At 40.8% G+C, this 230,686-nt stretch carries 222 protein-coding genes, 4 tRNA genes, 1 pseudogene and 2 riboswitches (1 of these 229 cut by a window edge); of the genes and pseudogenes, 169 read left to right on the top strand and 58 right to left on the bottom strand.

From position 1 onward, the window contains the following. Nucleotides 1-801, top strand: partial view of an alkyl hydroperoxide reductase subunit F gene (ahpF, locus tag CFS04_RS03795; protein ID WP_088809284.1) — the 3' portion only. Its footprint begins 729 nt before the window's first position; 801 of the gene's 1,530 nt are visible here — the last part of the coding sequence; its start codon lies off the left edge, out of view; it ends in the stop codon at nucleotides 799-801. A gap of 788 nt (nucleotides 802-1,589) precedes the next feature. Here the strand turns inward: ahpF and CFS04_RS03785 are convergent. Beyond that, a tRNA-Ser gene (locus CFS04_RS03785) sits at nucleotides 1,590-1,680 on the bottom strand. A gap of 148 nt (nucleotides 1,681-1,828) precedes the next feature. Between CFS04_RS03785 and CFS04_RS03780 the strand changes: the two genes are divergently transcribed. The 5 genes from CFS04_RS03780 (at nucleotide 1,829) to CFS04_RS03760 (ending at nucleotide 10,672) form a co-directional block, all read left to right on the top strand. Further along, entirely contained in the window at nucleotides 1,829-2,743 is a 915-nt protein-coding gene (locus tag CFS04_RS03780) for an aldo/keto reductase family oxidoreductase (RefSeq protein WP_088809282.1), read from the top strand. Nucleotides 2,744-2,800: 57 nt separating this feature from the next. Further along, nucleotides 2,801-3,601, top strand: a complete 801-nt coding sequence (locus tag CFS04_RS03775; RefSeq protein ID WP_088809281.1) for a hypothetical protein — start codon at nucleotides 2,801-2,803, stop codon at nucleotides 3,599-3,601. Nucleotides 3,602-3,764: 163 nt separating this feature from the next. After that, the gene (locus CFS04_RS03770; RefSeq protein WP_088809280.1) at nucleotides 3,765-5,705 is read left to right on the top strand and encodes a heavy metal translocating P-type ATPase; all 1,941 of its coding nucleotides are present in this window, start codon (nucleotides 3,765-3,767) and stop codon (nucleotides 5,703-5,705) included. 85 nt (nucleotides 5,706-5,790) lie between these two features. After that, a complete protein-coding gene (locus tag CFS04_RS03765; protein ID WP_088809279.1) occupies nucleotides 5,791-6,009 on the top strand; it encodes a lipopolysaccharide assembly protein LapA domain-containing protein in 219 nt (72 codons plus the stop codon). 115 nt (nucleotides 6,010-6,124) lie between these two features. Beyond that, nucleotides 6,125-10,672 (top strand): LPXTG cell wall anchor domain-containing protein, encoded by a 4,548-nt coding sequence (locus CFS04_RS03760; protein ID WP_159457879.1) that lies wholly within the window; start codon nucleotides 6,125-6,127, stop codon nucleotides 10,670-10,672. Nucleotides 10,673-10,752: 80 nt separating this feature from the next. On the opposite strand, the gene CFS04_RS03755 is transcribed toward CFS04_RS03760, so the two are convergent. After that, complete coding sequence (locus CFS04_RS03755) at nucleotides 10,753-10,983, bottom strand: DUF3955 domain-containing protein (RefSeq protein WP_088809277.1); 231 nt, start codon at nucleotides 10,981-10,983, stop codon at nucleotides 10,753-10,755. 133 nt (nucleotides 10,984-11,116) lie between these two features. On the opposite strand from CFS04_RS03755, the gene CFS04_RS03750 reads away from it, so the two are divergent. From CFS04_RS03750 to CFS04_RS03735, 4 genes are all read left to right on the top strand, one after another. Continuing rightward, nucleotides 11,117-11,905 (top strand): aminoglycoside 6-adenylyltransferase, encoded by a 789-nt coding sequence (locus tag CFS04_RS03750; protein ID WP_088809276.1) that lies wholly within the window; start codon nucleotides 11,117-11,119, stop codon nucleotides 11,903-11,905. Between the two features lie 49 nt (nucleotides 11,906-11,954). Beyond that, nucleotides 11,955-12,689: an FAD synthetase family protein gene (locus CFS04_RS03745; protein ID WP_088809275.1), complete on the top strand. Its 735-nt coding sequence runs from the start codon at nucleotides 11,955-11,957 to the stop codon at nucleotides 12,687-12,689. A 143-nt stretch (nucleotides 12,690-12,832) separates the two neighbouring features. Beyond that, nucleotides 12,833-13,309 (top strand): DUF6530 family protein, encoded by a 477-nt coding sequence (locus CFS04_RS03740; protein ID WP_369821459.1) that lies wholly within the window; start codon nucleotides 12,833-12,835, stop codon nucleotides 13,307-13,309. A gap of 11 nt (nucleotides 13,310-13,320) precedes the next feature. Continuing rightward, a complete protein-coding gene (locus CFS04_RS03735; protein WP_088809273.1) occupies nucleotides 13,321-13,671 on the top strand; it encodes a GIY-YIG nuclease family protein in 351 nt (116 codons plus the stop codon). A gap of 22 nt (nucleotides 13,672-13,693) precedes the next feature. Here CFS04_RS03735 and CFS04_RS03730 read toward each other — a convergent pair whose 3' ends face one another. Then, the gene (locus CFS04_RS03730; RefSeq protein WP_088809272.1) at nucleotides 13,694-15,418 is read right to left on the bottom strand and encodes a MucBP domain-containing protein; all 1,725 of its coding nucleotides are present in this window, start codon (nucleotides 15,416-15,418) and stop codon (nucleotides 13,694-13,696) included. 198 nt (nucleotides 15,419-15,616) lie between these two features. Here CFS04_RS03730 and CFS04_RS03725 point away from each other — a divergent pair, with 198 nt between their 5' ends. The 11 genes from CFS04_RS03725 (at nucleotide 15,617) to CFS04_RS03675 (ending at nucleotide 24,404) form a co-directional block, all read left to right on the top strand. Beyond that, on the top strand, nucleotides 15,617-16,057 hold the full coding sequence (locus CFS04_RS03725) for an N-acetyltransferase (RefSeq protein WP_088809271.1): 441 nt from the start codon (nucleotides 15,617-15,619) through the stop codon (nucleotides 16,055-16,057). 11 nt (nucleotides 16,058-16,068) lie between these two features. Further along, complete coding sequence (locus CFS04_RS03720; RefSeq protein WP_088809270.1) at nucleotides 16,069-16,416, top strand: iron-sulfur cluster biosynthesis family protein; 348 nt, start codon at nucleotides 16,069-16,071, stop codon at nucleotides 16,414-16,416. Nucleotides 16,417-16,496: 80 nt separating this feature from the next. Further along, the gene (locus tag CFS04_RS03715) at nucleotides 16,497-17,348 is read left to right on the top strand and encodes a VOC family protein (RefSeq protein WP_088809269.1); all 852 of its coding nucleotides are present in this window, start codon (nucleotides 16,497-16,499) and stop codon (nucleotides 17,346-17,348) included. Continuing rightward, complete coding sequence (locus CFS04_RS03710) at nucleotides 17,348-18,307, top strand: ring-cleaving dioxygenase (protein WP_088809268.1); 960 nt, start codon at nucleotides 17,348-17,350, stop codon at nucleotides 18,305-18,307. Before CFS04_RS03715 ends, CFS04_RS03710 begins: the two co-directional genes overlap by 1 nt. A 4-nt stretch (nucleotides 18,308-18,311) precedes the next feature. Further along, nucleotides 18,312-18,923: an alpha/beta hydrolase gene (locus tag CFS04_RS03705; protein WP_088809267.1), complete on the top strand. Its 612-nt coding sequence runs from the start codon at nucleotides 18,312-18,314 to the stop codon at nucleotides 18,921-18,923. Next, nucleotides 18,920-19,534, top strand: a complete 615-nt coding sequence (locus CFS04_RS03700) for a flavin reductase family protein (RefSeq protein WP_088809266.1) — start codon at nucleotides 18,920-18,922, stop codon at nucleotides 19,532-19,534. Before CFS04_RS03705 ends, CFS04_RS03700 begins: the two co-directional genes overlap by 4 nt. A 396-nt stretch (nucleotides 19,535-19,930) precedes the next feature. Further along, nucleotides 19,931-21,184 (top strand): GTPase HflX, encoded by a 1,254-nt coding sequence (hflX, locus tag CFS04_RS03695; protein WP_088809265.1) that lies wholly within the window; start codon nucleotides 19,931-19,933, stop codon nucleotides 21,182-21,184. A 65-nt stretch (nucleotides 21,185-21,249) separates the two neighbouring features. Continuing rightward, nucleotides 21,250-22,116, top strand: a complete 867-nt coding sequence (locus CFS04_RS03690; protein ID WP_088809264.1) for a metallophosphoesterase — start codon at nucleotides 21,250-21,252, stop codon at nucleotides 22,114-22,116. Nucleotides 22,117-22,196: 80 nt separating this feature from the next. Then, on the top strand, nucleotides 22,197-22,799 hold the full coding sequence (locus tag CFS04_RS03685; protein WP_088809263.1) for a PepSY domain-containing protein: 603 nt from the start codon (nucleotides 22,197-22,199) through the stop codon (nucleotides 22,797-22,799). A 159-nt stretch (nucleotides 22,800-22,958) separates the two neighbouring features. After that, on the top strand, nucleotides 22,959-23,717 hold the full coding sequence (locus CFS04_RS03680) for a hypothetical protein (RefSeq protein ID WP_088809262.1): 759 nt from the start codon (nucleotides 22,959-22,961) through the stop codon (nucleotides 23,715-23,717). A gap of 36 nt (nucleotides 23,718-23,753) precedes the next feature. Then, the gene (locus CFS04_RS03675) at nucleotides 23,754-24,404 is read left to right on the top strand and encodes a GntR family transcriptional regulator (protein WP_088809261.1); all 651 of its coding nucleotides are present in this window, start codon (nucleotides 23,754-23,756) and stop codon (nucleotides 24,402-24,404) included. Between the two features lie 94 nt (nucleotides 24,405-24,498). On the opposite strand, the gene CFS04_RS03670 is transcribed toward CFS04_RS03675, so the two are convergent. Next, a complete protein-coding gene (locus CFS04_RS03670) occupies nucleotides 24,499-25,482 on the bottom strand; it encodes an oxidoreductase (protein WP_088809260.1) in 984 nt (327 codons plus the stop codon). 132 nt (nucleotides 25,483-25,614) lie between these two features. On the opposite strand from CFS04_RS03670, the gene CFS04_RS03665 reads away from it, so the two are divergent. The 4 genes from CFS04_RS03665 (at nucleotide 25,615) to CFS04_RS03650 (ending at nucleotide 28,618) form a co-directional block, all read left to right on the top strand. Next, nucleotides 25,615-26,538, top strand: coding sequence for a diacylglycerol kinase family protein (locus CFS04_RS03665; protein WP_088809259.1), 924 nt, complete (start codon nucleotides 25,615-25,617; stop codon nucleotides 26,536-26,538). Between the two features lie 48 nt (nucleotides 26,539-26,586). Beyond that, nucleotides 26,587-26,919 (top strand): GRAM domain-containing protein, encoded by a 333-nt coding sequence (locus CFS04_RS03660; RefSeq protein ID WP_088809258.1) that lies wholly within the window; start codon nucleotides 26,587-26,589, stop codon nucleotides 26,917-26,919. 119 nt (nucleotides 26,920-27,038) lie between these two features. After that, nucleotides 27,039-28,172: a serine hydrolase gene (locus tag CFS04_RS03655; protein ID WP_159457880.1), complete on the top strand. Its 1,134-nt coding sequence runs from the start codon at nucleotides 27,039-27,041 to the stop codon at nucleotides 28,170-28,172. A 62-nt stretch (nucleotides 28,173-28,234) separates the two neighbouring features. Next, nucleotides 28,235-28,618, top strand: a complete 384-nt coding sequence (locus CFS04_RS03650) for a hypothetical protein (RefSeq protein ID WP_088809454.1) — start codon at nucleotides 28,235-28,237, stop codon at nucleotides 28,616-28,618. Nucleotides 28,619-28,664: 46 nt separating this feature from the next. Here the strand turns inward: CFS04_RS03650 and CFS04_RS03645 are convergent, their stop codons facing one another. The 6 genes from CFS04_RS03645 to CFS04_RS03620 form a co-directional block, all read right to left on the bottom strand. Then, on the bottom strand, nucleotides 28,665-29,129 hold the full coding sequence (locus CFS04_RS03645) for an Lmo0779 family protein (protein ID WP_088809256.1): 465 nt from the start codon (nucleotides 29,127-29,129) through the stop codon (nucleotides 28,665-28,667). Between the two features lie 106 nt (nucleotides 29,130-29,235). Then, nucleotides 29,236-30,114, bottom strand: coding sequence for a PTS mannose transporter subunit IID (locus CFS04_RS03640; RefSeq protein WP_088809255.1), 879 nt, complete (start codon nucleotides 30,112-30,114; stop codon nucleotides 29,236-29,238). Nucleotides 30,115-30,132: 18 nt separating this feature from the next. Next, on the bottom strand, nucleotides 30,133-30,948 hold the full coding sequence (locus tag CFS04_RS03635; RefSeq protein ID WP_088809254.1) for a PTS mannose/fructose/sorbose transporter subunit IIC: 816 nt from the start codon (nucleotides 30,946-30,948) through the stop codon (nucleotides 30,133-30,135). Nucleotides 30,949-31,028: 80 nt separating this feature from the next. Further along, on the bottom strand, nucleotides 31,029-31,508 hold the full coding sequence (locus tag CFS04_RS03630; RefSeq protein ID WP_088809253.1) for a mannose/fructose/sorbose PTS transporter subunit IIB: 480 nt from the start codon (nucleotides 31,506-31,508) through the stop codon (nucleotides 31,029-31,031). Beyond that, nucleotides 31,508-31,942: a mannose/fructose/sorbose PTS transporter subunit IIA gene (locus CFS04_RS03625; protein WP_088809453.1), complete on the bottom strand. Its 435-nt coding sequence runs from the start codon at nucleotides 31,940-31,942 to the stop codon at nucleotides 31,508-31,510. The genes CFS04_RS03630 and CFS04_RS03625 overlap by 1 nt, the downstream gene beginning before the upstream one ends. Before the next feature lie 253 nt (nucleotides 31,943-32,195). Continuing rightward, a complete protein-coding gene (locus tag CFS04_RS03620; protein WP_088809252.1) occupies nucleotides 32,196-35,012 on the bottom strand; it encodes a sigma-54-dependent transcriptional regulator in 2,817 nt (938 codons plus the stop codon). A gap of 302 nt (nucleotides 35,013-35,314) precedes the next feature. Here CFS04_RS03620 and CFS04_RS03615 point away from each other — a divergent pair, with 302 nt between their 5' ends. The 3 genes from CFS04_RS03615 to CFS04_RS03605 all read left to right on the top strand — a co-directional run bounded on the left by CFS04_RS03615 (nucleotide 35,315) and on the right by CFS04_RS03605 (nucleotide 40,854). Then, nucleotides 35,315-39,754, top strand: a complete 4,440-nt coding sequence (locus CFS04_RS03615; protein WP_088809251.1) for a 2-hydroxyacyl-CoA dehydratase — start codon at nucleotides 35,315-35,317, stop codon at nucleotides 39,752-39,754. 64 nt (nucleotides 39,755-39,818) lie between these two features. Next, nucleotides 39,819-40,190: an iron chaperone gene (locus CFS04_RS03610; RefSeq protein ID WP_088809250.1), complete on the top strand. Its 372-nt coding sequence runs from the start codon at nucleotides 39,819-39,821 to the stop codon at nucleotides 40,188-40,190. Nucleotides 40,191-40,377: 187 nt separating this feature from the next. After that, nucleotides 40,378-40,854 (top strand): hypothetical protein, encoded by a 477-nt coding sequence (locus CFS04_RS03605; RefSeq protein ID WP_088809249.1) that lies wholly within the window; start codon nucleotides 40,378-40,380, stop codon nucleotides 40,852-40,854. A 53-nt stretch (nucleotides 40,855-40,907) separates the two neighbouring features. Here the strand turns inward: CFS04_RS03605 and ybaK are convergent, their stop codons facing one another. From ybaK to CFS04_RS03585, 4 genes are all read right to left on the bottom strand, one after another. Beyond that, the gene (ybaK, locus tag CFS04_RS03600) at nucleotides 40,908-41,381 is read right to left on the bottom strand and encodes a Cys-tRNA(Pro) deacylase (protein ID WP_088809248.1); all 474 of its coding nucleotides are present in this window, start codon (nucleotides 41,379-41,381) and stop codon (nucleotides 40,908-40,910) included. A 17-nt stretch (nucleotides 41,382-41,398) separates the two neighbouring features. Beyond that, the gene (gene rarD / locus CFS04_RS03595) at nucleotides 41,399-42,316 is read right to left on the bottom strand and encodes an EamA family transporter RarD (protein WP_179946378.1); all 918 of its coding nucleotides are present in this window, start codon (nucleotides 42,314-42,316) and stop codon (nucleotides 41,399-41,401) included. Nucleotides 42,317-42,403: 87 nt separating this feature from the next. Further along, entirely contained in the window at nucleotides 42,404-42,985 is a 582-nt protein-coding gene (locus CFS04_RS03590; protein WP_088809246.1) for a hypothetical protein, read from the bottom strand. A 177-nt stretch (nucleotides 42,986-43,162) separates the two neighbouring features. Beyond that, nucleotides 43,163-43,693, bottom strand: coding sequence for a YceI family protein (locus CFS04_RS03585; RefSeq protein ID WP_088809245.1), 531 nt, complete (start codon nucleotides 43,691-43,693; stop codon nucleotides 43,163-43,165). Nucleotides 43,694-43,907: 214 nt separating this feature from the next. Here CFS04_RS03585 and CFS04_RS03580 point away from each other — a divergent pair, with 214 nt between their 5' ends. Next, nucleotides 43,908-44,336 (top strand): MarR family transcriptional regulator, encoded by a 429-nt coding sequence (locus tag CFS04_RS03580; protein WP_088809244.1) that lies wholly within the window; start codon nucleotides 43,908-43,910, stop codon nucleotides 44,334-44,336. Nucleotides 44,337-44,508: 172 nt separating this feature from the next. After that, on the top strand, nucleotides 44,509-45,858 hold the full coding sequence (gene brnQ / locus CFS04_RS03575; RefSeq protein WP_088809243.1) for a branched-chain amino acid transport system II carrier protein: 1,350 nt from the start codon (nucleotides 44,509-44,511) through the stop codon (nucleotides 45,856-45,858). Nucleotides 45,859-46,036: 178 nt separating this feature from the next. Here the strand turns inward: brnQ and CFS04_RS03570 are convergent, their stop codons facing one another. Beyond that, a complete protein-coding gene (locus tag CFS04_RS03570; RefSeq protein ID WP_088809242.1) occupies nucleotides 46,037-46,891 on the bottom strand; it encodes an NmrA family NAD(P)-binding protein in 855 nt (284 codons plus the stop codon). Continuing rightward, nucleotides 46,884-47,333, bottom strand: coding sequence for a MarR family winged helix-turn-helix transcriptional regulator (locus CFS04_RS03565; protein ID WP_088809241.1), 450 nt, complete (start codon nucleotides 47,331-47,333; stop codon nucleotides 46,884-46,886). Before CFS04_RS03565 ends, CFS04_RS03570 begins: the two co-directional genes overlap by 8 nt. A 249-nt stretch (nucleotides 47,334-47,582) precedes the next feature. Between CFS04_RS03565 and CFS04_RS03560 the strand changes: the two genes are divergently transcribed. Then, nucleotides 47,583-50,276 (top strand): immunoglobulin-like domain-containing protein, encoded by a 2,694-nt coding sequence (locus tag CFS04_RS03560; RefSeq protein ID WP_159457881.1) that lies wholly within the window; start codon nucleotides 47,583-47,585, stop codon nucleotides 50,274-50,276. 63 nt (nucleotides 50,277-50,339) lie between these two features. On the opposite strand, the gene CFS04_RS03555 is transcribed toward CFS04_RS03560, so the two are convergent. After that, entirely contained in the window at nucleotides 50,340-51,806 is a 1,467-nt protein-coding gene (locus tag CFS04_RS03555; protein ID WP_088809239.1) for an amino acid permease, read from the bottom strand. Between the two features lie 107 nt (nucleotides 51,807-51,913). After that, a riboswitch (Lysine riboswitch) is annotated at nucleotides 51,914-52,101 on the bottom strand. Between the two features lie 670 nt (nucleotides 52,102-52,771). Here CFS04_RS03555 and CFS04_RS03550 point away from each other — a divergent pair. The 15 genes from CFS04_RS03550 to CFS04_RS03480 all read left to right on the top strand — a co-directional run bounded on the left by CFS04_RS03550 (nucleotide 52,772) and on the right by CFS04_RS03480 (nucleotide 68,202). Beyond that, entirely contained in the window at nucleotides 52,772-54,661 is a 1,890-nt protein-coding gene (locus CFS04_RS03550) for an endonuclease MutS2 (RefSeq protein ID WP_088809238.1), read from the top strand. Between the two features lie 147 nt (nucleotides 54,662-54,808). Beyond that, entirely contained in the window at nucleotides 54,809-55,798 is a 990-nt protein-coding gene (locus CFS04_RS03545) for a YeiH family protein (RefSeq protein ID WP_088809237.1), read from the top strand. Nucleotides 55,799-55,813: 15 nt separating this feature from the next. Further along, nucleotides 55,814-56,635 carry a LysR family transcriptional regulator gene (locus tag CFS04_RS03540; RefSeq protein ID WP_088809236.1) on the top strand — a complete coding sequence of 274 codons (822 nt, stop codon included), beginning with the start codon at nucleotides 55,814-55,816 and terminating at the stop codon, nucleotides 56,633-56,635. Nucleotides 56,636-56,783: 148 nt separating this feature from the next. Further along, on the top strand, nucleotides 56,784-57,383 hold the full coding sequence (locus CFS04_RS03535; protein ID WP_088809452.1) for a GTP pyrophosphokinase family protein: 600 nt from the start codon (nucleotides 56,784-56,786) through the stop codon (nucleotides 57,381-57,383). Nucleotides 57,384-57,468: 85 nt separating this feature from the next. Continuing rightward, the gene (locus tag CFS04_RS03530; protein ID WP_088809235.1) at nucleotides 57,469-59,508 is read left to right on the top strand and encodes a Na+/H+ antiporter; all 2,040 of its coding nucleotides are present in this window, start codon (nucleotides 57,469-57,471) and stop codon (nucleotides 59,506-59,508) included. 12 nt (nucleotides 59,509-59,520) lie between these two features. Continuing rightward, nucleotides 59,521-60,081: a TIGR00730 family Rossman fold protein gene (locus CFS04_RS03525; RefSeq protein WP_088809234.1), complete on the top strand. Its 561-nt coding sequence runs from the start codon at nucleotides 59,521-59,523 to the stop codon at nucleotides 60,079-60,081. A 194-nt stretch (nucleotides 60,082-60,275) separates the two neighbouring features. After that, nucleotides 60,276-60,818: a helix-turn-helix domain-containing protein gene (locus CFS04_RS03520; RefSeq protein WP_088809233.1), complete on the top strand. Its 543-nt coding sequence runs from the start codon at nucleotides 60,276-60,278 to the stop codon at nucleotides 60,816-60,818. Nucleotides 60,819-60,832: 14 nt separating this feature from the next. Beyond that, complete coding sequence (locus tag CFS04_RS03515; RefSeq protein ID WP_088809232.1) at nucleotides 60,833-61,927, top strand: ABC transporter ATP-binding protein; 1,095 nt, start codon at nucleotides 60,833-60,835, stop codon at nucleotides 61,925-61,927. Then, complete coding sequence (locus tag CFS04_RS03510) at nucleotides 61,927-62,736, top strand: ABC transporter permease (protein WP_088809231.1); 810 nt, start codon at nucleotides 61,927-61,929, stop codon at nucleotides 62,734-62,736. Before CFS04_RS03515 ends, CFS04_RS03510 begins: the two co-directional genes overlap by 1 nt. Continuing rightward, nucleotides 62,733-63,539 (top strand): ABC transporter permease, encoded by an 807-nt coding sequence (locus CFS04_RS03505; RefSeq protein ID WP_088809230.1) that lies wholly within the window; start codon nucleotides 62,733-62,735, stop codon nucleotides 63,537-63,539. The genes CFS04_RS03510 and CFS04_RS03505 overlap by 4 nt, the downstream gene beginning before the upstream one ends. After that, the gene (locus tag CFS04_RS03500) at nucleotides 63,536-64,609 is read left to right on the top strand and encodes an ABC transporter substrate-binding protein (protein ID WP_088809229.1); all 1,074 of its coding nucleotides are present in this window, start codon (nucleotides 63,536-63,538) and stop codon (nucleotides 64,607-64,609) included. Before CFS04_RS03505 ends, CFS04_RS03500 begins: the two co-directional genes overlap by 4 nt. A 299-nt stretch (nucleotides 64,610-64,908) precedes the next feature. After that, nucleotides 64,909-65,610, top strand: a complete 702-nt coding sequence (locus tag CFS04_RS03495) for a carbonic anhydrase family protein (RefSeq protein ID WP_088809228.1) — start codon at nucleotides 64,909-64,911, stop codon at nucleotides 65,608-65,610. Nucleotides 65,611-65,669: 59 nt separating this feature from the next. After that, nucleotides 65,670-66,212 (top strand): HD domain-containing protein, encoded by a 543-nt coding sequence (locus CFS04_RS03490; protein WP_088809227.1) that lies wholly within the window; start codon nucleotides 65,670-65,672, stop codon nucleotides 66,210-66,212. A gap of 132 nt (nucleotides 66,213-66,344) precedes the next feature. Beyond that, nucleotides 66,345-67,220, top strand: coding sequence for an ROK family protein (locus CFS04_RS03485; protein ID WP_088809451.1), 876 nt, complete (start codon nucleotides 66,345-66,347; stop codon nucleotides 67,218-67,220). 52 nt (nucleotides 67,221-67,272) lie between these two features. After that, on the top strand, nucleotides 67,273-68,202 hold the full coding sequence (locus CFS04_RS03480; protein WP_088809226.1) for a nitronate monooxygenase: 930 nt from the start codon (nucleotides 67,273-67,275) through the stop codon (nucleotides 68,200-68,202). Nucleotides 68,203-68,428: 226 nt separating this feature from the next. Here CFS04_RS03480 and CFS04_RS03475 read toward each other — a convergent pair whose 3' ends face one another. From CFS04_RS03475 to CFS04_RS03460, 4 genes are all read right to left on the bottom strand, one after another. Further along, on the bottom strand, nucleotides 68,429-69,004 hold the full coding sequence (locus tag CFS04_RS03475) for a histidine phosphatase family protein (RefSeq protein WP_088809225.1): 576 nt from the start codon (nucleotides 69,002-69,004) through the stop codon (nucleotides 68,429-68,431). Between the two features lie 22 nt (nucleotides 69,005-69,026). After that, entirely contained in the window at nucleotides 69,027-69,878 is an 852-nt protein-coding gene (locus CFS04_RS03470) for an aldo/keto reductase (protein ID WP_088809224.1), read from the bottom strand. Between the two features lie 127 nt (nucleotides 69,879-70,005). After that, entirely contained in the window at nucleotides 70,006-71,373 is a 1,368-nt protein-coding gene (gene argH / locus CFS04_RS03465; protein ID WP_088809223.1) for an argininosuccinate lyase, read from the bottom strand. A 3-nt stretch (nucleotides 71,374-71,376) separates the two neighbouring features. Then, nucleotides 71,377-72,591 (bottom strand): argininosuccinate synthase, encoded by a 1,215-nt coding sequence (locus tag CFS04_RS03460; protein ID WP_088809222.1) that lies wholly within the window; start codon nucleotides 72,589-72,591, stop codon nucleotides 71,377-71,379. Nucleotides 72,592-72,781: 190 nt separating this feature from the next. On the opposite strand from CFS04_RS03460, the gene CFS04_RS03455 reads away from it, so the two are divergent. The 3 genes from CFS04_RS03455 to nifJ all read left to right on the top strand — a co-directional run bounded on the left by CFS04_RS03455 (nucleotide 72,782) and on the right by nifJ (nucleotide 78,716). After that, the gene (locus CFS04_RS03455; protein WP_088809221.1) at nucleotides 72,782-73,825 is read left to right on the top strand and encodes an alpha/beta hydrolase; all 1,044 of its coding nucleotides are present in this window, start codon (nucleotides 72,782-72,784) and stop codon (nucleotides 73,823-73,825) included. A gap of 188 nt (nucleotides 73,826-74,013) precedes the next feature. Continuing rightward, nucleotides 74,014-74,859 (top strand): hypothetical protein, encoded by an 846-nt coding sequence (locus CFS04_RS03450; protein ID WP_088809220.1) that lies wholly within the window; start codon nucleotides 74,014-74,016, stop codon nucleotides 74,857-74,859. Nucleotides 74,860-75,011: 152 nt separating this feature from the next. Continuing rightward, the gene (gene nifJ, locus CFS04_RS03445; RefSeq protein ID WP_088809219.1) at nucleotides 75,012-78,716 is read left to right on the top strand and encodes a pyruvate:ferredoxin (flavodoxin) oxidoreductase; all 3,705 of its coding nucleotides are present in this window, start codon (nucleotides 75,012-75,014) and stop codon (nucleotides 78,714-78,716) included. A gap of 14 nt (nucleotides 78,717-78,730) precedes the next feature. Here the strand turns inward: nifJ and CFS04_RS03440 are convergent, their stop codons facing one another. Continuing rightward, complete coding sequence (locus CFS04_RS03440) at nucleotides 78,731-79,291, bottom strand: GNAT family N-acetyltransferase (RefSeq protein ID WP_088809218.1); 561 nt, start codon at nucleotides 79,289-79,291, stop codon at nucleotides 78,731-78,733. A gap of 139 nt (nucleotides 79,292-79,430) precedes the next feature. Here CFS04_RS03440 and CFS04_RS03435 point away from each other — a divergent pair, with 139 nt between their 5' ends. Continuing rightward, nucleotides 79,431-81,794 carry a cation-translocating P-type ATPase gene (locus tag CFS04_RS03435; RefSeq protein ID WP_088809217.1) on the top strand — a complete coding sequence of 788 codons (2,364 nt, stop codon included), beginning with the start codon at nucleotides 79,431-79,433 and terminating at the stop codon, nucleotides 81,792-81,794. Nucleotides 81,795-82,026: 232 nt separating this feature from the next. Here the strand turns inward: CFS04_RS03435 and CFS04_RS03430 are convergent, their stop codons facing one another. The 4 genes from CFS04_RS03430 to psiE all read right to left on the bottom strand — a co-directional run bounded on the left by CFS04_RS03430 (nucleotide 82,027) and on the right by psiE (nucleotide 86,642). Beyond that, on the bottom strand, nucleotides 82,027-83,991 hold the full coding sequence (locus CFS04_RS03430) for a fructose-1,6-bisphosphatase (RefSeq protein WP_088809450.1): 1,965 nt from the start codon (nucleotides 83,989-83,991) through the stop codon (nucleotides 82,027-82,029). 106 nt (nucleotides 83,992-84,097) lie between these two features. Next, nucleotides 84,098-85,150 (bottom strand): GGDEF domain-containing protein, encoded by a 1,053-nt coding sequence (locus tag CFS04_RS03425; protein WP_088809216.1) that lies wholly within the window; start codon nucleotides 85,148-85,150, stop codon nucleotides 84,098-84,100. A gap of 82 nt (nucleotides 85,151-85,232) precedes the next feature. Next, nucleotides 85,233-86,144 (bottom strand): AEC family transporter, encoded by a 912-nt coding sequence (locus CFS04_RS03420; RefSeq protein WP_088809215.1) that lies wholly within the window; start codon nucleotides 86,142-86,144, stop codon nucleotides 85,233-85,235. A gap of 87 nt (nucleotides 86,145-86,231) precedes the next feature. After that, entirely contained in the window at nucleotides 86,232-86,642 is a 411-nt protein-coding gene (gene psiE / locus CFS04_RS03415; protein WP_088809214.1) for a phosphate-starvation-inducible protein PsiE, read from the bottom strand. 221 nt (nucleotides 86,643-86,863) lie between these two features. Here psiE and CFS04_RS03410 point away from each other — a divergent pair. The 15 genes and pseudogenes from CFS04_RS03410 to CFS04_RS03340 all read left to right on the top strand — a co-directional run bounded on the left by CFS04_RS03410 (nucleotide 86,864) and on the right by CFS04_RS03340 (nucleotide 102,337). Beyond that, nucleotides 86,864-89,508, top strand: a pseudogene (locus CFS04_RS03410) (cation-translocating P-type ATPase). A 166-nt stretch (nucleotides 89,509-89,674) separates the two neighbouring features. After that, the gene (locus CFS04_RS03405) at nucleotides 89,675-90,013 is read left to right on the top strand and encodes a hypothetical protein (protein WP_088809213.1); all 339 of its coding nucleotides are present in this window, start codon (nucleotides 89,675-89,677) and stop codon (nucleotides 90,011-90,013) included. Nucleotides 90,014-90,081: 68 nt separating this feature from the next. Further along, entirely contained in the window at nucleotides 90,082-90,456 is a 375-nt protein-coding gene (locus CFS04_RS03400) for a RidA family protein (protein ID WP_088809212.1), read from the top strand. Nucleotides 90,457-90,716: 260 nt separating this feature from the next. Then, a complete protein-coding gene (locus tag CFS04_RS03395) occupies nucleotides 90,717-92,135 on the top strand; it encodes an amino acid ABC transporter substrate-binding protein/permease (protein WP_088809211.1) in 1,419 nt (472 codons plus the stop codon). Then, on the top strand, nucleotides 92,132-92,860 hold the full coding sequence (locus CFS04_RS03390) for an amino acid ABC transporter ATP-binding protein (RefSeq protein ID WP_088809210.1): 729 nt from the start codon (nucleotides 92,132-92,134) through the stop codon (nucleotides 92,858-92,860). The genes CFS04_RS03395 and CFS04_RS03390 overlap by 4 nt, the downstream gene beginning before the upstream one ends. Nucleotides 92,861-93,084: 224 nt before the next feature. Next, nucleotides 93,085-93,231, top strand: a complete 147-nt coding sequence (locus CFS04_RS03385; protein WP_088809449.1) for an Lmo0850 family protein — start codon at nucleotides 93,085-93,087, stop codon at nucleotides 93,229-93,231. A gap of 216 nt (nucleotides 93,232-93,447) precedes the next feature. After that, complete coding sequence (locus tag CFS04_RS03380) at nucleotides 93,448-94,221, top strand: hypothetical protein (protein ID WP_088809209.1); 774 nt, start codon at nucleotides 93,448-93,450, stop codon at nucleotides 94,219-94,221. Nucleotides 94,222-94,291: 70 nt separating this feature from the next. Further along, the gene (locus CFS04_RS03375; protein WP_088809208.1) at nucleotides 94,292-94,861 is read left to right on the top strand and encodes a TetR/AcrR family transcriptional regulator; all 570 of its coding nucleotides are present in this window, start codon (nucleotides 94,292-94,294) and stop codon (nucleotides 94,859-94,861) included. Nucleotide 94,862: 1 nt separating this feature from the next. Further along, nucleotides 94,863-95,192, top strand: a complete 330-nt coding sequence (locus CFS04_RS03370; RefSeq protein WP_088809207.1) for a multidrug efflux SMR transporter — start codon at nucleotides 94,863-94,865, stop codon at nucleotides 95,190-95,192. 1 nt (nucleotide 95,193) lies between these two features. Next, on the top strand, nucleotides 95,194-95,514 hold the full coding sequence (locus tag CFS04_RS03365) for a multidrug efflux SMR transporter (RefSeq protein ID WP_088809206.1): 321 nt from the start codon (nucleotides 95,194-95,196) through the stop codon (nucleotides 95,512-95,514). A 121-nt stretch (nucleotides 95,515-95,635) separates the two neighbouring features. After that, the gene (locus tag CFS04_RS03360; protein ID WP_088809205.1) at nucleotides 95,636-96,748 is read left to right on the top strand and encodes a D-alanine--D-alanine ligase; all 1,113 of its coding nucleotides are present in this window, start codon (nucleotides 95,636-95,638) and stop codon (nucleotides 96,746-96,748) included. Nucleotides 96,749-96,808: 60 nt separating this feature from the next. Beyond that, a complete protein-coding gene (murF, locus tag CFS04_RS03355; protein ID WP_088809204.1) occupies nucleotides 96,809-98,182 on the top strand; it encodes a UDP-N-acetylmuramoyl-tripeptide--D-alanyl-D-alanine ligase in 1,374 nt (457 codons plus the stop codon). 33 nt (nucleotides 98,183-98,215) lie between these two features. Then, nucleotides 98,216-98,878: a carboxylesterase gene (locus CFS04_RS03350; RefSeq protein ID WP_088809203.1), complete on the top strand. Its 663-nt coding sequence runs from the start codon at nucleotides 98,216-98,218 to the stop codon at nucleotides 98,876-98,878. A 455-nt stretch (nucleotides 98,879-99,333) separates the two neighbouring features. After that, nucleotides 99,334-100,848: a DEAD/DEAH box helicase gene (locus CFS04_RS03345; RefSeq protein WP_088809202.1), complete on the top strand. Its 1,515-nt coding sequence runs from the start codon at nucleotides 99,334-99,336 to the stop codon at nucleotides 100,846-100,848. An 88-nt stretch (nucleotides 100,849-100,936) separates the two neighbouring features. After that, nucleotides 100,937-102,337, top strand: coding sequence for a glutamate decarboxylase (locus CFS04_RS03340; protein ID WP_088809201.1), 1,401 nt, complete (start codon nucleotides 100,937-100,939; stop codon nucleotides 102,335-102,337). A 207-nt stretch (nucleotides 102,338-102,544) separates the two neighbouring features. Here CFS04_RS03340 and CFS04_RS03335 read toward each other — a convergent pair whose 3' ends face one another. Together CFS04_RS03335 and CFS04_RS03330 are read right to left on the bottom strand one after the other, a co-directional pair. Beyond that, nucleotides 102,545-105,313, bottom strand: a complete 2,769-nt coding sequence (locus CFS04_RS03335) for a YhgE/Pip family protein (protein ID WP_369821510.1) — start codon at nucleotides 105,311-105,313, stop codon at nucleotides 102,545-102,547. A gap of 8 nt (nucleotides 105,314-105,321) precedes the next feature. Continuing rightward, a complete protein-coding gene (locus CFS04_RS03330) occupies nucleotides 105,322-105,810 on the bottom strand; it encodes an Rrf2 family transcriptional regulator (RefSeq protein ID WP_088809199.1) in 489 nt (162 codons plus the stop codon). A 180-nt stretch (nucleotides 105,811-105,990) separates the two neighbouring features. Beyond that, a riboswitch (PreQ1 riboswitch) is annotated at nucleotides 105,991-106,035 on the top strand. A gap of 6 nt (nucleotides 106,036-106,041) precedes the next feature. On the opposite strand from CFS04_RS03330, the gene CFS04_RS03325 reads away from it, so the two are divergent. Further along, nucleotides 106,042-106,527, top strand: coding sequence for a QueT transporter family protein (locus CFS04_RS03325; RefSeq protein ID WP_088809198.1), 486 nt, complete (start codon nucleotides 106,042-106,044; stop codon nucleotides 106,525-106,527). A gap of 55 nt (nucleotides 106,528-106,582) precedes the next feature. Here the strand turns inward: CFS04_RS03325 and CFS04_RS03320 are convergent, their stop codons facing one another. Beyond that, complete coding sequence (locus tag CFS04_RS03320; protein WP_088809197.1) at nucleotides 106,583-107,071, bottom strand: hypothetical protein; 489 nt, start codon at nucleotides 107,069-107,071, stop codon at nucleotides 106,583-106,585. Between the two features lie 121 nt (nucleotides 107,072-107,192). Between CFS04_RS03320 and CFS04_RS03315 the strand changes: the two genes are divergently transcribed. From CFS04_RS03315 to CFS04_RS03125, 39 genes are all read left to right on the top strand, one after another. Beyond that, a complete protein-coding gene (locus tag CFS04_RS03315) occupies nucleotides 107,193-107,675 on the top strand; it encodes a PH domain-containing protein (RefSeq protein ID WP_088809196.1) in 483 nt (160 codons plus the stop codon). Next, a complete protein-coding gene (locus CFS04_RS03310; RefSeq protein WP_088809195.1) occupies nucleotides 107,668-109,149 on the top strand; it encodes a PH domain-containing protein in 1,482 nt (493 codons plus the stop codon). Before CFS04_RS03315 ends, CFS04_RS03310 begins: the two co-directional genes overlap by 8 nt. 201 nt (nucleotides 109,150-109,350) lie before the next feature. After that, complete coding sequence (locus tag CFS04_RS03305) at nucleotides 109,351-110,154, top strand: amino acid ABC transporter substrate-binding protein (protein ID WP_088809194.1); 804 nt, start codon at nucleotides 109,351-109,353, stop codon at nucleotides 110,152-110,154. After that, nucleotides 110,141-110,839 (top strand): amino acid ABC transporter permease, encoded by a 699-nt coding sequence (locus CFS04_RS03300; RefSeq protein WP_088809193.1) that lies wholly within the window; start codon nucleotides 110,141-110,143, stop codon nucleotides 110,837-110,839. Before CFS04_RS03305 ends, CFS04_RS03300 begins: the two co-directional genes overlap by 14 nt. A 13-nt stretch (nucleotides 110,840-110,852) precedes the next feature. Further along, the gene (locus tag CFS04_RS03295) at nucleotides 110,853-111,599 is read left to right on the top strand and encodes an amino acid ABC transporter ATP-binding protein (protein ID WP_088809192.1); all 747 of its coding nucleotides are present in this window, start codon (nucleotides 110,853-110,855) and stop codon (nucleotides 111,597-111,599) included. Nucleotides 111,600-111,776: 177 nt separating this feature from the next. After that, complete coding sequence (gene hemG / locus CFS04_RS03290) at nucleotides 111,777-113,171, top strand: protoporphyrinogen oxidase (RefSeq protein ID WP_088809191.1); 1,395 nt, start codon at nucleotides 111,777-111,779, stop codon at nucleotides 113,169-113,171. Beyond that, nucleotides 113,164-113,520 (top strand): holo-ACP synthase, encoded by a 357-nt coding sequence (gene acpS / locus CFS04_RS03285; protein WP_088809190.1) that lies wholly within the window; start codon nucleotides 113,164-113,166, stop codon nucleotides 113,518-113,520. Before hemG ends, acpS begins: the two co-directional genes overlap by 8 nt. 18 nt (nucleotides 113,521-113,538) lie before the next feature. Beyond that, complete coding sequence (gene alr / locus CFS04_RS03280; protein WP_088809189.1) at nucleotides 113,539-114,657, top strand: alanine racemase; 1,119 nt, start codon at nucleotides 113,539-113,541, stop codon at nucleotides 114,655-114,657. A gap of 217 nt (nucleotides 114,658-114,874) precedes the next feature. Further along, nucleotides 114,875-115,153 carry a CopG family transcriptional regulator gene (locus tag CFS04_RS03275; protein ID WP_088809188.1) on the top strand — a complete coding sequence of 93 codons (279 nt, stop codon included), beginning with the start codon at nucleotides 114,875-114,877 and terminating at the stop codon, nucleotides 115,151-115,153. 4 nt (nucleotides 115,154-115,157) lie between these two features. Next, nucleotides 115,158-115,502: a type II toxin-antitoxin system PemK/MazF family toxin gene (locus CFS04_RS03270; protein WP_088809187.1), complete on the top strand. Its 345-nt coding sequence runs from the start codon at nucleotides 115,158-115,160 to the stop codon at nucleotides 115,500-115,502. 241 nt (nucleotides 115,503-115,743) lie between these two features. Beyond that, a complete protein-coding gene (locus CFS04_RS03265; protein ID WP_088809448.1) occupies nucleotides 115,744-116,577 on the top strand; it encodes an RsbT co-antagonist protein RsbRA in 834 nt (277 codons plus the stop codon). Between the two features lie 4 nt (nucleotides 116,578-116,581). Then, complete coding sequence (locus CFS04_RS03260; RefSeq protein ID WP_088809186.1) at nucleotides 116,582-116,938, top strand: STAS domain-containing protein; 357 nt, start codon at nucleotides 116,582-116,584, stop codon at nucleotides 116,936-116,938. 2 nt (nucleotides 116,939-116,940) lie between these two features. Continuing rightward, entirely contained in the window at nucleotides 116,941-117,351 is a 411-nt protein-coding gene (locus CFS04_RS03255; RefSeq protein ID WP_088809185.1) for an anti-sigma regulatory factor, read from the top strand. A 12-nt stretch (nucleotides 117,352-117,363) separates the two neighbouring features. Next, nucleotides 117,364-118,380: a PP2C family protein-serine/threonine phosphatase gene (locus CFS04_RS03250; RefSeq protein WP_088809184.1), complete on the top strand. Its 1,017-nt coding sequence runs from the start codon at nucleotides 117,364-117,366 to the stop codon at nucleotides 118,378-118,380. A 57-nt stretch (nucleotides 118,381-118,437) separates the two neighbouring features. Beyond that, nucleotides 118,438-118,782 (top strand): STAS domain-containing protein, encoded by a 345-nt coding sequence (locus CFS04_RS03245; RefSeq protein WP_088809183.1) that lies wholly within the window; start codon nucleotides 118,438-118,440, stop codon nucleotides 118,780-118,782. Beyond that, entirely contained in the window at nucleotides 118,766-119,239 is a 474-nt protein-coding gene (gene rsbW, locus CFS04_RS03240; RefSeq protein WP_088809182.1) for an anti-sigma B factor RsbW, read from the top strand. The genes CFS04_RS03245 and rsbW overlap by 17 nt, the downstream gene beginning before the upstream one ends. Next, nucleotides 119,217-119,999: an RNA polymerase sigma factor SigB gene (sigB, locus tag CFS04_RS03235; protein ID WP_088809181.1), complete on the top strand. Its 783-nt coding sequence runs from the start codon at nucleotides 119,217-119,219 to the stop codon at nucleotides 119,997-119,999. Before rsbW ends, sigB begins: the two co-directional genes overlap by 23 nt. Continuing rightward, nucleotides 119,995-120,597, top strand: a complete 603-nt coding sequence (locus tag CFS04_RS03230; RefSeq protein ID WP_179946377.1) for a PP2C family serine/threonine-protein phosphatase — start codon at nucleotides 119,995-119,997, stop codon at nucleotides 120,595-120,597. The genes sigB and CFS04_RS03230 overlap by 5 nt, the downstream gene beginning before the upstream one ends. An 84-nt stretch (nucleotides 120,598-120,681) precedes the next feature. Continuing rightward, nucleotides 120,682-122,841: a Tex family protein gene (locus CFS04_RS03225; protein ID WP_088809179.1), complete on the top strand. Its 2,160-nt coding sequence runs from the start codon at nucleotides 120,682-120,684 to the stop codon at nucleotides 122,839-122,841. A 1-nt stretch (nucleotide 122,842) separates the two neighbouring features. Beyond that, nucleotides 122,843-123,316, top strand: a complete 474-nt coding sequence (locus CFS04_RS03220) for a SprT family protein (protein WP_088809178.1) — start codon at nucleotides 122,843-122,845, stop codon at nucleotides 123,314-123,316. Between the two features lie 55 nt (nucleotides 123,317-123,371). Then, nucleotides 123,372-123,444: transfer RNA gene (locus CFS04_RS03215), tRNA-Asn, on the top strand. 6 nt (nucleotides 123,445-123,450) lie between these two features. Further along, nucleotides 123,451-123,541, top strand: a tRNA-Ser gene (locus CFS04_RS03210). 142 nt (nucleotides 123,542-123,683) lie between these two features. After that, a complete protein-coding gene (gene der / locus CFS04_RS03205; protein ID WP_088809177.1) occupies nucleotides 123,684-124,994 on the top strand; it encodes a ribosome biogenesis GTPase Der in 1,311 nt (436 codons plus the stop codon). Between the two features lie 17 nt (nucleotides 124,995-125,011). Further along, nucleotides 125,012-126,028 carry an NAD(P)H-dependent glycerol-3-phosphate dehydrogenase gene (locus tag CFS04_RS03200; protein WP_088809176.1) on the top strand — a complete coding sequence of 339 codons (1,017 nt, stop codon included), beginning with the start codon at nucleotides 125,012-125,014 and terminating at the stop codon, nucleotides 126,026-126,028. A 162-nt stretch (nucleotides 126,029-126,190) separates the two neighbouring features. Beyond that, nucleotides 126,191-127,171, top strand: a complete 981-nt coding sequence (locus CFS04_RS03195; protein WP_088809175.1) for a tyrosine-protein phosphatase — start codon at nucleotides 126,191-126,193, stop codon at nucleotides 127,169-127,171. 404 nt (nucleotides 127,172-127,575) lie between these two features. After that, nucleotides 127,576-127,851: an HU family DNA-binding protein gene (locus CFS04_RS03190; protein WP_088809174.1), complete on the top strand. Its 276-nt coding sequence runs from the start codon at nucleotides 127,576-127,578 to the stop codon at nucleotides 127,849-127,851. Between the two features lie 426 nt (nucleotides 127,852-128,277). Beyond that, nucleotides 128,278-128,574 (top strand): NfeD family protein, encoded by a 297-nt coding sequence (locus CFS04_RS03185; protein ID WP_088809173.1) that lies wholly within the window; start codon nucleotides 128,278-128,280, stop codon nucleotides 128,572-128,574. After that, nucleotides 128,575-129,525 (top strand): flotillin-like protein FloA, encoded by a 951-nt coding sequence (gene floA / locus CFS04_RS03180; protein WP_088809172.1) that lies wholly within the window; start codon nucleotides 128,575-128,577, stop codon nucleotides 129,523-129,525. It abuts the gene before it with no gap. A 20-nt stretch (nucleotides 129,526-129,545) separates the two neighbouring features. After that, nucleotides 129,546-130,037 (top strand): hypothetical protein, encoded by a 492-nt coding sequence (locus tag CFS04_RS03175; RefSeq protein WP_088809171.1) that lies wholly within the window; start codon nucleotides 129,546-129,548, stop codon nucleotides 130,035-130,037. 188 nt (nucleotides 130,038-130,225) lie between these two features. Then, entirely contained in the window at nucleotides 130,226-131,002 is a 777-nt protein-coding gene (locus tag CFS04_RS03170; RefSeq protein WP_088809170.1) for a DUF2653 family protein, read from the top strand. Nucleotides 131,003-131,108: 106 nt separating this feature from the next. Continuing rightward, nucleotides 131,109-131,492, top strand: coding sequence for an OsmC family protein (locus CFS04_RS03165; RefSeq protein WP_088809169.1), 384 nt, complete (start codon nucleotides 131,109-131,111; stop codon nucleotides 131,490-131,492). 169 nt (nucleotides 131,493-131,661) lie between these two features. Further along, nucleotides 131,662-131,937 carry a hypothetical protein gene (locus tag CFS04_RS03160; RefSeq protein ID WP_088809168.1) on the top strand — a complete coding sequence of 92 codons (276 nt, stop codon included), beginning with the start codon at nucleotides 131,662-131,664 and terminating at the stop codon, nucleotides 131,935-131,937. Continuing rightward, nucleotides 131,930-132,655, top strand: a complete 726-nt coding sequence (locus CFS04_RS03155; RefSeq protein WP_088809167.1) for a hypothetical protein — start codon at nucleotides 131,930-131,932, stop codon at nucleotides 132,653-132,655. The genes CFS04_RS03160 and CFS04_RS03155 overlap by 8 nt, the downstream gene beginning before the upstream one ends. 335 nt (nucleotides 132,656-132,990) lie before the next feature. Then, nucleotides 132,991-134,064, top strand: coding sequence for a Glu/Leu/Phe/Val dehydrogenase dimerization domain-containing protein (locus tag CFS04_RS03150; RefSeq protein WP_088809166.1), 1,074 nt, complete (start codon nucleotides 132,991-132,993; stop codon nucleotides 134,062-134,064). A 97-nt stretch (nucleotides 134,065-134,161) separates the two neighbouring features. Beyond that, nucleotides 134,162-134,398, top strand: coding sequence for a hypothetical protein (locus CFS04_RS03145; protein WP_088809165.1), 237 nt, complete (start codon nucleotides 134,162-134,164; stop codon nucleotides 134,396-134,398). 1 nt (nucleotide 134,399) lies between these two features. After that, the gene (locus tag CFS04_RS03140) at nucleotides 134,400-135,062 is read left to right on the top strand and encodes a YdeI/OmpD-associated family protein (protein ID WP_088809164.1); all 663 of its coding nucleotides are present in this window, start codon (nucleotides 134,400-134,402) and stop codon (nucleotides 135,060-135,062) included. 118 nt (nucleotides 135,063-135,180) lie between these two features. Then, a complete protein-coding gene (locus tag CFS04_RS03135) occupies nucleotides 135,181-135,684 on the top strand; it encodes a dual specificity protein phosphatase family protein (RefSeq protein ID WP_088809163.1) in 504 nt (167 codons plus the stop codon). A 268-nt stretch (nucleotides 135,685-135,952) separates the two neighbouring features. Beyond that, nucleotides 135,953-137,449 carry a glutamate/gamma-aminobutyrate family transporter YjeM gene (gene yjeM / locus CFS04_RS03130; protein ID WP_088809162.1) on the top strand — a complete coding sequence of 499 codons (1,497 nt, stop codon included), beginning with the start codon at nucleotides 135,953-135,955 and terminating at the stop codon, nucleotides 137,447-137,449. 87 nt (nucleotides 137,450-137,536) lie between these two features. After that, a complete protein-coding gene (locus CFS04_RS03125) occupies nucleotides 137,537-138,202 on the top strand; it encodes a potassium channel family protein (protein ID WP_088809161.1) in 666 nt (221 codons plus the stop codon). 58 nt (nucleotides 138,203-138,260) lie between these two features. On the opposite strand, the gene CFS04_RS03120 is transcribed toward CFS04_RS03125, so the two are convergent. After that, complete coding sequence (locus CFS04_RS03120) at nucleotides 138,261-140,306, bottom strand: MucBP domain-containing protein (protein WP_088809160.1); 2,046 nt, start codon at nucleotides 140,304-140,306, stop codon at nucleotides 138,261-138,263. A gap of 716 nt (nucleotides 140,307-141,022) precedes the next feature. Between CFS04_RS03120 and CFS04_RS03115 the strand changes: the two genes are divergently transcribed. The 9 genes from CFS04_RS03115 to CFS04_RS03075 all read left to right on the top strand — a co-directional run bounded on the left by CFS04_RS03115 (nucleotide 141,023) and on the right by CFS04_RS03075 (nucleotide 150,518). Continuing rightward, nucleotides 141,023-141,646 carry a Crp/Fnr family transcriptional regulator gene (locus CFS04_RS03115; RefSeq protein WP_088809159.1) on the top strand — a complete coding sequence of 208 codons (624 nt, stop codon included), beginning with the start codon at nucleotides 141,023-141,025 and terminating at the stop codon, nucleotides 141,644-141,646. 215 nt (nucleotides 141,647-141,861) lie between these two features. Further along, on the top strand, nucleotides 141,862-142,890 hold the full coding sequence (ptcA, locus tag CFS04_RS03110; protein WP_088809158.1) for a putrescine carbamoyltransferase: 1,029 nt from the start codon (nucleotides 141,862-141,864) through the stop codon (nucleotides 142,888-142,890). A gap of 56 nt (nucleotides 142,891-142,946) precedes the next feature. Further along, complete coding sequence (locus CFS04_RS03105) at nucleotides 142,947-144,344, top strand: APC family permease (protein WP_088809447.1); 1,398 nt, start codon at nucleotides 142,947-142,949, stop codon at nucleotides 144,342-144,344. Beyond that, nucleotides 144,331-145,422 carry an agmatine deiminase gene (aguA, locus tag CFS04_RS03100; RefSeq protein ID WP_088809157.1) on the top strand — a complete coding sequence of 364 codons (1,092 nt, stop codon included), beginning with the start codon at nucleotides 144,331-144,333 and terminating at the stop codon, nucleotides 145,420-145,422. Before CFS04_RS03105 ends, aguA (CFS04_RS03100) begins: the two co-directional genes overlap by 14 nt. A 16-nt stretch (nucleotides 145,423-145,438) precedes the next feature. Beyond that, nucleotides 145,439-146,383 (top strand): carbamate kinase, encoded by a 945-nt coding sequence (gene arcC / locus CFS04_RS03095; protein WP_088809156.1) that lies wholly within the window; start codon nucleotides 145,439-145,441, stop codon nucleotides 146,381-146,383. A 92-nt stretch (nucleotides 146,384-146,475) separates the two neighbouring features. After that, nucleotides 146,476-147,600 carry an agmatine deiminase gene (gene aguA / locus CFS04_RS03090; protein ID WP_088809155.1) on the top strand — a complete coding sequence of 375 codons (1,125 nt, stop codon included), beginning with the start codon at nucleotides 146,476-146,478 and terminating at the stop codon, nucleotides 147,598-147,600. 14 nt (nucleotides 147,601-147,614) lie between these two features. Beyond that, complete coding sequence (locus tag CFS04_RS03085) at nucleotides 147,615-148,400, top strand: MurR/RpiR family transcriptional regulator (RefSeq protein WP_088809154.1); 786 nt, start codon at nucleotides 147,615-147,617, stop codon at nucleotides 148,398-148,400. A gap of 77 nt (nucleotides 148,401-148,477) precedes the next feature. After that, nucleotides 148,478-149,827, top strand: a complete 1,350-nt coding sequence (gene gorA, locus CFS04_RS03080; RefSeq protein WP_088809153.1) for a glutathione-disulfide reductase — start codon at nucleotides 148,478-148,480, stop codon at nucleotides 149,825-149,827. A 16-nt stretch (nucleotides 149,828-149,843) separates the two neighbouring features. Further along, nucleotides 149,844-150,518: a histidine phosphatase family protein gene (locus CFS04_RS03075; protein ID WP_088809152.1), complete on the top strand. Its 675-nt coding sequence runs from the start codon at nucleotides 149,844-149,846 to the stop codon at nucleotides 150,516-150,518. A gap of 54 nt (nucleotides 150,519-150,572) precedes the next feature. Here CFS04_RS03075 and CFS04_RS03070 read toward each other — a convergent pair whose 3' ends face one another. Beyond that, complete coding sequence (locus tag CFS04_RS03070; RefSeq protein WP_088809151.1) at nucleotides 150,573-151,718, bottom strand: AI-2E family transporter; 1,146 nt, start codon at nucleotides 151,716-151,718, stop codon at nucleotides 150,573-150,575. A 123-nt stretch (nucleotides 151,719-151,841) separates the two neighbouring features. Here CFS04_RS03070 and CFS04_RS03065 point away from each other — a divergent pair, with 123 nt between their 5' ends. From CFS04_RS03065 to CFS04_RS03050, 4 genes are all read left to right on the top strand, one after another. Then, nucleotides 151,842-152,225: a GntR family transcriptional regulator gene (locus CFS04_RS03065; RefSeq protein WP_088809150.1), complete on the top strand. Its 384-nt coding sequence runs from the start codon at nucleotides 151,842-151,844 to the stop codon at nucleotides 152,223-152,225. Nucleotides 152,226-152,227: 2 nt separating this feature from the next. Continuing rightward, nucleotides 152,228-153,328, top strand: a complete 1,101-nt coding sequence (locus CFS04_RS03060; protein ID WP_088809149.1) for a DUF1648 domain-containing protein — start codon at nucleotides 152,228-152,230, stop codon at nucleotides 153,326-153,328. A 62-nt stretch (nucleotides 153,329-153,390) separates the two neighbouring features. Then, nucleotides 153,391-153,885 (top strand): GyrI-like domain-containing protein, encoded by a 495-nt coding sequence (locus tag CFS04_RS03055; protein WP_088809148.1) that lies wholly within the window; start codon nucleotides 153,391-153,393, stop codon nucleotides 153,883-153,885. 159 nt (nucleotides 153,886-154,044) lie between these two features. Next, nucleotides 154,045-154,860 carry a formate/nitrite transporter family protein gene (locus CFS04_RS03050; protein WP_088809446.1) on the top strand — a complete coding sequence of 272 codons (816 nt, stop codon included), beginning with the start codon at nucleotides 154,045-154,047 and terminating at the stop codon, nucleotides 154,858-154,860. Between the two features lie 39 nt (nucleotides 154,861-154,899). Here the strand turns inward: CFS04_RS03050 and CFS04_RS03045 are convergent, their stop codons facing one another. Then, nucleotides 154,900-155,415 carry a DUF2812 domain-containing protein gene (locus CFS04_RS03045; protein WP_088809147.1) on the bottom strand — a complete coding sequence of 172 codons (516 nt, stop codon included), beginning with the start codon at nucleotides 155,413-155,415 and terminating at the stop codon, nucleotides 154,900-154,902. Further along, nucleotides 155,405-155,731, bottom strand: a complete 327-nt coding sequence (locus CFS04_RS03040) for a PadR family transcriptional regulator (RefSeq protein WP_088809146.1) — start codon at nucleotides 155,729-155,731, stop codon at nucleotides 155,405-155,407. The genes CFS04_RS03045 and CFS04_RS03040 overlap by 11 nt, the downstream gene beginning before the upstream one ends. 282 nt (nucleotides 155,732-156,013) lie before the next feature. Between CFS04_RS03040 and abc-f the strand changes: the two genes are divergently transcribed. The 10 genes from abc-f to CFS04_RS02990 all read left to right on the top strand — a co-directional run bounded on the left by abc-f (nucleotide 156,014) and on the right by CFS04_RS02990 (nucleotide 166,654). Further along, a complete protein-coding gene (gene abc-f, locus CFS04_RS03035; RefSeq protein WP_088809145.1) occupies nucleotides 156,014-157,606 on the top strand; it encodes a ribosomal protection-like ABC-F family protein in 1,593 nt (530 codons plus the stop codon). Between the two features lie 90 nt (nucleotides 157,607-157,696). Further along, nucleotides 157,697-158,881, top strand: a complete 1,185-nt coding sequence (gene eis, locus CFS04_RS03030; RefSeq protein ID WP_088809144.1) for an enhanced intracellular survival protein Eis — start codon at nucleotides 157,697-157,699, stop codon at nucleotides 158,879-158,881. Between the two features lie 164 nt (nucleotides 158,882-159,045). Continuing rightward, nucleotides 159,046-160,071, top strand: coding sequence for a permease (locus CFS04_RS03025; protein ID WP_088809445.1), 1,026 nt, complete (start codon nucleotides 159,046-159,048; stop codon nucleotides 160,069-160,071). Nucleotides 160,072-160,086: 15 nt separating this feature from the next. Beyond that, nucleotides 160,087-160,926, top strand: a complete 840-nt coding sequence (locus CFS04_RS03020; protein ID WP_088809143.1) for a TIGR03943 family protein — start codon at nucleotides 160,087-160,089, stop codon at nucleotides 160,924-160,926. A 90-nt stretch (nucleotides 160,927-161,016) separates the two neighbouring features. Continuing rightward, nucleotides 161,017-161,937, top strand: coding sequence for a type I pantothenate kinase (gene coaA, locus CFS04_RS03015; protein ID WP_088809142.1), 921 nt, complete (start codon nucleotides 161,017-161,019; stop codon nucleotides 161,935-161,937). Between the two features lie 104 nt (nucleotides 161,938-162,041). Then, on the top strand, nucleotides 162,042-162,764 hold the full coding sequence (locus CFS04_RS03010) for an ABC transporter ATP-binding protein (RefSeq protein ID WP_088809141.1): 723 nt from the start codon (nucleotides 162,042-162,044) through the stop codon (nucleotides 162,762-162,764). Next, complete coding sequence (locus CFS04_RS03005) at nucleotides 162,761-163,888, top strand: ABC transporter permease (protein WP_088809140.1); 1,128 nt, start codon at nucleotides 162,761-162,763, stop codon at nucleotides 163,886-163,888. Before CFS04_RS03010 ends, CFS04_RS03005 begins: the two co-directional genes overlap by 4 nt. A gap of 75 nt (nucleotides 163,889-163,963) precedes the next feature. Next, nucleotides 163,964-164,560 carry a TetR/AcrR family transcriptional regulator gene (locus CFS04_RS03000; protein WP_240310324.1) on the top strand — a complete coding sequence of 199 codons (597 nt, stop codon included), beginning with the start codon at nucleotides 163,964-163,966 and terminating at the stop codon, nucleotides 164,558-164,560. Nucleotides 164,561-164,786: 226 nt separating this feature from the next. Beyond that, entirely contained in the window at nucleotides 164,787-165,197 is a 411-nt protein-coding gene (locus CFS04_RS02995) for a MarR family transcriptional regulator (protein WP_205408896.1), read from the top strand. A gap of 80 nt (nucleotides 165,198-165,277) precedes the next feature. After that, on the top strand, nucleotides 165,278-166,654 hold the full coding sequence (locus CFS04_RS02990) for an MATE family efflux transporter (protein ID WP_088809138.1): 1,377 nt from the start codon (nucleotides 165,278-165,280) through the stop codon (nucleotides 166,652-166,654). A 105-nt stretch (nucleotides 166,655-166,759) separates the two neighbouring features. Here CFS04_RS02990 and kdpDN read toward each other — a convergent pair whose 3' ends face one another. The 4 genes from kdpDN to CFS04_RS02970 all read right to left on the bottom strand — a co-directional run bounded on the left by kdpDN (nucleotide 166,760) and on the right by CFS04_RS02970 (nucleotide 172,388). Then, the gene (gene kdpDN / locus CFS04_RS02985) at nucleotides 166,760-167,908 is read right to left on the bottom strand and encodes a KdpD-like non-kinase potassium sensor (RefSeq protein WP_088809137.1); all 1,149 of its coding nucleotides are present in this window, start codon (nucleotides 167,906-167,908) and stop codon (nucleotides 166,760-166,762) included. A 122-nt stretch (nucleotides 167,909-168,030) separates the two neighbouring features. Continuing rightward, nucleotides 168,031-168,780, bottom strand: coding sequence for an SDR family NAD(P)-dependent oxidoreductase (locus tag CFS04_RS02980; RefSeq protein WP_088809136.1), 750 nt, complete (start codon nucleotides 168,778-168,780; stop codon nucleotides 168,031-168,033). A gap of 102 nt (nucleotides 168,781-168,882) precedes the next feature. Continuing rightward, the gene (locus tag CFS04_RS02975; RefSeq protein WP_088809135.1) at nucleotides 168,883-170,124 is read right to left on the bottom strand and encodes a dicarboxylate/amino acid:cation symporter; all 1,242 of its coding nucleotides are present in this window, start codon (nucleotides 170,122-170,124) and stop codon (nucleotides 168,883-168,885) included. A 290-nt stretch (nucleotides 170,125-170,414) separates the two neighbouring features. After that, entirely contained in the window at nucleotides 170,415-172,388 is a 1,974-nt protein-coding gene (locus CFS04_RS02970) for an LTA synthase family protein (protein ID WP_088809134.1), read from the bottom strand. Nucleotides 172,389-172,600: 212 nt separating this feature from the next. On the opposite strand from CFS04_RS02970, the gene CFS04_RS02965 reads away from it, so the two are divergent. Beyond that, complete coding sequence (locus tag CFS04_RS02965) at nucleotides 172,601-173,215, top strand: DNA-3-methyladenine glycosylase (RefSeq protein ID WP_088809133.1); 615 nt, start codon at nucleotides 172,601-172,603, stop codon at nucleotides 173,213-173,215. A gap of 65 nt (nucleotides 173,216-173,280) precedes the next feature. Beyond that, complete coding sequence (locus CFS04_RS02960; RefSeq protein ID WP_088809132.1) at nucleotides 173,281-173,943, top strand: class A sortase; 663 nt, start codon at nucleotides 173,281-173,283, stop codon at nucleotides 173,941-173,943. Between the two features lie 82 nt (nucleotides 173,944-174,025). Here the strand turns inward: CFS04_RS02960 and CFS04_RS02955 are convergent, their stop codons facing one another. Beyond that, entirely contained in the window at nucleotides 174,026-175,213 is a 1,188-nt protein-coding gene (locus CFS04_RS02955) for a multidrug effflux MFS transporter (RefSeq protein ID WP_088809131.1), read from the bottom strand. Nucleotides 175,214-175,461: 248 nt separating this feature from the next. Here CFS04_RS02955 and CFS04_RS02950 point away from each other — a divergent pair, with 248 nt between their 5' ends. The 6 genes from CFS04_RS02950 (at nucleotide 175,462) to CFS04_RS02925 (ending at nucleotide 180,842) form a co-directional block, all read left to right on the top strand. Continuing rightward, nucleotides 175,462-176,193 carry an MBL fold metallo-hydrolase gene (locus CFS04_RS02950; RefSeq protein WP_088809130.1) on the top strand — a complete coding sequence of 244 codons (732 nt, stop codon included), beginning with the start codon at nucleotides 175,462-175,464 and terminating at the stop codon, nucleotides 176,191-176,193. A gap of 15 nt (nucleotides 176,194-176,208) precedes the next feature. Next, entirely contained in the window at nucleotides 176,209-177,204 is a 996-nt protein-coding gene (locus CFS04_RS02945) for a lipoate--protein ligase (protein WP_088809129.1), read from the top strand. Nucleotides 177,205-177,419: 215 nt separating this feature from the next. Next, complete coding sequence (locus CFS04_RS02940; RefSeq protein WP_088809128.1) at nucleotides 177,420-177,806, top strand: hypothetical protein; 387 nt, start codon at nucleotides 177,420-177,422, stop codon at nucleotides 177,804-177,806. A 206-nt stretch (nucleotides 177,807-178,012) separates the two neighbouring features. Then, the gene (locus CFS04_RS02935) at nucleotides 178,013-178,444 is read left to right on the top strand and encodes a LytTR family DNA-binding domain-containing protein (RefSeq protein WP_159457883.1); all 432 of its coding nucleotides are present in this window, start codon (nucleotides 178,013-178,015) and stop codon (nucleotides 178,442-178,444) included. Then, nucleotides 178,444-178,893 carry a hypothetical protein gene (locus tag CFS04_RS02930; protein WP_088809126.1) on the top strand — a complete coding sequence of 150 codons (450 nt, stop codon included), beginning with the start codon at nucleotides 178,444-178,446 and terminating at the stop codon, nucleotides 178,891-178,893. Before CFS04_RS02935 ends, CFS04_RS02930 begins: the two co-directional genes overlap by 1 nt. Nucleotides 178,894-179,138: 245 nt before the next feature. Continuing rightward, complete coding sequence (locus tag CFS04_RS02925; RefSeq protein WP_088809125.1) at nucleotides 179,139-180,842, top strand: carboxylesterase family protein; 1,704 nt, start codon at nucleotides 179,139-179,141, stop codon at nucleotides 180,840-180,842. Nucleotides 180,843-180,876: 34 nt separating this feature from the next. Here the strand turns inward: CFS04_RS02925 and CFS04_RS02920 are convergent, their stop codons facing one another. Next, on the bottom strand, nucleotides 180,877-181,851 hold the full coding sequence (locus CFS04_RS02920; protein WP_088809124.1) for a glycosyltransferase family 2 protein: 975 nt from the start codon (nucleotides 181,849-181,851) through the stop codon (nucleotides 180,877-180,879). Nucleotides 181,852-181,870: 19 nt separating this feature from the next. Next, a complete protein-coding gene (locus CFS04_RS02915; RefSeq protein ID WP_088809123.1) occupies nucleotides 181,871-183,865 on the bottom strand; it encodes a glycosyltransferase family 39 protein in 1,995 nt (664 codons plus the stop codon). A 223-nt stretch (nucleotides 183,866-184,088) separates the two neighbouring features. Here CFS04_RS02915 and CFS04_RS02910 point away from each other — a divergent pair. The 4 genes from CFS04_RS02910 to nfsA all read left to right on the top strand — a co-directional run bounded on the left by CFS04_RS02910 (nucleotide 184,089) and on the right by nfsA (nucleotide 186,649). After that, nucleotides 184,089-184,159: transfer RNA gene (locus tag CFS04_RS02910), tRNA-Gly, on the top strand. Nucleotides 184,160-184,244: 85 nt separating this feature from the next. Then, complete coding sequence (gene queG, locus CFS04_RS02905) at nucleotides 184,245-185,381, top strand: tRNA epoxyqueuosine(34) reductase QueG (RefSeq protein ID WP_088809122.1); 1,137 nt, start codon at nucleotides 184,245-184,247, stop codon at nucleotides 185,379-185,381. A gap of 7 nt (nucleotides 185,382-185,388) precedes the next feature. Further along, nucleotides 185,389-185,898 (top strand): tRNA (uridine(34)/cytosine(34)/5-carboxymethylaminomethyluridine(34)-2'-O)-methyltransferase TrmL, encoded by a 510-nt coding sequence (gene trmL, locus CFS04_RS02900; protein ID WP_088809121.1) that lies wholly within the window; start codon nucleotides 185,389-185,391, stop codon nucleotides 185,896-185,898. Between the two features lie 13 nt (nucleotides 185,899-185,911). Further along, nucleotides 185,912-186,649, top strand: coding sequence for an oxygen-insensitive NADPH nitroreductase (gene nfsA / locus CFS04_RS02895; protein WP_088809120.1), 738 nt, complete (start codon nucleotides 185,912-185,914; stop codon nucleotides 186,647-186,649). A 44-nt stretch (nucleotides 186,650-186,693) separates the two neighbouring features. Here nfsA and CFS04_RS02890 read toward each other — a convergent pair whose 3' ends face one another. The 3 genes from CFS04_RS02890 to CFS04_RS02880 form a co-directional block, all read right to left on the bottom strand. Further along, nucleotides 186,694-186,858, bottom strand: coding sequence for a lmo0937 family membrane protein (locus CFS04_RS02890; protein WP_088809119.1), 165 nt, complete (start codon nucleotides 186,856-186,858; stop codon nucleotides 186,694-186,696). 65 nt (nucleotides 186,859-186,923) lie between these two features. Continuing rightward, nucleotides 186,924-187,394 (bottom strand): low molecular weight protein-tyrosine-phosphatase, encoded by a 471-nt coding sequence (locus CFS04_RS02885; RefSeq protein ID WP_088809118.1) that lies wholly within the window; start codon nucleotides 187,392-187,394, stop codon nucleotides 186,924-186,926. After that, on the bottom strand, nucleotides 187,391-188,116 hold the full coding sequence (locus tag CFS04_RS02880; RefSeq protein ID WP_088809117.1) for an SMI1/KNR4 family protein: 726 nt from the start codon (nucleotides 188,114-188,116) through the stop codon (nucleotides 187,391-187,393). Before CFS04_RS02880 ends, CFS04_RS02885 begins: the two co-directional genes overlap by 4 nt. A 183-nt stretch (nucleotides 188,117-188,299) precedes the next feature. Between CFS04_RS02880 and CFS04_RS02875 the strand changes: the two genes are divergently transcribed. The 5 genes from CFS04_RS02875 (at nucleotide 188,300) to CFS04_RS02855 (ending at nucleotide 192,089) form a co-directional block, all read left to right on the top strand. Then, nucleotides 188,300-188,773 carry a DNA starvation/stationary phase protection protein gene (locus CFS04_RS02875; RefSeq protein WP_088809116.1) on the top strand — a complete coding sequence of 158 codons (474 nt, stop codon included), beginning with the start codon at nucleotides 188,300-188,302 and terminating at the stop codon, nucleotides 188,771-188,773. Between the two features lie 211 nt (nucleotides 188,774-188,984). After that, a complete protein-coding gene (locus CFS04_RS02870) occupies nucleotides 188,985-189,287 on the top strand; it encodes a HesB/YadR/YfhF family protein (protein ID WP_088809115.1) in 303 nt (100 codons plus the stop codon). A 100-nt stretch (nucleotides 189,288-189,387) separates the two neighbouring features. Beyond that, a complete protein-coding gene (locus CFS04_RS02865) occupies nucleotides 189,388-190,527 on the top strand; it encodes an MBL fold metallo-hydrolase (protein ID WP_088809114.1) in 1,140 nt (379 codons plus the stop codon). A 9-nt stretch (nucleotides 190,528-190,536) separates the two neighbouring features. Next, nucleotides 190,537-190,767 (top strand): DUF3006 domain-containing protein, encoded by a 231-nt coding sequence (locus tag CFS04_RS02860; RefSeq protein ID WP_088809113.1) that lies wholly within the window; start codon nucleotides 190,537-190,539, stop codon nucleotides 190,765-190,767. 200 nt (nucleotides 190,768-190,967) lie between these two features. Continuing rightward, nucleotides 190,968-192,089, top strand: a complete 1,122-nt coding sequence (locus tag CFS04_RS02855; protein WP_088809443.1) for a M20 family metallopeptidase — start codon at nucleotides 190,968-190,970, stop codon at nucleotides 192,087-192,089. A 63-nt stretch (nucleotides 192,090-192,152) separates the two neighbouring features. Here CFS04_RS02855 and CFS04_RS02850 read toward each other — a convergent pair whose 3' ends face one another. Then, nucleotides 192,153-193,358, bottom strand: coding sequence for an MFS transporter (locus CFS04_RS02850; protein WP_088809442.1), 1,206 nt, complete (start codon nucleotides 193,356-193,358; stop codon nucleotides 192,153-192,155). Nucleotides 193,359-193,364: 6 nt separating this feature from the next. After that, nucleotides 193,365-194,033, bottom strand: a complete 669-nt coding sequence (locus tag CFS04_RS02845; RefSeq protein WP_088809112.1) for a FadR/GntR family transcriptional regulator — start codon at nucleotides 194,031-194,033, stop codon at nucleotides 193,365-193,367. A gap of 125 nt (nucleotides 194,034-194,158) precedes the next feature. Here CFS04_RS02845 and CFS04_RS02840 point away from each other — a divergent pair, with 125 nt between their 5' ends. Both CFS04_RS02840 and CFS04_RS02835 read left to right on the top strand, forming a co-directional pair. Next, nucleotides 194,159-195,211 (top strand): AI-2E family transporter, encoded by a 1,053-nt coding sequence (locus CFS04_RS02840; RefSeq protein WP_088809111.1) that lies wholly within the window; start codon nucleotides 194,159-194,161, stop codon nucleotides 195,209-195,211. Continuing rightward, entirely contained in the window at nucleotides 195,201-195,644 is a 444-nt protein-coding gene (locus CFS04_RS02835) for a GNAT family N-acetyltransferase (RefSeq protein ID WP_088809110.1), read from the top strand. Before CFS04_RS02840 ends, CFS04_RS02835 begins: the two co-directional genes overlap by 11 nt. A 41-nt stretch (nucleotides 195,645-195,685) precedes the next feature. On the opposite strand, the gene CFS04_RS02830 is transcribed toward CFS04_RS02835, so the two are convergent. Both CFS04_RS02830 and CFS04_RS02825 read right to left on the bottom strand, forming a co-directional pair. After that, the gene (locus tag CFS04_RS02830; RefSeq protein WP_088809109.1) at nucleotides 195,686-196,561 is read right to left on the bottom strand and encodes an alpha/beta hydrolase; all 876 of its coding nucleotides are present in this window, start codon (nucleotides 196,559-196,561) and stop codon (nucleotides 195,686-195,688) included. A 21-nt stretch (nucleotides 196,562-196,582) separates the two neighbouring features. Continuing rightward, a complete protein-coding gene (locus CFS04_RS02825) occupies nucleotides 196,583-197,401 on the bottom strand; it encodes an alpha/beta hydrolase (protein WP_088809108.1) in 819 nt (272 codons plus the stop codon). A 136-nt stretch (nucleotides 197,402-197,537) separates the two neighbouring features. Here CFS04_RS02825 and CFS04_RS02820 point away from each other — a divergent pair, with 136 nt between their 5' ends. From CFS04_RS02820 to CFS04_RS02790, 7 genes are all read left to right on the top strand, one after another. Next, nucleotides 197,538-197,999, top strand: coding sequence for a DUF4064 domain-containing protein (locus CFS04_RS02820; protein WP_088809107.1), 462 nt, complete (start codon nucleotides 197,538-197,540; stop codon nucleotides 197,997-197,999). Between the two features lie 101 nt (nucleotides 198,000-198,100). Further along, on the top strand, nucleotides 198,101-198,331 hold the full coding sequence (locus tag CFS04_RS02815; RefSeq protein WP_088809106.1) for a hypothetical protein: 231 nt from the start codon (nucleotides 198,101-198,103) through the stop codon (nucleotides 198,329-198,331). Nucleotides 198,332-198,496: 165 nt separating this feature from the next. Further along, a complete protein-coding gene (locus CFS04_RS02810) occupies nucleotides 198,497-198,814 on the top strand; it encodes a hypothetical protein (RefSeq protein WP_088809105.1) in 318 nt (105 codons plus the stop codon). 15 nt (nucleotides 198,815-198,829) lie between these two features. After that, on the top strand, nucleotides 198,830-199,678 hold the full coding sequence (locus tag CFS04_RS02805; protein ID WP_088809104.1) for a PspA/IM30 family protein: 849 nt from the start codon (nucleotides 198,830-198,832) through the stop codon (nucleotides 199,676-199,678). A 157-nt stretch (nucleotides 199,679-199,835) separates the two neighbouring features. After that, complete coding sequence (gene nagA, locus CFS04_RS02800; RefSeq protein ID WP_088809103.1) at nucleotides 199,836-200,969, top strand: N-acetylglucosamine-6-phosphate deacetylase; 1,134 nt, start codon at nucleotides 199,836-199,838, stop codon at nucleotides 200,967-200,969. A gap of 19 nt (nucleotides 200,970-200,988) precedes the next feature. After that, complete coding sequence (locus CFS04_RS02795) at nucleotides 200,989-201,693, top strand: glucosamine-6-phosphate deaminase (RefSeq protein WP_088809102.1); 705 nt, start codon at nucleotides 200,989-200,991, stop codon at nucleotides 201,691-201,693. Nucleotides 201,694-201,709: 16 nt separating this feature from the next. Continuing rightward, nucleotides 201,710-202,432: a GntR family transcriptional regulator gene (locus CFS04_RS02790; RefSeq protein WP_088809101.1), complete on the top strand. Its 723-nt coding sequence runs from the start codon at nucleotides 201,710-201,712 to the stop codon at nucleotides 202,430-202,432. 33 nt (nucleotides 202,433-202,465) lie between these two features. On the opposite strand, the gene CFS04_RS02785 is transcribed toward CFS04_RS02790, so the two are convergent. Next, the gene (locus tag CFS04_RS02785; protein WP_088809100.1) at nucleotides 202,466-203,422 is read right to left on the bottom strand and encodes an LCP family protein; all 957 of its coding nucleotides are present in this window, start codon (nucleotides 203,420-203,422) and stop codon (nucleotides 202,466-202,468) included. A gap of 212 nt (nucleotides 203,423-203,634) precedes the next feature. Here CFS04_RS02785 and CFS04_RS02780 point away from each other — a divergent pair, with 212 nt between their 5' ends. The 4 genes from CFS04_RS02780 to CFS04_RS02765 all read left to right on the top strand — a co-directional run bounded on the left by CFS04_RS02780 (nucleotide 203,635) and on the right by CFS04_RS02765 (nucleotide 210,359). Further along, a complete protein-coding gene (locus CFS04_RS02780; protein ID WP_088809099.1) occupies nucleotides 203,635-204,699 on the top strand; it encodes a glycosyltransferase family 4 protein in 1,065 nt (354 codons plus the stop codon). Between the two features lie 129 nt (nucleotides 204,700-204,828). Next, nucleotides 204,829-205,737, top strand: coding sequence for a peptidase U32 family protein (locus CFS04_RS02775; RefSeq protein WP_088809098.1), 909 nt, complete (start codon nucleotides 204,829-204,831; stop codon nucleotides 205,735-205,737). Nucleotides 205,738-205,748: 11 nt separating this feature from the next. Next, nucleotides 205,749-206,975: a U32 family peptidase gene (locus CFS04_RS02770; RefSeq protein WP_088809097.1), complete on the top strand. Its 1,227-nt coding sequence runs from the start codon at nucleotides 205,749-205,751 to the stop codon at nucleotides 206,973-206,975. A gap of 363 nt (nucleotides 206,976-207,338) precedes the next feature. Further along, nucleotides 207,339-210,359: a putative mucin/carbohydrate-binding domain-containing protein gene (locus CFS04_RS02765; RefSeq protein ID WP_088809096.1), complete on the top strand. Its 3,021-nt coding sequence runs from the start codon at nucleotides 207,339-207,341 to the stop codon at nucleotides 210,357-210,359. A gap of 90 nt (nucleotides 210,360-210,449) precedes the next feature. Here the strand turns inward: CFS04_RS02765 and yjbH are convergent, their stop codons facing one another. Then, nucleotides 210,450-211,259: a protease adaptor protein YjbH gene (gene yjbH, locus CFS04_RS02760; protein WP_088809095.1), complete on the bottom strand. Its 810-nt coding sequence runs from the start codon at nucleotides 211,257-211,259 to the stop codon at nucleotides 210,450-210,452. A 208-nt stretch (nucleotides 211,260-211,467) separates the two neighbouring features. Continuing rightward, nucleotides 211,468-212,052: a CYTH domain-containing protein gene (locus tag CFS04_RS02755; protein WP_088809094.1), complete on the bottom strand. Its 585-nt coding sequence runs from the start codon at nucleotides 212,050-212,052 to the stop codon at nucleotides 211,468-211,470. A 104-nt stretch (nucleotides 212,053-212,156) separates the two neighbouring features. Between CFS04_RS02755 and CFS04_RS02750 the strand changes: the two genes are divergently transcribed. The 8 genes from CFS04_RS02750 (at nucleotide 212,157) to CFS04_RS02720 (ending at nucleotide 218,630) form a co-directional block, all read left to right on the top strand. Further along, nucleotides 212,157-212,819 (top strand): GTP pyrophosphokinase family protein, encoded by a 663-nt coding sequence (locus CFS04_RS02750; RefSeq protein ID WP_088809441.1) that lies wholly within the window; start codon nucleotides 212,157-212,159, stop codon nucleotides 212,817-212,819. Nucleotides 212,820-212,843: 24 nt separating this feature from the next. Then, nucleotides 212,844-213,638 carry an NAD kinase gene (locus CFS04_RS02745; protein WP_088809093.1) on the top strand — a complete coding sequence of 265 codons (795 nt, stop codon included), beginning with the start codon at nucleotides 212,844-212,846 and terminating at the stop codon, nucleotides 213,636-213,638. 14 nt (nucleotides 213,639-213,652) lie between these two features. After that, nucleotides 213,653-214,534, top strand: coding sequence for an RluA family pseudouridine synthase (locus CFS04_RS02740; RefSeq protein WP_088809092.1), 882 nt, complete (start codon nucleotides 213,653-213,655; stop codon nucleotides 214,532-214,534). 71 nt (nucleotides 214,535-214,605) lie between these two features. Beyond that, nucleotides 214,606-215,394, top strand: coding sequence for an enoyl-ACP reductase FabI (gene fabI, locus CFS04_RS02735; protein WP_088809091.1), 789 nt, complete (start codon nucleotides 214,606-214,608; stop codon nucleotides 215,392-215,394). 148 nt (nucleotides 215,395-215,542) lie between these two features. Next, entirely contained in the window at nucleotides 215,543-215,794 is a 252-nt protein-coding gene (locus CFS04_RS02730) for a hypothetical protein (RefSeq protein ID WP_088809090.1), read from the top strand. Nucleotides 215,795-215,807: 13 nt separating this feature from the next. Then, the gene (locus CFS04_RS12945) at nucleotides 215,808-215,945 is read left to right on the top strand and encodes a hypothetical protein (protein WP_159457884.1); all 138 of its coding nucleotides are present in this window, start codon (nucleotides 215,808-215,810) and stop codon (nucleotides 215,943-215,945) included. A 215-nt stretch (nucleotides 215,946-216,160) separates the two neighbouring features. Continuing rightward, entirely contained in the window at nucleotides 216,161-217,774 is a 1,614-nt protein-coding gene (locus tag CFS04_RS02725; RefSeq protein ID WP_088809089.1) for a T7SS effector LXG polymorphic toxin, read from the top strand. A 40-nt stretch (nucleotides 217,775-217,814) separates the two neighbouring features. Next, nucleotides 217,815-218,630: a hypothetical protein gene (locus tag CFS04_RS02720; protein ID WP_088809088.1), complete on the top strand. Its 816-nt coding sequence runs from the start codon at nucleotides 217,815-217,817 to the stop codon at nucleotides 218,628-218,630. A 55-nt stretch (nucleotides 218,631-218,685) separates the two neighbouring features. On the opposite strand, the gene dltD is transcribed toward CFS04_RS02720, so the two are convergent. Genes dltD through CFS04_RS02695 form a run of 5 tightly spaced genes read right to left on the bottom strand, consistent with a single transcriptional unit; the run spans nucleotide 218,686 to nucleotide 223,101 of the window. Further along, complete coding sequence (dltD, locus tag CFS04_RS02715; RefSeq protein WP_088809087.1) at nucleotides 218,686-219,969, bottom strand: D-alanyl-lipoteichoic acid biosynthesis protein DltD; 1,284 nt, start codon at nucleotides 219,967-219,969, stop codon at nucleotides 218,686-218,688. Further along, nucleotides 219,966-220,205, bottom strand: a complete 240-nt coding sequence (gene dltC / locus CFS04_RS02710; protein WP_088809086.1) for a D-alanine--poly(phosphoribitol) ligase subunit DltC — start codon at nucleotides 220,203-220,205, stop codon at nucleotides 219,966-219,968. The genes dltD and dltC overlap by 4 nt, the downstream gene beginning before the upstream one ends. A 13-nt stretch (nucleotides 220,206-220,218) precedes the next feature. Next, a complete protein-coding gene (dltB, locus tag CFS04_RS02705; RefSeq protein ID WP_088809085.1) occupies nucleotides 220,219-221,403 on the bottom strand; it encodes a D-alanyl-lipoteichoic acid biosynthesis protein DltB in 1,185 nt (394 codons plus the stop codon). Continuing rightward, entirely contained in the window at nucleotides 221,400-222,920 is a 1,521-nt protein-coding gene (gene dltA, locus CFS04_RS02700; protein WP_088809440.1) for a D-alanine--poly(phosphoribitol) ligase subunit DltA, read from the bottom strand. The genes dltB and dltA overlap by 4 nt, the downstream gene beginning before the upstream one ends. A 34-nt stretch (nucleotides 222,921-222,954) precedes the next feature. Beyond that, entirely contained in the window at nucleotides 222,955-223,101 is a 147-nt protein-coding gene (locus CFS04_RS02695; RefSeq protein ID WP_088809084.1) for a teichoic acid D-Ala incorporation-associated protein DltX, read from the bottom strand. 237 nt (nucleotides 223,102-223,338) lie between these two features. On the opposite strand from CFS04_RS02695, the gene rpiA reads away from it, so the two are divergent. Further along, nucleotides 223,339-224,007, top strand: a complete 669-nt coding sequence (gene rpiA / locus CFS04_RS02690; RefSeq protein ID WP_088809083.1) for a ribose-5-phosphate isomerase RpiA — start codon at nucleotides 223,339-223,341, stop codon at nucleotides 224,005-224,007. Here rpiA and CFS04_RS02685 read toward each other — a convergent pair. From CFS04_RS02685 to CFS04_RS02675, 3 genes are all read right to left on the bottom strand, one after another. Next, nucleotides 224,004-224,627, bottom strand: a complete 624-nt coding sequence (locus tag CFS04_RS02685) for a DUF1361 domain-containing protein (protein WP_088809082.1) — start codon at nucleotides 224,625-224,627, stop codon at nucleotides 224,004-224,006. The two genes, rpiA and CFS04_RS02685, sit on opposite strands and share 4 nt — an antisense overlap. Before the next feature lie 92 nt (nucleotides 224,628-224,719). Then, the gene (locus CFS04_RS02680; RefSeq protein WP_179946371.1) at nucleotides 224,720-225,151 is read right to left on the bottom strand and encodes a GNAT family N-acetyltransferase; all 432 of its coding nucleotides are present in this window, start codon (nucleotides 225,149-225,151) and stop codon (nucleotides 224,720-224,722) included. A gap of 17 nt (nucleotides 225,152-225,168) precedes the next feature. After that, nucleotides 225,169-225,918, bottom strand: coding sequence for an esterase family protein (locus CFS04_RS02675; RefSeq protein ID WP_088809081.1), 750 nt, complete (start codon nucleotides 225,916-225,918; stop codon nucleotides 225,169-225,171). A gap of 197 nt (nucleotides 225,919-226,115) precedes the next feature. Between CFS04_RS02675 and CFS04_RS02670 the strand changes: the two genes are divergently transcribed. Next, a complete protein-coding gene (locus tag CFS04_RS02670; protein WP_255377373.1) occupies nucleotides 226,116-227,162 on the top strand; it encodes a branched-chain amino acid aminotransferase in 1,047 nt (348 codons plus the stop codon). A 346-nt stretch (nucleotides 227,163-227,508) separates the two neighbouring features. Continuing rightward, nucleotides 227,509-230,686 (top strand): Ig-like domain-containing protein (locus CFS04_RS02665; RefSeq protein ID WP_255377767.1); only part of this gene is annotated, 3,178 nt, incomplete at its 3' end.

The following is a 230,686-nucleotide window of genomic DNA, read 5'->3' as shown; positions in this document are numbered from 1 at the left end:
CAAGTTTTAGAGACTTTAGGCATCGAAAATGTGATTGGAACGAAATATACGGAAGGTCCGAAGCTGATGGCGCTAGTGGAGGAGCATGTGAACGAGTATGATGTTGACGTGATGAAATCCGTTCGCGTAGCAAGCCTTTCGAAAAATGAACAAGTGGAAGTAACGCTTGAAAATGGCGCCGTATTGACGAGTAAAACCGCAATTATTTCAACGGGTGCTAGATGGCGTAATATCGGCGTTCCTGGCGAACAAGAGTTTAAAAACAAAGGTGTTGCGTATTGTCCGCACTGCGATGGCCCTCTTTTTGAAGGAAAAAAAGTCGTCGTTGTGGGCGGCGGTAATTCTGGAATTGAAGCCGCGATTGATCTCGCAGGAATCGTCAAACATGTGACGGTGCTCGAATTTATGCCAGAATTAAAAGCAGACCAAGTGTTACAAAAACGCCTATACTCTTTACCAAATGTAACGGTGCTGAAAAACGTTCAAACGAAAGAAATTACGGGTGACAGCAAAGTAAATGGCGTAACATACGTGGACCGCGAAACAAATGAAGAAACGCATATTGATGTGGAAGGTGTCTTCATTTTAATAGGTCTGGCACCAAACACAGAATGGCTAGAAGGCACTGTGGAGCGCACGAAAATGGGCGAAATTATAGTAGATAAACACGGCGCGACAAATGTGCCAGGCGTGTTTGCTGCTGGGGATTGTACGGATAGTGCTTATAAACAAATTATCATTTCGATGGGATCAGGTGCAACTGCTGCGCTGGGCGCGTTTGATTATATGATTCGGAATTAAAAACTTAGCAGGCATTTTAGTGCCTGCTAAGTTTTTTCTATTACCAATTATTAGGCGCATTTTTGATTAAACTAATGATATATTGTTCGGTAAGTTTTCTCTGTTGATTGGTTAATAGCCAATTTATTGCTGGTCACGAAAACAGTAAAAAAGTAATATAGAGTGTTCCTAACATCTCTAAAGGAGATTTAAAGTACGCTGTTATAAAACTTCCAATAAGTCCTAGAAGAAATGAAGCTAAAATAGGTATGAAAACAGGGATGGGTGCTTTGTTTTTTGCTTCAAAATAACTTAAGAGCAAGTGTCTTTCTTCAGGAGATAAATTTAAAATACTACTTTTGATTTTTTTGAGTTTACGATATGTATTCTTTTTTTATATGAATTGTTACTGTCAATTTCGAAGGCTTGAATTTCAAATCCAATTCTTCTATTCATGCCTTTTTTTAAATATTCATAGGAATTTTTATAGGTTGGGGCAAGCATTAATCCAAGCATCAATAGCGTGACTAGAACTAAATATGTCCAGTTAGTTATTTCTATGAAAACTAAAAAAAAACTTCGAGATAATAATGCTTTTGAAACAAAAGTGATGATAAGATATAAGATAGTGAGTATTAGTGTTAACACCATGGAATAACGTCGTTTACGATAAAATTTTATAACGATATTTATAATTTTGTCCAAGTTGATTTTCTCTCCCATATATGTGTATTTTATAAAATTGAGTAGGATTCTGCTTATTTTATTTAAAACAAAAAGCCTTGAAAAATCAAGGCTTTTTGTGCGAACGGAGAAACGGGGATTCGAACCCCGGCGCGAGTTAGACCCGCCTAACAGATTTCGAGTCTGTCCCCTTCAGCCGGACTTGGGTATTTCTCCACGACAAAAGTTATTGTATAATAAAACAGCTTAAAAAGCAACAGCCACTTGTTTAAAATAGGGGATTTGGCGAGTTTTTTAATTAAAAGATGATATCGTTTTCATGAAATGGTAAAATGAAAGTATCTTAATTAAAGAGGTGGAAATAGTGGAACAGTTAAAACTTGGTGGCAAACTTGCTGCGCCTAGCATTGCAATTGGCTGTATGCGTATGGCTGATTTATCGGTTGAAAAAGCAGAGAAAGTGATTCAGACTTCTCTTGAAAATGGTTTGAATTTTTTTGATCACGCGGATATTTATGGCGGTGGGAAATCGGAAGAAATTTTTGCAGAAGCGATTCAAAAGGCTTCTGTACCGCGCGAAAAACTTATTTTGCAATCGAAATGTGGGATTCGAAATGGCTTCTTTGATTTTTCGAAGGAACATATTATAAACTCAGTTGAGGGGATTTTAAAACGGTTGCGTACGGAGTATTTGGATGTCCTGTTACTACATCGTCCGGATACGCTTGTTCAACCAGAAGAAGTAGCGGAAGCTTTCTTTGAACTTGAAAAGAGTGGGAAAGTGCGTCATTTTGGTGTGAGTAATCAGAATCCGCTTCAAATTGAGCTTTTGAAGAAATCTGTGGAGCAGGATTTGCTTGTGAATCAGCTGCAGTTTAGCATTATGCACACAGGCATGATTGATGCAGGGCTAAATGTGAATATGACGGTTGATGCTGGAGTTGTGCGCGATAGCGGGATTTTGGATTACAGCCGTTTAAATGATATGACAATTCAGGCCTGGTCGCCGTTCCAATACGGCTTTTTTGAAGGTGTGTTTTTGGATAACCCGAAATTTCCGGAATTAAATCAAGCAGTCAATCAATTGGCGGAGAAATATCAAGTTTCGAACTCAGCAATTGCGGTGGCTTGGATATTACGCCATCCGGCTAAAATTCAAACGGTGCTTGGAACGATGAACCCGGAACGTATTGCAGGAATTCGCAAAGGCGCTGACATTGAGTTGACGCGTGAAGAATGGTATGAAATTTACCGTGCAGCTGGAAATGTGTTGCCGTAAAGAAAACTGGAAAGGCGTAGAAGATTTTTTCTATGCCTTTTTTTAAAGGGGAATGGTATGAAATTTGAATTATGGAATGAACATACATTTTATTCGCGAGTGAACGAAGCAAAAATTTATGCGGCGATGGCTGACTTAGAAAGCGGCTATTGCCGAGTGCTGGTGCTAGAATCCACGCCTAGTTTAGCGGGGAGCTCCTATATTCAAGCGATGAAGGAAAAAGATAGTTATACGGTTGAAATCCGTTTTGAGAACGGTGATGAGTCGTTCAAACAGTTACAAAGAAAAATGGTGGATGTTGAAGAACTTACCAATCTTTTTCAAGCCTATGCAAATGGAATTCCGCCAAACATCGAGGGGTGGAAAGACATCACGGAACTTGTTGCTTGGTATTTTGATGATGCCGAAACAGGTGTCACGCGCGAAACCTCGCACCCTTATTTTCGACAAGCTTTCCTAGCCGATATTTATTACGACATTAGTCAAGAGGAGGCCCCCTTTGGAAACGATACAGGTGCTGATACGCTCGCTTTTTTAGAAGAACTAATTGAAGCGGATGAGCTGGAAGATTTAGATGCTTACCCGAAAGAGTTAATCGAAGAGAACTGGGAAATGCACTTTTTTCCTGCAAGTGAAAACCTTTCGGAGGAAATAAAGCAAACGTATAAAACAGAAATCTATCAATCCTACCAAGTCATCATCGCAACTGGTTTTTCCTCGATTAAAATCACTGGCGAAATTTCTGAAGAGCTCAAACAGGAAACCGTGCTTGCGCTTCAAAAGTTAGCGGATATGACAAATAAATCCATTTATGAACAACAGGCAACAGCGATGGAAAAGTTTTCGCTAAATTCGTGAATTTATTGCCAGTTCCATTGAATTACCTTGCTAAATTTAGTATAATAAAGGTGAAAAAATAATATAAATTTAATGTAAATCTGTTTCTCACGCTAGTGGGAGCAGATTTTCGTGTTTTTTAGGGGAACGAAAATGATTCTCAAATAGAAAGGATGGGGAGAACATGCAAAAAATAAGAGAAAATGTTGCTTTTATTGCAACCGCTGTGAGTGGGATACTCATACTAATCGGCTGGCAACTGGAAGGCAAAATTTCGGAAATGGGCATTGCGATTATTTTTATAACGGCCTTCATTATCGGTGGTTTCGAGCAAGCGAAATCGGGTATTTTGGATACCATCAAAACGCATAAGTTGAACGTTGAACTACTGATGGTCCTTGCCGCAACAGGTGCATCCATTATCGGATACTGGCTGGAAGGGGCCGTCTTGATTTTCATTTTCTCACTAAGCGGGGCGCTTGAAACTTACACGACAAACAAAAGCAAGCGCGAGCTCACAAAATTGATGGCTTTAAAGCCTAAAACCGCTTTTTTGCAAGGGGAAAAAGGAGAGTTAACAGAAGTGCCCGTCGGTGACCTAGCTATTGGCAATCTCATTTTAGTTCGCCCGGGTGAGCGCGTTCCAATTGATGGCGTGATTTGTGGCGGTGAAACGACCGTGGACGAATCCGCGATAAACGGCGAATCGATGCCGAAAGAAAAATCAAATGGCGCTGACGTATTTGGCGGGACCGTCAATTTGACTGGCGCCGTTACGGTTTCTGTCAGCAAAACGGAAGGGGAAACGCTGTTTAGCCAAATCATTCAAATGGTGCAAGACGCTGAAAATCAGCCCTCTGAAACAGCGGCTTTCATCGAGCGCTTCGAGGACAAATATGTCAAAGCCGTGCTCGTTTTAGTCGGCATCATGTTGTTCTTGCCGCATTTCGCACTCGGTTGGACGTGGAATGAAACCTTTTATCGCGCCATGGTTCTCCTAACCGTCGCCTCGCCGTGCGCACTCGTCGCCTCCGTCACACCCGCGACACTCGCCGCAATTTCAAACGGGGCAAGACATGGGATTTTGTTTAAAGGGGGCGTTCACCTTGAGCATTTAAAGCGCGTTCGTGCAGTGGCTTTTGACAAGACAGGCACCTTAACGCGTGGCACACCCAGCCTTACCGATTTTATTTTAGAAACGGAAGACCAAGATGAGCTACTAAATGTCGTCTATACGCTCGAGAAAAATTCCACCCACCCGCTAGCAAGAGCGATTTCAGATGCACTAGGACGCCGCGGCGCCACCTACTTGCAAGGTTTAGTAACCGAAGACGTCCCCGGATTTGGTGTTCAGGCTGCTTACGCAGGTCACAACTGGAAAGTCGGCAAAGCCCGTTTTATAGGCGCAGAAAACACGGCCAAGTATGTAGATGAATACGCCGAAAATTTAGCCAAAGAAGGGAAAACAATCGTTTATGTGGCAAAAGACAATTTAGTGGTTGCGGTGCTCGCATTACGAGACGAGGCCCGCAGAGAAGCCGTCCGGGCGATTTCAGCACTAAAAAGCGATGGCATACAAACGGTGATGGTGACAGGAGATAATGAGGAAACCGGCCTTGCTATTGGAAGAGAAATTGGCATTGATTATGTTATTGCAGGTTGTTTGCCGGAAAATAAAGTGGCTGTGATGAACGATTTAAAAGCTACTTACGGCAGCGTTTGTATGGTCGGCGATGGCATCAATGACGCGCCCGCACTTGCGCATGCGACAGTCGGTGTTGCGATGGGAGAGGGCACCGATATTGCGATGGAAGCCGCAGATATTGTTTTAATGAAAAATGATTTAGAAAAACTGGCTTATGCCAGAAAGCTTTCCGTGCGGCTTTCCCGCATCGTGAAACAAAATATTTTCTTTTCAATTGCAGTTATTATTTCGCTTGTCATTTTAAACGTATTCCAGTCGATCAACTTGCCTTTTGGCGTCATCGGGCATGAAGGAAGTACGATTTTAGTCATTTTAAATGGCTTGCGGTTACTACTAAACAATCGCAAATCCAGACAGCGAACGCATTCACAAACTGGTGAAGACTTCCAACCTAAAATTTACGTGCACACAACACCTTAAAAAAGCTAATTTGAAAAAAAGAACGTTTCTTGCATAGAGAAACGGGAAAAGAAGGGGAGAATAAATTAAAAAAGGGGGCAGCATCATGGAAGACGATTCCAAAAAAATATCGATAAGGCTAATTGTTATATGTATTATCATTGCACTTGTAGTTTTATTTATGATTCTAAACAGAGAAAGTGTAACAATCAACTTATTATTCGGCAAAATGACGATTCCAATTTTCATGGTCATCGCTATTTCTGCAATTTTAGGCTGGCTTGTTGGTTTTCTAGTACCTAAAGTTAGAAAGAAAGACAAGTAAAGGTTAGTTTTTTAAAATCCGTTCGTTATGAGCGGATTTTTGTTTGACTATTTAAAGTCGGGGGAATATCCAAATAGATTTTATGTTTAAGAAGCGTATTCAGGGGGGGATTCGTTTGAAAAAAGCATTCTATTTGTTGTTCAGTTTTTTACTTATCACGCAAATGTTTTTGCCGTATATCGTAAATGCTGATTCAAAAGAAGAGGGTGTCAATTTAGTTAGCTTAAATCAGACAGCAGGAGCTACAGATCAAAATAATTATTTTACATTTAAAGTAACAGCACATGCTAAAAATAGTGATACACAATTAAAAGGGGAAACAATTTCCGTTTCTGAAAAATTTTCGTTACAAGAAGTAAATAAAGGAACGATTTTAGATTCAAATAATCAAGCTGTTGGAACTTATGAAATTAAAGATAATCAATTGCTTTTTGATATACCGGCTGAATTTGAAGCAGATATTACATTTGATGTTGCAGCAACTTACCTTGGAAATGGCACTACGGCTGACAAAGACCGCATCGATTTTTCTTCAAGTTTGAATCATTTAAGCAAGGAAGTCACCCTTTATCAAGAACCTGCTAAATCAAACGAAATTGAAAGTGAACTGGAAACGCCGAGCGTAACGGACGACTCTAAAACGTTGCCAGAAAATGGACAAACGAGCACTTCGGGGGAAAAGCCTGAGCAAAGAGCAGTTGCTGCAGATGAACCACAAGATGTAAAAGACATTTTTGCGAGTTTAGGCTATTCAGAGGCAGATTCAACCATACTGACAGGAATGGAATTAACCTATTTTGATGCAGATGGAAATCCTATTGCTGAACCAACCGTGAACGATTATGTTCATTTTAAATTCACGTGGGCGATACCGAATGATGTTGGGGCAGAAATTAATGCAGGGGATTATTATACGTTTCAATTACCTGATACAGTAAAAGTATCGCAAAATCAAACTATACCGCTTGATCCGTATGCCGATGTCGAAGTGAGTACGGATAATACGATAAAGTTTGTTTTTACAGATGCAGTTCATGAAAATTCCAACGTCCATGGGACTTTGGAATTCGACACACAGCTGAACCCAGCAGATATTGATGGTCCGGGAGAAATCACGATTAAGATACCTTTTGAAGATAACATTCCACCTGTTGATATCAATGTTAAACCAGCTGTAGACAGTACCATTGAAAAAAGTGGTCACTTTGATAAAGAACTAAATCCAGATTATATTTATTGGCAAGTGGATATTAATAAAGCGCTTGATACGATTGATCAAGCTGTTGTGAATGAGAATTTTCCACCGGGCACAACGTATCAATCTGTAAAAGTCTATAAAGTAGAAGTAGATTTATACGGGGAAATATATCCGGGGAGTGCAGAGCTTGTGACTTCGGGATATACAGTAGATGCTGCGGGTAACGTAACGTTTACAACGCCAATTAGTGATGCTTACCGCTTAGAATATACAACAAAAATTGATGAGGATGCGAAACCTGAAAATGGTGGGAATAAGACATTTGAAAATACGGCTATTCTAGATGCAGATGGGACAGAACTCCCAGCTAAAGCGTCTGTTGCGAGCTCATACGGTGTTCTTTTGACTAAACAAGCGAGCAACTATAACCCAGATACGCAAACATCAGAATGGACTGTCAAATATAATTACGGTGAAAAGACAATTGCGCAAGAAGATGCGACACTTCACGATGAGTTTGGAGATAGTCGCATGAAACTTGTAGATGGTTCTGTAGAACTTTATGTAATCACATTTAATCCAGACGGATCGGAAGTTCAGGGTAGGCAACTAATCGAAGGCGTCGACTATAGAATCGAAAATACAAGCAATGGCTTTGATATTGTCTTTTTACATGATATTGATTATGCAGTAAAAATGAAGTATCAGACACAATTAACGGGGATTATTGATGACAATGTAACGATTAATAATTCAATTAATACGGATACAGGAGATACAAGTAACTCGTCTGGTGGTATTGTGCAACAAAACGTCATTAAGACGCTTGGGACAGTCGATTATGATGCAAAAGAGGTTTCGTGGCAAATCGACATTAATAAAAATCATTATATGATGAAAAATTGGCAAATGACTGATGACCTCAGTCCGGGTTTGACTTTGCTACCTGAAACATTCGTCATGACAGATATGGTAACAGGTGCCACACTTGTTGAAAATCAGGATTATTCCTTAGTATATGACGAACCCAATCTTCAATTTACTGTCCAGTTTTTAAATACGTATGCGGCTGGAACTGATCATGACTTCCGTATCACCTACAAAACAACATTTAATACGAGTGTCGACGGGGTGGATGACCCAAATCGGATTTTCCCTAACAATGCCACTACTTCTTGGACAGATGAATCTGATGATACGCATTCGAGCAGTGACGGAGCGACGTTTGACCCGAATGATTCTGCGAAATATGATGGATTTAAAAACGGGAGCTACAATGCGACGACTTCTCGAATTACTTGGTCAATCGGCATTAATTATGACTCGAAAGAACTAAAAGATGCTGTACTCGTGGACCCAATTTTAGGAAATCAGCAATTTGTGCCAGACTCCGTTAAAATTTATCATTATACGGTAAATCCAGATGGCAGTGTTGAAAAAGGAGATGAAGTCGATAACTACGGTGATTTCACCATTATTGAACCTTCTGAAGTTAATAATCAAACGCTTACGGTTCGATTTCCAAATGAGGAATCTGCAGCGTACATTGTCGAATTTAAAACATCATTAAATGGTGAAGTAATTGAGCCCACTTATGATAATGACGCTACATTCACAAATGGCGATGCCGCGCCGCATCACTTAACTGCTGAGGTTTCTATCCAAAATGGTGGAGATTTTGTAAATAAAACTGGTTATCAGGACGAAAATGGTTTCGCGCATTGGTCCATTACTGTGAATCCGAGTGGTTCGACGTTAAATGATGTTGTGGTGACAGACCATCCGTCGAAGAACCAAGCGATAGACAAGAATTCGATTGTTGTGTACCGAACGATTGTGAAACCTGATGGTACGATTGTTAAAAATCCGTACTTACCTCTAGTAGAAGGAACGGATTACTCGGTTTCTTTAACAACGGACTCAGCAACTGGGGAGCAGGAATTGAAGATTGAGTTTCTACACCAAATTAAATCACCGTACATTATTGAATATCGCTCATTTGTATTCATAAGCAATGCGCCAGAACAAAAACTGACAAATGACGTCACGGTGAACGGGAATAATGATGTGACGATTAACGACGGTGCAGATGATACGGTTGATGTTGTGGTAATAAATGGCTCGGGGACTGCTGTTGGCGAGACAGGTGGCATTCGTTTCCAAAAAGTTAACGGTGAGGGAGAGCAACTGACAGGAGCGAAATTCAGGCTTTGGACTAAAGATAAAATGATTATCCTTAGAGAAGGAACAGTAGATGCGAATGGCGAGTTAGCTTTCGGTAACCTTCCATATGGCGACTACATTCTACAAGAAATTGAAGCACCTGTTGGCTATACAATTAGCGATGAACTTGCAAATGGAAAAGTTGTAACCATTGATGCGGAAACAACGTCAGGTACCGCGCCAATTGAAATTGTCAACAATCCAAATAAAGTTATTCTTCAAAAGGAGAACGCCTCAGGTGAGCCTTTAGTGGGTGCAACATTTAAATTGGAGCAAAATATTGCGGGTTCATGGAATGCGATTCAAACGGACGAGGAATTGAAAACAGATTTAAATGGTCAACTTGAAATTGATGGGCTTTTACCGGGAGATTATCGGTTGACTGAAACTTTTGCGCCGCCCGGCTATATATTAAATACGGACCCCATCTTGTTTACAGTTTCTGAAACGGCAGAAGGTCAAATACCAGACATTACACTAGGGCCGTTTACAAATTATACAGGCAGCATTGAAGCTGTGAAGCAAAGTGAGTCTGGACAAATTTTACCCGGAGCTATTTTCGAAGTTAGAGATTCTGAGCAAAATCTGGTGAAACGGGTTGTTTCTGATCGTAATGGGCATATTTCAGTGGATAATCTTGCACCTGGTGAGTACAGTTTGATTGAAATTCGTGCACCTCGTGGGTACATCAAGAATACGACTCCGGTCATGTTTACGATTCCAGATGAATTTTCTGGTGATCCGGGCGTGATGCAGTTAGATGCGTTAGTGAATTATCGAGGCAGTGTCGAGCTTCTGAAAAAGAGCGATTCAGGTGATTCATTGCCAGGTGCCGTCTTTAATTTATATAAAGCGGACGGAACTCTTGTGCAAAGCAATTTGGTGGCAAATAGAAGTGGGAGAATTCAGGTTTCAAACCTTTCGCCGGGAAGTTACTACTTTGTAGAAACAAAGGCGCCAAATGGATATAAATTAAATGCATCAAAAATACAATTTGAGATTGTTGCTGAAGCTGCAGGTAAGCCGAAACGTATTGAATTAACAGCAATAAACCAAGCAAATGAAAATCCAAATGTAACGCCAACGAATCATACGAACGGCGGCAATTCTAACCATTTAGACTTCTCAAAACTTCCTGAAACTGGGGATTCAAGTAATACCGAGTGGTGGTTGATTCTAGGTTTGCTGCTCGTCAGTTCGGCAGGAATCGTTGTGATTAGAGAATATCGGAAGGATAATTAGTCAATACATGAAATCACCCCACCAAACACTACCTCAAGTTAACGAGATGGTGCTTGGTGGGATGATTTTTGAATGGCATATTAATTGGCATTTTTATTCGAACGTTTTTTCACAAGTTTTACAATCCAATAAACAATAATAAGGAAAATTCCTAGGTAGATACTAAATAGTCCCGTAGCCACATATGCTAAGCCGGGTTCATGAACAATCCCGTCAGCGCCAACTGTAACACCAGCAATCATTGATACAACAAAAGAAATAAAACCTAAAACAATAAAAGCAGGACCACTATATTTAAATACTGTATTCATTTTCTTTCCATCCTTTCGAAATATAAGTTTTATGTGATAAATTAGAAGTAGAACTTCTATGTTTTTATTATAACGGATAGTTTTAGAAAAAGCAACATAAATTTATCGAAAAACAATAAAAAAGAGGTGCGAAATGATAAAACGAGAAGAAACCTTACAAAAAATAGTCACGTATTTCCAAACGGAAGAAAGCGTCAAAATGCTTGTTCAGGAAGGTTCTTTCGCAAAAAAAGAGTACATTGATGAATGGTCAGATTTAGATATAAATGTTTGGTTTGAAGGAAAGCATGATTTTTCAAAAAATCTCACTTGGCTTGAAAAAATAGGACGTCCGCTCGTAACTGTGCCGCTTGATTTTCCTGCTCAAGAAGGTATGCGCTCACTCATTGTTATTTTTGATAATGGCGTAAAAGTTGATTTTTCATTTTGGCCGCTCCGCCTACTTGAATCCCCGTTTCCGTATTACAAGAAATATTTAGTTTTGCTTGATAAAAAAGAATTAGGCGGAAAACTTATTTCGTTTTTACAGCAAGATGAACAAGAGCGGCTTGATGAGAAGGGATTTCAGGCGCTGGTTGATGAATTTTACTTGGAGATGCATTATGTGGCGAAGTTTTCAAAGCGAGGGGATTTCTGGTTTGTTGGGCAACTTAAAGCTGGCATTCGCGAAAATTATTTTCTGCCACTCTTAGAGGAGATCGCCTATTTGTATGGTAAGAAGCCGCATTTCCTTGGTCGGCGCATGGCCGACTGGCTACCATCAGTGTGGCTAAACAAAATTCAGCTTTTATTCCAAAAAAATGACTTGGAAGAAGTGTTTGATTTATTTTCAGAACTAGCGCAGGAAATTTGTGTGAAACGTGGTTTTTCTCTTGATGAAAAACGTCTGACAGAGCTTAAAAAAGTGATTGTAAGCGTATAATTTGTGCTTTTTGAGCGCGGCGTATACAGTAAGAGTGGGAGTGAAGTTTATGGAGATTTATCATGTAAAAATGGGGCCAGTGCCCGATAAGCGAAAAGCAGTTTTGTCCATTGGGAAATTTGACGGAATTCATCTCGGGCATCAGAAAATTTTGGAAGCAGCACATCAAGTCAAGCAGGCAGGCGAACAGCTTTCCGTTATAAGTTTTAGCCCGCACCCGCTCTGGGCTTTAAAAAAATTGCCCGAATACCGGGAAGCGATTACGCCACGGACAGAAAAGGAGCGTTGGCTTGCGCATTACGGTGTAGACGTGCTATTTGAAACGGATTTTACACCAAAATATGCAGAAACAACACCTGAAGTTTTTGTGTCTGAACATTTGACCACGCTTCATTTATCCCATATTATTGTCGGTGAAGAATTCAACTTCGGGAAAGGTCGCGCCTCCGATGTGGATCTTTTAACGGAGCTTTGTAAGCCTTTTAATATTCGTGTGACTGCTGTTTCTGTGAAAAAGTATGGAAAAAATAAAGTGAGTTCGACGGATATCCGTGCTATGATTCGGCGTGCAGAATTTCGGGAAGCTGAAAAATGGTTAGGCCACCCGTGGTACGTGTCCGGTGAAGTCCAAGATGGCATCATGACGGGGCTAGACGATTATTGTCTTCCTACCGCAGCCAGCTATAAAACGAACCACGGCCCCGTCCAAATGACCAAAAACCACCAAATAAAAGTGGATTTACCAGATGGCGCGCACACGCTCCGTTTTATAGCCCCGTTCTAATGAAAAGTCTATTTGATATAGGCTTTTTTTAATACGCCAAATCAGACGAGTGGTGAGACTTTAATGACGAAATTTGCCAATGCTTTACTTTTTACTTATTTAGTAATATACTAATTTAGTAAATTAGTAAAAGGAGAATGAAAATGATTCCTGTAAATTTAAAACATAAGCCGGTATTTGTTGTACCAAATTATGAAGATGTCGATGGAAAATTAGCCTATCATTCAGATGCGAAAGGACTTTCGCTTGGCCTAGCACAGTGGAACGACCGCGGGAAAGTAGATATTTCCGCTAAAATCTGGCGCCACACAGGCGGCAAATGGTCACGCCAATCGGAAGAAATGCCACTACACCGCGTGCTTGATTTGGCCATTTTAATTGCGCGTACAAAAGTTCATTTTAATGATGCTTACCAATTTGAGCATTTTTATGATAAAGAAAAACCTGAATTAGATCGCATAGGTTTACAAGGCGATGCGATGACGGTTCAAGTTTGCGAAGAAAATCCATACATTGATGAAGACATAGATTTATTTCAGCAAGTTTTACACGATAATGACGAACTTTTAAGTGAGCGTCTGCGAATTTTAAGCAAGCTGCTGAAAGAATCAGGTTACTAGGAGGTTAAAAGATGGGACAAAATCGCGAGGACCGGAAAGCAAAAATCCGTGCGTATAAAGAAACGCCGCCTGACGCTGGTGTTTACCGTTTTTTAAACAAAGAAACAGGCGTATTTTTAATTGGAAAAACGATGAATCTAAAAGGCGCAGCTTCCAAGCTTGAATTTGGTTTAAAGCTAGGAGAGGGAAGCATGTTACCGCGTTATATGGCTGACGAGGCACGAAAATCAGGTGTGGAAAATATCACGTTTGAAGTGCTCGAACGCGTAGATGTGAAACCTGAAATGACACGTGAAGATATTCAAGAAGAATGTGACGTGTTATTTGAAATTTGGGAAGAAAAATGCGAAAAGGACCGCTAGCAATTGTTAGCGGTCCTTTTCGTTATTTTGTCACTTTTTTCTTTTTTAGTAAAAGTAAACCTGCGATGATGGCAGCGAACGCAACCCAAATGCTCACTGAGCTGTCGCCTGTTTGTGGCAGTTTCGTTGTCTTCGTAGTGCTTGAAGTGTTCTCAGGTTTTGCCTGGTCCACGTTGACTAACACAGCCGAATCCGCCTTTGAATACACATAAATGACTTCCTGTGCTTGAGCTGAAAAAGTTCCATTAGCCGCTCCTTCTGTTTTCACAAACGTATAGCCCGGAATTTCTTTTTTTGAAAAAGCAAAACTCGCGCCTAGTTCGCCCGTAAGTACAACATCATCTGCAATTTTATTGCCACTTTCATCTTGATATTTTGCCGCTACTGGCTTCGCCACATTTTGAAGTTCATTTTGCAAACTTGCCGTAAGCGAATTAACTTCGGAAACAGTGTACTTTTTATCGCCTAGCAACGTAGCAAGTTTATCACGTGCCGCTTTTAGAGCGGGTAAATCATTATTTTGTAAAAGTACCTCTGCTTTGTCTAAAGCAGCTGTTGCCGCCGTTAAATCGATGGCCATAAGTTCTTTTTCCAAGATTGGATCATATGTTGGATTTACAGCTTCAGCATAGGTTGCGCCTAGAATAGCCACGTTAACATCATATAAGTTTTTCGCGTTTTGAATATTTTTTTCGATGGCCTGAATCTCTTCAGAGCTTAAGCTTTTCGCGTATTTAATCCGATTCAAGTGATGAAGAGCGAAACTTTTTGCGCTATCTAGAGAGTAACCGTTTACCTCTAAAATCGCCGTTTTAGTCCATAAAAGATTGGATGGGGAAATACTGTTGATGTCTGGCTCGTCATAGGTTTTACCGTCCCTATCAAAAGCATAGAGGAACATACCAGCTAAATTATTTTCTCGAGAATATTTCGCAACTTGATAAATGTTAGACTGTTCATATGGAAGCGTTGCGTCATACCAACGATTAACAGGATCTTGTTCTTCGGGGAAAGTCAGGCCAGGTAAAAATTTATTTTTTGAAATGAAAGGAGAGTAAGCATCCGAAGCGAATGCTGTACGTTCTGCATTGCTACCGTATTGTTGATAGGCAAGTAAATCAAAACTATCGCTTACATTTTGGAAAGGTTTCGTATTTTGACCATTTGTATCATAGAGGAAGAGGGTTCCGTTGTTTGCCTTTGGACCAATATATTTCGAAAGCGCATTAATGACGCCATCTGAAATGCGGACTTCAGCATCGGTTGGAGAAGTTTCCATATCAATGTCAAGACCATCAAGTCCCCAAGGTAACATAAGTTCGTCTAGTAAGGCTTTTGCGTAGTCATCAAATTCTTTTTCAGTTGGAAAAGCGCCAGCATAAGGGATTTCGAGTAATTTTGTATAGTCGAAACCGCGAATCAATTTGACGCCTCGCGCATGAAGCTCCGGCTCATACTCTTCTTTTAATTTTTTAAAAAAAGGTTCGGCCAGTTCTTCTTGACCGGGAGGCACATAACTGAACACATTCACAATATTAATCCCGTACGGAATGTCGCTCATAGATAGCCAGTTTTCATCCGGTAGGCTAGTGTTGACGCCTTTCATCTCTTTATCTCGCCAAGCTCGGTAGTAAATCATAAAGTTTTTGCTTTCTGCTGCTTCGGCATGTTTTACGGGAGGGATTACGGGAATCAAACTAATACAAAGTAACATGACTAAACCAATAATAAAGCTTTTCTTCTTCATGTAAACACCCCTTTTTTTATTGTCAAAAACGAAAAGTAAGCGCTTCCAAATGAAATTTTATCATAAATATATCATTTTTATATGTAAAAATTAAAGTATTTCAAGTAATAATCATAGAGATTAAGCAGGCAACATTGAAAGATAAAACATTTTGTTATAATGAAGCTAACGATAAACATTTTAACCTGAGGTGATGGAATGAAAAAAGTAGAAGAAAGAGATATTATTCGGATTTTGCCACTTTTCCAAAATGAAGCTGATAATTACTTGGCGACGAACAAACGAATCATTGAAAAAGCGGATATTTTTGCATGGTTTAAAACACCCGACCAAATCCCATATGTCGCTTATGAAGGCGATGCCCCGACGGCATACGGTGAAATTTGGGTGGACGATGAGGAAGGCGACTTGGAACTCGCGCATCTCATCACATCACAAGAATTTAGAGGACAAGGATACGGGAAAAAACTAGTCGAAGAATTACTTGAAGAAGCAAAGACGTTTCCCTATGACGACATTTTTATTCGCGTCCTGCCAGAAAACGCACGCGCCATTAAGCTTTACAAAAGTTTCGGTTTTGAAGAAATCAAGCCATTTGATGCCCGTTACGTCTGGATGAAACGAAAAAATTTACGTTAGAAGGTGTTAATATGTACCTTTCCATCAGTCAAATGATTCAAGAAAAAATTGCAGAACTGCGGCAAGCGAATGAACGGCTCGTATTGAATTTAAATGACGGCGCTGGAAAATACTCGGATTATGATGCATCTTGCGCGCTGGATCTTTACTTCGATTTAATTGTTGTGGCACAAAATGAGGATTTAAAAGAGTATAGTAGCGTACTGTCATCTACACTCGGTTCAGTTTACATGAAACCGTATTCGCTTGCTTATTTAGATGAGCAAAACAGTTTAACAACCGCATCTATGGGCATTTTCGCTTTAGTTGGCGAAACAAGCGGCGTCATTTGCCAAAATGTAAAATTGAAGAGAGGGTAATCTGCTTATTTTTTGTAAGCAAGTTGCTTTACATTTTTATTGTTTAGTTATAAACTGTTGTTATAGAAAGGAGGCGCGACATGACTAGAAAGATTCATCACATTTCCGCGTTTATTAAAAATTTTGAGGTGTCCCATCATTTTTATCAAGATATTTTAGGTTATCGGTTTGTAAAAAATACAGTCAATCAGGCGAATATTCAAATGCGACACTTATTTTATGGCGACCAGAGAGGGAATCCGGGTACGCTGTTAACATTTTTTGAAATCCCGCGAATAGGGCACACGTACAATGAAAAAGCTTTTTTTGGCCTCATTACACTTGCCATTCCTAAAAATAGCGTAAGCTTTTGGCAAAAACGGTTAGCTGGTTTTGAGGTGGAAACATCATTGCAAGGAGGAAAACTGTATTTTACTGACCCTGATGGACTTGCATTTGCGCTTTCCGAAATTTCAGAGGAAATCAGTGAACAAAATGCGACGGCGCACACTGATATTCCAGCAGACAAGCAAATTATTCGCATTTTAGATGTCGTTTATCATATACCGGAGCCAGAAAAAACGAAAAAATTTCTCGCTGGTTTTGGCGTAAGCGAAGTAGCAACGGAACAAACTTTTTCTTTAGAGAAAACGAGGTTTGGCCGTGGCACAATTGATCACGTCGCTTACGAAGCAGCAAATAATGAAGAACTTGAAACCCTCTACAAGTTTGCAAAAGCAAATGAAATCGAGGTGGAAGAATATATTGACAGAGGCTATTTTATGAGCCTTTACGTCCGCGACCCATTCGGTTTAAGGATTGAATTTGCTGGCGTAAAGCCCGGATTCACATTGGATGAACCGGTAGAAGAACTCGGCACGCATTTTAGTTTGCCACCATTTTTAGAGGAAAAAAGAGCAGAAATTGAAACTTATTTTGGAGGGGAAAAATAATGATAAAAGATTTAAAAGGAATCCACCACGTAACAGCGATGACAAGTAGCGCCGAAAAGAACTATGAATTTTTCACAAACGTACTCGGCATGCGTTTAGTTAAGAAGACGGTCAATCAAGACGACATAGAGACGTACCATATGTTTTATGCGGACGATGCGGGAAATGCTGGGACTGATATGACCTTTTTCGATTTTCCGAATTTGCCAAAAGGCAGACCGGGGACGGATAGCATTTCAAAAACAAGCTTCCGCGTACCAAGTGATGCGGCGCTTGAATATTATAAGGACCGTTTCCAAAAATTAGACGTGCCGCATGAAGACATTAAAACATTATTTGGGAAAAAAGTGCTTGCGTTTCAAGACTTTGACGGGCAAGCCTTACAGTTAATTTCTGACGAACAAAATGAAGGAGTCGCGCCTGGCGTGCCGTGGAAGAACGGCCCAGTTCCCGAAAAATATGCGATTTACGGTTTAGGCCCAGTGTTCCTTACGGTTCCTTCGCTTGAAAATATGGATGCGGTATTGAAAGCGATTTTTGGCTTCCGTTTTGTTACCGAGGAAAATGGTTTGCACTTGTACGAAGTGGGTGAAGGCGGGAACGGCGCGCAAATTATTGTTGAAGAAAGAACGGACATTCCTAGTGCGATGCAAGGTTTCGGGGGTATTCATCATGTGGCTTTCCGCGTTGACAATCATGAGGAGCTCATGAAATGGATTGAGCGAATAAACAGTTTCCAAGCGCCGAATAGTGGTTTTGTGAACCGTTTCTATTTTGAATCGCTTTATGTGCCAGTGAGCCGCCAAATTCTCTTTGAATTTGCAACGGACGGTCCCGGCTTCACGAGCGATGAGCCCTACGAAACACTTGGTGAAAAGTTAAGCTTACCACCGTTTTTAGAAGGCAAACGGGCAGAAATCGAAGCACAAGTACGGCCAATCGATACAAAAAGGAGCTGAGCAAATGGAACACATTTTCATTCCCGGCGATAAAACGAAGAAGCCGCTACTTTTGCTGCACGGCACAGGCGGCGACGAACATTCTTTAGTGGAACTGGCAAGCCTTATTGCGAAGGGCGCACCAATTTTAGCATTACGCGGTGAAGTTTCAGAACACGGCGCAAATCGATTTTTCAAACGCTACAGCGACGGCAGCTTAGATTTAGCGGACCTCGCCGTACAGACAAAAAAATTGCTGCAAACAACACGCGAACTGGCGACAACGTATGATTTGGACTTCAGCGAACTTGTTGCGATTGGCTATTCAAATGGGGCAAATATTGCGGCGAATGCGATTTTGCAGGAAGTAGACGGATTTCAAAACGCGATTTTATTTCACGCGATGCCAGCCGGAAATGCGCCGAAAAGTTTTTCCTTGGAAACGCGTCGCATTTTCCTAACGGCCGGTGTGAATGACCCACTTGTAAGCTTCGCTGCGTCTAAAAACTTGGTGGACCTGTTCCAAGCTCGCGCGGCACAAATTGAAACCGTTTGGACGGAAGCAGGACACAATTTGACGGCAGACGAAGTGCAGGCGGCAAAATTGTGGTATGAAAAATTGGGTGCGGAAGCATGAAGTTCTTGGCAGACGAGCTTTCCGAAAAAGAGAATTACAAGTTTTTAAGTGGTGCGATTATTCCGCGGCCGATTGCTTTTGCTTTGACGGTTTCTCCTGATGGTATCGTGAATGCGGCACCGTTTAGTTTTTTCAATGTTGTTTCGAGTGATCCGGCGATTGTGTCGATTGCGGTTCAGCGGCGGAACGGCGAAATGAAGGACACGGCGCGAAACGCGATTCAATCTGGCGAGCTCATGATTCATATTGTCAGCGAAGATTTTGTGCGTGATGTGAATGAAACGGCGGCGAACCTTCCGCCTGACGAGAGCGAGCTTGCGCGTACGAATTTACATCTTTCGTATGACGGGAATTTTGCGGTGCCGAAAATTGAGGAAGCCAAAATTAAACTGGCAGCGGCGGTCTGGCAAGTGCTCCAGATTCAAAATGATGCTCGTGAAATTACGGCTGACTTAATTTTAGCGCGCATTCTCGAATATGACATGGATGAGTCAGTTTTAAATGTGGAAAAAGGGTATTTACTTGCGGACGAAATCAAGCCCGTGTCGCGTTTAGCGGGCAGTGATTATGCGAAACTAGGCGAGCGTTTTAAGTTAAATCGCCCTAAATAAAAGTGATCAGCCTGATGGCAAACGGCAATTTTCGTTATTAAAATCGAATTTGCCAAGTTTGTTAGCAGGCTGATTTTTTTGGGCTTGAAGTTTCTTAGTATGCATGTTATGATGGCGGTATCTAAAAGGCTAGGAGGCTCAGCGAATTATGATTTGGATTAGACTTCGTTCCGGAAACGGTTCTTGCAACTAATTAAATAGTGCGGAGACTTGCGTTTATTTGGCGCGGGTAACGGGATTTGTCTATTCACAATTTGCGTGGCTTTAGTTTGATACGGAAATTTTTTTGAAGAGGCGAAGTATGTGCTTCTTTTTTTGTACGCTTTTTTAGGCGCAAATCTATACAATTCCTGACCGCACTGGAAGAAAACTATTTTTTCAGGAGGTCATTTTTTTATGAGTAAAAAAGTAATTTTAGTTGGTGTTAGTGGTTCTGATAAGAATTTTGAGTACTCAATGGTTGAGCTTTACAATTTGGCAGAGGCGAATCATTATGAGGTCATAGATACCGTGAAGCAAAACATGGAACGCGTGCATAAAGCGACTTATGTTGGAAAAGGAAAGGTAGAGGAGTTAAAACAAATTGCGGAAATGCTCGGTGCGAATGCGCTTGTCATGAATGATGAACTTACGGCATCACAAATTCGTAATTTAGAAGAGGCGGTTGGGCTGGAAATAATTGACCGGACAGCGCTTATTTTGGCGATTTTTGCAGAGCGCGCGAAAACGCGTGAAGCCCAGTTGCAAGTGGAAATTGCGCGCTTGAAATATGAACTTCCACGCCTTGCTGGTGGTGACGACAAACTCGACCAACAAAGCGGCGCAAGCGGCATGGCAAACCGTGGTTCAGGGGAGAAAAAAATCGAGAGCGACAGACGAATCATTAAAAATCAAATTCGCCATTTGACGAAAGAACTGGAAGAGATTGTTCAGGAGCGCGAAACAAGACGGCGTAAGCGGAAGAAAAATGAAATTCCTATAGTATCGCTTGTCGGGTACACAAACGCGGGGAAATCGACGACGATGAATGGCCTGGTTGAGCGCTTTAGTAAATCCGCCCACAAACAGGTTTTTGAGAAAGATATGCTGTTCGCCACACTCGAAACAAGCATACGCGAAATCATTTTACCAGACAAAAAACAGTTTTTGTTAACAGATACGGTTGGTTTTGTGAGCAAGCTGCCGACGCATCTCGTGAAGGCTTTCCGCTCAACACTTGAGGAGGCGAAGGAGGCGGATTTGCTGCTACACGTCGTGGATTATTCGGACGAAAATTATCAGGCAATGATAGAAACGACCGAAAAAACGTTAGAAGCTGTTGGGGTAAAGGATGTCCCTGTTTTATTCATCTACAACAAGGCCGATAAAGTAGCAGGAGCCGAGTATCCCGTACTGCGAGATGGTGGACTCATCTATTCTGCGAAAGACGTTGCTAGTCTTGCGATGCTCACAGAGGAAATTAAAAAGCAGATTTTTGAAGACTACAAAGAATTAACGTTTCTCATTCCATTTGACCGCGGCGATATTATTTCGTATTTAAACGAGCATGCGAGGGTGATCATGCAAGATTATACGGAACAAGGAACCGAACTCCGCGCTGAAGTTAGTCCTGTCGATGCGGAAAGATTTCATGCCTTTCAAATGAAATAATCAGCAATTTACGTTTTAAAATGGTAAAATAAACCGAATAGGAAAATGCAAAGTGAGGAAATGACATGAAAAAAAACATTTTTGGAGTCGCGGCATTTGCCGGGTTTATGTGCCATTCGTATTATGCAACGAAAAAATTAGTCGTCACTGATTATGCGATACGCTCAAGCAAAATTCCTGAGGCGTTTGATGGGAAAACATATATTCAACTATCTGATGTGCACAGTTGTTCATTTGGTCGATTTAACCATAAACTTATTAAAAAAGTCGCTTTAATGGAGCCGGACGGTATTTTTTTAACAGGTGATTTAATTGATGGTGATGAGCCGCAAAATGTTGCCATTGCATTAGTTCGCAAACTAAAAAAAATCTGTCCGCTCTATTACATAAGTGGTAATCATGAGCAGAAAAGTGCTTTGTTTGAAGATTTGCTCCGCTCATTAAAAGAAGAGGGCGTTCAAATTTTGCATAATGAGCATTTGTTTTTGGAAGAAAATGGGGAACGAATTGCGCTTGCTGGCGTGGATGATCCGACTTTCCATTTGCCGGAAGAGGAGAAGTCTAGTTGGGCGGAGCATAAATTTGATATGAGCGGCATTGTGCAGGAGGAAATTGAACGTGCGACGGCGAAGATTCCGCGTGATGCGTTCACTATTTTACTCGCACATCGTCCGGAATACTGGTCGATTTACCAAAATATGCCAGTGGATCTTGTTTTGTGTGGTCACGCACACGGCGGACAGATTCGCTTACCACTCACAGAAGGGCTATTTTCCCCCGGACAAGGGTTTTTACCGAAATTAACGGCCGGTTGTCATTTGGCAAATGGGAAAGCCATGATTGTGAGCAGAGGGCTTGGCAATACAACGATTGTGCCGCGTATTTTGAACAACCCAGAAATTGTGCGCCTTTATTTGAAACGAGAAAATTAAGACTAAAGTAGGAAGTGTTTTAAAGTAATTCTCTTTATAATAAAAATATAAATGTATATTATTTTACAGGAGGGATTTGCATGAAAAACAGAAAAATGATTGGAATTGCCGCAACACTCGTTTTATCGCTCGGGGTTTTAGCAGCTTGTGGAGATAATGATGACTATCGTTCAAGTGATAATAAAGATGCTAAACAGTCTTCTTCATCAAAAAGTTCTTCCACACAACAAAATGATTTGAATGGAAAAACGTTTAATTTATCGATGGAAGATGCCATTAATAAATTCCAAGAAAAAAACAAAAACGCTGATTTGACGTCTGTAAAATTAGAATATGAGCATGGCAAAGTTGTCTATAAAGTAGAAGGTATGGACGACACGAATGAATATGAAATGGTGTTCGATGCTGATTCAGAAGAAGTGCTACAAGATTCGAGTGAAGCGCTTGATATGGACGACAAAAACGAACGTGCTAATGAAAAAATTGATGTAACAAATGTGATTTCAATGGATGAAGCGATGCAAAAAGCAGTAGCTGAAGTAGATGGCGCTGTAGAAAGTGTTGAACTAGATCGTTCTTACAACGATACGGTTTATGATGTATCGATTCAAAATGGTGCAAATGAATCCGAAGTGCGTCTAAGTGCTCAAGACGGTTCAATCATAAATGTTGAAAATGACTAAAAAGATTCCTCGCCTTGTAAAGGTGAGGTGTTTTTAATTTAAAACAGCGCATAAAATTAGTCAGCTCTTACCCCTAGTGCGAGCTAAGAGATTTAAACTTTCACAAGAAGCGCATCCATGGTAAACTAAGACTAGGCAAAAATAGAAAAGAGTGTGGCAATGGCAGTAAACAAATTATTTCATTTTTATTTTAAAAAACTGGGGAATTGGAATTTAATTTATAGTTTTATGAAGGGATACTGGGTGGGATACATACTTATTTGTCTTTTACTTAGTGGAGCAACAATCGTTAGCTTTATATATCTTTCAAATTCACTCGCGTGGGGCATGCTCAGCATAACGGTATTGCTAATTAGCCTGTTGTTTCACACGATGATTGTTAGAAAAGCTCGTAGATACATTAAATTAAACTATCAAATTCGAAATTTTAATGAGCTGGGAAAATTCAAACAATATCTTCTCTACGCATATTTAAAACGAAATGGCTTTATCACGCGAGAAGACTTGGATAAGTTAATTTTATTTATTCAATCACAGAATAAACAAGTTAACGAATTTAAAAAATGGAATTTGCTAGGAATCGTCATGAGTGTCTTTATTGCCGTTTTTTTAGCTATTTTTGGAGGAAGTTTCTTATTTCAAGTTTTTGATGGGAAAAGTAGAGTTATCGTTGCGCTTATCATTATTATTTTAGCCGTGGTATTTTATTATTTAGGAAAAATGATGGAACAATTGTTCCGACATTTCACTAAAAAAGAAGCGCGTTTAAGTTTTCACTTAGTGCGTCAGATTATTGCGATTCAAACCGTTCTTTTAACAAGTGAAAATACGGAATATAGTCCTTTTCTTGCGATAGAGAAAAAAGTGCAGGAAAATCCATTCTTACAGGAAATCATTCTTTCCAAATCCTTTTTGTGATACAGGTTACTAAAAACAGAGAGAAGAGGGTATGAGATGGAAAAAGGCCAAAAAGAGACAATGGAAACAAGATGTTACAAGGAAATTAAAAGGAGAATTCAGTCGGGGGAGTACGAATCGGGCACACGTTTAATTGAAACAACGATTTCGCGAGAATTAGAAATAAGTCGCACACCAGTAAGAAAAGCAATTGCAATGCTCACTGCAGATGGGTTTGTAGAAAATCTGGATTACCGCGGAGCTATCGTAAAGAGTAGCAAAATATCCAAAGATAATTATATTGAAATCTTAGATATTGTCGGTTTGTTTTTAAAGCATACGATTGAACGCATCGAAGCTAAAAAAATTAGATTTGATCAGCGAATATTGAGCCCTAAAAGAGTCGAGTTTGAATGGCAAGTGCGTAATGGTGACGAAACGGCTTATACGACTTATTGTCGTACGGTGGTGCTGGAACTGGTGAACTGCCTGAAAAATGATTATTATCATGAAATCTTAGTTAGTTATTTCGATAAAATTAATCAATTTGCAGATAATGAAGTTCTTCTTATTTTAGAACATTCGGGCCCTGAACTTGTCAACAAGTTAAATGACCTTATAAGTGCAATCGAATGCGAAAATTATCTTGAGGCTAAAATGATAGTAGATGAAACAACCGAATTTCAAATATTATCAGCCTACCGCTAAGGGGATTATTTCATAAATATAAAAAGCATAAATCTAGTATTCATGCCATTTTCAAAAATGGATTTTACTGGATTTATGCTTCTTTTTTTGCCCATCATTCAGCAATCTTGACTACATAGCGACCTGCAATGCCGCCGTCCATAATTTTGCGAAGCGCTTCCGGCAGTTCATCTAACGTAATTTCAGTTAACAGCGGAGGAAGTTTTGTGACACGCAAATCAGTTGCGATATGTTCCCAAATTTCCACACGCTTTTCATACGGGCAGTACACAGAGTCGATGCCGCGTAGATTTATGCCGCGCAAGATGAACGGGAAAACCGTTGTTTCCAATTTTCCAGAAAGTGCCATGCCGCATGCTGCAACCGTGCCACCATATTTTGTAGCGGACAACAAATAGCCTAGCACCTCACCGCCGACACAATCGACCGCGTGAGCGAAACGTTCCGTATTTAATGCCCGTTTTTTTTCGGGATTAAAATCTGACCGAGTGACAACTTGCGCTGCACCAAGTTCGCGGAGTAGCGTTTTGCTCCCCGAGTTTCCACTGGAGGCGACTACCGAAAAGCCTTTTTTAGCAAGCATGCCCGTTGCAATACTCCCAACGCCGCCTGAAGCCCCACTAACAGCAACAGCCCCATCGTCTGGTTTCGCGCCATCATCTAAAAGGGCTTGCACGCTTAGCGCCGCCGTAAAACCAGCCGTACCGTAACACATGGCTTCGCGTAACGATAAATTTTCTGGGAGCGGAACGACCCATTCTTTTGGTACACGAATGAATTCGCTGAAACCACCAAAATGGCTTACGCCTAACCCATAACTTGTGACGATAACTTGGTCGCCTTTTTTAAACAGAGAAGATTTTGATTCTGTGACAATACCGCTTGCGTCAATTCCTGGAATAAACGGGTAGTTTGTAACAATTTTTCCGTCTGGCAAAGTTGCGAGAGCATCTTTGTAGTTGATGCTAGAATAGTGTACGCGTATGGTTACATCGCCTTCTGGTAAGGCAGTGAAGTCAGTTTCAGCGACAGCGACATCTGCGTCTTGGTTTACGAATAAAGCGCGAAATTTAGACATAATGTTCCTCCTACTTTTAATACATATGTTAAATGTAACGAAAAGTGAAGCGTTATTCAAATGAAAATGGTTTTTAAATTACGTTTTGGGTATAATAAAAGAGGAATTGTCAGGAAAGAAGGTAAATGACATATGGAAAAAGTTCTTCTTATTGTAAATCCATCATCGGGGAAAGAAAAAGCGAAAGTCTACATGGAAAAAGCAGAAAAAGTTTTGAAAAATCGTTTTGAAAATGTGGAGGTTCGGCTCACGGAAAAAGGTGGTGACGCGACGGAATTTGCCTCTTTGGCTGCCGAAGAAGGTTTCCATGCTGTAATTGCTATGGGTGGTGACGGCACATTAAATGAAACGATTAATGGACTTGCCAAACATGATAAGCGCCCGGCGTTTGGATTTATCCCACTTGGTACAGTAAATGACTTGGCGCGTTCGACGGGAATCCCACTAAAACCAGCTAAAGCGATTAAAATGCTTGAAACAGCAGTTTTAAAACCGATGGACGTTGGAAAAATTGATGACCAATACTTCATGAATGTCTTAGCCATTGGCATGATTGCCCAAGCGGTCGATCAGGTGAGTGTGGAACAAAAAACGAAATTTGGTCCTGTTGCGTATTTTATTGAAGGGCTAAAGGCGTTTAATCGGCATGAATTGCTCCATTTTAAAATTCGGAGTGAGGAAGTGGATTTTGATGATCAAGCAGCATTAGTGGTTGCTGGGCTTACGAATTCAGTTGGCGGGATGGAGAAATGGGCGCCAGAAGCTGAATTAGATGATGGCTTACTCCACGTTTTCATCCTAACCAAGCTTGGTTTAATTGATGCGGCTAACATTCTTCCGCAACTTGTCATGGGAACGCTGAAAAATGCGAATGGTGTAGAGTATTATAAGATGAGTCATTTGGAGATTGAAGCGAGTGGGGAAGATATTTCTGTGAACGTGGACGGTGATCCGGGTCCAAGTTTGCCTGTTAAAATTGATGTTTTACCAAGTCATTTGGAGTTGTTTGTACCTGAAAAACAAAATAAGAAAAAGATGTTTGGTAGGCTATTTTAGCGGAAATTTGCTACAATAAAGGTGAGATGGTAAAAGGAGGCAATAGTCATGGAACAACTTGATGTGGTCTATAAAGGGCTTGCAAATTTAAAGATGAATTTTAAGGCTGTTCCGGGGAAACTTTATTTGACGCCAACTAAATTGGTGCATCAGCCAAATGAATATTTTGATGAGGAACTGGTTATTTCTTTTGACGATGTAGCTAAAATTCGCGGAGTAAAGACGAAAATTTTTGGTAAGGAAGTGATTCCTAATATCATTGAAATTCAACTAAAAAACGGGGATACTTACCAATTTGTAGTAAATAAACAGAAAAAATGGCTTGAAGCGATTACAAAATTGTTTTCGGAAAATGGTCAGGCAGGAAAATTAGATAATTAGGGGTGGGGCTTACGACAAGTAGCCCTTTTTTATTTGTAAAATAGGCAATATGCCCTCTTTTAGTGAGTAGTTATTTTGTGATAAGATAGTTCAAATGAAAGCAAGAGGTGATGAGTTTCATGAGAGAAACACGTCTTGAGAAAAACAAACGCAAAAAGGCGAAATGGCATCGTAGAAAGAAGTATGGTGGTATAAGTCTTATTCTTCTTATTGGCATACTAGGCGGAAGTTTTTATTTTTACATAGATGATGTGAAGCAGACACCTAAAGAGCAAGTGACACCGTCTCGAGTGGTAGAGGCAAATGTGGATGCTGAAAAAGCGATTGATGTGTATCTACAAGAAATTGGTTTTAACGGCACTGTTTTTATTGAAGATAAGGGTAAATATGTGATGAATAAAGGATACGGCACTGCGGATTTAGTGACAGGAAAGAAAAATCAAACGGATAGTGTTTATTTGATTGGTTCCATGCAAAAAGCGATCATTGCAACGGCATTTATGCAACTTGTTGAGCAGGGGAAGATTGGCTTAGATGATTCTATTCAAAAATATTTGCCACATTTTCCAAACGGACAAGCGATTAAAATTAAAAATTTTCTAGGGCATACGAGCGGATTAAACGAACGTAAAAAGAGCAATGGTGCGGTTACACCAGATCAAATTGTGAAAGATATTGAACGTGCGGGAGTTAAAGAGAATCCGGGGAAATGGCATTATTCAGATGATAATTACGCGGTGATTGCTTACTTAATTCAGCAAATCTCAGGCATGAAGATGAGCGACTATGTGACACAACATGTATTTACGCCTGCTGGAATGACTACAGCGGGATTTGGCCCGAGCTTTTATAAGCTCTCGGCACATACGGCGAGTTATTATACGAAAAAGGGTGAGCTTATTTCAGCGCCGTTTACAGAAGATATGTCGCAGCTTTTTGGTGCTGGGGATATGTATATGACGGCAACTGATGTGAAAAAATTTGATGACGCACTGCTTTCTGGGAAGTTCATTTCACAGGCAGGGGTTAAACGCCTTTTGCAAAAAGGGGCTGGAAAATATGGTTTCGGTCTGTATGATTTTGGGGATTATCATATTTCGAGAGGCGTACTTTACGGATATGAGTCTGCCAATGTTTTTACGAAAGACCATACAAAAACGATTATTTTATTAACAAATGCAAGAAATCCCGCGACTAAAACAGCTTTTTATGTGGATACGAGAAAAATTCTGGATATTATGGAAAAAAATTAGGCTGATTAAAAAAGTCGTGCTATAATAGTGTCAGAACTTGATGACACAGGAGGAAATAATTGGTGGAAATAACGGTTCGAAGTAAGATTCAAGACAATAAAGTGACTTTTTCAAGTGATTTTGGTGAAGGTGTCGGCACTTGGATGGACGAGGAGCCAGACCCGGGGAGGAAGTACACGGTAGAAGTGACGATTCCCGAAAAAATCACGTTTGAGTTTTTAAACGAAAGCGAAGAAAAGCACTGCTTAATTGAAATCGATGAAGATGAGAAAATCCATATTGTTGGTCAACTTGAAGATTATGAGGAAGATGGCTTTGCTGTTCTGCGCCTTGAAGAGAGCATCATTTGTTTCGACACGGATTTTGATGAGCAAATTGAACATTTGCACGGGAAATTCATAGATGTGATTGTTTCTGAGATTAGACTTAATAGTGTAGGTATATAAATAGAGAAAGAGGTCGGGCTGATAAAGCCGACCTCTTTTATGTTTGTTAACTATACATCGCCAAAACCTTCATCATCTTCTCTAAATCATCTTCTGACTTTGCGAAAAGCATGAGCCGTCTGCGGTCGGTTTCAATCACTAAAACGCCGTCTTCCGATAAATTCATTCGTTCGATTTTCGAGTAAGGGAAAAAGAGTAGGGCGTAAAATAAGCCATCTTCTTTAAAAACGACATTTGAACTGCGGAAAAAACTGATATAAATAAACAATACAGCCAAAATACCGAGTAAAACAGTCGTTGAGAAGGGACCGTTTCGCGAAATATTCATACCGAACAAAAGAATAATTAACCCGATAAATATGTATCCATCCCACTTTCCACGTGAACGAAGGCGGGCTTTTAGTTTTGTCTGACCTTTCCAGAAAGTGATAACAACGCCGTCATAGAGAATAAAAGCTAAGGCACCTATACTGAAAATAAGTAGAAAAATGTTTGTAGCCGTCCACTCCATTTATACTTCACTCACATTCTTTTAAAATTACTTCCTCATCATTGTAGCATAGAAAGAACAGACAAGGAACCTAGGACACCCCAGATTCCTCGCTGTTTTAAATGATTTAACCGAGTGGTGAATAATTTGCTGGTGGCAGACCGAGAATACCTGTCGCATAACCAACAATACCAACTACGAAAAGACCTAAAATGAGCCAAAGTGGATTGACTTTTTTCTTCAGAATCCACATACATAAGAAGGTGAGTCCTAAAGCTAGTAGACCCGGCATTAATTGGTCTAAAATACTTTGAACAGTCGTTTCTACTTTTTTACCATTGTCGTCGGTTGTTGTGTAAGCAACAAGTGGCACATAAATCGTTGTCCACTTGTTTACGAGCGCCCCCATAACGAATAGTCCGAGAATCGAAGCACCTTCCGTTAATTTTTGGAGTACACCGCCACTCATATCGGAAACAACATCGGTACCTTTTGTATAACCATAAAAGACACCCCAATAACGGAAACCAAGTCGAATCGCGTTAAAAAGTACGAAGAACAAAATCGGACCAATAATACTACCATCTGTGGCAAAACCTGCGCCTAGTGCGGCGAGAACGGGCCGAACAGTACCCCAGAAAATTGGGTCACCTACACCGGCAAGTGGCCCCATAAGACCAACCTTAATCCCGTTTATTGCGCCTTCGTCAATATCAGCTCCGTTTGCTTTTTGTTCTTCCATCGCGCTTGTTACCCCTAGAATTGGAGCAGCCATATACGGATGTGTGTTAAAGAATTCTAAGTGACGTTTAATAGCAAGTTCGCGTTCTGGACCTTTTTCAGGATATAAGCGTTTAATCACAGGGATAACAGAAAAACAAAATCCGAGTGATTGCATACGTTCAAAGTTCCATGAACCTTGGAAAAGATTTGAGCGAATGAAGACGCCCATTAAATCACGCTTCGTTAATTTTTTTTCACCAACTGTAACTTGTTCATTAGCCATGTTTATTATCCCCCTTTCTTAGTCGTCCAAGTCGTCATCTAAGTCATCATCTGATTGGCGTTTTCCGCCGCCACCGCCGTACTGCTCAATAGCCGCTTTAAGTTGGTATTTAGGGTTGAGCTGAATGTAAACAATTGCTGCTACAAGTCCTAGAACACCAAGTGCTACCAAGTTGAAGGCAGTAAATGCCGCAACGACAAATCCTAAGAAGAAGAACGGCATTAAATATTTCGCTTGCATCATATTAATAACCATCGCATAACCAACAACAACAATGAATCCGCCAGCTACGTTTAATCCATTTACGATAACATCTGGAATGGCATTCAACATATTTGTAACGGCATCAGTACCAACTGTTACAGCGACAATCATTGCAGGAATCGCGATACGCATCGCTTGCAGTAAAAGTGCTGTGACGTGAATCCAGTCGAGACTTCGGAGGTTACCGGCTTTTCCGGCTTTATCCGCCATATGTTGGAAAGCAACAGTGATTGTACGAACTAAAATGGTTAAGACTTGACCTAAAGCTGCAAGTGGAATGGCAAGTGAAATCCCAACACTAATATCTTGCCCTCCAGTAATAACTAAAATGGTTGAAATGATGGAAGCTAGCGCTGCGTCTGGCGCAACGGCTGCCCCAATATTCATCCAACCAAGAGCGATCATTTCAAGGGTACCACCAATAATAATACCAGTTGTTATATCCCCAAGAACTAGTCCGATGAGTGTACAGGCAATTAACGGACGATGCGTTTGCCATTCATCGAGGATACTCCCCATACCGCTGACACAAGAAACTAAAAATACAAGAACGAGTTGTATAGCAGTCATTATTTTCCCTCCCAGTTTTAATAAAATACATATAAGATCGATTTTTTTAGAAAAAAGAAGCGCTTAATTTGCACTATGACTTATTCTTCAATAAGCGGTATTAGTTGAACTTTGTTATCTGAAGCTACTTTGCGGATTTCAAGTTCGATGCCACGTTTGGCCAACTCACGGAAAGAAGTCTTGTCCTGTTCATCTACTGAAACGGCGTTCGTAATTTGCTTCTTGCCTTCACGGAATGCCATGCCGCCGATGTTGACGGACTTAATATCCACACCATTTTCCACCAATTTTAAAACGTCCGTCGGATTCGTAAATAACATCATAACGGGTGTAGTCGCATATTTCGGGTTGTTGTATACGCGAATTCCTTTGTCAACATCGACAACGCTTGCTTTAACACCAGGCGGCGCAACTTGCGTAAGTAAAGTTTTACGCACTTGATCTTTTGCAACATCATCATTGATGACAATAATGCGTTCTACATGTGTTTCTTTAGTCCATACTGTAGCTACTTGACCGTGAATTAGACGGTCATCAATTCTTGCTAGACGAATATCCATTATAAATCGTCCTCCCCTTCATTTTCATTTGTAGTTGGTAATGTTTGTTTTAATGATTTCACTCCCTCACTACCCGCACGAATCGCAATGTCAACTAAATCGCTGAGGTTAGCGCCAGCCCTCATTGCGAGGGTTTCAAGTAGCATGGGAATGTTCACACCTGTTACAACATCCATGTTTTCTTCCGGTAAGGCGATGGTACTGGAAGCGTTATAAGGACTTCCGCCAAAGAGGTCAACCATAAAGATAACGCCTTGCGAAGAGTCAATTAAATTCAGCTTTTCTTTATATTTGGCAATCAAAGTATCCGTGTTTTCACCGGGAACAAATGTAATGTATTCTACATTTTCCTGTTTGCCAATGATCATTTCAGCCGACTTTAATAATTCACGGGCTGATTCACCATGTGTGCCAATGATAATCCCTACTGGCATCATTTATCTCCTCCTTCTTGACGAATTTAAAATCCCGCAATCTTATAGAATGCAAGAAGCATGCCGATTTAGAGTATCCCCCCTTAATTCTTGATAAATCAGTGTAGAAAGCAATTGTCTGATATGTAATATATTGTGCCTAATACGCTAAAGAAGGTTTCCAATACACTAATTTTATTTTGACACATAAACTACATTACCCTGTAAAATTGGAGTGCAAACAAAAAAAGAGGCAAATCTTGCCTCTTTGGTGCTATGGTGTTTTTTGTAAATAAATATCTTTTAGAATGTCGTGGATGTAGTAAATTTCATCTTTTGTTAAAGAAAGATTCATTCGTTTTCTGACGGCTTCATTTGCTGCTTCTAGGGCAGTTAAAATGTGGGGGTCGAAGCTTTCTTTTGATTCACGATAAATCAAACTGTCGTTTATGACCATTCTTTCGAGGGCGCATCCGACGTGTATGAGAAGGTTAATCTGGTGGGCGCTGTCGATTTTTTGACCGAGATTTTCTACCAAAACAGAGCTGAAGGTATTTAAAATGTCAATGGTTTTTTTCGGGTTCAAATACGTGAGGAATTCATTCAGGCTGTCTTCCACGACTTCTTTTGTAATGCGGTTTGTTTCACTTTTTTGGACGAAAATATTTCGCTGTTTGACGAGGCTAACGAGGTGTTCCTCACCATCACTCGCGAATAAACGTTCAATCGGAATGAAGGGAATCGACATTTTGGGATCGGCAATCCCAACCGCCATCAGAATGTCGTATTCGTTTTGAAGTTCTGCAAGGCGCGGCTGCATTTCTGCCACACTAATTGGGACAACGTGAATGTGCTCGGTCGTTATTGTATCTAAAATGTTTTCAATGAAAATTTGTAATTTCTCGGCCGTACCTTCACCAGTTGCGCAAATTGTCACGATCGCATGGGGCTTGCCAGTTGGGTCTTGCAAATCATTGTCGGAAGCATAGCCACCGTAGCCACGGAAGTCTTTTAGTGAGTCATAAATGCTGTCGATATCCATGTCTAAAATATTGGATTTCCGTACCGATTCGATGACCGTCGCCGTGGATACCATATCGATAGAGCGAACTTCAATTCCCGTGCGCTCAGCAATGACTTGTGCAAAACCAGTAAGGGAACCCATGTCAACGAGCAACAAGACGCCGCGTCCCATATCGAGTTCTTTTGCCCGTTCTGTCAGTTTATCAAGCACAACTTTAGGGCTTTGGTCGAGCGGCATGTCGATTCCTTCCACGAGTCCATCACCGAGCAGTTTTTTAGCAACGCCGACCATGCTGGTAGCCGTATTGTTACCGTGCGCCGCAACTAGGACTGCAACCCGGGCGTTCTCCTGTTCTTTTAAGAGCGAACTAATTAACAGCGTTAAGTACATCACTTCCATGTTGGGTACGCGAATGTGAAAGACAGCTTCAATTTCATCTTTTATTTCACAAGAAATCTCGTAAGCTTCCGGTTTATCGTTAATAACCGTTTCGATGTTCGTATATTTTAACGGCTTGTTACTTTCTACTCTTTTAATAAAGGAAGTTAAATGGAGACTAAACGCTAAAACAAATCGTTCGTTCAGCTTTTTGTGTAGGTGACGCTCGGCGCGTAGTTTGATTTCTTCGGCGAAATTCAAAATGTCTTCATTGACGATTTTTAAAATGTTCTCACGCGTCTGAATCGTGTTTTTAAATTTGTTATAAAAGCTATTTAAATGAATGTCGATATCCATCGTAATAAATTTTTTAATATCATCATCTAGAACGCCTTGATCCATTAAAATAGAAGCTTTGTCTTCGATGATTTTATACAAATTAAAGTTCGGTTCATATTCATCAGTTGTGATGAGCGGACGAATTTGTTCAGGATAAATGGTCGTGTATGGCTCAAGATATTCCGATATTTCCTGTAATTCTTTACGGCGGCCACTAAAATGGAAGAAACCATCTTTAATTTCAATTGGTAACGTCTTAAAGTCAATTAAAATGGCATCATCTTGATCGAAACTATTTAAAAATCCTTGTGCGCAAACAAGTTGAATATTCGATTTTAGTTGCCCGATATTTCCGCTAGTCGTATTGCCAAGCAGTGCTTTCGCGGCTTCATCTTCAATCCGAATAGGTTTATTGACGCGGTGCGCTTCATTGGAAAGCAAGTGGGTGAGCAGTTCTACACGTTCTTTCGCCGTCCGCTCATCAAGTGAGGGAAGCGAAACTGTAATCGGAATGCGTCTTACAAACGTTTTTAATAGAGAAGATTCGGGGTTTTCGGTCGTTGCTCCGATAATTAAAACATTCGATTTTCGTTTGCGATCTGTTTCGCCAAGTTTATTGAAGGTGCCAGAATCCATCAGGTAGAAAATCATTTCTTGGCCTTCAGGAGGAAGGCGGTGAATCTCGTCTAAAAACAAAATGCCGCCGTTTGCTTTTTCAACGAGGCCTTCTTTTTCGCCGTCAGCGCCAGTGAAAGCGCCTTTTACGTGCCCAAAAATATGCGACATAAGCAGTTGCGGATTGTTATAGTAGTCCGCACAATTGAAGACGATAAACGGCGCGTCTTGCGATAAACGATTTGCATGATGGGCGAAACGATACATTAAATTGGCGAAGAGTGTTTTCCCAACACCCGTTTGTCCTAAAATAAGCGTATGAAGCCCATTTGGTGGATAAAGCATGGCTGCTTTCGCTTGTTCGACAGGTGTTTTCAAACTTTCGCTAGCGCCAATTAAGTTTTCAAATGGACTTTTTTTCATTGTGTCGGAAGTGAAGAGAGCTAAAAGATCTTCTGTCTGACTAAAGGTGAGTTCGTCTTCAGAGAGAGGGCGTTCGATTGCTTCTTCAATCGTTTGTCGAACGAAGTAAAGAACTGGTCGGCTGTTTACTTTGACAATTTTCCCTTGTCTGAAAAGTTCATTGAGTTCCATGCTGACATTATTTCTTAAAATATGTAAGTCATTCGCGATGATGGTTGCTGTAAAGCCGTCTTTTTCAGCAATTTGTTTGCGGATTGTTGTTTTGGAAGATAAATCCGCTAAATGTTGATAAATTTTATCAATACGCTTCAACTTAAACCCACCTTTTTAAATTTAATGGCATCGGAGTGTATTAGAAATAAATAATACACTAGCTCTTTCTGTATTAATTTTAGCACGGTTAATGAAAATGTCAATCTACTACATCAAACAGGTTTTTCCTTTACAAATAGAAGCAAAAGTGTAAAAATAAGGGTGTCTATTTTTATTTTCTATGCACTCGTCTTTTGAGTGAGTAATCACTCATTTTTTAACAACTATTAATTTGTGAATTAAGGTACAATCAAAAGAAAAAATGTGATATTTTGAACATGTAATGGGGAAGGATGAGAAAAATGATTCATGTCGGACTTGATGTCGGCTCAACTACAGCAAAAGCCGTCGCATTGAATGAAGAAGGAGAAATTCTATTTCAAACATACCGCAGACACTATTCGGACATCAAAAAGGTAACGCTACTAATTATGGAAGATTTAAAGGAAAAATGTTCAACAGACGAAATGACCTTTAAGATTACGGGTTCTTCCGGCCTTGCGATTTCAAAATTCTTGGAAGTGGATTTTGTTCAGGAAGTAATCGCTTGTACAGAAGCTGTAGAAAAAGTGATTCCAGAAACAGATGTCGTTATTGAACTTGGCGGGGAAGATGCAAAAATTATTTATTTTTCAGGCGGAATTGAACAGCGCATGAATAACGCATGTGCGGGTGGAACGGGTGCATTTATTGATCAAATTGCAACGCTTGTTCAAACTGATCCAACAGGCTTAAACGAATTGGCGAAAAACGCTCAAACTATTTATCCGATTGCCTCAAGATGCGGAGTGTTCGCGAAAACAGACGTTCAGCCACTTTTAAATGAAGGTGCCAGAAAAGAAGATATTGCGGCGTCCATTTTCCAAAGTGTCGTAACGCAAACGATTTCTGGACTTGCTTGTGGGCGTCCAATTCGAGGGAAGGTAGCGTTTCTAGGCGGGCCGCTGACGTTTTTGGATCAATTGCGCTTTCGTTTTACGGAAACACTTAAAATGAAGGAAGAAGATATTATTGCGCCGCTAAACGCGGAGTATTTCATTGCGCTTGGCACGGCGTTTACTGGGTTTGACAGTGAGGCCATTTCAATCGACAGTGTGACGCGCCGCTTGTCGGGCATGGATTTATCCAGCCTCGCAAAAGATACGGTGACGCTACCCCCACTTTTTACAAAAGCAGAAGATTTAGTGGCCTTTCGGACAAGACACGGTGAGATGAAGGCGCCACGTGCGGAGTTGTCGAGTTACATAGGTGATGCGTATCTGGGAATTGATGCGGGTTCAACGACGACGAAACTTATTTTGATGGGGACAAACAACGAAATTTTATATAGCTTTTATGGAAGTAATAATGGGAATCCGCTTCAGTCGGTCATTGACGCGACGAGTGACTTGTATGAAAAACTGCCGGAAGAAGTACAAATTGTGCAGTCGGGTATAACGGGTTACGGTGAATCGCTTATTAAGGCGGCGCTTAAAATTGATGTTGGCGAAATTGAAACTGTCGCGCATTACCGGGCGGCACGCGAGTTTTTACCGGATGTTGATTTTATTTTGGATATCGGCGGACAAGATATGAAATGTATGAAAATTAAAAATCGCGCACTGGATAGCCTGATGCTAAACGAGGCTTGTTCGGCTGGTTGTGGTTCGTTCCTTGAAACATTTGCTCATACGCTTGATGTGCCAATCGAAGAATTTGCAGAGCGTGCGCTTAGTGCGAAGGAACCCGTTGATTTAGGTTCGCGCTGTACGGTCTTTATGAACTCAAAAGTCAAACAAGTTCAAAAAGAGGGCGTAACCCTTGAGGATCTATCGGCGGGGCTGGCGTATTCCGTTGTGAAAAATGCGCTCCAAAAAGTAATCAAACTGCGCAGTCCAAAAGATATCGGTGAAAAAGTCATCGTACAAGGCGGAACGTTTTATAACGAAGCGGTTTTGCGTGCTTTTGAACTCTTAACCGGACGCGAAGTTGTGCGCCCAGATATTGCTGGCATGATGGGGGCATACGGGGCGGCGCTAATCGCGCGTGAACATTATGAAACAGGCGAAGTGACTGAAATGCTTGTTTTGGAAAAATTACGCGAATTTAGTGCGGAGACATCGCAGTCCAGATGTAACTTGTGCAGCAATACATGTCAATTAACCGTGACGCGCTTCGGCGACGACCGCACGTTTGTAAGTGGAAACCGCTGTGAACGCGGCGAGCGTGTGGAGACGACTCGGAATTTGCTGCCCAATTTGTACGCGTATAAACTTAAACGCACGTTTGATTACAAAGCGCTGAAGAAAACCGAAGCAACAAGAGGTTCAATTGGTATTCCGCGCGCTTTGAATGTGTTTGAAAATTACCCGCTATGGTTTACTATTTTCAACCAGTTGGGTTACCGGGTTGTACTTTCCAGTAAATCATCGAAAAACCTATATGAAAAAGGCATCGAAACGATTGCGTCAGAAGCCGTTTGCTATCCAGCAAAACTAACGCACGGGCACGTGATGGATTTAGTGCGCAAAAAAGTCGATGCAGTCTTTTATCCATCGGTCGTGTACGAAAAACCCGAATTTGGTGAAGCAACAAACAACTTTAACTGTCCTGTTGTGGCCGGCTATCCAGAAGTGATTCGTGTGAATGTTGATGCGCTCGAGGAAAAAGAAATCCCAATGTTTAGCCCGTTTATCGCGCTTGACAATGAAAAATCATTTATCGAAACGATGAAACTTACTTTCCCTGACATCCCAGCCGAAGAAATGGAACAAGCCGTTTTGGCTGGCCTTGCCGAAGCTGAGAAATGCCGTCTAGATATTCAAAATGAAGGTGAAGCGGCACTGGAGTACATGGCGAAAAACAAAGTGAAGGGAATTGTGCTTGCGGGTCACCCGTATCACATAGACCCAGAAGTGAACCACGGCATTCCAGAACTCATTACGATGAACGGGATGGCCGTTTTAACCGAAGATTCGATTTCGCACCTCGGCGAAATGGAGCATGATTTGCGCGTTGAAAACCAGTGGAAATACCACGCAAGACTTTACCGCGCGGCAAGCTTTACGGGGAAAAGGAAGGACTTGGAGTTCGTCCAATTGACATCATTCGGGTGCGGACTCGATGCGATTACGACGGATATGTGCCAAGAAATCATTGAAGGTCACGGAAAAGTCTATACACTTCTTAAAATTGATGAAATCAACAATTTAGGGGCGGCTAGAATCCGCGTGCGCTCTTTAAAAGCGGCGATTGACGAGCGGGATAGAAACGGCGTCTTGCCAACTGAAATGGCGCCACCAGAACCGAGAACGCTCTTCACAAAAGAAATGCGCAAAGCAGGCTACACCATTTTAGCGCCACAACTTGCACCAACGCATTTTGCCCTTCTTGAAGCGGCCGGTCGAGTTAGCGGTTATAACTTGGAAGTCTTGCCTGCCGTTACACCGCGTGCTGTTGACGAAGGTTTGCGCTACGTCAATAATGATGCCTGCTACCCAGCCATTTTAACCATCGGACAAATGATGGATGCGCTGAAACATGGCGATTATGATTTGAATAAAACGGCCGTTCTCATGACACAAACAGGCGGCGGTTGCCGGGCGACCAATTACATTTCAATGCTCAAAAAAGCGCTCCGTGAAGCCGAAATCGAAGGCATTCCAGTTATCTCGCTAAACGCGAATGGACTTGAGAAGCAGCCTGGGTTTAAGCTTTCGCCAAAACTATTAACGAGGTTTATGGCGGGGCTATCTATCGGTGACGCGCTAGATCGTATGTTGTACAGGACCCGGCCGTATGAAGTCACACCAGGCAGTGCGAATAAGTTATATCACGAGTACCTCGGAAAAGCGAAGACACTCATGGAACAATATTCCTTTAGAGCGTATAAAGCTTTTGCAAAAGAAATGGTCGACGCGTTTGATAAGCTGCCAATTAGCTCGGAGAAGAAACCTCGTGTCGGCGTTGTGGGGGAAATTTTGGTGAAGTTCCACCCAGGTGCCAACAACAGTATTGTTGACGTCATCGAACAAGAGGGCGGGGAAGCTGTCGTGCCAGATTTGGTCGACTTCCTGCTATATTGCTGCTATGACGACCATTTTGCGGCCAATACGTTCGGTCGTTCAAAAGTGAAATCATTTGCGAAACAAAGTCTTGCGATTCCTGCCATCAATCAGTACCGCAAGCCAGTCACAGATGCGCTTCGTGCGAGCACGCGTTTTGACGCCCCAGAAAGCATTGAAGTTATCGCTGAAAAAGCGAGCCAATTGTTGTCACTCGGAAACAAAATGGGGGAAGGCTGGTTCTTAACGGGCGAAATGTTCGAACTGTTAGATAGCGATGTGCCAAATATTGCCTGCTTGCAGCCGTTCGCCTGTCTTCCTAATCACATTACTGGGCGCGGCATGATTAAAGGGCTTAAAAAGCTCTATCCACATGCGAACATTATGTCGATTGACTACGATGCTGGGTCGAGTGCGGTCAACCAATTGAATCGCATTAAACTGATGCTTTCGATAGCCAAAAAAGGCATGGAAGATGTGCAGGAAGAAGGAAAAGTGAGCACGGGAGCGAAGCGCTTTAATCCCAAAAATGCCATTCTCGACAAAGCGCGAAAAGTCCGCGAGAGCGCGCCTGCCGCAAAAATCGGCGAAACCGTGAAGCGCGCGAAAGAAAGTGTGCCCGCCGAAACGATTGCACAAGTCGCAAGGAGCGAGCAAGGCTGTTGCGGTGGAGGGTGTCAGTGCGATTGCCGTGAGTAACACTTGTAAATTTCGTTTCTTCCGTTACAATTAAACTAAACGCAACTGAAAGGAGGAAGCAAAAGTGGAAACATTCGAAGATTTTATTGGACAAATTGAGGTGCCCGAACAGCAGGCACGAACTGCTGAAGTGCTAGGTTGGGTGGAGAAGACGTTCCCAAACTTAGGTAAACGAATTGCTTGGAACCAACCGATGTTCACGGATCATGACACATTCATTGCAGGCTTTAGCGTTTCTAAAAAACATTTAGCCATGTCCCCAGAACTTGTTGGCATTGAAGCTTTTTCAGAAGAAATTAAAAAGGCGGGCTACAGCCATACGAAAATGCTCATTCAATTCCCATGGGATAAACCAATTGACTACGACTTATTACGACGGATTATTGAATTTAATATTGAAGACAAAGCGGGCTGTACGACGTTTTGGCGGAAGTAAAAAAAGCGGCATGAAAATTCATGCCGCTTTTCTTTACGGAGAAGTATGCATGTGATTGGTAAAAACAAAAATATGACTTTTTTAAAGTCTTTTTAATTGAAAATACACAAAATTTACATATTTGTGAGTTTGCTATCGTGATATGATAAGAGTGTAAGACTAAACAAAAAAGAATGGAGGAAATGAGATGAAAAAATTGGTTTTAAAAGTTTTTATTGCTAGTATGCTTACGGTTGGGATTATTGGAACATTTGGCTTTTCGACGGGAGATAAAGCTGAAGCCGCGTTTAACCAAACGAATTCTTCATCAGGGCAATATGGTTTTGTTGATGAATTAAGGCAAACAAATTGGTCAATTAAAACATCTGGGTGGCATGGTAACAGAAGTGGATATCCTAGCTACGCTTATATCTTTATTATGAATCGGGATACAGATTTGGAGCTTGGAAGGTATAAAATTGCTAGATCTTACAGACCAGATGTAACAACTGCGTATGGGAATTCAGTAATAGGCTGGGGTGGATTTGGATTAGAAGTTGGTAAAAGTAAGTTCCGCGGAAAACGAATTTACATTATGTCCAGATATACATCTGATCCTAACGGTAATAGAGGCGTATTGTGGGCAGATAGATATTACAATGAAACATGGATAAATGTATGGTGAAAATTATAAAAAGCAGTGTCCTGTTTGAAAAATCAAATAGGACACTGCTTTTTTTACATTGAAATATCCGCAAATTTCCCCCGACAAACCAAGAGCAAATCATTCGCAGCGAGTTCGATTTGCAAGCCGCGTTTGCCTGCGGAAATGAAAATCGTATCGAGCTTTTGTGCCGCTTCATCAATGAATGTTGGGAAGGCTTTTTTCATGCCAACGGGGGAACAGCCACCACGAATGTAGCCAGTCACTTTTTCTAAATCATTCACATGAATCATCTCCACTTTTTTATTGCCGCTGATTTTCGCAAAGGCTTTTAATTGGAGTGTTTGATTCGCTGGAATGCACGCCACGTTGTACCCCGTTTTATCGCCAACCGTCACGAGCGTTTTATAAATTTGTGCGGGATTCCGACCCGTTTCCGTCGCAACATGAACCGCATCTAAGTGGGTTTCATCGACCACGTATTCATGGAGCGAATAGGAAATTTTCTTTTGATCAAGCATTCGACACGCGTTTGTTTTGTGTACCAAAATTCTCACCTCAAAACTTATTTTGAAGCCGCCGATTTTAGTTGCTTCGTTTTAGCGTTTAAATAAATATGAGAAATCGTAAAGACTAAAATTGCCGCCCAAATACAAATAAAGGCCATAAGTTGTACCTTGTCAAAACTTTCTTTATACAGAAGAACGCCTAAAATCAGCATCAATGTTGGCCCGATGTATTGCAGGAAGCCAACCATCGTATAGCTGATTTTCTTCGCTGCCGTCGCGAAAAGTAGGAGTGGAATCGCTGTTACAATCCCAGCGCCAACCATAATGAAATCGATGCTTACAGAATAACTCATAAAGAAATTTTTGGAGAAAAATAGTAAATAAATAAGTGCAAACGGCGTTATAATTACTGTTTCAAGAGTTAATCCCGTCCATACTGAAACCGAAATAAATTTTTTAATTAAACCATACAGACTAAAGGAAATCGCCATGCCTAGAGCCGCATAAGGCACCGTGCCCTGATGGTACGTCAAAATGACAACACCAATAAAAGCGAGCGAAACCGCAATGACTTCCCCGCGACTTAAACGTTCTTTCAAAAAAATAGTCGCAATGAGCACATTGACGAGCGGATTAATATAATAGCCGAGACTCGCTTCTGTCACGTGACCACTATTGACTGTGAAAATAAAAATGAACCAGTTGACTGTAATTAAAACAGCCGCGAGCGTAATGAGTGTAGCTGTTTTTGGTCTTTTAAAAACAGCTTTGATTTCAAGGTAAACCTCGTTTGATTTGCGCAAAATCGCAATTAAAAACACCATGAAAACAAAGGACCAAACAATGCGATAAGCTAAAATCTCCATTGCCGGAACTTCCGTTGCGAGTTTCCAATACATCGGCAAAATGCCCCATAAAACATAGGCGAGCGCCCCCGCAATAACGCCGATTAATTTTTCGTTTTTATTCATAATGTCCCTCTTTCTCTAAAAAATAGCAATACACCATTTTAACGCATTTTTGGGAAGAAAACTAGGGACCTGCTCATAAAATTGGATTTCCTATGCTTCAGCCTCAGCCAAAACAAGCGAATCTAAGCCAGCAATTAGTAAAGCAACGCCTTCGATGTAAGACTTGATTTGGTCGATATTTTTAAGCAAAAGGTCTGTAGAAGCAGGGATGTTTTGCCAGTCCGATTCAAAGGACCCTTTAGGTAGGATATTTTTCAAATCTGCAAGCGAGTGTTTTGCTAAAATATCAGCCGATTTAATATAGAGTAAATAGGCCGATTCTAAGCGGTGAGAAGCTTCCAAATTAAGCGCTTCTTGATAAAAAGAAGCAAATTCCGGATTTTGTTCATGTAAATCATTGATGAAAGGCTGATTTTGGGAGTCATGCACGGTTAAATAAGTGGTTTTTAATTCATTATCTACTTTTTCAATTTGGAATTTTTCTAAAAATACATCGTGACAGGATAAGCATTCTATGAGCAAGCCTAGCACTTCATCTTTGGAATTTAATGTAGAAGAAAGCACGGTTAAATGTTTACTTGAATGACATGACGGGCAAAATGTTGGGAAATTTACACGGCAAGTTTGAAAGCTTTTTGATTGACTCAGTTGAACTTGAAAAACGTAATTCATTGATGGGGTACAGCTCCTTTTTCTTTCTAATTATTAGTTTTTAAGTATAGCATAAAGAGGAGCGTGCTAAATTGCAAATTGGTGATTATGAAGCGTTCTTTTTGACAATTTAAAGAACTTTTTAGTTAATAAATGAAATCCCCCCTGAAAGAATTTTCTTTCAGGGGGGATTTGTGCTTATTTAGAAGCTTCAATTTGAATATTTAATTTGACTTCATCGCCGATTAGAACGCCGCCAGTTTCAAGCGCTGCATTATAGTTTAGACCAAAGTCTTTACGGTTGAATTTGCCTCGTCCTTCAAAACCAGCTACGATATTTCCAGTATTTGGATCTTTTCCAGAACCTTCAAATGTAACGTGTAGTTGCAACGGTTTTGTAACATCGCGAATAGTTAAATCACCTGTTACTTCATATTCATTGTCACCATCTGGCGTGATTTCAGTTGAAACAAAAGTGATGTGTGGGTATTTTTCTACATTAAAGAAGTCATCACTTTTTAGATGTCCATCACGCTGTGCTTGACGAGTATCTACACTTTCTGCGTCAACAGTAAATTTGATTTTGGCATCAGTTAAGTCTTCAGGATTCATTTGAACGTCTGCTTCAAATTTTTTAAACACGCCTTTCACTTTTGATACCATCATGTGTTTCACTTGAAACTCAATTGAAGTGTGTGCAGGGTCAATATTCCATTTTTCTACTGTCATGTTTGTCATTCCTCCATTTTTTTCTATTTACATTCTTTGTATTCACTTAAAAAAGTGAGTTTAAACGTAAAATGTTATTGTTTATAAATAAACTATACAACACTTACAAAATATAAGCAACTAATAAAACGTAAAAATTGTTTTTTAGTTAGGATTTTGTAAATTTCCACTTAAATGCTTATTTTTCCTTTAAAATAAAGGTGGAGGTGCTACTATGCAAATAAAAGAAAGTAAGGTTGAGCAAATGAAAGAACTGGTTTCTAGTTATATGCGCGTACAAAAAGCAATGAAAGCATTAACGAGAGAACATCAAAACAGCATGGGCATGTCATATGAACAACTCCGAATTTTAAAAATTTGTGCAGAACATGAAAAGGTTCTTTTGCGCGAGATTTTGTATGAAGTAAAAGGCAAACATCAGATTATCGCGGCTAACATACGTGGGCTAACTGAAAGAGGCTTACTTCAAGTAAGAGATTTTCAATTAACTTTAACGGAAAAAGGAAAGATGATTTTACGTGAAGATGAAATGAATACTTACATTTACAAAGCTTTTATGAAAATTTGTACAGAACTTAAAGAAGAGGAGCTAGAAAATATGTGGCGCTATAATCAAAAAGTTGTGGATTTATTAAATCGCTAATTTTCTGACAAATCTGCTTTTTGAAGAAAATAAATGAAATTGTCCCGATTTGTTCGAAAATAAAGCTGTTCCAAGCATTACAAATAGGCTAAAATGACTGTTTGCTATTGCTTTTGACCCAGATAATCTGTATGGTAGAGGAACAAGACAGATTTTGAAAGGGAGATATCATTTGAATAAACAGCTATCATTTTCGGCCTATTTCTTTATTGGCCTCATGCTTTTCGCATTATTTTTTGGAGCAGGTAACCTGATTTTTCCAGCTCATTTAGGACAGTTAGCGGGAACTAACGTGTGGGTGGCGATAACAGGATTTTTACTTACTGGGGCTGGCTTACCACTTCTTGGTGTGCTAGCAATTGGCATTTCGGGAAGCAATGATTTGCAAAGCTTAGCAAGTCGTGTGCACCCTATTTACGGCATTCTATTTACAGTCGTTCTCTATTTAACAATTGGGCCATTTTTTGCTTTACCTCGTACGGGGACAGTTTCTTTTGAAATTGGAGTGGCACCATTTTTAAATGAAGGAAGTCATACGTTTGCGCTTTTCATTTTCACGCTCATCTTTTTTGGGATATCATTGTGGCTATCACTTTCGCCATCGAAAATTGTTGATCGTGTTGGGAAGTACTTAACACCAGCACTACTCATTTTTATTTTCATTTTAATCGTGGCGGCGCTCGTGAAACCACTCGGAGAGCAAACTGCGCCAACAGGTGAATATATGACTTCACCATTTTCCACTGGTTTTGTTAGTGGCTATAACACGATGGATGCGCTCGCTTCACTTGTGTTTGGGATTATTGTTATCAATGCAATTAAATCGTACGGGGCAAAATCAAAACGCGAGATTGCGGCAGCCTGTTTAAAAACCGGACTTATCGCGGTAGGTTTTTTGGCCGTCATTTATATTTTTGTAGCTTATATCGGGTCCATGAGTGTGGACCGCCTCGGACTTTTCGATAACGGAGGACCTATTTTATCCGGAGCGGCTTCGTTCTATTTTGGTTATTTTGGTAAGATTTTGCTAGCGATTATTATTACGCTTGCGTGCTTGACGACGAGTATTGGGTTGATTACAGCTTGTTCGAGTTACTTCCAGAAGCTGTTTCCGAAACTTAAATATCAAACATACGTGATTGTATTTTCAGTGTTTTCCTGCCTTGTTGCAAACGTTGGGCTTGCGAACTTGATTGAGTTTTCGTTACCTGTACTTATGATGATTTATCCGCTAACGATTGTGCTCATTCTGCTCACGTTCCTTAATCCTTTGTTTAAAGGGCGCCGAGTGGTTTATGTGACCACGATTTGTTTTACGGCCGTCATCTCGATTTTGGAAGGGGCAAAAGCGATAAAACTTCCTATTGATGGCATTCACGCGTTTTTCAGAGGTTTCATTCCGTTTTATGACATTTCGATGGGCTGGTTAACGTTTGCGGTAGTTGGATTTGTTGTCGGAGTCATTTTAGCGCTTGTTACAAAGCCAACTGTGGAGCCTGTTCATAACGAGATTAACGTGTAAGGAGATAAGATAATGTTTTCAGTTGTACTTAGCATTATTCTCATTGCAACGCCATTTTTATTAATTTGGTTAGGCCTCTCTATTTTTAAAAAGAAAAATGGATAAAAAATAAGCATGAATCCAGTAATAGTCATTTTTAAGATGATATTATGACGGGATTCATGCTTATTTATTTTGCTTATTGAAAGTACGCTTGATAATCTAAAGCATACTGTTCGAAAGAAGTGGGTGTTCTGCCAAGTAATTGTTCTAAATCTGTCGTCACTTTTTTCGCGTTCCCTAATTGCGTAATAAAATACAACATCACCATAACATTAACAAATTCTTTCGGTTCGCCGCGTTTAATCATTGTAGAACGGAATTTTAATAAGCTCGGTTTGCTATAAGTGATAGCCCGGCCTAGCGTCTTCGTCAAAATTTGAGCTATCTCCTCATAAGTTAGCGCTTTAGAGCCAGTTAAGTCAAAGGCTTTCCCCGTATATTTGCCAGTGTCAAGGAGACAGATGGCTGCCGCTTCCCCAATATCACGTGTATCAATGAAGCTCGTTTTCGCTTTTCCAGCCGGAATAAACAAATCATCCCATTTTTGAATATCTTCTAGGTGGGTCGTGTTTAAGTTTTGCATGAAGAAGCTTGGACGCAAAAACGTATACGGTAGCTCTAAACGCACCATTTCTTTTTCGATTTTATGATGCGGCGTGACAGGATTTTTTTCAACCCCGAGTAACGAGACAAATACAACATGTGAAACCTTTTTTTCTTTTAAAAAAGATAGGAAAGGAAAAATTTCTTCCTTCGGTTTAGCAAGCTGTGGCGGCCTGATGAAAAAAACTTTTTCCGCTTTTCCTAAAGCGAATTCATACGTTTCTGTTCGCAGAAAATCGAAATGGACGTGCGTAATTTGATCCGTAGGTGCAGGCAAATTGTTCTCTTTCGAGGTAGCTGCGCGAACGTGAATATTTTCCTTCATTAACGTGCTAACAACCGTTTCACCAATATTCCCACTTGCGCCAATAACTAATATTTCAGTCATCATGATCACCTCGTTTTATTTGTTTTTCAAGCAATTGGAGCAGCGCATATTTTTCTTCCTCCGAATAGGGACGCAAAAATTGTTTCATCACTTCTTCACTCTTTTTTTCAAAAAAGGGGAGGTTGTCGTGTGCTTTTTTTGTGAGCGTTAGAATTGTTGCGCGTCTGTCCATTGGATGTTCCGTCCTTGTAACCCAGCCATTTTTTTCAAGCCTTGAGACAATACCTGACATTGTTGGTTTATCAAAACCTAATTCGTCAGCAAGGAAAGAACTTGTTTGTTTTAAGCGTAATTTTTCATTTTCAGAACCCCATTCAAGCTGTTTTAGTACGGCCCACTGCGCGCTTGTAATGCCGTATTTCTCTAAACTACTTGATAAATCATAGCGCAATTCCTTAGCGGTTTTCATAAGTAGATAGCCGATATGATTAAGTGTATGCATGAACTCCCTCCTTATATAGTTAGTATACTAACTATATAGGGAAGAAGCAACTATTTACGAGTATTGGGATAACTATGAGTACTATATTTGCGTAAAAAAGATAAAAATACACTCATTTTGATACTTTTCTAGATTGTTTGTCACAAAATCGTCAAAAAATCAAAAGTGATTTGTATAAATTCCCCACGGGTAAAGCAGTGGTTGATTGTATGATTAACGTATAGTATTTGAATGGAGGAATTAAATCTAATGACGAAAAAAAAGAAATTAAAGAAAAGTATGTTAGCTGTTTCTTCAACGATATTTTTAACTAATTTAATCATGATTCCTATCAGTTCTGGAGTAAAGGCTGTTTCGAATCTCCCTACGACAAACCTTCAAGCTTCACCTGCTGTAATTTCATTGGTAAACGGCGATTTTGAGAACCCTCATTTTACAGCAAGTTATAAGTTATATAATCAAAGTAGTGTACCTGGATGGCAAACAACTGCTAGTGATGGGAAAATTGAATTACAACGAAATATTGATAATACGAAACCACAATCTGGCACACAGTGGGCTGAGCTGAATGCCTATGAAGCTAGTGCGTTGTATCAAGATATTCCCACTACACCAGGTGTTACAGTGCACTGGCAAGTGTATCATAAAGGGCGAATGGGTGATGATACGGCAGTCGTAGAGTTTGGTGCACCAGGAGGAACTATGACTCAGCAAGCGGAAATGACAGACGGAAATACAGAATGGGGACTTCACAAAGGCACATACACAATTCCAGAAGGCCAAACGACAACCCGTTTTCAATTCCGAGCAGTGTCTTCAGCGGGAGGAAATAAAGCTATAGGAAACTTACTAGATAATGTTCAGTTTGCGACGCAATCTGTGCTTCAAGTAGAAGGAGCTTTTTCAGAAGCAAGTACGAAAGTTAATAAAGATGTTAATTATAATATAAAGGCTACGAATGTTGGAGGAATGGCAGCTACAAGTAATACATTTTCTGTCAAAATCCCAGAAGAATTAACCTATACACCAGGAAGCTTATCATCGTCAGACACAAGCATAACTGGTGAAAGCTATGATGAGGCGACCCGCACATTAACTTTCACAACAGGGAAAGTTGAAAATAATACCTCAATAAACATTACGGTTCCTTTAAAAGGTGCGACGGAAGTATCTTCGGTTACACCTGATACGACAGTAGTGTACCATGATGAGAATTTTGAAGAGGACACGTATACGGCAGACGGAACCGATCAGTCTGTAGCAGTCACAAGTAATGATGTACCTGTCATTCAAGGTGAGCAGGAAACTATTATCCAACCCAATGTTGAGTTTGATCCGATGAAAACAATTCAAGCGACAGATAAAGAAGATGGCGATTTAACTAGCCAAGTAAAAGTAATAGATAATCCAGTGAACACAGGAGTGTCTGGAACTTATGAAGTCACTTATGAAGTCACAGATAGTGATGGAAATAAGGCAACATTTACTCGTCAAGTTGTTGTGGAAGGGGCACCCGTTTTTTCTGGAAACAATGAAGTACGCTTAAATCCAGATGATACATTTGATCCATTGGCAGATATTCAAGCAACAGATAAAGAAGATGGCAATGTGACAGATAAAATAAAAGTGACAAGTAATCATGTAGAGGAAGGTATTCCTGGCACGTATGAAGTGACGTATGAGGTGGCAGATAGCGCTGGAAATATCACGACCTACACGCGTACAGTCATTGTGACCGAGGCGCCTCAAATTACAGGAGAAAGTACGACTCGTTTGAATCCTACTGATGAATTTGATCCAATGAGTACAATTCAAGCGACAGATAAAGAAGACGGCAATCTTACAAACCAAGTCAAAGTAACGAGCAACTCCGTAGAAAAAGGCGTTCCCGGAACGTACAAAGTAAGTTATGAAGTGACTGATAGTGATGGTAATAAGGCTTTGTTTGACCGTTCAGTTACCGTGACAGAAGCACCTGAAATTACAGGAGAAAAAGTGACACGCTTAAATCCGAATGATGAATTCGATCCAATGAGTACGATTCAAGCAACAGATAAAGAAGACGGTGAAATGACAGATCAAATCAAAGTGACAAGCAATACGATTAACAAAGCGGCATCAGGGACGTACGAAGTAAGCTACGAGGTGACCGATAGTGATGGAAACAAGACGACTTTTACTCGTACGGTTATTGTGACTGAAGCGCCCGTAATGACAGGAGAAAAAGAAATTCGTTTAAATCCAACTGATACATTCGATCCGATGAAAGATATTCAGGCAACAGATAAAGAAGATGGCGATGTTACCGAACAAATCAGAGTCGTAAATAATGAAGTACAACAAGGAAATCCAGGAACCTATGAAGTGACGTATGAAGTCATTGATAGTGATGGAAACAAGACAACATTTGATCGTACAGTTATCGTAACAGAAGCACCTGAAATCACCGGAGAAAAGATAATTCGTCTACAAGAAGGCGATGCGTTTGACCCAATGAGCGATATACAGGCTACAGATAAAGAAGATGGCGATATTACGAGCCAAATGAAAGTAGTGAGTAACGAAGTTGATACGAGTAAGCCAGATGCTTATGAAGTGACCTATGAAGTCACAGATAGTGATGGAAATACAACAAACTTCCAACGAATCGTTATCATTACAGAGCTTCCTGTTAATCATAATGATGACACTGATTCTTCAAAGCAAGATAAGAACAATACAGATACAGAGGACCCGGCAGAAGTGATTAAAGCAGGTTTAGGCAACACGAATCCCATTTCCATAGAGCAAAGCCAACCAAAAGCATATAGCAGCACACCGACAGTTAAAGAAGTCACAAAAGATGCTTTGCCTAAAACAGGAGATAGTGAACCTGCTGCAGCTGGATTAATTGGGCTAGGATTACTAGCTATCGGAAGTCTGTTCTTTTGGAGAAAAAAATAAGTGTAGCTAGATAAAATGAAAATCACCCTTATCCTAAGATGGAGGGTGATTTTTTTATGTGATTTACATTTTCTTGTGGTCAAATTCGGCTTCTTCAAGCGGAATAATTTTGGTCTTCTTCGTCAATTTGTAAGAGAGCCAAAAGATGAAGAAAATGGGTAATCCAATATAGGAGATGCCGATTTTTTGCCACCAGGCGGCGCTTGTGAAATCAGGATTTAAAAAGGAATTGTAATCTTGACCGATGATGACTAAAATACATAAAATGAGCGCGAGTATCGGTCCGAATGGGAAGAATTTCGCTCGGTATTTCAGTTCGTTTAAATCATGACCTTGTTTAATAAATGCACGGCGGAAGCGGTAATGACTAATGGCGATACCGACCCAGGCGATGAAACCAGTTAAGCCAGATGCGCTAAGCAGCCATGTATAAATGACCGTCCCATTTTCACTTAAAGTAGTGACAAAAGTAAGTGCCCCAACAATTGTTGTTACTACAAGGGCAGCCATTGGAATACCACGGTGGTTTACTTTAGACAAAAATTGTGGCGCTTTGCGGTCTTTTGCCATCGACCAAAGCATACGCGTTGAAGCATACAAGCCAGAGTTCCCAGCGGACAAAACGCTCGTTAAAATGACGGCATTCATGACAGACGCCGCAAACGCTAAACCAGCTTTTTCAAAAACGAGCGTAAACGGACTAATCGCCACATCAGTTGCCTCACCGCCAAGCAAATTCGGGCTCGTATAAGGGATAATCAGACCAATCACGAAAATCGCAAAAATATAAAATAGCAAAATCCGCCAGAAAACTTGTTTAATCGCCTTCGGAACGCTTTTTTCTGGTGTTTCACTTTCCCCAGCTGCAATACCAACAAGCTCTGTCCCTTGGAAGGAAAAGCCGGCGATGAGGAATGTTCCAAGTATCGCGAAAAATCCGCCTTTAAATGGTGCCTCTCCAACTGTGAAGTTTTTAAACCCGATGAATTCCCCGCCAAGAATCCCAAAAATCGTCAAAACGCCGACGATAAGGAAGACAATAACGGTGGCCACTTTGATAATGGAAAACCAATACTCGGATTCCCCGTAAGCCCGTACAGATAAGGCATTTAATCCAAAAATAAGCACTAAGAAAATGGCACTCCAAAGCCAAGCTGGCGTATCTGGTAACCAAAACTGCACGATGAGTGCAGCCGTTGAAATATCGACGGCGAGTGTAATTGCCCAGTTAAACCAGTAATTCCAGCCGAGCGCAAAGCCAAAAGCGGGATCAACAAATCGCGTGGCGTACGTGCTAAAAGACCCCGATACGGGCATATACGTAGCCATTTCGCCAAGACTTGTCATCAGGAAAAATACCATCAATCCAATGGCTGCATACGCCACAAGCGCCCCGCCTGGTCCCGCTGTCGCTATCGCATTTCCACTTGCAAGAAACAACCCAGTTCCAATGGATCCCCCAATCGCAATCATCGATAAATGTCGTGTTTGAAGAGAACGCTTAATCTCCCCACTTGATTTTTTCTTCAATTATAAAACTCCTTTTTTGTCTAAATTTCGCGCTGTATCAGGACTTTCTAATCATATAAAAAACCCCGTCTTATGGCTATAAGGCGGGGATAACATACAAAGCATCCTTGTCAGATAGCGCACCTACTAAAAAAGACTATTTTAGTAGCAGTCCAGCCGCTTTCGCAAACCGTCCCAGCAAAATAAACCGCAAAAATTCATTTTACTTCGGCAAATCTCCTTTTCCATTTCTATCAATAGCGTTTCGCGCGCTTCAAGAAATCTACTTGTGATCTTTGCAACCTCTACCTCACCAGTGATGAGGATTTTATTTAATTACTTGTACTATCTTAAAGGAAAAAGCCTAATAAATCAACCCTTTATTGAAAGTAAATGAAAGAGCGAAGGTTGACAAAAAACCCCCTACCTTGTATTCTGTTAGAGAAAGAAAGTTTAGCGTCCAAACAAATAATCGAGGTGCTTTTTGTGAGTGTAGTTATATCTTAAATTAGGAAATGAATCAACCAATTAAATTTTTCAAAAACGAAAGTTTATTTGGTTTGCCTATGAAGATACCTAACTCTTTCAAAACATTTACGATTATGACTATCATAATTTGATATGTTTATGAAACTGCAAAGGTGTTTGCAGTTTTTTGCTGCACCTCTTAGCACTTCAGTGCTTAGAGGTGCAGTACAAGGCCGAACAAGGTGAGGCGTTGATCCAAGGATTCTCTTAGCGCTTCAGCGCTTAGAGGTGCAGTACAAGGTTGAGCAAAGCGAAACGTTGCTCCAAAGTCCTCTTAGCACTTTTAGCGCTTAGAGGTGCAGTACAAGGCCGAACAAGGTGAGGCGTTGATCCAAGGATTCTCTTAGCACCTTCAGCGCTTAAAGACGCAAGCAAAGCGAAACGTTTTAAACACCTAAAACCAAAATTCAGGACGCACCAAGGTATCTTCCACTTTTAAACAAAGGAGATTGGAAGAAATGAATACAGAAACTTATCAAAAACTAGGCTTTAACGAATTAATGACACGCCTAAGTGAAAACTGCGTGAGCAACGTTGCAAAAGAAAAAACGCAGGCAGGGCATATATATAGAACGAAAAAATCCATCGCGCATAAATTAGCGGAGACTTCCGAAGCGCGGACAATTTTAAATAGTGGACAAAATTTGCCGCTTGCGGGCGTTAGCCATATTGACCAGCTCATCGGGAAAATCGACCGGGGGCAGGAACTGATGCCGCAAGAGCTTACTCTGATAGCTGATTTTTTGCGGAGTACAAGACGTGTGAAGCAATTTATGGAGAAAAATGAACATGTTGCGCCGATTTTAATGGGTTATTCGGGGAGCATTGAAAGTTTCATGGACGTAGAAGATGAAATTTATGCGGCGATTCGAAATGGCGAAGTGGTGAATGAGGCGAGCCGTGCGTTACGGAAAGTTCGGAAAGCGATTTTAGACACACAAGAGAAGATTTCTGAACGGCTTGAAAAATTCATGAAGAACAGCCAAAACCGCAAATATATCCAAGAATTTTTTGTGAGCAAAAAAAATGATCGCTATACGGTGCCAATTAAAGCGAGTTTCCAAAAATTTGTTCCGGGTGCGATTGTCGAATCGTCTGGGAAGGGAACGACGGTTTTTATTGAGCCAGAAGCGGTGCGGAAGCTAAATGACGAACTTGTTGGCCTTTACGCATGGGAAAGCGCGGAAGTTTATCAGATTTTGATGACGTTAACTGGAAGTATCATTGAAAAACTAGACGGTATTAAGCATAACAAAGATGTTATCGCCGAATTCGACTTTATTTTTGCTAAAGGGAAGCTCTCTAGACAAATGGAAGGCATTTCACCGAGCATCAATGAAAATGGCATTATTCGGCTGAAAAATGCACGGCATCCGTTTCTTTTAGGGACAGATCATGTGCCGCTGCAATTTGAAATTGGGGAGAATTACCGAAGTCTTGTCATTACAGGGCCAAATGCTGGCGGGAAAACGGTTGTGCTGAAAACCATTGGGCTGCTTACGCTAATGATGATGGCAGGCTTGCACATTCCGGCAGATGAGGGGGCGGAAATGGCGATTTTCGACGGCGTTTTCGTGGACATTGGCGACAACCAAAGTATCGAAAATGCGCTCAGCACGTTCTCTTCGCATATGCGCAACATCGCGGACATCGTGTCACGCACGAATAAACAAACACTGCTTCTTTTGGATGAAATTGGAAGTGGGACTGAGCCGAATGAAGGAGCGGCACTCGCGGTCGCGATTTTAGAAGCGTGCTACAAAAAAGGTGCGACGACCATTGCGACGACCCATTATGCGGAAATCAAAAAATATGGCAGCGAACATCCCGACTTCATGAATGCGCGTATGGCGTTCAATCAGGAAACGCTCGAACCGAAATATCAGCTTATCATTGGCGAATCTGGGGAAAGCAATGCGCTTTTCATTGCCAAAAAAATGAATTTGGATGACAAAATCATTCGCCAAGCTTCGCGCTACATGACATCAAAAGATTACGTGTATGAAAAAATCACGGTCCGAAAAGTCGAACAAGACGTGCGCGAACCACAAATTGAATTTGCGAAAGGCGACCGAGTTGAGCTTTTAGAAACAAAAGAAGTTGGCCTCGTTTACGCGCAGGACAAAGATGACGTGACCGTTTTTGCGGGCGGCAAGCAAGTTGTTGTACGCGCCAAACGACTGGCTAGACTCGCTAAAGCAAGCGACCTGTACCCGGCCGACTACGATCTGGACTCCCTTTTTACATCTTTCGCTGAACGCAAAGAAGCACGCGATTTCGAACGTGGCTCCAAAAAAGCGCTGCGGAAAGTGCAGAAGGAAATAAAGAGGACAATTGATGACGATTGATTGTGCGTGTAAAGTTGAGAGCAATCTAAAATGATTGCTCTTTTTTTGTTATTAAAATACTTAATTAAAATCATTTATTATTACTATTTTATTTAATCGTAAAAATCTTTTATACTTAAAGTAAGATATTGAACGAGGAGGATAAAAATGATTTTTGCGAAACAAAGTTTTTGGATTGCGGCGGCAGTGACGCTTATCTGTTCGCTTGCGGGGAAATATTTGGCGCTTTTGCCAGGATTTAGTTTGGTGGGGGCGCTTGTGATTGCGCTTTTGTTTGGAATGCTTTTTCAAGTGAGTCGGCCGGTCATTCAGAAGAGCGAAATTGGGATGGCGTTTATCTCCAATAAATTTTTGCGGCTGGGAATTATTTTGTTGGGGTTTCGGCTCAACTTAAAAGTGCTTGCTGAATCAGGCGTGAAGACGATTTTACTGGCACTCGTTGTGGTTACTGGAATGATTTTTTTAACCTACTATTTGTGTCGGTTGTTTAAAGTGGATGAGAAGCTCGCCATTTTAACGGCAAGTGGCTGCGGGATTTGCGGAGCGGCGGCTGTGATGGGCGTGTCGCCGGAAGTGAAGGCGAATAAAGATGATTCGGTGCTTGCGGTCGCGGTCGTTTGTATTTTAGGCACAGTGTTTACGCTCATTGAAATTGGTTTGAAGCCGTGGCTTGGTTTGTCGCCGACGCAATTTGGTGTGATGAACGGGGCGTCTTTACATGAGATTGCTCATGCGGTGGCAGCGGGGAGTTCAAGCGGGTCTGCGGCACTTGATGCGGCTTTAATTACGAAGTTGTCACGTGTCATTTTGCTAGCACCAGTCGCGATTTTTGTTGGCATGTGGTTCGGGCGTAAGGAAAGCCGGGCAGAAGGGAAGCGCAAACTCCCAATCCCGTGGTTTATGGTTGGCTTTTTGCTCGCGAGCGTAGCGGGAACGTTTTTACCACTTGGCGATGCACTATTAAACGGGCTTGTGAGCGCTGCTTATATTTTTCTTGGCATGGCGATGGCCGCGCTAGGCATGAGTGTGAATTTCAAGGTCATTCGGGCACGTGGGGGCAATGTTTTTCTAGCGGCAAGCATTAGTTCAGCTGTGCTGTTCGGCTTTTCATTTTTGGCAAGCAAATTCTTTTTTTAATCAGGAGGAGAAGTGATGTTTCAACTTTTAGAAACGTTTACGACTGTTTATGAGGAGCAAAATTTCACGAAAGCAGCGAAAAAACTTTATATTTCGCAGCCAACGATTTCCGTGCATATTGAAAAATTAGAACAGGATTTGGGAATAAAGCTGTTTTTGCGAAGTGGTAATAATCGCATTACGCCGACAAAAGCGGCTGATTTCTTATATGAAAAAGCCACGCAAATGAAAAACAACTGGAGCGGGATACTAAGCGAACTTGCGCGTCTTGATGGCGGCGAGCGCAAAAAGTTCAAAATTGCCGCATCGCAAACGATTGGCGATTTTCTCTTACCGCAAATTTTAAAGCCGCTCACAGATCAATTTCCGCACGTCGATTTCAACTTTTTTATCGAAAATTCGAGTCACGTGTTTCATTCGGTGCACATGCTAGACGCCGATATTGGGCTCGTGGAGTCGCCGGAAATTGTGCCAGGCGTGGAGCGGGAAATTTTCATGTGGGATGAAATGGTCGTTTTTGGCAGCCCGGAAAATAAGACGTGGATTTTCAGAGAAAAAGGGTCTGGTATTCGGGCGTATACAGACCAGTATTTACTAGAGGAAAATATCCAACCTGAAGAAAAAATGGTAATTAACCATAACGCGATGATTCACCAGGCGATTGAGCTTGGACTTGGTCGCACGCTGCAATCAAAATTCGTCACGCACTCTGAACAGGTGACGCAAGAAAAAACGGATTTGAATCGACCGTTTTATTTGATTACAAGCGAACAAAATCGAAATTTAGACTTAGAGATAAAAGAATGTGTTTTTAAGCTTTTAGGGGATTTAAAGTAAAAATCTCATGAGAAATATATAAGTTTTTTTACATTTTGGCACTACTTCCCGAGAAAATGTAGTAACATAGAGGGTGAGAAGTTTGAGAGGAGATTAAGTGGTGGAACAACAACCTTCAGTAAACGAACTAAAAGAGTGGCGGGACCTCATGTTAATGCACCGTTTTGCGCTTGAGGAAGTCAATACAAAGCTTAAAATTTTAAATGAAGAGTTTCAGTTTTTGCATGATTATAATCCGATGGAGCATATTAAATCGCGTGTGAAATCGTTTGAAAGTATTGGGGCAAAACTCGAAAAGAAACAAGTGGATATTACGCCAGAAAACGCTCGCAAACATGTACACGATATTTCAGGGATACGTGTGAGTTGCTCTTTTGTATCAGATATTTTTAAAATTAAAGAGATGCTTGAAAACCAAAATGATTTGAAGATTTTACGCGAAAAAGATTACGTTACGCATCCGAAGCCGAATGGCTATAGAAGTTTGCATTTATTATGTGAGGTACCGATTTTCTTAACAAACCGTGTAGAAAAAATTGTCGTTGAGATTCAAATTCGCACCGTTGCGATGGATTTTTGGGCGAGTTTAGAACATAAGATTTATTATAAGTACAAACAAGAGGCGCCGGAGCGTTTAGTAAACGAGCTTCGTGCGGCGGCGAAAATTGTGACGGAACTTGATGATAAAATGAAGAATTTGAATGATGAAATTGAAAAATATAAACTGGAACAAGAAGAAAATAATTAGTTTGACGCGTGAATGATTAACTCGGTTAATTGTTTGCGCGTTTTTGTATTTTCATGCATAATGTGTCTAGAGGAGGAGAAGTAATTTGGAGATATTTCTATTTGTATTACTACTATTAGTCGCTATTTTTATATCCAATTTACTAAACCGGTTTATACCATTTGTTTCGGTTCCACTTATTCAAATTGGACTCGGTATATTAATCGCTCTCTTACCGATTGGCGCAGAACTAAAACTTAATCCAGAATTGTTTTTAGTCATGTTTATTGCACCACTTCTTTTTAATGATGGAAAAAGAACGGATAAGAAAGCGCTTTGGCGACTTCGGACACCAATTTTGGTACTGGCTCTAGGTTTAGTTTTTGCTACTGTACTTATTATCGGCTACTTTGTGAACTGGATGATTCCAACTATTCCACTAGCTGCGGCTTTTGCACTGGCGGCATCTCTTGCGCCGACTGACGCAGTTGCAGTTGGATCACTTTCAGGGCGTATTCATTTGCCGAAACGAATTATGAATTTATTAGAGGGAGAATCATTAATTAATGATGCTTCGGGTCTTGTTTCGTTCCAATTTGCGATTGCAGCTATGGTGACGGGGACATTTAGTTTGTTGAGTGCTTCATGGAGTTTTCTTGTCATTTCGATTGGCGGCGTTTTAGTTGGGCTAATCCTTAGTTTTCTGAAATTCCAATTTTTAAAATGGGTGCGCGGACTAGGCATGGAAGATGTAACGTTTCATATGCTAATCCAAATTTTAACCCCGTTTTTAATTTATTTAGCCGCAGAAGAATTACATGTTTCGGGCATTTTAGCAGTTGTGGCTGCGGGTGTTGTTCACGCTGTTGAAGGAAAGAAAATGGATCCGCAACAAGTGAAATTAAATGTTGTTTCAAAAAGTACGTGGTCTGTAATTGTATTTGTTTTGAATGGGCTTGTCTTTTTAATTTTAGGGACGCAATTGCCTTCTATCGCGGAAGTGGTTTGGCGCGATTCGGGTATTAGTAATGTGCAAGTGACGGTTTACATCTTACTCATTACGGCGGCGCTCATTTTATTACGCTTTGTTTGGGTATTTGGTTTTTGGCAATTTGACCACTCGCGGAAAGCGAGGAAAACGAAGCAGCGACCTGCGTTACGGACGGCTTTATTGACAAGCCTTTCTGGGGTTCGGGGAGCTGTGACGCTTGCTACCGCCTTATCGATTCCCTTTTTCTTAGACAATGGCGAGCGTTTCCCGCAAAGAGATTTACTTATTTTTATCGCTTCGGGTGTAATTCTTTGTTCGCTTCTGATTGCGACGTTTATTTTGCCGATTTTGGCGCGTGGGGGCGAAGCGGACGTTGGGGATTTGCGGCTTAGCCGTGCGGTGCAAATTAAGATTTTGCGAAATGTGATTCGCGGGTTGCACGCCCAGATTACGCCGGAAAATAAGGCTGTGACTGAACTTGTTATGCAGGAATATCGCGGTCGAATTCATGATCTTCAGCAAGGTGAGGCCCATCATAAAATGTCGGATGAAGAGAGAGCGAAGCGGCTTGAAATTATTGGCTGGGAACGCGAGAACATGAAAAAAATGCGCGATGAGGGACAAGTTAGTGCGAGCACAGTTTACCGCTACGAAAGCTATCTTGGTATGATGGAATCGGCTTTAAAACAAAAATTCCTTGCGCGGACTAAAACTTTTTTGATGTTTGCGAAACGCGCGCTACGGCTCGTGTTACATCCGAAGAAATTTAAGAAGATGCAGCAAAAACTTGGAAATACGAAGGAAAAACAAAAAGAGGCTTTTGCTGAAATGCAACTTTTACGTGAGGAGAACGAAAAGTTAACGATTCGTCTTTTGAAATCACAAATTACGGACGACAATACGGATTTAATTGGTCCGCTTATTACGGAACACAAAATGTTCCTTGATCGTCTTAGCGAGAATCGTGTGCGTCCAAGTGAACGACCGAAATCAAATCAAAAGGTTCGCGAAATCGAATTGCTTGGTATTCAAATGGAGCGCGACAACATTCAAAGTATGTTTGAAAACGGTAGTATTTCACGTGATTTGGCGCGTGATTTGAGGCAAAATCTAAATATGCTTGAAATCTATACAGTGGAAGAAGAAATGGCGTAAGGAGAGATAACGTTGAATATTGCAGTTTATTGCGGGGCTAGCGTTGGTGAAAACGCGGTTTATGCCGAAAGCGCCGTACAATTAGGTGAGTGGCTAGCCAGTTCGGGGCATAGTCTTGTATATGGCGGTGGCAAAGTTGGCTTGATGGGCATTGTCTCAAATACAGTTTTAAATGCTGGAGGAAAAGTGTATGGTGTGATGCCCCAATTTTTAGTGGACCGTGAAATTGCCCACGACAAATTGACGGAACTTGTCATTACAAAGGATATGCATGAGCGGAAAAGGAAGATGATGCAACTTGCGAACGCTTATATAGCACTTCCAGGCGGACCGGGCACGCTTGAAGAAATTTCAGAAGTCGTCTCTTGGGGTCGAGTTGGTGAGCATCAAAATCCGTGTATCTTTTTTAACGCCGGAGGCTACTATGATTTCGTGCAAATGTTTTATAACAAAATGGTAGAAGATGGCTTTTTGACGGCGGAAGACCTCGCCAACATTTTATTTAGCGACGATTTTGCCGAAATTGAAGCGTTTATGGCTAATTATAAGGCGGCGAGTGTTAGACAATATTAATGGTGAAATCCCTTTCGGGAGTTAGTTTTTGATTAACTTTCGGCGGGGATTTTTTTATTTGAAAAAGCTATTGAAGTTCAAAATGCTTTGTTGTATAATGAGTCTTGCTGTTACTAAACCTAAAGTTTAATTTTACTAAACAAGTGTGCTTTAGAGTTTAGAATAACTAAACTTCACGAAAGGGAGATGCGCGGATGGAAATTGGAAATCGAATTAAAAATTTACGACTGAGTAAAAATTTAACGCAAGAAGAACTAGGCGAGCGAACGGATCTTACGAAAGGGTATATTTCGCAATTAGAACGTGATCTTAGTTCACCTTCCATCGAAACGCTTTTCGCTATTTTGGAAGTTTTAGGACAATCACCAAAAGATTTTTTTGACGAAGAAGAGCGGCAGCAAAAGGTGATTTATGGTGAAGAGGAACGGACTTTTTATGAGGATACGGAGAAAGGCTACCGAATTGAGTGGCTTGTGCCGGAATCGAATGAAAAGGAGATGGAACCTGTTTTGCTCGAAATTAGCGCCAGAAGCTGCTTTAAGCAATTTGAACCGTCGCTTTCAGAAACGTTTGCTTATGTGTTGAAAGGGACTGTGACAGTTCTCCTAGGCGATAAAACGTATGAAGCAAAACAAAATGAAACGATTTATTTTCATGCAGCAGATGAACACCAAATAATGAATGACGGAGAAGAAGCTGCAACGCTCATTCTAGTTGCAACAGATTCGTATTTGTAAGGGAGGAAAGACGTGTGCAAGATACAATTATTCGTTTTGAAAATGTAACGAAACAATTTGATGACGATGCGCCAGTTTTGGACAATGTCAGCTTTGAAATAGAAAAAGGTAAATTTTACACGCTGCTCGGACCATCAGGTTGCGGAAAAACAACGATTTTACGTCTCATTGCTGGCTTTTTAGAGGCAACAGACGGCGATATTTATTTAAACGAAAAGAAAATTAATGCGATTCCAGCAAATAAGCGCCCAGTTAATACCGTTTTTCAAGATTATGCGCTTTTCCCGCATTTAAACGTATATGAAAATGTCGCTTTCGGGCTAAGAATTAAAAAATTAGCGAAAAAGGTAATCGACGAGAAAGTAAAAGAAGCGCTTCGTTTCGTCAATCTCTCCGGCTACGAAAAACGCGAAATCAGTGAAATGAGTGGCGGCCAGCGTCAACGTGTTGCCATCGCCCGAGCTATTGTCAACGAGCCAGAAGTTATTCTTCTCGACGAGCCACTTTCCGCGCTCGACTTAAAGCTGCGGACGGAAATGCAATACGAGCTTCGCGACCTGCAACGCCGTCTAGGCATTACGTTCATTTTCGTTACGCATGATCAGGAAGAGGCGCTTGCCATGAGTGACGAAATCTTTGTTTTGAATAAAGGGGAGATCCAGCAAAGCGGGACGCCGATTGATATTTATGACGAGCCAATTAATCGCTTTGTGGCGGATTTTATTGGCGAATCGAACATCGTCCCTGGAAAAATGATTCAAGACTTCGAAGTCGAATTTGTCGGCCGTCATTTTGAATGTGTCGACCAAGGTTTTAACCCAAACGAAACCGTGGAAATCGTCATTCGTCCAGAAGACTTGGAAATTACCGCCGCCGATAAAGGACAGCTTCGCGTCAAGGTAGACTGGCTTTTATTTAGAGGTGTGCACTATGAAATGGGTTGTATCGATGTAGACGGCAACGAATGGCTCGTGCATACAACTAAAAAAGCAAAAATTGGCGATGAAATCGGTTTAACCTTTGATGCCGAAGCCATTCACGTCATGCGACTAGGTGAAACCGAAGCAGAATTCGACAAACGCCTAGAGAGCTACGACGAGGTAGAGTAATGACCAGACGCGCAAGAAACATGTATCTCGTCCCTTACGTCCTCTGGATTGTGCTGTTCGTCATCGCGCCAATTCTCCTCATCGTTTACTACTCATTTTTCGATGTGGACGGCAACTTTACGTTCGGCAATTACGTCCATTTTTTTACACCCGTTTATATGAAAATGACGCTAAGTTCTTTCTGGTACGCGTTTTTGATTACAGTTTTTACACTTTTGATTTCGTATCCGACAGCCTATTTACTCACAAAACTCAAACATAAACAGCTGTGGCTACTTTTAATTATTTTGCCAACATGGATTAATTTACTCTTGAAAGCTTACGCGTTTATTGGGATTTTCGGCACATACGGCGCAGCCAACCAATTTTTGGAACTCATTGGCATCGGGCAAAAACAAATTTTGTTTACCGATTTTAGTTTCCTATTCGTATCAACCTATATTTTTATCCCATTCATGATTTTGCCGATTTTTAATGCGCTAGAAGAACTCAACCCATCGCTCATTCAAGCATCTAAGGATTTAGGAGCGTCTAGCTTTACAACATTTCGGCGCGTCATTTTGCCACTGACAGCTGACGGGGTAAAATCAGGTTGCCAAGCCGTATTCATACCAGCACTATCCCTTTTCATGATTACCCGACTCATCGCAGGGAACCGCGTCATCACACTCGGAACCGCGATTGAAGAACATTTTCTCGTCACACAAGACTGGGGTATGGGCTCAACAATCGGCGTCTTTTTAATCATCGCAATGATTTTAATTATGTTCTTAACAGGCTCAAAACGGAAGCGAGGTGCCCGTAAATGAAGAAGCGAAATTATGGTAACATTTATCTCATCATCGTCTTTATTTTGCTTTATGCACCGATTTTCTATTTAATGTTTTACTCGTTTAATTCTGGTGGCACAATGCATGGTTTTAAAGGCTTCACGCTCGGCTACTACAAAGAAGTTTTCAGCGATACAAGACTCCTAATTATCGTCTTAAACACATTCGTTATCGCGTTACTTTCATCGGTCATTGCAACGGCTATCGGCGTTTGCGGCGCACTGGCGATTAAATTTATGCCTCGGCCATTTGGTAAGAACTCACTTTTAAGTTTAAATAATGTCCTTATCGTAAGCCCTGACGTTATAATTGGCGCAAGTTTTCTAATTTTCTTCACGATTTTAGGTATTCGACTAGGCTTCATTTCCGTTTTAGTTTCACACATCGCTTTCAGTATTCCTATCGTCGTTTTGATGGTCTTGCCGAAACTACAAGAAATGAGTCCAACGCTCATCGATGCCGCTCGCGATTTAGGCGCCAGTCAGTGGAACGTCTTGTCGAAAGTGATTTTGCCATACATTGCACCAGGCGTACTTGCCGGCTTTTTTATGGCCCTCACGTATTCACTCGATGATTTCGCCGTCACCTTTTTTGTCACAGGAAACGGCTTCTCAACGCTGTCCGTTGAAATTTATTCGCGCGCGCGCCAAGGGATTTCCTTATCAATTAACGCGCTTTCCACTCTAATCTTCCTCTTCACCATTTTGCTCGTCATCGGTTATTACTTCATTAACCGTAGAAATGGCAATAAAGGAATTCGATCGGGGGCGACAAAAGAATGAAGGCTTTACTAAAAATTTTCATTCCAGTTCTCATTCTAGCTTTTGGTATGATGATTTTAGCAACAATGATGAATCGCTCCGAAGGGTATGCAGGCGGGAATACGCTTACGATTTATAACTGGGGCGACTATATTGACCCTACTTTAATCAAAAAATTTGAAAAAGAAACTGGCTTGAAGGTCATTTATCAAACTTTCGATTCGAATGAAGCGATGATGACAAAAATCGAACAAGGCGGCACAACGTTTGATATCGCGGTGCCAAGTGATTATGCCATCAATAAAATGAAGCAGGAGAACTTGCTTATTCCGCTTGACCACACTAAACTGCCAAACGAAAAATATTTAGATCAGCGGTTTATGAACCTTTCATTTGATGAAAATAACGAGTATTCCATGCCATATTTTTGGGGCACACTCGGCATAATTTACAACAAAAAAATGTTTCCGGATAAAAACTTTGATAATTGGGATTCGCTCTGGGATCCAGAACTAAAAAACCAGATTCTACTCATTGACGGTGCGCGTGAAGTCATGGGGCTCGGCTTAAATAGCCTCGGCTACTCGCTAAACGACACAAACGAGGAACATCTACAAGAAGCCCTTCAGAAGTTGAAAAAAATGACGCCAAATGTGAAGGCGATTGTTGGAGATGAAATCAAGCTTTTGATGGCCGATAATGAGGCTGGCGTGGCTGTTACATTTTCAGGCGAAGCTTCCGAAATGCTGAGTGAGAATGAAGATTTAGATTACGTCATTCCGAAAGAAGGATCCAATTTGTGGTTTGATAACATGGTTATTCCAAAGACTGCTAAAAATGTAGACGGCGCACATAAATTCATCAACTTCATGTTAAAACCGGAAAACGCCGCAATTAACGCGGAATATGTCGGCTATGCGACGCCAAACGAGGCAGCCATTAAACTTTTACCGAAAGAAATCTCACAAGATAAGCGCTTTTACCCAGATATGAATGAACTTGATAATTTAGAAGTTTACGACAACCTCGGCAAGCGCATGCTTTCGCATTATAATGAACTATTTTTGGAGTTTAAGATGTACCGGAAGTAAAAACCTGTAAACTACACAGAGAAGAGAGAAATTACAGATCTGGCTATTTTGTTATAAAAAAAGCGGTTAAAGACGCCATTATTGAAATAGAAAAATAAGAAACGCAGCGGTCAAATTATTTGGCCCTGCGTTTTTTTGTATTTTAAGTTGCATGAAAGATATGCGGTAAAATACCTTTAAAATGACTGCTTTTTACTCAAGTGTATGTCTTTTTTGTGAAAAGTTAGAGCATGCGAATTGTAAATTAGTAAACTTTTTTGCTACAATACTTGTAAGTTCTTTAGAAATGGGGGATATTTATGCCTGCTTATGAGATAAATTGGTCGTACAAAGGCGAAAAAGGACCTGCAAATTGGGGACATATTTGTTCCGATTTTGAAATAGCGCAAACTGGGGAAAAGCAATCGCCAATTAATATTCAGACAGAAGAAGTTCAAAGCGTAGAAGGAAATCCAATTGATTTTCACTACACAAATACAAATTTCACAATGAAACGTGTTGAAAATTCCGTGCATCTTTTTCCGCACGAAGATAATCAATATGTGACATTCCGTGATGATAAATATACGCTCCAAGCTTTCCATGCGCACATGCCAAGTGAGCACCATTTAGACGGAGAAAGCTACCCAATTGAGTGGCACTTCGTTCATGAAAATGCGCGCGGTGAGAAATTGGTTATTGGGGCTTTTATGGAAGTTGGCACGAACATTTCCATCGATTTAACGAACGTCAGACGTGCTTTTCCAGAAGTTTTCAAGGAATTTGGCGTCGAGCGTGAGCTGACACTAAATGTTGACGACTTTTTACCAGAAGAAAAAGCCTTTTTCTCTTATGAAGGGTCGCTAACTACGCCGCCAACTGTGGAAGGGATTACGTGGATTGTGCTTAAAAACAGACGTGTATTTGGGCACGTGGCGCATAAGGCACTGGAAAAAGTAATCGGTGGCACAAACCGCCCGATTCAAGAATTAAACGGACGCAAAATTACGTTTCATAAATAAAAGGGTAAGACGCAGCAATCGCTCGCGTCTTATTTAGTACAGAATGAGGATGATGACAGATGTATGAAAAAGCTGTAAAAATGGCTAGAGAAGCTCATGAAGGACAAAAACGTAAAATTACTGGTGAAAAGTACTTTTCGCACCCACTAAACGTTGCGCGCATTTTGCGTCAGGCTCAGCTGCCTGAATACGTTGTCGTTGCTGGGCTTCTTCATGATGCAGCCGAAGACACGGCGCTTACGATAGCGGATATTGAACGAGAATTCGGGGGAAAGGTAGCTAGACTTGTTGCGGCTCATACGGAGGATAAATCGCTTTCTTGGGAAAATCGGAAAAGTCATACCATTCATGTCGTCGAAACAGGCGACCTAGAGGTGAAATCCTTAATTGTTGCCGATAAATTAGATAATCTAACCTCAATTAAATATGCCCTTAGCTCTGAAGGAAATCAAGTGTGGACGTATTTTAAACGTGGTTACAGCGAGCAGAAATGGTATTATATGAGTGTTGCGGAAGTGATGTATAACGGAATTTCAAAAGATGAAGCACCAGCTTTTTTTGCCCAATATGATCGGCTCGTAAAAACGGTTTTTCGGCGGTAATTTTTAAATTAAATTATCTGACTTTTTAGGTACAAAGAATCTAAAACGCTAATTTTCTAAAAATAATCTTGTGTTTTTAGAAAAATGAGGTAAGATGTATTTGAAAACGTTTTACATAGGAGGAAATGAATGATGGTTTTTGGAGCGATTGAAGCAGGTGGTACAAAATTTGTTGTTGCGGTTGGCGATGAAAAAGGTCGAATTATTAAACGAGAAACTTACAAAACAACGGAACCCGCAGAAACGATGCAACAAGTGATTCAATTTTTCAAACAATATGAAAGCGATTTAAAAGCAATTGGTGTCGGCTCGTTTGGTCCTATTGACATTCGGAAAGACAGCGCAACTTACGGTTACATCACGCATACGCCAAAACTTGCTTGGCGAAACTACAATATTATTGGGGCGCTTAAAGCGGAGTTTAGTGTACCGATGGGCTTTACAACCGACGTAAACGCGGCGGCACTTGGTGAAGTGACACTTGGCGCGGCGAAAGGATTAAGCAGTTGTATTTATGTGACAATCGGCACTGGAATCGGCGGGGGAGCAGTCGTTCGCGGCGAAATTTTAGAAGGATTTTCGCACCCGGAAATGGGGCATATCATGGTAAAACGCCATAAACACGACCGTTTCACAGGAAATTGTCCCTCACACGATGACTGTTTGGAAGGACTCGCGGCAGGTGGTGCTATTGAAAAACGTTGGGGGCAAAAAAGCGTCTTGCTTGCTGAGAACGAAGAAGTCTGGAACCTAGAAGCGCATTATTTGGCGCAGGCTGTTATGAATTACAGTTTAATTCTTTCGCCTGAGCGAATTATTTTAGGTGGCGGCGTCATGAAACAGCGCCAATTGTTCCCACTTGTACGTCAAAAGCTCAAAGGCCTCATGAATCAATACGTGCAACTACCAGCGCTTGATGAGTATATCGTTCCGCCGCTTTTAGAAGATGATGCGGGCATTACGGGCTGTGTGATTTTAGCCGTTCAAACGTACGAAAGAGAGTTTTAAAGCGACCATATTTTTGGTATAATGTGAGCAAACACACATTTGGAGGATTACTATGTCAATTACAACTTTACTGGGAATTAAATACCCCATCATTCAAGGTGCGATGGCGCAAATTGCGAAGGCACCCCTAGTTTCTGCCGTATCAAACGCCGGCGGGCTTGGCATCATTGCGTCTGGCGGAATGAGCGCGGATGATTTGCGGGTTGAAATTCAGAAAACGAAGGCGCTCACGGATAAGCCATTTGGCGTTAATTTAATGCTAATGATGGAAAATATTCAGGAACTTACGGACGTCTTAATTGAAGAGGACGTTAAAATAATTACAACAGGCGCTGGCACACCAAAAAGTTTCATGCCGATTTGGAAAGAAGCGGGCATAATTGTGATGCCAGTTGTGCCGTCTGTCATGATTGCTAAAAGGATGGCGAAGCTTGGAGCGGATGCGATTATTGCGGAAGGCACGGAAGCTGGTGGGCATGTCGGCGAAACGACGACGATGGCCTTGTTACCGCAAATTGTAGATGCTGTCGATATCCCCGTTGTCGGGGCTGGTGGCGTTGCAGACGGGCGGGGAATTGCGGCTTGTTTTGCGCTTGGCGCAGAAGGCGTTCAGGTTGGGACCCGCTTTTTAGCCACAGATGAATGCCCTGTACATCCTAACTTCAAAGCTGCGATGTTAAAGGCAAGTGATCGCGATACGACGGTCACGGGTAGAAAAGCGGGCGCGCCTGTGCGTTCGATTAAAAACAAAATGATTAAAGAATACTTGCGTTTGGAAGAAGAAAATGTTGACCGCGATGCCCTAGAAGCATTGACGCTTGGCTCGCTAAGAAAAGCGGTTTTAGAAGGCGACACGGAAAACGGTTCCATCATGGCCGGTCAAATTACGGGTATGATAACGGATATTAAACCGTGCGCGGAAGTCATTCAAGATATGATGCGCGAGGCAAAACGTGTTGCGGGGAATTTGGTGGTTGAATAAAAGAAGAGAGCCAGAGGAGGCTCTCTTCAGAGTGATGACAAACGGCGATCTTCGTCGTTAAAACCTCCGTTCCGCTCCTCACGTACTCGAGTACGTTCCGGTGCGGTACTCGGTTTTGCCTAGAATCTCACCATTTGTCATCACTCTGATTTTGCGTGGTACGTTTTGTTTGGTGTGAATTTAAAGCTCTTCTACAAGCTGAAGAGAGCCCCGTGGCTCTCTTCTTTTATATGGAAGTGAAATCATGTTCAATAATCTCTTCTAAAATAAATTGATTTTGGTGATACTGGTATTTGAACAAAGAGCAGTTTTGTATTTTGGCTTTCTTTTTAACGGGGCTGGTATGTTCCCAGTGACGATAAAAGTTGGCTATTGCGGCGCCGTGTGAGACGATTAAAATGTTGCCTTCGCGGCTGTTTTTTGTGATGTCTGTAATGGTCTTTGTGATTCTTTCTTCTACTTCTATTTGTGATTCACCGCCAAACTGGATGAAAAAATCTTGATAGGGAAGAGGTGGATTTAAATGTTCGCCCTCTCCTTCGTAAGTTCCAAAATTCCATTCACGTAAACCTTTTACACGCTTATAAGGGATGTCTGTCAGTAGTTCAAGGGTATCACAGGCTCTTTCAGACGTTGAAGAATAAGCCTCATCCAAAATAATATTATTACGTTCTATATGGGTACGCGCTATTTTTGCTTGTTTAATACCTATTGGTGTTAGCGGGGAGTCGCAAAAACCTTGAATTTTATGCTGTGCATTAAAAAGTGTTTGACCGTGACGCATTAAATATACAGTTTTCATTTACGAATCCTCATTTCTGCTATTAAATACCTTCAATTTCTCGTGTCGCCATCCATTTAATCATAGATGGATCTGCATGTGAGAAAAATTGGCTTTCACCGATGTTCATTGTTGCAATGGCTTCTTTATCTTCCTCCGTTAGTGAGAAATCAAACACATCGATATTTTCCATCATACGTTCTAATTTTACTGATTTAGCTAGCACAATGATATCTTGTTCGACTAGCCAGCGGACAATAATTTGCGCGGTGCTTTTTCCGTATTTTCCCCCAATTTTTGTTAAAACGGGATGATTGAAAATATCATTTTTACCTTCAGCAAAGGGTGCCCATGCTTCGGCGGCAATTCCTTCTTCTTGGAGGGCATGAATGTTTTTTGTTTGCTGCTGGAAAGGGTTAATTTCAATTTGATTGACTTGAGGTGTGACCGCATTGAATTCAGCTAAATCGACGGCGCGTTCTACTGCAAAATTAGAAACTCCAATCGCTTTTACTTGACCGTTTTTCTGTAATTCTTCCATTGCCCGCCAAGCGCCGTAAATATCGTTATAAGGTTGATGAATGAGTAATAAATCAACGTAATTAAGGCTCAGACGCTCTAACGATTCTTGGTAGGATTTCATAACACCGTCATAACTAACATTATGAACCCAAATTTTTGTTGTCACAAATAATTCTTCACGAGGGATTCCAGAAGCGGCAATTCCTTGACCAACTTCTTGTTCGTTTAGATAACTTTGCGCTGTGTCGATATGTCTGTAGCCAGCTTTAATTGCGTTTTTAACGGCTTCGGCAGTTTCTTCTTTTGGAATTTGATATACACCAAATCCTAAAATTGGGATTTCAATCCCGTTGTTTAGTTGGATGTTTTTCATGTTATATTCCTCCTCCATTTTTACATTCTTAGTATAAATGTTGGAGTGGACTCTAAGGCAAGTTATATGATTTTTAAAACAAAATTTATGCTTGTTTTTTTGTATGTCCGAGACTCGCTATTCGTTATTATTTTTCTTTCGCTCGTTCTATCGCTTGTCGCACCGAATCGAAACCAGTTCCGCCGTAAGAGGTGCGTTTTTCTACAGCCGTTTTCGAGGCTAGACTTTCATATATATCCGCTTCAATAAGAGGCGAGACGGCCTTGTAATCTGCGAGTGAGATATCTTGCAGGAAAATTCCTTTTTTCGTGCAGTCTAAAACGAGTTTTCCAACGATTTCATGCGCTTCTCTGAAAGGCACGCCTTTTTTAGCTAAATAATCGGCGAGTTCGGTCGCGTTTGAGAAATCTTTTTCGGTCGCTGTTTGCATGCCTTTTTCGTTTACGCTCATCGTATCAATCATTCCGGCGAAGATGGCTAAACTGTTCGTCACCGTTTCCACTGTATCAAACATGCCTTCTTTGTCTTCTTGAAGGTCTTTATTATAGGCGAGAGGGAGGCTTTTCATGACTGTAAGAAGCGAAAATAAATTCCCGTAGACTCGTCCCGTTTTCCCCCGAATAAGCTCTGCCATGTCTGGGTTTTTCTTTTGAGGCATGATAGAACTGCCGGTTGAAAAAGCATCGGTTAGTGTGACAAATTGAAACTCGTGGCTCGTCCATAAAATAAGCTCTTCGCAAAAACGCGAGAGATGCATCATTAAAATTGCCGAATGGCTTAAAAACTCGATAATGTAATCGCGGTCGCTTACGGCATCCAAACTGTTTTCATAGACGTTCTCAAATTCCAGTAGCTCTGCGCTGTATTGGCGATCAATTGGAAAAGTTGTGCCAGCAAGCGCGGCGGCTCCGAGCGGTGAATAGTCGATGCGCGTTAGATTTTCTTGAAAGCGCTCCGTGTCACGCGAAAACATATCATGATAGGCGAGCAAGTGATGGGCGAACGAAATCGGCTGCGCGTGCTGCAAATGCGTATAGCCGGGCATAATCGTCTCCACATGCGCTTCTGCTTTTTGGATTAACACGAGTTTTAAATGTTTAAGCGCCTTTAAAATGTCGTTTACCGCGCGTTTTAAGTACAAATGCATATCCGTTGCCACTTGATCGTTGCGACTTCTCGCCGTGTGCAGCTTGCCTGCTGTCGCACCAATTTCGCCGTGCAGTAATTTTTCCAAATTTAAATGGATATCTTCATTTTGCGTTGTAAACTGAAGTTTTCCTTGCTGCAATTTATGTCGCAGTGACTCCAAACCAGAAATAATCAATTTGGCGTCGTCTGCTGGCAAAATCCCAGTCTTACCAAGCATCTTTACATGCGCCAAGCTACCTGTAATATCCTCGTCCGCGAGTTTTTGGTCGAACGAAATCGATGCACCAAACGCATCAATCCAGTCTTCGCTCACGCCTTCAAAGCGGCCGCCCCAAAGTTTTTCCATTCGTCACACCTCGCTTATCGCGGTTTTTTGTGCATTCACTTCTGCGTTCACTTTAGTTGGCAGACCGAACAGCTTAATAAAACCAACTGCAGCCTCCTGATCAAAAGTATCTGCCGAGGTATACGTGGCCAAGTTTTCATCATAAAGGGAATTAGGTGACTTTCTTCCTTCTACAATGGCATGCCCTTTGTAAAGTTTTAGGCGGATAACGCCGTTTACGTACTGCTGTGTCGTTTTTAGGAAGCTGATCAGTGCCTCTGTGAGCGGCGAATACCAAAGCCCGTTATAAATGGTTTCGCTGATTTTTTGCTCAATAAGCGGTTTGAAATGCGCCATTTCGCGAACGAAAGTCAAGTCTTCAAGCGCTTTATGTGCGGTGATTAGCGTCACGGCACCAGGGCATTCATACACTTCGCGTGATTTAATGCCGACTAAGCGATTTTCGATATGATCGATGCGTCCGATTCCGTGCTTGCCGGCAATTTGGTTCAGCGCAAGAATTAAATCCGCGAGCCCCATTTCTTCATCGTTTAGCGCGATTGGCACGCCAGATTTAAACGCAATCTCAATGAATTCCGGCGCATCGGGCGCGTTTTCAAGTGAGGCAGTTAGGTCATATGCTGCTTCAGGTGGGGCTGTCCACGGGTTTTCTAAGACACCGCATTCATTGCTTCTGCCCCATAAATTTTGATCAACAGAAAACGGGTTGTCTAAGTCAATTGGAATCGGAATCCCGTTTTCTTTTGCATAGGCAATTTCTTCTTCGCGCGACCATTTCCAGTCACGAACGGGCGCAACGACTTTTAAATGCGGGGCTAGGGCATGGATTGCGACTTCAAAACGGACTTGGTCATTGCCTTTCCCCGTACAGCCATGCGCGATGGCAGAAGCCCCTTCTTTTTCGGCGATTTCAACAAGTTTTTTCGCGATTAAAGGTCTTGAAAGTGCCGAAACAAGCGGGTATTCCCCTTCGTAGTAGGCATGGGCTTGAAGCGCCACCAACGCAAATTCTTTCGCAAACTCATCTTTTGCGTCCACCGTGTAAGAGGCAGAAGCCCCAACTTCTAAAGCTTTTTCTTTAATAAAATCGAGGTTTTTCCCTTCCCCAACGTCTAGACAGCAAGCAATGACATCATAATTTGAATGAACGAGCCACTTGATTGCTACAGAAGTGTCCAAACCACCAGAATAAGCCAAAATAATTTTTTCCTTCACCATTTTAACAGCCCCTTTATTTATAAATATACATTTTGTTTAATATATATTACCATTGATTATGTATTTTTACAACAAAAAATTAATTTTTATTCATTCAGGTGTTTAAAAATCCACGTTGCGTTATAATTGGTTAACTGAAATAAACCTGATATACTTAGAAAGTAAATTACTGATTAGGAGATGAGCGCAATTGAAAAATACGTTGAAATGGATAGGCATCCTTGCTTTCGGCATTATTTTATTACCGCTTCTTGCTGTTTTATTTATCTATAAAAAAGCAGTTGGGAAACGCGATTACGATCCAAAAGTTTTGGATAATTTAGAAGAAGCTGCGCAAGATTACGTGAAAAAGAAGGCGCCACTTTCTGATGTGGATTCTCGTTATAAATACATTCGTCTTGCTGAAAAAGCGATTCCAGCAGCCAAACAAATTGAAATTGGCGACACGGAAGATAAAAAAATTGATGGACCAGGTGGGAAAATTCCACTGCGAATTTATACGCCACAAGAAGAAGGTCCATACGATATTATCATTTATTTCCACGGTGGTGGATTTATTACCGGTGGTCTGCAAACGCACGATACAATTGCTCGTAAACTTGTTCAAAAAACAGGCGCACGCGTTGTATCGGTAGATTATCGTTTGGCACCAGAAAATCCTTTCCCAGCAGCTATTGAAGATGCTTACGCGACACTTCTTTGGGCGGCTAGCCATAAGACGAGCTTGCGAAACAAAACAGGGCAACTCATTGTGGCCGGCGATAGCACAGGCGCAAACATTGCGGCAGTTGTAGCCCAGCTTGCTAAAGCGAAAGGACAGCCAGAAATCAGCAAGCAAATTTTACTTTATCCGGCTACGGATATCTTTAGTCGTGATGCTTCTGTTTTATACCCATCGATGGATGAATTTAGTGAGGGGTATGTACTTACGAAAGAATCGCTCGACAAGTATTTTAAACTATACTTACGGAATGCGACTGACCGGAAATATGATCCGCTTGTAGCGCCAATTCGTAGCAAAGATTTAAGCGGCTTGGCGAAAACATTCCTCGTGACGGCGGAGTACGACCCGCTTCGTGACCAAGGTGAGGCTTACGCCAAAAAATTAAAAGACGCTGGCGTACCAGTTTTCGCCAAACGTCTTGAAAAAGTTCCGCATGATTTCATGAACACGGAAACTGCTGCGGCAGAAGAAACATACGAATTAATTCAAGAGTTTTTGGAAGAAAAATAAACATGACGAACGACCTGCTATTTATATGCGGGTCGTTTTTTTGTTTGCCAAGAGTTCAATAAAGTGTCGAAAATATACACAAAAACTCACTATTTAATTGAAATATCTAGAATTATTCACAAAAATGTCGAAATTATACTTATTTCTGTTTGGTATAATAAAAGTAAATAGAAAAGGGAGAGGGTAAAATGAAAAATAATATAGCTGGTTTGTTAGATTCGAATGTAAATGAGGTTGTTACAGAAGAGATGTTAATTAAAGAAAATTTGCTTAGGTTTACAGATATATCAATTCAACTAAGCAACATTTCTTATTTGTTTTCGGGAAAGAAGAAGTTTAAAATACCTATTGTTATGATTATCTTTATACTCATTTCATTAATTTTACTTTTTACAGTTCCTATCGTAGGCGTTATTCTAACGGGTATTTCAGCTTTTTATGTGTGGACTATATATAATAATTATACAAGTAGCAAGCAGTACCTAACTTTATACTTGAATTCAGGACAGGTTTATCAAATCCACTTTAATAGCCGAGAATTTTTAGAGCAAGTGCGAGATGCAGTTGAATTTGCTTTTAATAATAATAATGCTTATTACGATATCAATATTGAGAAGCAGACCATTGAAAATGGAGATAAATATTCTATAACGAGTAAACATGCAAATATAAATTCGCACAATAAAAATAGCTTCAATGATTCATCTGTTAATGTGAAAGATACACATGGAAGTACAATTCAAGGTGCGATAAGTGGAAATGACAATAGAACTTCAAATACTATAAATAAAGAGACAAGTTATAATTGGAAAGAGATTCAAGCGGAATTAAAAAAAGTGATTGAGGCAATTAAAATTGATTCGGAAGTTAAAAAGGCTAGTCTGGAAGCTTTAAAAGCAGCAAACCAACAAAATGAAAAAGAATTTGTTGCTGTTGTGAAAAATAATAAGACGGTCTTTTTATCTGAGTTATTCCAAAATATTGTTAGCCAATCTTTGGCTCAAGTCATAACATATACAATGGGGATACGTTAAAATAAAAAAGAGCAAACTACGAAATTTAAGTTTGCTCTTTTTTAGCTATTCATTTTAAAAACAGGAAAAAATGCCAATTGAGCCTTGGGCTAAACTGGTGTACAATGATATGATAAAGTTTGAACAAAAAATTAGAGACTGGAAGTGCAATCATGCGAAAACAAAAAACAATGGACGGAAACACAGCTGCGGCCTATGTTTCCTATGCGTTTACTGAAGTTGCCGCAATCTATCCAATCACGCCAAGCTCAACAATGGCAGAGCTCGTAGACGAGTGGTCATCTGCTGGTAAGCAAAACTTATTTGGGGAAAAAGTAAAAGTAGTTGAAATGCAATCAGAAGCAGGAGCGGCTGGAACCGTTCACGGCTCATTACGCGCCGGAGCTTTAACTAGTACGTATACGGCTTCGCAAGGGCTTTTACTGATGATTCCAAACATGTATAAAATAGCTGGTGAATTACTGCCAACTGTCTTCCATGTTTCCGCGCGAACGATTTCCGCTGCATCGTTGAACATTTTCGGGGACCATAGCGATGTCATGGCGGCCAGACAAACCGGCTTTGCAATGCTCGCAGAAGGCTCTGTGCAGGAAGTCATGGACTTATCAGCAGTCGCGCACCTCGCCACATTAAAAGGTCGCCTGCCATTTATGAACTTTTTCGACGGCTTCAGAACGAGCCACGAACTACAAAAAATCGAAGTGCTCGAATACGAAGAACTAAAAGCACTTTTGGACGAAAGTTCCCTCGCCGAATTTCGCGAACGAGCAATGTCACCCAATCGTCCTACAACGTCTGGATCCAACCAAAACCCAGATATTTTCTTCCAGCAACGTGAAACCGTCAATCAGTATTACGAGAAAATTCCTACAATCGTACGTGATTATATGAACGAAATTAACGCGCTACGTGGAACGAATTATGATTTGGTCAATTATTACGGAGACAAAGAAGCGACGGACGTTATCGTTTCGATGGGCTCTGTAACACCAGTTGTGGAACAAGTTATCGATCAGCTCATGCGGGAAGGGAAGAAAGTCGGCCTGCTAAATATTCGGCTGTATCGACCATTTCCAGCGGATGTTTTTTTAGAAAAAATGCCAAAAACAGTCGAACGTGTCGCAGTGCTTGATAGAACGAAGGAGCCAGGCGCTTCTGGTGAGCCGTTGTTACTAGACGTTCAAAGCGCGCTTTACGATGCGAAAGCTCGGCCGCTCGTCATTGGTGGGCGTTACGGTTTAGGTTCAAAAGATGTTACCCCAGACCAGATACTGGGCGTTTATTCGCACCTAAAAAGTGAGGCACCAAAACCACGGTTCACAATTGGGATTTTCGATGATGTGACGCATTTGTCGCTGCCGGCAATTGGAACGAAGGATTTGACGAATGAAAATACGTTCCAATGTAAATTTTTCGGATTTGGTTCTGATGGGACGGTTGGCGCGAATAAAGCGGCAATTAAAATCATTGGTGATAAGACGGATTTAAACGTGCAAGGCTATTTTTCCTACGACTCGAAAAAATCAGGTGGCTTGACCATCTCACATCTTCGGTTCGGCGAAAATAAAATTCGTTCGGCATATTTAATTTCCAAGCCGAATTTTGTTTCCTGCTCGTCGGCGTCTTACGTGAGCCAGTACGATTTACTTGATGGCTTAAAACCAGGCGGCACTTTCTTATTAAATACCGTTTGGGAAGGCGAACAACTTGAGCGGCATTTACCTGCCAAAATGAAGCGCTACATGGCGGAAAATGATATCCAATTCTATACGATAAATGCCATTAAAATCGCGGCGAATGCCGGGCTTGGACGTCGTATGAATACGGTCATGCAAACGGCCTTCTTTAAACTGACGAACATCTTGCCATTTGATGTGGCTTTCAGCGAACTGAAAGAATCTGCCATTCGCACCTACGGGAAAAAAGATATGGCGGTTGCAGAAAAAAATATTTGTGCCATGGACGACACGCTTACGCATTTAACCAAAGTAGAAATCCCTGCGTCTTGGAAAGCAGAAACTGAACAGCCTGCGCCTAGATATGCTGATAAACCGGCTTATGTGAAGCACATTTTAGAGCCCGTAAACCGTCTAGAAGGTGATTCGCTGTCGGTCGGTACGCTGATTGCAAACGGCATGGTGGACGGTAGCTACCCGCAAGGTACGGCGGCTTACGAGAAACGCGGTGTGGCGCTTGAAGTACCCGAATGGGTTTCAGAAAACTGCACGATGTGTAATGAATGTGCCTTCGTTTGTCCGCACGCGGCTATTCGCCCAGTTCTTGTGAATGAAGCGGAAAAAGAGGCGGCTCCGGCTGGATTTTTAACACGCGAAATGCGCGGCAAAGACGGTTTGAATTACCGCATTCAAGTGTCGCCAATGGATTGCACGGGCTGCAATTTGTGCGCGCACGCTTGCCCAGCGAAAGATAAGGCGCTTGTTATGAAGCCATTTGAAGAAATGACGGAAAAAGAAGCAGGCAATTGGGACTTCGCGATGACAGTTTCGCCGAAGAAAAACCCTGGCAAAAAAGAAACGCTTCCAGGCAGCCAATTTGAAAAGCCGCTACTTGAATTTTCAGGGGCATGTGCGGGTTGTGGTGAAACGCCTTATGTGAAGCTTCTGACGCAATTGTTTGGCGACCGTATGATGATTGCCAATGCGACAGGCTGCTCATCCATTTGGGGGGCATCAGCACCGGCGACGCCGTACACGGTGAACGCTGACGGGCACGGCCCCGCATGGGCAAATTCGTTGCTTGAAGATAATGCGGAATACGGATTTGGTATGCATCTCGCGAACAAGACGATGCGGGAGGCGCTCTTGCACGACGTTCTCGGAGTCCTCAAACAAGATACGCTTTCGGACAATCTCCGTTTGGCGCTCACAGAATGGCGGGACGGCATGCATGAAAGCGAAGGGACGCGAGAACGCGCGGAAAACTTACAACTGGCCCTTCTAGCAGAAATGAATGGTCAAAGAGAGCTTGAGTCGCTTTACGCCAAACGCGATTTATTCATAAAAAGATCGCAGTGGATGGTCGGCGGAGATGGCTGGGCTTATGATATCGGCTTTGGTGGTATCGATCACGTGCTTGCGTCTGGCGAAAATGTGAATATGCTCGTGATGGACAACGAAGTTTACTCGAATACGGGCGGGCAGTCGTCTAAGGCGACACCAATGTCGGCGCTCGCGAAATTTGCTAGTTCTGGAAAGCGTATGGGGAAAAAGGACCTCGGTTTTATGGCGATGAGTTACGGTAATGTGTATGTGGCTCAAGTGGCCATGGGGGCAAACAAAAAGCAACTTATCAAAGCTTTCCTTGAAGCAGAGCAATTTGATGGACCATCGCTCATCATCGCATATACGCCTTGTATCACTCACGGGATTTCAGCGGGCATGAAAACGATGCTAACGGAAACGGATATGGCGGTTTCATGCGGCTACTGGAATTTATATCGCTACAATCCAGAGCTCGTTGAAAAAGGAAAAAATCCGATGGTGATGGACTTTAAAAAACCAGATTTCGATCAGTTTTATGACTTTTTAAAACGTGAAACGCGATTTTCGGCGCTTTATAAGGCGAATCCAGACACAGCGCTTTCCATCTCGAATGCCACAAAGGAAGATGCACTGCGCCGCTTTAAGCGCTATGCAAACATGGCGGGGCTAGATACGGATAAAATTTTCGGCAAAAAAGAGGGCGAAGTAAAGAAAGAATCAAGCGCGGACGAACGCGCGGCTAGGAAACTTGCACGTGAAGCTGCTCGTTCTGAGGCACCAGTCGACCCTGAACGTGAAGCAAGACGACTAGCAAGAGAAGCGCGTAAAAAGGCGAAAATGGAGCAAGGAGAATAATAAAAAAGAGACCGCTATGAGCGGTCCTTTTTTGTTGCGATATAAAAGACAAGTGGGATTTTTTCGCCAGATTCGCTCAGGTCGAAATCGTTTAGGTCGTCGTTTCGCACAAAGTCGAGGCGTTCTAAAAGGCGAATGCTCGCGGTGTTGTGCGGGTTTGTGACCGCATATAATTGTTTAAAGCGGATGACATTAAAAGCATAATCCATCACAACAGTTAAAACTTCGGTCATGATTTTCTGCTTCCAAAATGCTGGTAGAAGTTCGTAACCGACGTCAGCCGATTCTTCTTCCAAACTAATATTCCACAAACAAATCGTCCCTAAAAAGGTGTGCGTTTTTTTATCTTCAATCACCCAATAAACCGATTTATTTTGAGCAATATTCGTTTTTATTTTTTTTATAAAAGTTTTCGTATCCTCCAAAGATTTATCGAGCGGAATACCCGTATATTTCGCGACTATAGCACTGCTCTTCAGCTCGAAAAGTGGCTGTATATCGGCATCTGTTAAAGCCCGCAAAATAAAGCGCTCTGTAAGTAAAACGGGGAATGGATTAAAATAAATTGGGTTCATATTTTCATCTCCTGTTTCGAATTAGTTAAAATATACCCTAAAAAAAGGGTCTTAGTTACGAAATTGTCACATTTTGTAAGTAAAATAAATGGATAGATTGCCGTCTTTCTGATATTTTTAAAGAAGAAAAGGGTATAAGATGAGAAAGGATGTGACGGATTTGGAAACAAACGAGCAAATAAACCATAGAAAAATAGATCCTCACGCCGGGTTAACCCTAGATGAAGTAAATGAGCGTGTTTTAGATGGACGAAAAAATAATCCCTTAAAACCAATGACTAGAAGTATTAAACGCATTTTTGCTGACAATACACTGACGCTTTTTAACTTAATCAATGTGACCATTGCGTGCTTTATTATTTACACAGGCAGTTATAAAAATCTCCTATTTCTAGGCGTTGCGCTCTGCAATACGGCGATGGGGATTTTTCAAGAAATTCGGGCTAAAAGGCAAGTAGATAAACTGACGATTTTGACGCAAGCCAAAGTAAAAGTTGTGCGTAGCGGCGTGGAAAATCTCGTCGAGCAGCCTGATTTAGTGCAAGACGACGTGATGGTACTAGCAGCAGGCGACCAAGTTTGCGCCGACGGAATTGTACTTGAAACAACTGGTCTTGAAGTAGATGAATCGCAACTTACGGGCGAAGCCGATGCCGTTCGAAAGACCGAAAACGATGAAATTATGTCCGGTAGCTTTATCATTAGCGGGCGCGCATACGTTCAGGCGACGGCAATTGGTGCGGAAAGCTTCATCTCCAAATTGTCACTGGAAGCGAAACAAGAAAAAACCGTTTATAGTGAGTTGCTTCGTTCGATTAAAACCATCATCAAAATTTTAACATTCATTATTATTCCGCTTGGACTAATTTTGTTTTTCTCACAACTCTCAAAAAGTGGCGATATAAATGCCTCTATTTTAGGCACCGCCGCCGCAATGATTGGCATGATTCCAGAAGGTCTCGTCCTATTAACTTCCATTGCGCTTGCAGTTGGCGTCATCAATTTGGCAAAGCATCGCGTTTTAGTGAAAACAATGCCTGCCATTGAAACGCTTGCGCGGGTAGATGTCCTTTGCCTCGACAAAACGGGGACCATTACAAACGGAAACCTAAATGTTACCGATGTTTTACCTGAACACAATTATACGGTAGCAGAAATGGATGAAGCCATCGCGGCAATTGTATATGCTTTAAACGATAACAATGCGACAAGCCTCGCACTCCAAAAAGCTTTTCCAAACAATCCGGGCTGGCAAGCCACAGAGAAAATCCCGTTTTCCTCCGATAGAAAATGGAGCGGTGCTACGTTCGGCCATCGCGGCACGTACATCATCGGAGCGCCAGAATTTGTCTTTCGGGAGATGCACCCGAAACACGCTGAAAAAGTGACAGCTTTTGCGGAAAAAGGATACCGCGTTTTATGTTTGGCTAAAAAGGCAGGCAGTTTCCAGGCGGAACCTACTGATTTGCAACTTGTTGGACATGTTTTAGTTGCCGATGAACTTCGGAATGAAGCGCGCGATACGTTTCGCTATTTTAAAGAACAGGGCGTATCCATTCGTGTGATTTCAGGTGATAATCCAGTCACCGTTTCAAACGTTGCGATGCAAGCTGAAATTGAAAATGGCGACCGCTTTATTGATATGAGCCGAGTAGGCGAAGGGGCTGATTTCGCGGAGCTCGTGCGGGAATTTACGGTTTTTGGCCGGGTGACGCCGCATCAGAAGAAACAGCTCATCTTAGCTTTCCAAAGCGAAGGACATACGGTAGCCATGACGGGTGACGGAGTAAATGATGTGCTTGCCCTTAAAGAATCGAATTGTAGTATCGCGATGGCAGAAGGTAGCGATGCAACAACGAGTGTCGCCGATTTTGTGCTATTAGATAATAATTTTGATTCCATGATTCACGTGCTAAAAGAAGGGCGCCGAGTGATTAATAACATTGAACGAGTGGCATCGCTTTATCTAATTAAAACGATTTATTCGGTTATTTTGACCATCATCTTCACGTTCGTCAACAGCAAATACCCGTTTCAGCCCATTCAGCTTAGCCCGATTTCATCGCTAACAGTCGGTATTCCGTCCTTTTTCTTAGCGATTAAGCCGAATTACAAACGTATTCAAGGTGAATTTTTAAAGAAAGTCTTGCACAATGCTTTCCCAGCCGCATTTGCTGTAGTAACGTATATCATCGTTACCATGCTACTCGGGCAACTTGTTCACCTTACATTTGAACAAACTTCGACGATTAATGTTCTTTTAACCGGAGCTGTATGTTTCACTACATTAATTACAGTTGCGAAGCCATTTGATTTTAAAATTAAAGTATTGATTACACTCTTGATGACAGCATTCGTTTGCCTGTTCTTATTCGCAGGACAATTCTTCTCACTTGCACCAATTTGGAATGTGAGCATGGCAATGATTTATGTACCACTCCTCATTAGCGTGTACCCATACTTCCATTTTATTCGAGCCTTTATGTTACGATTTTTCAAATAAAAAAAACGCGTCCGGAAAAAGACGCGTTTTTGTTTATCTAAAATCTGTGGGTATTTTAGATAAAAAGGGATGTATGAATAGATAATCTTTTTATAAAAAGGACTAACTACTCTTATCATTATAATAGATTTTTCAAAAGATGCACCTAAAATTTTTAGGTTTTACAGTTTAAAAGTCCGTTAAGTATTGATAATATTAGGTTTTTCAAATTGTGAAAGTTTTATGACGAAATTTAAAAGGCACCTCGTTCGTGTAAATGCCCCTTGCGATACGCTTCTAATAGACATTTTAAATCATTTGCTTGTTGCTTTAAATCTTTCCCAATATCCGTATCTGAAACACGCTTTCGCTTCGTTTCCGTTTCAATGACTTTCCGCGTTGATAAAATATCCGTTTCCTTTTGAATGGCCTCCTCAGTTGTCGTAAATGGCTGATGGCGCACAAGTTGTAAGCCATAGCTATTGTATAAAAGTGTATAACCAGCAAGCCCAGTTGTTTTGTGATACGCTTTTGAAAATCCGCCGTCGATCACAATCATTTTGCCGTTCGCTTTAATCGGACTTTCGCCGCGACCTTCCTTAACCGGCGTATGGCCGTTAATAATGTGCCCCGCATCCGCGTCAAGCCCAAATTCACGCAAAATTTGTTTGCAAATCGCTTCGTCATTCCGCTGCTTATAATATGGATTTTTTTCTTCCAAATGCGTTTCTTTATCCGCCACAAAATAACGCTCAAACGTTGTCATTTCACTTTTGCCAAACAAAGAAGAAACCGCCCCAGTCCACAAATACCAAACCACATCTAACGCATATTTTTTTTCTTTATGATGAAAAGGGAGAAAGTAAGCTTCACGCGCTAAATGTTCAAACTGGACGAACAAGTCTTTTCCGGCGTATTTTTTCCCCTTAAGAGTAAGAGCCATGAAGCGACCGTCTTTTTCGAGCGGAATGCAGCCGTGATAAAGCAGGTTGCCGTTGTAAGTCAGAAACATGCTACCTTTCGCGTATAAAAACTGCACGTGCTCTTGCAAACGCTCACAGTTGCGAAACGAGGCGACAAGCTTCCGGACGATGTCTTGCTCCGCTTCCGTCAGGGCGTAAGGATTTTGTGCATCAATTGTCGGGAAATGGCTGTCTAAAAGGGGATATTCCTTTCCTTTCAAGCGAACCGTCCCGCGGTCAAAATCAATCAACTCCAAAATCCGCCTAGACTCCATCGCAAATTCAGGGTGGCGTGCGATAATCGGTCCTTCAAGTTTAAACTGAATAATCGAAATGGCCTTGTGCATTCTAGCAATTTGCGCAATCTCGGCGTGACTAAACTCATTTTCGCCTTCGTTTTTAGGCTGAAAAGCCGTACAAGAATCAGTCCCATAAATTTCATCAGCAAACAAAGCGAGCGGGCGAAGCGAAATCCCGTAACTATCCTCTAAAATATCCAAATTTAAATAACGCGCTGAAATCCGCACCACATTGGCCAAGCAAACCTCCGAACCAGACGCCGCCCCCATCCAGAGCATATCATGATTGCCCCACTGGAAATCAAGCGAATGATAGTCCATCAGCGCATCCAAAATTTTATCCGGATAAGGTCCGCGGTCATAAACATCACCGACCACATGCAAATGGTCCACAACAAGCCGCTGAATCAGCTTGGAGAGCGCCACAATAAATTCCCGCGCCCGGTCTAACGCAATGATGCTTTGAATAATTTCCGCATAATAAAGCTCCTTATCGTCCCCGTCATAATTTTCATGCAACAGCTCCTCCAATATGTAAGCAAAATCCGCCGGCATCGCCTTCCGCACCTTCGACCGCGTGTACTTGGAAGACACATACTGACACAGTTCAATTAACTTAAAGAGCGTTTCTTTGTAGAAAAAATTAGGGTCTTCCTGTTCCGCTAAAAGCAAATCTAATTTCTGCTCCGGATAATAAACAAGTGTCGCAAGCCGCCCAGTTTCCTCCTCCGAAAGTTCCGGAAACACATCGCGAATTTTCCGTTTGACGACCCCAGAACCATTTCGTAAAACTTGCAAAAACGCGCTATATTCGCCGTGAATATCACTTAAAAAATGCTCCGTCCCTTTTGGCAAATTTAAAATTGCTTCCAAATTAATGATTTCCGTGGCCGTTTTCGCAATTGTTGGATAGCTTTTCGCCAGTAAATTTAAATATTTCAAATTAGCCGGTTCCAAAAACATCAACCTCCCAAAATTGGTATGCATCGTAATGTTGCTATTATATCTTTTAATCAATTTTATATCAATGAATTGGGTTCGGGTGTGTTTTGATTGGTATATATCAAAATTTATTCGCTTTATCTTTATACAAGGCTTTATCTGCAATCCGGTAAAGTTTTTCCAGAGAATCGGCCGCAAAAGAATTAACGTAGCCAACAGACGTTGAAAAATGAATAAACTCATCATTCGGCAGTTCAACTTGAATGGTGGCCATCTCTTTTTTTAGCTGTCTTGTTACGTTTTCAGGATTAAACAGGGCATCGCTCGCAACGATTACTGCGAATTCATCGCCGCCAAGTCGGTAGGCGTGACGTGGATAAAGTTCATCAAGCTTTTCCGCGAATAGCTTCAGCGCCAAGTCACCAATATCGTGACCATACACATCATTAATTTTCTTAAAATGATTAATATCCAGCAAAAATAAATAGAATTTTTTATGCCCAAAAAGGCTTTCCAATTTTGTTGTAAACATATAGCGATTCTCAATTTTGGTTAAAAAATCGATTTTTGATGTGCGTTCAAAAAAGTTCATTTTCTTCCCGAGCGCTGTAAGATCCGTGACGATGTAGAAATACGTAAAAACACCGAGCAAAATATAAATCATAATTTCAATGATGACTTGGAAACTAATTTGCGGCGCAATAAGCAGTCCGCTCACGACTAAAGGAACGATGGTGATGGAAAAAATAATATAAAGCTGCACGAAATTAGTTTTCTTTCGTATCAAAGGGGCCGCAATTAGTTGGGCGATACCTATGCCTAGGTAGACGAACATGAAGATGACGGCAATCTCGCTTTCCCCAAAAAGAAGGCGTTCAAAAGAAGTAAACATCGACGTTAAAAATGCGGATACGCCGCCGAAATAATAGGCGTTTAGCAAAATGAACACCCAAATTAAGTTTAGTGTTCTGGAACCTTCGACGATGATGGAGAAATTCATTAGGATAAAGCCAAAAAGGCCCCCGAAGAGGCTTGAAATAATGCGAATCGACCATGTGGGCGCTCCCTCAAACTGGAATTTCATGAGACGTGCAAGTAGAAAATAAGCAAATACGACTACGGATACATTGGCAAAAGCATAACTCACAACTTTAGAAATGTTCCAAATATCCATTCCATCACCTCCACTTCTTCATCTTAGGGGAGATAGATTTTTACGTCAATTGAAGCGACCTCAGACGGGGCGGCGCGAAAAATTATCCGACAAATTGAATAAGAGCTAACACAATTGGCAGTGTGACAATGCTTAGGACGGTACTAATGAATGTGGCGCTTGAAACTAAATCAGGTTTCGTATCAAATTGTACAGCCATTAACGTTGTATTCGCAGCAGTTGGCATCGCCGCAAGCAAAATCATAATTTGCTTCGTCATCGTGTCGACAGGCAGGAATAAGGTCAAAAGAAAAGCGATAACAGGCGAAAGTAGCAAGCGAATAGAAAGCGCAAGGCCAACTTTTAAAAGCTCAATTCGGCGGAACGAAATAACCGCAAGCTGCATGCCAAGAACAATCATAATCGTTGGAATAGCCGCATTACCTACTAAATCGATACAGGTTAAAAGGGGGGCTGGAAGCGTAATATGAGCAAGCTGCAAAAAAAGACCGATGAGCGCCCCGTATGCAATCGGCATGCGCACAACGCGCTTTAGCACGATTTTATAACTGCTTACGTCAGCACTTCCTTTCGCCGCATAATAAATCCCAATTGTACTCATGGCGAGCTGTTGCAGAACCATTAAAATAACAGCAATATGTAATCCAGTAGCTCCAAAAACAAGCAGTACAACAGGCGTGCCGTAATTTCCGTTGTTCATAAAGGCACTAGCTAAAATAAGCGCACAGCGGTCGCGTACCGAATAGCCCATTATTTTTGAGAGAATTGTGACAATGAGAATTAAAGCGAGGCAAAGCACAAAAATATAAACTGCTAAATAGGCATAATCAATAGTAATAGGATTTTTATAAAAGGTACCTAATGCTAAAAATGGCGACATCAAATAAAGTGTCAATTTGGATAGATTTGGAATGTCGAAATGAAGGAGCTTTTGCCCAATAAAACCGATTGCGAAAATTCCGAATACGGGCAGCAAAATAAGGATAAATGACATGTACAACGCTTCTTTCTATGTATAAATTAAATGGCGCCTAACGTATACGCTTTGCTAGTTAGGCGCCTAGTTCAAAACATGAGTGTTTTATTCGCGTTTTAATAATTTTGTATTGGCGAGATAAAGCGCCCCAACAAGTAGCAAAATGGCACCTGCTAAAATAAACGTCGCGAAAGCGTCTGAGTGATCAACGATAATGAGGCGGACAATCGCCGTAATACCAATGTAAATAAAATAACGTAGTGGAAAATGGTAGCCCGTTTGAAAATATTTAATAATTAGCGCAATGAATTCAAAATAGAGGAAGAAAACTAAAACATCTTCCATTATTTCGTAATAAGCAGAACTTGAATGGGATGAAAAAAGATTGGTGAAAATGAGCCAAGCTTCGCTAATCAGAAACGCGACGAGCGTTAAGCCAACGAAAATTAGACATAAATTCAGCATGGCTTGCAGAAAAATAGGTACATAACGGTTTATTTTTTCTAAAATTTTCATAGCGCACCTCCTCTTTTAGTGTATCAAATGCGGTGCCGCTTGACTAGTTCGTAGTGAGTCGCTTGTTTTCGCATTTTGTCACGCCTCTTCATTTCTTGTATGCTTTAAACCCTAACATTTTGGGTAAATAATGTTAAGATTTTGTAAATCGTAATAAAGTTTACGTGTCGTCCTGTTATACTTAAAAGGTATTGTTATTTTGGAAGGAGCTGTTTTTACCTGTGGAATTTTACCGAGAAACAACGGAAGCAACATTAAAAGCACTAGACGCAACAGACAAAGGCTTAACAAATTCTTCCGTTTTGGAACGCCAAGCCAAATATGGGCTAAATGAATTGAAACAGAAGGAAAAAGATCCACTTTGGAAACTTTTTTTAGAAACGTTTAAGGATCCGATGGTCATCGTGCTAGTTGCGGCGGCATTAGTCCAACTTGTTTTGGGCGAAATTATGGAATCTGTCATTATTTTTGTCGTTTTAATTGTCAATTCTATTATTAGTGTTGTACAAACTAGAAAAGCGGAAAGCTCGCTTGATGCGCTGCGTGAAATGTCTGCCCCTCAGCAAAAGTTATTCGCGATGGTGAAAAACAGACGATTCACGCAAATGAATTGGTCCCAGGCGACATCGTGTTACTAGATGCAGGGGATTTTGTTCCAGCAGATGGCAGATTGCTTGAAAGCGGAACGCTAAAAGTCGATGAAGGCATGCTGACGGGGGAATCAGAAACCGTTGAAAAAGCAGTTGCTGTCATCGAGGAAGAAGTCGGCTTAGGAGACCGTATTAATATGGTTTTCAGCGGCTCACTCGTTACATATGGACGTGGTTTGTTTGTCGTGACAGGAACAGCTGGGCAAACCGAAATCGGAAAAATTGCCGGTTTACTAGAAACGGCCGAAGCGAAACAAACACCACTTCAACAAAAATTAGAAAGTTTTAGTAAAAAACTAGGTTTTGCGATTTTAGCGCTTTGTATTCTGATCTTCGCTGTAGAAGCTTCACGCGTCTTTTTTGGCGGAAGCGATGGCGTCGATTTAACGCAAGCGATTTTAAATGCCTTCATGTTTGCGGTAGCGGTGGCAGTTGCTGCCATTCCAGAGGCGCTTTCATCGATTGTCACGATTGTGCTTGCGGTTGGGACGAACAAAATGGCAAAGCAACATGCGATTATTCGGAAGCTGCCTGCTGTTGAGACGCTAGGTTCGACCAGTGTGATTTGTACGGATAAAACGGGTACGCTTACGCAAAATAAAATGACGGTCGTCGATTATTATTTACCTGATGGCACAAAAGAGAACTTTCCTGACTCGCCTGAAAACTGGACGGAAGGGGAGCGCCGTCTTATTCACATCGCCGTTCTATGTAATGACTCAAATATCAATGAAGAGGGCATGGAACTAGGTGATCCGACAGAAGTCGCTTTAATTGCGTTCAGCAATAAGAAAAATAAAAATTACAATGAAATCCGCGAAGCCTTTATTCGCGAAGGAGAAATTCCGTTTGATTCGGACCGAAAATTAATGTCAACGGTGCACACGTTTGGCGACCATAAAGCGATGCTTACAAAAGGTGGCCCGGATGTGATGTTTAGCCGTGCAAAATACGTGTTTAAAGACGGCGAGGAAGTTGAAATCACGGACGAAATTTTAACGGAGTTGCAAAATGTTAATGAGGAATTTTCCAATCAAGCTTTACGCGTGCTAGCATACGGCTACAAGCGTTTAGCGCCTGAACAAGTGGACATTTCGCTTGAAGATGAGTATGACATCGTGTTAGTCGGCTTAACGGCGATGATTGATCCACCACGTGAAGCGGTTTATGGCTCGATTGAGGAAGCGAAAAAAGCAGGCATCCGCACGGTCATGATAACTGGTGACCATAAAACAACTGCCCAAGCCATTGGGCGTGACATCGGTTTAATGGACGAAACGGATTTTGCAGTTACCGGGCAAGAACTCGATGCTATGAGTGAGCAAGAATTGGAAGGAAAGCTGGAACATATTGCGGTTTATGCGCGCGTTTCGCCGGAAAATAAAATCCGCATTGTGAAAGCTTGGCAGAAGAAAAACAAAATTACCGCGATGACTGGCGACGGGGTGAATGATGCGCCGGCACTTAAACAAGCGGATATTGGTGTGGCGATGGGAAGCGGAACGGATGTCGCAAAAGATGCTTCTGCAATGATTTTAACCGATGACAATTTTGTCTCTATTGTAGATGCGGTAAGCGTTGGGCGAACTGTTTTTGACAATATTAAAAAAGCTATTGGCTACTTGTTTGCAGGGAATCTAGGCGCGATTATTGCCATTTTATTTGCGCTTATTGTAGACTGGATTAATCCTTTTACCGCGCTACAGCTCTTGTTTATCAATTTGGTCAATGATTCACTTCCAGCGATTGCGCTTGGAATGGAAAAACCTGAGCCAGATGTGATGAAACGGAAGCCGCGTAACATTGATGAAGGCATTTTTGCAGGTGGGACTATGCGTGCGGTTGTTACAAGAGGGACGTTAATTGGGGTGGCTGTTATCATTTCGCAATTTATTGGGCTGGGAGATAGTCCTGAAATGAGTGTTGCCATGGCTTTTACAACTTTAATTTTAGCAAGGACGCTTCAAACGTTTGCAGCACGTTCAAATACACAGACGGCTTTCGGGGCGGGATTTTTCAGCAATAAATATGTATTATTAGCGGTTTTAACGTGCTTTGTCCTCTACATCGTTACGGTGTTACCGGGTGCGCGTGAAATTTTCTCTATTCCGGAGAGCTTCGGCTGGAGTGAATGGGTTGTAGCAGCAGGTTTAGCACTTCTTTCTGTTATTTTAATGGAAGTTGTTAAGCTTATAGCAAACAAAATAAGCAAATAATCTTTTCGTAGCAATCGGGGGCGCAGAACCAGATTGCTACTTTTTTACTTAAAATGTGTATATTTCGCACATCTTCAATGTGAACGTTCATGAAAATGTCACAGATTTTCTTTAGCTTTCGTGATAGACTAAAAGAGTGAATGAAGAACATAGGAGGTTGGATTTTGTGCATAGAGAAAAAATAGCTAAATTGCAAGACAAAGAAGAGCAACTTGAAAAAGCTTTACTGCACATCAGAGCGGAACAAGAAAGAATTATTTTACTTCTAAAAAATCCGAATGATTATGATGTGCAATTAAGTACCGAAATGAAAGAACTTACCGAAATAAATGAGCTGAAGAAGGTAATTAACGAATTACGCGATCGAAGCTTGCAAAATTTGGAAGAGCAAATCAAGCATTGTATCGTAACTTGCCACGAACAGCTTCTTGCGGAAGAACATCAAATTGGGCGCAAGCTCTATCAATTGCAGCTTGAAAAACAGTTGCTACTATCAACTGTTTAAGTGAATCTATTGAAAAATAATTTTAATTCGATTAAGATGGTGGAAATACAAAAAATGGGGGAGAGCTTATGAAAGAAAAAGTGCATAGTGAAAAAGCACCTAAAGCAATTGGTCCTTATTCGCACGCTGTAAAAACAAATGGTTTCATTTTTACCTCGGGCCAAATTGGCATAGATCCATCAACGGGAAATTTGCGAGAAGACATTGTGAGTCAGACGAAACAAGTTTTTCAAAACCTTGCAAATGTACTAGAAGAAGCAGGATCAAGCCTAGATAAAGCCGTAAAAGTTACCGTATTTCTAAAAGACTTACAAGATTTTCAAAAAGTAAATGAAATTTATGCGACATATTTTACAGGAGTTTTCCCTGCTAGAAGTGCTTTTCAAGTAGCAGCACTTCCAGTAGATGCGCTTGTCGAAATTGAAGTTGTCGCTGAAGTGTAGTCATTTTTAAAAATTGCACCACATTATGTGAGGTGCAATTTTTTTATGTTCTTTAGTAGAATAAGTTTATTTATCTCATTTTACCCCCGAATAAAGAGATTTTAAAACCTAACATAGAATTGTGATATACAAAAACTTATCACAAATAATTATGGTCAATAACGTTCCCTTATGGTAAAATTCTAAAAGTGAAAAGTTTTTCAACTTAGCCTAAAGCTTCCAACAGTCATTTGTTACACAAGGGAGGATATGAGGATATAATGAAACGAATTAAAGTTTTGTTACCTATTCTATTCGTATTTGCATTCGTGTTCAGTGGTTTTCTAACACCAGCGCATGCTGCGGATGTCGATTATGAGATTGCAACGGACGAAACTTTCGCGCCGTTTGAATTCCAAAATAAAAAAGGTGAACTGATTGGGATTGATATGGATATCCTAAAAGCAGTCGCGAAAGACCAAGGTTTTACATATACAGTTAAACCAATGGGCTTCAATGCAGCCGTTCAAGCGCTTGAAGGAAATCAAGTAGACGGCGTTATTGCTGGTATGAGTATCACAGACGAACGCAAACAGAAGTTTGATTTCTCAGACCCATATTTCGATTCCGGTGTAGTCATGGCAATTAAAAAAGACAATGACGACATCCAATCGTACAAAGACTTAAAAGGACAAAAAGTAGCCGTTAAAACAGGTACGGAAGGCTATGCTTTTGCAGAAAAAAATAAAGACAAATATGGCTACACGCTAGTACCATTTGATGATTCCGCAAGTATGTACGAGGACGTTAAAACCGGCAATTCAGCCGCTGCGTTTGATGACTACCCCGTACTTGCCTACGGTGTCAAAGTGGGTAACGGTCTAAAAATCGTAACTGAAAAGGAAAGCGGCGCTCAGTACGGATTTGCCGTGAAAAAAGGTCAAAACCCCGAATTGCTCGCGAAATTTAACCAAGGTTTAACAAACATTCGTGCAGACGGAACATACGATGAGATTTTAGATAAATACATCGGCTCTGATGTTGAGAAAGATTCGTTTTGGGACACGCTCATGGCGAGCATGCCAGCGTTACTTCTAGGGCTTTGGAATACGATTAAATTAACCTTTATTTCGCTGTTTTTTGCTGCACTACTAGGACTTCTCTTCGGTTTCTTGAAAGTAAGTCGCAGTAAATTCTTACGAGGTATTGCAACGGTTTACGTAGATATTTTCCGAGGCATTCCGCTTATCGTACTCGCATTCTTCATCTACTTCGGAATTCCACAAGCATTTGGCTTTAAAATGGATCCGAACTTGGCGGCCGTGTTGACACTCAGCTTGAACGCCGGAGCATATATTACGGAAATTATTCGCGGTGGTATTTTAGCTGTCGACAAAGGACAAATGGAAGCAGCACGCTCGCTAGGTATCCCGTACGGAAAATCGATGATGAAAATCATTTTACCGCAAGCGGTGCGCGTCATGGTTCCAAGCTTCATCAATCAATTCGTAATCACATTGAAAGATACATCTATCATGAGCGTCATCGGAATTGTTGAACTGACACAATCAGGTAAAATCATTATTGCCCGCACATTTGAAACATCAGGAATTTGGTTAGTTGTCGCGATCATGTACCTCATCGTCATCACGCTACTCACTAAACTCTCTAATGTGCTTGAAAGGAGACTTTCAAAATGACGAAATTAAAAATAACAGCTTTAAAAAAGAGTTTCGGAAATAACGAAGTACTAAAAGGAATTGACCTTGAAGTAGCAGAAGGCGAAGTCGTGTGTGTGATTGGTCCTTCTGGTTCTGGAAAAAGCACTTTTTTACGTTGCATGAATCAATTAGAAGAAATCAACAGCGGTAAAATTGTCGTGGATGATTTTGATTTAACCGACAAACAAACCGACATTAATAAAGTGCGCGAAAACATCGGCATGGTTTTTCAACACTTCAATTTATTCCCACATAAAACCGTGCTAGAAAATATTACATTCGCCCCCGTCGAATTGAAAAAGAAAACGAAAAGTGAAGCAGAAACGTTAGGGCGTGACTTACTCAACCGTGTTGGCCTATCTGACAAAGAAACAAGCTATCCAAGTCAACTATCAGGTGGACAAAAACAACGTGTGGCGATTGCGCGAGCACTTGCCATGAATCCCGACATCATGCTGTTTGATGAGCCCACTTCAGCCCTTGACCCAGAAATGGTCGGGGAAGTGCTAAATGTAATGAAAGATTTGGCAAAAGAAGGTATGACCATGCTCGTAGTCACACACGAAATGGGCTTCGCACGTGAAGTCGGCGACCGGGTAATCTTCATGGACGGTGGTTACATTGTAGAAGAAGGAAAGCCAGAAGCCATTTTCGATTCACCGCAACATGAACGTACGATTAGTTTTCTTGATAAGGTTCTATAAAAGATTGGTGCAAGCACCAATCTTTTTTTTGTCAAAAAAGCTTAATGATTAGAATAGATTTCCATATAAAATTCGTTTTTTAATCGCTTTCTTTAAAAAATGGTAATTTATTTTACGTGAAAATACAAAATAGGGCTATTTTTATGTTTACATTTATGGTAAAGTGAGAATAAAGAGAGAAAGATGTGAATGAAAACTTATTTTTGGGAACGGAGTGGTCTTATATGAGAGAGAGCCATACAGAACTTAATAAAATCATTCGAGATTTAGAACAAAAAGGTATTATCGTTGAAAAAACGAAATCGCGTAACGATATTTGGAAAGCTTTAAAAGTGAAACAAATGCCTAATGTAAAATTAGGACTGCGTTAAGGAAAATTGAAAGAATGGCTTTTTAATCCGCTTAGGTTTGAAAAGCTTTTTTTTTTAAGATTTTTTAAAGTTTTACAAGCGAAATGGCTTTTTAAAGGGTTTGTAATGATATAGTGATGTAGATTTGGTTGTATTGTTATACAAATTGGCTAAAAATGGTGTATTATAGTTTTATACGGCGGTTATCCGAAAAAAGTATAGAATGAGGAATAGTTGATGAAAAAAGAAACATTTAATCAAAAATCTATTTATATACATATGGACAATGTCATTAACAACGTCGTCACGAGTGGCATTACTTTTTGTGATTTCATGCAAGGGGTAACGTTTCCGCCTGACAATATTTTGCTAATTAAACATCATATAAAAGATTCTTCCTACAATGCACATACTGCTTTTGATTATCTAGAATCGCACGACTTACAACAGTTGCAAAATAGTCAGGGGCAAAAATTTGGCGAACTTTGCTGGATTGATTTTGAAGATATTGATTTAGTCAACCAACTTTCACCACAAGAAGTAGCAGAAATGCTTTATTTGGCGCATACGGGAAGACATTTGCGTTCGCCATTTTATTATAAATTACAAAACAATTTCGTTTATTTGACTAAAAAAGATGGCCGTTATAATAAGACGTATTACCGAAATATGAACCACTTTTACACGGTTCTAAGCGCAGTTATTTCGAAAAAAACGGCTTTAATTTTAAATGAAAAAACGTTTTTAACATTAAATAAACGCAAATATGTTCCTAATCCACCGATTGATTTGCTGAAACGTTTTGCAGATTACTTTAAAGAAGGGGCTTGCATTGCCTTTTCTATGGCGGAAAAAACAAGGTCACAAGTACGCATTCCAATTGGCTTCGGACTTGATGAGGACATGATGGAATTGTTACATACTGGCGGCGAGGAACTTTCCTATGCGCAAACGGTTGCGCATTTAGTATATGATTTAAAGAAAAATGAATGGACTTGTCTTGAAAAATAGATTGAACTTTACTTTCAATCTATTTTTTGTTATTATAAAACTAACGAACGTTAGTTAAGGAGGTTTTCTAATGTCAAAGGAAAAATTAATGCATGCGGCACTTCATTTATTTGCCGAAAAAGGGTATGACGGAACAGCACTTTCTGAAATTGCGAAAGAAGCAGGAATTAAAACGCCATCTATTTATGCCCATTTTGAATCAAAAGAAGCGCTTTACATGGCAATTTATCGGGAAGTCATTCAAATTGGTATGAGTAGCTTTAAAGAGCGAAACAAAGAGGACTATGAGTCACTTGAAGAATATTTTAAAGCCATATTTTATGAGGTAACGGATTTTGAAACATACCCAGAAGTGAAAAAATTCTTCCAAAGATCCGTTTATTTTCCACCGGCGAGCTTGAAAGTAAACTTGAATCAAGAAACCGCAAGTTATGAAACGTTCAGTTTTGAAGTCATCGGCACCTTTTTAAACGAACTGAACATGACGGAAAAAGCGAAAGAAAGATGGATTCATATGTTTTATTGCCTAATTGATGGTTTAAGCGTGGAACATGGATTATATGACCTAGTCGAATTTGAAAAAAGACGTGCATCAGCATTTGATACGTTATGTTTACTGATAGCAGAAGGAGGACAATAAATTGGCGTGGTTTTACCTAATTTTAGCAGGACTTTCGGAAATTGTTTGGGCATTTGGTCTTAAAGAATCACATGGCTTTACAGTGTCAGGATGGAGTTCAATCACAATTATTTTTCTTATTATTAGCTTTGAATTGTTTGCGAAATCAATGAAAGAGATTCCAATTGGGACGGCGTATGCTGTTTTTACCGGAATCGGTGCTGCGGGTACGGCGCTTATCGGGATGCTCTTTTTAAACGAAACAGCGGGGTTATGGAAAATTATTTCGCTGCTCGTGCTTATTTCGGGCATTATTGGCTTAAAATTAGTTGACGGGAAGGAGGAGAGCTAGGATGGAGTGGCTTTTTTTGTTTATCGCTGGAGTTTGTGAAATGGCCTTTGTTATTACAATGAAGTTCTCTAATGGCTTTAAAAATGTAAAATACTCGATTTTAACAATCCTATTTATGGCAGCTAGCTTTTTTCTGCTTTCCTTATCGTTAAAAACAATCCCAATTGGAACAGGCTACGCCATTTGGACTGGAATCGGCGCAGTTGGAAGTGTGCTAGCCGGAATGATTCTCTTCAAAGAACGCAAAAGCACACTAAAATTGCTTTTTATTACGATGATTATCGCCGGAGTTATCGGACTCAAATTAACCTCTGGCGTATAAATCCAAACAAAGAAAGAAGCAATTGCTTCTTTCTTTGTTTGGATTTTAAAAGAAATTCCTTTTAATCTGTCTAAAACATGGTAAAATAGACTACAGAAATTCAAGTTTCGGAGGGGTTATTTTGAAAACAAAATTAATATTGTTGTACGGCGGGAAATCAGCTGAGCATGAAGTGTCGATTCGGACGGCTTTTTCGGTCATTAATGCACTCGATTTAAATAAATTTGAAGCGATCCCGATATACATAACAAATGACGGCAAATGGATTAACGGTCCAGAAATTACAGATAAACTTACTTTTAGTGAACAATTGCGGTTTGCGCCAGCAGATGCATGCGAGCTTGCTGGAAAAGAAGGCGAAGTTTCAACGGGATATGCGGTTAGTCCGGCGGCGATTTCAGATGAAACAGAAAATCTCGTTGTATTCCCACTTTTGCATGGGCCAAACGGGGAGGACGGTACGGTTCAAGGCTTGCTTGAAGTCTTAAATGTTCCTTACGTTGGCAACGGCGTTCTAGCATCGGCTTCTGCGATGGACAAAATTGTTATGAAGAAAGTCTTTGCAGACGGTGGCATTCCGCAACTTCCAGCGGTCGCTGTTAGGCAAATTGATTGGCGCGACTACAAAGAAGAAATGGTCACTGACATGGAAGAAGCGCTTGTCTACCCAATGTTTGTTAAACCAGCAAATTTAGGTTCGAGCGTGGGAATTAGTAAGGCGACGAACAGACAAGAACTTGTTGCCGCAATGGAAGAGGCGTTTTTATACGATCGTCGTGTTGTTGTGGAACAAGGTGTTGTGGCACGCGAAATCGAAATCGCGGTGCTCGGGAACGATATGCCTGTATGCTCCGTATCTGGCGAGATTTTACCAAAAGGTGCTGATTCGAGTTTTTACGATTATAAAGCAAAATATCAAGATAATGATACGACGCTTGTCATTCCGGCTGAAGTGTCGGAGGATGTGCTTGCAAAGCTTAAGAGCTATGCGGTTCAAGCCTTCTTAGGGATTGACGGAAGTGGTCTTGTGCGCGCTGACTTTTTCGTGACAGACAATCAGGAAATTTATTTAAACGAAGTGAATACGATGCCAGGATTTACGCCGGTTAGCATGTACCCGTTATTGTGGCAGGCGAGCGGTTTGCCATACGATAAGTTGATTGAGCAGCTCGTGGAACTGGCGCTGGAGCGTTACGGCGTGAAGAATAAATTAAAACATAGTTTAGAGGATTAAAATAGGCAAAGCAGTTTGACTTTCTTGCAAACTGCTTTTTTATAGGAGAAGCGATTTGAAATGAAAAAAACGATTGGACAAATTGCAAAGCTGATTGCTGTTGAAAACGATGCGGCGTTTGACGACACGCTTATTACCGGCATTTGCTTTGATACAAGACAGATTAAAAAGGGGGACTTGTTTATTCCTTTTGTTGGCGATACGCGTGATGGGCATACGTTTGTTAAACAGGCGATTGAACTTGGTGCTGCTGCGGCCTTTTGGCAGAAAGATGTGCCACACCCGCCAACGGATTTCCCGATTATGATTGTGGACGATACGCTTTTAGCTTTACAAGAGTTAGCGAAAGCTTATTTGACGGAAGTAAAACCGACTGTTCTTGCGATTACAGGCAGCAACGGGAAAACGACGACGAAAGATATTGCGAATGCGATTTTTAGCTCGAAATACCGCGTACATGCGACGAAAGGGAATTTCAATAACCATATAGGACTGCCTTATACAATTTTAACGATACCGGAAGAAACCGAAGTGGCGATTTTGGAAATGGGCATGAACCATCGCCATGAAATTGAAAAGCTTTCCTTAATCGCGCAACCAGATGTGGCAATCATTACGAACATCGGGGAGGCGCACATTGAATATTTAGGTTCACGCGATGAAATTGCCAAAGCAAAATTAGAGATTACTGCTGGTTTGAAGGAAAATGGGATGCTCATTTACCCGAATGAAGAGGTGTTAATAGATAAATACCTTGATGCTGCTGAGGCGTTTAAGACGGCAACCTTTGGGCGCGAAAAAACGGCGACAATTTATCCGCTCACAATTGATACAAAGCCAGACGGCACTTCGTTTACAACTAATTTTGCTTCTGATACGCCGATTTTTGTACCCATCATTGGGGAGCATAATGTGTTTAATACGATGGCCGTTATCTTGGCGGCTAAAACGCTTGCCATTTCGAGTGAGGAAGTTAAGGCGGCGCTTAGCACGATGGAGCGTTCAAAAAGTCGCCTGGAATGGCTTGAGGCACCAAATGGAACGAAAATTTTAAACGATGCATACAATTCGAGCCCGACGGCGTTAAATGCGGTTTTGAATACGTTTATGCACATGGATTCTGAAGGTAAGCCGAAAAAGATTTTAGTGGCGGATATGCTGGAACTTGGCGATGACTCGGAACGTTTCCACCGCGAATCAGGCGCCATTTTACAAGGAAGTATTGATGCGGTTTTTGCTTACGGTGACGCGATGTCTGCTTTTTGCGAAGCGGCCGCCAAACAAATTGGTCAAGAAAAAATCCATTATTTTAAAACAAAAGAAGCGCTTCAGGAAGCCGTTCTCGAAAATCTCGACGGGAGTGAGTGGCTACTGGTCAAAGGTTCTTACGGAATGGGCTTGAAAGATATCGTAGAAAAACTTATGATAGGGTAATATGCGGTAACTACAAAACAGGAGTTGACAAGAATGGTAGCAAGTTTGTGTATCCATAGCTATACTGGTACACCCGATGAAATCAAGCCGTTAAGCGATTTTTTGAAGAAAAACACCGATTGGGATGTTTTAACGCCCACTTTCCCAGGTCAAAACCGAGCTCATTTTTTAAAAAATGCGACGTTCCTAGATTGGCATGTTTTCATTGAAAGTATCTTGACGCAATTGCTCAAAGAGGACGAAGAAGTGTATATCATCGGCTTTGGCTCTGGCGGCCTTCTAGCGGGCTGGCTGACAAGACATCATCCCGAAGTGAAAAAACTCGGTTTGCTGAGCACGTCCGCCAACTATTTAGACTGGCCCGATTTTGTTTCCGAAAAGGCAAATAAACCAGATTCCATGCTAAGTCGCTATTTTAAACGGCTTACGGATGTGCCAAATCAATCTAAAATGCAACTCGCGAAAATGGTGACACACGCCAAACCTGTTTTTGAACACATTGAGGTGCCGACATTTATCGCCCAAGGTGCAAAAGACGAAATGATTCCCGCTGAATCAAGCATGCAGTTTCTAATGGATACGATTCAATCGGAAAAAGAGTTGCTGCTACTAAATGAATCTGGCCATTTCATTTGTCAGGACAGTGAAAGCGAGCAATTATTTGAAGCGTTATTAAGTTTTTTAAAAAAAGGATAATTTCAAGAGGGTTTGTCTAAAGGCAAATCCTCATTTTATGGAGGAAGCAAAACAAAATGGATTACGCACAATCAAACTGAAGATTTGGCAAAAGTTTCATTTCCGTATGTTTAAAGCGCTTTCTATATTTTTATTCGCGAAATTGGGGTAGAAATATTCCTTTCACATTGAAAATAACAAAAATACGTGTTAAAATGTAAGATGGAAGTTTATTAGGTTAAAATTTACGGCCTAGTGATAATTATGAGGGCTTTTTTTATTTATGTGCATCGAATTTGTTATTTTTACTAACATTTTTGGAAGGTGCAGAGTGGCATTGATGATGAAATCAATTTTTTTATGCCATAAAATGAAACTTAGAACGTTTATTTTCATTAAAATATTCGTTTGGAAACATGTAGATGAGAAAATAAAGCTCTCCTACCAAACTTTAATTAGGTAAAGGAGAAATGACATTGACAAAGTTTTCAGAGTTCGGTCTGGACGAAAAAATTGTGAAATCAGTAGAGCGTATGGGGTTTGAAGAGGCGACGCCAATTCAAGAAAAAACCATTCCAATTGGGTTAGCAGGAAAAGATTTAATTGGACAAGCGCAAACTGGTACAGGGAAAACAGCGGCATTTGGTCTGCCGATGATCCAAAAAATTGACCAAAAAAATGGTGACGTTCAAGCGCTTATCATTGCGCCAACGCGTGAATTAGCGATTCAAGTTTCGGAGGAGCTATACAAATTAAGCTATGACAAACATGTACGTGTTCTTGCCGTTTATGGTGGCTCGGACATCAGTCGTCAAATTCGATCGCTTAAAAAGAAACCTCAAATTGTTGTCGGTACACCTGGTCGGATTTTAGACCATATTAACCGTCGCACTTTGAAGCTTGATAACGTACAAACGCTTGTGCTTGACGAAGCGGACGAAATGCTTAACATGGGCTTCATCGACGATATTGAGTCGATTTTGAAAGAAGTACCAAGCGAACGCCAAACGCTATTATTCTCTGCCACAATGCCTGACCCAATTCGTCGTATAGGTGAACGCTTTATGCATGAGCCAGAAATGGTTCGCATTAAAGCAAAAGAAATGACAGCTCTTTTAATTGAACAGTTCTTTATTAAAGTTCATGAAAAAGAAAAATTTGATGTTTTAAGTCGTCTTCTTGACGTACAGTCCCCTGAACTTGCGATTGTTTTCGGACGTACGAAACGCCGCGTAGACGAGCTTTCAAGAGCGCTAGACATGCGCGGATATGTTGCAGAAGGTATTCACGGTGATTTAACACAAGCGAAACGTATGAGTGTCTTGCGTAAGTTTAAAGAAGGAAAAATCGACGTTTTGGTAGCGACAGATGTTGCTGCGCGTGGACTCGATATTTCTGGTGTGACACACGTGTATAACTATGATATCCCGCAAGACCCTGAAAGTTATGTTCACCGTATTGGACGTACTGGTCGTGCTGGTAAAGAAGGTATGGCAATTACTTTCGTTCAACCGCGTGAAATGGGTTACCTTCGTACGGTTGAACAAACAACGAAAAAACGCATGCAACCTCTTAAGCCACCAACTTGGGATGAAGCATTTGCAGGTCAACTTCGCGTGGCGACTGAGAAAATCACTGAAATCGTGACAGAAGAAAACCTTGCAGATTATAAAGCTGTAGCTAGTGAGTTACTTGAAAAATATGATGCAACAGACATCGCAGCAGCTATGCTGAAAATGCTTGCGAAAGAACCAGATCAAACGCCGGTTCATATTACTGAAGAGCGTCCTCTTCCATCACGTTATGGTGGAAAAGGTGGCGGCGGTAAAGGTAAAGGCGGAAACTACCGTGGAGGTGGAAAAGGCGGCTACCGTGATCGTAACAATAGCGGAAAAGGTCGTCGTGGTTCCAGCAGCGGCAGCCGTGACCGTCGTCCAAACAGCGAACGCTCTGGTGGCGGAAGCAAAGGCAACTATAAAAAATCGAAATAACATTTCAAAACCATCTGCACTTGGCAGGTGGTTTTTTTCTTTGATTTCAGGGTACCTGTAAACAGATAAGAAAAGGAGGTACGCCTTTATGTTATATGGTGAGAAAGATAAGAAGGAACGGCGTTATGAAGTGCCGATTTTTGGTTCGGAGGAAGAGGGAAAAACGATTTCGAAATACAAAATGGCTGAAGATGGCATGGAGCCGCGGATTGCTTATCAGCTCGTGAAAGATCAACTGATTGATGAAGGAAATGCTAGACAAAATTTGGCGACGTTTTGCCAAACGTATATGGAGCCCGAAGCAGAGCGCTTGATGGCGGAAACGCTAGAGAAGAATGCGATTGATAAGTCGGAATATCCGCAAACCGCGGAAATTGAAAACCGCTGTGTGAACATTTTGGCGGACCTTTGGAATGCGCCGCGTAGTGAAACGTATATGGGAACTTCGACGGTGGGGTCTAGTGAGGCCTGCATGCTTGGTGGAATGGCGATGAAATTCAGATGGCGCAATTTGGCTTTGAAACGCGGGCTTGATGTGATGCGCCAAAAACCAAATTTGGTGATTTCATCAGGTTATCAGGTTTGCTGGGAAAAATTTTGTGTGTACTGGGATATTGAAATGCGGGAAGTGCCGATGGACGCAGCTCATTTAAGCATCAATACAGAAAAGGTTTTGGACTATGTGGACGAGTATACGATTGGTATTGTTGGGATTTTGGGGATTACGTATACAGGGAAGTTTGATGACATTCGGGAGCTGGATCGTATTGTGAGTGTGTATAATAAAACACATGAGCATGAGCTCGTAATTCACGTAGACGGGGCGAGTGGGGCGATGTTTACGCCGTTTGTTGACCCGGAATTGGAATGGGATTTTCGTTTGGCCAATGTTGTGTCGATTAATACATCGGGACATAAATATGGTCTTGTTTATCCGGGCGTGGGATGGATTGCTTGGCGCAGCAAGGAATATTTGCCGAAAGAGTTGGTGTTTGAAGTGAGCTATCTAGGCGGCAAAATGCCTACAATGGCGATTAATTTTTCGCGGAGCGCGAGTCAAATCATTGGGCAATATTACAATTTCTTGCGGTTTGGGTTTAGCGGCTATCGGGAAATCCATGAACGAACCAAAAAGGTAGCGCTCTTTTTATCAAAAGAGATAAGCAAAACGGGTTTATTTGAAATTTATAACGATGGTGAAAATATCCCAATTGTCTGCTATAAGCTAAAGGACGATGCAGACGTATCGTGGACGCTATATGATCTGGCAGACCGGTTACTGATGAAAGGTTGGCAAGTTCCGGCGTATCCGCTACCAAGCGCGATGAATGACACGGTAATCCAGCGTTATGTTTGCCGGGCGGATTTAGGTTTCAACATGGCAGAAGAACTTGTGGTGGATTTTAATGATGCAATCGCAGAGCTAAACGAGGCGCGAATTTTGTATCATGATAAGGGCGACAAGAAGACGTATGGTTTTACACATTGAAAACAGAGGCTGGTTTGCCTCTGTTTTTTTGCGAAGTATTGTTATATCACAGTTATTCCATGCACCATTACTATTTTTAGGCAAAATGTCATTGCTAACGAAATGAAAGCGGCAGATGCTGAATTATTTGAACGAATCTTTCAGGTTAAAAAAGGGAATAATAGCAAAACCCACAGGATTTTTTATAAGATCCTGTGGGTTTTTAACTTACGCTTCTTGTTCAATTAAACTTTGGCTGTCTGTTTTAAATCGTTTGTTTTTTCTTAAATACATTGTGCCAATTAGTAGGAGGTTGAACGCGATGAAGATGACGAACAGGATAATGGCGCTATGCACAAATACCGTATTTCCTAACCCAGCAGAGATGGCTTGTCTAAATCCGTAAACGGAGTAGGACATTGGAAGGAACGGGTGAATAAAGTTAAAGAATGAGTTGGTGAGTGGCATTGGGAATGTACCGCCAGCACCACCGAGTTGCAAGACGAGTAGTACCATCGCAATGAAGCGACCTGGATTTCCGAAACTCATTGCAAGGAACATCACGAGGAACATGTATGTGAGTGAAGTAAGAATAGAAATCGTGATGAACTGGGCGAGATTTTCGACCCCAAGACCGAGCATGAGCATAATGACATCTAAAATAATAGCTTGTAAAACCGCAGCAACAAAGCCAATCGAGAATTTGCTGAACCACCACGATAGACCGCTTGTTGGCGTCATCGAAGGGCGACGGATTGGGAAGATGAAGTTAAATACTAATGCGCCCACATAAAGCCCAAGTGACAAGACGTATGGCGCTAAACCATGGCCGTAGTTTGGAACTTCGCTAATTTTTTCCTCAGAAAGTTTTGTTGGGGTTGCGAACATGTTGAATGTTTTGTCGGTTGCCTTCGTGTCGTTCACTTGCTCTGCGCCGTCACCGAGTTTTTCGGAAAGCTCTTTTGAACCATCACCAACTTGGTTTAAACCGGTGCCAAGTGTTTCTGAGCCGTCTGCCAGTTGCTGTGACCCGTCACTAATTTGACCGGCCCCACTAGAAAGCTGTGCGATGCCGCCACTTAGCGAGGTAAGGCCGTTTGAGAGTGCATTTGTTCCAGCGTGAAGTGTTGGTAGCTGTGCGGAAAGTTGATTGAGTCCGCCGCTTAGTGCGTTCGCACCGTTTGAAAGGGTGGCAGAACCAGCTGCTAATTGCGCACTAGCGCCGTTTAATGCTCCGTTGTTGCGGGATAAAGTTTGGAGCCCACCGTTTAGACTGCCAAGCCCTGTTGTGATTTGCTGTGACCCATCTGACAACTTGTTTACGCCGTTTGAAAGGGTTGGTACTTTTGCTTGTAACTGACTTGTACCGCTAACAAGTTGTGTGCTGCCGCTTTCCGCTTTCACTGCACCTGCTTTTAATTGATTTAATCCATCAGCAAGAGTTTGCATTTTGGCAAGCGAGTTTTGTGTGGAGGTAGTAAGCGTGTTGACGCCTGCTGTTACTTTTGGTGCTCCGCCGTTTAGCTCTGCGATGCCTTCGGATAATGCTTTCATAGATGGAAGTGAATTCGTGATTTGTGTTAGCGCTTTGTCGATTTCTTGATTTTGCGCGGTATTTACGCTACTAGCGCCTGATTTCGCGCCTTGCTTAGCCGCTGCGATAATTGTGCGCGCTTCTTCTGAGTTGGGATCGATTCCGGCTTGTTGAATGGCTTGGTTGACACCTTGATCGATGGCGGAATCGTAGGAAGATGTGTTGCTTAGTTTTAATGTTTCGAGGCCGGATTTCAGTGTGGTTAATTGTTTGGAGAGTGCATTGTTGTCGCCAGTTCCGGTCGCATTAACATTTGCATTTAGTTGTGCGATGCCAGCTTCGAGCTGTGCCACGCCTGTTTCTAATGCTTTAATGTTATTTTGTGTTTCTGTAGAGTTGCCTTCTTTAATGCTTGCTTCTACATTTTGTGCGGCTTGGTCAAGTCCTGATACCAATTGGCTGATGCCACTATTTAAGTCTTTTTGGCCGCTAGCTAATTGGTTAACGCCGCCTGATAATGCAGGAAGTTGTCCTTGTAGCTGACCTAAGCCGCCGTTTAGTTGGCTCATCGCCGGGTACAGTTGTGCGGTTCCATCAGCCGACTGGCTTACGCCATTTGTATATTGATTCAATTTGCCACTGAAGGTACTTTGTCCGCTATTTAAATCATTTGCGCCATTTGCGATTTTGTTCGCGCCGTCTGTCAGTTTACCAGCGCCACCAATTGCTTGCCCAACAGCGACATTAATTTGGTCAGCGCCGTCTTGTAGTTTTGCTGCCCCGTCATTTGCGCTCTCCGCCCCGTTTTTAAACGTAAGCGTGCTTTTTGCGAGTTTGTTTAAGTTTTCCGTAATCGTTTTGTTGCCGTCAGAAAGCTTACTAGCGCCGTCATTTAGTTTTTGCGCGCCGTCCGCTGCTTCTGTCATGCCTGCGCCAACTTCTTTAATTTTGGCAAAAACACTTTTGGCATATTCTTTAGTGACGCTTGTTGCAACTTCATTTTTGAGTTGATTTGCGCCTTGTTGCGTGACGACTTCACCGATGTAGTTTTGTGAAGGATTAATTTTATACGTTAAATCCATTTTTTTTGGATTATCATCTAGGATAGTGGAAGCATTTTTGGAGAAGTCTTTAGGAATTGTGACAATCATGTAGTATTTTCCATTATCTAGTCCTTTTTCTGCTTCGCTTGCACTTACGAAATTCCAATCTAAGTCATTATTTTTCTTTAAGTTACTTACGAGTTCATCGCCGACCTCAAGCGTTTTTCCTTCATAATTTACAGGCGCGTCGTGATTCACAACGGCAACAGGCAAATCGCCAGTTTTACCGTATGGATCCCAAACGGATTTTAAGAAAAATGCGCCGTATAAAATCGGAATAAACAAAATAACGATGGAAGAAATAAGTAAAATTTTATTATTAAACAGTCGTTTCCATTCGTTTTTAAACACTACTATCATCACCAATCTTAAAAATGTAATTCGGGGTTAATTTCATTCCAGTTCGTATATGGAAGTTTGTCACGTCCAAGTGTTTCTAAAAGTAAGTCGGCCACAGTTTGCTTTTTAAGCGCGTCTTTCCACACTTGATCCGCTGCGCTAAACGCATGTGTTAAAATCGTCTCGCCTTTTTCTGCTGCTTCTTTTCGGATGTCACCAAACACAGTTTTAATCAACCCGCTATTGGGGTACGAATTTGTCTCGCCCTCAACAGCTTCAACAATCTCGAATAAACTGATTTGCTCGGGACTTCTTGCCAAAAAGAAACCACCGTTATTTCCAGGAACGGACCTGATAATGTTTTTCACAACTAGTTTGCGCATGATTTTTTTTAAGTAAGAAGGAGAGACAAGTAGACGTTCGCTAATCGCGTCCGATGCGAGCGGTGCCCGGTTATCCTGCGTTGACAAGAGTGTAATAATGCAAACGGCTTGCTCCAGACCCTTTGTGAGTTTCATCATGTTCACCTCGATTTTGTTCAAAAGTACTTTAGGGATATCCGATATCCATCATGGATATTTAAAGTCTATATTGATTATAAACCCATTTTCAGAAAATGCAAGAGAAAAATCTTCTTTTTTTGAAAAAAATAAGTCTTTCCTTTACGAATGAACTAAGCTATAATGATATAGTTTGATAAACACGTAGTTCGAAACCATCCTACGTAAAAAAACTAGGGAGCGAAAACAATGAAAATAAAATTAATCACGGCTAACGCCATCGTGGCTGCACTGTACGTTATTGTGGGCTTTTTAATTCAGCCGATAGCGTTTGGCGCCATCCAGTTCAGGGTGCCAGAATTGTTCAACCATCTAATTGTATTCAGTAAAAAATATTTTTGGGGAATCGCGCTTGGCGTGCTCATCACAAATTTATATTCGCCACTTGGCTGGTATGATTTAGTCTTTGGCGTAGGGCAATCTGTCATAACGATGCTCTTGATGTTCGGCATCATGAAATACGTAAAGGGAACGATTTGGCGCATGATTGTAAACACGCTCGTCTTTTCCTTCACAATGTTCATCATCGCCTTTGAACTACATCTAGCATTTGGATTACCATTTTTCTTCACATGGTTAACGTGCGCAATTGGCGAACTGACAGTGATGGGAATTGGCATTCCGATTATGTATTTTATTAATAAACGTGTGAAATTTAAAGAGATTATAGAATGAAAAAGCCTTGTCGGCTCGTCCGACAAGGCTTTTATTAAGTGCATGAAGATGGTTTCTAATCATGTTGTTCAATTTCTCGTGTTGCAGCAAGATTTTTAAAGGATAAATAGGACCATTTTTTCTTAGAGTGGGTATTTTCAATAGGAACTTTAATCGTTAATGTTGCCGTTTGAATTTGCCCGTTCTTGTCGGTGCTTTCTAGCGAAATATGATTTTCACCCGGTTTTAAATTAGAAATCGTAAATTGATGACTTTCTGTGAAGGATTGCCCAGTCATTTTCTTGTTTTGAAAAGAATACGCGATTTTCACCTCGGAAGTTGTACCAAACATCACAGTTGCTTGATTTTTCGTATTCATAACGACGTATGGCGAATCAAATGTATAGTCATCAATTAAAAACATATCGGAAAGTTCTTCGGACGTTTTTGCCGAGTATGTAATCTCGGATTCTGGTACTGGTGCGGCTTTCGCAAGCGGGGCAACCCAGCAAAATACAGCAAAAACGACGACCGAAACAACAAATAAATTAGCTTTTTTTCGCATTCTAAAACCCCCTAGAATGGTTTGTAAATTCATAATAGCACAAAATTATGAACAAACCATGAATAAAGTCTTTTATTGTAAACTAAAATACAGTATGATGAAATAAAAAGGAGGGGCTTTAGTGGAACTAAAACAATTGGAAAAACAGTTACCGCCAGAAATTAAAACGGTATGGCGTCAAACGTATGGGATTAACGGTGCCATTTTATTACTTATTTCTGTTGCGCTTTTCACTGTTTTTTATTTCTCAAATATAAATCTTGGATTCAGTTTAATTGGCTTTTCGGTAACATTAGCGTATTTTTTATTTTGCTATCTGTTCCTTATCCCGTATAGATGGAAAAGGTGGAGCTACCAAATTCGTCATGATGAAATTGAAATCCAACACGGCATCATTTTCAGAAGCCGCGTTTTAATTCCGATGATTCGGATTCAGCACGTCGAAACAGCGCAAGGACCACTTTTACGTATGCAAAATTTGGTGTCGCTTTCCATTACAACAGCAGCGGGAGCTCACGTGATTGAAGCAGTCAACGCCTCGATTTCGGATGAGCTGCGCCATCACATCTTAGAGCTTGTAAAGGTGGCGAAAGAAGATGTTTGAGGAAAGAAAACTCCATCCGATTGCGCTTATTAAAGAAATCATTGTGAACGTTAGACAAAATATTGTTCCAATCTTCGTTGGTTTTTTCTCGGCATTTCAGGCGATTCGAAACAATGGTTTTTTGCCAATGTGGCTCTTAGTTTTAATACTAATTTTACTGGCCTTACTTATTTTGGCACCTGCGTTTCTTAAGTATATGACATATCGCTATACGCTTGAAGCGGAAGGAATTCGGATTAAATATGGTTTCGTGTTTCGGAAAAATATTTATATTCCTTATGAAAGAATTCAAACGATTCAAGAGAAGCAATGGTTTTTCTACATACCATTTAATGTGACGCAAATTCTAATTGAAACGGCTGGCACGAAAGGAAAAGCAGAAGGCGACTTATCCGCGGTTCCAAAAAGTGTGGCAACTGAATTGCGCGATTTACGCGAAGGAAAACGCGAAGAAGCTGCTACAATAGAAGAGAACAATTTGGAAAATCCGTTTGATGTTCCGAAAATAAAAGAATCGGAGAAGCCCATTCAAACGATTACGCTTAAAACGAACCAATTGCTGCTGATGGCAGTTACTTCAAGTGGGGTGCTCGGCGGTTTTGTGATTTTGCTAGCTTTATTTGGCCAATTTCAAGAAGTGATACCAGATGACCTGATTTCCGAAAGCTATGATCAAATCGTCAAGTTAGGCGTGTTCATGTTTGTCATTCTCGCCATTTTAGCGCTGCTTATCATGTGGGGCGTTTCGATTGTAGCCACGCTGTTTAAATATTTCCAGTTTAAGTTAAAACAATTTGAGCAACATTTGGAAATTGAAAAGGGCTTGCTGCAACGAAATCACACGACTATCCGCTTGGAGCGAATTCAAGGTGTCATCATCACCGAATCGCCTTTTCGCCAAATGCTCGGTTTAGTTGCCGTCAAACTAATTACAGCAGGAAGTTCTGGCGACAAGGAACATTCAGGCGATATTTTAATGCTCCCGATTATGAAGAAAAAAGAAGCACTAACAATCATTCAAGACGTGCTCCCGCAATATCATGTGCCGAATGAGGCGCTAAAACATGCGCCAAAATCAAGCTTAAAACGCTTCATCTGGATTTATTTCATCTGGACCATCATTCCGGCCATCGTAGCAAGCGTGCTGTTTTATCCACTTGGCTTCATCGCACTCATTTTACCGGCTCTAGCCGTACTAAAAGCCATTCTTAGCTACCGCGCCACGGGATTTCATTTTGCAAGCGGAACCGTTCTTTTTAGATCCAGACCGTTTCTGTCTAAAACATCGCATCTAGTTCGTAAAGAACGCATTCAAGCGATGCACGTACGCCAAAGTGTGTGGATGGCAAAAAGCAAAACCAACCATATCCAAATCGCGATTAAATCCGGTAACAGCAGTACAGCCGCCTACCTGCGCTATTTAGGCGACGAACAAACAACTGAACTATACGCCTGGTATCGCCCTGAGAGCTAAAGCCTAATTGCTTTAGCTTTTTTTATATGGCGAGCCGCGCACTTATCTTTGGTAAGTCGATTTGCTTGCAAAAAATAGGAAATTTACCTAAAATGAACACAGAATTGCTAAAATCAATTTATGTATGAAGTCAATCCCTTCTATTTAAATCGGAATAGTTTGATTTTCTGAAGGTCTGACACAAAAAAGGAGCGTTTCAAAATGAAAAAATTACTTGCCGTTTTATTTACATCTCTTCTTGCTGTGGTTCTTGTAGCTTGCTCGAGTTCAGACGGGGGCGATTCAAAATCAGCTGATGATTCAATCTATGATCAAGTGAAAAAAGATGGTGTTCTAACTGTCGGAACGGAAGGAACTTATCGTCCATTCACTTTTCATGATAGTAAAACGAATAAATTAACCGGTTATGATATTGATGTGATTAATGAAGTAGCTAAACGTTTAGGCATTAAAACGAAATTTGAAGAAACTCAGTGGGACTCGATGTTCGCTGGATTAAATGCATCGCGTTTTGATGTGATTGCCAACCAAGTTGGGATTAACGCCGAACGTGAAAAGAAATATGATTTGTCACTGCCATACTCGAAAAGCACGGCCGTTATTGTGACCGCTAAGGATAATGATTCGATTCAATCGATTGATGATTTAAAAGGCGTCAAAGTAGCCCAAAGTTTAACCAGTAACTATGGCCAAATCGCAAAAGATGCGAATGCAGATATTCAGTCCGTGGAAGGGCTAGCGCAGTCGCTTGAGCTCATTAAACAAGGGCGCGTAGACGCAACGGTCAATGACAAACTTGCGGTTTTAGATTATATTCAAGAAACGGGCGATAAAGATATTAAAATTGCTGCCGAACTCGATCAAGAAACGAGCAGCTCTGCTTTCGCTTTTCGTAAAGATACAGGGTTAAAAGCGCCATTTGATAAGGAAATTAAAGCGATGAAAGAAGACGGCACATTACAAAAGATTTCCGAAAAATGGTTTGGTGAAGATGTTACCAATTAGTCTCGGGGAAATCTCGTTTAATAATTTGAACTGGGATGTGCTAAAAGAAGCGTTTTGGCCGATGGTGAAAGGCGGAATTGAATATACAATTCCGCTTGCGCTAATTTCATTTATTATCGGTATGGTCATCGCGCTTTTCATCGCACTTTGCCGTCTATCCAGTTCAAAAGTATTGCGAGGATTAGGGCGCGCTTACGTGTCAATCATTCGCGGAACGCCGCTTCTCGTGCAACTTTTCGTGATTTTTTATGGCTTACCTACGATTGGATTAAAATTTGATCCCTTCCTAGCTGCGGTCATTGCTTTTTCACTGAACGTCGGAGGTTACGCTGCAGAAATTGTGCGCGGTTCCATTCAATCCGTCCCAAAAGGACAGTGGGAAGCAGGCTACACAATTGGGATGAACTACAGTCAAACTCTGTTTCGGATTATCATTCCGCAAGCCGCACGAGTGTCCGTGCCGCCACTTTCGAATACGTTTATTAGTCTTGTAAAAGATACGTCACTCGCCTCGCTTGTGCTCGTTTCTGAACTTTTTCGGAAGGCACAAGAAATTGCTGCGACAAGTTATGAATTTTTACTGATTTATATGGAAGCAGGGCTACTATACTGGATTCTTTGTGTCTTTTTATCCGGGATTCAAAATCGCTTGGAGAAAAGGCTAGACCGCTATGTTGCAAAGTAAGGAGGCGTCTAATATGTATGTGGAAGCAAAAAACGTTCATAAGAAATTTGGCGAAAACGAAGTGCTAAAAGGCATCGATTTAGCTGTTGAAAAAGGAAGTGTAACGGTCATCATTGGGCCGTCTGGCTCTGGCAAAACTACATTTTTGCGCTCGCTAAACGCGCTTGAGGTTCCGGAAGAAGGAGTCCTCCGTTTTGATGACTTGACCGTTGATTTTTCCAAGAAACTAACAAAAAAACAAATTGCAGATGTGCGCCGCGAGTCATCGATGGTGTTCCAAAGTTACAATCTTTTTCCGCATAAAACTGCGCTTGAAAATGTGATGGAAGGCCCTGTTCAAGTGTTGAAGACGGATAAGCAAAAGGCTCGTGATGCGGCGCTCGCGCTACTTAAAAAAGTGAATTTAGAGGCGCAGGCGAACCAATATCCATATGAACTTTCTGGTGGGCAAGAGCAACGTGTGGGCATTGCAAGAGCACTCGCGATGAAGCCGAAGTTATTATTGTTTGATGAACCGACCTCAGCGCTTGACCCTGAACTTGTAGGCGATGTGCTTCGCGTTATGAAGGAACTTGCCGCAGAAGGCTGGACGATGATTGTTGTGACGCATGAACTTAAATTCGCAGAACACGTGGCGAATCAAGTAGTCTTCATGGACGGCGGCGTTGTCGTTGAAAAAGGCGAACCAAACGAATTTTTCAAAAACCCGAAAGAAACACGCACCAAACAATTTTTAGAGCGGATACTCGACCCAATTTGATGAAAGTCTGGCAGATTCTATTTTTAATGGGATTTTGCTGGGCTTTTTGGCGCTTTTGTTCAGCCACTCCGTTACCGGACGACGAAGAAGTAAGCAATTTGGCATTCTCTTGTTTAAAGGGGATGCTTTTTTGTGCTAAAATAGACGTGGAAACTTACATGAAGGGGCGGATTGGATTTGAAACGGATTTTAATTATTGGTGGCGGGCTTTCAGGGCTCACTGCGGCGTATACGATAGAAAAAAGCAAACGTGAAGACGTAGCTTGGGATTTGTATGAGCAGGCTGAAACGTTTGGCGGGAAATTTGAAACAGTGAAACGGGACGGCTTTTTAATTGAGAAAGGGCCAGACTCCTTTTTAGCCAGAAAACCGGCGGGAGTGGAATTAGTACATGAGCTCGGGCTAGCGGACAAGCTGATTGCGAACGCGACGGGGCGCTCATATATTTTTAACGAAGGACGGCTGCACCCAATCCCAGAAGGCTCTGTGATGGGCATTCCGACTGATGAACAGGCACTTCTTGCGAGTAGTTTGTTGACGGCAGCGGGGAAAGAAAGAGCGATTTTGGAGAAAACCCTGCCATATGAGTCTGCTTCAAAAGACGTCTCGTTAGGTGAATTTTTTGAGGCGAGATTCGGCCATGAGCTCGTTAAACGTTTGGTGGAGCCACTACTTTCGGGGATTTACGCGGGGAATATTTATGAGATGAGCTTACGCGCGACGTTCCCACAATTCGAGCAGGCGATTTTGAAAGCTGGGAGTTTGATGGAAGGGCTAAAGACGCCGAGTGACGCGAAGATGAGTACGACTGGCACGAAAAATACAATTGGGGCTTTTCGCACGCTCTCTGGCGGCTTATCTGAATTGCCAGCGGAACTTTTGCGCAAGCTGCCGACTGAACGGCTGCACGCGAACAAGCAGGCTACTCACATTTCGAAACGAGGCAGTAGCTATGCGGTAGGATTTTCAGATGGAACGACCGAAGAGGCTGATGCCATTTTAATCGCCGCAACACATGATGCGCTCGTCACGCTTCTAGACGCGGAAACGACCGCGCCATTTCAAAATAGACCGCTCACAACGCTCGCTACCGTTTCCATCGCATACGAAAATGCCAGTCGCGCCAATTTGCCAGAAGGAACTGGCTACCTCGTCGCACGAACCGGAAATGACGAAACGACCGCCTGCACGTGGGTACATAAAAAATGGCCGCACATGGTGCCGGATGGCAAGATGCTCCTCCGCGGTTTCGTCGGGAAATCAGGCGAAAATTTAGTCGCGGAGAAGAGTGACGAAGAACTAACCGCTATTGTTTTAAACAACTATAAAAAAATGATGAACCTTACGGAAACGCCACTTTTTGCAGAGGTCAGTCGAATGAACCACGCCATGCCGCAATACGATGTTGGACATATTGAGCGCCTTAGCGCATTCAAACAGAACTTGGCGGCAAACTATCCGCGTGTTGAATTCGCTGGAATGAGCTATAATGGTGTAGGAATCCCAGATTGTATTCGGGGAGCAGAACTAGGCGCAAACAGACTTTTGAATGAGGTGGAAACGATTGATTAAAGGTATTGGGCTCGACATGATTGACCTAGAACGAATTCAGCGCGCAGTCGAACAAAATCCGCGTTTTGTTGAACGCATTTTAACCGCGGAGGAACAAAATTTGTACCACACATTTACAGGCGGACGCCAAGTGGAATTTTTAGCGGGACGATTTTCTGCAAAAGAGGCATACGCCAAAGCAAATGGCACTGGATTTGGCAAGGAGCTAAGTTTTCTCGACGTTGAAATTTTAACAGGAGAAAGCGGCGAACCGCAGCTTTTGAAGCCGCAAATACCGGGCGAGCGAGTTTTCGTGAGCATCACGCACACAGGCCGTTCAGCCGCCGCGCAAGTCATTATCGAAATTTAAGGAAAGCGAGTGTTTCAAATGGTAACCGGATGGCATAGACCGACATGGATCGAAGTGAATTTAAACGCAATTGAAGCCAATATTAAAAACGAACAAAAACAACTACCTAAAAACGTCGAAATCTTCGCTGTTGTAAAAGCCAATGCTTACGGACACGGCATGATTCCCGTCGCGGAAGCCGCAAAAAAAGCAGGTGCCACAGGTTTTTGCGTAGCCATTCTTGACGAAGCGTTAGCGCTTCGTGCGGCCGGATTTAGCGATCCAATTTTAGTCATGGGCGCCATTTTAGTTGAAGACGCCGCCTTAGCTAGCGAAAACGACATCTCCATTACCGTTTTTCACCAAGCCTTTTTTGACGAACTAGACTTAAATGGGGGCAGCCGCCCGCTTAAAATTCACCTAAAGGTCGATACCGGAATGGGCCGCCTAGGCTTCCGCACAAAACCAGAAATAAAAACGGCTCTAAAAAGCCTGAACGAAAATGCGCAGCTGCATTTCGAAGGCATCTACACGCATTTTGCAACCGCCGACGAAATCGATACAACATATTTTAATGCGCAGTGGGACAAATTCCAAGACATGCTAACCGCACTACCAGAAAAGCCGCGCTACGTTCACGCTGCCAATTCCGCCACATCGCTTTTACATGCAAAAGCGCAAAACCAGTTCAACGCAATCCGCTTCGGCATCGGCATGTACGGGCTCCCGCCATCAACCGAAATTGAAGCGAAATTGCCATTTAAATTACAGCCGGCACTCTCCCTTTTTTCAAAAATCGTGCAAGTAAAAGAATTGCACCCTTCCGACCACGTGAGCTACGGCGCAACTTATGAAGCGAACAAAAACGAATGGGTCGGAACAGTCCCAATTGGTTACGCAGACGGAATAATCCGTCACTACAGCGGCTTCCACGTTTTAGTAGCCGGCAAACCATGTGAAATCATCGGGCGTGTCTGCATGGACCAACTTATAATCCGCCTCCCCAATTATGTTGATGTTGGGACAAAAGTAACGATAATCGGGAAAGACGGCGCTACCTCAATATCTGCGACCGACGTAGCCGAGTATTTAGATACCATTAATTATGAGGTAACGTGTTTATTATCAGACCGCTTACCAAGAATTTATCCATCTTAGAAGTCTATTTTCGTGCTTTTATTAAAAAGGAAGTTTATAATGTAGTGCATAATACAAAATAACTAGATTGGCCTGAAAATTTTCCGTTTCCATAGGACTAATAGCTAGAATTTGCTTATTTTACTTAGAAAAACCATAAAAATACTTTTCTAAAATAGCACATAATGGTACCATAGAGGTGATACAAGTTTTGTACGCAGCTTTGGGGGTGTAAGACGTGTTAGAAAGAGAACAACACAAAGAAATTTCTATTGTTTTGTCTCAAGCAGTGATTGATGAACTCGACCGTCTAGTAGAAGAAGAAAAAGTGGAGCGGAGTGAAGTAATTATGGAAGCAACTCAAGAATTTTTGAAACAGAAGAAGGCACGTGAAATGCGCACAGAAATGGAACGTGGCTACACAGAAATGGCCAAAATTAATTTTGCAATCGCTTGTGAATGCACTCATGTTGAGGCAGAGGCAGAAAGTAAGAATATTGAAGTATTAGGAGGTTAGGCTTTTGATTAAGCGTGGTGATGTTTACTACGCGGATCTTTCCCCCGTGGTCGGTAGCGAGCAGGGGGGGGTACGGCCTGTTCTCATCATTCAAAACGACATCGGCAATCGTTTTAGCCCAACCGTTATTGTTGCGGCCATTACTGCGAAAATTCAGAAAGCAAAACTACCCACACATATTGAAGCAACCAAAAAACATGGTTTTGACCGAGATTCGGTTATCTTACTAGAGCAGGTTAGAACGATAGATAAGCAGCGTTTAACAGATAAAATCACCCATTTGGACGATGAACTCATGGATAAAGTAAATCGCGCACTTGAAATTAGTTTAGGAATTGTTGAGTTCTAAAAAATACATAATCAAATGGGAAAAACGAATGATGGTAATAGGGTCAAGATTTCGCGAAAAAGACGTTTTAAATGACGGGCTACTTGTACATAATTCTAAACAATCATATTGAAATGTCTGAAGTACCTGGCATAAGAAGCATCGAACCTATGTTGTTCAAAAAATGTTTCCTTATGGCAGGTTTTTTGAAACAAAAAGAGAGTTTAACTAGGTGGTAGAAGAAAGGTTGGATTTTAACACGATGTATAAAGATTTTGCGAATTTTATCCGTTTAAATCGAGATGACATTTTATCCGAATGGATGAATGAGATGAAGCTACAGCTAGATTCACGAATATCCGATGTTATAACGGAAGTCATGTATGAAGAAACAAGTCATGAATTTATTGATTTAATCATTTCAAACGTCATTGAAATAGAAACATTCAATGATAAACTAGACGATTTTGCTGAGAAAGTAGTGCTCTTAGGCTGGCCGGTACATTTTGTAACAACCGGTTTACGCATTTTCGGATTGCTCGTCTACAAACAAATTCGTGATGAAGCATTTTTCAAAAAAAGAGAGGCCACAGCGGAAAAAGACGCTTATTATCGTTTTGAAAACTGGTTATCTTCCATGTATAACAAAATCGTAACAGCTTATGCAGATACGTGGGAAAAAACTGTTTCAATTCAAAGACTGGCACTACAAGAATTATCGGCACCGCTCTTACCGATTTTTAACAACATCTCCGTCATGCCTTTAATCGGAACCATCGATACAGAACGCGCACGTCAAATTATGGAAAACCTACTTATGGGGGTTGTCAAGCATCGTTCTGAAGTAGTGCTCATTGACATTACAGGTGTTCCAGTTGTAGATACAATGGTTGCACACCATATTATCCAAGCTTCTGAAGCAGTTCGGCTCGTTGGCTGCCAGCCGATGCTTGTTGGTATTCGACCAGAAATTGCACAGACCATCGTTAATTTAGGGATAGAACTTGATCAGATTATTACAACAAACACCTTGAAGAAAGGAATGGAACGTGCACTAGCTTTAACAAATAGAGAAATAGTAGAAAAAGAGGGGTGAAACTGTGGGGATTCCAATTTTGAAATTAGGTGAATGTTTATTAATTTCGATTCAAAGTGAACTAGATGATAAAACAGCGATGGAATTTCAAGAAGACCTTCTGGCGAAAATTCATGAAACTTCTGCTCGTGGAGTCGTGATTGATATTACGTCCATTGATTTTATTGATTCTTTTATTGCTAAAATTCTAGGGGATGTCGTCAGTATGTCAAAATTAATGGGAGCGCGTGTTGTTGTAACGGGAATACAACCAGCAGTCGCGATTACATTAATTGAACTTGGAATTACATTTGAAGGTGTTCTTTCAGCCATGGATCTTGAAAGTGGCCTTGAAAAATTGAAACAGGAATTGGGGGAATAGAGATGAATTTCCAATCCTGTGTAAAAATTACGGATGAATGGGATATTGTTTCAGCTAGACAACTTGGAAGAAAAATTTCAAAAGAAATTGGCTTTGGTACAGTTGATCAAGCGAGAATTACAACAGCCATTAGTGAGCTTGCAAGAAATATCTTTCTCTACGCTGGAACAGGGGAAATATGTATTACGAAAGTAACTGAAACGGGAAAACAAGGGTTACAAATTGAAGCAAAAGATAAAGGACCAGGTATTTTGGATATTAGAAAAGTTATGCAAGATGGCTTTACAACATCAGGCGGATTAGGTGCAGGGCTCCCAGGAGTAAAACGTCTTATGGATAGTTTTAATATTGATTCCTACACAAGTGGGGACGAAAAAGGGACGATCATTGTTGCAACGAAGTGGGTTCGCTAGGGGGCAATTAAAATGAACGAACGATTTAATGAGCAATATAAAGAGATTTTATTTGAATATTTACAACATCAGGATGAGGAAATTTTATATAGCTGTGAAAAACTAACAAAAGTGGCTATGGAAAATAATATTCCACCAGAAGAAATTATTAACATTCATCGTTCTGTTCTTGAAGAATATGATTCAAATTTGCCGGAACATGTCAGAAAATCATTTGATGTTTTACTGGAAATGATGATTGGCTATGGTTTAGCCTATTTAGAGCATATCAGCTTGCGAACAGAGCAACGTGCGCTTCGAAGCGAAATTGAACAAGCTGAGACGATTCAAAAAACGTTAATGAAAACCGATTTGCCTTGTCAAGAAGGCATGGAATTTGGTGTTGTCAGTAGATCAGCAAGACAGATGAGCGGAGATTATTATTCGTTTATCCGCGACGAATTGGTTCCAGATAAAGTCTCCGTTGCACTTGCTGATGTTGTCGGTAAAGGTATCCCAGCTGCTTTTAGTATTTCGATGATAAAATACGCACTAAACAATATGGTCGGCGAAAAGTTTACACCTAGAACAGTGCTTGAATCTTTAAATGAAATTGCCGAAGAAAATATTAATGACAACATGTTTATTACGATGTTTTTTGGAGTTTACCATGCGGATGCACATTTATTCGAGTATAGTTCGGCGGGGCATGAACTGGGCTTGCATTATCAAGCAGAAACCGCAACATTTTCAGATTTATATGCTAAAGGATTGCCACTTGGCGTGGATAAACAGGCGCAGTATCGCGAATTTGAAAAAGAGGTAGCCGAAGAAGATGTCATTTTCATCATGTCAGATGGCGTTACGGAAGCTAAAGTGGGAAATGATTTCATCGAACGAGATGACTTGATTAAGATTTTTGACACATACATACATTTAGAACCACAAAAAATGGTTGAGGCCATTTATAATCATTTACTTAAAATGCAAAATTTTTTATTGCATGATGATTTTACGCTAATCGCAATAAAGCGAAGCAAGCAGGTTTAAAGACAAAAGGGTTAGGGTAATAGCACTGGGTATACCAAAATTTAATGAGGTGACAAAATGAACATTAAAATCGAAATTAAAGAGCAGAATGAAAATACGGCAAGTGCTTTTGTCATTGGGGAAATCGACGCCTATACGGCTCCAAAACTAAAAGAAGCGCTTGAAGGTTTTCAAGATAAAAAGCGTTTTGTTTTAAAAGTCGATTTAACAGAAGTTGGTTATATGGATAGTACAGGACTTGGCGTTTTTGTGGGCGTATTTAAAAACTTGCGCTCAAACGAGAGCGAATTGGTGCTCATTGGTCTTTCTGAACGATTGTATCGCCTATTTGAAATTACTGGACTGTCGGATATTATTGAAATCAAAAATATAGAGGGTGAAATGAATGGCAACAACGTGTGATAAAATTGAGCTACTGCTTCCGGCAAAACCAGAATATGTGAGTCTTGGTCGCCTTGCGCTTTCTGGTATTGCAAGTCAAGCCGGTTTCTCCTATGAAGCAATTGAGGATTTAAAAATTGCCGTGAGCGAAGCGATAACGAATTCGATTCATCACGGGTTAAAAGAAGTGGCAGACGGTGAAGTGAGAATTGAGTTTAAGTTATATGAAGACAAACTAGACGTTATTGTCACAGACAAAGGAAAAAGTTTTAATCCAGAAGCGAAAAAAGCCGATATTGGGCCATACAAAGTTGGAGATGAAACAGATGTTATGCGCATTGGAGGCTTAGGATTATTTCTGATTGAAACACTTATGGACGATGTGAAGTTGTATTATGATGACGGAGTTTCCGTTGTAATGACCAAATATATTGATGAAAAGCAGGTGGGGGAGAATGCAGAGAGTGTCTCAACCTGATAAAGATGCCGCAAAAGCAAAAGTCTATGAATGGATTCAGGCTTACCAAGAGACGGGCGATGACGAGGCGCAGTATCAGCTCGTTGTGCACTATAAAAACTTGGTTGAGTCCATCGCGCGTAAATATTCGCAAGGAAAGTCTTTTCATGAAGATTTAGTTCAAGTCGGAAACATTGGCCTGCTCGGAGCAATTCGTCGCTATGATGCCACTTTTGGTAAAAGCTTTGAAGCATTTGCTGTCCCAACTATTGTCGGCGAAATCAAGCGGTTTTTACGAGATAAAACGTGGAGTGTCCACGTGCCGAGACGAATAAAAGAACTTGGACCTAAAATTAAAAATGCGGTTGAAGAGCTGACACGGGAAATGCAAACCTCACCGCAAATCAAAGACATCGCCGCTTACATTGGTGTTTCTGAAGAAGAGGTCTTGGAAGCAATGGAAATGGGCAAGAGCTATCAAGCACTTTCTGTTGACCATTCTATTGAAGCAGATTCAGACGGCAGTACGATTACACTTTTAGACGTTGTCGGTAACAATGATGACGGTTTTGAACAAGTGAATCAACGGATGCTTTTAGAAAAGGTACTTCCAGTTTTAGATGAACGTGAGCAGAAAATTTTGCAATATACGTTTATTGAAAATCGCAGTCAAAAAGAAACAGGCGAACTGCTTGATATTTCGCAAATGCACGTATCACGTATTCAACGCCAAGCCATCAAAAAGTTGCGAGATGCTTTGCAAAATGAGGAAGTGGATTGAAATGGCAACGGAGAATAAATTAGATTTATTCACTTTCCAACGCGCTAAGCTGCTCCAGCAGTATTGTGGTGATGTTTTTTACACGTATGAAAAAGACGATCATTTTTTATGCGTTTTAGCAGATGGATTAGGAAGTGGTTACGAGGCGCATCTTGCAGCGAAAGCCATAACGGACACTGTGGAAAGTGAACCAGAGGCGGATTTGGTGACTATGATAGAACATTGCAATCAGGCTGTTTCTGGCCTTCGAGGTGCTGCAGTTGCCATTATACGCGCCCATTTTAAAACACAAAAGTTGGCATATGTCGCTCTTGGTAACATTCGTTTTTACATGCTTGATAGTCATGGGAAATTAAGTTTTCCGCTTTCTACAACTGGGTTTCTGTCTGGAAGAAAACAGCATTTTAAGCAAAAGAATATGGAATTTAAGCCCGGCTCAAAATTTCTGCTTCATTCAGACGGATTAGTTTTAAAAAAAGTGAAAAATTATTTAACTTCAGCGCAGTGCCTTGCGAAAACGGGATACGACATCGAGCGCTTAGTGCCGGATATACCAATGGATGATGTTACTTTTGTGCTTGGGAAATTTCCCGAATAGAGAACCGAACTGTCATTTTTAAATGGCAGTTTTTTCTATTTATTGATACACTAGAAAAGAAGGAAGTTCGAGGAGGTACATACCGTGGAAAAAAGTGTCTTACCATTTATTTACAAGAAATTAACTTATAAGCCCGCGCAAATTGATGCAGTAATTGGATTGCTTGAAGAAGGGAATACCGTACCGTTTATCGCCCGCTACCGTAAAGAAAAAACGGGCAGTCTTGACGAAGTCGAAATTCGAGATATTGAAGAAACTTACCAATATATCACCAAGCTAGAGGCGCGAAAAGAAGAAGTCATTCGTTTAATTGAGGAACAAGGAAAATTAACGGAAGAACTACGTAAACAAATTTTAGGGACGGATAAACAACAAACATTAGAAGACCTTTACCGCCCTTTTAAACAAAAGAAAAGAACAAAAGCGACCATTGCGAAGGAACAAGGTTTACTGCCACTCGCTGAATGGTTACTCACATTTTCTGACGGAAATCCTGAAGAAGAGGCGGCGCGTTATATTTCGGCTGAAAACAACGTTCAAACTGCCGAAGAAGCGCTGCAAGGTGCGCACGAAATTATCGCCGAACAAGTGAGCGATGTGGCGGAGTATCGCAAATGGATTCGCGATTTCACGCGTAAATTTGGGATGATTGTTTCCACGAAGAAAAACGATGCTGAGGACGAAAAAGCTGTTTACGAAATGTATTACGAGTATCAAGAAATGATTGCTAAAATGCAAAATCACCGTGTCCTTGCTTTCAACCGCGGCGAAAAAGAAGGCGTTCTCCGTGTTGCTGTACAAGTCGATACGACGAAAATTCACCACTTTTTGGAAGAAAGCATGTTGCCGAAAAAGGAGAACGCTTCCGTTCAAGTCGTCCGCGTCGCGATTTTAGATGCCTACAAACGTTTCATTGGACCAGCAATTGAACGTGAAATTCGCGCCGAGTTAAGCGAAATCGCCGAAGATCATGCGATTGATATTTTTTCGGAAAACTTGCGAAAATTACTCTTGCAACCGCCGTTAAAAGGCAAAGTCGTGTTAGGCGTTGACCCAGCGTATCGTACAGGCTGTAAACTCGCCGTTTTAGATTCTACAGGAAAAGTGCTTGAAATTGGCGTTATTTATCCGCATACAGCTAAAGCGCGCCGGCCAGAAGCTAAACAAAAAGTAACCGAGTGGCTTTCGAAATATGCTATTGAAATCATCGCCATTGGTAATGGAACGGCATCGCGAGAAACTGAGCAATTTATTGTAGAAGTCATAAAAGAAGCAAATAGCCAAGCGTTTTATACGATTGTAAACGAAGCCGGCGCAAGTGTTTATTCCGCTAGTGATGTGGCGCGTGAAGAGTTTCCTGATTATCAAGTCGAAGAACGAAGCGCCGTTTCAATTGGTCGCCGTCTGCAAGATCCGCTCGCCGAATTGGTTAAAATCGATCCGAAATCAGTTGGCGTTGGCCAGTATCAGCATGACGTAGCACAGAAAAAATTAAATGATACTTTGACGTTTGTCGTCGAAACGGCTGTAAACCAAGTTGGCGTAAACGTGAATACCGCATCAGCCGCGTTGCTCCAATATGTGGCAGGGTTAAACAAAACGGTTGCGGGGAACATTCGCAAATATCGCGAGGAAAACGGGCCATTTCAATCGCGTGCCGAACTGAAAAAAGTGCCCCGTCTTGGCGCAAAATCGTACGAGCAAAGTATTGGCTTCATGCGAATTCTAGAAGGGAAGAATCCGCTTGATAAGACCGCAATTCACCCAGAAAGCTATGCTGCCGCGAAACAACTCATCGAAAAAGCTAATCATACGGTAAAAGATATCGGGTCAGACAGCTTAAAACAAGCGCTCGCCGATTTGAATGTCACAGAAACCGCCAAAGAACTTGAAATCGGGGTAGAAACGCTAAAAGATATCATTCAAAACCTAATTGCGCCCGGGCGTGACCTACGTGATTCGCTCCAAGCACCCATGCTAAAACAAGACGTTATCAAGATGGAGGATTTGAAAGCGGGAATGGAGCTTCAAGGGACCGTTCGAAATGTGGTAGATTTCGGAGCCTTTGTTGATATCGGTGTCAAACAAGATGGACTAGTTCACATTTCGAAACTAAGCCGTTCGTTCGTCAAAAATCCAATGAGCGTCGTTTCAGTAGGCGATATCGTGACCGTCTGGGTAGAAGAAGTCGATTTGAAGAAAAACCGTATCGCACTTTCTATGGTAGGACCTGCAGGGGCGTAAAATGGAACAAGCGGAATTACAAAAATGGATGGAAGAAACATCGCTTCGATACTTTGATAAAGTGTTTAAACATCAGGCGCGTTTTAATTCAAGGTTGCGGACAACGGGCGGGCGCTACCTGCTTCGTTCGCACGATATTGAAATGAATCCGAAATACTTGTTTCATTACGGCGCAGACTATTTTTTAGGCATTATGAAGCACGAACTCTGCCATTACCATTTGCATTTAGAAGGAAAAGGCTATATGCACCGCGACGCTGAATTTCGCGCCCTTTTAAAAGAAGTCGATGCCCCGCGCTTTTGTAAAGCTATCGAGCCGGACATTCCGAAGCACGTCTATGTTTGCGAACAATGCGGGCAAGACTTTTTTAGGAAAAGGAAGTTTAACGTGAATCGTTATGCGTGCGGGAAATGTGGTGGGAAGTTGCAATATATAGCGAATGGAACAGCTTCAAGCAAGCGGAATTTCAACTGAAATTTCGCTTGCTTTTTTATAAAAAGCTGATTATAATTAAATTTGTTAAGTTTATTCCACAGTAGCTCAGTTGGTAGAGCAATCGGCTGTTAACCGATCGGTCGCAGGTTCGAGTCCTGCCTGTGGAGTCACTCGGAGAAATACTCAAGAGGCTGAAGAGGCGCCCCTGCTAAGGGTGTAGGTCGCTAACGCGGCGCGAGGGTTCAAATCCCTCTTTCTCCGCCATAAACGTATCACACAAGCTTTATCTTTTTCTGGTAAAGCTTTTTTTATGTTTAAATTTCAGCTGTTGCGATAAGGGGCAATTACTGATAAACTTAATAAAGTCTGATAAATAGGAATTTGAAAGAAAAAGAAGGTGAATAGAATGGTGAAACCAGTTGTAGCAATTGTAGGTCGACCGAACGTTGGGAAATCGACCATTTTTAACCGCATTGTCGGGGAACGTGTTTCTATCGTAGAAGATGTCCCAGGCGTAACGCGTGACCGAATTTACAATACAGCAGAATGGCTTGGAAAAGAGTTTAATATTATTGATACGGGCGGAATCGAAATTGGCGACGAGCCGTTTTTAGACCAAATCCGTGCACAAGCAGAAATCGCAATTGATGAAGCGGATGTCATTATTTTTATTGCAAATGGTCGTGAAGGCGTGACTGATGCCGATGAACAAGTCGCTAAAATTTTATATCGTTCGCAAAAGCCAGTCGTTCTGGCCGTCAACAAAGTAGATAACCCTGAAATGCGCGATCAAGTGTATGATTTTTATTCACTTGGTTTCGGTGAGCCCTATCCAATTTCCGGTTCGCACGGGTTAGGACTCGGGGATTTGCTTGATGAAGTACGCAAACATTTCCCGCAAGAAGAAGAGGACGAATACGATGATGATGTGATTAAATTTTCATTAATCGGCCGTCCGAACGTTGGGAAATCCTCACTTATTAACGCCATGCTAGGCGAAGACCGAGTTATCGTCTCAAATATCGCAGGAACGACACGCGACGCGATTGACACCGGTTATACGTTTGAAGATCAAGAATACGTTATGATCGATACGGCCGGTATGCGGAAAAAAGGGAAGGTTTACGAAAGTACTGAAAAATACAGCGTTTTACGTGCCATGCGCGCCATCGAGCGCTCCGATGTCGTCCTTGTCGTTTTAAACGCCGAAGAAGGCATTCGCGAGCAAGATAAACGAATTGCTGGCTATGCTCACGATGCAGGCCGCGCGATTATCATCGTCGTAAATAAATGGGATGCCATCGAAAAAGATGAAAAAACAATGAATACTTTTACGGAAGATATTCGCGAACAATTCCAATTTCTAACATACGCACCCATCGTTTTTGTATCAGCATTAACGAAAAAGCGCTTGACCAATTTGTTCCCGCTTATCAACCAAGTGAGCGACAATCATTCACTGCGCGTGCAGTCGAGCATGCTTAACGATGTCATTAGTGATGCCGTTGCAATGAATCCGGCACCGATGGATAAAGGAAAACGACTTAAAATTTTCTATACGACCCAAGTGGCTGTCAAACCGCCCGCTTTTGTTGTGTTTGTCAATGAACCCGAACTTATGCACTTTTCATATGAACGCTTCTTAGAAAACCGAATTCGTGAAGCATTTCCATTTGAAGGGACACCAATTCGCGTGATACCACGTAAGCGGAAATAGAAATGGAGGAGTTTATTTTGACTAAAAAACAAATCGCAGTTCTCGGTGCGGGAAGCTGGGGAACTGCTCTTGCTATGGTTTTAGCCGACAATAATGAAGAGGTTTTTATTTGGGGAAATCATCATGCGATTGTTGATGAGATTAACCAGTCGCATAAAAATGCTCATTATCTTCCAGATATTCAGCTACCGGAGTCCATTCGGGCTACGCTTTCGCTAGAAGAGGCAATCAGCCATGCAGATATGCTCGTCATTGCGATTCCGACAAATGCGATGCGCATCGTTTGTAAACAGCTAAATGACACGCTTACGGAGCCGAAAATCATTGTTCATGTAAGCAAAGGAATTGAACCTGAAACGAATTTACGCATGTCTGAAGTGATTGCGGAAGAAATTGATGCGACAAAACGGAAAGGCATTGTAGTCCTTTCTGGTCCGAGCCATGCCGAGGAAGTCGCTCTTCGTCATCCAACAACGCTTTGTGCAAGTAGCCATGATTTAGCGCTGGCCGAGCAAGTTCAAGACGTTTTTATCAACAATAATTTGCGCATTTATACCAATGAAGATGTTGTAGGTGCGGAAATTGGCGGAGCCCTTAAGAATATCATTGCGTTAGGTGCAGGGATTTCTGACGGTCTTGGCTACGGAGATAATGCGAAAGCGGCATTAATGACCCGTGGAATGGCGGAAATTACGCGTCTAGGGGTTGCTGTAGGTTCTCATCCGCAAACGTTTTACGGCTTAACAGGGATTGGCGATTTAATCGTTACCTGTACGAGTGTGCACTCCCGCAACTGGCGAGCTGGTAACATGCTTGGCAAGGGAAAAAGCTTAGATGAGGTGCTAGAAAGCATGGGCATGGTCGTAGAAGGCGTCCGAACGGCAAAAGCGGTTTACGGTTGGGCAGAAAAACTGAACATCGATATGCCGATTTCAAAAGCGATTTACGAAGTGCTTTTTGCCGAAAAAGATCCAGGCGAAGCCGTTGATATGTTGATGGGACGCGAGAAAAAAGTAGAGAAAGAGAAGTTTTAAAACCGAAAACTCTAAAATAGAGTGGTTTTGAAGCGATTTATACGCCTTGAAAATGTAGAAACCCATAAAACAAGCCATTCATCTTATTAAAAAGCTGACTCTATTTTAGAGTCGGCTTTTTTTGCGGATTATGCTAGAATAAAAATCAAGAGGAGGGATAAAATGTTAGTCATTCAGGAAGAAAAACAATACAACATTACTTTTGATGAAAAAATTGAAAACGGCTCCATTTTGTACGTCGATACAAAGCCTGAAAAAACAAAGGCGAGCCGCCAAATTGCAACCTTGACAGCGGTTCCAGAAACTATCGCCTACACGTCTGAAACAAAGACACGTCCCTATTTTATTTTAGAACAACCGAATGGTGAGATAACCGTTTCAACCCAGCGGATTCTAAACTTTGAAGGTACGTTTAATTTCCGCGATTTAGGCGGCTACATGAATGAAAACGGCAAGCAGGTAAAGTGGGGGGCACTGTATCGCTCTGGCAATTTAGCAGGTCTCACCAAAAATGACATAGCACAAATTGAACAGCTTGGCATCAAATGGATTTGCGATTTGCGTAGCACAACCGAAGTGACCGCACAACAAACGCCTGAAATCCCCAACATTCCAAATCTCAATATCCCAATTGGTACAGCTAAAAATGAACCAGCGGAAAAACAAAAGTTAGATTTACCAACGGATAGCGCGATTTATGAACCGCTGATGGGGGAAAGCTATAAAGTTTTTGCAACGTCGCTCGGTAGCTATCGCGAAATTTTCGAACAAATTCTCACACGTCAAACACCATTTTTATTCCACTGTACCGCCGGAAAGGACCGTACAGGCGTTTTAGGCGCCCTTTTATTAAAAGTACTAGACGTTCCAGAGAAAACGATTTTTAACGATTATGAGCTTACAAACCAGTATACGGACGAGATTTTAAGCGAAATGGTTGATTTAATTAAAGCGTTCACTGGAAATGACGTCCCGCTTGAGCTAGATGCCATTCGACCAATGGCAGAAGCGAAGCCGAGCTATCTGGAAATTGCGTTTACAGAAATGGAAAAGAAGTATGGTTCTGTAGAGGCATTCATTGAAGAAGGAATTGGCATTAATAGCGATATGAAAGCGTGTTTACAAAATATGCTTTTGTATTAAACTAGGCGAAGAAACCTAGATTTTTCAGGTAACAGACATATTTTTGCTTTGTTTTTATGAGGAAAAAGAACTATTTTCGTTCCAAGCGATGATTTCGCTTGCTATTATAGGTCTTCCAAGTTAGTATTATGTGTAACAGATTGATACTATCACGTTTTAAGCGTAATGTATTATGTTTGAAATGTTAAGAAATAGTGTCAATTTGGCATAAATCCTTGCAGTCGCGGGGATTATGTGATAATCTTTTATCAGAATTACTGCAAAGGCTTGCATTTAAGCCGTTTCGGTCTTAATTCTTCAAAGATTTTTCTTAAGCCTTAAAGTGATTTTGGGAAAAGGAACGTCCAAGTAATAATTAAGACCTGATTATTTTGGATTATTCTTTTGAGGGAGGTGAAACAAAAATGGCAAACAAAACAGATTTAGTAAACAGTGTAGCTGAAAAAGCTGAACTTTCTAAAAAAGATGCTGCGAAAGCTGTAGAAGCATTATTTGAAACTATTCAAGAAAACCTTTCTAAAGGTGAAAAAGTTCAATTAATCGGTTTCGGTAACTTCGAAGTTCGTGAACGTGCTGCTCGTAAAGGTCGCAACCCACGTACTAAAGAAGAAATCGACATTCCAGCAAGTAAAGTACCAGCATTCAAACCTGGTAAAGCGCTTAAAGAAGCAGTAAAATAATCTACATACGACTTTAAGCTAAAAACTACCCATCCACTTTGTGGATGGGTTTTATTGCGTTTCTTAACGCTTTAGCGTTTAGAAACGCAATATAAGACCGAACGAAGTCCATAAAATTCCCCCGCGCATCAAGAGCTGCCATTCAGACGGCTTTCTCACCAAACTTAACCTTCTGCCCCTCCCAATCACTCCCATACGAATCAGTCCTAAGACGGATAAGCCATACTTTCCTAGACGTTGGAAAATAAACGTTAGGTCAGCTATAATTATTTTATAAGCAAAAATTTTCAGTTAACTATTTATTGGCGTTAATTAAATTACAAGAAAGGAGCTTTTTTACAAAAAAATAATTGTAAATGAATGGTAATTAAGGTATGGTAAAGGTATAGCAGTTGCGCATGACCTTGATGAAAGAGGGTGACACAAATGACGCACAATTTTTCAGAAGACGAGCTAGTATACGGAGACTCTTGGGGACTCGTTCATCGTGGCGTTTTAGAGGATAAAGAAATTGAAAGAATGAAAGCGCTACGAGATAAGGTTTATGGAAAGTCTGGTATTGCTGTGACAACGATGAAGCCGATTGGGCGTGTTGAGATTGAAGGCAAAGTATATGAGGCGAGACTTGAAAATGGTTATTTGGACGTTCGGACGCCAATTATAGTAGTTGGAATTGATTTTGGCTATTTGCTTGTAGAAGAACTAAAAATGGAGGCGAAGTAGATGATGTATGCAGGACCAATTATTATTGCAGTACTTATTATTCTAGTTTTAATTATTTTCTTTACACTAGTACCAGTGGGGCTTTGGATTAGTGCAATCTCCGCGCGAGTGTCGGTAGGGCTTGGAACGCTTATCGGAATGCGCTTACGTCGTGTTGTTCCGTCGCGAGTTGTGAAACCACTTATTAAAGCTGTAAAAGCTGGACTTGAACTTGAAGTTAACCAATTGGAAAGCCACTATTTAGCAGGTGGTGACGTTGATAATACGGTTGATGCCCTTATTGCGGCTCATCGCGCAAATATTGAGCTTGATTTTAGTCGTGCGGCTGCCATTGATTTAGCAGGTCGTGACGTTTTAGAAGCGGTTCAAACTTCCGTAACGCCAAAAGTTATTCGTACACCTGAATTTACAGGTGTAGCGCAAAACGGGGTTGAAGTAAAAGTTATTACGCAAATTACGGTGCAATCTAATATTGAACGTATCGTCGGTGGTGCCGGTGAAGATACTGTTATCGCCCGTGTCGGTGAAGCAGTTGTATCAACAGTCGGTGAAACGCGTGAACATACAGATGTTTTAGAAAACCCAAATAGCATCTCGAAAAAAGTTCAGGAGCAAGGGCTTGGAGACGGGACAGCATATACAATTTTATCCATTGATATTGCGGAAATGCGTATCGGGGACAATATTAAAGCAAAACTTGATATTGAAAAAGCAAATGCTGATATGGAAGTTGCTCAGGCGGCGGCTTCGAAACGTAAAGCGGAAGCGATTGCGCTGGAACAAGAAAATCGTGCAGCCGTTGTGGCAGCAGAAGCCGAAGTTCCTAGAGCGATTGCAAGTGCTTTTGAGGCAGGAAAACTAGGGGTCATGGATTACTATAAGATGGAGAACGTTCAAGCGGATACAAGTATGCGCGAAACAATTGCTGGCGACGACAAACCAATCGGTTGATAGGAAAGTAGGTGCCTAATATGTCTTTTGATCCAATGGATTTCATTAGCGACTTGATGGGCTTTTTACCACTGATTATCATGGTAGGTGGCGTCTTGCTTGCTAGGCATGCTAAAAAAGAGGCTGAAAGTAAGCGGAAAGCTGGAACTGGAAAAGCTCCGCAAAGTAAGATGAGGCAAGCAATGAATGAGGCGCGGAATGAATATCGTGATGCGATGAAAACTCATTCAAAACCGAGCCCGAAAGCAAAACCCGCTGTAACAAGTGGGACTTATACAAGCGCACCGCAAGTTCAAACAGCGAAAGTAGATGTTGCGGCTAAAAAACAAGCGGAGCGTGCGCGAAAACAAATGGAGCGCGAGTCGACTATTGAAGATATTAATGTGACGAGAAGTGGATTTGAAACGCATCGTTCACATCGACAAAAACTTTCAAGCATAAATTTGAAGCGTGCCATGATTGCGAAAGAAGTTTTAGACAAACCAGTGTCTCTTCGTGATCATTCATCTTGAAATTTGCTTTAGAAACGTGTATAGTTGTAGTTAAGTTCATAAGAAAATCCCGCTTAAGGGGAGTAGCAGTCATAGCTATGTCGTCAATCCGGATTTTATGCCCGGCATAGTTAGCAATTTTAAATTGTTTGCAAGACCTTACGTTTATTTCGTAAGGTCTTTTTGTACGCAAAAGAAGGAGGAAGAGTGTGAAAAAATTAGTTTCTGTATTATTAGCAGCTGGCTTAATCTTTACGCCAGTAGGAGGTACGATTGTTGACAACCTAGTTCCTGCACAATATTCGCAAGTGAAAGAGGCGGACGCAAGGGGCTACCGCTCGCCAGTTAGATCGTTTAAGTCAAATAACAACGGAATTAATCGTTCAAATGTAAACCGCTCGCAAACGAATGCGAATGCTGGTAAACGAGGGTTTTTCAGCGGCGGAGGACTTATGGGCGGCTTAATGATGGGCGGAATCGCTGGTTTATTATTTGGCGGTCTGCTTTCTGGAATGGGCGCATTTGGAAACATTTTAGGTTTAATGATTAACATTCTAGCGATTATTTTAATTATTCGTCTAGTAATGATGTTGTTTAGTAAACGAAAAAATCGCCATGCGGAACCAGTGGTGGAGTCTAGTCGCGGCAACCATGCCGATGTTCAGCATGAAACGATTCAAGCAGGAACAAGTACGCGAGAAGAAATCCTTGATGAAGGAAATATTTCAAACGCGGTTATCGCCTTCTTCACGCACGAAAAAGGTTTAACGCTCGATGATGTACAAGTCGCGCTAACCTATGATGATAAAATTGGGTTTGGCGCTGACGTCATTCAAAATGACCGTGTGATTCAGCAATTAGACCATTTCTCACTTATTCAAGCGATTCGCTACTGGGCGGAACATTTCGCGCACATGGATCCGAATATGGGGCTTAAGCTTGAGTACTCGGAACGCGACGGCATCTATGCTGTTGTCACAGAATAAAATGAAGGCGGCTAGGCGTAAAAGCTTAGCTGCTTTTTTTGACAGGCGAAGCAACTAGCGGTATAATTATTCTTACTTATTTAGTCGGGATTTGGAGGGGTTTGGATTGTATTTAAAAAAAGTAGGAAAGAAAGTGGAACTTTTACACGAGACTGGGAACTGGCCTTTAATCAAAGAAGAAGGTTTTTCACCGGTGCAAATTACGGTGGCGGCTGTCGCGGCTTGTAGCGTCTACGTGTACGCGAAGTTGCTTGAGAAGAAGCGGATTCCGTTCGAAGATTTGGAAGTTGATGTGGACTACGAGCAAGATTTAGAGCAGCCGGTGCACGTGATTAAAAAGATTAATGTGCAGTTCGAAGTAAAAGTGGCAGCGGAATTCCAACAAAAGGCTGAAAAAACGGTGCATCTCGTGAAAGACGCTTGCCCCGTCGCGAAAAGCATGCACCCTGATATTGAGATTACAGAGCAAGTAAGGTTTTTGGAAAAGTAGGTGTAAACCCACGGAGAATTTGCTCTGTGGGTTTTAAAAATGAAAAATAAAATGATTTGCTTTACAAAATATTAGTTTTGTTTTATTGTTATGCGGTATATCGAATTGTGAGATGATAAACAAATGTTAATGCTAACGTAGTGTATAGATGATTATAAAGTGGATTTAGTTGCTGTTAACATGGGGTAGCAAACAATCTATAATTACTGTAGTTAATGATTACTATTCTGAAATCAGTGCGGGTGAAACAAACCGAGCTGATGAGTTTATTATGAATTTAGGTAAAGGTTCTTATGATAATGGAATGGATTGTTTAGTTTTGCAATATCAAGAGCATATGCATAATACAAAAACGCAAAATATAACAATTGAAGATAGGAAAGTTGCTGCTGATTTCTTTCAAAACATACAAAATCATAATAATGAGTGGGTGGAATATGAATAAAAAAGTTATGTTACTTTCGTTAGTCAGCTTGATATTTTTATTCATGTTAGGGCTATTTAATTATTCATCTATTAAGCATAGTTACTGGCTTGAACATGCAGGTGCAAAAGAGCGAACACATTATTTTTTACAATTGAAGTATGATAAAGATTGGAAAAAGTTGAACCCTAACATTACTTTTAACTTTGACTCTCTTTTTGGGCGAAATGAATTATCATTAAATGATTATAGTATTGATGCTTGGGTTGAACCAGAGAGATATGATCGAAAAGTTACTAAAGTTAATTGGGACACGGATGTTTTTTTTCATGTACTCCTTAATAATGGTTATGATGCTAGTGTTCCGTGGGAGAATACGGGCAATATATACATTAGAAAGATTGAAAAAAATGAGGGAGAAAACGATAATGATACGGTTTATGAAATACCTTTCCGAGAGAAAAATGGAAAAGCGAATCCGGAATTAGAAAATGCTGTTGGGCTAAGTACAAAATCTATAACGAGAAAAGTGAACGATGCTTATAGTCAGCATATTGGCTATCTAAATAAGATGACGCAAGTCGAATTAAAGGAGTCTTTAACGAAACGGAATATTAGACTCATTATCTCTTCTGTTTTAATTTTATTATATATTTTCATTGTATTTCGTACATGTAGGAAGATTAATCAGAATAAGAAAGAAATGGATGTATATTTTGATGCGTTAGAAAAGGAATAACCAAAATAAACTTTAAAATATTAATTAGTAAAATGTATTTCCCCTACAAAGCATAGAATTTGTGGGGGTTCCTTATTTACAATAATACTTTTTTATTTTTCTGCTTCGAATTAATTTTCAAACTATGGCACTTTGTGCGACGTAGAAACTAAAACGAAAGTCCTTTCTTTCGTGAAAGCGCATACAAATAAAATAGGTCGAAAGTTTTTGTTTTAAACAAAAAGTATGAATTTCGTCTTAAATAATCCAAAAACTTTTACAGCGCTTTCAAAATTCGTATAATAAGGGTAGCGAGTTGAGTTTCATGTGTTTTAGACTAAAGGGGGCAATGTATCATGTTATTTGAGAAGATGGAAAAATATGATTATGAACAAGTTGTTTTTTGTCAAGATAAGGCTTCTGGACTAAAAGCGATTATTGCGATTCACGATACGACACTCGGACCAGCGCTTGGTGGATGTCGGATGTGGCCGTATGAAACGGAAGAGGAAGCGCTTCTCGATGTGCTTCGTCTAGCTCGTGGGATGACGTATAAAAATGCAGCTGCGGGGCTCAATTTAGGTGGCGGGAAAACGGTCATTATCGGAGATCCGAAAAAGGACAAAAGCGAAGCGTTGTTTCGTGCGCTAGGTCGTTATGTGGAAAGTTTAAACGGCCGTTACATTATTGCTGAGGATGTCGGTACGACCGTTCAAGATATGGACTACATTCATGAAGAAACCAAATATGTGACAGGGATATCTGAAACGTTTGGCTCATCGGGTAATCCAAGTCCAATGACAGCGCGGGGTGTTTATGCAGCAATGAAGCGCACTGCAAAAGAGGCTTTTGGAAGTGATTCTTTACTTGGGAAGAAAGTAGCGGTCCAAGGTGTTGGCAACGTGGCGTACGCGCTTTGTGCGCTGTTACGCGCGGAAGGCGCGGAGCTTGTCGTGACGGATATTAACCCAGACGCGGTAGAGCGAGCGGTACGCGATTTTGGTGCGGAAGCGGTCTTGCCAAATGATATTTATACGGTTGACGCGGATATTTTTGCCCCGTGTGCGCTAGGCGGAATTTTAAATGACGTTACCATACCAAATTTAAAATTTAAAATGATTTGCGGAAGTGCAAACAACCAATTGCTTGATATTCAAACGCATGGCGAAATGCTTTCTGCACGCGGAATTTTATATGCGCCCGATTATATCGTAAATGCTGGCGGCGTCATTAATGTGGCGGATGAATTGCTTGGCTACAATGAAAACCGTGCGAAGAAAAAAATTGATGAAATTTATGATCAAATTGGAAAAGTATATGAGATCTCAAAGGCTGAAGGCATCATTCCAGCAGAAGCTGCTGACCATATGTCTGAAAAGCGAATTGAAATGATGAAGCAAGTTCGTAGTACGTTTTTGATGATGAAATAGCGTAAAGGGTCCCTTTGTTTTTTGAAAGGGGCTTTTTCTTGCCTAAAAAGCGCTGGATTATTATACTTATTTCATAAGACACAAGGAGGAATTGACAATGAATGAAGGACAACAAAAGTTTCTTGATTTTATTTTAGAGCGGACTGAAAAGGGGAAAGAATCCGCTATGAAGGAGCTTCTTAGCGAGAGCTTTGGCAAACAAGATTCGGGAGATTTTGACCAAAAGTATTTGATGGCAATGGTTCCAAAAATGGTTTCTTACATTCGCGAGGATAAGCGTGATGAAGTCATGGAAGTAGTTCAAAAATTTGGCGCAAGTCATGTGAGCAAATAATATGGCAAAGTCGATTGTAGAAAAACTTAATTTAACGAAATACGCGAACAAAGCGGTTCTAAACGTGCCACAGGATTTCATTGAGCTTGATGCTTTGGCTAGCGTGGACCATTCTTTTAAACAAAAACAGTACGATTTGATTTTTGGTTTTGCGCTAACGATGGCGGAAATGGAGGCTTTTGTAAACGATGTTGTTCAGCACGACCGCCTGGCCAAGAAGGGCTATTTGTTTGTGGCATATCCGAAAAAAGGAAATTCGGTGTACGACACGTTTGTGCATCGTGATGAAATTATGCCAACGCTTAAAGTTGATGAGGAAGGCTTTTTGCCAAAAAGTAGTTTGAAGTTTTCGCGCATGGTGAGCATGGATGATACGTTTACAGTTGTTGGTATGAAGGAAGCTTTCAGTGAAAAAGGAAAAAGTGCAGCGAAGGCTGAGACGAATTATGCAGAGAAAATTCCCGATTTAAAAGCGCGACTTGCGGACGATGCGGAGGCTTCTGAGCTGTATGAAAAACTTGCTGCGGGTTATCAAAAAACTTGGGCAAGCTATGTTTTTAGTGCGAAACAAACGGCAACAGAAGAGAAACGCTTGGAAGAAACAAAAACCATTTTAAAGGCGGGCTTTAAAAGTAAAGATTTATACCGTCAAAATAAAAAATAAACGGAACGTACTTAGTGAATTTTGCTAAGTACGTTTTTTTCTATAAAGCTATGATAGCGTGGAAAAAGGCGAAATATGTTACAATACGAGTAGGAATAGTGGAAGGGACACGTTTTATATGGCGAATTATGTGAATAAGGAAAAACGACAAATTGATTTCGATCCATTGCAGTTGCCTATCATTGCCATCCCAGAAGTTATGGCGGTTTCGTTTACGCCAAAATCAGAAAATGCGCTTTTAATCCGAATAACAGATGTTGGTCTGGCTTTTAAAACGCTTAAAAATCCTGAGCTATTTGAAGGGATTCTTGAAGTGCGCTTTAATGACATTAACGAAGAAGACGACTACTGGGGATTAAGCCAAAAAGAAGAACATGAAATGAAGCTCTTTAACGAGCGACACGCTGCTGCGATTTATTCTTTTTTAGACCATCACGCAAATCATGGTCAAATTGTTGTGCATTGTAACGCAGGCGTCAGCCGAAGTAGCGCGGTTGCGATGGGAATTGCTGAACACTACAACGATACACCTACACTTTTAAAATTAAAGGAAATCAAACGATATTTGCCGAATCCGCGGGTGCTAACTGTGATGCGCGGTGAGAAATTTACATCAGCCTGATGACAAACGGCCATCTTCGTCGTTAAAATACACGTCGGTGCGGTTCCAGACAAGTCATCAGGCTAGTTTTGTGTTCATTTATCGATTTGAAATGTGCTTTTTTTTCGCGAATCATTGTCGGAAAAGTCACGCACGTCAGACTTTACATTCTATTTGAATTGTTCTTTTAAAAAGGATTTTTGTTTTTTAATGGTATAATGACATTCTAGTATGGGATACAATAATTAGTAATTATATGTATAATAATACACAAAAAGGAATGAGATTTATGTCAAATGAAATTAAAAAAATGGGACTTATTAGTTTAATTCTAATGATTTTCACGTCCGTATTTGGTTTCGCAAACGGTCCAATTGGCTTTTACCGAATGGGTTATAGTGCGATTCCATGGTACATTGGAGCCGGAATTTTCTTCTTTATTCCATTTGCGCTTATGATGGCCGAATACGGAGCCGCTTACCGTAAAGAAAAAGGCGGAATTTATTCATGGATGAACGATAGCATCGGGCCACGCTATGCCTTCATCGTTACTTTCATGTGGTTTACTTCTTACGTCATTTGGATGGTCGGAACCGCTTCTAAAGTTTGGATTCCATTTTCCATCTTCCTATTTGGCGAAGATAAAACCCAAACATGGTCGCTTTTCGGCTTATCGCCAACACAAACCGTCGGGATACTTGCCGCTGTTTGGATGCTTATCGTTACGTTACTAGCTTCAAAAGGTTTAAAACAAATTACAAAAGTAACGGCTGTCGGCGGAATCGCCGTTATGGGTCTAAACATCGTTTTAATCGTCGTAAGTTTACTTATTTTAATGTTAAACGGCGGAAATTTTGCGCAAGATATTTCGGGAGTAAAAGATTTCCTTGTATCGCCAAACCCAAGTTATCTTAGCCCGATTGCTATCTTGTCGTTCTGCGTATTTGCGATATTTGCATACGGGGGAACCGAGGCAGTAGCCGGCCTAGTTGACCAAACGAAAAACCCAACGAAGACTTTTCCAAAAGGTATTATGATTGCCGCCTTTATTATTTCAATTGGCTATGCTTTAGAAATTTTCATGTGGGGAATTAGTACCAACTGGGATAAAATTTTGAGTGGATCCAATGTCAACTACGGGAACATTACATACGTTTTAATGTACAATCTTGGTTTAGAATTTGGGAACGCGCTTGGTCTTGCAACGGACGCAGCATCGCAAATGGCCAATTGGTTCGCAAGAGTTACTGGTCTTTCTATGTTTTTAGCATACACGGGTGCGTTCTTTACGCTCATCTATTCACCGCTAAAAGCCATTGTACAAGGTACAGCCGAGTACTGGCCAAAGCGCATGAGCAAAATCAACAAATTCGGCATGCCGGAATTTGCAATGTGGATGCAGTGCTTACTCGTTGTTATCATCGTGCTCATCGTTTCATTCGGTGGGAAAAGTGCTTCGGCATTCTATAACACGCTAACACTTATGGCAAATGTTTCTATGACACTACCATATGTGTTTCTAGCCTTTGCATTCCCGTTCTTTAAAAATCGTGAAGGACTTGAACGACCTTTCGTTGTGTATAAAACAAAGGCAATCACGTACATTGTGACAATTATTGTCGTAGCTATTGTTGGATTCTCAAATGTTTTCACAATTATTGAGCCTGCGATGAGCGGTAACTGGAATGATACTATTTGGATGGTAGTCGGACCAGTCGTATTCGCCGTGATTGCAATGGGAATTTATGAAAACTATCAGATTCGACAAAAGAGATTGAAGAAATAAACTTAAAAAACACTGCAGTCTGCAGTGTTTTTTTTAGTTTGAAAAGAAAAATTTAGTAAAGTAATCAGCTAGAGGGGATGATAGAAAATGAAACAACTTTATTATGATTTTACAATGCTAGCTTTAGTGATAATCTCCCTTATTTTGTTGCCATTTAATAACAAGTTTACTTTTGCTTTAAACTGGCTTATATGGGGTGCGTTTTTAGTAGATTATATTTATTTTTTAATGAAAGCAAAGGATAAGAAAAAATACATAAAAACACATTGGATTGAACTTGTTGCAATCATTCCATTTGATGCAGCATTTAAAGCAATACGAATTTTACGCGTGTTTCGACTTCTCAGACTGACAACAATTGGAAGCCGCTATTTTGTTCCTATATATCACTTTATGAAGCAAAAATACCTAGATAAAATTTTTTTGCTTGTTCTTTTTTTGATACTTATGTTACCTATCCCGATTTATCTAATCGAGCCAAACATTCATAACTACGGAGATGCTTTTTGGTGGGTACTCGTAACGATTACGACAGTTGGCTATGGAGATATTTCACCAATAACTTTCACAGGTCGTCTGATTGCTTCACTACTAATGGTTTTTGGAATCGGTATAATTGGAATCATTACAAGCACAATAACCTCCTTTTTTATTTCAACAAAAAAAGATGTTTATACGATTTTAAAAGATATCGATTTGCTTGCAGAAGAAGATAAAAATAAGGTTAAGAAGTATTTAGAAACGAATTGCTAAAAAAACAACTCCCATAAGTTTTGGGAGTTGTTTTTCATTTATTTTTACTTAATTATACTTATTTTGTTTTTCTTTGTCTGCGAGTGAATGCTGCGAGAGCGCCTAATAATAATGCGCCAAGTCCGACTAGAATACCGCTGTCTACCGCTGAATCACCTGTTTTTGGTAGTGATGTTTTCACTTTTTCTGGATTGTTAGAAGTAGGGTCTTTGATGACGTTTTTCTCTTGTACATCAATGTTTGTGCTAGGAATCTTGCCATCTGTATCTGTTGTGTCATTATTATTGTCCGTTGAATCATCGGCAGGAGGAGTTGGCATAACATCATTGGACGCCTCTTCATAAATGTAAGTGACAGTTTGAGCTGTGTCGCTAAATAGACCTGTTGCATTATCAGGAGTGGTTTGTAAAACCCAACCGTCGATGTCTTTTGCGGTAGAAGTGTAGTTATCTCCGATATTTCCACTTAATGTATCAGCAGCGGCTAAATCATTGCCATCACTATCTACGTATTTAACGGTAATATCTTGAGCAGGGACAACTTCTTTTTCATACACATAAGTGACAGTTTGAGCTGTGTTGCTAAATAGACCTGTTGCATTATCAGGAGTGGCTTGTAAAATCCAACCGTCGATGTCTTTTGCGGTAGAAGTATAGTTATCTCCGATATTTCCACTTAATGTATCAGCAGTGGCTAAATCATTGCCATCACCATCTACATATTTAACGGTAACATCTTGAGCAGGGATAACTTCTTTTTCATACACATAAGTGACAGTTTGAGCTGTGTCACTAAATACGCCTGTTGCATTATCAGGAGTGGCTTGTAAAATCCAACCGTCGATGTCTTTTGCGGTAGAAGTATAGTTATCTCCAACAACTCCACTTAAAGTATCGGACGGAGCAAGCGTATTACCATCGGTGTCGACATAGTTAACAGTTACTTCACTGTAAGTATCATCTACAACCTTAATTGGTTGTGATACTTTGAGGGAATAAGAAAAATCTACGCCAGCTGCTGATTGGTCTGTAGCAGCCACGTTATAAGTGACAGTAGTATCACTTGTCATATTATCCCATGAAATAGTTTTTGAATCACTAGAGATTTGTCCTTCATTAGAAGCACTTTGCACAGCCATCACTTGACTATCTAACCCTTTTGTAGGATTTTGGGAAACGGCAGTGTCACCTTGTTTAACAGTTATTGCTGGTAAAGTAATGGTTTGATTATTGATTTGTAAACCTTTATAATCGTCAGAACCTTTTATCATTGTGTTAAATAAATGATTTAGAGAAGAGACATCTACAATATGATTAGAATCTGCATATAAGATTTCTAATCCTTCTAAAGTTGCTAGGTCATCTAAGGAAGTAAGATCGTTTTGATTTAAATATAAAACTTCTAAGTTATTCATATTTTCCAATGGAGCAAGTTGCTGTACATTATTTTTATTTAAAATCAATGTTTGAATTGAACTATTCCCGCTTAATGGAGAAAGATCACTGACTTCGTTGTCATTTAAATTAAGAATTTGAAGATTAGGCATTTCTGCAAGAATAGAAATGTCATCAATTGCTGAATAGTCGCTAGAAAGCCAGCGGTAAGATTCATAGCTGAAAGAGGTTAGGTTTTTAGCTCCTAGTAGTGGTGAAAAGTCTTGAATATAGTCACCACCGAGTTCTAATTGCTCAAGTGATGGAAGGTTTTGGATGCCTTCTAGACTGGTAAGTGCTGTATTGACACCAACAATCCTTTTTAGCTTGGGTAAATTTATTATGGGGGTAATATCACTCACATCACTAGCTGAAATATCCAGTTGAGTCATGTTTGTTGCAAATTCTAACCCTGTTAAATCTGAAACTCGTCCAGGAACAGCAGCTTGAGCTGGATTAGAATAGTTAATTGCTGCATTGTCAAGTTGTGCCAAATCAGCTTCTGTTAAAGAAGTTGCAAATGGTTTATCTAATAAGTCTTTCAAGCCTTCAAGAAGGTTTTGATCTGGAATGTTGACAGTATCTGTCGCCGCAGCTTGAACGTGCATGCCAGGATTAATGCCAAAAGTTGCAAGTAAGCAAGCTAATATTGTGGCTACTATTTTTTTCATTTTGTTCTCCTTTTCCCATTTATTTTAAATCCCTTAATATCCGGTACTACAATCAAGATGTTTATGGTGTAAACTTGGTTACATTATTTCTTAGATAAGGATTATGCCGTTTGGCAGTAGAAATAACATAGTTTTTTCGTCTTGGATACGTGTTTAAGCTTAACAGAGTTATAGAACATACTCGTGTGTAAATTCGACATAACTAATCGCTTTTTTTTACGAATTGATGAACTTTGTGATTTTCGTTCATAATTAGATTTATATCTTGTCGCTTTTGGCTATTTATTAGCATAGAGCAATTTTTCAAGGAGATTAAACAAAGTGAAGTGACCTATCATTCATCTCATTTTATTTGTTTATAGACAAAATTAGAGCTTCTATTTATGTAAATAAGGGCAAATCATTTTTATTTGTTCTCTTTGTCTGCGAGTGAATATTGCAAGAGCGCCTAATAATGTGCCAAGTCCGACTAAAATACGTATCACCTGTTTTTGGTAATACTGATGTGGATGCTTTTGTTGAAGTTGAATCTGTTAGTGTTTTATAAAAAAGAGGGGAGATAAATTGTTCTTCTAACATAGGGGAGGTATACGTATTTATGAAAATTTTGTCACATTATTTTTAGAGAAATATAGTGGTTGTGTATAGTTTATACACGATAAAGTAGAAGCTTTTTGATATCCTAAGTTATAAAAATTAAAATAGGAGTGAGTAGAATGAAAAATAAAGAAACAGTCAAGGTCATAAAGGATTTAGAGAAGAATCAGGCAGAGCCGACTTGGGTTCGTCGAATGGATTTGATTAAAAGCACAATGATTTCGGGGAAGTATTTTAAAGAAGAGTTTATGATTGTGATAGACGGGACTATGCACTTAGAGAGTAGAAACAAACAAATCATACTGTTCTTTTCAGATGGGGATGTCATCAATCAGCAAGTGTCAGAGCTAAGTATTCATAATGATCTTCAGTTAGTGTGCGATACGGATGTAAAAGTGGTGTTCGTTTATCGAGAATATTTCCTGAATTTTGCAACGAATAAGCCGACGTATTTAAAATGGTTTCTTGATATTTCTTTACTTAATAATATGAATCTGTACAATGAACTAATAAAATACCAATACTCCTCAGAAGAAAGACTTATGTGTTCGCTAAAAATGATTTGTGAAAAACTGAACATAAAAATTGAGAAAGGATATTACCAAATACCATCTTTTATAAATAAGATAACTTTGTCAAAATATAGTCATATTTCGCGCCAACAATTAGATATTTTGCTAGCAGCACTCATTAAAAAAAGAGAGATTAAAATGGACAATCGAACGCTTTATATCAGAAATTGATAAACTTCAAATTCTATTTGAACCAAGAAATAAAAATTTTACAGCACTTTTAGCGTTGTAATCTGTTACGCAAAATGTAACAGGTTACAAGCCTTGCGTTTTCGTTTTGAAAACGCTTTTTTCTATTCCAAATTAGAAATGCTTGTATTATGATGAACATGCGGCAAATAAAACTCGAGTAAAGCCCGTTAGAATCTAATTTTGAGGTGAGAAGGATGACGAAAAAACGTGATTTTGTAGATACGAAAGATTTTTCAAAAGAAGAAATTCTATTCATGATTGAAATAGCTTTAAAAATGAAGCAATCCATAAAAGATGGACATTACCCACAGCTTCTTAAGCATAAAACACTTGGAATGATTTTTGAGCAGTCATCAACACGGACACGCGTGTCATTTGAAACGGCGATGACACAATTAGGTGGGCACGCACAGTATTTAGCACCAGGGCAAATTCAATTAGGTGGGCACGAATCGGTTGGGGATACAGCGCGCGTTTTATCGCGTTTAGTAGATATTTTAATGGCTCGTGTAGAAAGACATCATACGGTTCAGGAATTGGCGAATACGGCGTCCATTCCAGTCATTAATGGTATGAGTGACTACAATCACCCAACGCAAGAACTTGGGGATGCAATTACGATGTTTGAACATTTACCTGAGGGTAAAAAAATTGAGGATTGCAAAATTGTTTTTGTGGGCGATGCTACGCAAGTTTGTGCGTCCACGATGTTTATGGCAACAAAACTTGGAATGAATTTTGTACAGTATGGTCCGAAAGGTTTTCAGCTTAAAGAAAATCATTTGAAAATTGCGGAAGAAAATTGCAAGGTTTCTGGTGGTAGCTATCTCATCACTGAAGATCCTCGTGAGGCTCTTCAGGATGCAGACTTCATTTATACAGACGTATGGTATGGTTTGTATGAAGCTGAACTTTCGGAAGAGGAGCGTATGAAAGTCTTCTATCCGAAGTATCAAGTGAACAAAGAAATGATTGAAATGGCGAGTCCAGATGTGAAATTTATGCATTGTCTTCCAGCGACTAGAGGGGAAGAAGTGACCGACGAAGTGCTTGATGCCTCTTATTCGGTTGTCATTGATGAGGCAGAAAACAGGTTAACAGCGATGCGTGCGCTTCTCGTTTTCTTTATGAAGCCATACTTGAATTTTGCATCAGAAAAAGTAGGAAATGTGTATGATGCCGAGCTTGAGCTTTTACTTAGAAATGCGCCACAAGAAAAATAGTTTGAACCAAGGAGGAGAGGGGCAACCTTCTCCCCCACTTAAAAAAAGGAGTGGGTATTTTGGAGAAAAAGAAATTTCGTTTATTTGATGCTGTTTTGATGGCGGTTTGTGTTATTTTAGTCGTGGAGTCAGCAGCTCCTGCGGCGGCCATTGGTTCATCACAATTTTTCTGGTGGATTGCACTTTTGATTTTATTTTTCCTGCCATATGGACTTATTTCCGCAGAACTTGGGACAACGTATGATGATGAGGGCGGGATTTATGATTGGGTAAAAAGGGCTTTTGGGAGAAAATGGGGTGGCCGTGTTGCCTGGTTTTACTGGATTAACTACCCAATTTGGATGGCGAGCCTCGCCGTTTTATTCGTAGAAGTAGGCGGACAAATTTTTAAGCTGAATATTAGTACGCCAGTTTCAATTTTCATTCAACTTATTTTCGTTTGGCTAGTTGTTTTAATCAGTTGTTATCCGGTGAGCGATAGCAAATGGATACTGAATGTCGCAGCTTTTTGTAAGGTTGCTATTATGATTAGCTTAGGAGCACTAGGCATTTATTTTGCGATTACAAAAGGCTTGGCGAATGATTTTTCTGGGAAAGCGTTACTACCGAGCTTTGATTTGCAAAGTTTATCGTTTATTTCTATTATTTTATTTAACTTTTTAGGATTTGAAGTCGTGACGACGCTTGCGAGCGATATGGAAAATCCGAAAAAACAAATTCCGCAAGCGATTATTTACGGTGGAATATTAATTGCATTTTTCTATTTGCTAGCAGCATTTGGTATGGGGGCAGCCATTCCAACGTCAGAACTTTCAACGTCTAGCGGACTAATTGATAGTTTCATTATGCTTGTTGGCGGCATCAACCCATTTGTCATTATTATTGGGCTTATGTTTATGTATACGCTCATTGCAAACTTAATTTCGTGGGCGCTTGGTGTGAACTATGTAGCGATGTATGCAGCGAAGCATAATGACTTGCCTAGCGTATTTGGGAAGGTGAATAAGAAAAATGAAATGCCGATTGGCTCAAGCATTTTAAATGGGATTGTTGCTTCAGTATTAATTGTGATTGCGCCACTCATTCCAAACGAGAACATTTTTTGGGCGTTTTTCGCATTAAACGTTGTGGCCCTTTTAGCTTCATATATTATGATGTTCCCGGCATTTTTAAAACTTCGCAAAATCGATCCGGACCGCGAGCGTCCGTTTAAGGTACCTGGTGGAAAAGTAGTGCTACGACTGATTACGTTTGTTCCAGTTGTGCTACTTGTCGTTACACTGATTTTCTCAGCGGTTCCTCTAAATGGTTCTAGCGCTGAATTAAATGAAAAAATTCCAATTTTAATTGGCTCTATCATCGCATTTGTCATTGGTGAAATTTGTATTTTCGTAGCTGGAAAGAAGAAGGAAAAGAATAGGGAAGAGGGAGTGAATTCGAGTGAAAACAATTGATAGCTCACCAAAAAAAGATGGTTTTAGAATGCCAGGAGAATTCGAAAGACATGCAGGTTGTTATATGTTATGGCCAGAACGCACGGACAATTGGCGTAATGGCGCTAAGCCCGCTCAAAAGGCTTTTGCAGATGTGGCAACAGCTATTTCAAAATTTGAACAAGTAACTGTTGGCGTGTCAACAGCTCAATTTAATAATGCGCGCTATATGTTGCCAGATGAGGTGCGTGTTGTTGAAATCGATAATGATGATGCTTGGGTGAGAGACTCGGGCCCAACTTTTGTGAAAAATGATGCTGGTGATATTCGTGCAGTCGATTGGAGCTTTAATGCATGGGGTGGCCTAACAGACGGCCTTTACTTCCCGTGGGACAAAGATGATCAAGTCGCGCAAAAAATCGCTGAACTCGAAATGAAGGACCGTTACCGTTTAGCCAATTTCGTCTTAGAAGGAGGATCGATTCACGTTGACGGCGAGGGAACGCTCATTGCAACCGAAGAATGCTTGCTCTCAGAAGGCCGCAACCCGCAACTTTCCAAAGAACAAATCGAACAAGTGCTAAAAGAATATTTAAACCTTGAAAAGATTATTTGGTTAAAAAGAGGCATTTATTTAGACGAAACAAACGGCCATGTTGACAATATCCTTAATTACGTGGCACCAGGCGTTGTTGCGCTTGCTTGGACGGATGATAAAAGCGATCCACAATATGAAATCTCCAAGGAATGCCTAGATATCCTTGAACAGGAAGTGGACGCAAAAGGGCGCAAGTTAGTTGTGCATAAAATCCATGTGCCGAAGCCAATTTTAATTACTGAAGAGGAAAGTCACGGCGTAGATGCTGTAGAAGGCACATTACCACGTGTAGCAGGTGATCGTCTTGCAGCGAGCTATATCAATTATTATACGGCAAACGGAGGCGTTGTATTCCCACTGTTTGGTGACCCGAAAGACAATGAGGCGAAACAGAAGCTTTCAGAGCTATATCCAGATCGCGAAATCATTGGCGTGCCCGCGCGCGAAATTTTACTTGGCGGTGGAAATATTCACTGTATCACTCAACAGGTGCCAAGATAATCTAGGAGGAAAGCAGATGGGAAAACGTAAAATTGTAGTTGCGCTTGGCGGAAACGCCATCTTATCGAGCGATGCAAGCGCTGAGGCACAACAAAAAGCATTGGAAGAAACAGCCGAACATCTCGTGCAGTTCATTTTAAACGGCGATGACTTAATTATTTCGCATGGTAATGGGCCACAAGTTGGTAATTTGTTACTGCAACAGCAAGCGAGCAATTCGGAAAAGAACCCTGCTTTGCCGCTCGATTCATGTGTGGCGATGACGCAAGGAAGTATTGGTTACTGGATGCAAAATGCGCTTGATAAAGCGTTTCACAAACATGGAATTGAGAAGGAAGCGGTTTCGGTCATCACACAGGTCATTGTAGACGAAAAGGACAGCGCCTTTCAAAATCCAACAAAACCAATTGGCCCTTTTTTAACAAAAGAAGAAGCAGAAATTGAAATGCGTGAAACGGGTGCGATTTTTGTGGAAGATGCGGGACGCGGCTACAGGAAAGTTGTGCCATCACCAAAACCAGTTGGGATTAAAGAACACAAAGCTATTAAACAGCTTATTGAGGGCGGTATTGTGACGATTTCAGCTGGCGGCGGTGGGGTTTCCGTTGTGAACCATGACGGTGATTTAGTCGGTGTTGAAACGGTTATTGATAAAGATTATGCCTCATTAAAACTCGCGGAAATGGTGGAAGCAGATTTGCTTGTTATATTAACAGGCGTCGATAATGTGTATGTGAACTTCAATCAGCCCAATCAGCAGAAATTGACGCAAGTCACGGTTTCAGAACTGGAAAAATATATGGAGGAAAATCAATTTGCGAAAGGTAGCATGCTACCAAAAATTGAGGCAGCTACAGATTTCGTCCGGAAACGTCCAATGAGTAAGGCAGTTATCACATCGCTTGAAAATATCGGGCAATTTCTTGAAAATGAAGACGGCACGATTATTGTCGCCGGTTAAAACAAAGCAAAATGGACTTTAGTGATATTTTTCACTAAAAATCCATTTTGCTTTACGTGTTTATTGTATAATGGAAATGTGGAGGGATGGACATGGCAAAATTAAAACACGAAACACCAAATGAAAACGGATTCTTTATGCCTGGAGAATTTGAAGAACATGAAGGCTGCCTTATGATTTGGCCAGAACGAACCGATAATTGGCGGCTTGGGGGAAAACCTGCACAGAAGAGTTATCGTGATGTCGCGGTGGCGATTAGCAAGTTCGAGCCAGTTACCATGTTTGTGTCTTATGAACAGTACGCAAACGCACGTGATATGTTACCAGACAATATTCGCGTCATTGAAATGAGCAATAATGATGCATGGATGCGTGATTACGGCCCAATATTTTTAGTAAATGAAGCACGGACGAAAATGCGTGCTGTAGATTTTCGCTTTAATGCATGGGGCGGACTACTTGATGGCTTATACTTTCCGTGGGAGAAAGATGACCAAATGGCCCGGAAGATAAGTGATTTATTTGGCATTGATTATTACTTTTTGGACAAGTTCGTGCTAGAAGGTTGCTCCGTTCACGTAGACGGCGACGGAACGCTCATCACCACCGAAGAATGTTTGTTATCAGAAGGACGTAACCCACATTTGTCTAAAGCAGAGATTGAAGACGTTTTAAAAACGTATTTTAATGTGTCAAAAGTCATTTGGCTTTCACACGGTTTTTATTTGGACGAAACAAATGGCCATATTGATAATATTGTGAACTTTGCCGCACCAGGCGAAATTGTTTTATCTTGGACAGATGATAAAAATGATCCGCAATATGAGATTTCAAGAGAATGTTTTCAATTGCTCGCAAATGAAACAGATGCAAAGGGGAGAAAGTTTCACATACATAAATTATATTGCCCCACCCCAATGTACATAACGAGAGAAGAAAGTGAAGGCGTGGACGCTATTAAAGGAACAATTCCAAGACAACCTGGTGATCGTTTGGCAGCTAGTTATGTGAATTACTACACAGCAAATGGTGGTATTATATTTCCTTTGTTTGATGATGAAAATGACATAGCGGCGCGGGAACTTCTCCAAACACTATATCCAACGCGCAAAATTATCGGAATTCCAGCGCGGGAAATTTTGCTTGGTGGAGGAAATATTCATTGCATTACCGAACAAATTCCCAAAATTACGCATCTTGTTGAAGCCGTAAAATAAAGGAGCGCTTATTGATGGATTTTTTTGAAATCTCAAGTAAACATGTATCAACCTTGACGCGAAATGAACGAATTTTATTTGATTACGTTGTAAAAAATATGAATACAATTAAAAATCAAAGCATTCGTGAGGTATCGGCGGAATGTTTTGTATCCACCACGACATTTCTGCGTTTTGTTCGCAAATTAGGATTTTCAGGCTATAGCGAATTTACAACTGTACTTAAATTTACTCTTTTAAGCAAAGTAGAACTAAAACCATCTCCATTCGTTGTGGAACAAAAAGATTATCGGGAAGAATATTTGAAAAATATTATAGAGTCTGTCCGTGTATTAGAGCCGTCAAAGATGACCAAAATCACTCGAAAGCTTATGAATAAATCAAAAATTTATTTTTTTGCAAAAGGGTTAAGTAAACATGCGGCTCAGTATATTAAGTATCTGTACACGATGAGTGGCTTTTTAGTGGAGTTTCCAGAAGATTATCAATACCGGCAAGCAATTTTGCAACATATTGGCCCCGATGATTTAGTTTTTATTTTGACATATGGCGGACACGATATTGAGCTGATTCAGACTGCGCAAAAATTGAAAGCGCGCAAAACGCCGCCGATGCTAATTTCTATAACAGGCGCAGATAATAATATTATTCAGAACATGAGCGATATCAATTTATATATTTTTACTGATGAAATCGAGTTAGATGCGTTAGATATTACATCGCGAATTTCAACCATTGCGATTATGGAGCTGATTTTATACCAATTTATGGAAGATATGGATCCAGAATGCGGCGAATAAAATGCTTTTTTCTATTAGAAATCCTCTTTTTCTAGTACACTTAATTGAGAAGAGCTAGTCAGGAATGGAGGATTTTTATGAGTAAACATTACGACTATATTGTTATTGGCGGAGGCAGTGGTGGAATTGCTTCGGCGAACCGGGCGGCGATGTACGGGAAAAAGGTGGCGTTAGTTGAGCCTGTTCATCTTGGCGGGACGTGCGTCAATGTTGGCTGTGTTCCAAAGAAAGTGATGTGGTACGGGGCGCAAATCAAAGAGGGCATTGAAAAACTAGGCCCGGATTATGGGTTAAACGGAAAGGTGAATTTTGACTTTAAAACGCTCGTCAAAAATCGCGAAGCCTATATTGAGCGGCTACACGGTATTTATAAATCCAATTTAGACAAAAATAAAGTGACGGTTTTAAACGGCTTCGCTAAATTTACGAGTGAAAAATCGGTCGAGGTCGCAGGCGAAACTTATTCGGCGGACCACTTTTTAATTGCAACTGGCGGCAAGCCGACAATTCCGGATATTCCAGGCGCCGAGTTTGGAACGGATTCAAACGGCTTTTTTGCAATGCGTGAGTTGCCAAAGCGCGTGGCCGTCGTTGGAGCTGGCTACATTGCTGTTGAATTGTCGGGGATTTTAAACGCGTTTGGCGTAGATACGCATCTTTTTGTTCGCAAGTCTCTGCCACTGCGCCATTTTGATTCAATGATTTCGGAGACCCTAAAAGAATTGATGGCGAAAACGGGGCCGAAGCTGCACACGGAAAGCGTGCCTCAAGCTGTTCGAAAAAACGAAGATGGCAGCCTAACGCTTGAACTCCAAAATGGGCAAGAAACGGTCGTTGATAAGCTAATCTGGGCGATTGGGCGGACTCCAGTTACTGAGACGCTAAATATTGCCGCTAGTGGCGTAGAACTTGACGCAAAAGGTTTTGTCAAAGTTGATAAATATCAAAATACTTCGGTTCCGGGGATTTATGCGGTCGGTGATGTGACGGGGCATATCGAGCTGACGCCAGTAGCGATTGCAGCGGGTAGACGGCTTTCTGAGCGACTTTTTAACGGGAAGCTTGACGAACATTTGGACTACAATCTTGTGCCGACTGTCGTGTTCAGCCATCCGCCGATTGGGACGATTGGTTTAACCGAAGAAGAAGCAAAAGCAAAATTTGGGGAGAAAAATATTAAAATTTATTCGTCGTCGTTCACATCGATGTACACGGTTATTACCGAACATCGCGAGCCGTGCCGCATGAAACTCGTCTGCGAAGGCGTTAACGAAAAGATTGTCGGACTACACGGAATTGGAGCCGGCATGGACGAATTATTACAAGGCTTTGCAGTAGCAATTAAGATGGGTGCAACGAAAGCTGATTTCGACAACACAGTTGCGATTCACCCGACGAGCGCCGAAGAATTTGTTACGATGCGATAAAAAAGGAGGAGCTATCATGGCAAAAAAACTTGCACTTTATTTCGTTAGACATGGACAAACCTATTTAAACAAAAACCTGCGCATGCAAGGCTGGGCGGACACCCCGCTCACACCAGAAGGGATTGAAATCGTGCGTCAAAGCGGGCGAGGTCTTGCGGACACAGAATTCGTTGCCGCCTATTCGAGTGACTTGCACCGCACCATTTCAACTGCTGAAATCTTGCTTCACGAAAATAAACACGGCTTCGGTCTGCAACTTGAACCTCGCAGTGAATTTCGCGAAACGTTCTTCGGTTCTTTTGAGGGGGAAAAGGGGAGTGTGGCGTGGGACGAAATCGCCCGCTCTAACGGCTACGATTCGCAGGAAGACTTCTTTTCAAAAGTGGACGTCAGAACGATGATGAACGACACGAAAAAAGCCGACCCAACTGGCGATGCCGAGGACTTCATGACCTTTTGGACACGCGTCGAAAAAGGTTTCCTTCACGTCATCAACCAACACCGTGACACAGGTGGAAACGTCCTAATTGTGGCCCACGGAAACACCATTCGTAACATCGTCCACGAACTCGAGCCGTCCATCACAGAAAGCTTTGTCCTAGACAACGCCAGCGTAACAGTTTTAGCTTACGAAAACGGCCTATTTAAAGTTGAACGACTGAATGACATTTCGCATTTTCGAGCAGAATAAGCAAAACAAAGAGGCTGATCTCCATGTCCCAGCCTCTTTGTTTTGCGTTTTTTATTATGTTTCCAAAGTATCGAGTTCACTTTCCCCATCATCAGGAGGAGGTGCGTTCTTATCACCTCGCCGCAGTTGAATGAGTTTGACGATATTAACAATAATCGTTTTAACGACTGCGTAAAGTGGGACACCTAAAACCATGCCAAGTAGTCCAGCTAAATTACCAGCTACAAGTAAAATGACGATGATTGTTAGCGGGTGAATTTTAAGCGAGCGTCCCATAATAAGTGGCTGAAGCACGTTGCCATCGATTTGTTGCACGATGACAACTACAATAATAACGAGCAACGCCTGGAACGGCGAAGTGAAGAGTGCCACAATAACGGCAGGTGCCGCTCCAATGACAGGCCCTAAGTACGGTATAATATTTGTTACAGCGGCAATAAGCGCGAATAACAGGCCATATGGCTGGCCGATAATTAAATAGCCGATAAACGTAAAAATACCAACAAATAAGCAATCCAGAGCTTGCGAGCTAATGTAAGAGGATAATGTTTTGTTCATTTCTTGAATGATTTTTTTGGCATCTGGACGAATAACTTTCGGGAAAAACTTTTCAACGGAATCCATAAAGCGATGACCATCTTTAAACATGTAAAGTAAGATGAACGGCACCGTAACGAGAATCATCACGAAGCTTGTAAGGAAGCTTGCGATGGCGCCAATTCCTGCAGTTACACCGTTTAAGACGCTATTTAAGATTTGAGGTACCGAAATATTTGCTTTTTCGAGTTCACCTTTAATATCAAAATCATTTAATGGTGGATTTTTTGTAATGCCGCTGAGCCATTTTTCAAAATCAGACCAGTAACCTGGAATTGCTTTCGCAAGTTCAGATATTTGATCGGCAAGGATAGGGCCAATTTGAACGACTGCAAGTGTGACCACCACGATGAATGCGATGAAAATTAAAATGACACTAAGTAGACGTGGGACCTTCCTTTTTTCTAAAAAAAGTACGAGTGGGTTGAACATATAAAATAAAAATCCCGAAACTAAAATTGGTAAAAATAAAGTTGAAATAATAACCCCAATTGGTGAGAATATATATTTCATTTGAAGTAATAAGAAAACAATTGCGACAACCGCCAAAACTTCGATTGTCCAAAAGAATAACTTGCTTTCCCTAAAGCGTGATCCTTTCATTTGGAGCCCCTTTCTAAAATTCTTTTTTTATAGTGTACCATTATCCGCATGAAATAGCCATGTATAAATTGACCTTCTGCGAGAACTGTTATATTATATATATAACAGTAAGGAGGGGGAAGTATGCTCTTACAGATTGACCTACAGGCAGAAGAGCCCATCTACATGCAAATTGTCAATCAGATTATTGAAGGCATTGCGAAGCATGAGTTAAAACCAGGCGATGATTTACCTTCCGTAAGAAGTTTAGGCGCTGATATTGGTATTAATTTTCATACTGTGAATAAAGCATATCAAATATTGAAGCAGGAAGGCTTTATTTTAATTCATAGACAAAAAGGGGTTGTCATTCACCCTGATGGTGCATTTTTGGCAGATCAAGCTTATTTTGAAAAGTTGAAGCGGGCTATTCGGCCGATAATTGCGGAAGCGGCTGCGCGCAAAATGCCACTTGATGAGATGACAAAATTGGTTACTGCTTTATACAGCGAGATGGAAGGAGAATAAAAATGGAGGCAATTATCTTCATAATGATGTCGCTACTTATTATTTTACTGGAAGCGATAACCCCGTTTATTGTGCACCGGACAGAATGTTTTGGTGTCAGCGTCGGGGTCCGAGCTAACCAGGAGCCTGAACTAAAGCAAATGAAAAAGCAATACGCCTATAAAGTAGTGCTATACGGAATTTTTGTTGTATTGCTTAGTTTTGCTTTAATGGCAGCTTTTTCAGGAAATGATACGGCGCAAGGCTTTTTATTTACGGCATCGATGTTTTTAATTTTAATTATTGCATTCGTGCTTTACGTGAAATATCACCGGCAAACGGTCGCTTGGAAGGCGAACAAAATTGAGCGTGGGGAAATTGGCGAATCGAGCGTTGTCCTCGTTGATACAGCTTTTCACCGGAATAAAATGATTATTTCTTATGCGTGGTTTCTCATTCCGTTTTTGATTACACTGATTACGGTGGCGATGACGATTGTGTTCTACAGTTCAGCACCAGACGTCATACCGAGTCACTACGATTTCAACGGAAATATCACGAATGAAATGCCGAAGACCGTTCGGAATGTATCGTTGCTCATCGTGATGCAACTTTTCATGATTGGCTTATTTATGGGAATCAATTTTATCATGTCGCGCAGTAAACAGGTGCTGGATAATGATAATCCAAATGACTCTGTAAGGCGCAATCAGCTTGCGCGCGCTATTTTTAGTAAAGCAATGCTTGTGATGTGTATTTTAATGGTCTTGATGCTTTTTGGGATTCAATTGACATTTTTAACTGGGCTTAGTGCGGAAATAATGACGACGGTGACACTTATTTTCATGTTGCTCCTGTTAGTTATCGTCTTCCTGCTTGCTTTTTTCGTGGGTCAAGGCGGCTCAAGGCTGAAAATCGGGGGGACGAAAAATACAGATAAGCCCATTCGGGACGACGACAAGTACTGGAAACTAGGTATCTTTTATTTAAACAAAAGTGATCCTGCGCTCTTTGTCGAAAAAAGATTTGGCCTTGGTTGGACGATTAATGTGGCGCGACCGCTTGCTTGGATATTGCTCCTTGCCGTGATTTTGATTTCGGTTCTAATCGGCGTCATCCTTTAGTGTGCAACTTCTGCCGTTTTGTGTTATCCTTTTAGCTATAAAGCAGCAAAGGAGTGAGTGAAGTGTCTTTACAATCAGCACGGTTAGAAGAACATGAAGATCTCTTTTTAGTTGGCTTAGCTTGGCAGGGAACATTTGCCGAGGCACGCAAGGGAAATATTCGGGAGGTCATCCAGAAAATGAAATCGCTTCTAGGAGGCGAGTTTACAGAGCTTTACGGAATTTCCATTCACAATATCGAGGAAGGGCTGACGCATTATTCGGCGGTTTTAGCTGACCACAAGCCGAAACATTTGCCTGATGAGCTCGAATGGCTAGAAATTCCAGCACACACTTACTTTGTTGGAAAACACGAGGGGAAAACAGATGTCGAGGCAACTTACAAAGAAGTTGCGTCAGAAATCGAGAATCGCAATTATGAACCCTACATGACGGCTGATTTTCCTGTTTTCGATCCGCTACCATTTAAAATTGAAATTTTTGATTTAAAAGAAGACATCAACGGAGAAAGCGAGTTTGAAATCCGCATTCCCGTTGTCCGTAAAATTGTTGACTAACACAGGAAAGATTCCTGCATCATAAATAAAAAAACGTATCATGTTCAATTGGACTGATGCGTTTTTTATTTGGAAATGGCTAGAAGGAACAGACGAAATATGCTATAATGAAATCGCATTTTTGTGAATGAATTAACAAAAAGGAAGAAGTGATTGAGTTTGTCCTATTACAGTCCAAAAGAAATTACAGATGTGACGATTGAAAAGGGGATTCAAAAAGCGCGTTCGGGTACATTAAGTTTAGTTATTTTAGGATTTCTAGGAGGCGCATTTATTTCGCTCGGGTATTTGCTTTATATTCGCGTTGTAGGGACGATGCCGCATGAGTGGGGAAGCTTCGCCACATTTATCGGTGCGAGTGTGTTCCCAGTTGGCTTAGTTTGCATTTTACTCGGCGGCGGGGAACTGATTACCGGCAATATGATGGCGGTTCCGTTAGCTTTTTTTGATAAAAAAATAACTACTGCGATGCTGCTCCGTAATTTGGGCATTGTCACGGTGATGAATTTGGTAGGCGCTTTGTTTGTCGCTTACTTTTTCGGACACTTCATCGGTCTTACGGAAGGTGACTTTTTGGAAAAAACCGTTGCAACGGCGGGATCAAAAATTGACGCCTCGTTTTGGGTAGCCTTCGTTTCAGGTATCGGCTGTAACTGGTTTGTTGGTATTGCTGTCTGGTTATCTTACGGTGCAAAAGATTTTGCTGGTAAAATTTTAGCTATTTGGTTTCCAGTTATGGCTTTCGTTGCCATTGGTTTCCAACACGTTGTCGCGAATATGTTTATTATTCCCGCCGCGATTTTCGCAGGGCACTATACATGGGGGGATTTCATTTTAAATATCATTCCGGTATATCTTGGAAATTTAGTCGGTGGCGCCATTTTTGTTAGCCTTTGCTACTTCCTAGCGTTTAAAAAGGACGTACCACAACCGGAGAAAGAAGAAATTAGACAACCCGTAACAGAAAACGAGTAGTGCTTGTCACTACTCGTTTTTTTATAAATAGAAGTCATTTTAGCTTAAAGTCTTTATTTTTCTTGTTAAAGTGATAAAGATATTGCCGTAAAGAATGATGAGGAGAAGTGGTAATACAAGCCAATATGGCGATAAGGTAAAAGTTGGAAATACACTAAAAGGAATCATGATAGCTCCGAAAATTGTCCAACGTAAGCGAATTCGTTTGCAAAGTTCAATAAGTGATTCTGAATCTGTATAGAGTTGCGCTTGCGGTTCATTTGGAACAGTTTCGTGTGTGAAGTACATCCATGCCCCTTGAAAAATGGAATATTGGAAGACGTTTTGAAAGCCAGCATCCTCGTGAAGGCTTACGTACTCGGATAAATCATTTAAATCCGCTTTGAAATCAATCTGATAAGACATTTTTTTAGGTTCCCCTTGTTTAAAATAGTAAAAAGGAAAGCGGTATTTTTCAAAGTGCCAACCTGAAGCCGCCATTTTTTCCAAGTATTGTTCTTCCTTTTCAAAATTCGCGACAGTAAAAAATTTAATCGTCCGTTTCCTATTTTTCATGGCGGATTCCCCCAATATTTTCGTAAAGTTCGATAATACGTTTTTTTTCAAGTGCTAAAATTTCAAGTCCAAGAGGTGTGATTTGATAGATTTTTCGATTGCTTACTTCTTCAACGGGTTCAATTAAACCATCTTTTTTCATTTTGGAAAGACTCCCATATAAAGTTCCGGGCCCCAGCTTGATGCGGCCATTTGTTAGCTCATCGACGTTTTGGATGATGGCGTAACCATGCCTTCGTTTACTCAAAGAAAATAAAATGTAAAAGGCGGTTTCTGTCATTGGAAGATACGTTTTTCTTAAAGCATCAGTTAACATTGTATCGCACCTCGATATATTTGATGCCTTAATTATATCACGACGCGATATAGTTAGCAAGCAAAACTTGCAAAAAACAGCAAATGTCTTTATACTTAAATTATTAAATTAAAGGGGTGTTATTTTTAAGCCAATGAAATTATAATCCTGTTTTATATGAAAAAATGAATGCAAAACCATTTTTTTCGGACAGGATACGTATGCTCATTTCGCTTGTTAACATCTGCGGACTTATGTTTATTTTGTGTACTCCTATCCGGAAAATGGACAGGAGGTTTTTTTATGTTTACGTTAGAAGTAAAAGATTTGAAAAAAGATATGGGGGCAAGAACGCTGTTTGAAATTCAGCATTTGACAGCCAAACACGGAGATAAAATTGGTATTGTTGGGCGGAACGGGACAGGAAAGACGACGTTACTTGAAATTTTAGCTGGCGAAGCGGAAGCTGATGCGGGGACGGTTTTTCGTGATGGTGCAACAGGTTACATTCGGCAAATTAATCCGCAAGATGAGCGGCTCAGTGGCGGGGAAAAAACGCGGAAGTTGATTCAGGAAGTGCTGCGTACAAGACCGGAGCTTTTGTTCGCGGACGAGCCAACTTCGAATTTAGATGCGGACAGTGCGGCGCATTTAAAACGCGATTTTAAGAAATTCGCCGGGACGATTTTTGTGATTTCACATGACCGTGATTTTCTTGACGCGATTTGTTCGGAAATTTGGGAGCTTGAAGGGGAGACGGTTACACGGTACAAAGGAAATTATACGGCGTATCGTAAGCAAAAATCGCAAGAGCAGGAAATGCAGCAAAAAGCGTACACGGAAAATGTGGCGGAGAAAAAACGGCTGGAGTCGGCCATTTCGTATCGGAAAGATATGGCAGGCAGCATGGACGCTAAACAGGAGAAGCTATTTAAAAAAGGGCTGACACGGAAAGAAGTGGCATACGGCAAGATGTTTAAAGGCGTTCAGCAAAAAAGCCAGCATAAAACGATTAAGGCGACCGAAAAACGGCTTTCGCGGCTCGAACACGTCGACAAACCGTTTCAGTTTAAGCCCGTTAAAATTACGCTGCCGGAAACGCGCAGACTGAAAAAGGGCACGACGCTTCTGCAAATTTCGAAAGGGGACGTCACAGTTCCAGGGAAGAAGCTTTTTCAAACGGAAGCTTTTTCGTTAAAAATAGGAGATAAAGTGGCGCTTGTTGGGAAAAATGCCAGCGGGAAGACGAGCTTTTTGCGAGCGGTTTTAAACGAGGACGATTTTATTCGGCGGACGAAGGAAGTACGAATCGCCTACTTCGATCAAGAACTGGCGGGGCTTAAACTTTCCGACACGTTAATTGAAAATGTGAACCGTGTGAATGCCCACGACAAACAGCTTGCGATGGACGTTTTAGGTAGCATGCATTTTACGCAGGCCGATTTAAATAAAAAAGTTACGATTTTATCTGGCGGCGAACGCGTCAAGCTTTATCTATCGATGATTTTACTAAGCGATGCCAATTTGCTCATTTTAGATGAGCCAACCAATTACTTGGATATTGACGCGATGGAAGCGCTCGAAGGTATGATTCGCGGTTTTGACGGCGCCGTTTTATTTGTCTCGCATGACGGGGCGTTCGTTCGCAATGTGTCTGAACAAGTGATTCGCATTCAAGATGGCACGATGAAATGGATTCCAAAAGCGATGACGGACATTTTGAAGGAAGAGGATAGCTCTAAAGAAACAGTTGCGGAAGACAAATTGGTTGTCCAGTTACGGCTTACAGAAATCGCCGCGAAGCTTTCCGACCCGAAAATAAGTGCGGCAGAAAAAGAGAAGTTAAACGAGGCTTATTTGGAAAATAGTAGAATTTTGCGGCAACTTGAAAAGTGAATTATTGCGGTGTTTATGATAAAGTGAACTTAATTCAAGTTAAAGCGAGGTAATATTACGTTGCAGAATGATGTCCATGACAGGTTGAAAATGAAAAAAGTTGAGATGGAGCACTTAGTGCAGTTTAATGAACTTTTGCGCTATGTGTTTCAGGTGACGAACCAAGATTTGCAAGAAGTAGGATACGAGGAAGGCGAGATCGAGCAAGCGAAACGCCCCGTTTTAAAACAAGCAGATGTTTTAGGTTGGTTTGATAACGAGAAGCTTGTGTCACAGCTTGCGGTTTATCCGCTTCAGGTGAACATTCACGGTGAGATTTATGAGATGGGCGGCTTGACGGGCGTTGGCACGTATCCAGAGTACGCCAATTTTGGTTTAATGCATCAACTCATGCGGCAAAGTTTAAAAGATATGCGCGACCGCAAGCAAACCGTGTCGTATTTATTCCCTTATTCAATTCCTTATTATCGCCGCAAAGGCTGGGAAATCATTTCAGATATGATGACCTTTTCCATTAAAGATACGCAGCTCCCAAGCCTCGTTCAAGTTTCTGGCATGGTGGAGCGCACTAACATTAATCACTCAGACATAAAAGCCACTTACGACCGCTTTGCGCGCACACATCACGCAGCGATGATTCGCGGTGAGCTCTCGTGGGAAGAATATTTTCGCTGGGAAAAAGATGAACTCACAGCGGGTGTTTATTACGACGCGAACCACACACCACAGGGCTTTGTCTTCTACTGGATTGCGGACGATATTTTCCACCTAAAAGAAATGATTTATTTAACAGAAGAGGCGCGGTTAGGGCTGTGGAACTTCATCAGCGCACATTTTTCGATGGTGACCGATGTAAAAGGGCGCACCTACACGAATGAACCGATTGCTTATTTGCTCGAAGATAGCGAGATTGTCGAAACGATTCAGCCGTACTATATGGCGCGAATCGTGGACGTTCTAGGCTTTTTGGAAAAATACCCATTTCGACATCAAGGAAACGAGTATGCTTTCCATTTTGTTGTGGAGGATCCACTACTAGACTGGAACTTGGGGCCTTTCGGCGTTTCATTCGCTGATGGTAAGAAACGCATTACCCAAGAAGCAGTCGGCCCTGAAGTGAAAATTGACATCGGGACACTCACCACCATGCTATTTAGCTACAAACGCCCAACCTACCTAGCAAAAATTGGCCGCATCAAGGCAAAAGAAGAGACCATCGCCTGGCTCGAACAACTCATTCCACTTGAAACCGCCTATTTCTCGGATTATTTTTAAATGGAATAATGAGCCGAATAAAACGCAATAAGCGAACTAAGATGGCCGTTTGTCATCAGTCTGGGCACACCTTTCAATTTTGAAAGGTGTGTTTTTTTAACTTGATTTCTGCGGCTGATAGGAATAGAATAAACAAAGATTTGAAACAGGAAGAAGGTAACCAATTGTTCAGCAATTTACCTAGCTCATTTTTACAAATGAATACGATTTTTATCTCCATTTTAATAGAAGCATTGCCATTCGTCTTAATCGGTGTGTTTATCGCTGGATTCATTCAAATGTTTATCTCGGAAGCATTCATCGCACGTGTTATCCCAAAAAATCGCTTTTTTGCGGTCGTCATTGGTTCGTGCATCGGCGTCCTTTTCCCATCATGTGAATGCGGAATCGTTCCCATCGTGCGTAATTTGTTGAAAAAAGGAGTACCACTTCATGCGGGAATCGCTTTTATGCTAACCGCTCCCATTATTAATCCAGTCGTCCTTTTCTCAACCTATGTCGCCTTTGGAAGTACATGGGAAATCCCAATTTTACGCGTCGTCGGCAGCCTCGTTGTCGCAATGGTCGTCGGGAATTTAATCGCCTTTTTCTACAAAGGTGAAGGTTTGAAAGAGAAAATTTTATCTGAGCCAAACGAACAAGTTGAAACCGTCCAAATGGCGTCGCTTGAACTTGCCGGAACCGATACAACAATCACGCAATTTGCCGGCATGGAAAGCGTGGCGAACGAAACGAAAACGCATGCTCATGCGCATCACGATGGCCACGAACATCACCAACACGCAGAAATGAAATTCGGGCAAAAATTATGGCATACCGCACAGCATTCTGTCGATGAATTTTTTTCCGTCGGTAAATATTTAGTGTTTGGCGCCTTTATCGCAGCGGCCATGCAAACGTACATTAAAACATCTACGCTCATGCAAATTGGACACGGTCCCGTTTTATCCATTTTACTCATGATGGTACTAGCCTTCATTTTATCGCTCTGCTCCGAAGCAGATGCATTTATTGGCGCCTCATTCCGCAGCATTTTTTCCACACAGTCGATTGTCGCCTTTCTCGTTTTCGGCCCCATGCTCGACATTAAAAACCTCATGATGATGCTCGCGTCGTTCAAAGCAAAATTCGTACTACTACTCGTCACCTCGGTCACAGTAGTGGTGTTCCTTTACGCCCTTATTATTTAGAAAAGGAGGAGTTCGATGTTACGCGCTTTTATACTATTCGGTTTTGGCTTTTATATGATGTTTCTGCACATTTCCGGCGATATTAGTAAATATATTAATATGAAGTATGCCTATCTCTCCTTTTCGGCGATGATAGCGTCATTTTTGCTTGCCACTATTCAGCTTATTATGGTTTTTCGTGACGAGGACGGGGCGAGCCATAATCACGCGGGGCATACGCATTCCGGAGAAAATACGCTTTGGAAAAAAATCTTTGTTTATAGTTTGCTGGCATACCCGCTAATTGTAGGCTTTCTCTTTCCTGTCGCCACACTTGATTCAACGATTGTGTCCGCGAAAGGTTTCCATTTTCCGAAAAACAATGCGGCGGGCGATGACCCTTATGCCGCAAACCAATTTTTACGACCTGATACAAGCGGCTATTTTGGCAAATCCGATTATGAAAAAATGATGGAAAAAGAGAAGGCGGCCATCGTCAATCAAAATCCGATTATAGTAACCGATGAAAATTATTTAATGACAATGGAAATTTTATATAACTATCCAGGCGAGTTTACCGGGAAGAAAATTGAGTTCACTGGTTTTGTTTACAATGACCCTGTCACAAAATCAGGCAACGTTTTCTTATTTCGCTTTGGGATTATTCATTGTGTGGCAGACTCTGGTGTTTTTGGGATGCTTGCGAAAATGCCTGATGGGACAGAAGACTTGCCAAATGATACGTGGGTAAGGGTATCTGGTGAGATTACGCAAGATTACTATGCGCCGTTTAAAATGAACATTCCAGCGCTCGATGTGGAAAGCTATACCAAAATGGACAAGCCAAAAGATGTTTACGTCTATCGAAAATATTAATTTTTGGTTGCGGATTTAACATGATTGCGTTATGCTTATTTTTGTGAGCTGTTTACGTTTTCACGAATCGATAAAAGGATGGGCTTAACAATGAATGATTATCGCCATTACTATCATTTTCCGCGCGCTGATTGGCAGGAACTTGAAGTAAGTAAAGACCAAATTTTAACTTCAGATGAACTGGAAGAAATTCGCGGTTTAAACGACCGGATTTCTCTTGAGGATATATCAGAAATTTATTTGCCGCTTATAAAACTAATTGCGATTCAGTATCATGAAGCGATTTTTATTCACGGTGAAAAAATGGAATACTTGAAGAAGAAAGAGGAACGTCCGCCTTTCATTATCGCGCTTGCTGGGTCGGTTGCAGTTGGTAAAAGTACCACAGCACGTGTGCTGAAGCTCATGCTTGATCGCTGGTTTTCAAAAACCCGTGAAGTGGAACTTGTGACGACTGACGGCTTTTTATACCCGAATGCGGAGCTTGAGCGACGCGGTATTATGAACAAAAAGGGCTTTCCTGAGAGTTATGATAAAAATCGGTTTATTGATTTTCTGATGGATTTGAAAACGAACAAAAAGAATGTCGAAATTCCGCTTTATTCGCACCTGACGTATGATGTTTTGGAAGAAACGCGCACGCTTCGAAATCCCGATATTGTTATCGTTGAGGGAATTAATGTGTTGCAAACGGATGCGACTGCGACTTTTTTTCCACGCGACTTTTTTGATTTCGCTATCTATATGGATGCGGCGGAAGAAAGTATTAAACGCTGGTATTTAGAACGTTTCTTCATGCTTCGCGAAACGGCATTCCAAGATACAAGTTCCTATTTCCATCAATATACCAAAATTAGCGAACAAGTTGCAGAAAACTACGCGCTAGAAATTTGGGACACGATTAACGGCTTAAACTTAAAAGAAAATATCGAAAAAACCAAATACCGCGCTGATTTGATTTTACATAAAGGGGATAATCATCTGATTTCGGATGTGTATTTGCGCAAATAACCGTCTAGGACTTTCTAGGCGGTTTTTACTTTACATTCCAATTAAAAAGGTTTATATTGTAAGTGAGTAATCACTCATTAAAAAACTGAAGTGGGGAATGTGATATGGAAGCGGTTATTTCGACGGAAAAATTGAATATCCAGTTTCATAATAAGCAGATTTTATTTGATGTGACAATGAACGTGAATAAAGGGGAAATTTATGGGCTTATCGGTCCTTCTGGTGCTGGTAAGACGACGCTTGTGAAAGCGATTGTTGGCATGGAGAGAGCGGATAGCGGGGAAGTACATGTGCTGAATGCTAAAATGCCAACGCTTAGCGTGATGAACCAAATCGGCTATATGGCGCAATCAGACGCGTTGTATGTGGATTTGACGGCTAAGGAAAACTTGGATTTCTTCGCCTCGCTTTATTTGCTCAAAGGGGCGATAAAACGCGAAAGGATAGCTTATGCGGCTAAGCTTGTGAACTTGACCGATGATTTAAACAAAAAAGTAAGTGCCTATTCGGGTGGAATGAAACGGCGGCTATCGCTTGCGATTGCAGTGCTCGCGGACCCGGACGTGCTGATTTTGGACGAGCCAACTGTCGGCATCGACCCGGAACTGCGGAAATCGATTTGGGACGAACTGAATGAGCTGAAAAACGCGGGAAAATGTATTCTTGTGACGACGCATGTCATGGACGAGGCGGAAAAATGTGATCGTCTTGCGATGGTGCGCGAGGGACGGATTATTGCGGAAGGTACGCCTGACGAGCTCGCGAGTGAAACGGAAAGCGGCAAGTTAGAAGATGCATTCTTGAAATTTGGGAGGGTGACAAAATGAGAGTTTTAGCCATTGTAAAGCGAATCGCCAACCAGTTTAAACGAGATAAACGCACGCTCGCACTGATGTTTATTGCGCCGCTGCTTCTCATCACGCTACTCAATTTCCTATTCGACAGCGATTCTGTAAATCCCAAAATTGGCGTTCACGGCATGACAGATAGCATGATCACACAACTCGAGAAAAATGATTTATCTGTAAAAAAATATGCGAATGATTCGAGTCCAAAGGAAAAAATTGAAAAGGATGATTTAGATGCCTTCATCGATTTATCTGACAGCCAATTAACCATCACCTATGAAAACAGCGATCCTACAAAAAGTAAACAAATTGCGATGAAAATGCAAGGAGCTCTGTTAAAAGAACAAGAAACCGCAATGAAAGATGCTGCCAAACAATTGGAAACCCTTGCCAAACAAATGCAAGCAAGCGGTGCGAATATGCAAGGAAATACGATTACCATGCCAACAAATGGCGCAGATGTTCAAGTGGCAGCGCACTATGTTTACGGCGACAAAGATACGACATTTTTTGATACCATTGGCCCCATTTTCATCGGCTTTTTCGTCTTCTTCTTCGTATTCCTAATTGCCGGCATTTCATTTTTGCGCGAACGCACGACCGGTACGCTTGAACGCCTGATGGCCACACCAATTAAGCGCATCGAAATTGAACTCGGCTATATGATTGGCTTTGGGATATTTGCACTCCTTCAATCCGTCCTAGTTGCCATCTATTCCGTTCAAGTACTCGATATGATTCAAAACGGCTCCATTTGGTATGTCTTACTCATCACACTAACGCTCGCAATGGCCTCACTCGCACTTGGCATGTTGCTTTCCACATTCGCCAACAACGAATTTCAAATTATCCAATTCATTCCAATCGTGATTGTGCCGCAAATTCTCTTCTGCGGAATTTTCCCACTCGAAGGAATGGCCGACTGGCTGCAATGGATTGCACACATCATGCCGATGTATTACGGCGCACAAGCACTACAAAGCATTATGATTAAAGGAGAGGGTTTCAGTAGTTTCGCCGGTGATTTCTACATTCTTCTTCTATTCGTAGCGGCCTTTTTAATTCTCAACATCTTTGCCTTAAAGAAATATCGAAAAGTATAGGAGGAAACAAATTTGGAGAAACAACCAACTGACCTTTTACGCCAGATTTTAGACGTCACAGAAAAAGATAAGCGAATGAGCGAGAAGCAAAAAAACATTATCAAAGCCGCCATTGAGCTTTTTGCCGAAAAAGGTTTTTCTGCTACGAGTACGAGTGAAATTGCAAAACGCGCCGGCGTAGCAGAAGGAACGATTTTCCGGCACTATAAAACGAAAAAAGATTTGCTGATGGCAATTACGATGCCAACCTTAATTGAAGGAGTCGTCCCGTTTTTAGCGCAAGATTTCGCCGAAGAAGTGTTCCAAAAAGAGTATGCCGATTTTGAGACGTTCCTAAAAGCTATCATCAAAAACCGTTTTGAATTCGCAAAAGACAACGGAAAAGTCATTAAAATTTACTTTATGGAACTCATGTATCATGACGAATTGCGAACGCAATTTTCCGAGATTTTCATGACGCACGTAAAAGAGCATTTTGATGCGCTCATCGATTTCTACAAAGAAAAAGGAGAATTGGCAGACATGCCAAACAGCACCATCATGCGCGCTTTGATTACCAATATCGTCGGATTTATCCTCACCCGCTTCATCGTCATGCCTGATGCAGCATGGGACGACGAAGCCGAAATTAATTTCACAGTCCGCTATATGATGCAAGGTCTTGTTAAATGATTAATCTGTAGGTGGGCCTAGCAAGGCTTAGAAACGCGAATCTCCATGAGTTTCGCGTTTTTTTAAATTAATTTTATTAAGAAATCCGAAAATCTTTGCCGATTTATTAGAATTCTAATTGTTAGATATAAAGTTTATAGTTGACATTCTATTTTAAAGCGTGTATATTTATTTCTAACAGTTAGATATCTAATTATTTGGTGTAGGAGGGATTATTTTGGATAAAATGGTAGTTTCGAATTTGTTACGTTCCATCATGCATAAATCCCGCGAATCGATGGAAAAGCGTGTCAAAGATATGGGGGTTAGTTCGCAACAAGGTCGGATGATTTCTTATATCGCGCAAAATGAAGACAAAGGATTGATTCAAAAAGACTTGGCAGAAGTGTTTCAACGCCGTAGTGCAAGCATCACAAGTATGTTGCAGGGATTAGAGAAAAAAGGGTATATTGAGCGACGCATACCTGGAAACAATGAAAGGCAGAAAAATATTTACGCACTGCCAAAAGGAAAAGCGCTGATTGCTGAAACCAATGAAGCTTTTTATGAGGCAGAAAAAGAACTAGTCCACGCTTTAAGCGAAGAAGAAGTCCAGCAATTGACAGCTTTACTAAGAAAAATCGATCGCAGCCTCTAACGAACGAGCAGTTACTAACTGCTTGCAATCTTATAGTTAGAAATCTAACATTTATAAATCTAACAAAAGAAGGGATTATTATGGAAGAATTAGAAGTTAATGAATCAAATATTTACTATTTAAAGGAAGCGCCAATCCGCAAAGCTATCGCCCATTTGTCAATACCGATGATGGTCGGAATCTCAGCAACGACGGTCTACAATTTAATCAATGCTTTCTTTATTGGTCTGCTAAATGATACGAATATGATGTCCGCGATTACTTTGGCGTTACCAATTACAATCATTTTGATGGCTTTCGGGAATATGTTTGGAGTTGGAGGAGGAACCTTTATCACGCGCTTATTAGGCCGTGGTGACGAGCAAAAGGGTCGAAAGGTGGCTGGTTATTCTTTTTACATGAGCATCCTATTTGGTGTGATTATTGGAATTGTCGCAATCATCTTCATGAATCAATTTGTCCACTTACTTGGCGCAGATGGTCAAACATTACTTTATACAAAACAATACGCAACAATCCTTTTTGCAGGAAGTTTTGCTTTCATTTTAAATTTTGCTTTGGAACAATTGGTTCGTTCAGAAGGGGCATCAAAAGAATCCATGTATGGCATGTTCATTAGTGTTGCTGTTAGTATCGCTTTAGATGCATTACTGATTTTAGTTTTTAATCTGCATATGATTGGTGCAGGGATTTCAATCGTCATTGCGAATCTCGCTTCATCGATTTATTATGTTTGGTTCTTAGAAAAGAAAAGCGCGTCTTTAAAAGGCTTCTTGAAGCAATTTAAACTTTCAATCAAAGACCAATTAGAAGTTTACAAAATTGGGGTCTCGGAATTGTTTAAATCTGCATTCATGATTGTCACAACTTTATTGTTAAACAATTTTTCCGTTGAATACGGTGATAATGTCGTTGCTAGCTTTGGCATAGCCGTTCGAATCACCCAACTACCTGAATTTTTGACGATGGGGCTATTTTTAGGTGTGATGCCATTATTTGCCTATAGCTTCTCCGCACATAACACGAAACGCTTAAAAGAAGCGTTGAAGGAAGTTTCTTTATGGATCGGGGGAATCTCAATCCTCTTTGCCCTTTTGGCTTACTTATTCCGCGTACCCGTATTAAGTTTATTTACCAGTGATCCACGTGTCATTCAAGTCGGCTTAACCATTCTTGCTGCTCAACTCATTTCCTCGGTCTTTAACGGTTTTTCCGGTTTATTTACTGGAATCTTCCAGGCGTCTGGTTTGGGTGCTCAGACTGGGATTATGGCAACTATTCAAGGAACTTTCTTCATTCCAGTTGTTTTGCTGTTGCATTATTTCTACGGCTTGAACGGTTTGATTTGGTCAATGACGGTAACGGAAGGAATTGCTTTTATTACGGGAACCATAATGATGATTCCTTACTTGAATAGACTGAATAAAAATGAATTGCCGGCACTGCAACAACAATAAACTAGTTCCAAATAATTTACGAAGTACGTCCAATTGCTGCACAAAAAGCCAGAAACACAGCAAACTTTCCATCAGGCGAGTCTGCCGCGTTTCCGGCTTTTTTTATTAATTTTTCCGCGAATTAGCTACAATATGAATATCTACGCCATCTGTTTGGCGCATGATGGCATTGACAATCGAGCCTTTTGTAACTTCCTCGACTCTTGTTTTAACAGACTGGCCTAAAATAATTTGGGTGATATTATGCTTGTTTGCCACATCTGTAATCACTTGCGCAATTTTCCGTTCTTTAATCGGCTCTACTAAGAAGTGGGCGTTAAATTGTTTGGCGAGACTTTGCCATGCCACGTATTCTTGTCGTGTTTTTTCAGGTAGTTCATCGAGCTCTTTTGTGATGGCTGCTAAGATGTACAGTTCGCTACGTAACCGGTCTGCGATGCGGAAGCCGCGGCGAATCAATTTTTCAGCATTGGCATCATTTTTAATACAAACGAGAATTTTTTCATTCATCATCGCTGCCCGGAGGCGTGCCGCTTTTTTATCCGCTTTGTCGTCTACATCATCGGCGACTTCGCGGAGTGCGATTTCGCGAAGGGCAGACAGGTTTTTCGTCGTGAAGAAGTTTTCAAGCGACCGTTCAATCTTCTCCGGCGCATAGATTTTCCCTTCTTTTAGCCGTTTTTGCAATGTTTCTGCCGTAACATCAATTAAAATGACTTCATCTGCTACTTCTAATAAAAAGTCTGGAATTCGTTCGCGCACAACGACCCCAGTAATGTCGTGGACAACATCACGCAAGCTCTCCAAGTGCTGAATGTTGACGGCTGAAATGACGTTAATTCGGTGCTCCAATATTTTTTGAATGTCCTGATAACGCTTTTCGTTCGCTGATCCAGGAATATTCGAATGCGCCAGCTCATCAATCAGGACGACCTCCGGATTTCGAGCAATAATGGCCTCAACATCCAAATCAAAATACGTATTATTTTTATATGGAATTTCTTTTAAAGGAAGTTGTTCAAGGCCATCGATTAATGCGGCCGTTTCTTTTCGACCATGCGTCTCAACAAGCCCAATCACTACATCAATGCCTTCTTTCCTCAGTTCGTGCGCTTCCGTTAACATTCGGTACGTTTTCCCGACACCCGGTGCCGATCCAATATAGATTTTTAACTTACCGCGCTTTAATTTTTCAATTTGTGCTAGCAACTCTTCCGGACTTTTACGATGGAAGGAAAGATTTTTGTTGCCCACTAGACGCACCTCCATTAACTTTAAGCTGTTTACAAATATTCATTTTAGCACAAACTCTTTTAAGAAAGAAGAACATTTTTTGGATAAAAAAGAGCTGACCATTTGGTCAGCTCGGATTTCACTTACTGCGCGTAGTATCCTCCATCAACAGGTAATTCAATTCCCGTGACGAAACTCGACTCATCACTTGCGAGATATAAAACGCCATAAGCGATGTCGCGTGACTGGCCAAGACGTGGAAGTGGTGTCAGCGATTCGAACCAGCCTTTTGTGGCTTCATCTTCAAATAATTTTTTCGTCATCGGCGTTTCGATATAGCCCGGGTGAACCGAATTACAGCGAATGTTTTGTTTGGCGTAATCGACTGCCACAGCCTTCGTTAACAATCGAACAGCGCCTTTTGATGCCGTATAGGCACTTGCACCAGAACCGCCAGTTAAACCAGCAATGGAGGAGATGTTAATGATGGAGCCGCCGCCCTGATTTTCCATAAGTGGGATAACATGACGCATACCTAGAAACGTTCCTTTTAAGTTGACGTCAATCACTTTATCCCATTGCGAAATGCTTGTATTAACAAGATTTAATTCGGTGCTAATACCAGCATTATTCACTAAAATATCGACACGACCAAATTTGTCTAAAGCAAGTTGAATCACTTTTTCCCAATCTTCATCAAGTGCTACATTATGCGTTAAAACTTCAGATTTTGGTTGAATGGCTTTTAATTCTTTACCTGTTTGATTTAAAACTTCTTCTTGCATGTCCGTCGCTATTACGAAAGCCCCTTCTTTCGCAAACAGCAATGCTTCTTCCTTCCCTTGTCCCCCAGCAGCGCCTGTAATGATCGCAACTTTATCTTTTAATCTCACTTTGAATCCCTCCTAATTTGATAACGCTTACAATGTTATTATAAAACGAAAAAAAGAGCAGTTCCAGAAAACTGCTCAAAAAATAGTACTTAAATTTTAGTATCAAAAACTGACTTTTCTTTTTAACCAATTTTTCCCTTCGACAAAGCGCGATACGAGCATGGCACAAACTGTATTGCCGGTTGAATTGAGTAGCGTTGCAGGGATATCAATAATCGTGCTAATAATCATAATCGTTGCGACAAGTTCAGGTGAGAAGCCGAAAATCGAGATGATTAAAAGTTCGCCAGTCATTCCGCCGCTTGGGATGGCGCCCATGACTGCGCCGACTAAAAAGGCAACAGCAAGAATTGCTAAAATGCTTGAAGCACTCGTCATATCTTTTCCAAAGAGGGTGAAGAGGAACACAATTTTCATGATGCCACCCATGACCGAACCGTCTTTGTGCGTGTTCGCCCCGAGTGGAATGACGGTTTCAGCAATGTCGTCAGGCACACCCATTTTTTTGGTCGCGACAAGGTTCACTGGAATACAAGCCGCACTAGAAGAGGTAGCGATAGCCGTAATGGCTGGCGTTGTGACATGTTTCCAGAAAACTTTTACGCCAGTTTTCCCAGAAGCAATAAAAGCATACAATGTGTTCATACCGAAGAAGTAAATCACGGTTAGGACGAGATAAAGGAAGAAAATGCCGAGGTAGCCGTTAATAATTTGCGGACCGAGCTGACCAACTGTCACCGCAAAGTAGCAGCCGAGTCCAACTGGCGCAGCGTACATGATGAATTGCACCATCTTTAAAATAACCTCGGTTGCTGAATTTAGAAATGCAGCAACGGGCTGTCCTTTTTCTCCAGACATCGAAGTAGCTAATCCAAACAAAATCGAGAAAATGATGAGCGGTAGGAGATTGGACTTTGTAAAGAGCTCGAGAAAATCAGGTACAGTAAATGTTGTCACTAAAATTTCCGCAAGTCCTTTTCCTTCCTCCGTAGGCGCTTTTGGCAAATTCGCTGTTATAGCCGATAAATCTACGTTATGTAGCGGGTTATAAATCGAAATCCCGATAAAAGCAATAATTCCTGCAAGAGCTGCTGTTGTAAAAAACACTGCGAATATTGTACCGATAATTTTTCCAAGTCTTGCCATCTGCTTCATGTTCGCGATGGCCGACGAAACGCTTAGAAAAACAAGAGGAACAATGACAACAAACATTAAGTTTAAAAAGATGTCCCCAATTGGTTTCACAATCACCGTTTTATCCCCAAAAATAACACCAAAAAGTCCACCTAAAACAATACCAAGTAGCAGACAAATGGTAAACGCATAATTTCGTAATAATTTCATTCCAATTCTCCCTTTCTAGTAAGTACTTTATTAGAATAGCAGAGATGGTGGGGGAATGGAAGAGGTGACATAAAAAAGCCACTCTATTATGAGTGGCTTCAGACTGATGACAAACGGCAATCTTCGGAGTTTTTGCCTCCGCTTCGCCTAACTTCTCACATGGTCGGGCAAACTACGCCCCTGTGGTACTCGAATTTACTTAGAATCTCACCATCTGTATTCTTATGCGTGACACGTTTTGCTTAAGTTTATAAATTTGGACCACTCGTAAAATGAGTGGTCCAGATTATTTATTTTGTTGTTTCAGACGTGTCGTCGCTGTCTGGTTTCTTTTTATTGTAGTTGTATTTTGATGGGTCGACTTTTTTGAAGCCGTCTGGTGTGTAGAATCTTAGTAGGTCGCCCTGCAAGACAGAATCGGAAAGTTGTAGTTCTTTTGCGACCGTATCTTTTGTTGCTTCCATTTCCTTCGTTTCTGTTTCAATTTGTTCGCCCGTTGTTTGGTCGTAATATTTCCCACCAATTAAAGAATAAGTTGGGCTAATAAAATCACCATTTCTAAACGGTACGAGTTCTTTATGATCTTTCGAAAGTAAATCTGTTCCCATTTGTAGGTAATCTTTTGTGTCAATACCTAGCAAGTGGAGCATCGTAGGAAGCACATCGATTTCGCCGCCGTACTGCGTTTGAACGCCGCCTTTTACGCCTGGAACGTGAACCATGAATGGCACGCGCTGCGCTTGAGCATTCTCAAAAGAATTATAATCTTTCCCTAAAATTTGCGTCATCGCAGAAGCGTGGTTATCGGAAATTCCGTAATGGTCACCGTACATAACAATGACAGAATTATCGTATAGCCCTTTTTCTTTTAGATAAGTGACAAACGATTTCACAGATTCATCTAAGTAGCGAGCCGTTTGGAAGTAAGTATCTACCGAAGAATCGCCTGTCGTAGCTGGCGCAATACTTGCCTCATCTTCATTAATCGGATAAGGGAAGTGGTTCGTTAAAGTAATGAACTTCGCATAAAATGGCTGTTTAAGCGTCTCAATATATGGCTCAGATTCTTTAAAGAACGGTTTATCTTTCAAGCCGTAATTCGAAACATCATTTTCATTCATATCGTAATAACTTGCATCAAAGAAATGGTTGTAGCCAAAGTGCTTGTACACTTCATCGCGATTCCAGAAACTCTTATAATTTCCGTGGAACACAGCCGAATCATAGCCATAGTTCGCTAAAATCCCCGGAGCTGATTGGAATGTATTCGAACCTTTTGTTGTAAAGGCGGACCCTTGAGATAAGCCGTAAAGGGAGTTCTCGAGCATCATTTCGGCGTCAGCCGTTTTGCCTTGCCCCGTTTGATGGAAGAAGTTTGTAAAGCTAAGCGTGTTTTCATCCTTAAAGAAGGAGTTAATAAACGGCGTTACTTCTTCACCATTTAATTTATAGTTGATTAAAAATTGTTGGAAACTTTCTAGATGGATATAAATAACATTTTTACCTTTTGCTTTACCAAAATATTCCATGTTCGGTGCCGCATATTTTGATTTCGTATAATTAAGTACTTCATTGACGTCACTAGAGTCAGCAAGCGCTTTTTGCGTTTGTGATTCAGTGCTTTTCACAGCATCGTAGATTTGGTAATTAGTCATTCCTAGGTATTTCACAATATAATTACGGTCAAATGTTCGCGTTAAAAGTTGCGGACGATCAATTTCGGCTAGACCGAGATTGGCGAAGAACATCGCAACACCAAGCGTCAGAACGCCAACCACTTTTCTTGCACGAATGCGCGCTTCTTTATTTGGACGAACGATACCGAAAACTAGCAAGGCAATCAAAATGAGTACATCGACAAAGAATAAAATATCCGTCCAGTTTAGTAAGGCAAGAATACTTCCACCCATGTCACCCATATTTTGCATTTGCTTCGGATTTAAATTCGGAAGCGTGATAAAGTCCGAGAAGAAACGGTAGTAAACCATATTTGCAAAAAGAATAAAAGTCAAAAGGAAATCGATCACGATAATCCAAATAAAAGAACGTCGACCTTTTGCAAATAGTGCCAGTCCCATAAAGAAGACAGCCGTACTGAGCGGATTAATGATCAATAAAAATTGTTGCATTGCATTTTCAATACCAAGGTTAAATTGCGTTTCATAGGCAATGACTGATTTTAGCCAAAACAGAACGACGGCTAGAATAAAAAATCCATAATTTTTGCTTAGAAAAGTCAGGATTTTTCCTTTCCCATCCTTCATATTACACCTCTCCTACACTCTATTTACTATCTAGTAATTTTTAGATTTTGATGAAAAAAAGCAGGGTTTCGTATATAAAATACAAAGCCTGCACCAACATAATCTTAACATAATTTTAACAAAAGGGAAAACATAACACATGGGTCTTGAGATGGATGACTAGAAAAAAATACGCAACATCGGTTATTATAGAAGAAAAACGAGGAAAACCATTGAAACTAACAGAAAAAATTTTTGAAAAAAAGACTACAATTGAAGTGGCGCGAGATTTACTAGGGGCGAAACTCGTACACGATAAGTGCGGCGTGAAATACGAAAGCTTAATCGTCGAGACCGAGGCTTATTTAGGCGAAACTGACCAGGCGGCGCACAGTTTTCGGAAACGGCGCACAAAACGCACGGAAGTCATGTTCAGACAAGCAGGCGCGATTTACATGTACCAAATGCATCGCCAAGTTTTGCTGAATTTCATTACGATGGAAGCAGGCATTCCAGAAGCCGTTTTGATTCGCGCTGTAGCGCCGCTTACTGCCCTCCCTGAAATGGAGATAAATCGCGGCGGAAAAACAGGTTTTGATATTTCGAACGGGCCTGGCAAATTGACACAGGCGATGGCTTTTTCGATGCAGGACTATGGTAAAACGCTGTTTGATAGCAACATTTGGCTTGAAGAAGGTAAGCGGCCAGTTCAAATTGTTGCGACCGAGAGAATTGGCCTCCCAAATAAAAAATTGGCGAAGCATTTTCCCCTAAGGTTTATTGTGGGTGGAAATCCGTATGTTTCGGGAAAAGTGAAGAATTTATCAGAAAACAACGGTTTTCATTGAATTTTAATTTGCTGTGACGCGGTTGCTACTATATAATAGAAAAGCAAAGAAGGAGGAGGAAGGTTATGGCAAAGAAAATTATTGCAATTATTATTTTAGTTCTTGGCTTACTACTTATTTTCTCACCATTTATAAAAAGTGGCATCGTGAAATATTTAAGTGGTCATGATGACATTACGAACTATTCGGCCCAAACTTTAGATGATAATAATAAAAAAGAGGCAACATTTGATTATGATAGTGTGCAACTTCCTTCTATGAAAAATGTTGTTGAAGGAGCAGCGAACTATGATAAAGACGCGGTTGTTGGTTCCGTTGCGATTCCGTCTGTCGATATCCAACTAATGGTATTAAAAGGGACGAATACGGCGAACTTGCTTGCTGGTGCAACGACAATGCTTCCTGATCAACAAATGGGCAAAGGGAATTATCCACTTGCAGGGCACCATATGCGCAATGAGTCGATGCTTTTTGGTCCGCTAATGGATGTAAAAGAAGGTGCTAAAGTTTATTTAACCGATTTAAATTCACTTTATGAATATAAAATCACATCGACGAAAATCATTGATGAAACAAATGTCAGCGTACTGGACGATGCCGGAGACAATCGCATCACGCTCATTACGTGTGATAAGCCAACCGAAACAACAAAACGCTTCGTAGCAGTTGGCGAACTAACGAATACGCAAAAATTAACTCCAGAACTTAAAAGTAAATATTTTGAATGAAAAGAAGCATAAATCCAGTAAGAACCATTTCTTTAGATGGTAGTATTACTAGATTTATGCTTTTTGTTTTTAGCGACTCATTTTATTTTGCGAATTTGGTGCAAATCATGGAAATGAGTAAAAGCAATACACAAAATAAAGGAAATACAAGGATAGAGCCGGTGTGAAAAATACTAATTAAAAATGTACAGATGCTTACAATACTGTAGTAGCCTAAACTTAAAAATGCCCCAGCTGTACCAGCTACATCAGAAAATTTAACTAATGCTAGGCTTAAACAGTTTGGTAAGGCCATTCCAATTCCTGTAAGAATGATGAAAATACCTATTATATAAACAAGCACTTGCAAAAATAAAGGTAAAACTAAAAGTGAAATGAAAGAAAGGAATAGGCTACCTATTAATGATAATTTAATGCCGTTTTGAATAATGGCATGCGGTGCTTGCTTTTTTAATAATTTATTGGATTGCCATGCACCTAAAATGGCTGCTGAAGCGACTACACATCCCATAAGTCCGTATTGACTTTGAGTAAAGTGAAACTTTTCAATAAAGATTGTGGGTGCTTCGGTGTGATAGCTAAAAAGCAGCCCATTAAAGATTCCTATTAGAACGCCAAATGCTAGCGTATATCGATCTAACAACATTGTTATACCTATTGAAAAAATTTGCTTGGCATTCCTTTTTTCTGAGGAAAGACGGACAGTTTCTGGCAATCCTTTAAGACTCCAAAATAATAAAAGCATGCCCATGACGACTAGAAATAAAAAAACGAATCGGAATCCATAAAATTCACCAAGATAGCCACCAATCAAGGGGCCAATTGCTGGTGAGAAGGCTAAAGCGGCTGAAATTTTAGCAAATAACTGATGGCGTTCCGTGCCTTCATAATTATCTCGTAAAATTGTTTGTGTAGTTACAGAACCTGTACTTGCACCAAATGCTTGTATAAAACGACCTACAAATAACCATTCAATATTTTTAGATAACACACATAGTATGCACCCTACAACATAAATCACTATACCTAAATTCATTGCTTTTCTTCGACCAAAATAATCTGAACCGATTCCCCAAAAGAAAACGCCTAACGCAAAAGCTACAAAGTAAATGCTTAACGTCATTTGTGCGATATTTAATTGGACACCATAACCATGCGCGATTTCTGTTAGTGAAGGTGTATAGATTGTTTCGCTTATTTGTGGAAAGCCTACTAGGCAGACTAATAGAGCTAAATTTATTTTTTTACTTTTTTCGATGTTTTTTTCCATTATTAAACTCCTAATTTAATTATAATCTGGGAAAAAAACATCCTTCACAGGGAAACGGTGGAACCATGATTTTTATGCGATTATAAAAATTCATGTTATCACCTCTTTCTTTTCATTTAAGCTTAAAGAATAACATAAATATAAAGGCGGGGCAATGCGGATTGAAACAACAGCACAAAGCCTATTACTTTGGTTTAAAAACGAAGTGTTGTATCATGGAATTATGTTGAAGAGAGGGTGAAAAACATATGGAACTTACTGTTTTTGGTCACTGGGGCGGGTATCCGCTAGCGAATGATGGGACAAGTAGTTATTTGCTATCAGAAGGTGACTTTCATCTATTAATTGACGTCGGAGCAAGCGCTGTTTCAATTATGCAAAATGACATCCATCCAAATGATTTGGATGCGGTCATCATTTCACATTTCCACCCAGATCATGTGGCCGATGTTGGTATTTTACAACATGTCCGCCTACTTTCGGATATGGAAAATAAACCGCCTGTTTTGCCGATTTATGCGCATAAGGAAGACGCACGTGGCTATTCGTATTTAGATATGGAAGGCGTCTCAAAAGCACATGAATACCGGGCGAATGAGGAACTTAAAGTTGGGCCATTCCAAATTCGCTTTTTAAAAACAATTCATCCAGTTCCGTGTTATGCGATGCGTTTTGAAGCGAATGGGAAAGTGCTGGTTTATACGGCGGACAGTGCGTATCAAGAGGCGTTTATTCCATTTGCAAAGGATGCTGATTTGCTCATTACGGACACAAATTTCTATCAGGATATGGCTGGGAAGTCGAAGGTGCACATGGCGAGCGTTGAAGCGGGGAAAGTGGCGCAAGAAGCGGGCGTTAAAATGTTGCTGCTGAGCCACCTGCCACAAAAAGGAAATTTAGAAGAGCTGAAAAATGAAGCGGAATCGGTTTTTTCCGGCGACACGAAATTGGCTGAAAAAGGTTTAAAAATTCATATATAAAAAGGGGTAAGAAACGTGTATTTTATTGATAACAAGGATGAAAAAGATCCACGCATCAATCTTGCGGTCGAAGAATTTATTTTAACGGAGCTCAATTTAGACGAGCCAGTGCTGCTGTTTTATATTAATAAGCCGTCTGTTATCATTGGACGGAACCAAAATACGATTGAGGAAATCAATACGGAATATATCGAAAAAGAAGGAGTTATCGTTGTGCGGCGCTTATCAGGCGGTGGCGCCGTTTATCATGATGAAGGAAATCTAAATTTCAGCTTTATTACAGAAGATGATGGCGATTCTTTCCACAACTTCGCGAAATTCACTCAGCCGATTGTTGAGGCGCTCAAAAAACTTGGCGTAAATGCGGAGTTAAAGGGGCGAAATGACCTGCTAATTGACGGTTTCAAAGTGTCTGGAAATGCGCAGTTCGCGACAAAAGGAAAGATGTTCTCGCACGGCACGCTCATGTACGACTTAAACCTCGATGATGTGGCGGCTTCGCTCAAACCGCGCAAAGATAAGCTGACGTCAAAAGGAATCAAATCCGTGCGCAGCCGAGTTGCAAATATTGCTGATTTTTTGGATAAAAAGATGACCACGGAGGAGTTTCGCGATTTATTACTTCTTTACATTTTTGACGTGGAAAACGTATCCGATGTGAAAGAATACAAGCTGACTGACGCCGACTGGACGCGCATTCACGAAATTTCAAAAGAGCGCTACGCCAATTGGGATTGGAACTACGGAAAATCTCCTAAGTTTGATTTGGAGCGAACAAAACGCTTCCCGGTAGGTTCTGTCGATATTCGTCTGAATGTCAATAAGGGCATCATTTCCGACATCAAAATTTTCGGTGACTTCTTCGGCGTTTTAAACGTATCCGATATTGAAGAACGTCTAAAAGGTGTTACCTATAAAAAAGAGGAACTTGAAACGGCGCTTGCTGATTTAGACATTCAAAAATATTTTGGCAACATCACAAAAGCGGACTTTTTAGAGTTGCTTTATTAACGCGTGAAAGAGGATACGTATAATACGCATCCTCTTTTTCCTGATTTCAGGAGAGTAATAAACTGAAAAATTCACATAATGGACACAGAATGTTAGTTTTACATATGCTACACTTAATACTGGAATGATTTAAAAATAATAATGAGCTGAATGATTACCGAATGATATTTTTGACATATGGTGAGATGCGGCGAAGAGGGAAGTTGAATTAGAAAATGAAAATAACAGTAAAAAGAAACACCGGTTTTATGGGAGCGGCAACTAAAGTCGCCTTAAAAGTAAATCAACAAAAGGTGAAATCGTTAAAACACAATGAAGAGGTAGAAGTAGACATACAAGGAGATTCAGCCGAAGTAAATGCTAATCAAGGTTTTTTCGGAAGTAAAGGAGTGAAAGTTGCTGCAGGGGAATCGGTAGAAATACAGACAAATCCGACGGCTCTTCTTTTATTTGGAATTGTTCTAGCCCTGTTAATTTTATCTTTCTTTTGGAATAGTCTAATCGGGACCGTAGTAATGTTTGTAGGGATTTTGACCACGCTCTTCTTTTGTATTAAGAATTATTACATAGTTAAACCTGGTTCATCAAATAGCCAGAAATAAAACGATTTTGTTAGGAAAAATACATAAGTTACGCTAGAAAGTGGCCTAGGAGTCGTCAAAAACTTCTGGGCATTTTTTGTGCGCTCACATGCGTAAAAGGTTTGAACTTCTAAGTTTTCACAACTTGTATGTTTGATTGCGTAAGTTGCCTATCAAATAGAATGTTTTTCGATTATAATTGGCGTATGAAGTGAGGAGGTAGAATGATGGAAGTGGATATCCGAGAAGGTTTTAAGGCAGTTCGAGCTGAAATACGTTGTCCTTACGAAAATGCCGAAGTACGACGAGCTGCAAGACTGCTTAGAAGTTTGGGACAAGAAATTAGTGGGGAACTCGGTGGCAAAACATATTTACTTGAATTGCTAGATATATTATATGTGGAATCTGTTGACCGAAAAAGCTTTGTTTATACAGCGGAAGAGACGTATGAAACGGCATTAAAATTATATGAAATTGAGGAACGATTCCCGGATAGCAGTCTTTTTCGCAGCGCCAAGTCCCAAATTTTAAATATTTCGCATATCTCAGCTCTTCGCCCAGATTTTAACGGTAGATTAGAAGTTTCCCTAACAAATGGAGAAAAATTAATTGTTTCGAGGCAGTATGCTCGGCAATTAAAAGAAAGGATTGGTCTATAATGAACAAAATAATGGCTTATATATTGCCAATGAAAAATTTTGCAGCCATGATTTTTGCAGGATTTATTATCCTCTATATGGTGACAGGCGTCTTGTTCGGTGCCATTTACAACACAGATTTTGATTATAAAATCCCGTTCACCTTTGTGTTACAAGGACTTGTGTTAGCACTATTAATTTCGTGTTTGTGGTCCATTTTGTTTAATAATAAAAGAAAAAGTCGCACCTTTATCCGGCTAATCATCTTTGCTATTATCCTTATAGGGCTTGTTAAGATTAGTGCGCTAGCGTTACTTACATTATCACTCCAGTGGGTCAGTTTATGGATTGCGGTTACAGCAATAATTGCGGTCGGATTAATTGTCATTGCCATTTTAGGCGAATTATTTTTTAGAAAAGAGGGGAAACGTTATACAGAGAAATTAAAAGAGTATCAAGCGAATTTATAATAGAAAGCGTATAAATTAAGAAGTAAATGTGTAAAACACACAAGAAAATAAAAAAATATGTCTTTTTAGAAAATTTTGTATGCTTACTCTTGCTTTCATCAGAATACGTGCTATATTAAATTTATATATATATTCTTGTTAAGGAATGTAACCTTATGGGCATAACCTGAAACAATGATACGCAGCTTTTTTGTGTATTTTTGTTTCAGGTTTTTATTATATATTCATAAAAAAGGAGTGGAACTATGAAAAAGTGGATTATGTTAGTTTTAGTAGGTTGTTTATTTGCTTTAGCAGGGTGTGGAACTAGCCAATCGGAAGCACAAACAGGATTAACGTATAAACAAGGGGTGCTAGAAACTACAAAATATGGAAAAGTAAAAGGTTATCAGAGTAAAAATGAAAACGTTTTAATTTGGAAAGGAGTACCTTATGCCAAGACACCTGTTGATGAATTGCGCTGGAAAAAACCAGAAAATCCTAAGAAATACAAAGGCACGTTAGATGCAACCAAGGATAGTGAGATGTTTATTCAAACTTCTCAAGATGGTGTGACAGGGAGCGAATCAAGTTTGCGTCTGAATATTTACCGACCTAACACAAAAGAGCAAAATTTACCTGTTATGGTTTACATTCACGGTGGGAACAATCAAGGCGGGAGCGCTACGGAAATTAGTGGTGAAGCTTTTGTAAAGGATTTAAATGCGATTTTTATCTCAGTAGATTATCGTCTTGGAGCATTAGGATTTAATCCTCTCCCAGCTTTACATACAGGCAACAAGTTAGAGGATTCTGGCAACTACGCGTTACTTGATATGGCGAAATCATTAGACTGGGTGAAGGAAAATATTACAGCTTTTGGCGGGGATCCCAAAAACATTACATTTTCCGGCTTTTCAGCAGGAGGAAGAGATGTTATGGCGTCGTTAACTTCGCCTGTTTTTGACGGGAAATATCAAAAAGCCATTGCTTTTAGTGGTGGTATGACAGTGGCAAATCCAGAAGATAGCGTGAAAGTTTTTGCGAAGGCAATCGCGCCACTTGTTGTAGAAGATGGTGTCAAAAAGACAACGGAAGAAGCTTATACGTGGTTACAACAAGATAAGAAAGAAGTGCGGGACTATTTATACGGTTTATCAGCGGAACGATTAAGCAAATTGATGGGCAATGCCTCTATTCGCATGAGCGCTTTCCCTCATCTTTATACGGACGGAGCTGTGTTACCTAAAAATGGTTTTGACACGAAAGAATATAATGATGTGCCATTAATGATGTTGTCAGGGACAAGTGAATTTTCCTTTTTCGCAATGGGAGATCCTTATTTTGCTGAAAGCCTAGCAAATGGCGATATTCCAAAAAATCAGGAAAAACTAGCCGAATTTAACTTTGCGAAACAATATGGTAGCGATATGTATGCCTTGTTTAACACAGAGCTGTCAGCAGAAAAACTAAGTGAACATTATAAAGGTGATATTTATAACACGAAAATGCCTTTTGGAACAAATCTTAAAACGACAACAGATATGAGTTTGGTGGGGGCATTTCACGGCGTGTTTATTCCTTTCTTGGATAGCAACAATCAAACGTACTTATCTACGATTACGGAATCGTATCAACTACCTGGAGCGAAAGAGTTGCAAGGGGAATTCAGAGCGTATCTTAAAAACTTCTTGCATGATGGTAATCCAAACGGTGATGATTTGACGAACTGGACAAAATGGAGCAAACAAAATCAAGCTAGTTTACTTCTCGATGCGAATGACAATCATGCGCAAATTAAAATGGAGAAAGAAACGGATACGAATCAAGCTATTATTGAACGCATTGAAGCGGACACAAGCATTTCAGAAGCAGCTAAAAGTAAAATTGTCCACACTGTATTAAATGGAAGATGGTTTAGCGCGGATTTAGATGCCTACTATCATAATCCTAGTTTATGGCCTAACTAAATAAATGAACCGCCCGATTTTCGGGCGGTTCATTTTATTTGATCTGTTCTTTCAGTGCGTATAAATGGCTTGCCTCAAAGCCGTTTGCCTCGTCCACCACGTAAAGCGGGCGGTGCCGCGTTTCTTCGTACATGCGGCCAATGTATTCGCCAATCATACCAAGGACGAGGAGGACGATGCCGAAAAAGATGAGCTGAATGATGACGATAGACGCCCAGCCAGGCACCGTCATGGTGGTAAAGAGTTTTTGAAAGAGGACGACAATCATGTAGAGGAAGCCGCATGTGGCAACCGTTACGCCTAAATAAGTTGCGAGTTTTAGAGGCAAATAAGAGAAAGAAGTAATGCCGTCAAGCGAAAGCTTAATCATTTTCTTGAGCGGATACTTCGTTTCACCGTAAAGCCGCTCATCGCGCTCGTATTCGACCTCCGTTTGCTTGAACCCGAGCCAGCTCACCTGACCGCGGACGAACGGATTTTTCTCCTCCAACTGCCGAAGCGCCCTGCACACCTTCGCATCCATTAGCCGAAAGTCGCCAGTATCAACAGGAATCGGGGTATCGGACAGCTTTTCAAGGATCCGGTAGAACACTTTGGCACTAAATTTTTTGAAAAACGATTCACCTTTACGGACTAAACGTTTCGCATAGACAACTTGGTAGCCTGCGCGCCATTTTTCTACCATTGCGGGAATGAGTTCCGGTGGGTCTTGCAAATCGGCGTCAATCACTACAACGGCTGCGCCACTTGCATAACGAGCACCCGCGGTAATCGCAATTTGATGGCCAAAGTTCCGTGAAAAATGAATCACTCGAACGTGCATATCTAGTTCCTGGAGGTCATCTAAAATGCGGCGTGTGTTATCTTGGCTGCCGTCATTCACAAAAATCAGTTCAAAATTAGGCGTTAGACCCCGCATGACGGCCGTTAGACGTTCGTAGCTGCTTATTAAAACTTCTTCTTCATTGTAGACTGGAATGACTACTGAAAGCTCGATTAGATTGGTCATTTCACATCATCTTCCTTTCCTATTTCAATAAATAAAGCGTTCCATTTCCAGTTCCATTCATGCCCTGTGCTCCGAAAGCACTTGTAGTGGCCGACGAATTTGCGTCTGTTTCAGAACTATACTCGCTGGAATCAATTGCGGTTCCATTTTCTTGAATCCAATTAATGACGTCTGAGTCGGCTGCTTTACTATTACTTGGAAGGTAGAAGTATTTTATTTCGCCGTTTTTAACCATCGTTTTCAGTTCGCTTACGGTGAGCGTCGGGTCGGTCCCGTTAAAGCCACCCATCGCCATGACGGCTTTTTGCGTTTTAATGATGTAAGGGCCTGCTGTTGTCGCGTCTGTCGTGCCGAATAAATATGTTTCGCCGGTATTGTTTTCTTCTAAATACGCGATTAAACCAGTGTCCACAGAAGCATCTGCGAAACCGCCGCCGCTTGAAGTTGCGAGTTGTGGTCCTGTTTCAGGAAGCGAACTATTGCCACCGTAAATTAAAGGCGTGAGCGACCAATAGGTTGGTGCCGCTAGTAAAATTGCCAGTCCGAGCGCTGTGATTTTTGCGGTAAGACCTTTCGATTCTTTGCGATATAACACGAGGAAAAGCGAAATCGCTGCTACGAGAAGGGCAATCCCAATGGCAAATGGCGCGCTATACTGAAAGACGAAGAAGGCTTGCAAGAAACCAGTTAAAGTAATGGCACTTGGGAGTAAAAAGGATTCCCAATTTTGCTGCTCGCGATATAGTTGGAAAAGAGCGACTAGCCCTGCGCCAGCTAACGCCGCAATTGGAGGAGCGAGCATAATCAAATAATAATGATGGAAGAAACCAGCTACGCTGAAAAATCCGGCAACTGGAAGAAGCCAAGCTGCCCAGAAAACCATTTCCTTTTGGGCATCTGATAAGTGGAACCATTTTGCGTTTTCACGACGATACGCAATGAAAATCGCAAGTATGCCAAAGAGTGCTAGCGGCAAGAACCAACTAATTTGGTCGCCTAAGGCCGTTTGGAAGAGCCGTAGCGGACCTTTTTCGCCTGTGCCAAACATACCGCCGCTACCCATCATTTTTGAACCGCCTTGTCCGCCACCGTTTTGTCCGGAAGGAGGGCTAGGCATGCCGGTTGAATTGCCATCGCCGAACGACTGGCTGCCATCATTTTGTCCGCTAGGTGCGCCGCCTTGTCCGCCGTAACTGCTAGTAGACGGGCCACCGCCGCCGGTTCCTGTGCCGGTTTCCTGCCCAAGTAAACGTTCCACGCCATTGTAGCCGAAAGCAAGTTCTAGGACGGAGTTCGTCTGACTGCTTCCAATGTAAGGACGACTCGACGCACTTGTTTGGTCAACAATAATCGCCCACGAAACGGATACACCGAGCATGAGGACGAGAGATAGCGCCAAATGGACCGCCTTTTTTTTCCAAGAAATGTTAGTAGCGAGTAAATAAAAAACTACGAAAGCAGGAAGTACCATGTACGCCTGCAACATTTTGACGTTAAAGCCAACCCCAATCATGACGAAAGCGAGCAGCAACCAGCCAAGTTTTCCGCGCCTAACAGCTTTGAATAGAAAGAGCGCACCAAGCATTAGGAAGAAAACGAGGACGGCATCAACGTTATTTGTTCTGGAAACGGCTACCGCGATTGGAGTTAGCGCAAGTAGAAGTGCCGAAATACGGGCCGCCCATTTTCCGAAGCGCGGCCGAATTAGGATATATAAAAGGATAACGGAGCCAACGCCAGCAAGTGCTTGCGGTAAAATGACACTAAAGCCATGAACGCCGAATATTTTAGCGCTAATCGCCTGAAGCCAAAAAGCAACAGGTGGCTTGTCTACAGTAATGAAGCCTGCTGGATCAAAGGAGGCATAAAAGAAATTATGGAAATTTTGTACCATACTTGTAACGGCTGCTGTATAATAAGGATTAACCGTTGCATCATTCCAAATACCATAAAAATTAACAAAAATAGCTATACAAATAATACCAACAAAATAAAAATCAATTTTTTTCTTCATGAAATCACTTCTCTCTTTTTATGAATAATCTTAGTGTAAAAGCTAAATGTGAATAGGTTATGAATAAATTTGGAAAGAAGTTTAAAATTCAGACGGATTAGATGTGAGGCTTACCCAATTTTTAACAAAAAAAAACATAAATTTTTAAAAAAGGTCTTGTCAAAATTAGTATCTGGTGTTATGATATAAAAGTTGTTACAAACAACGTCATAAAGCCAATTGTGCGGGTGTAGTTTAGTGGTAAAACCACAGCCTTCCAAGCTGTTGTCGGGAGTTCGATTCTCCTCACCCGCTCTTTACATACTGTTACTAACGCAGTGTTTCGACCTTTTTAAGCGAAGCATTGCGTTTATTTTTTATTTTAAAAGGAGGTTTTCGCATGGATACGACAAAGCTAAAGGCTGAAATAATTCAGTATGCGACCGAAATTGGTGTGCAGAAAATTGGCTTTACGACTGCGGATCCTTTTTTGTTTTTAAAAGAACGTTTGGAAATTGCCGAAAAAGAAGAGGTTTTAACCGGGTTTGAACATCCCGTTTTAAACGAGCGAGTGTATCCTGAACTCATTTTCGAAGAGCCAAAATCCATTATCGCGATTGCGCTCGCCTATCCGTCTAAGCTAAAGGAAAGCCCTGTGAGCAAGCGTGAATCGCGGCGTGGCGTCTTTGCACGCGCTTCTTGGGGCACCGACTATCATACGATTTTGCGCGAAAAGCTGGCACTTATTGAAGCTTTTATTTTAAAACGAGTGCCCGAAGCTAAAATGAAAAGCATGGTCGATACGGGCGAATTATCTGATGTGGCTGTGGCAGAACGAGCAGGTATCGGTGCTCGCGGTAAAAACACGCTGTTAATTACGAAAGAATACGGTTCGTGGGTGTACTTAGGCGAAATGCTAACGAACATTGCTTTCCCGCCAGATGAGCCAATTGGCGACTTGTGCGGTGACTGCAATCAGTGCGTTAAAGCTTGCCCGACTGGCTCACTACTCGGCGAAGGCGCAATGAATCCCAAAATTTGCTTAAGCTATTTAACGCAAACAAAAGGCTTTTTAGAAGAAAAATATCGCGATGTGTTGCATAATCGTTTATATGGTTGCGATACGTGCCAAGTTGTTTGTCCGTATAACCGCGGTCATGATTTCCACTTGCACCCTGAAATGGAACCAGACCCAGAACGCGTGCGGCCGGAATTGAAACCGCTTCTGCACATTTCAAATCGCGAATTTAAGGAGCAATTTGGGCATATGGCAGGCTCTTGGCGGGGGAAAAAGCCGATTCAAAGAAACGCAATTATTATTCTGGCGCGGTATAAAGATAAAACGGCGATACCCGACTTAATCGGCTGTTTGTTGCATGATGCGCGGCCAGTCATTCGCGGTACTGCCGCATGGGCGCTCGCTAGAATTGGTGGCCAAAACGCGGAAACAGCCATTTTAACGGCAGAGAAAGCAGAAACGGACAATGACGTTTTGGCAGAAATTAAACAAGCGAAAAAAAATTTAGGAGTAAGGTGAGTAAAAAATGGCAAATCATATCGTACTTTATCAACCAGAAATCCCGGCGAACACGGGAAATATTTCGCGCACATGCGCAGGGACGGATACGTATTTACATCTTATTCGACCACTCGGTTTTAGCACAGATGACAAAATGTTGAAACGCGCAGGCCTAGATTACTGGGACCACGTAAAATTAAATTATTATGACTCACTAGATGAGTTTTTTGAAAAAAATGCGGGTGGGGAGTTTTATTTTATTACGAAATTCGGCCGCCACGTATATAGCGATGTGAATTATAGCAATCCAGATAAAGATTACTTTTTTGTGTTTGGAAAGGAAACGACGGGACTGCCTGATGAGCTTTTAAAGGCACATGAGGAAACGGCGCTTAGAATTCCGATGACGGATAAAATCAGGTCGCTTAATTTGTCGAATACGGCTGCGATTTTAATTTATGAAGCTTTGCGGCAACAAAATTTTGGCGAACTAGATCAGGCCCCGCACTATGAACACCAAGTTTTTGAAGATTAAAGGGGGAGTTAAAATGAATGAAACGATTGAACAAATTTTAGGGCATTATTCGGTACGTGAGTTTGAAGATAAGCCGCTTTCGGATGAGCAAATTACCTTGCTCGTGAAAAGTGCACAAGCGGCTTCTACTTCCAATTTTGTTCAAGCCTATTCGATTATCGGGGTAAGTGATAAATCGCTTCGCAGGGAACTAGCAAAAATTGCGAACAATACGGGCTACATTGAAAAAACGGGGCAATTTTTCGTTTTTGTCGCAGATTTAGCAAGGAATAAACGCATTGCGGAAGCATACAACGCTTCGGCCGATTCTTTAGAAACAACCGAGAAGTTTTTAGTGGCGGTTATTGATGCGGCGCTTGCGGCCCAAAATATGGCGCTCGCAGCCGAATCGATGGGGCTCGGGGTTTGCTATATTGGTGGAATCCGGAATGATTTGAAGAAAGTGTCGGAGCTATTGAACATTCCGGATTATGCGATTCCACTATTCGGTTTAACAGTGGGACAGCCCGTGCAAAATTCTGCGCCTAAACCGCGAATGCCAGAAGGGTTAATTTATCATGAGAACACCTATAGGAATAAAGAAAAAGAATTGTATTATGCGTATGATGAGATCATTCGTGACTATTACAAGGAACGAACTGGCGGCGCGCGCATTGAAGCTTGGACGGAACAAATTGCAAAAGGCATGAGCCAAAAAACGCGTATGGAATTGAAGGCTTTTATCGAAAGTAAGCATTTAGGAACAAAATAAAAAAAGCGTTAGTGATAAACTCACTAGCGCTTTTTTCGGTTCTATTACTGGTTTCGCTTGTTTCTAGCAGATTGAATTAAGTTCCAGATAATGAGAACTAAAATCACAACGAGGAGGATGTTAATTAAGCCACCTGCGATATGAAAAATCAATCCGATAAGCCAAACGACGAATAAAACGACAATAATTCCCCAAATGATACCTAACATATTAAAACCTCAAATCCTTTGATTGTACGTTAATTAGTACCACAATTTGGCATGCGCCAAACATTTTATAGGTTATGTTTCGTTCGAATCGTTTGTAAAAGTCCTTCTGTTCCCGCTGTGACAAGACGTTCTGTTTCATCAAAATCTCCCGTATAATACGGATCGGGGACGCTCGAACGGTCACTATTTGGTACAAAATCCATCAATTTATAAATTGCGGCTGAGCTGTTTGCACCGCCTAACGCTAAAATATCTTCTAAATTGGCATCGTCCATTCCGATAATGTAATCCGCCGTTTCAAAATCCGCTAAACTAATTTTCCGCGCGCGCATATGACTGAAATCAATTTGATGTTTTTCTAAAACCTTTTGCGTGCCGCGATGAGGGGGATTTCCTAAATTCCACGTACCCGTTGCTGCCGAATCGATTTCGAATTGGTCAGCTAAATGCGCGTCCTCCACTTGCTTTCTAAAAAAGCCTTCCGCCATCGGAGAACGACAAATATTCCCAAGGCATACAAAAATCACTTTAATCATGATGATTCTCCCTTCCATTCCTTCTCTAAAGTCGAAATATCAATACCGCAAGCTTGAAACTGCTGAAAAAGTTCGTTCACAAGAGCTTTTGGTAATTTTCGTCTAAAATATAAAATTTGATTTTCAAATAGCGTAAAAGCATTTTTCGCGTCACCTTCCAAAATAAGCGTCCTAATATGATGTAAAAACCACGGCTTATCTGCTTCGTCTTCAAGCAAGGTCAAAATTTTCCTTCTCCCATCAAAGTCCGCCTGAAGGAGCATCTGATCAAGTTTCGCGTGCCCATAAGTTGTCACATTTTCATATTCAAATGGCTCAAAGTAAAGCTGCGCTAAAAATGTATCAAAGTTTGCGGCAATCGTAAGCGTCTGCAAGGTTTCAAAATCGGCGTATAAAATGCTCGGCAAAGCCGTTTTATAATCAAAACCAAGATAGCGTTCGCCGTCCTTAGAAAAATAAATAATCTTTCCAGAAAGTGGATTTTCAGATGCTGCCGGAGGCTCTGTGATTAAATTGTGCAGGCCAAAAATTTGATAGACTTCCAGAAAATCAAAGCCATAAGATGTTGGCTCGCTCGTTTTAAAATGATTTTTTTGAATGAAGCCGCCATTTTGTTTCGCGATTAGTGCCCGGTACGCCGTAGGTAACTGAATTTGATTTGCCGCTTCAAACGCTTCGATGTCACGCGCTAAAGCAGGCGCCGTTTTGGATTCCAACCACATTTTAAACACCTCCAAATTCCATTATGCTAAAGATTTTTAAACGTTGCAACAATAAATCGTTTAGGAAAATGATTTTGTGGTAAACTTAGATTGTGATACTTTCCACACTAGACAAAATGTGGGGATTAGTTTATAATAATTATTATATAATAGTAATTATAATTTAGGAGGAGAAAAGATATTATGAAAACAATTAACTCGGTAGATACAAAGGAATTCTTAAACCACCAAGTCGCTAATTTAAACGTATTCACGGTAAAAATTCACCAAATTCATTGGTATATGCGCGGACGCAGTTTCTTCACCTTACACGAAAAAATGGATGACTTATATAGCGAATTTGGGGAACAAATGGACGAGGTAGCGGAACGTTTACTTGCGATTGGCGGTAGCCCGTTCAGCACATTAAAAGAATTTTTAGACAATGCGAGTGTTGAAGAAGCACCTTACACGAAACCAAAAACGATGGAAGAGTTGATGGAAGATCTTGTAGGCACGTTGGAACTTCTCCGCGATGAGTATAAGCAAGGGATTGAGCTTTCTGAAAAAGAAGGCGATGATGTTACAAATGACATGCTAATCGGCTTCAAAGCAGAGATTGACAAACATATTTGGATGTTTAAAGCTTATCTTGGCAAAGGCCCTTTGGATAAATAAGGAGAGAAAGATGTGGCGCGCAGTCACATCTTTTTTTTGCACAAACGATGTTATATAACAGAACTTGTATGGGAAAATTGTTATCTAACAAAATGTTTAAAGTTTTGCGAAAAGAGGTATAAAAAAATCAAGCATAAAAGCAGAATGCATGATTAATCATTAAAAATCTGCTAATCTAACTATAAACCATTAAGGAATGAGGAGTGAAATTATGGAAATCAAAGTGACGGAAAATGCCCAAAGCTGGTTTAAAGATGAGTTCGATGTATCAGGCGATAACGGTATTCGCCTTTTCGCTAAATACGGTGGCTCCAATAGTTCCTTGCATCCAGGTTTTTCAATTGGAGTTTCTGCTGCTGTCCCGAACGAAGCCGTTGTAACCGATCAAGAAGAAGGCATTCTGTTCTTTATCGAAGAGCATGATTATTGGTTCTTCAAAGAGCACGACTGGGAAATTGACTATAATCCTGAAACAGAGGAAGTCAAATATTCCTTCACGGAAACGGTCAAGTAAATGCGAAGTTAATGAACTGCAAGCGTAAAGCTTGCAGTTTTTTTAGATTGACGCAAAACGTACGTTCTGTTAAGCTACTAAAACAGGGGGTTTTTACTAGATGAAAAAATTAGTAGTTTTATTTGCTGCACTACTCGTATTATCGGGTTGTAGCAACATGTCCATCGTTTCAGGAGAAGCGGAAAGCAAGGTTTCTTCGGAAAAGTTAGATGGCGCAAGTTTTACATTTTTTGACGTTGGTCAAGGGGACAGCACCCTAATTGAGGCGGACGACGGCACGACCATTTTAATTGATACTGGGCGGAGCGATGACAATCGCATTTTGACGTACTTAAAAGAAAAAAATGTCGAAAAAATTGATTTGCTTCTTTTGACGCATCCGCACGCCGATCATATTGGCAACGCCGATAAAATTATTCAAACATACAAGCCAAAGGAAATTTGGATGGACGGCTTAACTTTTAATAGCTCAATTTATGAGCGCGTTATTGATGCGGCGCTTGATTCCGGAGCGGCATATAAGGAACCCAGAACAGGAGATGAGGCGTCTTTTGGACCGTTTGAACTCTCCGTTTTAAGCCCAAAAACACTTAGTAACGATGCAAATAATGATAGTATTGCAATCAGGCTTACATACAAGGACATTTCGGCGATTTTCACTGGGGATGCTGAAAAGGGGCGCGAAGAGGAGATGGTGGACAGCGGCATCAACCTGAAAGCCGACATCTTAGACCTCGGGCACCATGGTTCCTCCACTTCAAACCAACCTTTTTTCTTGGATAAAGTAGAGCCGGAAGTAGCAATTTATTCTGCGGAAAAGGGGAACAGTTACGGGCATCCTCACGTCGAGGTTTTGGAATGGCTAAAAGAGCGAAACATTCAAACTTACGGAACAGATGTGAACGGTACGGTGACGATTACGACAGACGGACAAACGCTTAATGTGGCTACGGAAAAAGCGGGCACGCCCAAATCCGGAAGCAGTTATAAAGCGGATACGAAACAACGGGCAGAATCCAAAACCGACGAAGGAAAGTCGGAAGAAATGCCAACTTCCATCAATTTAAATACGGCTTCACTAGAGGAATTACAATTTTTACCGCTTATCGGTCCAGAACTGGCAGGCAAAATCATTGCGGAGCGGCCTTATGAAAAGGTTGACGATTTAAAACGGATTAACGGAATTGGTGATGGCATTTTAAGACAAATCAAAGCGCAAGGAATTGCGGTAACGAAGTAGGTGAACAGAATGGAAGCAGTGCTTGACCGAATTGAAGATGGCATCGCGGTGTTTCTTATAAAACCAGATGAAACGGAATTTGAAATTGCACAAGCTAAAATTCCAACCGACCTAAAAGAAGGCGACGCCGTTTTGATTGCAGAAGACGGTACGGTGACAAAAAATGAAGCAGCCACTGCAGCGGCCAAATCGCGTATCGCAGAAAAATTGGAACGCCTTCGGAAACAAAACGGGCGTTGACATGAACGTGTAAGCGCGGTATATTAATAAAAAATCGGACCTCTTTTCTTTGAAAAGAGGTCTCAGATTGTAAGGAAAACTCTAAACTGAAGCAAAACGTACCACGGCACAATCAGACTGAGGTCTTTTGAATAGGGGGATGGATTTTGGAAGAGCAAATTTTGACGTATTTAGAGGAAAATCAGGCGACGTTTGTGGCGATGAGTCACGCGATTCATGCGCGGCCGGAAATTGGGAATGAAGAGTTTTTTGCGAGTCAGCTTTTGGCGGACACTCTTGAAAAAGAAGGTTTCACTTTGAAACGCGGTGTTGCTAGTCATGAAACAGCCTTTATTGCCGAAAAAAGCAGTGGGAAAAAAGGGCCTCGAGTTGTCTTTTTGGCGGAGTACGATGCGCTTCCTGGGCTCGGGCACGCGTGCGGTCATAATCTTATTGGAACGACGAGTGTATTTGCGGCGATTTCGCTTGCGCGTGTTTTGGCGGAAATTGGTGGAGATGTGCTCGTTTACGGTACGCCAGCTGAGGAAGGCGGGCCAAATGGCAGTGCGAAGGGAAGTTTTGTGCGCGAGGGATTATTTGCTAATATTGACGCAGCACTTATGATTCACCCAAATGGGAAAACACATGTTACGGTGCCAGCCCCGGCCGTTGATGTGCTTGATTTCGAATTTATTGGAAAGGCGGCACACGCGGCAACTAATCCGGAGGCAGGAATTAACGCGCTGGATGGCGTCATTCAATTCTACAACGGGATTAATGCGCTTAGACAGCATTTGCCAAAAGATGCGAGCATCCATGGTATCATAACGGACGGCGGTAAAGCGGCGAATATTGTGCCAGATTACGCGAAAGCGCGCTTTTTCGTTCGCGCCGCGAAGCGCAAGAACTTAAATACTTTAACCGAACGCGTTATCCAAGTCGCAGAAGGTGCCGCTTTACAAACCGGCGCTAAGATGAACGCAATTCGTATTCAAAACGGAGTTGACAATGTCTGGGTAAATAAGCCGTTTAATCACCTTTTCGCCGAGATCGCAAAGCAGTTAGATATTCCGTGCGATACAGACGGGGCTGGGGTCGGGTCGAGCGATGCAGGCAACGTCAGCCAAGTCATTCCAACCATTCACCCCTTTATTAAAATCGGACCAGAAACGCTCGTCGCTCACACAGATGAATTTCGCGAAGCAGCAAAATCAAGCGAAGGAGATAAAGCCCTTTTACTTGGGGCAAAATTACTCGCTTTGACTGCGCTACAACTTTACAAGGATAGCGACCTACTTGAAGAAATCAAACAAGACCAGTTGCGCCTTGCGAAATTAGAATAAAATAAGACGGAAGACAGTTGGCCAGTCTCGCCATCTGTCTTCCGTCTTATTTGGCGTGAGCTTTTAAGCATCAAAAATCGTTTTATTGCGAGCCGCGCCCATACCACAAATACAAAAAACGCCAAGTGCGAGCAGAAGAATGATGAGCGGCACCATAAAACTTCCTAGCCAGTCATGCAAAATGCCGAACAAAATCGGCCCACAAGCTGCAAGCAGATAACCAATTGATTGCGCCATACCTGACATATCCGCCGCTTCTTTCGCCGTGTTGGTCCGCAAATTGAAGAACATCATACAAAGACTAAAGGAAGTCCCCGAGCCAATGCCAAGACATACTATCGCAACAGCGAGCACCGCAAGATTTTGAATCGGCAAGAGCAAACCTAAAATGCCAAGAACCATCATTATCGCTGAAAATAAAACGAGTGCGCGCTGATTCTTCATTTTAAATGCAATGATAGGAACGATAAACGTGATAGGCATAATGCCGAATTGCATGAGCGAAAGCATAAAACCACCTTCAGCGCTAGAAAAGCCTTGTTCTTGAACCATGACAGGCAAGAATGCCACCGAAATGTAAAAGACAGCCGATTGAATTCCCATCATTGCCGCAATTTGCCACGCCATTTTAGAATGCCATACATTCCCCGTTTGACTTTGTTCCACTACATGCGTCTGTTCCAATTGGGCTCGTTTGGTTGAAAGTTGTGGCAGCCAAATTAAAAGAGCCACCGCCACAAAGCCAGCCCAAATAAAAAGTGTCGCCTGCCAATTGCCGCTGAGCTGAGTCGCAATAGGAACACTTAAACCAGAGGCAATCGCCGCAAATAAGTTCATTGAAATGGAATAAATTCCAGTCATCATGCCAAGTTGAAACGGAAACTCTTTTTTGATTAAACTAGGAATAATCACATTTCCAAACGCAATCCCAATCCCGATAAAAAGCGTGCCGACAAGCAAAAAAGTTAGATTGCCGATAGGACGAATGATACTGCCAAGTAAAATCATAAGTAGCGTATAAAAAACGAGTTTTTCAACCCCTGTTTTTTGACTAATTTTTGAAACAAAAGGAGAAATAAGCGCAAACGCAATGAGTGGCAGAGTCGTTAAAAATCCTGCCAGCGTATTCGAAATAGGCATGCTTTCGCGAATATAATCGAGCAGTGGACTGACAGCCGTGAGCGGCATCCGCAAATTGACAGCCACCAAAACGATGCCAGTCATTAAAAATATCTTTTGATTGCGTGCAACCTGTTTGTTTTCTAGCATAACCAATTAAAACCCCTCATCTGAAATTCTATTTTTGTAAAGTGAAATGTAGGAATCCACCTCATGTTGTGCTTTTTTGACATCTTGATGTGAAATAGCCTCAACTAATGCCTCATGACTATTCAAACGATCTGCCTGAAGCAACGTCGAGTGCATAATGGAGGTGTGAATTTTATCAAATAAATGTGCATAAATATCCGTGAGGAGCGCATTTTTCGAACAAAGTGCCATAGTATGATGTAACGCCATATCCGCTTGAATAAATTCGTCAATATTAGCCGCCTGCTGGCATTTTTTCACAAGCGTATAAAGCGACTCAAGATCAGCTTCCGTTCGCCTAGCACACGCAAGAGCCACAATTTCACTCTCCAGCGCATGTCTAGCTTCAAAAATTTCGAGCAAAGAAGACCTCGAAACACGCTCCTCCAAAACAGCTTGAAGCGGACTATTCGCCACAACAAACGTCCCGTTCCCTTGACGTACTTCTAAAAGCCCCATTTGGGATAAAGCTTGGACGGCTTCCCGGAGAGTATTTCGACTAATTTTCAAGTCTTCCATCAAATGTTTCTCACTCGGAATTTTATCGCCCACTTGCCATTCACCTGAATGGATTTTTTCTTCAATAAAGGTATAAACTTGTTTACTAAGCGTTGTTCGCTCAATTTTCGATTTCATAAAATCCCTCTTTCAATTAAAGGTAGGATGATAGGCTTATTGTAAAGGAATTTTAAATGGTTGTAAATAGCGATGAGGAAGGAGATGTGCTATCATTGAAAGTATTGAAGAGGAGGAATGGCGAAATGGAATGGTTCGCACAGTTCTTAAAGAAAGACACCCCGAGACGACTTTTTGTTTTTGTCATTCTTGGCGTGCTCATTTATTTAGTTCGCAGTATGATAGATTTAATTTTACTCACGTTTATCTTTGCGTTTTTAGTCACAAGGCTCGAAAATGTGATTTTAAAGCGCGTTCGAATTCCGAGACGACTCATTGTTATTTTTTTGTACATACTCGTTGCCGCGCTTTTATATATCGCGATTGTTTATTATTTGCCGATTCTTATCCAGCAAATTTCAGATCTCGTGAATATGCTCGTTGCCATGTATAACCAGCCGGGCGACAATACGATGGTAAATTGGATTGTGGATTTGTTGAAGCAATCGAATATACAGAAATATTTAGAAGCTAGCGTGGAATTTGTTATCGCATCATTATCAGGCATTGGTGCCATTGGGATGTCCTTTTTCTTAGCGCTCATTTTAAGTTTGTTTTTCTCGCTCGAAAAAGAGCGTGTCACGCAGTTTACATCACAATTTTTCACAAGCAAAATTGGCTTTATTTTTAAAGATTTCGCTTATTTTGGAAGCAAATTCGTTTCAACATTCGGTGTCGTATTAGAAGCGCAACTTCTTATTGCACTTGTAAACACATTTATTACGACGATTGCCCTCTATCTTATGGGCTTTCCGCAGCTTCTTAGCTTATCCATCATGGTTTTCGTACTCGGCATGATTCCTGTTGCAGGTGTCATTATTTCTTGTATTCCGCTTTCGATTATCGCGTATTCTATCGGCGGGTTTACAGATGTGTTTTATATCTTGCTCACTGTGGTCATCGTGCACGCCATCGAAACGTATATTTTAAACCCAAAATTAATGTCTTCAAAAACCGATTTACCAGTGTTTTATACGTTTATTGTGCTGATTTTTTCGGAAGCATTTTTCGGCGTTTGGGGGTTGATTGTGGGGATTCCAGTATTCGTATTTATTTTGGATCTTTTAGATGTGCGGAGAACGAGCGAAATACCACGTAAAAACTTTTTCGGTAGGAGGAAGAAAAACGATGATGCGTAAAATCACGGAAAACTACCCGTATGCACTACTTTACGATGCTGATCCATCAAAGGAAATCGTCGCAGATTACTTGGCACGCGGCGAATGCTACGGTCTTTTCGAGCATGAGCAACTCATCGGTACAATCGTTTTACTAAAAACCCGCCCCAAAACCATTGAAATCATGAATATCGCTATTTTGGAAGAAAAAAGGGGCTTAGGCTACGGAAAAAACCTCATTACGCAGGCGATTAATATCGCACAAAAATACGGCGCCAGAACAATTGAACTCGGAACAGGCAATTCCAGTATGAGCCAGCTCGCGCTCTACCAAAAATGTGGATTCAGAATGACACATATCGAAAAAGATTATTTCACGAAACATTACCCCGAACCCATTTTCGAAAATGGCATTGAATGCCGCGATATGATTCGCCTATCATTAAACTTGTAAAAGAAAAATCACGCCAGGCCGGCGTGATTTTTTGCGTTATCTTATCCGTTTGAAATCCATAAAAAGTCGCCGATAACAGCATCGACTTCCGGGTTTTCATGCAATTTGCTATGTTCAGCATTGCTGCCTTCAAAAACCTTTTCTTCATAGTTTAAAATATCCGAAAAAATGAATTTCCCAGAAAGCGCGCTTGAAACAGGGACGCTCCCATCACTTTTTGTGCCATCCAATTTATCACCAGCAATAGTGTATACTTCGAGCGATTTAGGAATCGATGCTTGATGTTGAATAAAATTCGCATAGCGTTCCGTTTCTGTTTTTGGTCCTGTATCCGTCAAATCATATGCGCTGTTACCAATTGCTAGCCCGTTTAGCGGGGCGCCAATTAAAACGAGCTTTTCAAGCGTCGGGTATGCGGCGTCATTTCCAGTTTGCTCCACATAATTTGTCAAACTAACGCCGCCCATCGAATGCCCGACTGCATTCATCTTTGTAATATGGTAGTCCGATTTTAGCGCTTTACCTACCGTTTTCAACCATTCCGTCTGATTGACCATCGAACTTTTATTATTTTCGAATAAAACTTGAATGAGTGGATTATGACTAAATTTGTCATAGTTACCCGTAATATCAAGTGTGCCGTCTGATTTAACCGTAATCACAAGTGATTTCGTTGCATCATTTTGTGATTCGAGTCTCTTTATCATGCCACCAAGTGAATTTTTTGTGCCTGCGTAGCCATGAACAAATAGTGTCGGAATAGCGATTTCACGAGGCTTTTTCACATCAGCTTTCGCTTTAACCGTTTGTTTCGCCTTATTGTCATCCGCATTCCGCTTATCCATCGTTTGAAAAATAAAACTAAAACCTAAAAAAAGGAGACAGAGTGCGAGTATTAAAAAGATGATTTTTTTCATATCGAAGAAATTCCTCCATTTTTATTTTCCAAAAAGAAATGGAATAACTTGCTTGTCAACAGCAGGGAGTTCGTGCATATTGCTATGCGTCGCATCCGGCTCTTCTATAACATGTGTCGTCACTTTTTGGTTTTTAAAAAGTGTTTTCCCATACAGTACGCTGTCCACTTTTACTTCCCCGTCACTGTTCGTGCCGTCTTCTATATTACCAGCAATAATCAAAATCGGGATATTTTCGGGTAAAACTTTCGCCATTCTCGCGGCAAAATTTGAATGGACTTTTTCCTCGTTTCGGATATCAACTTGCTCATCGCCGTTTATGTACTCTTCAGGGTAAAGTGGTACGGCCAAAAATACAACTTTATTAATGGTCGGGTAGTTTGGATCTTTCGAATACGATGCTAAATATGCCTCCCAGACACCACCGCCCATCGAGTGCGCCACTGCATTGAATTTTGTAATGTGTTGGTGCTTTTGCAAATAAGCCATTACCTTTTTCATCCACATCGCTTGCTGCGTAATAGTTGCGCGATTATTGTCAAATACAACATTAATAAGCGGATTCTTAGCGCTAGAGTTATATTCACCTTCTGTTGAAATTTCGCCAATTTTGCTGACATGGACAATCATCGCATCCGTTGCGACATGATATTTTTGGTCAAAACGGCGAATCATGCCATGAAGTGAGCGATCCGTTCCGTGATAACCATGAATGAAAATCGTTGGAACTCCAGTGCTTACAGCTTCAGGCCTTACTGGATTTAGCTGGATTAGCGAGAAAATCGCTCCTACAACACATAAAATCGGCACTAGATAAGCTAAGAAAATTCGCTTCATCATGCGAGTTCATCCCCCTAATTCAAAGTCTGATTTGATTATACATGCTTTTAAATGAAATTGCACTTACTTAAAAACTTGGAATAACAGAACATTTAATAGTATACTGAACTAGTAAGAGAGTTAGGAGGAGTTTATTTTGATTAAAAGAACAGGTGAAGTGGTTTTAACCAGTATCGGTCTAGCTTTATCTCTCATTTTACAAGGCCTCATGACCTACTATGCTTTCGCTTTTGTAAACTCAACTGCTACACAAAGCGGGCGTGAGATATTTATAGCAAACTATGAAGAAACATTACAGAAATCGGGGATAAGTTTGGCTGATGCGCCGTCCAGTACGCAGTTAATTGATGTGCTAGGCAAGTATTCGATTTTTCTCCTTGTCTCTTTAATTGTAGTCATCATTTTAACAGCACTAGGCTTTATTTTCATTGTTGGCAATAAAAAGCCCGTTCTTGCCGGCTTCTTATTCCTATTCGCGGGTCTTTTCGTTGTCGCATCAACTTTCTTGGTAGGCTTCATTCCAGCCTTGCTATTCCTGATTGCGGCAATTATGTGTTGGGTACGCAAGCCAAAAGTTAGCCCATTTGATTCATTTTAAGCACATATACATAACAAAAACGGTACTTTTTAAGTATCGTTTTTGTTTGAAAAAATTTCCAAACGGGAAAGAATCAAATGGATAATAAGGAGGTGCGGGTTTTGCGAAAAAAATCTAGCTTAGCGCTAATTGGTGCCGTTTCTGGAGCTGTGGTTGGCGTATTATCTTATATCGTTTACCGGCAACGAACGAATGATCCTTTTGACAGTGTGAATGACATTCGAAAGAAATATGAAGAGGAAGAAGAGAAAGAAACCGAAATTGAGGCAGAAAATATGGTATCCGAAGGCGCGATGTCAAGCGTAAATTATGCAAATAGGTCGCAAGAGTAATAGTGAAAAGTGGTATTAACGTTTGTTTAATGCCATTTTTTTCTTGTTTTTTTTAGCAAAAGGGAAGTAAGCCTATAGTCTGATTTGAAGTTCCTTCTATAGTTGCTTATTTTTGTTGAAAATTCGCGTTATGATGGATACAGTTAAAGTAAGGAGGCAAAAATGATGAGAGGCATAATCATTGCGATACTCGTTGTCATCTTAATTGGTCTAATCTTAACGCTATTATGGCCTGCAATTATGGCAACACTCGGAGCCGTTTTAGGTTTCTATTCGCTTAAAAAATTACTTGAAACAAAATCAGTCGGTGAAAAAGTCGTATACGGTATACTTATTGGTATCGGAGCCTTAATGATTCTTACAAATTTAAAAGGCGCAATTGTTGTCCTAGTCATTGCAGCAATTGTTTACTTCCTAACTAAAAATAACCGTAATAAACGAAATGATAACAACGATACATTTGATTACCCATATAACAAATAATTGGAGGAGAACAAAATGGCAAATTTCTTTGATAAAATGAAAGAATGGAATAAAGAGGTCACTAAGAAAATTGATGAGCGCGCTGAAAAACGTCGCAGTTCGGTAACATATTACATGGATAAAACAAAAGCTGAAATGAAAGACGCAGAACGCATGGTTGAAAAACAACGCGAGTTAAAATCCTTATTTTATAAAGAGTATAAAGAAATGGAAACTTATGTTGAAAAGCGCCGCCGCCAAGTAGAAATTGCTGAGGAAGCTGGCGAAACTAAGCTTGCTGAATTTGCAAAAGCAGAAGTGGCACAATACGAAGAACAATTAGAAACAACAAAAGGTCACTATGAACAAGCTTCCAAACAATTAGAAGATTTAGAGCTCCGCATGCATGAAATGCGCTTAAAATGGAAAAACTTAAAAACACAACACTTAGCTGAAATGGCTGAAAAAAATGCTGCTGAAACTTCAGAAAAAATGGACAAAGTAATCCATGATATGAGCTGGGGCAGCGTTTCTGACTATCACGAAGCACAAAAACAACGCGATCTAGCTGAAGAGGCAAACAAAAAAGCAGATATGGCTAAAGAACTTTCGCAATCCTTTGATGAGCTGATGGATGAACTTGAAAAGAAAACAGCCAAAAGCAAAGAAGTTATTAAAGATAAAGCGCAAGACTTTACAACGATGGTAGATGACATCATCGAACGCGAAAAACAAAACTTCAAGAAAAAAGATCAAGCATCCATGGAAGAACTTCTAAATGATCTTGAAAAAGAATCCAAGAAAAAAGAAAAGGACGACAACAAAGAAGTCTTAATTCCGGAACTTGAGAAAAAAGAAGAAGAAAAAAATAAAGACAAAAAATAATCATCGAAACGTATCAAGCTAAAACCACCTTACTAGGTGGTTTTTTAGTTGCTTAAATTCTCTCTTTAAGGGTAAAAAGAAAAAGGATAAGTTGCTTTTTTTGAAAAAAGCGGTATAATAATTGGTATAGACCGATTGAGAATAGGAGGCTTTCGTAATGACTGTAAAAGTAATTACAAATGCAACAATTTATACAGGAAAACTCGTTTTGGAAGATGCTTACATGCGTTTCGACAAACAAGTAGAGGAAATTGGTTCCATGAGTAACTTTAAGCCAAATGGCGGAGAAGAAATCATCGATGCCAAAGGACAAAAAGTTGTCCCCGGTTTTATTGATGTTCACTCACATGGTGGTTACGGTCATGATGCGATGGACGCTGATCCAGTAGCACTCAAAAAACAAGTTCGTGGCATGTTAAACGAGGGGATTACAACGTATTTTCCTACAACGATGACGCAGTCGCACAAAAATATTGAAGCAGCATTAAAAGTAATTGGCGAAGTAGCAAAAGAGGAGCCAGTTATCGGTGGTATTCATTTAGAAGGTCCATTCGTTTCTGTTGTATTTAAAGGTGCTCAACCTGAAGAATACATCCAAGCTCCAGACCTTGAACTGTTCAAAAAATGGTATGACATTTCAGGCGGGCTAATCAAAGTGGTGACGTATGCCCCAGAACATGAAACCTCTCCTGCTTTTGAAAATTTATGCCAAGAACTCGGTGTTGTTCCTAGTGTCGGGCATTCCAATGATGTGCGCGAGCATTTGAAAACCAGTAAGGCAACCCATGCGACACACCTTTACAATGCCTGCCACCGAATGACGCACCGCGAACCTGGTGTTCCGGGTCACGTTTTACTCGAGGACGGCATTCAGGCGGAGCTTATCGTTGACGGCATTCATGTTAACAAAGACATGGTTAAGCTAGCCTATAAAATGAAAGGCGCACACGGTATTTCACTTATTACGGATTCGATGCGTGCGAAAGGGATGCCAGAAGGGAAATCTGAACTCGGCGGTCAAACGGTTATCGTGAAGGATAAACAAGCGCGTCTTGAAGACGGAACACTCGCTGGAAGTGTGCTGACTTATGACGATGCTTTCCGCAACATGATTAAATTTACGGGCTGCTCAATTGAAGAAGCGGTACTTATGAGTTCCGTCAATCAAGCAAGAGAGTTTAATTTAATCAAAAAAGGTGGTCTTGAAGCAGGGAAAGACGCTGACTTTAACCTTTTTGATGATGCCCTAAACTTAACTGCCACATATTCTTATGGTCAAAAAAACGTTTAATTGAGAGGAAGAAGTAAACATGCAACTTATTAAAACAGCAGACAAACTAGAAGGTTCTAAAAAAGGCCTAGAAATTATTGAAACAGCAATCCGAAATGGTTCTGTGAAAACGTTAGGGCTTGCAACAGGAAGCACACCTGAATTGTTTTACGGAGAATTCATTAAAAGTGACGTTGATACAAGCGATATTACAACTGTAAACTTAGATGAGTATGTAGGTCTTGCAGCAGACGACCCAAACAGTTATCATTACTATATGAACGAGTTACTATTCTCTAAACGAAAATTTAAAGATAGTTTCTTACCTGACGGCGAAGCAACAGACGCTGAAGCTGAATGTGCACGTTACGAAGAAATTTTAAATACGCACCCAGTAGACATTCAAATTTTAGGTATTGGAACAAATGGTCATATTGGTTTTAATGAACCTGGAACTTCTTTCGATTCTTTAACGCATAAAGTTCTTTTAACAGAATCTACGCGTGAAGCAAATAAGGTTCACTTTGAAAAAGAAGAAGATGTACCAACACATGCTTACTCCATGGGGATTAAATCGATTATGAATGCGAAAAAAATCATTTTGTTTGCGTTTGGAGAATCTAAAAAAGAAGCGATTAAAGCAACTATAAACGGATCTGTAGATGTAAACTGCCCAGCTTCCGTATTACAAAACCATCCAGATGTGACAATTATTGTGGACGAAGAGGCGGCTTCACTTCTATAAAAAAGAGGGCTGAAAAATGATCGATAAACAATCGGGAATTCCAATTTACATTCAAATCCAAGCCGAAATTAAACAAAAAATTGAGGCGGGTGTTTGGCAGGTCGGGACAGCAATCCCGGCCGAACGCCAACTGGCAGAAATGTTTCACGTGAGTCGTATGACGGTTAGGCAAGCCATTCAAGGTCTTGTCGATGATAATATTTTGCAAAGGCGCGTCGGGGCTGGCACGTTCATTGCGGAAAAGAAATTGACTGAACGACTCGAAGCAGTAACAAGTTTCACTAATTTAATGTTGCAGGCAGGAAAGAAGCCTTCCACGCGCATCGTTTCTTACGGTATTCGGCCTGCTAGTACGCAGGAGCAAGAAGCACTAGCAATACCAGAAAAAAGCAATGTTATGAAAATTGAACGGATTCGTTACGGAGACTCAGTTCCCATTTTATTCGAAGTAGCAACAATCCCTGAAAATATTGCGGCGCTTCTTACAAAAGAGGATATTATGAATTCGTTGTATGAAGCGGTGGAAACAAAAATTGGTCAGCAAATTGGTGAGGCAGAACAGACTATGGAGGCAGCGCTTGTTTCAGAAAAGGTTGCGCCCTATTTGGATGTAAAACTAGGTTCACCGGTTATGAAACTCAGACAAATTACATTTTTAGAAGATGGTCGACCATTTGAGTTTACTCGCTCGCAATATGTGGGGAGTAGATTTCAGTTTGTAGCTAAAGTTAAACAATAAAAAGAACTTCCTCACGGAAGTTCTTTTTTTGTCTTATTTCATTTCAAGATTTTTAGCTAGTTCATCGTGCAGGCGTGCTCGTTCGGCGTCGGATACGACATAGTACCACGGGCCGCCATCAACACGGCTACCTTCACCTTTGACTTGGAGGTTTTCGATATTAGATAGTGCGCCGCGATAATCTTTCGCGATACGTGTAATATCGTTCATTGTAAAGTCGGTTTGAATGTTGTCGCCAATGGCATTTAAAATGCCGTCAAAGCGCCAAATAATACCTGTACTTAATGCTTTCTCAGCAACAGCAGACATAACTTGTTGTTGCCGTTTTTGACGCCCAAAGTCGCCTTCTGCATCAGTTTTACGGATTCGTACATACGCTAACGCATCTTCACCGTCTAAATGAATTTTTCCTTTGTTAAACACCTTTTTGCTACCATCAGCCGATTGTGAGGCAAGCGTCAGACCGTCTTTATCATTGACAACATCGATACCACCCACTGCATCGACTAAATCGCGGAAGCCTTCCATGTTAATCTTGATGTAATAGTTGAATGGAATGCCGTTTAGAAACTGTGTTGTTGTAGCGTCCGTCATTTTAACACCGCCATAAGCATAGGCCGCATTAATCTTATGCGGATTTGAATCGTATCCAGGAATGGTGGTTTTTGTATCACGCGGGATACTCAACATTTGAATTTTATTTGTATTCGGGTTTACAGTTGCCGCAATAAGAGTATCTGAACGCCCTTTATCACCAGCGCGTTCATCGACGCCTAGAATTAAAACAGAAAAGGGTTGTTTCTTTTCTAAATCAACACTAGCGTTTTCTTTTCCTTCAATTGGGGTATGAATTTTATTAAAGGTTGATGTTGTTTTCCAGTAAGCGTAGCCTAAGTACCCAGCAATTCCGAGAACAAGAACTAGCAAGATTGTAAGAAATATTTTTAAGCCTTTGCGCTTTTTCTTTTTATTAGATCGCAAATTGTTCATCCTTTCTTATTCAATACTTTCATTTTAATACAAATTAAGTCTAACGTCAGCTTTTTTAGGAAAAAGTCGAAAAATCGACACAAATTTTAGCATTTAGTATAAAATTAGTTTACTAAGCTTTAAAGAAGAGCTTAAGATTTAGGATTTACGTTGTTTTTTTAAGCATAACGACGTATAATAAGTACAGAATTTAATGTAGGGGAGGCCTTGCCTTGTTACCTTCGATTGTTATCCTTTGTCTGATTGCATCAATCGTGTTAACGCCGCTAGTGCGACAAGTCGCTTTATATTTTGATGTGACGGATAAACCGGATAAAAGACGTGTGAATGTACGACCAATTCCTAGCCTTGGTGGTCTGGCTATTTACATAAGCTTTTCAATTGGGCTTTTTTTACTCCCGATTGATAAAACCTTCATTTGGCCACTTTTTCTAGCTGGTACGATGATGATGATAACAGGATTTATTGATGATTTATTTGAAATTAAAGCACGCTATAAATTAATTGGCCAAGTTTTAGCCGCGTTTATTATCGTTTTTTGGGGCGGAATTTCCATAGAATTTATTAATCTGCCATTCGGCGGGGAAATTCATTTTGGCATTTTCAGTGTACCGCTAACGATTTTATGGATTGTTGCCATCACGAATGCAGTCAATCTTATTGATGGTTTGGACGGTTTGGCAGCGGGTGTTTCTACAATTGCGCTGGTTACAATTTTAGGCATGGCCTTTATTATGTCAGACCCAATTGTTATTTCGATTGCCGCAATTTTAATTGCAGCAACTTTAGGTTTCTTACCATATAATTTTAATCCAGCGAAAATCTTTATGGGCGATACGGGCGCGTTATTTTTAGGCTTTATCATTGCTGTATTATCGGTGATGGGCTTTAAAAATGTTACGTTTGTTTCCCTGATTGTGCCAATTTTAATTTTAGGTGTGCCTATCTCGGATACGATTTTTGCGATTATTAGAAGAGCTGTCACCAAACAGCCGATTGCAATGGCCGACAAATCGCATATTCACCATCAATTGATGAATTTAGGCTTCACACATCGGCAAACCGTTATTTTAATTTACGCGATTGCAGCACTATTTTCACTGTTTTCATTCATTTTTACTATGTCAACGATTTGGGGCTCCATCTTGCTGATGGGCGTACTTCTTCTCCTCGTTGAAATCTTTATTGAATCGCTCGGCTTAATCGGTCAAAACTACCGACCAATCATGAAACTACTACGAATTGAACAAGCACGCGATGATGACAATGAATCTTAAAAAGCTAGGCTTCCCTCGGGGCCTAGCTTTTATTTTGGCGAAAACAACATACTTGCGAAGTATTGCCCGTATGGCAGACTTGTGATACATTATTCATTGTAAGTTAAAAGGAGAAGAGGAGAATTAAATATGGAAATTATTGCGACAGCAGAATCAGCACTGCAAGCCGAAAATTTGCTTCGCGCCGGAGTCGATACGCTCTATATTGGAAATAGTCGTTTCGGCCTTAGATTGCCAGCTTCTTTTTCAAATGAGGAATTAGAAGAAATCACGAACTTAGCCCATTCTTTTGGGAAAAAGGTGATTGTGGCGGTGAACGCTTTGATGCACAATGAGCACGTCGAAGAGATTCCGGCATTTTTAAAAGCGCTTGATAGAATGGCGGTAGATAAAATTGCTGTAGGGGATCCAGGCGTTATTTTGATGCTTGAAGAGCTGGAATTATCTGTGCCATTCATTTATGATGCGCAAACTTTTGTGACGAGCGCCGAACAAATTGATTTTTGGGTAAAACAAGGGGCTACTGGTGCGGTACTCGCACGCGAATTAACTCGGCCGGAAGTCGCGCAAATTGCGGCACGCCTAGATATTCCCGTAGAAGTGCTTGTTTACGGGCCAACTTGTATTCATCAATCGAAACGAAAGCTTGTCACGAATTATTATAATATAGTTGAGCTTGACGAGAGTGCTGACAAGACGCGGGGGCTTTATTTACGAGAGCCAAATGATGCGGACAGCATGTTGCCGATTTATGAAGATGAAAATGGAACGCATATTTTTAGTACAGAAGATATTAGTATGATGCCCTATTTGGAGGAGCTTTTTGACGCTGGTGTGACAACGTGGAAGCTCGATGGGATTCTTTTGCATGGCGCGGATTTTGTTGCGATTGCGAAGCTTTTTGTGGAAGCAAAAGAGGCGCTCATGGCGGGGAATTTTATTGCGGAAACATTTGTTAACCGTTTAGCAAATCTGGCTCCAGATACACGTGAACTAGGTGCTGGGTTTTATTTGAAAAATCCGGATGAAGTCAAGTAGGGGGAATATTGATGAAGACAACATTAAAAAAACCTGAGGTGCTTGCACCAGCGGGGAATTTAGAGAAGTTGAAAATTGCGATTCGCTACGGAGCGGACGCTGTATATATTGGTGGACAGGCATTTGGGCTTCGCTCACGTGCCGGAAATTTTAGTTTTGAAGAAATGCAAGAAGGCGTAGAGTTTGCACATGGTCACGGGGCAAAAGTTTATGTCGCAGCGAATATGGTTGCCCATGAGGGGGATACAGAAGGCGCGGGTGAATTTTTCTTAAAGCTACGCGACATTGGTATTGATGCAGTTATCGTGTCCGATCCTGCGCTCATTCAAATTTGCTTTGATAGCGCGCCGGGACTCCCGGTTCACTTATCAACGCAAGCATCAGCCACGAATTACAAAACGCTTGAATTTTGGAAAAAAAGAGGGCTTGAGCGTGTCGTTTTAGCGCGCGAAGTCAGCATGAAAGAAATTCGCGAAATCGGCGAAAATACGAATGTTGAAATGGAAGCTTTTATCCACGGAGCGATGTGTATTTCTTATTCAGGTAGATGTACACTTTCGAATCATATGGCGAATCGTGACGCAAACCGCGGTGGTTGTGCGCAAAGTTGCCGCTGGAAATATGATTTGTTTGAGATGGACCACGGAAAACCACAAAACTTGGTGGACGACGACGAGGAGCCATTTTCCATGAGTGCAGTGGACTTGTCAATGATTCGCTTTATTCCTGACATGGTGGACGCTGGCGTCGATAGTTTGAAAATCGAAGGCCGAATGAAGTCCATTCATTATGTGTCAACGGTTGCGAGTATTTACCGGAAAGTGGTAGATGCTTACTGCGCAGATCCGGAAAACTTTGAGTTTGATCCAGCGTGGGAAGATGAGCTTTGGAAAGTGGCGCAGCGCGAACTTTCAACAGGATTTTTCTACAAAGAACCAACAGAAGATGAGCAGCTTTTCGGAAAGACGCGGAAAATACCGCAATATGCTTTTGCCGCGCAAGTGCTTGATTATGATGAAAAAACGAAGATTGCAACCTTGCAACAGCGGAATAATTTCGGCGTCGGTGATGAAATTGAATTTTACGGGCCGAGCGATACGGGCTTTAAACAAGTGGTGCGTGAAATCTGGAATGCAGACGGCGAAGCAATTGACCGAGCACCGAATGCAATGATGACCGTTAAAATGGTTGTAGATAAACCAGTGGAAGCATTTTATTTTATGAGGAAGAAGAAATAAAAAGGATGAGGATATCTGTTATGGATATCTTCAGCTTGTAGAAAGACTCTAAACTTAAGCCAAACAAAACATACTATGCACAATCAGACTGATGACAAATGATGAGATTTTCATGGATTGCCGAGTACCGCACCGGAGCGGAACGGAGGCAAGAACTACGAAGATTGCTGTTTGTCACCAGTCTGATCTTTTTTTGTATAAAAAAGCCTAAACGATAGATTTAGCAATCTTTTGTAATTTTTATTTTGAAATAAAATCAGTCTGTTTTGAGCCTAAATCTCCATAGAATGGACACTATTTTTCAGAATTTTTGTGCTATACTAAAAATGCTGCAGCGATTCATGGTTTTATAGGAGGAACGAAATGAAAAAGATTTTGTTTGGAATGTTGTTATTTTGCCTAGCGATGGTCGTATCTGTACAAGTTTCTTATGCAAATGGCGTTAATACTAAGCATATTTTTAGTATCGAAGACCCCACTTGGATTAGAAATTCAGGTATGAGCAAGGGAGTGAATCACGATAGGCAAGATTTAGGTTTTATTTTACAAGCTGGGAAAGTTTTAAAAGTTCGTCAAACAAATCCAAATTTTGGGCGTACACTTAAGTTATCATTACTAGGCAACGATTCACAATTTGAAAAATCGGTGAATGTTGGAACAAATTGGGTGACCATTAGTAGCTCAAAAAGTTTAGTGCCTTTCATTGATACACCGTTTGGAGATACAAGTGCTACCATTCAGTATGAGGTCGTTTCAAATGAAGCACAAAAACCGTTACCTACCTACAAGAGTCAAAACAGCGAACGAGATTTCTTCAGAATGTGGGATCAATTTAATAGTGAATATGCGCTAGTTCAAGGAAAAGATTTTCAATTGTTCGTTCCGAAAGGGGACAAAGAAAAACTTAGAAATATGAGAGATTTCAACTCTTTGGACGCATTAATTGGGCATTATGAAGAACTATTTAAGATGTATAATCAAATTGCTGGTTTTGACGGATTGACAGCTTACAACAAGAATTCTGCCAACCGTTATTTCTTGAAAGCCGATGCAAACGGTCCTGGTGGAGCTTATTATAGTTGGAACTGGACCGCGATGACCAGTCCTTCGATTGAGTCATGGCTAAAGGAAGCTGACTGGGGACAGCTTCATGAAATTGGACACGGCTACCAAGCTGGATTTGATAGCAAGGGAATGTATACTGGGGAAGTATTCAATAATTTATATGGCGTTCAATATCAGTATGAGCACTACGGAAAAGCGGCGGATAAAAATGGTTGGCTTTTCGACTACGGAAATAAGAAAGCAGTTGAGGAAGGTTTGTATGAAAGTTTAATTGAAAAAAATGGGACATATGAATCTGTTGGGCTTAGGGAAAAGTTAATTTTACTTACGATGCTTAGACAAAAAGCGGGAAATGATGCGTTACCTGCCATGTATCAAGGTTACCGCAAAGCTGCAAACGAACCTGACTTTAATCCAGAAGCCTACGCATTGCCAGATTTATTTAATGAATATTATAGCCAATATAGCCAGCTAGATTTCTCACCAGTTTTAGAGAAATGGGGACTGACATTAAGTGGAAATCAAGAGTTTGTGAACCGTGCGAAAGGTTATCCAGCCGTGGCTTCGCTTGCTCATATTGTACCTAAAGATAAGCTTGCCAGTGCACGGAATTTACTTGATGCTAAACTACTCATTACATCGAATTTTGAGATGGTCAAAAATGAAGAAATTGCATCGCTTGGTTTAAAAGGCGATTTAACGCTAACATTAAAAGCTGATAATATTTCAGATTTAGTTGGAAGCAAAATTCGTTTGAAAGATGGAACTAGGACGGTTCAAGAAAAAGTAATTAGCAACGGGTCAATGACTTTTACGAGTGTTCCAAACGGCGTATACAGTCTAGAAGTGGTTGGTAGTCAGGCGGACAAGTATGACGTTAAGACATCATACGTATATGTAAAAGAAGCGAAAAACAATGCAAATATTTCTTTGACTAAAATTAATAAAAGTTTTATTGGCAACCAAACGATTCAATTTTTAGGACTTAGCAATCAACCTTTTGCCAGTTTTCAAACTGATGTAAACCAAGGAATTGCCAAGCTTTCAGTTGTTTCAAGTACGCCGCATAGCTATTTCGGAAATCGGAAATACACAGAAATTACCGTTAAAAATGCATCGGGTGCAGTTCGCTATCACAAAATAATAAACGGTACTAATGCTTCGACTGGGATAGATGAATTTGCTTTTAGAGAAGGGGATCGTGTAGAGGTTTATCACGCGGAAACAGCAGGAAGACTCGTTTCAAAAGAAAGTATTGTTGATTCGTCAAGGAGTGATAATGTGTGGGTGATGACGAAATGGGGATTAAAAAATCAACAATTACAAAATAACGCGGAACAAGATTTTCAAAAAAAAGTGGTAGCAATAGGTGATGCGCTCCTGAAAGACGAAACAATGAAAGCTGCGCCGCTCTCACTGGTTGAGGGCAAGAAACATCTACTTGTGGCCATTCAGTCGCTTACTGAACCGGCTAAAACGGAGTATTTGCAGAAATATAAAAATCTTTTTCCCGGGAAAGAAGAAAAGAATTTCGTGAATGATTATGTGTATACATTTAAAGGGTGGGGGAACCATCTTATCGCGACAATGAATGTGTCGCCAAAAGATATGCAAGCAACTGTTGCGATTAATGCCAACATGCCACATTCTTACTTTGCGAGCTCATATGCCTCCATTACGATTTTAGATAGAAATGGTCTGGAAAAATATACGAAAGATTTTGTAGGCACAACGAATTATCCAGCAAGCACAACTCAGATTCACTTAGCTGAAGGGGATTACATTAAAGTCACGCATAAGGAATCGGGTTCACGCTTAACAATTCAAGAGAAGACGCACCAAACTTTCTTGAAAAAAGGGGATTTAATTACGTATCGTATGACTAACACTGGCTTAGAAGAAGTGAGTACATCAGAAATTCCAGTGCCTAAAGCTGCCGGCTACGACTTTCAATATGTGTTGAAGGGATTAAGTAATCATGTTGTTGCGACGATGAACGTTTCGCTAACCGACATGCAAGCAACTATTTTGGTAACGGGGAATCGTCCACATGATTACTTCACAGCTTCATATGCCGCGATTGATATTGCGGATAAAAATGGAACAAGGAAATACCGCCAAGATTATTATGGGACAACAGATTATCCTACGAAAACAACGCGCATCAATTTGGCAGAAGGCGACCGCATTAAAGTAAGTCATCGTGAGGCCGCTAGTAGACTAACCATTCAAAACATGCAAAACGGTAGCTTATTAGAGAAAACGAACCTTACTACTGTTTATATTGTTAAAAAAACAGGTTTAGAATTAGTTAAATGATTTTGCGAGCCGATTCCAATTTTTGGAATCGGTTTTTTATGCACAAAAAAAGAGCGGTACACGACTCGTTACCGCTCTGATTTAACATTTTTAACCGATATACTGCCAAACAATTTCACCGTCTTTTAATTCGACGGGTGTTACTTTTTGTTGGAGGCGCCACTTTTTCATTTGGCGTTCAATTTGGCATTGTGATACGTTGTAGAATTGCGCCATTGAGTGGGAACTTGTTACTTTAACGAGCTCAATGTATTCTTCCATCGATGGCTTTTCTTCTGGTTCAGGGAAATGGTTTAAAAGCTCGGATAAAATATGGACATAAATATCATAACGATGTAGGCCTGTAATTTTCAGACCGGCATCTTCAATGTTGCGATTAAAGAAAACAACCGTTGGATTTTCGGTAATCTCCATTTCACGCGCCACTTTTTGATCTCCGATATAGGAGCGTTTAGCGATGTTCGAACTAAAGTCTTTACGGAACTCGGTTAAATCAAGTCCAGTCGAACGTGCTTTTTCAAAAAGGAGGCTTTCATTTGAAATATCTTCTTCGTTCACAAAATAAGCTTCTTGAAGTTTGCGTAAAAACGAGATTCCAAGGTTTTTTCCTTGAAGTTCAGCTGCTTTAACGGCAAGACAAGAAACATAGGAGCGATGAGCAAGCATTTGTTGTTCTTTCAAAGGAAGATTTTCTTTGGAACGCTTTTGCTTACGCATGAAAGTTTGAAGATTATTATGAAGAATATATCTTAATTTAAAATAGTTACCATATTCCATTTGCAGGCGCCGAATGTTTGCTTCCATATCGAAACAGTCTTTACAGGCTGGATCGAAAAATAAATAAATCTCAATCGGCTTACTATTTGCGATGGACGTATAATATAAATTTTGATTAATCATTTTTAATCACCTGATTTTTAATTTCTGACATAAATTCGTTGTCATAGTCTTTGTACCAGTGTGAAAATGTTCTTTAGCATTTGCTGATACACTTTTTATCTATACTCATTTTAGCAGTCACCTAATAAATTAACAAATAATTGTACCTGAGAAAACAGAAGAATTTGCATAAGTTTAATAAAATCGCCATATTTACCGCTTGATTTTATTAATTTATATCACTTTTATATGTATAGTTATAAAAGCGTTCGATTTTATTTAAAGCGGGATGGGGAGAAATACGGTTTTTCTCTAAGAAATGATTGAAAATTTCTTGTCCTTTTTTAAAATCGGAAACTTCATATTCTAAATCAAAATCAATTTTGTCGCCGTAAAAATTTTTATCGAATACTAAAAGGCCTTTTTTGTAGGCGACTTCTGCGCGTCTTGTTTTTAGGGAACCAAAATAGTGTAAGTCCTCATGGGACACGTTTAGTGTGGCTAATTTATCACGGACTGGTCCGGTTGGAATATTGGCGCCGTCAAAAATGGCTTTTGCTTGGTCACTACCTAAAAGTTGTGAGGTTTCAAGTAGGCCATCGCCTTGTGGGGTTTTGAGTGTCATTTCAAAGTGCGTTCCTTTTTGGCGAATGCGAAGGGCACTAAGGCGCTGTTTTAGAGCAAAGTCTTGTGTATCGAGATAATAATTTGTTTGCTCGAAAAAATCGGTTTCTTTTAAGCGAAATAAATCGCAAAGGGTTTCATACTCGTTTTCAGACAAAAGATTACGGAACTCGATTTCCAGTTCTTCCATGGGCATTTTCCTCTTTTCGTGCTTTTCTTCTATAGTAACATAATGAGGAAAATATGGTAAAATAAGAGGGTATGAATAAAAGTTCAGTCTATGAGGTGAGTTTTTTGAACCATTGGGAAGATTTTTTGGCACCGTATAAGCAGGCTGTCGATGAATTAAAAGTGAAACTGAAGGGAATGCGCGCGCAGTTTCAGCTTGAAAATAACCATTCACCGATTGAGTTTGTCACAGGACGGGTAAAGCCGATTGCGAGTATTTTAGATAAAGCGAATCAAAAAAATATAGCGCTAGATCGTTTGGCGGAAGAAATGCAGGATATTGCGGGTCTACGTATGATGTGCCAATTTGTTGATGATATTGAAACGGTCGTTCATTTGCTTAGACAAAGGAAAGATTTTCGGATTGTGGAGGAACGTGACTATATTGCGAATAAAAAGCCGAGCGGTTATCGTTCGTACCATGTGGTGATTGAATATCCGGTGGAAACAATTAGTGGCGAGGAAAAAATTCTTGTCGAAATTCAAATTCGGACGCTGGCGATGAATTTTTGGGCAACAATTGAACATTCTGTAAACTATAAATATCAAGGGGAGTTTCCAGAAGCGATTAACACGCGTTTGAAACGTGCGGCAGAAGCGGCTTTTCAACTTGATGAAGAGATGAGCCAAATTCGCGAAGAAATTCAAGAAGCGCAAGTTTATTTTTCGAAAAACAAAGATGTGCCGAAAAGTAAGACGCAAAGTCATCATGAATTGCCTAAAAAATAGTGAACGATAAAAGGAGAATGCACAGTGAAATATGTGATTACATCGAAAGGGGACGAAAAGTCCAATTTACTTAGGCTAACGATGATTGCTGCTTTTGATGAATACGAAATGGAGTATGATGCGCTAAATCCAGAAATTGTCATTTCCATCGGTGGTGACGGGACGCTGCTCGCTGCTTTTCATGAATATGAACATCGCTTAGACCGAACGGCGTTTGTTGGGATTCACACGGGGCATTTGGGCTTTTACGCAGATTGGCGCCCGAACGAAGCGGAAAAGTTAGTGGAACGCATTGCAGAAGGCAAATATGATAAAGTATGCTATCCGCTCTTAAAAACGACCGTCCACTACGAATTAGGGAAAAAAGAAGCCGTTTATTTAGCTTTAAATGAATCCACGATAAAAAGTTCCGGGGGTCCCTTTGTCGTTGATGTTATGATTAATGAAAGTCATTTCGAGCGCTTCCGCGGTGACGGGCTATGCATGTCCACGCCTAGTGGCACAACAGCCTACAACAAATCGCTTGGCGGCGCCCTTATGCATCCATCTGTCAAAGCCATGCAACTTACGGAAATGGCTTCCATCAATAACCGCATTTACCGGACGATTGGAAGTCCGCTTGTTTTCCCAGAACATCATCAAGTGAAATTAAAACCAGTAAATGACAAAGACTTTCAAATTTCAGTGGATCATTTAAGTATTTTGCATCGCGATGTGCGCGAAATTGTATATGAAGTAGCAAGTGTGGAGATGCAATTTGCTCGTTTTCGGTCGTTTCCTTTTTGGAAACGAGTGCATGATTCCTTTATTGAAGACTAGGAGGAAAAAAGGTTTTGTTTTTAGAGTGGCGAGTTAGTGAACAAGAAACGGGCATTTTACTTCGAACGTTTTTACGACATCATCATATTTCAAAACAGTTACTTGCTTCGGTGAAATATAATGAAGAGGGCAAAATTGAAGTAAACGGCGAGGAACAAAATGTGCTGTATAAAGTTCAGGCGGGGGATAAGATTCGTATCCATTTTCCACCTGAAAAGGAAAACACGCGTTTAATTGCGGAGTTTAAACCGCTAAATGTTGTGTATGAGGACGATTTTATTTTAGTTTTGAACAAGGAAGCGGGCATGGCGAGCATTCCGGCGCAGTATCATCCGAGTGGGTCTGTTGCGAATCATTTAAAGGGTTACTATGAAACAATTGGTCTCGATTCGGCGATTCACATTGTGACGCGTTTAGACCGTGAAACATCTGGTCTGATGTTGATTGCGAAAAATCGGTTCGCACACGCTCGTCTAAGCTGGACGCTTCAAAAGGGGCTGTTAAAACGGCGCTATCAGGCGCTTGTTTCGGGCAACTTGGCGGAGGACGAGGGTTTTATTGAAGCACCAATTGGGCGTAATAGCGATATTAGCATCATGGAACGCATGGTCGCGCCTGACGGGAAATATGCGAAGACAAACTACAAGCGAATTGGCAGTTACACGTCGTTTGATCATTTGCAAATTGAGCTTGAAACAGGAAGGACGCATCAAATTCGGGTGCACTTTTCTTATATCGGCCATCCTTTAATCGGTGACACGATGTATGGTGGGCCAAATGAATTGTTAGCACGAAACGCTCTACACTCGTATCATCTACACTTGGTGCATCCTTTTACCGAAGAGTATATGGAGTTTGAAATCCCTTTGCCAGAAGATTTACAAGCGCTTCTTTAGAAAAATGTGGAAAATGAGCTTTAAAATGATGTAAAATAGAAAAGGCAATGCAAATTGAGGAGGAATTAGTAATGAATTTAACTTTAGAGGGAAAAACGTATGTTGTGATGGGGGTAGCGAATAAACGCAGTATCGCTTGGTCGATTGCGAAATCTTTAAACGATGCGGGGGCAAGTCTTGTCTTTACATATGCGGATGAGCGCGCGAAGAAAAGCATCGATGAACTTTCTAGTACACTTTCGGAAAAAAATCATGCGGCACCTGTCGTTCAATGTGATGTAACAAGCGAAGAAGGCATTAAATCCGCTTTTGAAACGATTAAAGCGCACGTTGGAAAAATTAGTGGTCTAGCGCATTGTATCGCGTTTGCCAACAAAGATTTCCTAGCTGGCGATTATTTAGAAGTAGACCGTGAAAGTTTCTTACAAGCACACGAAATTAGCTCCTACTCCTTTACAGCTGTTGCTCGCACGCTAAAACATTTAGATATGCTAACAGAAGATGCGAGCTTACTGACACTTACGTATCTTGGCGGCGAGCGCGTTGTCGAAAACTACAATATTATGGGTGTAGCAAAAGCTTCTCTTGATGCTACTGTCAAATATATGGCGATGGATCTTGGCAAAATCGGCGTACGCGTCAATGCAATTTCCGCAGGCCCAATTCGTACATTATCCGCACGCGGAGTAAGTAGTTTCACAAAATCTCTTGCGATTGTAGAAGAAAAAGCACCGCTTAAACGCGCGACACAGCCTGAAGAAGTTGGCGATACGGCACTCTTCTTGTTTAGCCCACTTTCAAGAGGCATTACAGGCGAGTTAATTCACGTCGATAGCGGTTATCATATTATCGGATTCTAAAGTATGCATTCTAGGCTCCTGTTTTCTGTTTTTTAAGGGAAACACGGAGCCTAATTTTGTGTCATGAGACGAGCGTAGACATGGTCCGGGGCGTGTGCTATATTTAAAATTGGAAGAAAACAATACATATAGAAAGGAAACACAAGGGATGGGGAAAATAGCATCTAATACAACTATAGCAAATACAGCAGTTGCTGATGTCAAAGCAATTTCTGTTAATAAGGGAGAACAGGTTTCTTTAGCTAAAAGTACGATTTCAAGCATGCAAACAGGAAAAAAAGTGAATAACCAGTTGTTACCAAATTTAGCTGAGCTTGTAGATTGTGTGCAGGCCGAGAGTGAGAAATTTCCAAAAATAGCCGAAATGATGGCTCTTCAAGATAGCCAGATTAAATTTTAGGAGATGAAAAAAGTTGGTAGAGAAAACGAATGAGGGAAAACGAACTGCTTATAATCAACTAATTGTAGAAAAAGAGAATCAGATTGACCAATTGAGTGAGGAACGAGCTACAATAGAAAATGCGCTAGAGCGTTTAGAAGTGGATTTGTAGAACGGGTTTCAAAGATTACAAATATTGAATGAAGAAAATGCGAACTATCAGCATAAAGAAGATTTTCGAATGCAGCAAAGGAATGATTGTATGGCGCATAGTTTTCGGCAACAAATACGAAACGCCCACGAAGAGTTTACATTTGCTTTCAAGAAAGAGATTTGTCAAATGGATGAGTAACGAGAAACTCTTTATAAGGAAAGGAATGAACTTCCTTGGGACTAATTTATTCAAGTAGCGAATCAAGCAAGTTAATCCAAGCTCTGTCTAAAAATTTATCAAGTGGGAAAGAAACCATCACACAGCTAAAAGCTGGAAGCCAAAAAGTGATTCAGGCTGTGGATGGGCGCAAATTGTCTGGAGCTGCTTATACAGCTGGGAAAGGATTATTTACAGATCTTGTTATACCAACTATTACAAGAGTGACTACTGCATGTGATAGTATTGAACAAGAATTAAACAAATATCAGCTTGCGGATGCCGTTGTTTCAAGTGAAGACTATTTGGATGAAGACAATCTAAATCAACAAATAGCAACGCAAAAAAATATGAAAGCATCTGTTGAAGGAACAACAGTTATTATCGATATGTTTTTAAGAATGAATAAAAATACAGCATTAATTGATGTTGCACAAAATCACAAGAGAAAATTAAGTCAAATGTCTAACAGTCTTGACCAAGAAATTGATGAACTTCAAAAGAAAATTGAGAAGCTTTATGAATTTGAAGGGCAAACAAAAGGTTTATTTAATAGTAGTCTGGATGATATGAAATTAGCGATGCAAAGTGTGTTAGTATTGAATAGTATAACGATAAAAAAAGATGGTACATACAAATTTCCTAAAGGTGCCGATAAAAGCTGGTTTACGGAGCTGAAAAGTAAGGAACAGCTAGAAGAAATGGAAAATCAGGAGAAGAAAGTAGCGATTAAAGAATTAAATGAGCTATTTGAAAAGAATCCAGCAGCAGCAATTGAGAAAATCAAAAATAATGATCGTTTGTTTGACTATGTGATAGGCGCTTTAGACAAATTTCCTGATAGCTTACAAGATGCAGCTCTTGGAATTTTTATTGCACAAGAAAGCTGGAATAAATTGCCTAAAGATGTGGCTACAAACGTTTTAAACAGTCCTAAATTTGCTTCCTATCTAGGTGAAGCATCTTTTGCAACACAAGCAGTTGTATATAATGGTTTAACTAAATTGAGCGAAAAAGGCTGGAGCGTCTTAGCACCAATTGGCTATTCGACCAAAATTCTTTCTAGAACAAGTGAAGGTGCAAAACTAATTGCGAGCTCTAAAGTTGGCTTGGATGTATTTAAAAAGTTGAAGCCGGTTTCTGAATTTGTTAAGGCGCATCCAGTGGCGAGGGAAGGTATTGGATATGGCGGAGACACATTAAGCATCACAGCGTATGCTTATGAAGAGTACATCAATCCAGAGAGTCCAGCTTATGGGGATGCAAGTAAAGCAGTGTATGGTGGGTTGAGTCTATTTATATGGAATGCTGGACCGCTAGAAGGGGTACAGTATGGAGGGCCTATTGGAGCCATAGCCGGGACATTAAATACGATGATTAAAGGCGTGGATATAACTACTCCTGAGATAAAAGTTAATATTGTCTTGGGAAATATTCATATTAACTCTCATAGTTTTTACTTTGGTTTAAGTGGTAGTGCTGAAACAAGAGAGAATAATAAGAGAGAATGGCTTGATGAACAGTATAAGTTGTACGGAAAGCATGATAGTGTTGCACCAGATAAGCATTATCGAATAGGTGTGCAACCTCAGAGTGGTAGCCCTAATTTTAATCCAATATTTGAAAAATAATCAAATCATAATAGATTCCCATATGGAATGGAGTATTTAAATGAAAATTATCGCAAAACAAACCTCATTTGAGCAGGCGAGTCGATTTGTAGATATACAGAAGCTTGTTCAACAAACAAAAAATCCTACGGAAAATTTATTCACCCGTGAGCTGCAAATAATATTTCTTGCATTTTTTTGTGGATTCATTGCGCTGCTACCGTTAAAAAATTCGTTTGTTATTACAAGTATTCTAATTACTATAATTTTGATAAGCCTTGCCTTTTACTTTATTATAAAATCTAAAAATAAATCTTTGAGCGATTTTGGTTGGGTAATAGCCAAATATATGATGGTTCAAACACTTAGCATAAGCTTAGTATTAGGCATGAGAATTGATGGAAATAAACCGTTTGGAGAATTTTATCTTTTGCTGGCGTTCTGTTATTTGATTATTATTTTGGTGCTTTGCTATTTTCGATGTAGCTATTTGGTTCAGAACTATCTAAGGAAGCATGGTATGGATATAAAAGAGTCAAAAACGTCAAAGATATGGAATAAAGGGATGTTTAAACTATCAATAGGTTTAGTAGTGATTATTATTTTGGGAACACAATTTTATAGGCTTATTAAATGGTGGTTTATTAAAGATGATAAGTCTCTTGATAAAATATCTATCCAAAATGAGTGGTTAGGGACGTTTGTTATATTAGTTATTATTGGATTATTAGTAGTTCTCCTAATTGTCTTTTCATTGCTTCCAATTCTGTTATTTAATGCAAAAGTAGTCGTAGAGGGAATCATGTTAAAAGAGTATGCAGAAGAATTCCGGAATCAGTCCGGACTTACTGAAAATGAATGGTACGGGGAGAAATAAAGTAGTTAAATTAAAAACAGCTCAGCAAAATCCGGATTTTGCTGAGCTGTTTATTTTAATTTTTCGTTTCTAAATCTTTTTTAAGTTCTTTTGGCAGTTTTGCTTTGTGAAAATAGAAATCACGAGGCGTTTCTGGGTAGCTTGTTGGCGCTTGTTGTTTGGCGAATTTGGCGATGGCGTCGTCAATTTGCACCCAGCCGCGCCAACTTAAATGGATAGGGTCTTCTAAAAAGTAAGGCGAGTCTTGACGGTCTTCAAGCGAAATATAACGGAAGCCGTTTTGCTCCACTTGCTCTTTTGTTTTTTTATAATATTCGTCAAGTCCCTCTTGTTTCATGCCGATAAATCGCAGCCATTCGCCGTTTACAGGAGGATTTACAAATAATACATCAGCACCTGCATTTTTGAAGGCGTCCATCACAAGTTGCAAATCGTCATATTCAGGTGAGCTTGCATAACTTAAATTTTGACGACTATCTTTAAGTTTAGCCATATTTGGTGAAATTTTCTTATCGAAATATTTTTGTTTCACATGAAATGGATTGTCACCAGTACTTTTTTCACCAAGCGAAGCGGCCATTTTGTCTAGTTCATCGAAATTTAGAACAGGAGGAAGCATTTTAACGCCTTCCTGAATTCGCTTCTCTTTTGAGCCAGTGACTAATTTTGATTCGAGCTCATCTTTTCGGATTAAAATACGGTACTCGATTTCCGCAGCGGCGCGCGTTAGCATGGAGTCGTGCGGCTTGTTTGGTCCCGGTGTAGTGATGTTTTCGAGCAATTTTGTGAGCGTTGAGTCGTTTTGGACGACTTTGTAGCTAAGAAGCCGCCTTGCAGCAAACCTACGCTCCGGTGTATCTTTTTCTTCCTGAAGCGCAAACGTGTACGCTTGAATGGGCGAAAATGTTGCGCCAAAATGAGCATCATCTACGCCATTTGGTTGGAACCATTGTGGCGATAAAATAAAGACGACTTTTTTCCCTTTCAGTTGATCGGATAGCATGTTGATGTCCAAATAATGAAAGAGCGACTGCGTACCAGGCTGGCCGATTAAAAACGGCGTGTAGCTTGTGCCGTATTTTTTTGCAATGACGCTCGGGTGGAAGGGATCAATGCGCGATAGTTCCGAGGAACCGAAAATGGGCATGTAATCTTGATTCATCGCTGTTTGTTGCAAAATTTTCCCACCTACGACATTCCCGTTCATGGACGTAGCCGCATTTTGAACGGCCGTATTTGAAACGCCACCAAATAGCGCACTCGGTCCGAAAAGAATAAACAAGAAGACACCGCAAGCCACTAAAATGGGGCCAAATGTCATCCATAGTTTTTTTCTCATGATTTGAGGGCCTCTAATTGCTTAATCACAAGTTCTGGCGTTGCCCATTCGTCGCGGTCGAATTCGGAAACGGGAACCGTAATATCGAGACTACTTTCAATTTCAACAAGGAGTTGCACTGTTGCCATTGAGTCGAGTAAGCCCTCGTCAAATAAGCGGACGCTTGTATTTTCTTTTACTTCTTCTGATTCTGTAATTTCTTCTAAAATATCTAAAACTTGATCACGAAAACTCATTTTTATTACCACCTTAGAAAGTTATTTTATCAAATATGCCAGAGAAAATGAGGAAGCCGAAGCAAACGAAGTTAAACGTAATGAACATTCCAATAACATAAGTGATTTTATTTTTTGGATAAAACTTATATTTTTTGTTGATGCGCTCAAAAATGTCGAAACCGACGATAAGCAACGCTTGGTATAAGCCGTAAACAACGTAGTACCAGTGAAGGCCGTGCCAAATTCCCATGATGAAAAAATTGACAAAGTACGCGATATAAGCGATTGTAAATTTACTTTTAAACCATTTCTTTTTCGTCAAAAAGAAGACGAACCGCATGAAAATGAAGTCGCGGAACCAAAATGAAAGCGTCATGTGCCAACGATTCCAGAAGTCCTTAATGTTGCGTGCGAGAAATGGTTTGTTGAAGTTCATTGGTGTTTGGACGCCGAGTAGGTAGGAAACCCCAACAGCGAACAAACTGTAACCTGCAAAATCAAAAAATAAGTACATACTATACGCGTACATATAGCCAAGCAAACTCATATTAAAATCAACATGTTGGATTAAAAGTCCTTCAAGTGGGGTTTTCCAATGAACATCGATTAAATAGGCGATGATGAACTTATAAAGGAAACCTAAGAAAATATAAAAAATACCACGGTTTAAAAGTTCTACATATTTCGAGGGTTCAAGCGGATTTTTAACATCCTTCTGGAATCTCCGAAATCGGTCTATTGGGCCAGAAGAAATGGTTGGAAAGAACAGCAGAAAATTCACAAATTCCACGGAATCATATTCTTTTATGAGTCCATCGTGAATTTCCATTACCATCGTAGTGGCTTTAAACGTTAAATAGGAGATTCCTAGAAAGCCGACGAGTGTTGTATGATCCGCAAGCAATGGCTGCACTTTAACAATTGCAAGCGGTAAAATCGACAGGATTACAGCAAGGGTAAAAATACCGCCATGATTTTTGTTTTGAACACGTCTGTAATGAAAATAAAGCCGGACAACAATGAGTTGCCAAAAAATGAAAACGATAAAGGCAATGCCTTGCACTAAATTGCTTGAAAACATGAAGAAAATGAAAAGTAACGTGACAAACGCGTTATAAACTGGAAGTCTTTTCCCCATTAAATTTGCAATCACAATCGGTGCGATAAAAAGTGCGAGGATTGCAAAGTAAAAGATAGAGCCGTATGGGGTGGTCATTCGTTCACCTCATTTTCTAAAAGTTTTCGATCGATTTTTCCATTATTAGTTAAAGCAAATTCGGTCTTATAAATCCATTTCCGAGGAATCATATAGTTTGGCATTTTATTCGCGAGTTCCTGTTTAATGGCTTTCGTCAATTTGAACGGCTTATCAAAGTCATGCTCATTTGCGACAACAAACGCAACTAATGAATCCACCTTTCCTTCCACGTATTTTGGAATAACGACGGCACTTCTAACGTAGCTGACTTCTTTTAAGTTGTTCTCGATGTCTTCAAGCTCGATGCGATAGCCGTGTAGCTTCACTTGGAAATCTAAGCGACCTTGGAAAAACAATTGATTATTTTTAATTACACCGCAGTCACCCGTATGATAGGCCATGAGATCAAAAGCTTTAGAAAAAACTTCTACGGTTTTTTCGCGGTTGTTTAAATAGCCTTTTGAAACGCTCGGTCCGACGAGCACAATTTCCCCTTTTTCACCATCTGGTAGGCGTTCATGTGTTTCAGGGTCAGTGATGAAAAGGCGCGTATCAGGCTTGACTTGCCCAAGTGGGAGGCTCGGATAGGCGGCGATGACTTCATTTGTAATTTCAATTTTGGTAACGGCAACGGTTGCTTCTGTCGGCCCGTAAGTGTTATAAATTTTGGCGTCTGGAAAGCGGGCAATTAATTCGCGTGCAGTTTCTTTGGTTAGGACTTCCCCGCAAAAAATAAATTTTGAGAGCGAAGGATTATTAGCGCCGTTAAAATGGGGGTCAAGTAAACAAATGTCAGCGAATGACGGTGTTGAAACGAAGACGTCAAGTCGCAGTCGCGGAATTTGACTGTACAAGTCTTTTAAATTGGCGCTGCAAGTCTTATCCACGGGAACTAGCGTGCTCCCTGAAAGTAAGCTTGGATACAGGTCCATAACGGAAAGGTCAAATGAAAAAGGTGCTTGATTTAAAATGCGCAAACCTTCTGTTAATGAAAAATCTTGCAGCAGCCAATTGGAAAAGCTGATTAAATTGTTTTGGCTAATTTGAACGCCTTTCGGTAGGCCAGTGCTGCCCGATGTGTAAATAATATAATGCGTATCATCACCTTGAACGGCGCTCGCTAGGCGTGGCTTTTTGCCTGTATTTAAGCGAATAAATTCAGCGATTTCGCTAGCAGTGAGAACAGGTTTATCCGTTTCAACCGGAAGTTCTTCCACAGCAAGCACGCAAGCTGGTTCTGCTGCGGTCACAATTTGAGTAATGCGCTCCCTTGGCATAGAAGTATCAACGGGAACATACGCATGTCCACTTTTTAAACAAGCCATAAAAGCGACTAACATAAGCGAGGACATGTGTCCGTAAACGACAATTGGCGCCTCTTTTGGAAAAGCTTTTTCTTCTAAAAAAAAAGCAAAGGAATCAGATTGATTTTTTAGTTCCTTGTAAGAAAGTGTGGTACCATTATATTCGTAGCAAACCTTCTGCGGAGTGAGAGTAGCCCATTCATCAATGCGTTCTGTAAGTGAGGTGGTCATCGTTTGTAAACCCACGCGTAATCATCCTTTCTTTTTAAAATTCGTTATAAATAAAATTGGTGCTATTTGGGTTTTTGAAGCCGTAAAACCATAAAAGTCCGAGTAAAACAGCTAAATAGAATGCTGTTTTAAGTATAAAAATCGTGGCTGGCTTATGAAAAAACAACTTTACTTTTTGCATCTATTCACCCCGTTTATGTCTATTATGTTACAAATGTTAAATTTAAATACGTAACTATCATATAATGTAACTCACTTGTATTGAAAAGTCTAATTACATTTTTGTAAGATTAGAGTGTGAATACGAGAGAAGAAAGGCGAATTTTTAAAGATTTAAGTGAGAATACGCTATAAAATGCATTTTTTGTCGAGAGGATTCTTTTAAAATTGTAAGGTTAAATAAGAAGGAGTGGACAGAATGGAGTCAAAACGTATGGCAGGCGAGAAGGCTTGTGAAGCAGTTCAAGATGGCATGATTGTTGGTCTTGGAACAGGAAGTACGGTTTTTTATACGATTGAAAAGCTAGGGGAGCTTGTGCAAGCTGGCTTGCAAATAAAAGGCGTTGCGACATCAATTGAAACGGAGGAACTGGCGAAAAAGTGGCATATTCCTTTACTTTCCTTTAACGAAGTAACAGAAATTGACGTCACAATTGATGGCGCAGATGAAGTTACGCGGGATTTTGCAGGAATTAAAGGCGGCGGCGGTGCGCTTCTTCGCGAAAAATTAGTTGCGCTTATTTCAAAACGGAATATTTGGGTCGTGGATGAATCAAAAGTGGTTGAAGTGCTCGGAAAATTTTGTTTGCCAGTTGAAGTGCTCCCTTTTAGTTATAAATATGTGGAGCGAGCACTTAAAAAGCAAAATATCGGGGCAAATGTGCGTTATGCGCAAGATGGAGAGGTTTTTCTGACGAATAATGGGAATATGATTTTAGATTTAGAGATTTATCCGCTATTAGACGCAAAAAAACTGGCTAACGAATTAGACAGTTTATCAGGCATTGTGGAGCATGGTCTTTTTTTAGGTATAGCGGACGAGCTTATTATTGGCAAAAACGATGGAACCGTTGAAATGCTAAGTTAATTTGTGGATTTTGGGAAATAGCGAAACATAAGGTAAAGCATTAATTGTAAAATGAAAAAATAGATAATAAACTCAAATTGAAAGCCCGAAACATTTAAAATACTGCGTAGAACGGTGCTCGGCTCTGTCAAAAGGTGGACAGTGTGCAGGCGATCAAAGCGTCCTAAATAAATACCGTAACTTGATAAAAGTAAAATGATGGGGACGAGAATGGATTCACGCCAATTCGTGCGCTCTTTTATGGCATCTAAAATGAAACGAAGGGACAGGTTGCCAACGAAAAGGCCAAAAAACACCGCTCCCGACATGACGGTAAAGCTTTGCCATAACAAACTATCTTTTTGAAGAATACCGTTATAATCATAAATATTAAACTGTTTTAAATGAAAGAAGTCGGTAACTAAATAAAAAGCATTAGGGAAAAATAGGAGCCAAGCGGCAGCCAAAATCCAAAAAATGATGGCAGGTCGCTTTTTTTTATGTAGAAAAACAGCTAGTTCAAAAGGAATATAAGCTAATGTGATATTTAAAATTAAAAAATGATAGTAATCAAGTACATAAAAGAGGAGAAGCATCGTACTTATGTAAAAAATGCGACAACCCCAAATTAATTTATTCATATTAACCACTCCTTTCAACAAGCTTCATTATACATGAAATTGTGTGTTCTTTAACAAATATTAATAAAAAAATAGCCTTAAAAGGCTATTTTTTAAATGTTTTTTTCCATTTCTTTATGTTCGATGCCTGCATCCATGAAAATATCGGAACAAACTGTGTAACCGAGCTTTTCATAAAATGGAATCGCTGTGACTTGACCACCCAGTTTTAGTTTTGATGCACCTTGTTGTTTGGCTTCTTGTTCAATGGTTTCCATAATTCTTCGACCGGAGCCTTTGCCACGTGCTTTTTTCTGTGCACAAATGCGTTCTACTTTTCCGTAATTAGGCAGGATACGCAAACGGCCTGTGGCAAGTGGTGTACCGTCGTCATCATAGTCGATAAACATGATTGTGGAAGGATCGTTATCAAATTCGTCCCATTCTAATTCTGGATCAACATGTTGTTCGGTAACAAATACATCAAAGCGAATTTGTAAGGCCTCTTTGCGCATTTGTTCGTTTACTACTTTCTTTACTGTCAAAATTCTTTCTCCCTTCGTTAAACGCCCATGCTCTCTAAATCAAATGTATGAGTTGGAAGCATAAAAGTTAAGCTAGTTTTAATAAACGGTTGCCAATATTTCCAGCGGTGACCACCGTTAAATAGATGAAATTCAGACTCAAAACCTTTCTTTTCAATAAGAAAATGGAGTTTTTCGTTTGGTTCTAAGAAATTAGCGACTTGGTTATCGGTCGTTTCCACTTCAGTTTCTGCGTCCCCGATGATATGGAAGACTTTAAGGGCAGCTGGGTTTGCCGATTGAACGAGTTCTAAAAGGTCATCATTTACAAAAGGCGAATGTAAAATGACATTTCCAAAGGTGAATGGATATTTAAGCGCTGCTTTTAAAGAAACGCTTGCTCCGAGTGAATCCCCCATTAAAAAGCGACTGTTTGCCATTTGAAAGGAAGGAAACTGATTTTCTAAATAGGGGACGAGTTCATGGGCTAAAAAGCGCATGTATGCTTCATTTTGTTCACCATCTGGATGATATTTTCTGCGTCTGTCCTCCACTGTTTTATACGGTAAACAAGCAAAAATGGCTTTTTGAATCCTGTTCTGGTTCGTCAGTTCATCGACAAATTTAGGCAACTTCCCAAAGCTTAAATAATCTTTCCCGTCTTGAACGATAAAAAGTGGGTATTTATAAAGAGGTGAGTAATCCGGTGGTAAGTAAATAATGATGTCCATTTCCTCATTCAAATGTTTACTAAACAATTTTTCTTCGAGCATTTTACCTTCAGCCATCGTCAATCTCTCCTCTCGCCAATTTTTATTTTTAAAGAATGTCTTCATTTTATCATGATTTATTGAAAAAGGGAGTATAATTTGCTTATTTTTAGTTAAAAAGTTAGAAAATACTCTCTATTTAGTTTATTTGCTGCTTCGAGCTAGAGAAAAAATACTGTAAGGCTAGAAAAGTTGTGCTATACTTATGAAATAAGTTGAGTACACAGAAAGTAGGGAAGAAAATGGCAAAAGATATTGATTGGGCTAATTTAGGTTTTGGTTATATTAAAACAGATAAGCGCTATATTTCTCATTGGAAAGATGGCGAATGGGATGCTGGAACGCTTACTGAGGATAATGTACTTCATATTAGTGAGGGATCGACGGCCCTTCACTACGGACAACAGTGTTTTGAAGGTTTAAAAGCTTACCGAGCAAAAGATGGATCGATTAATCTGTTTCGACCGGATCAAAACGCGCAAAGAATGCAAAGAAGTTGTGAACGGCTTTTGATGCCAACGATTCCGACTGAAAAATTTATTGAAGCATGTCGAGAAGTTGTTAAAGCGAATGAAGAATTTATTCCGCCATATGGAACAGGTGGAACACTTTACTTGCGTCCGTTTGTTATTGGTGTTGGTGATAACGTTGGTGTTCATGCTGCACCTGAATATATCTTTTCGATTTTCTGTACACCAGTTGGCGCTTATTTTAAAGGTGGTTTGCAACCAGCTAGTTTCGTTGTATCAGATTACGACCGTGCTGCGCCAAAAGGAACAGGAGCCGCAAAAGTTGGTGGGAACTATGCTTCCAGTCTTTTACCTGGGAAAAATGCGCAGAAACGAAATTTCGCGGATGCGATTTATTTAGACCCTGCCACACATACAAAAATTGAGGAAGTAGGGGCTGCTAACTTTTTCGGAATTACGAAAGACAACCGTTTTGTTACACCATTTTCGCCTTCCATTTTGCCTAGTATCACAAAATATTCCCTTCTTTATTTAGCGGAACATCGCTTAGGGTTGGAAGTTGAAGAAGGCGATGTATATATTGATCAATTGGATGATTATAAAGAAGCTGGCGCTTGTGGAACGGCTGCTGTGATTACACCAATTGGCGGCATTCAAAACGGAGATGACTACCATGTGTTTTATAGCGAAACGGAAGTAGGACCTGTTACAAGGCAATTGTATGATGAGCTTTGTGGCATTCAATTTGGTGATAAAGAAGCGCCGAAAGATTGGATTGTAAAAGTAAAATAGGAGTTTCTCTCAGTTGATTTGAGTCACTCTCCAAAAGCTAGATGTTTGGTCTAACTTTTGGAGAGTGTTTTTTTATGCCCAAAATCCGTCGTGCAAAATGAACGGAATAGCCTTCTTTTTTTTTATGTGATAGAAAAAATGTCACAAAAATTACATAAAACAGGTAAATAAAGCCGTTTTTATAGCTAATTTGACTATTTTTCAGATGCTAATATGAATATATGTGTGCATATACATATGGGAAAAGGGGGGATTGATGAAGTTTTGAATAGGGAGGCTATAGGAAATCCTGACGTAAAAGGTATTTTCTATGTAAAAAATGAAATTTAAAAGGAGAACAAGCATCATGAGAAAATCTAAATTAAAAAAGATAGTAATCAGTACGATTACAACTACAATGGTAGCTTCTACAATTGCGACAGCGTTTCCATTTAATGCTTTAACAGTGAGAGCGGCTGATAGTGAAGCGCAAACACCAAAATTGAAATCAGGAGTTTTACAGTCTAATGCTGCAAACCTGTTAAAAAACAGTAATTTTAATGGTATTAGTAACTGGGATTTTCGTATTTGGGATGGCGCAAATGCATACAATGGTGGAACAACGGTAAGAAGCTATGATTATAATAGTTCAGATGGTTCCTATGCTATTAATGGCTACAGACCTAACACAATGAGTGTAAAACCACAGGGAAATGGCTCCATGGATATTTGGATGAATAGAACAGTTGATAACGGACCCGCAGGAATTATGTTCCAATCTGTTAATACAATTGCTGGTCATAGATATACTTTGAATTACACGGTTATTAATCAAAGTAATTCACTTTTTAAGGTCCACGCCCTAGATGGTTACAATAATATTAGTGCAAATGCAGGGACTTTAGCAACCACGGGTAGTTCTTGGTCTGCTAATTATGGCACTCAAAGTCTGACCTTTACGGCTCGGAGTAATTTTACAACTATCAGTTTTGACATCTTTAGAAGTGCAAATACAGGCAGCACACGGTTTTCTAATCTAAGTTTAGTTGATATTGATAATATGGACGAGACGACAATTAATCCGCTGACAACGAATTCTTTGACTGCGCAGGGAACGGCTGAGCCGAATGCTAGCCTTGTTATAACAGCAGGCGGAACAACGCTTACGACAACGACTGTAAACAGCGATGGTACTTATAATGTTACAATTCCAAAGCAAGCCGCTGGAACGATTGTAACCGCAGTTGCAACAATTAATGGACAATCAAAAAGTGCGCAAACTACAGTGTCACAAGGAAGTATTGCGCAAACAACGATTAATCCCCTTACAACGGATTCAACATTAGCAACCGGTAGAGGGGAACCAGGTGCCTCACTTGTGATTCGCAATCAGTCTGGGAATCAAATTGGAACAGGTCAGATACTTGAAAATGGTACATACAGTGTGACAATACCTAAACAAGTAGCTGGAACAATTGTGACAGCCACAGCAACAAAAAATGGGCAAACATCCAGTGCGAATACAACGGTAACGCAAGGGAATATTGCACCGACAACGATTAATGCGCTAACAACAGACTCTGTGAAGGCAGAAGGAACCGCAGAACCGGGTGCTACTCTTGTGATTCGTAATCAATTTGGTAATCAATTGGCGACAGGATCCGTACAGCCGAATGGCACTTACAGTGTGACAATACCCAAGCAAATAGCTGGAACGATTGTCACAGCAACTGCTACTAAAAATGGTGAAAATGAAAGTGCCTCTACAACTGTGACACAAGGAAATATTGCGCAAACAACCATCAATGCTTTAAACACAGACTCTGTGACAGCAGAAGGAACGGCTGAACCGAATGCAGATATTGTGATTAAAGCAGGTTTAACTACGCTTGCATCAGGTCGTGTGGGTTCAGATGGAAATTATAATTTCTTGATTCCAAAACAAACAGTTGGAACCATTGTGACGGCCACAGCTACGATATACGGAAAGTCATCTAGTGCGAATACAACTGTGACACAAGGGAATATTGCACCGACAACGATTAAACCCTTAACAACAGATTCGCTAACAGCAGAAGGAACTGCTGAACCAAATGCGATTTTGGTTCTTAAAGATCAAAATAATAATCAAATTGCAAATGGTCGAATAGGCTCAGATGGAAAGTATAGTGTGGTGATTCCAAAACAAGCTGCTGGAACGGTTGTAACTGCGACGGCAACAAAAGATGGACAAACATCTAGTGCGAGCACAACTGTCACACAAGATAGCATTGCACAAACAACCATTAATGCATTAAATACGAACTCGACAGTAGCGCAAGGGAAAGCAGAACCGAATGCAGCTATTGCGATTAAAGTCGGATCTAGTACAATTGGGGAAGGAAGAGTAGGTTCAGATGGCAATTACAACGTGACCATTCCAAAACAAGCCGCTGGAGTAACTGTCATTGCAACGGCTACAGCAGGTGGAAAGACCTCCAGCGCGAATACGACTGTTATTTCGGATGAAATTGCGCAAACGACAATTAATCCATTGAACACAGATTCTGTACGAGCAGAAGGGACCGCTGAACCGAATGCTTCATTAGTTTTGAGAGATCAGAACAATAACCAAATCGCACTAGGCCGAGTAGGTTCAGATGGCAATTACAGTGTGACCATTCCAAAACAATTGGCTGGAACCGTTGTGACGGCCACGGCAACATTAGATGGAAAGACATCTAGCTCGTTTACAGTTGTTACGAATGATACTATCGAGCCAACAACAATTAATCCATTAACAGTGGACTCGGTAACAGCATCAGGGACTGGTGAACCGAATGCTTCATTAATTTTGAGAGATCAAAATAACAATCAAATCGCGAGTGGGCGAATTGGCTCTGACGGGATTTACACGGTGACAATTTCTAAACAAGCGGAAGGAACTGTAGTAACAGCAACCGCGACAGCTAATGGGAAAACGTCAAGTGCCAACACGACGGTTATCAGTGATCGTATCGCACAAACGACCATTAATTCGTTAACAACGGATTCGAGGCAGGCTACGGGAACCGGTGAACCGAATGCAACGCTTGTATTGAGGGATCAAAATAATAATCAAATTGCAAGCGGACGAATTGGTTCAGATGGACGTTATACTATGGCCATTTCACAGCAAGCCCTAGGTACTGTGGTAACGGCGACAGCTACTTTAAATGGAAAAACATCGAGTGCAAATACGACCGTAACTGGAGGCGCAACAATTGCGCAAACGACGATTGAACCATTAACAACGGCATCAACCATTGTACGAGGAACTGCCGAACCGAATGCAAATATGGTGATCAAAGCAGGCACAACAACCATTGCAGTGGGACAAGCTGGTTCAGATGGAACATACACTTTCATTATTCTTCCCCAAGCGGAAGGTACGATTGTGACGGCGACAGCCACTGCAAATGGAAAAACATCGAGTGCCTCTACTGAAGTTACGCGTGAACATACGGGAACCGTAACGGTGAAAGAAGACTTCTATGTGGGCTATGACAGTCGCATTCAAGCCGAAG

Origin of the sequence: Listeria sp. ILCC796 (assembly GCF_900186175.1) — a bacterium.
In the GTDB taxonomy this organism is placed as follows: Bacteria; Bacillota; Bacilli; order Lactobacillales; family Listeriaceae; genus Listeria; species Listeria goaensis.
The sequence above is the reverse complement of the archived record's forward strand: the minus strand, read 5'-3'. Positions and strand labels throughout refer to the sequence as shown.

Excerpts from the sequence above, each read along its gene's own strand:
- CFS04_RS03775 (WP_088809281.1), top strand. The coding sequence starts at position 2,801 with ATGAAATTTGAATTATGGAATGAACATACATTTTATTCGCGAGTGAAC.
- CFS04_RS03770 (WP_088809280.1), top strand. The coding sequence starts at position 3,765 with ATGCAAAAAATAAGAGAAAATGTTGCTTTTATTGCAACCGCTGTGAGT.
- CFS04_RS03765 (WP_088809279.1), top strand. The coding sequence starts at position 5,791 with ATGGAAGACGATTCCAAAAAAATATCGATAAGGCTAATTGTTATATGT.
- CFS04_RS03755 (WP_088809277.1), bottom strand. The coding sequence starts at position 10,983 with ATGAATACAGTATTTAAATATAGTGGTCCTGCTTTTATTGTTTTAGGT.
- CFS04_RS03750 (WP_088809276.1), top strand. The coding sequence starts at position 11,117 with ATGATAAAACGAGAAGAAACCTTACAAAAAATAGTCACGTATTTCCAA.
- CFS04_RS03745 (WP_088809275.1), top strand. The coding sequence starts at position 11,955 with ATGGAGATTTATCATGTAAAAATGGGGCCAGTGCCCGATAAGCGAAAA.
- CFS04_RS03740 (WP_369821459.1), top strand. The coding sequence starts at position 12,833 with ATGATTCCTGTAAATTTAAAACATAAGCCGGTATTTGTTGTACCAAAT.
- CFS04_RS03735 (WP_088809273.1), top strand. The coding sequence starts at position 13,321 with ATGGGACAAAATCGCGAGGACCGGAAAGCAAAAATCCGTGCGTATAAA.
- CFS04_RS03730 (WP_088809272.1), bottom strand. The coding sequence starts at position 15,418 with ATGAAGAAGAAAAGCTTTATTATTGGTTTAGTCATGTTACTTTGTATT.
- CFS04_RS03725 (WP_088809271.1), top strand. The coding sequence starts at position 15,617 with ATGAAAAAAGTAGAAGAAAGAGATATTATTCGGATTTTGCCACTTTTC.
- CFS04_RS03720 (WP_088809270.1), top strand. The coding sequence starts at position 16,069 with ATGTACCTTTCCATCAGTCAAATGATTCAAGAAAAAATTGCAGAACTG.
- CFS04_RS03715 (WP_088809269.1), top strand. The coding sequence starts at position 16,497 with ATGACTAGAAAGATTCATCACATTTCCGCGTTTATTAAAAATTTTGAG.
- CFS04_RS03710 (WP_088809268.1), top strand. The coding sequence starts at position 17,348 with ATGATAAAAGATTTAAAAGGAATCCACCACGTAACAGCGATGACAAGT.
- CFS04_RS03705 (WP_088809267.1), top strand. The coding sequence starts at position 18,312 with ATGGAACACATTTTCATTCCCGGCGATAAAACGAAGAAGCCGCTACTT.
- CFS04_RS03700 (WP_088809266.1), top strand. The coding sequence starts at position 18,920 with ATGAAGTTCTTGGCAGACGAGCTTTCCGAAAAAGAGAATTACAAGTTT.
- hflX (WP_088809265.1), top strand. The coding sequence starts at position 19,931 with ATGAGTAAAAAAGTAATTTTAGTTGGTGTTAGTGGTTCTGATAAGAAT.
- CFS04_RS03690 (WP_088809264.1), top strand. The coding sequence starts at position 21,250 with ATGAAAAAAAACATTTTTGGAGTCGCGGCATTTGCCGGGTTTATGTGC.
- CFS04_RS03685 (WP_088809263.1), top strand. The coding sequence starts at position 22,197 with ATGAAAAACAGAAAAATGATTGGAATTGCCGCAACACTCGTTTTATCG.
- CFS04_RS03680 (WP_088809262.1), top strand. The coding sequence starts at position 22,959 with ATGGCAGTAAACAAATTATTTCATTTTTATTTTAAAAAACTGGGGAAT.
- CFS04_RS03675 (WP_088809261.1), top strand. The coding sequence starts at position 23,754 with ATGGAAAAAGGCCAAAAAGAGACAATGGAAACAAGATGTTACAAGGAA.
- CFS04_RS03670 (WP_088809260.1), bottom strand. The coding sequence starts at position 25,482 with ATGTCTAAATTTCGCGCTTTATTCGTAAACCAAGACGCAGATGTCGCT.
- CFS04_RS03665 (WP_088809259.1), top strand. The coding sequence starts at position 25,615 with ATGGAAAAAGTTCTTCTTATTGTAAATCCATCATCGGGGAAAGAAAAA.
- CFS04_RS03660 (WP_088809258.1), top strand. The coding sequence starts at position 26,587 with ATGGAACAACTTGATGTGGTCTATAAAGGGCTTGCAAATTTAAAGATG.
- CFS04_RS03655 (WP_159457880.1), top strand. The coding sequence starts at position 27,039 with ATGAGAGAAACACGTCTTGAGAAAAACAAACGCAAAAAGGCGAAATGG.
- CFS04_RS03645 (WP_088809256.1), bottom strand. The coding sequence starts at position 29,129 with ATGGAGTGGACGGCTACAAACATTTTTCTACTTATTTTCAGTATAGGT.
- CFS04_RS03640 (WP_088809255.1), bottom strand. The coding sequence starts at position 30,114 with ATGGCTAATGAACAAGTTACAGTTGGTGAAAAAAAATTAACGAAGCGT.
- CFS04_RS03635 (WP_088809254.1), bottom strand. The coding sequence starts at position 30,948 with ATGACTGCTATACAACTCGTTCTTGTATTTTTAGTTTCTTGTGTCAGC.
- CFS04_RS03630 (WP_088809253.1), bottom strand. The coding sequence starts at position 31,508 with ATGGATATTCGTCTAGCAAGAATTGATGACCGTCTAATTCACGGTCAA.
- CFS04_RS03625 (WP_088809453.1), bottom strand. The coding sequence starts at position 31,942 with ATGCCAGTAGGGATTATCATTGGCACACATGGTGAATCAGCCCGTGAA.
- CFS04_RS03615 (WP_088809251.1), top strand. The coding sequence starts at position 35,315 with ATGATTCATGTCGGACTTGATGTCGGCTCAACTACAGCAAAAGCCGTC.
- CFS04_RS03605 (WP_088809249.1), top strand. The coding sequence starts at position 40,378 with ATGAAAAAATTGGTTTTAAAAGTTTTTATTGCTAGTATGCTTACGGTT.
- CFS04_RS03590 (WP_088809246.1), bottom strand. The coding sequence starts at position 42,985 with ATGAATTACGTTTTTCAAGTTCAACTGAGTCAATCAAAAAGCTTTCAA.
- CFS04_RS03585 (WP_088809245.1), bottom strand. The coding sequence starts at position 43,693 with ATGACAGTAGAAAAATGGAATATTGACCCTGCACACACTTCAATTGAG.
- CFS04_RS03580 (WP_088809244.1), top strand. The coding sequence starts at position 43,908 with ATGCAAATAAAAGAAAGTAAGGTTGAGCAAATGAAAGAACTGGTTTCT.
- CFS04_RS03570 (WP_088809242.1), bottom strand. The coding sequence starts at position 46,891 with ATGACTGAAATATTAGTTATTGGCGCAAGTGGGAATATTGGTGAAACG.
- CFS04_RS03565 (WP_088809241.1), bottom strand. The coding sequence starts at position 47,333 with ATGCATACACTTAATCATATCGGCTATCTACTTATGAAAACCGCTAAG.
- CFS04_RS03560 (WP_159457881.1), top strand. The coding sequence starts at position 47,583 with ATGACGAAAAAAAAGAAATTAAAGAAAAGTATGTTAGCTGTTTCTTCA.
- CFS04_RS03550 (WP_088809238.1), top strand. The coding sequence starts at position 52,772 with ATGAATACAGAAACTTATCAAAAACTAGGCTTTAACGAATTAATGACA.
- CFS04_RS03545 (WP_088809237.1), top strand. The coding sequence starts at position 54,809 with ATGATTTTTGCGAAACAAAGTTTTTGGATTGCGGCGGCAGTGACGCTT.
- CFS04_RS03540 (WP_088809236.1), top strand. The coding sequence starts at position 55,814 with ATGTTTCAACTTTTAGAAACGTTTACGACTGTTTATGAGGAGCAAAAT.
- CFS04_RS03535 (WP_088809452.1), top strand. The coding sequence starts at position 56,784 with ATGTTAATGCACCGTTTTGCGCTTGAGGAAGTCAATACAAAGCTTAAA.
- CFS04_RS03520 (WP_088809233.1), top strand. The coding sequence starts at position 60,276 with ATGGAAATTGGAAATCGAATTAAAAATTTACGACTGAGTAAAAATTTA.
- CFS04_RS03510 (WP_088809231.1), top strand. The coding sequence starts at position 61,927 with ATGACCAGACGCGCAAGAAACATGTATCTCGTCCCTTACGTCCTCTGG.
- CFS04_RS03505 (WP_088809230.1), top strand. The coding sequence starts at position 62,733 with ATGAAGAAGCGAAATTATGGTAACATTTATCTCATCATCGTCTTTATT.
- CFS04_RS03500 (WP_088809229.1), top strand. The coding sequence starts at position 63,536 with ATGAAGGCTTTACTAAAAATTTTCATTCCAGTTCTCATTCTAGCTTTT.
- CFS04_RS03495 (WP_088809228.1), top strand. The coding sequence starts at position 64,909 with ATGCCTGCTTATGAGATAAATTGGTCGTACAAAGGCGAAAAAGGACCT.
- CFS04_RS03490 (WP_088809227.1), top strand. The coding sequence starts at position 65,670 with ATGTATGAAAAAGCTGTAAAAATGGCTAGAGAAGCTCATGAAGGACAA.
- CFS04_RS03485 (WP_088809451.1), top strand. The coding sequence starts at position 66,345 with ATGGTTTTTGGAGCGATTGAAGCAGGTGGTACAAAATTTGTTGTTGCG.
- CFS04_RS03480 (WP_088809226.1), top strand. The coding sequence starts at position 67,273 with ATGTCAATTACAACTTTACTGGGAATTAAATACCCCATCATTCAAGGT.
- CFS04_RS03475 (WP_088809225.1), bottom strand. The coding sequence starts at position 69,004 with ATGAAAACTGTATATTTAATGCGTCACGGTCAAACACTTTTTAATGCA.
- CFS04_RS03470 (WP_088809224.1), bottom strand. The coding sequence starts at position 69,878 with ATGAAAAACATCCAACTAAACAACGGGATTGAAATCCCAATTTTAGGA.
- argH (WP_088809223.1), bottom strand. The coding sequence starts at position 71,373 with ATGGAAAAACTTTGGGGCGGCCGCTTTGAAGGCGTGAGCGAAGACTGG.
- CFS04_RS03460 (WP_088809222.1), bottom strand. The coding sequence starts at position 72,591 with ATGGTGAAGGAAAAAATTATTTTGGCTTATTCTGGTGGTTTGGACACT.
- CFS04_RS03450 (WP_088809220.1), top strand. The coding sequence starts at position 74,014 with ATGAAAAATAATATAGCTGGTTTGTTAGATTCGAATGTAAATGAGGTT.
- nifJ (WP_088809219.1), top strand. The coding sequence starts at position 75,012 with ATGCGAAAACAAAAAACAATGGACGGAAACACAGCTGCGGCCTATGTT.
- CFS04_RS03440 (WP_088809218.1), bottom strand. The coding sequence starts at position 79,291 with ATGAACCCAATTTATTTTAATCCATTCCCCGTTTTACTTACAGAGCGC.
- CFS04_RS03435 (WP_088809217.1), top strand. The coding sequence starts at position 79,431 with ATGAGAAAGGATGTGACGGATTTGGAAACAAACGAGCAAATAAACCAT.
- CFS04_RS03425 (WP_088809216.1), bottom strand. The coding sequence starts at position 85,150 with ATGGATATTTGGAACATTTCTAAAGTTGTGAGTTATGCTTTTGCCAAT.
- CFS04_RS03420 (WP_088809215.1), bottom strand. The coding sequence starts at position 86,144 with ATGTCATTTATCCTTATTTTGCTGCCCGTATTCGGAATTTTCGCAATC.
- psiE (WP_088809214.1), bottom strand. The coding sequence starts at position 86,642 with ATGAAAATTTTAGAAAAAATAAACCGTTATGTACCTATTTTTCTGCAA.
- CFS04_RS03400 (WP_088809212.1), top strand. The coding sequence starts at position 90,082 with ATGAAAGAAAAAGTGCATAGTGAAAAAGCACCTAAAGCAATTGGTCCT.
- CFS04_RS03395 (WP_088809211.1), top strand. The coding sequence starts at position 90,717 with ATGAAACGAATTAAAGTTTTGTTACCTATTCTATTCGTATTTGCATTC.
- CFS04_RS03390 (WP_088809210.1), top strand. The coding sequence starts at position 92,132 with ATGACGAAATTAAAAATAACAGCTTTAAAAAAGAGTTTCGGAAATAAC.
- CFS04_RS03385 (WP_088809449.1), top strand. The coding sequence starts at position 93,085 with ATGAGAGAGAGCCATACAGAACTTAATAAAATCATTCGAGATTTAGAA.
- CFS04_RS03380 (WP_088809209.1), top strand. The coding sequence starts at position 93,448 with ATGAAAAAAGAAACATTTAATCAAAAATCTATTTATATACATATGGAC.
- CFS04_RS03375 (WP_088809208.1), top strand. The coding sequence starts at position 94,292 with ATGTCAAAGGAAAAATTAATGCATGCGGCACTTCATTTATTTGCCGAA.
- CFS04_RS03365 (WP_088809206.1), top strand. The coding sequence starts at position 95,194 with ATGGAGTGGCTTTTTTTGTTTATCGCTGGAGTTTGTGAAATGGCCTTT.
- murF (WP_088809204.1), top strand. The coding sequence starts at position 96,809 with ATGAAAAAAACGATTGGACAAATTGCAAAGCTGATTGCTGTTGAAAAC.
- CFS04_RS03350 (WP_088809203.1), top strand. The coding sequence starts at position 98,216 with ATGGTAGCAAGTTTGTGTATCCATAGCTATACTGGTACACCCGATGAA.
- CFS04_RS03340 (WP_088809201.1), top strand. The coding sequence starts at position 100,937 with ATGTTATATGGTGAGAAAGATAAGAAGGAACGGCGTTATGAAGTGCCG.
- CFS04_RS03335 (WP_369821510.1), bottom strand. The coding sequence starts at position 105,313 with ATGATAGTAGTGTTTAAAAACGAATGGAAACGACTGTTTAATAATAAA.
- CFS04_RS03330 (WP_088809199.1), bottom strand. The coding sequence starts at position 105,810 with ATGAAACTCACAAAGGGTCTGGAGCAAGCCGTTTGCATTATTACACTC.
- CFS04_RS03325 (WP_088809198.1), top strand. The coding sequence starts at position 106,042 with ATGAAAATAAAATTAATCACGGCTAACGCCATCGTGGCTGCACTGTAC.
- CFS04_RS03320 (WP_088809197.1), bottom strand. The coding sequence starts at position 107,071 with ATGCGAAAAAAAGCTAATTTATTTGTTGTTTCGGTCGTCGTTTTTGCT.
- CFS04_RS03310 (WP_088809195.1), top strand. The coding sequence starts at position 107,668 with ATGTTTGAGGAAAGAAAACTCCATCCGATTGCGCTTATTAAAGAAATC.
- CFS04_RS03305 (WP_088809194.1), top strand. The coding sequence starts at position 109,351 with ATGAAAAAATTACTTGCCGTTTTATTTACATCTCTTCTTGCTGTGGTT.
- CFS04_RS03300 (WP_088809193.1), top strand. The coding sequence starts at position 110,141 with ATGTTACCAATTAGTCTCGGGGAAATCTCGTTTAATAATTTGAACTGG.
- CFS04_RS03295 (WP_088809192.1), top strand. The coding sequence starts at position 110,853 with ATGTATGTGGAAGCAAAAAACGTTCATAAGAAATTTGGCGAAAACGAA.
- alr (WP_088809189.1), top strand. The coding sequence starts at position 113,539 with ATGGTAACCGGATGGCATAGACCGACATGGATCGAAGTGAATTTAAAC.
- CFS04_RS03265 (WP_088809448.1), top strand. The coding sequence starts at position 115,744 with ATGTATAAAGATTTTGCGAATTTTATCCGTTTAAATCGAGATGACATT.
- CFS04_RS03255 (WP_088809185.1), top strand. The coding sequence starts at position 116,941 with ATGAATTTCCAATCCTGTGTAAAAATTACGGATGAATGGGATATTGTT.
- CFS04_RS03250 (WP_088809184.1), top strand. The coding sequence starts at position 117,364 with ATGAACGAACGATTTAATGAGCAATATAAAGAGATTTTATTTGAATAT.
- CFS04_RS03245 (WP_088809183.1), top strand. The coding sequence starts at position 118,438 with ATGAACATTAAAATCGAAATTAAAGAGCAGAATGAAAATACGGCAAGT.
- rsbW (WP_088809182.1), top strand. The coding sequence starts at position 118,766 with ATGGCAACAACGTGTGATAAAATTGAGCTACTGCTTCCGGCAAAACCA.
- sigB (WP_088809181.1), top strand. The coding sequence starts at position 119,217 with ATGCAGAGAGTGTCTCAACCTGATAAAGATGCCGCAAAAGCAAAAGTC.
- CFS04_RS03220 (WP_088809178.1), top strand. The coding sequence starts at position 122,843 with ATGGAACAAGCGGAATTACAAAAATGGATGGAAGAAACATCGCTTCGA.
- der (WP_088809177.1), top strand. The coding sequence starts at position 123,684 with ATGGTGAAACCAGTTGTAGCAATTGTAGGTCGACCGAACGTTGGGAAA.
- CFS04_RS03195 (WP_088809175.1), top strand. The coding sequence starts at position 126,191 with ATGTTAGTCATTCAGGAAGAAAAACAATACAACATTACTTTTGATGAA.
- CFS04_RS03190 (WP_088809174.1), top strand. The coding sequence starts at position 127,576 with ATGGCAAACAAAACAGATTTAGTAAACAGTGTAGCTGAAAAAGCTGAA.
- CFS04_RS03185 (WP_088809173.1), top strand. The coding sequence starts at position 128,278 with ATGACGCACAATTTTTCAGAAGACGAGCTAGTATACGGAGACTCTTGG.
- floA (WP_088809172.1), top strand. The coding sequence starts at position 128,575 with ATGATGTATGCAGGACCAATTATTATTGCAGTACTTATTATTCTAGTT.
- CFS04_RS03175 (WP_088809171.1), top strand. The coding sequence starts at position 129,546 with ATGTCTTTTGATCCAATGGATTTCATTAGCGACTTGATGGGCTTTTTA.
- CFS04_RS03155 (WP_088809167.1), top strand. The coding sequence starts at position 131,930 with ATGAATAAAAAAGTTATGTTACTTTCGTTAGTCAGCTTGATATTTTTA.
- CFS04_RS03150 (WP_088809166.1), top strand. The coding sequence starts at position 132,991 with ATGTTATTTGAGAAGATGGAAAAATATGATTATGAACAAGTTGTTTTT.
- CFS04_RS03145 (WP_088809165.1), top strand. The coding sequence starts at position 134,162 with ATGAATGAAGGACAACAAAAGTTTCTTGATTTTATTTTAGAGCGGACT.
- CFS04_RS03140 (WP_088809164.1), top strand. The coding sequence starts at position 134,400 with ATGGCAAAGTCGATTGTAGAAAAACTTAATTTAACGAAATACGCGAAC.
- CFS04_RS03135 (WP_088809163.1), top strand. The coding sequence starts at position 135,181 with ATGGCGAATTATGTGAATAAGGAAAAACGACAAATTGATTTCGATCCA.
- yjeM (WP_088809162.1), top strand. The coding sequence starts at position 135,953 with ATGTCAAATGAAATTAAAAAAATGGGACTTATTAGTTTAATTCTAATG.
- CFS04_RS03125 (WP_088809161.1), top strand. The coding sequence starts at position 137,537 with ATGAAACAACTTTATTATGATTTTACAATGCTAGCTTTAGTGATAATC.
- CFS04_RS03120 (WP_088809160.1), bottom strand. The coding sequence starts at position 140,306 with ATGAAAAAAATAGTAGCCACAATATTAGCTTGCTTACTTGCAACTTTT.
- CFS04_RS03115 (WP_088809159.1), top strand. The coding sequence starts at position 141,023 with ATGAAAAATAAAGAAACAGTCAAGGTCATAAAGGATTTAGAGAAGAAT.
- ptcA (WP_088809158.1), top strand. The coding sequence starts at position 141,862 with ATGACGAAAAAACGTGATTTTGTAGATACGAAAGATTTTTCAAAAGAA.
- arcC (WP_088809156.1), top strand. The coding sequence starts at position 145,439 with ATGGGAAAACGTAAAATTGTAGTTGCGCTTGGCGGAAACGCCATCTTA.
- aguA (WP_088809155.1), top strand. The coding sequence starts at position 146,476 with ATGGCAAAATTAAAACACGAAACACCAAATGAAAACGGATTCTTTATG.
- CFS04_RS03085 (WP_088809154.1), top strand. The coding sequence starts at position 147,615 with ATGGATTTTTTTGAAATCTCAAGTAAACATGTATCAACCTTGACGCGA.
- gorA (WP_088809153.1), top strand. The coding sequence starts at position 148,478 with ATGAGTAAACATTACGACTATATTGTTATTGGCGGAGGCAGTGGTGGA.
- CFS04_RS03075 (WP_088809152.1), top strand. The coding sequence starts at position 149,844 with ATGGCAAAAAAACTTGCACTTTATTTCGTTAGACATGGACAAACCTAT.
- CFS04_RS03070 (WP_088809151.1), bottom strand. The coding sequence starts at position 151,718 with ATGAAAGGATCACGCTTTAGGGAAAGCAAGTTATTCTTTTGGACAATC.
- CFS04_RS03065 (WP_088809150.1), top strand. The coding sequence starts at position 151,842 with ATGCTCTTACAGATTGACCTACAGGCAGAAGAGCCCATCTACATGCAA.
- CFS04_RS03060 (WP_088809149.1), top strand. The coding sequence starts at position 152,228 with ATGGAGGCAATTATCTTCATAATGATGTCGCTACTTATTATTTTACTG.
- CFS04_RS03045 (WP_088809147.1), bottom strand. The coding sequence starts at position 155,415 with ATGAAAAATAGGAAACGGACGATTAAATTTTTTACTGTCGCGAATTTT.
- CFS04_RS03040 (WP_088809146.1), bottom strand. The coding sequence starts at position 155,731 with ATGTTAACTGATGCTTTAAGAAAAACGTATCTTCCAATGACAGAAACC.
- abc-f (WP_088809145.1), top strand. The coding sequence starts at position 156,014 with ATGTTTACGTTAGAAGTAAAAGATTTGAAAAAAGATATGGGGGCAAGA.
- eis (WP_088809144.1), top strand. The coding sequence starts at position 157,697 with ATGAAAAAAGTTGAGATGGAGCACTTAGTGCAGTTTAATGAACTTTTG.
- CFS04_RS03020 (WP_088809143.1), top strand. The coding sequence starts at position 160,087 with ATGTTACGCGCTTTTATACTATTCGGTTTTGGCTTTTATATGATGTTT.
- coaA (WP_088809142.1), top strand. The coding sequence starts at position 161,017 with ATGAATGATTATCGCCATTACTATCATTTTCCGCGCGCTGATTGGCAG.
- CFS04_RS03010 (WP_088809141.1), top strand. The coding sequence starts at position 162,042 with ATGGAAGCGGTTATTTCGACGGAAAAATTGAATATCCAGTTTCATAAT.
- CFS04_RS03005 (WP_088809140.1), top strand. The coding sequence starts at position 162,761 with ATGAGAGTTTTAGCCATTGTAAAGCGAATCGCCAACCAGTTTAAACGA.
- CFS04_RS03000 (WP_240310324.1), top strand. The coding sequence starts at position 163,964 with ATGAGCGAGAAGCAAAAAAACATTATCAAAGCCGCCATTGAGCTTTTT.
- CFS04_RS02995 (WP_205408896.1), top strand. The coding sequence starts at position 164,787 with ATGGTAGTTTCGAATTTGTTACGTTCCATCATGCATAAATCCCGCGAA.
- CFS04_RS02990 (WP_088809138.1), top strand. The coding sequence starts at position 165,278 with ATGGAAGAATTAGAAGTTAATGAATCAAATATTTACTATTTAAAGGAA.
- CFS04_RS02975 (WP_088809135.1), bottom strand. The coding sequence starts at position 170,124 with ATGAAATTATTACGAAATTATGCGTTTACCATTTGTCTGCTACTTGGT.
- CFS04_RS02970 (WP_088809134.1), bottom strand. The coding sequence starts at position 172,388 with ATGAAGGATGGGAAAGGAAAAATCCTGACTTTTCTAAGCAAAAATTAT.
- CFS04_RS02960 (WP_088809132.1), top strand. The coding sequence starts at position 173,281 with ATGGCAAAGAAAATTATTGCAATTATTATTTTAGTTCTTGGCTTACTA.
- CFS04_RS02955 (WP_088809131.1), bottom strand. The coding sequence starts at position 175,213 with ATGGAAAAAAACATCGAAAAAAGTAAAAAAATAAATTTAGCTCTATTA.
- CFS04_RS02950 (WP_088809130.1), top strand. The coding sequence starts at position 175,462 with ATGGAACTTACTGTTTTTGGTCACTGGGGCGGGTATCCGCTAGCGAAT.
- CFS04_RS02940 (WP_088809128.1), top strand. The coding sequence starts at position 177,420 with ATGAAAATAACAGTAAAAAGAAACACCGGTTTTATGGGAGCGGCAACT.
- CFS04_RS02935 (WP_159457883.1), top strand. The coding sequence starts at position 178,013 with ATGGAAGTGGATATCCGAGAAGGTTTTAAGGCAGTTCGAGCTGAAATA.
- CFS04_RS02930 (WP_088809126.1), top strand. The coding sequence starts at position 178,444 with ATGAACAAAATAATGGCTTATATATTGCCAATGAAAAATTTTGCAGCC.
- CFS04_RS02925 (WP_088809125.1), top strand. The coding sequence starts at position 179,139 with ATGAAAAAGTGGATTATGTTAGTTTTAGTAGGTTGTTTATTTGCTTTA.
- CFS04_RS02920 (WP_088809124.1), bottom strand. The coding sequence starts at position 181,851 with ATGACCAATCTAATCGAGCTTTCAGTAGTCATTCCAGTCTACAATGAA.
- CFS04_RS02915 (WP_088809123.1), bottom strand. The coding sequence starts at position 183,865 with ATGAAGAAAAAAATTGATTTTTATTTTGTTGGTATTATTTGTATAGCT.
- queG (WP_088809122.1), top strand. The coding sequence starts at position 184,245 with ATGGATACGACAAAGCTAAAGGCTGAAATAATTCAGTATGCGACCGAA.
- trmL (WP_088809121.1), top strand. The coding sequence starts at position 185,389 with ATGGCAAATCATATCGTACTTTATCAACCAGAAATCCCGGCGAACACG.
- nfsA (WP_088809120.1), top strand. The coding sequence starts at position 185,912 with ATGAATGAAACGATTGAACAAATTTTAGGGCATTATTCGGTACGTGAG.
- CFS04_RS02890 (WP_088809119.1), bottom strand. The coding sequence starts at position 186,858 with ATGTTAGGTATCATTTGGGGAATTATTGTCGTTTTATTCGTCGTTTGG.
- CFS04_RS02885 (WP_088809118.1), bottom strand. The coding sequence starts at position 187,394 with ATGATTAAAGTGATTTTTGTATGCCTTGGGAATATTTGTCGTTCTCCG.
- CFS04_RS02880 (WP_088809117.1), bottom strand. The coding sequence starts at position 188,116 with ATGTGGTTGGAATCCAAAACGGCGCCTGCTTTAGCGCGTGACATCGAA.
- CFS04_RS02875 (WP_088809116.1), top strand. The coding sequence starts at position 188,300 with ATGAAAACAATTAACTCGGTAGATACAAAGGAATTCTTAAACCACCAA.
- CFS04_RS02870 (WP_088809115.1), top strand. The coding sequence starts at position 188,985 with ATGGAAATCAAAGTGACGGAAAATGCCCAAAGCTGGTTTAAAGATGAG.
- CFS04_RS02865 (WP_088809114.1), top strand. The coding sequence starts at position 189,388 with ATGAAAAAATTAGTAGTTTTATTTGCTGCACTACTCGTATTATCGGGT.
- CFS04_RS02860 (WP_088809113.1), top strand. The coding sequence starts at position 190,537 with ATGGAAGCAGTGCTTGACCGAATTGAAGATGGCATCGCGGTGTTTCTT.
- CFS04_RS02855 (WP_088809443.1), top strand. The coding sequence starts at position 190,968 with ATGAGTCACGCGATTCATGCGCGGCCGGAAATTGGGAATGAAGAGTTT.
- CFS04_RS02850 (WP_088809442.1), bottom strand. The coding sequence starts at position 193,358 with ATGCTAGAAAACAAACAGGTTGCACGCAATCAAAAGATATTTTTAATG.
- CFS04_RS02845 (WP_088809112.1), bottom strand. The coding sequence starts at position 194,033 with ATGAAATCGAAAATTGAGCGAACAACGCTTAGTAAACAAGTTTATACC.
- CFS04_RS02840 (WP_088809111.1), top strand. The coding sequence starts at position 194,159 with ATGGAATGGTTCGCACAGTTCTTAAAGAAAGACACCCCGAGACGACTT.
- CFS04_RS02835 (WP_088809110.1), top strand. The coding sequence starts at position 195,201 with ATGATGCGTAAAATCACGGAAAACTACCCGTATGCACTACTTTACGAT.
- CFS04_RS02830 (WP_088809109.1), bottom strand. The coding sequence starts at position 196,561 with ATGAAAAAAATCATCTTTTTAATACTCGCACTCTGTCTCCTTTTTTTA.
- CFS04_RS02825 (WP_088809108.1), bottom strand. The coding sequence starts at position 197,401 with ATGATGAAGCGAATTTTCTTAGCTTATCTAGTGCCGATTTTATGTGTT.
- CFS04_RS02810 (WP_088809105.1), top strand. The coding sequence starts at position 198,497 with ATGAGAGGCATAATCATTGCGATACTCGTTGTCATCTTAATTGGTCTA.
- CFS04_RS02805 (WP_088809104.1), top strand. The coding sequence starts at position 198,830 with ATGGCAAATTTCTTTGATAAAATGAAAGAATGGAATAAAGAGGTCACT.
- nagA (WP_088809103.1), top strand. The coding sequence starts at position 199,836 with ATGACTGTAAAAGTAATTACAAATGCAACAATTTATACAGGAAAACTC.
- CFS04_RS02795 (WP_088809102.1), top strand. The coding sequence starts at position 200,989 with ATGCAACTTATTAAAACAGCAGACAAACTAGAAGGTTCTAAAAAAGGC.
- CFS04_RS02790 (WP_088809101.1), top strand. The coding sequence starts at position 201,710 with ATGATCGATAAACAATCGGGAATTCCAATTTACATTCAAATCCAAGCC.
- CFS04_RS02785 (WP_088809100.1), bottom strand. The coding sequence starts at position 203,422 with ATGAACAATTTGCGATCTAATAAAAAGAAAAAGCGCAAAGGCTTAAAA.
- CFS04_RS02775 (WP_088809098.1), top strand. The coding sequence starts at position 204,829 with ATGGAAATTATTGCGACAGCAGAATCAGCACTGCAAGCCGAAAATTTG.
- CFS04_RS02770 (WP_088809097.1), top strand. The coding sequence starts at position 205,749 with ATGAAGACAACATTAAAAAAACCTGAGGTGCTTGCACCAGCGGGGAAT.
- CFS04_RS02765 (WP_088809096.1), top strand. The coding sequence starts at position 207,339 with ATGAAAAAGATTTTGTTTGGAATGTTGTTATTTTGCCTAGCGATGGTC.
- yjbH (WP_088809095.1), bottom strand. The coding sequence starts at position 211,259 with ATGATTAATCAAAATTTATATTATACGTCCATCGCAAATAGTAAGCCG.
- CFS04_RS02755 (WP_088809094.1), bottom strand. The coding sequence starts at position 212,052 with ATGGAAGAACTGGAAATCGAGTTCCGTAATCTTTTGTCTGAAAACGAG.
- fabI (WP_088809091.1), top strand. The coding sequence starts at position 214,606 with ATGAATTTAACTTTAGAGGGAAAAACGTATGTTGTGATGGGGGTAGCG.
- CFS04_RS02730 (WP_088809090.1), top strand. The coding sequence starts at position 215,543 with ATGGGGAAAATAGCATCTAATACAACTATAGCAAATACAGCAGTTGCT.
- CFS04_RS02720 (WP_088809088.1), top strand. The coding sequence starts at position 217,815 with ATGAAAATTATCGCAAAACAAACCTCATTTGAGCAGGCGAGTCGATTT.
- dltD (WP_088809087.1), bottom strand. The coding sequence starts at position 219,969 with ATGAGAAAAAAACTATGGATGACATTTGGCCCCATTTTAGTGGCTTGC.
- dltC (WP_088809086.1), bottom strand. The coding sequence starts at position 220,205 with ATGAGTTTTCGTGATCAAGTTTTAGATATTTTAGAAGAAATTACAGAA.
- dltB (WP_088809085.1), bottom strand. The coding sequence starts at position 221,403 with ATGACCACCCCATACGGCTCTATCTTTTACTTTGCAATCCTCGCACTT.
- dltA (WP_088809440.1), bottom strand. The coding sequence starts at position 222,920 with ATGACCACCTCACTTACAGAACGCATTGATGAATGGGCTACTCTCACT.
- CFS04_RS02695 (WP_088809084.1), bottom strand. The coding sequence starts at position 223,101 with ATGCAAAAAGTAAAGTTGTTTTTTCATAAGCCAGCCACGATTTTTATA.
- rpiA (WP_088809083.1), top strand. The coding sequence starts at position 223,339 with ATGGAGTCAAAACGTATGGCAGGCGAGAAGGCTTGTGAAGCAGTTCAA.
- CFS04_RS02685 (WP_088809082.1), bottom strand. The coding sequence starts at position 224,627 with ATGAATAAATTAATTTGGGGTTGTCGCATTTTTTACATAAGTACGATG.
- CFS04_RS02675 (WP_088809081.1), bottom strand. The coding sequence starts at position 225,918 with ATGGCTGAAGGTAAAATGCTCGAAGAAAAATTGTTTAGTAAACATTTG.